Source organism: Chitinophaga sp. H8 (assembly GCF_040567655.1).
GTDB lineage: Bacteria > Bacteroidota > Bacteroidia > Chitinophagales > Chitinophagaceae > Chitinophaga > Chitinophaga defluvii.
The window spans coordinates 1,614,801-1,845,486 of record NZ_JBEXAC010000002.1 but is presented as its reverse complement, the minus strand read 5'-3'; the positions used below and the strand labels follow the sequence as shown (position 1 = coordinate 1,845,486).

Below are 230,686 nucleotides of genomic sequence, written 5' to 3'. Positions count from 1 at the left end.
ATACCGGTCTTCATTTACGAACTGGATCTTGGAATGGTACTGCACCACGATGTTTCCGATACCCCAGGCTTCATTTACCTGCCTGTCCAGCGTGCTTTTAATGATACCGCTCAGCAACAGGTCGGGCGTTACATTGGTCGTATTATTCCTGTTGGTATTTACTTCTGAAAAGTCTTTGGTACAGCTGCCGGTAGCCAGCAGTGTGAATATGATAGAGGCGGTGACTGCGATTTTAAACAATTTCATCGGTCAGATTTTTAAATGATTGATATGGATGGTTCCTTATAATTTGAAGCTGAGGTTAATGCCATAACTACGGGAGGAAGGCAGGCTCATGTATTCTATACCTGGCAGCGCAGTACCTCCGGAGTAAGACATTGTTTCAGGATCTACGTGCGGCACATTGTCCCACAGCAGGAGATTGCGGCCTACCAATGAAACAGCCGCACCACGGATAGGCCATTTACCAAATACCTTATCAGGGATGTTGTAACCGATCTGCAGCTCGCGCAGTTTTACGAAGGAAGCATCATACATCACTCCTTCTGCAATACCACGGCCACCCGTCCAGGCAGAATGCCATTCGCGGGCGGTCAGCTTTTTGGTATTGGCTTCAAATTTTTCAGGAGCAATCTGTACCACTCCGGAGCCGATCACCCCATTACCTGGTTTGGTAAGATCATACCCATCGGCACGACCTTCCAGCGTTTCAATGATAATACCACCTTCGCGCCCTACCGTTTGTGTTTGTGAATACAGCTTACCACCCTGGCGCACATCAAACAGGAAGCTGAGGCGTACACCCTGATAATTAAAACTGCTACCGATACCCATCAGGTAATCAGGATTGTAGTTCCCTAATTTGATTTTGTTGGTAGTAGCGATTGGACGGCCATTGGTACCGTATACCATCTGTCCTACGTACTGGCCGGTAGGATCGTAATACGGCGCATCCTTGTCGGTATTTTGCACACGGGCAAAACCGATACCATACAGATCCCCCATTCTTTCGCCTACCCTGGCTTCCACACTTACCCCTCTGTCGGCCATCACATAATTAGAAAGCCCGTCACTCAGTTCCAGTACAATACTTCTGTTGGCAGAGAAATTCACAAAAGCATCCCAGGTAAAACGTTCTTTTTTAATGATGCTACCCGTCAGCATTACTTCCACCCCACTGTTTTTGATCAGCCCAGCATTGATTTTACGGGTATCATATCCACTGGTATTGGTTAAAGGAATGTTGAGGATTTGATTTTTCGTACGGCTTTGATAGTAAGTAACGTCCAGTCCGATACGGTTATTCAGGAAACGGATATCTGCCCCAAATTCATAGGCAGAGCTGATTTCCGGTTTCAGGTTCAGGTTGGCCAGGCTGCTGGCTTCTCCATAGATCTGGGTAGTGCCAAAAGGTTCGCTTCTGTTGTAGGTTTGGGTGTAAGAGAAAGGGTCTGTATCATTTCCCACCTGGGCCAGGCTGGCGCGCAGTTTCAGGAAGCTGATCGCATCCGGCAGTGTTACCATATCACTGATAATACCACTCAATGCCACAGAAGAATAGAAATAGGAGTTATCCTGTGTACCAAAAGCTTTCAGTTCTTCTGGCAAGGTAAGTGCACTGCTCCAGTCATTACGTCCGGTAAAATCCAGGAACAGTTTGTTTTTGTAGGCAATTCCGGCCGACCCGTACAGGCTGTTGATCCGTTTTGCCACATTATTCTGTTCTGCCACCAATGCTATCCTGGAGTTGTTCAGGCTATAAATACCCGGAATGTTCAACTGTCCGGCCACGCCTTCATTAAAGCGGGAAGTTTGGCGCATCTGGTTGCCTCCCAAAGTAGCTGTTACCGCAAAATCGGAGTTGATATCCTTATTCAGGCTGAACAGGAAATCGGTATTCCGCTCTTCGTTGATAATATTTACTTCACGGTATTCACCAAAGGGGAAACGTTGGGTGCTGAATGCCCTTTTCATTTCCCGGCGTTCGTTGCTCCAGTCGGTAGCGGTGCGGAGCTGGAGATTCAACCAGTCGGTAAACTCATATTTCAACAGCACATTACCGATGATCCTGTTATAATATTGGCCGTTGGTATTCTGGAAAACGGTAAGGTAGGGGCTATCGTGGTAGTTATAGTTCCAGCCATATTGCTGTTTACCATCCAGTCCTTGCTGCCATAAGCGTTTCATATCACTTACTTTCACAGAAGCAGGCAACCAGCAGTTGAACAGGTACATGATACTTTCGGTACCATAGCTGATGGAGGGTCTGTTATCGCTTTTACTATCGATATAGCTCACAAAAGCGCGTGCCGACAGTTTCTTATTAAAATTATATCCACCGGAAAGGGATACGGTATTACGTTTAAGATCAGTATTAGGCACGATCCCGGTCTGGTCCAGGTTGGTATAACTTAAACGGAAATCACCATCTTTATTCCCCCCTACCAGTGCCACATTATTGGTAAATGTGCGGCCTGTTTGCAGGAAGTTTTTCAGGTTATCCTTATCTGCTTCCCAGGTGGTGGGCGTGATCACACTGCCTGCAGGCGCATTCATGTCACCACCGGTGAAGGGAATAGCTTCCCCATTGAGGGTACGGGGAGAGTTAAACTGCGGATATTTCTGTCCATTAAAAGCAGGCCCCCAGCCTTCGTCGGTACCATCTGCCAGTCCGCCACCACGGCCATCTACAAATGCAAAAGCACCACCACTGCCATTACCTTGTCCGTAGGTAGTCTGATATTTCGGCAATTTCAGCGCTGATTCAAAGGTGAGGTTACTATTTACTTCCACGCCAATGCCCTGTTGTTTTCTGCCGCTTTTTGTTTTGATCAGGATCACGCCGTTGGCCGCCCTGGAACCATACAAAGCAGCCGCAGCAGGCCCTTTCAGGATACTCATGCTTTCCACATCATCCGGATTCACGAATCCGGCACCATTGCCATAATCCACTTCCATGTTGCCACGGCCGGAAGCGCCGGTGATGGCATTGCTGATAGGCACCCCGTCTATCACGTACAGGGGTTGGTTTTTATTCAGGTCTACCGAGCGTTCTCCCCGGATAGACACCCTTGCAGAGCCACCAATACCGGAAGGGCTGCCTATCACCGTTACCCCTGCTACCTTACCTGCCAGCTGGTTTACTACATTGCTTTCCCTGGCTACGGTGAGTTCATCTCCTTTTACCTCCTGCAGGGCATACCCCAGTTTTTTCTTTTCCCTTTTAATACCCAGGGCCGTGATCACAATTTCTCCCAGGTCGCTGGCTACCGGTACCAGCAGGATCTCTGCCGCCTCTGATGCTTTTACCGTGCGCGTGGTAAAGCCTACACTGCTGATGACCAGCTGGTCGTTGTCATCTGCTGTGATTTTAAACATGCCTTGTGTGTCGGTGAAGGTGCTGACCTTCCCGTTTTTGACGGCCACCGTAGCACCCACAACAGGCGCGCGGTTGTCATTGGAGAATACGCCACCGGTGCGCACGCGTTGAGCCATTGTAAACAATGACAAGCTGAGCAACAGGCAGGTGAGTACCAGTTTTTGGAGGTAGAGGTCTTTTTTCATGTGCTTGAGATTTGGTGGTTAGGTTGATGTAGTTGATGTAAATAACAAACATATCGCTGCAATGTGAATGCAGTATTAAGCCCATGTGATCGAATTGTTATATACAAAAGGAAAGGGAGGCTAAACAGTGTTGTCACACATAAAAGTTTAGTCTCCCTTTACTTCCGCGCTATGCTTTTAACATGAAAAATAGGGCCCTGGTTCGCAGCTAACGGAAAAAAATCGCCACCGTACCGGGGAGGCTGACGGTAAATAGCCTGCCGCATGATCCGGCAATGACATAAACCCCATACAGGCAAGGCGCTCCATAGTAAAATCCTACTTAGAAGCAGGATAGGGCTACGTTTCCTTATAGATGTTCCACTGTTGTTCCACTATTGTCCCACTGTTGTTCCACTGATGTTCCACTCTAAAGAGCTATGGAACATCTATGAGATAGCTGAAGTTGCACCATTGAACATTCCTGAAGAACGGCCGGGTATAATATGGGATAGTAACGGCCGGGACTGCTGATATGGCTATGCTTGCATAAACACAACTATTTTCCCGGTCTATCTGCAAATAATTCCTAATTTTACGGGCCTTGTACAGCCGCAGCAACAAACTGACACCTTGACATACTGCGTTTCAAGCACAATATTTGAGAAACAGAAGACAGTGCCACTAAAAAACGATAGTGTACAGTAGCCTACCAGCCCACTGCAGTTATTGTTCATTTATGGAACTCACCGTCTGGAATCGTAATTCGTAATCGATAATTCGTAATTAAACATGTTAGGTTTTTTAACAAAGCTTTTTGGAGGGCATAAATCCGAAAGAGATATTAAATCCATCCTTCCGGTAGTGAAGCAGGTAAATGAGGAGTATGTCAAATTGCAATCCCTGCCTATTGACGACCTTAGAAATAAAACGCAGGAATTCCGCCAGCGTATTAAAGCTCATCTCTCTTCCATAGATGCCGCCATTGCTGAAAAGAAATCGGCAGCAGACCAATCGGAAGATGTAACAGCAAAAGATACTTATTATCAGGATATAGATAAATTACAGAAAGACCGCGATAAGCAGATCGAAGAGATCTTAAAAGAATTGCTTCCGGAGGCTTTCGCAGTAGTAAAAGAAACTTCCCGCCGTTTTTCCCAGGGCGAGCCGTTGGTAGCTACCGCTACCCAGCTGGACCGGGAACTGGCAGTAAAAAAGGATTATATCACCATCAACGGTGACAAAGTGTCCTGGCAAAATACCTGGAAGGCAGCTGGCAGTGATGTTACCTGGAACATGGTACACTATGATGTACAGCTGATAGGTGGTTCCGTATTACATTCCGGTAAGATATCGGAAATGGCTACGGGTGAAGGTAAAACCCTCGTATCCACCCTGCCGGCTTATCTCAACGCCCTGGCTGGCGAAGGTGTGCACATCGTAACGGTGAACGACTACCTGGCCCGTCGTGACTCTGAGTGGAACGGCCCTATCTTTGAATTCCTGGGTATCACCGTAGATTGTATTGATAAACACCAACCCAACTCCCAGGAACGCCGGGAGGCTTACCTGGCAGATATCACCTATGGTACCAACAACGAATTCGGTTTTGACTACCTGCGTGATAACATGGTACACAGCCCGGATGAAATGGTGCAGCGCAAACACCACTACGCGATGGTGGATGAGGTGGATAGCGTATTGATCGATGATGCGCGTACCCCGCTGATCATTTCCGGTCCTATCCCCCGTGGAGAAGAACAGGAATATCATACCCTCAAACCAAGAATACAGCACCTGGTAGAAGCACAGAAAAAAGTGGTGAACCAGTACCTGCTGGAAGCCAAAAAACTGATTGGTGAAGGGAAAGACGACCCTAAAACCGGTGGTTTGGCATTGATGCGTGCCTGGAGGGGTTTACCCAAGAGCAGCGCCCTGATCAAATACCTCAGCGAATCCGGTCATAAAGTATTATTACAGAAAGCAGAAAATCACTACCTGGCAGATCAGCAACGTGAAATGCCTAAAGTAGATGAAGGCCTGTATTTCTCTATCGATGAAAAGAACAATACCGTAGACCTGACAGAAAAAGGGATTGCCCTGATCACCCAGGCCGGAGAAGATCAGCATTTCTTCGTAATGCCGGATGTAGGTTCTGAAATAGCAGAAATCGAAAAGCTGGATATTCCGTCTGAAGAAAAACTGCAACGCAAAGATGTGCTGTTACAGGATTTCGCTTTAAAATCCGACCGTATCCACTCTGTACAGCAATTGCTGAAAGCATATACCCTGTTTGACAAAGATGTGGAATATGTGGTGATGGATGGCAAGGTAAAAATCGTAGATGAGCAAACCGGCCGTATACTGGATGGGCGTCGTTACTCTGATGGTTTGCACCAGGCTATTGAAGCCAAGGAAAATGTAAAAGTGGAAGCAGCCACCCAAACCTTTGCTACCGTAACCCTGCAAAACTACTTCCGTATGTACCACAAATTAGCGGGTATGACGGGTACTGCGGTAACAGAAGCGGGTGAGTTCTGGGAAATATACAAACTGGATGTCATTACCATTCCTACCAACCTGCCTATTACCCGTAAGGATGCAGAGGATCTGGTATACAAAACCAAGAAAGATAAATACAGGGCTGTTATTGAAGAAGTGAAGCAGCTGCAGGCCAATGGCCGCCCGGTACTGGTAGGTACTACCTCAGTGGAAGTATCTGAGTTACTGAGTAAGATGCTCACTTTTGAAAAGGTGCCACATAATGTACTGAATGCGAAACAACACGCCCGTGAAGCGCAGATTGTAGCCGAAGCAGGTTTGGCAGGAGCTATTACCATTGCGACCAACATGGCGGGTCGTGGTACGGATATCAAGCTGGGGCCTGGCGTAAAAGAAGCCGGCGGGTTGGCGATCATTGGTACAGAAAGACACGAAAGCCGCCGTGTGGATAGGCAGTTACGTGGCCGTGCCGGTCGTCAGGGTGATCCCGGAACTTCGCAGTTCTTCGTATCCCTGGAAGATGACCTGATGCGTATGTTTGGTTCTGAGCGTATTGCCGGCCTGATGGACCGTATGGGCTACAAGGAAGGCGAAGTGATCCAGCACAGCATGATCACCCGCTCCATTGAAAGAGCGCAGAAGAAAGTAGAAGAAAACAACTTCGGTATCCGTAAGCGCTTGCTGGAATATGATGATGTGATGAACAAGCAGCGTACGGTGATCTATGCTAAACGTAACCACGCCCTGTTTGGCGAAAGGCTGGCCATCGATATTGACAATGCATTTTATGATGTAGCAGAAAATATGGTGACTACCCACCGGGAAAGCGGGGATTATGAAGCGTTCAAGCTGGATGCTATCATGAACTTCTCCATTGACTCGGAAATTACCAGGGACGAGCTGGCCAAAACAGATATCAATGCGTTGACCACCAAGCTGTTCCAGGAAGCGAAGAAAAACTACCAGCGTAAAGTACAGGAACTGACTGCCAATACTTTGCCGGTGATCAAGCAGATACACAAAGAACAAGGCCACCATATTGAAAACATTTCTATACCATTTACCGATGGCAAGAAAGGGATCAATGTACTGGCTAACCTGCAGAAAGTGGTAGATACCAATGGTCATGAAACCATGAATGCCCTGGAACGCAGCATTACGCTGGCACTGATTGATGAAGCCTGGAAAGAGCACCTGCGTGCGATGGACGACCTGAAACAATCTGTTCAGAGTGCGGTGTACGAACAAAAAGACCCTTTGCTGATCTACAAGTTTGAAGCCTTTAATCTCTTCAAACAAATGGATGGCGATACCAGCCGCGATATCGTTTCCTTCCTGTGCAAATCTGGTATTCCCGTGAGCCAGGATCAGGAAAGCCGTCAGCAGGAAGTTATCCGCGAAGGGCATGAAGAAAAGACCGATATGAGCCGCATGCGTACCACACACGAGAACTTTGAAGACCAGGGCAACGGGCATGAAGCGCCTGAATATGCCACCAATGCAGAACAGGGAAAACCTGAACCGGTAAAGGTAGGTCCTAAAGTAGGCCGTAACGATCCTTGTCCTTGTGGCAGTGGTAAAAAATACAAACAATGCCACGGTAAAGATTTATAATCCTTACCCATACATATCATTATGCAGCGGGTGTCTCCAGCAAGGGGCACCCGCTGTTATTTGGGGATACCCTGCTTTATTATCATATTAGCAGGAATTGGATTATTTTTGTCCCTGAAAAACCAAGTGTCATGGAATTAGCCCGTTATATTGATCACACTGTTTTAAAGCCAACCACCACGCTGGAAGATATCAGGCAGCTTTGTATGGAAGTAGTGGAGTATAACTTTGCAGCAGCCTGTGTACCACCCCCTTTTGTAAAACTGGCTAAAACATTCCTGGGGAGCACTACCAGCAAAGTAGCTACCGTTATTGGTTTTCCATTCGGTTATTCCGCCCTGGAAGCCAAGGTAGCAGAAACGGTGCTGGCCATCGTAGATGATGCGGATGAGCTGGATATGGTGATCAATATTTCAGCATTAAAGAATAATGACTGGGAATACCTGGAAAAAGAGATCGCTACGGTGATGCCCATTATCCGCAGCAAGCACAAAGTAATTAAGGTAATTATCGAAAGTGGCATATTATTGGAGGAAGAGATCATTAAATGCTGTGAGCTGTATAGCAAATACCAGGTGGATTTTGTAAAAACCTCCACCGGCTATGCAGAGAAAGGGGCTACGGTAGCAGCGGTGCAGTTAATGCGCCGGCATCTGCCGCAAAATATACAAATAAAAGCTTCTGGCGGGATACGTACCTTAGCCTTCGCGGAAGAGTTGATAGCAGCAGGAGCAACGCGCCTGGGATGCAGTGCCAGCGTAGCAATAGTAAAAGAGCAGTTAATCAAATCATGATAATGAAAAAAATATTCAGTCTGGCAGTGTGTTTACTGATGGGTGCAATGGCGATGGCGCAGGATAATACCCTGTCTGCCAGCAATACCGGTGTACAGGTGGTAAAAGACAGCCGTATAGACATCCTGATCAAGAAACAGATTTACATTAATACCCTGGCTATCCGTAACCAGTCTGGTTTCCGGGTACAGGTGATCACCACCAATAAACGCGGGGAAGCGAATGAAGCCAAAGCGCGGGTGATGCAATTATATCCTGATTACCGCACTTACCTTGATTTCCAGGCCCCTTATTTTAAAGTACGGATAGGTGATTTTAAAACGCGGGAAGAAGCCAGTGAACTCAGGGACAAGTTATCCAATGTATTTTCCGGTGGTGTATTTGTAGTACCTGCTATTATCAATGTATCCCTGGATAAAGAACTATCGAATGAAGAATCGAATTAAAGCCCTGGCCAAAGAATTAGCGCCTGCATTTATTGATATCCGGCATCATATTCACTCCCACCCTGAACTTTCTTTCCAGGAGTATGAAACTTCTAAATTCATTCAGCAAAAACTGGATGAATTTGGTGTATCCTACCAGGCCGGCATAGCGGGCACAGGTATAGTAGCTACTATTGAGGGAAAGCACCCCTCCAGCAAGACTATTGCCATCCGGGCAGACATTGATGCACTTCCTATCACGGAGGCCAACAATGTACCTTATAAATCGAAAAACGAGGGGGTGATGCATGCCTGCGGACATGATGTGCATACTACCTGTGTACTGGGTGCTACCAAAATATTACAGACCGTAAAAGATCATTTTGAAGGAACGATAAAAGTGTTGTTTCAGCCGGGAGAAGAAAAACATCCGGGGGGCGCCAGCCTGATGATCAAAGAAGGGGTATTGGAAAATCCCCGGCCTGATGCTATCCTGGGTATGCATGTGCAGCCTACTATGGAAGCCGGCAAGCTGGGATTCCGGGGCGGACAGTATATGGCCAGTGCCGATGAGATCTATATTACGATCAAAGGCAAAGGCGGCCATGCCGCTGCTCCTCACCTCACGGTAGATACCATCCTGGTAGCATCGCACCTGGTGGTAAGCCTGCAGCAGATCATCAGCCGGAACAACAATCCGTTTTCACCTTCTGTATTGTCCATCTGCGCATTTAATGGCGGTTTTACCACCAATGTGATCCCCAGTGAAGTAAAACTGATGGGGACCTTCCGGGCGATGGATGAAACCTGGCGGTTTAAAGCACATGAGCTGATCAAAAAACAGGCCACCGAACTGGTACATGCCATGGGTGCCGAAATAGATATTGAAATACTGGTAGGCTATCCCTGCCTGTATAATAATGAGGAAGTAACAGCAAAAGCCCGCGCACTGTCTGAAGATTACCTGGGTAAAGCCAATGTGGAAGATACAGAGGTAAGGATGGGAGCAGAAGATTTTGCATTTTATTCCCAGATCGTACCTGCCTGCTTTTTCCGGTTGGGTACCGGCAATATTGCGAGAGGTATTACCTCCGGCGTACATACGCCTACGTTTGATATCGATGAAAGCGCCATTGAAGTAGGGATGGGCAATATGGCTTACCTGGCTACACAATTCTGACGTTCCGTAACAGACCGATTTATATAAAAGGGCTGGCCAAAAAAAAATTGGTCAGCCCTTTTTTCCCTGCATGTGTAAGCCGTTGTTGCAATCCGGCGGTGCTGCCTATGCAGGGATTTATGGGGAAACATTGCTGAGCATAATAGTATCCTGCTGTTTATTTTACTTGTTTCATAGCAGGAATAGACCGGCCATCCACACTAAACACAGCCCACTCGTCCATTTCCATATCCACCTGTTTGAAAGGCACATCATTGGACCTGAAATCACTTCCTTTGCCCAATGCCATGTGCAGGGTATCAATTTCACAACCATAGTTAAAAACAACAGCACTTTGTTTTCCTCCGCGCAAATCCAGCGACCTGAATTTTGTACTGCTCAGGTTCACTACACATTTTTCCCCTGCCCTTACCGTAAACTGGCTCTGGTTAAAGAGGCTGACAGTTGCTTTGGTATTATCCTCCAGAATTAAAGTAGTAAATTCAGGACAATAGACATTTATCAGGCGGTCACGATCAGCACGTATAGGGTGTAAAATGAGGGTATCTCCCACCTGGCGAAAGGAAGCCAGGGCTGAATCTTTCATGCTGAAATTACTCACAGCATATTTTCCCGCCAATGTTACGTTTACCCACCACTGTTCTTCATGTGTCTCCACCTTAATCACTTTAAAGGGCTGCAATGGTGCATTAGTACGGGAGAGGTTATCTTCTTCCCTTTGCCCAAAGATATTTTCGCCATACACACCTCTTTTAGCATTGGACCACAGTATCGTATCTGAGATCAGCATGAGTGAAACAAGGGTAATAAAAAATATCAGCAACAGTTTATTACTGGTTTTCATGATTGTTAGTTTTAAATTATTTGAAGTTGGACCTTTTGAATTTTTCGTAATGAGATTTCAATTCATCCAGGTCAATATCCAGTAAATAGATACTACGAAAGAACTGCGGCAGTTCATTTTCCAGGAAGCGTTCTTTTTTCAGCAGCTTCACTTTCTTCACGGCATCCTGCGCCACGAAATAGCCAATACCTCTTTTATTGTAGATCACTTCTTTTTGCTGTAAAAACTCACAGGTACGCATCACGGTGTTGGGATTTACTTCCAGCGACACTGCCAGTTCACGAACAGAAGGTACTCTTTCGTCCGCCTGCCACTTGTTTAGTAAAATCTGTTCACACAAGTAGTCTGCTATTTGCAGATAGATAGCTTGTGAATCTCTGAACTCCATAATCAAGAATTTATCGCATGCTGTATATTAAATTTCTTTTTCTTTTAACCGGAAGTAGGCCACTACCCATAAAAAGGGGATAATCAGGTAGGTACCGGCAAACGCGAATATGTGCTGCATCTGCTTAGGCAGGAATACCAGGGTATCAAAGGAGTACCCCATCCCGCTGGTAGTCCTTTCTTTTTTCAGGGCTACCAGCAACATGGGTACATGATGATTCCATGCCTGCAACTTACTGCCGAAGAATAATTCCAGAAAAAGGGTATTGATCAGATAGAGTAAGAAAAGAACGATCACCAGCAGAAATATCGTTTTCAGAAAGCTGGACTTTTCAAAGCAGGTAGCACCTAATAAGAAAATACTATGCAGTAAAAACCATACAAAACAGGAATAGAACGCAAGCGTTTTAGTAATACCTCTGTCAGAGGCCAGGTCATTTAGCATATGTTTCTGGGTACGGGAAAAAGCAATGGCATCCATCCACAAATACACCCCATAGAATACGATATGGTAGATCACCAGGAATCCAATGGTAGTAAATAAAAATACGGTTAAGAATTTTTCAAAGTGAGAAGCCGGCAGCATCAGGTAATTGACACCTTTGGGCTTATTGGCAAATTCGCTAAAAGAGGCACTGGTAAAGATCATACCCGAAAAGAGGATACCTATACAATACATAGGCAGTATATCAGTAATTTTATTAATCGTGCCACGCGTGAAGTAGGTAGTGACCATTACCACTAAAACCAGTACAAACAGTACTACCATAGACATCCCGTATAAGCGGTAATTATCTACCAGGTGTTTTCTTATATATAATCCAAACCTGTTCAGGTTAAAAACGTTGTTCGTGTGCATAGGGGGAAAAGATTAGTTGAAGATTTGTTGAATACGGGCTGTATTGGCAAGCAGTCCGTTGAAAAGCAGTTCCATGTCTATTTTGCTATGTTCCCCATTATCATTTTCCAGGATAACAGCATGTCCTCTCAGGGAGCTTTCGGCAAATAATACTTTGGCGGGGTCTGCCATATCACTTACTACTTTAAAGCACAACTTATCCGTTACCGTAGCGATATCCTGGCGGAATATAATACGATGTTCGTCTATGACTACGATACTATCGATCAGATTATCCAGATCGCGCACCTGGTGGGTGGAAATTACAATACACTTTTCGGGGCTGACAGCTGCTGCAATTACTTTGCGGAACTGGCTTTTGGAAGGGATATCCAGGCCGTTGGTAGGCTCGTCCATCACCAGCACCTTTGTATTAGCCGCCAGGGCAAAGCTGATCAGCACTTTTTTCTTTTGTCCATACGACATGTCGGTGAGCTTCTGATCCGGTGGGATGCTGAACTCCTGGAGGTATTGTGAAAACTCCTGCTTGTTAAAGTGCGGGTAAAAAGGGGCGTAACTCTTTACGTAACTGCTGATACGCACATTAGGCAAATAAAATTCTTCCGGCACCAGGAAAAGTTCCCGTAAGAATCCCGGTTGCCGGTGCATACTGTTATAGTTCATGACTTTGCAGGAACCGCCCTGTGGAAATAGCAGGCCGCTGATATGCTTTAATAAGGTAGACTTACCGGCCCCGTTCTTGCCCAACAGGCCGTAGATGTGTCCGGCTTCCAATTGCAGGTTAAGTCCTTCAAACAAAGGTTTGTGTTTTCGATAGCTGAAATGCAGCTGCTCAATGTGGATCATGATGTAGGCTTTATAGTGTACTAGATATCTAGTACACTATAAAAGTATTAATATTTTTTTGAAACGAACAAATATTTTTTTGCAATGGTGCCGGAAAAATAAAAGGTTGGGGGGAAAGGTGTGCTGGGAGGGGATTTCAAAAATGGGCTGAAAATATTGGTACATCCGGTACCTGTCATAAAAAAGCCCCCGGATGACCGGAGGCTTTCTATTATTTAAAGCGGTTACGCTTATATTATAATTCAGGGTACAGTGGGAACTGCTGCATAAAGCTATTTACTTCTCCCCTTACGCTGGTAATCAGGGATTCGTTATCCGCATCCATAATCAACTGATCGATCCATTCCACGATCTGCGGCATATGGGTTTCAGTAAGGCCGCGGGTAGTAATTGCAGGCACCCCTACGCGGATACCAGAAGTAACAAAAGCAGACTTATCGTCAAACGGCACCATGTTTTTGTTGATGGTGATATCTGCTTTCACAAAAGTTTGTTCTGCTTTTTTACCGGAGATGTTTTTGTTGCGCAGATCGATCAGCATCAGGTGGTTATCGGTACCGCCAGAAACGATCTGATAACCTTTATCGGTAAATGCTTTTGCCATGGCTTGTGCATTTTGCTGCATCTGGCGGGCATAAGCAGTGTACTCATCTGTCAGGATTTCAAAGAAGGAGATAGCCTTCGCCGCAATCACGTGTTCCAGCGGACCGCCCTGGATACCAGGGAATACAGCGGTATCTATCAGGGAGCTCATCATACGGATTTCTCCCTTAGGTGTTTTAAGACCAAATGGGTTTTCAAAATCCTTGCCCATCAGGATCATACCACCACGAGGTCCACGAAGGGTTTTATGGGTAGTAGTGGTTACAAAGTGGCAATGTTCGAAAGGAGAGTTCAGTAATCCTTTGGCGATCATACCAGCAGGGTGTGCAATATCTGCCATTACAAAAGCACCTATCTGGTCTGCAATAGCACGGATACGTTTATAGTCCCAGTCTCTGCTGTAAGCAGAAGCCCCGCAAACGATCAACTTTGGTTTTTCCTTTACGGCTATTTCTTCCATTTTATCATACTCTACCAGGCCGCTTTCCCGGTTCACCCCGTAAAACAGGGGTTGGTACAGCTTTCCGGAGTAGTTTACGCTAGCACCGTGGGTAAGGTGTCCGCCCATGCTGAGGTCCAGTCCCAGGATCTTGTCGCCAGGTTGCAGGATAGCCAGCATTACAGCCGCATTGGCCTGGGCACCGGAGTGTGGTTGTACGTTGGCATATGCCGCCCCAAATATTTGTTTAGCTCTGTCTATGGCCAGTTGTTCACTCTGGTCCACAATTTCACATCCGCCATAATATCTCCTGCCCGGATAACCTTCTGCGTATTTGTTGGTCATCACCGTACCCATGGCTTGCATTACCTGCAAACTGGTAAAGTTTTCGGAAGCAATCAATTCAATGCCGTGACGCTGACGCTCCAGTTCCTGGCGGATAATATCAAATATTTGCTGATCTCTTTGCATGATGCCTAAAAATTTGCTGCAAAAATAAACTAAAGCCAGATGAAATGCAATTTTAACCAACGAAGCATGGAGCAACGGTAGGCAAACATGCCCGGCTGCCAGCTTACAGGGCTGATATTTTATTTTTAGCTATACATTAAAAGGGAGCAGTACGGGTAACTGACCGTTATCAGTGTCTGTTAAAGAAAATTACACTAATTTCGCCGCAACGGGGAAAGCACCATTTGTTATGGCGCATTATATTACCATACTTGCGCAACACACGGGTGTCATTCATCTAAACCTAACGACTGCATATACATGAAGGCCATAATACCAGTAGCTGGTGCTGGCACCAAGCTAAGACCACATACCTACACACAACCTAAAGCGCTCATTCCTCTTGCTGGCAGAACCATCCTGAGCATCATCATGGACCAGCTGGTAGAAGGCGGTATCAAAGAGTTTGTATTTGTAGTGGGGTATCTTGGAGAAAAGATCCAGCATTATGTAGAAAGCAAGTATCCTGATCTTACCTGTCATTTTGTGCAGCAGAACAGCCGGGAAGGTACTGGTCATGCCATCCTGCTTACCCGCGATATCGTACAAAACGATGAGATGCTGATCGTATTAGGCGATACTATTACCGAGTGTAATATTAAAGAGGTGATTGAATCACCTTACTCCATGCTGGGGCTGAAAAAAGTAGATGATCCCCGTAATTTCGGGGTAGCCGAAATTGATGATAACGGCAATATTACCAGGGTGGTGGAGAAACCCCAGATCCCCAAATCCAACCTGGCACTGGTAGGGCTTTACAAGATCAAGGAAAGCCAGCAATTGTATCAATGCCTGCAGGACAATATTAACAACAAGATAAAATCGCACGACGAATTCCAGCTCACCGATGCGCTGGAATGTATGATACAACATGGTGTACGCTTCAGTCCATTTAAAGTAAGTAACTGGTTTGACTGCGGCCGTAAGGACACCCTGCTGGAAACCAATGCCATTTTGCTGAAGAAGTACAAGCTGGCCAGTAACCCTGTACTCCCTTATGAAAACACCATTATTATCCCACCGGTAAGCATTGGTGAAGGGTGTAATATCAAAAACTCCATTATTGGTCCCAATGTAGCTATTGGCGATAATACCGTGGTTAACTACTCCATTGTAAAGGATTCCATTATCGGGTCTTTCAGCAACCTGTATGAAGTAGTACTTAAATCTTCCCTGATAGGCAGTGATGCCAACATCCGTGGCCTCAGCCAGAGCCTGAACATAGGAGACAATACAGAAATAGATCTGGGTTAATTACCATCGTTGTATAACAGCCTGGTGGAGCGTTTTGCCGTATCCGTACCAGGTAGCAGCTGCATGGTCTACAATCCGTTAATTTCCCTAACTTCGACAGGAATCATAACGGACCATTCATCATGGACAAAGTACAGCAGCAGCATATTACACAGCTATTTAACATCCGGTATCCTATTATTCAGGCAGGGATGATATGGGCCAGCGGGTGGCGTTTAGCCAGCGCCGTTAGCAATGCGGGCGGCCTTGGCCTGCTTGGTGCAGGCAGTATGTATCCCGATGTATTGCAGGAACATATCCGTAAATGCAAGCTGGCTACCGATCAACCATTTGGTGTAAACGTACCTCTGCTTTATCCCGATATTGAAAGGCTGATGCAAATCATTATTGAAGAAGGGGTAAAAATAGTGTTTACGTCTGCCGGCAATCCTAAAACATGGACACCGGTATTAAAAGCAGCAGGCATTACGGTAGTACATGTGGTATCCAGTGCTGCCTTTGCCCTCAAAAGCGAAGCTGCCGGCGTAGATGCTGTAGTAGCAGAAGGCTTTGAGGCAGGCGGACATAACGGACGGGAAGAAACGACCACTATGGTGTTAATCCCTGCGGTATGTGAAAAGGTAAAGATTCCCGTTATCGCTGCTGGTGGCATCAGCTCCGGAAAAGCCATGGTAGCCGCGTTTGCACTAGGCGCATCCGGCGTACAGATAGGCAGCCGCTTTGTAGCCACACCGGAAGCTTCTTCCCATGATCATTTTAAACAAGCTGTAGTACAGGCACAGGAAGGAGATACCATGCTAAGCCTGAAAAAACTTACGCCTGTACGCCTGATCAAAAATCACTTTTACGCATCTGTAAAGCAGGCGGAAGACAATGGCGCCAGCATAGAAGAACTGAAAACACTGCTAGGCAGAGCACGCGCCAAAGCTGGGATGTTTGAGGGCAACCTCGAAGAAGGAGAACTCGAAATAGGACAGGTAAGCGCACTCATTCATGAGATAAAACCCGCCGCGGAAGTGTTGCAGGAAATAGTAGCGGAATACAACGTTGTACGTCGTGAGCTGTTAGCTTTTAGCCTTTAGCTTTTAGCTGCGGATTACTTATATCTCTTGAAGCCCTTGTTTTAAATAGCTATGAGCCACGAGCTGTGAGCCGCTTGTGTTTTGTTGAAGCTCTTGTTTTGAAAAGCTACGAGCGGCCTATATTTGTTGAAAGGCTTGTTTAGAAAAAGCTAATAGCCAAAGGCTAAAAGCTAATAGCTATTTCCGACCAATCCACTTCACAGCTTCTTTCAATGTGATTTTCTTACCATACATTAAGATACCGGTGCGATAGATCTTTCCGGCAATCCAGGTGGTGAGGATAAATCCGGCTACCAGCAATACCATTGACAGGATCAATTCCCAGTAAGGTACAGTGCCTGGCACTCCATAAGGAATACGTGCCATCATCACCATAGGCGAAGTAAAAGGAATAATGCTCCCCCATACTGCCAGGGTGCTGTTGGGGTTTTGTACCGCACTGATCATGATCATGATACCGATGATTACCGGTAACGTGATCGGAAAAGTTAAAGACTGCACATCGTTGGGATCTTCATTAACAAGACTTCCTACTGCTGCAAACAAGGCAGAGTAAAACAGATACCCACCCAGGAAATAAAAGATAAAACAACTGATGATAAGCGTCCAGTTAATACTGCCCAACACCAGGCTTACCTTTTCTATAGCTTCCAGCATCGCAGCATTATTGCCCTGATTGGCCATGTTTCCCTGGGCCGCATGCATGGCATCTACCCCCAAGAACAAGGGTAATAACAATTGTATCCCCATGATCAATACCACCCATATAAAAAACTGCAGCAAGCCTACTGCAGCAATACCGATGATCTTTCCCATCATCAGTTGAAAAGGTTTTACACTGGAGATCATCACTTCCGCAATACGATTTACCTTTTCTTCCATTACCCCACGCATCACCGACATACCAAACACCATCAGGATAATATAAATAATAAACCCGCTGGCATATCCTATTGCATAAGCAACCGTAGAGCTTCCCTGTTTTTCATCATCACCGGACCGGAACTCTATTTTTATATTGGACTTCATGGCCTGCAGCTTATGCTCATCAATGCCAGACATTTCCATCCGCTTACTTTCTATAATATCATTAATATCCCGGTTCAGACTACCTTCCTGCAGCATGCTCACCTGTCCCTTACTGAAATACTCAATGCCTGCCGGGCGTTCAATATTGATAGGTGGAATATGCAGCAACCCTGAATAGCCGTAGTGCTCATACATTTTCTTGAAGGTATCCACCTTTACCCCTTCCAGGTATTTATAATAGATGCCCTTTGAGTCAGGAATCTTATTTGTGAACAGGCCGCTTTCATCTATCACCCCTACCCGCTTGTCTTCGCGGTCGTTAATAGACAACAGGATAGGTACCACAATAATCGCTGCGAAAAACAAGGGGACCAGCAGGGTAATGATCAGAAAAGATTTCTTCCTCACCCGTGTGAGAAATTCCCTTTTTATGATGAGCCATATTTTTTGCATAGCGTATGTGATTTAAACAAACAGGTAAAGTTATATTTCAATGATGCAGGACGAGAATATCGTTATCAGGCTATGACAGGCAATTCCGTTTTTTGCACCTGTGCAATGAATACCTCATTGATAGAGGGTAATATTTCTTCAAAAGCAATAACAGGAATATCCTGGCGGATGAAGTGTGATAAAATATCATTTGTTGTATTATCCTCATTCAGCTTCACCGTAAAGAAATTATCCTGCTGGCTAACGATTGTAAAAAAGTAGGTAGCCATTTGTGCCGGGTTAGGCATAGTGCCCAGGCCAATACGGAACAGGTGTTGTTTAAAATCGTGGCGGATCTGCTGTACTTCTCCGTCCAGTATTTTATGCCCTTTATTCACGAGAATAATCCGGTTACATATTTCTTCTACCTGTTCCATGCGGTGGGTAGAGAAAATGATGGTAGTACCTTGTTTGCTCAGATCAAAAATTTCCTGTTTGATCATATTGGCATTAATAGGGTCCAGTCCGGAAAAAGGTTCATCGAGGATGAGCAGTTTGGGATCATGCATGATCGTAGAGATGAACTGTACTTTTTGCTGCATGCCTTTACTCAGCTCTTCTATCTTTTTATTTGACCAGGAGGTCATTTCAAATTTGGTGAACCAGTAGTTGATCTTTTCCTGAGCGGCTTGTCTGGAAAGCCCTTTCAGCTGGGCCAGGTAGAGCGCTTGTTCTCCAACTTTCATTTTTTTATACAGCCCTCTTTCTTCCGGCATATACCCTATCTGATGAATATCATTTTCCGGGTCAAAAGGCCGGCCATCGAAAAACAGCTGTCCTTCATCCGGATAAAAGATACCTGTGATCATCCTCAGCAGGGTGGTTTTACCCGCACCATTGGGTCCCAGCAGGCCAAAGATGCTTCCCCGGGGAATATCGAAACTGATGTCATCTACCGCCTTATGGGTGGCATAGTATTTTTTGAGATGTTTTACTTCCAGCAGATTCATATGGGTAAATTATGAAATAAAAAGAAGACCGGGTTATTGCCTGTTACATTTTTCTATGATGGCCTGTGCCACACGTTCTCCATCCATCGCAGCAGACACAATACCACCTGCATAACCGGCTCCTTCCCCACAGGGATATAATCCGGTTATCTGCGGATGCATGAGGCTTTTATCATCACGGGGCACGCGCACCGGTGAAGAGGTGCGTGATTCTGTAGCCACCAGTAAGGCGTTTTCTGTATAGTAGCCTTTCATCTTACGGCCAAATGCTTTAAAAGCCTGTGCCAGCCGGGTGTGCACTACCGCTGGCAATACCTTTTTCATATCCGCGCTCTTTATGCCAGGCACATAAGAACAATCCGGCAGCGTAGCCGATACTTTACCTTTTACAAAATCTGTCATCCTTTGTGCAGGCGCCACAAAATTACCGCCCCCTGCAAAGAACGCCTGTTGCTCTACCGCCTTTTGAAAATACATACCAGCAAGGGGGCCATGATCTGCAAAAGGAGTAAAGTCAGCTTCATCCACCGTTACTACCATACCTGAGTTGGCATAAGGATTATTTCGCCGGGAGGGCGACCAGCCATTTACCACCAGTTCGCCGGGATCTGTAGCAGCAGGCGCAATAATACCTCCTGGGCACATGCAGAAGGAGAAAACCCCTCTGCCTTCCACCTGTTCTACCAGGCTATAGCTGGCAGGTGGCAGATATTCGCCTCGGACCGCGCAATGATATTGTGCACTGTCTATCAGCTCCTGCGGATGTTCTACCCGCACCCCCAGTGCAAAAGGTTTGGCTTCAATTAAAATCTGTTTGTGGTGCAGCAGTTCAAATATATCTCTGGCAGAGTGGCCGGTAGCCAGGATGATATGTGCAGCATTGAATTGCGCCCCGGTAGCCGTTTGCACGCCGGTGACCACTGCATCATGTATTAATATATCCGTTACTTTCTGTTCAAAGTGTACTTCTCCGCCGCTGGCTTCAATCTGCTCCCGCATAGCGGTGATGATATGTGGCAGTTTATTAGTACCAATATGCGGGTGTGCATCGTAGAGGATTTTTTCTTCTGCACCAAAATGTACGAATATGTTGAGGATACGGGTGATATCTCCCCGTTTGTTGGAGCGGGTATATAATTTTCCATCAGAGTAGGTACCAGCACCACCTTCCCCAAAACAATAATTGGAATCGGGGTTTACGATCCCTGTTTTGTTGAGTGCAGCCAGATCACGGCGGCGTGCCCGCACATCTTTGCCTCTTTCCAGCACGATTGGTTTGATCCCTTGTTCTATCAGGCGCAGTGCAGCAAACAGGCCAGCAGGCCCCGCACCGATGATAACCGCCACCGGCGCAGCAGGTCCCAGTTCCTGATAATGCGGGAACATTTTTTCGCGCTCCCGGAAAGGCTCATTCACAAACACTTTCAGCGTAAGCACATAATATACCTGCCGGGATCGTGCATCAATAGAGCGTTTCAGTAGATGGTAGCCGGTAATGGCAGCAGGTTTGACGCCCAGGGCCGCAGCTGCCTGCGAGGTGATGATATGAGCAGAGAAAGCCTCTGCCGGCAATACTTTAAGCGAGATCTGTGTGGTCATACAGGTTAGGTATTTATCCTAAAAACTGTAGCAAAAATAGGGGAAATAGTTTATTTCATTTTTTCCTTCAACCAGGCTTGTTGCTGTTCCCATTGTTCGCCATAGGTCCAGTGGCCGGTTTCCTGCGCCAGGAATAATGTTTTAGGTGCGTTGATCACATTGTAAGCCGCATACATAGAAGTGGGCGGGCAGGTTTCATCATTAAAGCCCCAGGAGTAGAAGCCAGGCACTTTTACGCGACGGGCAAAGTTTACCACATCGTAATATTGCGCAGTATTGATCTTATCCTTTTTATTATTGAAGTTTAAGTTTTCTTTAGCAAACATGTGGGGCCATCCGCCAGCGCGGCCATGGAGATATCCGGTCACATCGCATAAAGCAGGATAGAATGCTACCAGCCACTTCACCCTGTTGTCGAGCGCTGTAGTAACAATAGAGAGTGCGCCACCCTGGCTGCCACCCATTACTGCCAGGTTGCTGCCATCAAATTGCGGGAGGCTGAAGATATAATCAATAGCACGCACACAACCCAGATATACTCTTTTATAGTAATAGTTGTCTTTATCATCGAGGTTAGCGTTCCAGTAGCCGTTGAGTGCACCATTCATGAGATCCTTGTATACACCGGGGTCCATGTTTACCGGAATGCCGTGAATCCCTATTTCCAGGGTGATATAGCCTTGTGCCGCCAGTCCCACCTCGCCATAAAAAGGATAGACACCCGCACCAGGTACTTTTAGTATTGCCGGATATTTTCCTTCTTTTTTAGGTACACATAAGATACCATATACACGGGCACCGTAACGGTAGTTCTGTATACTTACCTGATACACATTTACATTTTCTGTACAGCGTTCCGGTAAAAGTGTCATTCTCACATCCATTGGAATTTTAGCGTTCTCTGCTTTAGCGTTGTTCCAGAAAGTATCAAAGTCGTCTGGCACGGTAGCTACCGGCTGGATGTCCAGCGGATTAAAAGCAGCAGTAGCCAGGCCACGGTAATCTTTACCATCTACCGTAGCGGTTGCAATGCAACGCAAAAAGCCTGCTTGTTGCATAGATTTTTCAGGTAATGTCTTGCTTCCATTTTCAAATACAGCGGAGGCTTTCAGCAGTGGCTCCATTTTTTCTGGTGCTATTTCATAGCGGACGTTTACGTTTTTCACGGGATTGCCGTCTTTCAGCACCTGGATGGTAAATTTCACTTTCTCGCCTGTGCGGTAGGTCCAGTCGGCGTGATCAGGAGCAACGATTACTTTTACCCGTTTTTCAGCAGGCTGGGAAAAAGCCAGGAGGCTGCTGCATAAGAGCAGGGCCAGCAGTGTGGTGATTTTCATTTTCATCATGTGGAATATGTTTGCTATCAGATAGTAATGAAGGGCTATCTCACATAAAAGTAAAGCGGGTACCTGCATAATGCAAGTACCCGCACAATTTTTTTGTGTGACCTGTTATTGATTAGAAAGGCAGATCATCGCCTCCGTCCTGCGAAGCAGGCGCCTGGGAAGTATTGTAGTCAGGCATGCGGTCTGTGCCGGGAGCAGCGCCACCAGGCATTACAGACTCCATACGCCAGGCATCCAGATTAGTGATATAATTCACTTTACCATCTTTTTCCCAACGGGTGCCTTTGATATTGAAATAAACTTTAACATTCTCGCCTTCGTTGAACTTATCTACAATAGCGGTTCTGTCTTGAACAGACTGGAACTTAATGTAGTTATTTATTACACGTCCATTAATATCATCTGACTTCTCAATAACGAACTCTCTTGTCTTAAATGTTTCGCTGCGCTGTACGGTGTTATACTTTACAACCAGCTTTCCGGTAATTTCAAAACTCATAGTATAAAATTTTGCATTTCAGATGGCCAAAGATAGGATTTTCAAAGCAGTGGGAAATAATTAATTTTCTGTGCAACCTGTTCAGCTGCTGGCAGTTGCTGTTATATAAAATCTGACTGTAATTTGCTAATAGAAAACACATTTTTTTTAATGCAGATACTAACATAGTTTTGCACGCTCTTGCAGAAAAATGTTAATATCTCTGCGTTGCTGAGGCAAGCAACAACGTAGTGTAGACATTGTACAATGTTATTTTATCACTTATATCTTGATATTTATGATAAAACCGATAATGACTAATGAAAGTAGTTGTATATCAATGAAGTTGAAAACGAGGATAGTGAAGTAAAAACGCAGTACAACAAGCACTGCGGGAGGACAATGAAAGGATGAAAACAGGTTATTTCAATCTGTAATTGAAAGAATATAAACAAGGGTAGATAAATTTTTTTTTTCAACATTTTCTACAGATATTCGTCATCCTGTCTGAATATTTTTCAACACCCTACGTTGGAAGATTTCGAATTCGAGAACATCCTTAATTAAGAAACAAAATAATTTTTTTTAGCTCAATGAATAAAACTTGCGAACAAGTTTGGGAAAGGTGTCTTAATATAATTAGGGATATTGTGGAATGGCAGCCATTTAAGACTTGGTTTGAACCCATTAAACCCATTAAACTTGAAAACAATGTTTTAACCATTCAGGTTCCCAGTCAATTCTTTTACGAGTATTTAGAAGAGCACTATGTAGGGTTACTCGGTAAAACAATTAAAAGAGAGTTAGGAAAGGAAGCCCGTTTGGAATATCGCATTGTAGTAGAGAATGGTACACCTCACCAGCATCCCAAAACGGTAAACATGCCCACGCAGTTCACCAAGCCTCAGAAAGATAGTGAAGTGAATTTTCCGCTCACTATTCAGAATCCGGTAAAGAACCCGTTTGTTATACCGGGCATTAAAAGGGTACAGATTGATTCACAGCTGAATCCAAACTATACTTTCGATTCGTATATTGAAGGTGACTGTAACCGGGTAGCACGCAGAGCAGGTAAAACTGTATCTGAGAAGCCTGGGGGCACTTCTTTCAACCCATTGGTAGTATATGGTGGTGTAGGGCTTGGTAAAACCCACCTGGCACAGGCCATTGGTAATGAAGTAAAGCGCTCTCATCCCAACAAAGCTGTCTTGTATGTAAGTGCGGAGAAATTCATTAACCAGTTTATTGATCACTCCAAGAACAGTATCATCAATGACTTCATTCATTTTTATCAGCTCATTGATGTACTGATTGTAGATGACATACAGTTTTTTGCCAGGGCAGAAAAAACGCAGGATGCTTTCTTTGCTATTTTCAATCATCTTCATCAGTCCGGCAAGCAGTTGATCCTGACTTCTGACAAACCACCCAAAGATCTGGATGGCTTGCAGGAAAGGTTGCTGAGCCGTTTTCGCTGGGGCCTGAGTGCGGATATTCAGATTCCGGACTTTGAAACCCGCATGGAGATCTTGGAGATGAAAATGCGGAATGATGGTCTGGAGATGCCGAAGGAAGTAGTGAAATACGTAGCTTATAATATCCAGAGCAACGTAAGAGAGCTGGAAGGCGCCCTGATATCTTTGCTGGCACAATCCTCTCTGAATCGTAAAGAGATAGATCTGGAACTGGCCAAACGTGTGCTGAAGTCTTTTGTTAAAACCTCTTCCAAGGAGATTACGATTGAGAGCATTCAGAAAATGGTATGTGAATATTTTGATGTACCATATGACAAATTGCTGCAAAAAACACGCAAGCGTGAAATTGTGCAGGCCCGGCAGATTACCATGTACCTGGCCAAATCATTCACTAAAAATTCTTTAAAGACCATTGGCGAACATTTTGGTGGCCGGGATCACACTACAGTGATACATTCCTGCCAAACCGTTAAAGACCTGATGGATACCGATAATACTTTCCGGGACAGCGTAATAGAATTGCAACAGAAAGTGCAATTAGCTGCCATGTAAATGCTACCCCTATCTACCTTATTTAAAAATGCCGGGCATCATGTCCGGCATTTTTCATATCCGCCTTTCCTCCGCCTTATTCCCCTAAAAGCCCCACTGGCCGTGCAAGATGCTCCTGTAAGCGCGTATTTTCCAAAAGTATTTTATAATTTCATGCGGTTGCTTTTGGAGAATTCTAAATTTTCATTATTTTTGCAGCCCCTAAAGGGGGAAAGGTGAGGTGCCTGAGTGGCCGAAAGGAACGGTTTGCTAAACCGTCGTACGGGTCAAACTGTACCGAGGGTTCGAATCCCTCCCTCACCGCAAGCTTTAAAGCCTTGATATCTTCATTGATGTCAGGGCTTTTTTAATGGCAAACTAACAGCCAGCACCATCCTTCGCCAGCTGTTAGTTATTCTCTGCACTATCCTTTTACATCTGCCATTGCTGCACCGAAATTGATGTGCAGTACATTTCCATCAGGTGTAACCAGTGCAGGCACCGATTTTACACCTGCATTTTCGGCTTCTGCAATACGGCCACGGTCCTGACCAATATTCACTACTTCCACATTAGCTGCGCCGATCAGTTTTACAATATCCTGCTCCGCGCTAACACATACAGGACAACCCGCGTGATAAAAAATGGATTTGTTCATGTTGCTTCTTTTTAAATTGTTTATAATTATCAGCAAGATCTTCTATGCTACACAGGCTTTCACGCCATTGAGTATATCCTCCAGTTCACTGACTTCTGTCCTGGTAAGTGGTTTTAACGGCCCTCTTAACTGTCCTCCTTCTTCGCCTAAAATATTAAGGCCAGCTTTAATTGCCCTCGGTAACCCTTTATCAACAATGAATTTCAGCAGATCTACCTGCTGGTAAAACAATTTCCGGGCTTCTTCCAGGTTATTATTTTGCACGGCTTCATACAATGCAATATTCAGTTCGGGGATCAGATTAGGTGCTGCTGTACACCAACCGGAAGCCCCCGCAGAAAAGGCTGCCAGCGCCAATGGATTTGATCCATTGTAAAAAGCCACTTCCTCCCCCAATTCCCTGCGCAGATAATGCATCCGTTGAATATCGCCGGTGCTTTCCTTTATCATGGTGACATTAGCAATTTGCAGCAAGCGCTTTAACAACGCCGGTGACATATCCACTCCGGCAGTGGCAGGATTATTATACACCATGATGGGAATCGCTATTTTTGAAGCCACCGTATCATAATGTTTTACGATCTCATCATCGGTGAGCTTCCAATAGCTCATAGGAATGATCATTACCGCAGTGGCACCTGCCTTTTCAGCAAACCGGGCATGATAGACCGTTCTTTCCGTGGTTAAGTTGGACACGCCTACCAGCGTAGGTATCCGTCCATTTACCTGCCGGATGGTTGTTTCTGTTATTTCCTCCTTTTCGGCATCTGTGAGATAAGGAAGTACCCCGGTACTGCCTAATGGCGCAATGGCATGAACCCTGGCAACGATCATCCGTTCTACCAACTTCCTGAATAAAGGAATATCCACCCGGTCTCCTTTATCAAATGGCGTGATGGGATAAGCAATCACACCTTTAAACAATTTATGTTTCATCTGTTAAATCTGTTTTAAATGCGCTGAATAAATTAAAGATCCCGGCCTTCTTCTTCCCGGAGTGCTACACCCAGATTCTGTAACTGTGGCGCATTTTCGCAGGCGATGTATTTAGCAGGTTGTAATTCACTCAGGTTCTGGTGACGATGCCATGCCCATGATGGAATGTATACCGCATCTCCAGCTGCCCATTCCACGCGCTCGTCTTCAATTTCCGTGTAGCCCTTTCCTTCAATTACATACAGTACTGTTTCGTAAGTATGACGATGCCGGTTAGTAAGCTGGCCTGGTAACAGTCCGCCAATAGTCATGCTCACATTTTTAGTTGGCAGGTCTACAAAGAATACCGGATGTTTTCTTTCTGTAGAAAACTGATTGTGTTCGCCCGCATTTTCTACATTCTTGTGGATGAGCTTAGCAGGCATTACAAAAACAGGGCGGGCAAAGGTTTGGTGAAAATCTTTTGATGAAAACTTTTTCTCTTGTACTTCCATAAAACATACATTTTTAAAGTGCTGCTGCATTATTGCCATACAAAAGTAGTTGATTACTGGACTGGCTATCTGGTACAGAATATTAATATATTGGTAGTCCAGAAAATATGTACTTTTGATGCTCGCTACATAAGATTAACAGTAGCCGGTATTTTGTAACACCTAACCAACAGTGCGTATGTTAAGACCGTGGGAGTTTAATATTGAAATAGACCATAACAGTGATGTGGCAATTTACATGCAGCTTGCTGATGCGATTATTGCAGCTATCAAAAACGGTCAATTACCCAGTGGAGAAGCTTTACCTGGCAGCAGATTACTGGCAGAACAACTACAGCTAAACAGGAATACGGTAGTAGAAGCATTAAATGTATTATTGGCAGAAGGCTGGCTGGTATCGAAAGAAAGAAGAGGCACTTTTGTAGCCGATAGTTTACCTTCTTTCAAGAAAGTCACTGCTTCCAAACAACGATCTCCTGCGATCAAATCTCCTCAATCGCCCATCATTGTTTTTGACGACGGATTACCGGATATCAAGCTGGCCCCTATGAAAGAATTAGCGAGGGCTTACCGGCAGTTATTCAGTCAGCAGGGGCGTTGGTTGATGATGGGATACAGCTGTGAATTAGGAGATATAAAATTCAGGCAGGCCATTGTAAAGATGCTCAATTTCAAAAGAGGTATGCAGGTGTTTGAAGATGAAGTATGCATTACCAGAGGTAGTCAGATGGCGATGTACCTGGCCTCTCAATGTCTTTTCAAAAAAGGTGACGTGGTAGTGGTAGAAAACCCTGGTTACAAACCCGCTTCCCTGGCCTTTGAGAGCGCAGGCGCCAGCTTGCTGCCGTTGCCGATAGATAGCGACGGCCTGATCATTGCTACCTTAGAGAAGCAACTTAAAAAACAGGCTAACATCCGTGCGGTATATATCACTCCCCATCATCAATTTCCGACTACCGTTACTTTGAGTTTGCAAAGAAGGCTTGAATTAGTTGCACTATCCAATCAATATGGTTTTACTATCATTGAAGATGATTATGATAATGAATTTCATTTTGGGCAACGCCCTATCATGCCCGTGAGCAGTTATGCAAAATCCGGAAGCTACATATACATTGGTACGATGAGTAAGATAGTAGCACCTGCTTTAAGAACCGGCTATCTGGTAGCCAGCCCTGATTTTATTGCCAAAATCGGGCAGCTGAGAAAGATCGTGGATGTGCAGGGTGATAATATTATGGAAAGGGCCGTGTTTGAACTGATACAGCAGGGTGAAATAAAAAGACATCTGAAAAGAGCACATGCTACTTATAAAGCCAAAAGAGATGTGTTTGATGAGATGTTGTCCAAATATGTTGGGAATAAGATTTCCTACACTAAACCAGAAGGTGGATTAGCTTATTGGATTACCCCCAACAAGCCAACAGACCTGGACAAATTAATGGCAGCGCTGACAAGGGCAGGTGTCCAGATCATCTCCCCCGGCAGTTTTAGCTACGGCACCGCTATTAATGGTCTAAGGCTGGGCTATGCTTCTCTTAGTGAGGAGAGTATGGAAACCGGATTAAAAAAACTAGGGAAGCTACTTTAAAACAGCTGTTATCTATTTCAGTGGCAACGTTCTGGATGTCATTCTACCCCAGCCTGTTAATACCATTTTATCAGGATATAATTCTACCACGCCATAGGCATTCTGATCAGGTGTTTCTATCATGCCTTCCAGCGTAATGGCCGGCAGGTTATTGTAATAGGCAAAACCACCTTCATGATGATGACCTGATAAGATCCCTTTTACTTGCGTATACTTTTCCAGCACCGCCAGGATGGCTCTGTTGTTCAATGTTTCATATCCATTCTCCGGGAAAAGCGGATGATGGGTAAACACCAGCACGTTCTTCCTTTTCTTTTTGGCCTTTTTCAGGTTGTTTTCCAACCAGGCCAACTGCCGTTTGCTAATGCCTCCATTCCAGGGTTGCACATTCTTTCTACCTTCCTTTTTTAAATTACCGGTCAATTCCTTCCATTCTTCCAGCAAAGGTGCACCTTCATTTATACCATATTCGGAGAGTTCATTGGTATTTAAAATGATAAACATCCAGTTCGCCTTTTCAAAAGTATAATAGGATGCCGGCATTTCAAACTGCTTATATAGCACGTCCCGTTCTTTAACAGCTACATAGTCATGATTGCCCAGCAGATTATAAAACCCTGCTTTCAATTGTTTAAGCCGGTCCATCACAGGTGGGAGATCTTTAGGCCCTTTGTCTACCAGATCTCCAAATACCATATTAAATGCCAGGGATTCCTGGTTTAAATTTGCAATACAACTATCCATTTTAACCAGGGAAGTCCGGTAATAACGGGTACCATGATCTGGCTGATCAGCGTATTGCATATCTGCCATGACACCAAAGCGCAATAATGGTTTTGCCGTTTGCCCATCTGCTTTAATATGGATAAAGAAGAGAGCAAGTACGAGCAGGCTATAAGACAGTTTAGTTAACATCCCGGAATTTGATTAAGGTTAAAAACAAGGTAGGTAATGTTTTTTAAGCATGCAAGTGGGGCGGGCTACCGGAATGTTGATGTTAAGCAACAAAACGGGCTTATACTACTCCCGCAGTATAAGCCCGGCATCTATAAAAAAAATATCAGCGGTAAGTCTTTAGTGCTTTTTTATCTCCTATTGTGGTAAGTACTTTTTTCAGGCCATCCATATTCATCTGCAAGCCTACTTCAGCATCCGGAGCAGTGCCTTCATTCAGGATACCTACAGGCCCACGATAACCGCTTTTCCATACCAGTTTCATCATTTCCGTTTCCGCATCACCCTCTCCTACAGGCACTACCTTTACCGGATTACCCAGCTTCAAACCAGCAATATTAAATGCCAGCAGGTAAGGTTTAATCTTAGGGAAGAATGTTGGGAACCGGTCAATATCTTCCTCGGCATGGTGGAGGTTATACACGATACCGATGTTAGGCATTTTTAAATATTCTATTACTGCCAGCTGATTTTCCGGTACACCAAACCATCCCCCATGATTATAAACGCCCAGTTTACAACCAATCTCATCCAGCTTTTTAGCCACGTATGCCACCGGCTTTGCCATGGTACGTATTTTTTCTTCCTGGGTGAGTTTATCAAATTCAGGACCTCCCCAGAACATGCACCATAATTCGGTTTTCACGTTATGTTTTTTCAAGGCGTCGAGAATGAGTGGCAGATATTTGTCCTGTTCCGGATGCAGCCCTGACGACAACCACCATCCTTGTAATTTGATATTGTGTTTCTTCATGGTTTCTATCTCTTCTCCAAAAGAAGGGATATGTTCATCGCGCCAGTCGTATGCAAACCTGGTGATACCTAGCTTCTTCATCATTTGCGCCCGTTCTTCCGGCCCTCTTTTTTTACTGTCAAATGGTACAATACACCAGGCGATGAGATTGTTCCTGGCATAGAGATCACTGGCGCGCTGCTGTGCTTTTACAGGTTTTACTGTACCACAGAGTGCTGTAATTACCATGAGTGCTAATAAAATACATCCCGGGCGAAACTTCCTTTTCTTCTTATTACTGCTTTCATGTTTTGTAGTCATACACTTTTATTTTAAATGTGGATTATTATCAGATGGCAGCAGGTGTTTGCGCTGCCATCATTACTTTCTTTTGTTTCTCCACCCTTACAATATAGAGATGGATACCGGTAAATGCAACAATCAATATGGCAGGCAGGATAGCCGCCTGTAATAAAGTATCTGCACCCGCCGCTAATTTGACCTGTTCCCATATGGTTGCTGCTTCACCTGGTACGGTGGCATTTTTCAATTGGTCCAGCTGGTAGCCTTCCGGTAGCAGCCGGCTCAGGTGCTTATCATATTCGGCACCAAAACGGGGCATCATTAACGCCGTAGACATTAATCCTGCTCCTCCCATAATGGATAGTCCTAATGGGCCTGTTTTAGGTAATTGCTCTGATACAAATCCAATCATCGTGGGCCAGAAAAAACAGATACCAGTAGCAAATACGAAAGCAGCAACAAAAGCCATGATATTGTCGGCCAATCCCAATCCAAGCAGCCCCAGGCAGGCTAATATGGCCGATGCCAATAATAGGCCGGTAGTAGAAATCCGCTTTAATATAAACCCTGCATTAGCTCTACCCAGCGTCATGATACCGTTGATAAACACCAGCAGCAGGATAGAAGGTACGCCCAATGAAGACAGGAGCGCTACGATCCACTGGTTGGTACATAACTCCGTAGCCCCGGTAAGGAACATACATCCCACCATGATCAGAAACAAAGGCCGGAAACATTCTCTGATCATCTGGCGGTTTGTTACCCCCAGGCTTACCCTTTCTGACTTGGGAAATGATTGCCCGATAAACAACACCCCATAAGCGATAGTGGGCAGCACCATAGACGCAATCTGCCATCTCCATCCTGCACCTCCAATACTCATCAGATAAGATAAAACGCCTCCGATAGCGATACCAGCCGGGAACCAGATATGCCACTTGTTGATCATCTTCGTTTTTTCACTGGTGTACATACTGCTCACCATTGCATAGCTGGCAGACTCTACAAATCCATTGCCCAATCCCACCAATAAAGTAGACAGGAATAAGGACCAGTAGCCCCCCGCAAAGATGGTCAGCACAAGACCTGTAATATGAAAAATAAATGCCAACAGGAACATTCTCCCCATGCCGATAAAATCACAGATAGGGCCTCCTATAAACATCGCCAGGGTAAAACCCCAGAATGCAGCGGCAGCAATTTCTCCTACTTCCTGCTGGCTCAATGAAAATTCTGCCGCAAATACATCCAGCAGATTAGCCCGGATAGCGAAAGTGAATGCAGTTACCACCAATGCCAGACAACTGGTGTTAAACAATCTTTTTTTATTGATGAGTGTGGTCATACCTTATAAAATAAAAGTGAACTGATCCTCATTTTTACCAACCCGGATTTTGTATCAGCCCCGGGGTTTTGTTGAGCTCATTCTGTGAAATAGGCCACAGATAATGTTTTCCCTTATCAAATACTCTTTTCTTTATAAAAGTGCGTTTGTAATAATTGTCATCCTGTAAGGATTGCCCTACCGTGATATTCATACCGTACAAAGACATAGCATTGGTTTTGTCGGCTATTTTCCAGCGGCGGGTATCAAAGTAACGATGTGTTTCAAAAGCCAGTTCTATCTGTCTTTCATGCCATATCCGGGCACGCATTTCTTCTTTATTCAGTGATGCAGACAGTGGAGGTAATCCGGCACGGTTACGGATCGCATTTACATATTTATGTACATCCGCTACAGGGCCCTGGGCTTCATTCAATGCCTCTGCATAGTTGAGGTATTGTTCACCCAACCGGAAGTAGTTCCAGGTTTTGAGGGTGAATTTGTTCTCTGCAATATTTACGGATTCCTCCATAAACTTTTTCAGCAGGTATCCGGTGATGGTATATAGTTCCGCACCACCTTTTGATTTCCCGTCTACCCCGCTGTTCCAGAATTCCAGCATTCTTCCCCTCCAGATGGAGCCACTGAAATTGACTGTAGCATAAAACCTCGGTTCCCGGTTGACATACATATTCCTTACTCCCGCCGGATAATAGCCTTGCGGGCTGGCAGTAGCGGCGTAACCGGTTTCCTTATATCCTGACGCAGGGTTTATAACAGGTGTAGCATCTGCATTATAACCTGTAATAGGTGTAGAGCCATCTGCCATTTCGTAGGCATCTACTAATGTTTGCAAAGGGCAATAGCCACTCCATCCTCCCATGCTGTTAGGCGCTGCGCACATTTCCTGGTGGTAGCCGATGCCGGCATTATGTGCAAACAGCACTTCATCATTATTGCGGATAAATAGTTGCTGATAATTTTTCACAGGATCATTTTCAGGAGAGCGATATAATTTGTATCCTGCTTTTTCCACTTCGTCAATACAGTTTTTCGCAGCAGTAGCAGCATCCTGCCAGCGTTGCGCACTGTAATCCGGGAAGAGTTTAGTACCCTCTTTGTCTTTAAAATCAGCATAGTCAGGATTACCATTCCATAGTGGGCTGGCCAGGTATAATAATGCCCTGGATTTGAGCGCCAGTGCCGCAGCCCTGGTTACCTTTCCCTGACGGTCGGCAGTAACCCGGTTGGGCAGTACTGCTGCCGCAGCATCACATTGTGCCACGATATAGTTGATACAATCCACCAGTGGGGCGCGCACCAGACCAGCAAAATTTTCATCCGGCTGGAATGACTTTTCCACTAATGGTACCGGGCCATATAAGCGTACCATCCAGAAATAAAAGAATCCTTTCAGAAAAGTAGCTTCGCCTATCCACACCTTTTTGGCATTTTCATCCATAGGTGTACCTACTATTTTTTCGGTGAACAGGTTTAGTCTTCTGATAGCCTGATAACCTACGGTCCAATGTCCATCCTGTACATTGGAAGGGCCCCAGGAACCGGACCCCATTACATGGGCAAAACGGTTTTGCCAGGTCATTTCCATATCATCAGAAGCACCTACGAAAGGGTTTCTTCCGGGAGATTCTGCAAAGTCTATTTCCGGTGGTAAATAATTATAGGTAGCGGTCAGGAAACGTTCCGCATAGAGTCTTTCTTTGAATACCTCATCGAGGTTCATATCCTCATCAGGCACTTTATCCAGGAAGTTCTTTTTGCAGGCAGATAAGAGCAATACACTTGCCATTAATACCGCCAGGCAGTTGATGTAATATCTCATAATACGTGAAATTATTAGGTTGATAAAGTGGCCGGTTATTTAAAGTTCACCTGCAAGCCAATATTATAGCTTCTTTGCAGCGGATAGCTACCTACCCCGTCATTAGATTCAGGGTCCATCACTTTTATCTTATCCCAGGTATACAGGTTCAGGCCATTAATAAAAATGCGCAGGCTGCTGATGGCTGCACGTTGTGTAAGCGCAGTGGGAAGGGTGTAAGCTATTTCCGCATTACGCAGGCGTAAGTAGCTGGCATCCTTCATGTAGATGGTGCTCTGGCGATAATTATTAACATTAAGATCATCCGTTACTGCCGGATATTTGGCACCATCCGGGTTTTCTTTTGTCCACCTGTTGTCGTAAAATTCCCGCAGCACATTATAAGAACCTTGCCCTTTCAGGAAGGGGAAAATAGAGGGACCGTTGAGATAAAGGCTAGCCCTGGCCGCCCCATTAAAGAAGATGCTTACATCAAAGTTCTTATATGCTACAGTACCTCCAAAGCCATACATAAATTCCGGCGTGCGGGGGAAACCAATCGGCACTCTGTCGAAGTTGTCTATTACGCCATCCCCATTTACGTCTTCATACCTGATATCTCCTGGCCTTACAATGTCCTGGAATGTTTGGCGGGGGCTTTTATCTATTTCCGCCTGATCTTTAAAAAATCCCAGTCCTATCAATCCAAAAGGTTGGTCTATCGGATGTCCTTTGGCCGATTGATAAGCGTATCGTTGTGGTGGCTCGTCATTTTCTATAACGGTATTACGGGCGTAGGTCACATTAGCACGGAAGGAATAAAAAAGTCCGTTGGCCACATTATTCTTTATTTCCAGCATACCATCAATCCCGCGGTTCTTTGCTTTACCCAGATTCCCAAAAGGAATAGAGGCAGGCATGAATCCAGCCGCATCCGGCATCACGCCTCTTTGCAGCAGGATACCATCGCGGTCTTCTGCAAATGCATCTATCTGTAGTACCAGCTTATTGTTAAACATGCCGAGGTCTAATCCGATATTGGCTTTGGTAGCCACCTCCCAGGTTACATTGGGTGTACCTATTTGTAATTCATCAATACCTGGCCAGAATTGCTGGGATTCGCCGAAAGCATATCCCTGTGCCGTTCTTGTATTTACAGTAGTCAGAAACAGGAAGCGGCGGCCGATCTGGTCGTTACCCACCTGTCCGTAAGATCCTCTGATCTTCAGGTTATTGACTACATTATTTTCTCCCCAGAATTTTTCACCGGAGGGCACCCAGCCTGCTGAGATGGAAGGAAAGAAACCAAAGCGTTTTCCTTTAGGAAAGTTTTCCGATCCGTTGTATCCCATATCAAACTCTACCAGGTATTTATCATCATAGCTATAGGCAGCACGTGCGGCTATTCCCTGGCGGCGGAAAGGCAGGTTCTCTATAGATGTTCCTGCATTGATATTTACATAATCCCTTTGGTTATACAGTACCATGCCCGTCACAGCATGTTTACCAAATGACCGGGCATAATTGGTCATAAACTCCGTATAGAGTGCCCTGTTAGAACCATTACCTACCCAATACCCCAACGGTTGTTCTTCCCTGAAAACGGTGTATTTATCTTCCCCTGTTACCGGGTCTTTGCCGAGGTATTGTTTCACTGCAAATTGCTTATGGCGGTTGATACCTGCGAAAGAGTAATAATCATAGGAAAATTTACCGCTCACGGACAGTCCTGGTGTAACAGCACCGGACAGGTCCCAACGGGCAGAAAAGGTGCTTTGCAAAGTATTATGCATATGCACAGAATAACCGGATTGGGTAGCCAGTCCCCAGGGATTGCTGCCAATAGAAGTAGGATTCCCGCCGGGAGAGCCATCCGGATTTTTTACGGTAAATGCCATAGGTGGTGTTCTCCTCAGTGCATCCAGTAAAGCATCTGCACCGATAGAGGAAAAGTTGCCTTGTTGTATAATCCCGCCAATACCGAGTTCCAGTACCAGTTCCTTTGCGACATTGATATCTACATTGGACCGATAATTGTAACGTTTCATTCTTTCATTGGTATCATAATTATTAGCAGGATCATCTTTCCAGATACCATTCTGATCAGTGTATCCAACGTTTGCATAATATCTTACTATTTCGCTTCCACCGGTTACACTCAGGTTGTTAATAGTCTGGTAGGTATGTTTGCGCATAATAATATCTGCCCAATCTACATTTGGGTACAGATAAGGGTCTGAGCCATCCCGGAATTTCTGAATATCCTCTTCTGACCAGCGGGGAGGTTGTTCTACCTGTTTCATACCTTCATTCATCAATCCGGCATATTCTACCGCATTGATATAGTCGGGTAACCGGATAGATGTAAGTTGCGCGGTTTCCGATCGGAGGGTTACACGGGGTCTGCCCTTCTCTCCTTTTTTAGTGTTAATCACAATTACCCCGTTGGCTCCCCTCACCCCATATACAGCAGTGGCAGAAGCATCCTTTAAGATGGAGAAGCTTTCAATTTCCTGGGCATTAATATTATTCATGCTTCTTTCCACGCCATCCACCAATATCAGCGGAGAGCGGTTTACCCAGGTACCGAGGCCGCGTATAAACACCTGCGCCTGATCTGATCCTGGCTCACCACTCGCCTGGCGTGTGATGATACCGGGTAGTCTGCCCGCCAGTGCATTAGATAAAGAGGGTGTAGCTGCCTGTTGTAAGTTCTTGACAGATACTGTAGCGATAGAACCGGTAACGGATACTTTCTTTTGGGTACCAAACCCAACTACTGTTACCTCCTGAAGTTTGGCTTGTTCCTCATCAACAGTCAGGGTAAAGGTGGCTGTCCTTCTGTTGCCGGCTGCCTCTTCCAGGGTTTTATAGCCCATAAAGCTGATTTGTAGTACCTCATCAGGACTTGCTATTTCCAGCATGAATGCACCATCCACATCTGTAGCCACCCCTCTTGAAGTACCTTTTATTTTAACAGTAGCACCAGGAAGTGCGCCATTCTTTTCATCCCTCACTTTGCCATTCAGCACATGTTGTGCATTGGCACTGTAAGTAATCAGCAATAAAAAACTGCAACATGAAATAATCTGCCACGGTAGTTTTAGCTTCATAAGTTTCAGATTAATTTTGGTTAATAAAATGGGATTATTCACCGTAGTGAATGTTCACTGTAAGCAGGCATAGGATTCCCTTTCGTGAATACGATATGCAGCTTCATTAATAGAATTGATGTAAGTAACAGGGCCGGCTAAAAAGTGTACCATCCCGGGCAGGCAAGCAATACAATGTCATGCATACGCGATAGCCGTATTGCCATTACTTTTTAGTCAGCCCCATTCAAGGGAGCAAAAATGTCTGGAAGATACTGGTGTATTCCTTGTCATATGGCGCAGAGCAATTATCAGGATCTTACCTCTGGCCTGTTACCTTTTAGAATATTGGTTCATTCGTTCACATCCGGACATTCATTTATTATTGGTATGGCACTGAAGGCCGGTACCAAAGTCATTGTTTATTGTTGATCGGGAAGCGCATAAGCCACATAGGCATCACCGGTAGGATTACCCAGCTTACCACCACCTGTTGCCGGTATTACCACATATTGTCTGCCATTCACCATGTAAGTACTTGGCACTGCATTTCCACCATAGGGCAGTGTATCTTCCCATAATACTTTTCCTGAGTCTTTATCAAAAGCCCTGAATTTCAGATCGCGGGCAGCCGCAATGAATACTAGTCCGCCACCTGTTACGATTGATCCGCCGAAGTTTTCCGTACCTGTTTGCGGGATTCCCTTACGGGTCAGCTCTTCGTATTCCCCTAATGGTACTTTCCATTTAATTTTCCCGGTGTTTAAATCCAGTGCATTCAACGTACCCCAGGGTGGAGCGGTAGCAGGATATCCTTGTTCATCCAGGAATTTGGTATATGCCATTGCCCGGTATACCGGTATTTTTTCTGTGGCTGTTTTTCCCGGTGTACTTTTGTTATCCAACAGGTAGGCAGCAATCGCCTGTACATCATCTTCAGGAATCTGTGTAAAAGCAGGCATGGCCCCTTTCCCTGTTTTGATAATTTTCACCACCTCATCCTTTCTGTATTTAGCCGACAGGCTTTTCAATGCCGGTGCGGCCCCCATACCTTCCCTGTTGCCACCATGACAACTTACACAACCTCTGGCCAGGTAAACATTTCGTCCGGGTGATACGTCCTCTTTTCCTCCGGGTGCTTTATTGATATCATGCATGGTAATGTGCCAGGCCAATTCATTCGCATTTACATAGAGCACATTACTTTCCGGTTCATAAGCACCACCACCCCATTCTGCCCCACCATGGATACCATAGTAGATCACACCTTTTTCCGTAGGTGGCATAAACCAGCCTGTATCAGCAGCATTAAATCTTTTTAAAGCAGATTCGTGTGCTTCCGGAGTAAGTTGTGTGAGGTCTGCAGCGGTAAGTACCTGGCGGGAAAATGGTTCCGGCCAGCTTACAAAAGGCTGTGTCGGAAATGCTTTTTCTCCCAATAACGGGCTCGCAGGTACGGGACGTTCTTCCACTTTGGAAAACAGTTCTCCGGTGAGGCGATTAAACAGCAGGGTATTTCCTGTTTTTGTGAGCTGTGCCACCCCTGGTACTTTTTTCCCATCCTTTTTCAGGTTTACCAGTATAGGTGCACAAGGCAGGTCGAGGTCCCACAGATCATGATGCAATGCCTGATAATGCCATTTCTTTTTACCTGTACCAGCCTCTAATGCCACAATACAGTTGCCATAGAGATGTTCACCATCATTATCCGGACGGTAAAAATCATCTTTAGGTTGTCCGGTAGCAAAGAACACCATACCGTTTTCACTATCCACGCATAATCCCCCCCATACATTTACACCCGCACCTGTTTTCCAGAAGTTTTTATCTCCCCAGGATTCATGTCCTTCTTCGTCAGGTTGGGGGATATTATGAAAGATCCATTCACGTTTGCCGGTATGAATATTAAATGCACTCACATTAGCAGGCGCGCTCCAGGTCATGGCACCTACAATCACCAGATCTTTAAAGATAACAGGAGCAGCAGGAGCAGAAATAGCCATTTCATTCGCAGGTCTTACCAGCCCCTCATTCAGATTAATTCTGCCTTTATCACCAAATTCAGGCACCGGCTTTCCCGTTTTAGTGCTGACTACATTCAGGTATGGACCCGATGTAAATGCGATGAGTGCCTGCTCTCCTTTTCCCCAATGGGCGATACCACGGTTAACCCCACCCATTACTTCGCCTTCTCTGGCCGGATTAAAGCGCCATAGTTCTGTTCCTTTTGCAGCATCTACCGCAATCAGCACTTGTGCAGGCGTGGTGATATACATCACCCCATCTACAATCAGCGGATTGCCCTGCACGTTTCCTTTCATATCACCGGTATGATAAGTCCAGGCTACTTTCAGTTGTGCAACATTGTCTTTATTGATCTGGTTGAAGGCCGCGTAGTTAGTATGTCCTTCGTCTCCGCCGGCAAACCCCCAGTCAGGATGTTGTACCTCTTTGCAGGAAACGGACAGCAACAGCACCATGCTATAACATGCCCCTATGAATCCCTGACGACGGCGATTAGTTTTCATTTTCATAAAGTGGAATCCCTTACTATTTAAGATTGTTTTCCGGGAAAATTATAATCATACTTCCAGGTATCATTCATGTTGGGATATTGCTGCCGGCATGCCAGGTATTCTTTCATCATTTGTTTCATTTCCGGGCTGAGTGTTTCCAGGTATTGTGGTGTAAGCAATGTATCGTTCAACAGATAGAAGTGCCAGGTGGGCGGATATTTTGCGCTATGATATCCCATGTGTAATGTTCTTCTGGGAATCTTCATCACTTCTGTATATCCGCGGTGAATCAGGTTATTGTTATAAAGTACCGCCTGGCCTGCTTTCAGTGAAACCGGTATTCCTCCAGGCATTTCGGCCCCTATTGGCGCATAATGTTTGGAACCAGCGAAGGCTGCATCTTCTGCCGGTGTATTGGGTCTGTTATGACTGGCTGGCACTACCCACAGTGAGTTTTCATCCACTAGAGGCAGGTTAATCTGTACACTGTTATGGAATCTTTCCGGAGAGAATAACCAGTCTTCAATTTCCGGCTGAGGAATCTGGATAATATCCCTGTGCCATCCGAGTGAGTAGGCAGTCCCTACATTTGCCGCCAGGATAGAAGCATTATTTACAATCAGATCTGGTCCTATCAGCGCTTCCACTGCTTTAAGGATTACAGGATGATGAAATGCGTGATGAATAGATTCTGTACCAGGTTTAGTAAGCAGGTGGAAATAATATTGTCTTGCTTCCTTTCCGAAGTCGGCAATTTCATCACCCAGATGCTGAAAGGAGGAGCTGTGTTTTTTATTTTCTTCCGCCGTCACTTTAGGGCTGAGCAGTACGTCCATTACTTTTCTGAACGCGGCTACTTCAGCTTCGGAAAGCACATCGATAATAACATATCCATCTGTCAGGAATTTTTCTTTGATAAGTGCTTGCATAGCTAAAAGCTTGGTGTTAGTGAACAATAATTTTTTGTCCGTTTTGTGCGGATAACAGTCCAGCTTCCAGTACACGCATAATTTTCAGTCCGTCGTTAAAATCAGGAGCAATGGCCTGTTGTCCTGTTACGGCTTTCAGAAAATCGGCGGCAGCATGGATAAAGGAATGTTCGTAACCAATGATATGCCCGGGAGGCCACCAGTGGTCCATATAAGGGTGTACGGATTCCGTTGCCAGTATGGTCCTGAATCCTCTGGCATGTTCCGGATCCTCCGCGTTATAATACTGTAGTTCATTCATCCGTTCGAGATCAAAAGCGATGCTGCCTTTGCTGCCGGATATTTCAAAAGATAATTTATTTTTTCTGCCTGTTGCAAACCGGGTAGCCTCAAAAGAGCCGATTGCACCGTTATCAAATTGCACCATCATTAAAGCGGCATCTTCTACAGTGACCGGTCCTGTAGCAGTTCCTTTAGCAGTAGCTTTCAGGTTGCCCACAGAATCTTCACTTGCCAGTGGCCTTTCTCTGATAAAGTTGGTAGTAAGACAGGTAACTGTGCTGATAGGTCCTACCAGAAAATGCGCGAGGTCAACACAGTGTGAGTTAAGATCCCATTGAGGCCCCGCCTGTGCCGTTTCTTTTTGTAATTGCCAGGAAAGGGGGAAAGCCGGATCCACGATCCAGTCCTGCTGATAAGCAGCGCGCCAATGAAAGATTTTCCCCAGTGCCCCTTCGCTGATCATTTGTTTTGCCAATGCAATAGCAGGCACACGGCGATAATTATGATTGAGATAATGTGTTACGTTATTATCGGTACATACCTGCAGCATTTCTTCCGCCTGTTTAACACTCATCGCCATTGGCTTTTCACAAAAGATATGCTTGCCTGCTGCTGCAGCCGCCATAGCGATTTCATGATGCATGTGCTGCGGTAGCGCAATATCAATGATATCAATATCACTGCGGTTGATTACCTTTTTCCAATCTGTTTCGGTTTGTTCCCATCCCCATTTGTGAGCGAATGTTTTTAGCTGGGATTCATTTCTTCCACAAGCCACTTTTAAAACGGGATGTGCGGGGACGTCAAAGAAGAGGGGTACTTTCTTCCAGGCATTGCTATGTGCCTTTCCCATGAATTTATATCCTATGATACCTATATTGAGTGTCTTCATATCAAGCTATTTGATGGGCGATATCCCGTAACGATCGGATGCTTTGCGCGATCACCGCTTCCTCCTGGTTGGCATAATCCGGGTGGAGGAAATCAATTTCTACGGCCAGAAAACCTTTATAATGATGCTGTTGCAGCAGGCGTGCCAGTTTTGCATTTTCTATCAGTCCTTCACCAGCAGGTACACAGGAAAAGAAATACCATTCATCTACCGGCACCCCTTTTACAGGTTTAAGATCTTTGATATGCGTAGCTAATACATAGGGAGCCAGTTTTTCCATTGCCTTTACCGGATCATCTGCCACCCGCAAAAAATTACCGGAGTCGAAATTCACGCCCATAAAAGGAGAGTTGACATCCTTTATCAGTTGCAGTATTTCATCTGAGTTATAATCAATATGGTTTTCCACTGCCAATCTCACATCATACCTGGCAGCAATGGCTGCTGCATCGGAAAACATCCGGGTAAGTTTTTCCAATTGGGGGCCATGTGGTTCAAACCTGTATTGCAGGCTGCTTCCTACTACCCTCATTACTTTAGCACCAATTTGCGGTGCATATTCTATATGCTGTAACATATCATCATAGGCCGCTTCATTGCTACCACCTTCCAGGCCATCCGGGTGTCCCCAGGCATATACTCTGTCCAGCTGCTGCTCATCCAGTACTGATTTAATGCCCTGCAGGTAGGCAGGCGTGAATGCAGGAATAAAGCAGGATTCCAATGAGATCCCGTCAATACCCAACTCTGGAAGTCTGGTAAGGAATGTTTCAAAGGATAATTCCTGCTCTGGCCGCTGCTGTCCGGGATATACTTCACCAAAAAGACGGTGGTAGCAGTAGCTGTCAATGCCTACTTTCATAGTACTTGTTTACGTTTTTAAGTAAAAGAGGGTATTTATTGAAATTATGTACGAGTTCTCCTTGAAATGGCCGTCCTGACACAATAGTGTACGTTAACTATTTCAAAAGTATACATTTTTGAATCATATCCAAACTTTTTTCCAAAGTTTTTTTGCCTTACCGTCTTTTTTCTATTTTTGAAAAAAAAGCTATTAAAGAGAAACCCAGAAATATCGGCATAAAAGAAATTGCAGAAAGGGCTAACGTTTCCATCGGGCCAGTTGACAAAGTGCTGCATAACCGCGGTGGCGTATCCGAAGAGACGCGTCAACGGATACTGAAGGCCATTGAGGAGCTCAATTACAAGCCTAATATTCTTGCCAGCAGATTAAAATCAAAGAAGGATTACCGTATTGCAGTAATGCTTCCCCAAGGCACCAAAAAAATTCCTTTCTGGTTTGAGCATGATAAAGGATTTGAACGTATCTTAAAGGAACTGGAGCAGTTTGGCTTAAATCTGGAAACATTCCGTTTTGACCAGAATAGTGAATCCTCCTTTACAGACAAGCTGAATAAAGTTATCAAAGGGAAGTATGATGGTATTTTTATGGTACCGGTTTTTTACAAAGAAACAGTCAGGTTGTTGCAGCATGCCCAGACAACAGAAACGCCGGTAATTTTCTTTGATAGTAATATCCCTCATCAGGATAACCTGAGCTTTATAGGCCAGAACTCGAAAGACAGTGGTTATCTTGCCGCCAGTTTACTGGATTATGGTGTATCCCCCAATGCTACTTTGCTGGTAGCTTCTATTGTGCGAAAAGATGATAACCATATTCATTTCTCTGCCAGGGAAGAAGGCTTCCTGGAATATTTCAAGGGAAGCACCAAAAAAATCATCCACTATGAAAACAAAAGTGGTAATGATGCCGCGATAGAAAAGGAGGTAACTGCGCTATTGCAAAAAGAACCAGGTATTGAAGGCATTTTTGTTACGAATGGTATTTCTAAAATAGCAGGCGCAATAAGTAAACTCCCAGCTGCTGCCTACAAACTAATTGGATATGATCTTACAGATGAGAATATATTTTTCCTGGAAAAAGGGATCATTCAGTTCCTGATCAGTCAGCAACCTGACAAGCAGGCTTATCAGGGCATCAAGTTATTCTATGAATATCTGATTTTAAAACAGCCCGTAGAAAAGAGTTATTACATGCCACTGGACATTGTTACGAAGTCTAATTTGAAGTATTATCAGTAAGCACAAACCATCTATCTATCTATTCATCACCTATCTTATTCTGTACCACTATGCCTAAACAATTTTCCCTCGTTCTGATTGCAGTACTACTGGTTGCTGCCTGTAGAAAATCGAACACACCACCCCCTCCCGATAATATTATAAGGCCAGACAGTGTGTTTGCGATGTACCTTCTTCCTGACATGCGTACCGCCAGTCTGTTTTCCACTATCGGCACGGCTTATTTTACTTATAATGGCAACCAAATCATCAAACGTGCAGGGGGCGCACTCCCAATAGCCGGCACAGGTTATCCCATTATTGCTACCAAACAGGTATTTGACACACTCCTATATGACAACAACAAGATCACCATTATTACTAAGGCGCGGATAGATGGCATTACCATTTCCCCTGCAGAGAAGGTGATCCTTTTAGAAAACGGGAAGATGAAACAAAAAATCCTTTACAGTAATAATCCTGACAGGCCGAGCAACGACACCAGCTTTTATTTTTACGGCCCGGACAACAGGGTAGCCAAAGTAGAACGTTATTATGGTCTTGGAAAGGAATTAAGGTTATTCACCTTTAATGATAAAGGGAATCTTCAGGAAGTTATCTCTACTTTTTATGACAGGCATAGTACCGCTGTAAATATCACAGTTACAGAAAATTTCTCCGACTATGATAATGCAGTAAATACACTCAAGAACTACTGGATGTGGAGCGATTTTTATTACAGGTCCCTTTCCAACAATAATTTTGCGAAGTATAGTTTTACGCAGGTCAATGCTGATAATACCCAACATTCAAATGGCACATCCAATATGACTTTGCACTATGACAGTAATGGGTGGGTTGATTTTTCAAAATAGCTCTTTATATAAAATAGAAAAGGCTGCTTCCTGTGTGAGGAGCAGCCTTTTCTATTTTATATAACAGCATTAAGGGAGTGCTTTTTCTGCCTGATCGATCCCGGCTTTCAACCGGTCCCACAGGTTATGGTCTATTACCTGAACAATATCGAATAGTACCAGTCCCTCTGATTGGGTAAGACAAAGTTGGATATCATCTTCTATATGTGCATAGTTGTTGGCATAGATACTGCCATACATGGCACAAGCCCCATTGATAAGTTTTTTTCCTTTCGCCAGCCCATACTCAATAGATTCAGGATCATCCATGCCATAGGCTTTTTCGAGGTATACCCCATTCATAAATACGTCCAGCTGTTCTGCAAAACCTGTTTTTTTATATGTTGGCGTAGCCCAGCTATAATCTTTCGAAGCATCATATTTTTCACTCGCCCAGTTCTGTCCTTTTTCATACAATGCACCATACCAGGATGCCGCCCAGTATTCCAGTTTTACATGTGGTTTGATTGCCTTAATTTCTTCCTTTACTTTTTTGATAAAGTCATGGATGACACCAGACCTGAACTCAAACCACTGATTAGCCAGAGGACCATTTTTTCTTACGTAGCCATTACCTTCCTTTTGCCAGGAGAAGATGTCATCGGGAAAATGTTTTACCGGTTGCCCGATGTATGCTTCAAATTTTTTCCGGGTAAAATCGGAGAAATCTGTTTCCACACCAGAATACCGGCAATAATCCAGCACATATCCGTCAAAGTTATAGCTCGTCACTATTTCGCGGATGAAGCCCAATGCAAATTCCTGTGCTTCCGGCAATAACGGGTTGATAAATGCAGCTACTTTGCTTTTATCATCCTTGATATCAATCAGCCCATGCGGAGTATTCTGGATGACGGTACGCTGTGCCCAATAAGGGTCCTGGTAGGCAGGCCCCTGCCTGGTGACAGGATCTCCGGCAGGAAACAAAGTAGTAGAAACACTTACTTTCATCCCGCGCTTGCGTGCTTCTTTAATAAACACACCCAGGTAATCCCACTTAATAGTACGGGAATAATCCTTTACGCGGGTCAGTTCTTTCATCCGCTTTGTTTTCTTATACAGCACATCTCCATATACCGGGCGAACATCTACCACCACCTGGTTAAACCCTGCCGCTTTAGTTTTATCCAGATAATACCGTATAGAATCCTGGCTGGAAAACCGTTTGAAGTTGGCCTCTGCATCAAACCACATATATTTAGGTTTTTCCGCCTTAGGTTTCACTACTTCCTTTACTACCTGGTACTCCTTATTTATCAGCTTATCCTCTTTTAAGGGCAATAAGCATAACAGCCACCATAACATATTCATTCTTTTTAAAGTAATTACCAGTTAGGATTTTGTTCCAATACAGACGGGCTTTTATCTATTTCAGATTGTGGCACCGGGTACAGGTACATTTTAGGTTGGAATACACGGGGCTCTACTTCTATATAAGTGTATTTCAGAGAGCCATCTCCATTTTTGGTGATCCTCACACCGTGTATTGGTTTTCCAAGTGTATTCTCTGCAATTTTCCAGCGTCTTACATCCCAGAAGCGGTGTTTTTCGAATGCCAGCTCCACAGCTCTTTCATTCCAGATACGTTTACGCATATCTTCTTTAGACAATCCTGTTGGCAAATCATCAATCCCTGCCCTGCGGCGTACTGCATTTACTGCATTATATACCTCCGGTGAAGGGCCGGCAGCTTCATTCTGCGCTTCTGCATAGTTGAGATAAATTTCGGCCAAACGGATAATAGGAAAATAACGTTTCACCCCACTCTGGCTATTGGCGTTCTGGAACTTGCGCATATAGTAGCTGGTTTTGGACCAGTCTCCTCCTATAGCAGGATCCTGATTCCCTCCGGGTAACATACTCAACACGGTGTTCTTATAAGTTACCCCATGGTAGTTGATAGAAGCAGTCAGGCGGGGATCACGGTCTTTATACGGATCCTGATCATTGTAGCCGGAAGTAGGATCAGTAATCAGCTTGCCGTTCCGCATTTCATATTTATCTACCAGATCCTGGGTAGGATTAGTACCCCCCCAACCAATACCAGCAGGTTCAGCGATAGCTTCTGCAAATGCAGCCTGTTGATTTGTGAGCATCACTTCATTATTATCCGCAAACAGGAAGAGGTTCTGATAGCTGTTAAACAGGCTGTATTTACCATCGTTCAGTATGCTTTTAGAAATATCTGCAGCCGCCTGCCATCTGCTGAGATCATTAGATGGATTATTAAACGGGCTGGCATAATACAACAGCATACGTGACTTCAATGCTTTTACAAGCGTTTTATTTGCACGGCCGATATTTCCACGATTGAGTTCTTTAGAGGGATCTGCCGGATCTGGTCCGAACCATACCAAAGGAATTTTAGGGTTGTTGTAACAAGCATCCAGGTCGGACAGGATAAAGGCCACCACTTCATCATAGGTAGCACGCCTTGTTTGCCTGAGTTCTACAGAACCAGCATCCAGTGGGGCTTTAATAATAGGTACACCACCATATCTTTTCAGCAGTTCAAAATAATTCCAGGCGCGGAGAAAATAAATTTCTCCTTTCATCCTTTCCGGTGTAAGATCTGTTTCTTTAGACAAGCCTTCATACTTATTAGGTACCTTATCGATGTATGCCAACATCAGGTTACACTTTCTGATAGTAGTATAGCAGGTGCCCCATACAGATTCGGGATTATCGCTGGCGTTCCAGGAACCGTTCTGGAATTTATCAGAAGGTGTTCCTGCGAAGGAGTTATCAGCTTCATCGCATGCAGCTGCCAGCGGAGAGTTGCCCAGGTCCATAAAGCTACCCGGCCTGGAAAATGTATTTGCATAAATATCAGTCAGAAACTGGCTGGTCAGGTCAATGTCACCAAACACTTTCACTTCGTCATAATCCAGCTCAGGAGCCTGATCTAATACTTTTTTACATGAAGTAATAATAAAGAGCAATATGAAGCCGAGCAGGTAAATAATTCTTTTCATATAATTAGTTTTTACTTCCACCATGATGATTTAGAAAGTAACGGTTGCACCAAAATTGTAGATCTTTTGCTGAGGGTAGAAAGTACCATCTCCGGACGGAGCTTCCGGATCAAACTGGAAGTCTTTCATATCCTTCATCCATGTCCATAAATTTTGTCCGTTCACATAAAACCGTACCCCCTGGATCTTCACCCTGTCGGTCCAGCTTTTAGGCAAGCGATAACCTATTTCAAAATTCTTCAGTCTTACATAGTCTGCCCGTTTCATCCAGAAATCGGAATACACGTGGTTATTGGTATTATCGCTGGCATGCAGTGCAGGGAAAGTAGCAGTAGCAGCCGTAGCTGGTGTCCAGCGGCCCAGGTGTCTTTCAGATACCTTTCCATTGCTGTAGAATTCATACGCAGCGAAGTTTTGCAATACGGTATATGCACCAAAAGCACCCTGGAATAATACGCTGAAGTCGAAGCTTTTATAATTCAGCCCCATAGAAAAGCCCATGGTATGTGTTGGGATATCCGTTTTACCAATGGCGGTTTGATCATCCGCATTCACCTGACCATCGTTATTAAGATCTGCATATTTGATATCGCCGGGAATCAAGCCACCAAACTGCGTAGCACTTTTATCGATATCATCCTGGCTCTGGAAAAAGCCCAGTGACTGATAACCGAAGTATTGGTTGATCGGATGGCCGGTGCGTTGCAACCAGGGATATTTGCGGGGCGGTTCATCCGCATAGATCACTTTACTGGTAGTAAAGTTCAGGTTACCCTTTACCATGTAGCTCAGGTCTTTATTGATCTGGTTGGTGTGTATCAATTCCAGTTCAAACCCGTGGCTCTTGGTTTCTCCCATATTTAAAGCAGGCAAAGGACCTCCATAGGTAGCTACGATAGTACCTGGTGTAATCAATATGTCGCTAACATTTTTCCGGAACACATCCAGATTAATGCCCAGTTTATCATTGAATAGTTTGGCTTCCAGGCCCAGGTTCATGATCTTATGTTTTTCCCAGGTAACTTCAGGAGTACCAGTAGAGCCTTCTTTCAATCCTGCAGACCACACCTCTCCATTCTGGCCAAAGCTATAGCCTGATCCAGCCTGGTAGATAGATTGCCACAGAAACCTGCGTCCACCGATCTGATCATTACCTACTACCCCATAAGAACCTCTTAATTTCAGGTAGGTTAATGCAGTAACCGGCTTCATGAATTCTTCACCAGTGACTACCCAGCCAGCAGCGATGGATGGGAAAAATCCGAAGCGGGAACCTTTAGGGAAGTTTTCAGAACCATCATAACGACCATTCAGGTCAATAAAATATTTATTGTTGTATCCGTATGTCAGGCGGCTCATCACCCCTTGTACATAAAATGGTTTACCGTATTGTGCGCCTTGTTCCACGCGTTTACGCTGGTTGTACAACACCATTCCGGTCACGTTGTGCTTGCCGAAAGTTTGATTGTAGTTCAGGTAATATTCAAAGTTGAGCGCATATCTGGGTGAGCTCGAGAATTCCGTGATAGGTTCTACCGGTGTATCTGCACCTTTTTCCAATACAGATTGGCCGGTTGCAGGATCCCATCTGTACAGGCCATATCCCTGTGTCCGGTTTGAGCGATAGGTATAGGTACGATCAAAAGAGTAATTTAAACCTGTGCTAAGTCCTTCAGTGATAAAGTCCAGTTTTCTGATAGCCCGGATAGTCCCCTGTGCAGTACCATCAAATGTTTCTGTATAGCCTGTTCTGCTCAGGTCGCCAATAGGGTTCTGGGTATGGTTGCCTGGTACGGCAATTTTTCCATCCGGCAGCAAAGCCAGCTCGGTAGGCGGATACCAGTATACCTGGCGTAACATATCACCTTCTACACTGGAAGTAGGAGAGTGTTTGCTGGTGATCACTCCGGCGAGGTCTACAGAAATATTAAAATCTTTTGAAAGGGCAATATCAATGTTGGAGCGGAAATTCCAGCGTCTGAAAACATCTTTGGTATCATACTGGGGGTTATCATATTTACGCAGGATGCCTTGTTGATTTAAGTAAGCCGCAGATACAAAATATTTTACGTTCTGGTTACCACCGTTGATATTCAGGTTATACCGTTGTGTAGGTGAAGTTTCTCTGAACAGAAGGTTTACCCAGTCGGTATTAGGATAGTTCAGCGGATCTTTACCAGCTTTATATTGCTCCAGTTGTTCCGGCGTGAATTGTGCGGGCTTTCCATCATTGGCCAGGGCTTCATTCAGAAGCAGACCATAATTGTAAGAATCCAGGAATTTAGGCAACTGCGTAGCCTGGTTGAGTGCATAGTTAGCGCTAAAGTCGATACGCGGAGGACCAGCTTTACCCCTGCGGGTAGTTACCACCACTACCCCATTAGCACCCCTTATACCATATTGTGCAGTAGCAGAGGCATCTTTCAGTACAGTAATGGATTCAATTTCCTGTACATCTACATTATCCATGCTGCGTTCTACCCCATCAATCAGAATTAAGGGGCTATTGTCGCCGGAAGTGGAATATCCCCTGATTAATATTTTAGACTGGTCAGCACCGGGAGAGCCACTTTGCTGCATCGCAATCAATCCTGGCAAACGGCCTGCCAGGGCATTAGACAGGTTGGAAGCCGGGCTTTGTTTCAATTCATCTCCTGTCACTGTTACCAATGATCCTACGATTGAGATCTTCTTCTGTTTCGTATACCCCACCACCACTACTTCATTCAATCCACTTGAATTACCCGTAAGAGATATATTGAGCACGCTGGCCCCATTGATTTTCACCTCCCGTTTTTCATATCCCATAAAGGAGAAAATCAGCGTACCATCAGCCGGTACGCGCAGGGAGTAGGAGCCTTGTCCGTCGGTAGACATTCCGGAGGTGGTGCCTTTCAGTTGTACACTTACCCCAATTAAAGGAGCGCCTGTTTCATCGGTAACTTTACCTTTCACTACGATTTCGCCATCGTTGGCTTTGTCGATCGCAGTACCAGTTGACAGCTCCGGAGCAATTATCCCAGCTGGAGCAGGTGTAGATTTACTTTTATTAACCGGCCTTACAGAAAAGTAATGTTCAATTTGTTTAAACTCCAGTCCTGTATTTTTTTTCAGGATCTGCAATACATTAAATAATGATTCATGCTTCACCCTGATGTTTACCGGCTGCTGTACATTACAGGTAGCAGCATCATAAAAGAACCTGAAATTTGTTTGTTTTTCGATTTCTGTAAACAACTTGTTCAGTGGCACTTCAGCAGAATTGAGTGACAGGTATACCCGTCTGATATCGGGCTCCTGTTCTGCCATTCTCTTTGCAGACAGCCTGAAGGAGCATGCTATCAGCATGCAGCCAATTAATAATAAGCGATGACCTACCTTAAGTGCATCAGAAACAAATGCTTTTTGCATAGCTAAACTTGATTTAGGGATATATATTAGATCACAGACAAAACATTTCCATATCGCCGTTTTTCATAACCGCGGTACAATTTGTGGCTGACGTTTGCCTTTGCTGCCTCAGCAGCATCCTAACTTCTATCCTGTACTTTTAAAATGTGTGGAACTAGTTTTATTATGGTCAAATTATCTTTCCGTTGGCGCTATTATAAGTGTATCCTGGTTGATCCGATAACTAACATCACAGGTAAAGGCAATGTTTTTCATGACAACATCCAGCGGTTCCCTGTTAAATTCGCCGGACACCTGCCACTTGGCATCCCTGAGCTGATCAGCTGTTAATATTTTTATTCCGTAAAAGTTTTCGAGTTTGGTGATCACTTCTTCCATGTTGGCATGATCAAAGTAAAGCACGTTTTCCTTATAGTTGAATTGTGCATTCGTTGTTTTCCTTACCGTTTTACCCACGGGCGTATACACCACAGCCTCGCCAGGGTCAAGATAAACGCTATCTGTTTTTGTCTGCTGTTCGCGGCATACCACTACCTTTCCATAACTAAGCGCTACATCCACCTTATGTGCACCAGGATATGCACTTACCTTAAAAGAAGTACCAAGCGCAGTAGTACGTACCTGTTCGCTGATCACGGTAAAAGGGCGACGAGCATCTTTGGCTACTTCAAATGTACCTTCCCCTATCAGCCATATTTCCCTTTTATCACCAGGGAATTTTTCCGGATACCTTAGGGTAGACCCTTTACTCAGAAATACAACAGAGTTATCAGGTAATACCACCTTTTTCCTTTCTTCATTGGTAGTACTTACCAATATAGTATGGTGTTTTTTATACAACAGGAAATAAGAAGTTGTGCCCATACTTAACAGGAGTAATATAGCAGCTGCAATTTTCCACCAGGCATTGCCTCTTTTCTGCATAGGTATAATAGGCGTATCCGGATATCGATGCTCCTGCATACGGTTCCATATGGCCTCCCCTGTTGCAGCATCTCCTTCTTCATCCGGCCAGGCACCATCTTCCAGCCACTGGCGGACAGCCAATTCTTCTTCAGGGGTACATTTCCCTTCGCTAAACTTATCTATTAATGCTTTTGTTACTTTCATCCGGTATATTGAGCAATGCTGTCCAACACCATTCCCTATTAAGAAGTTCCTTTTTAAGGAGGATACCCTAAAGGAGATGTGAACTTTTTTTTAAAAAAACTTATTTCAGGAAAAAAAGGGCACTTAAAGTTAGCCCCAGCCGGTTTAGTACACGGAGTGCCTTGGAGATATGATACTCTACTGTTTTCACAGAAACGCCTTGCTGGTGGGCAATTTCCTGGTAAGTAAGTCCATTTTCACGGTTCAACAGGAATATTTCTTTTGTTTTTTGGGGTAAGGTGCCCAGGCTACAGGAGATACTGGCACTTAGTTCCTTCAGCTCCAGGCGGCTTTCCGGAGCATGCACCACATTCTCAGCCGGAATGGTATATACCATTTTTTGCAATTGTACCTGGCTTCTTTTTTGTTTGATCAGGTATTTGAGGGCTTTATTTTTGGCAGCCCTTATCAGGTAGTGTTCCAGGTTGTCTATTTCCACCTTTTCCCGGTTATTCCATAATGACAAGAAGATTTCCATGACCAGGTCTTCTGCCACTTCTCTGGAAGCCACAGTATAAAAACATACACTATAAAGTTTGGACCAATACTGTTCGTATATTGCCTTGAATGCATCTTCCTTCATCATGACCTCCCCGAATTTCATTATTCAGCTGAACAAATCACTGTGTAATACCCGATTTTGGTGTATCTCCCTGTTAGTAACAGGAACTGGTTTCAGGTGTCTGAGATACCTTTCGACAATACTACTCATATTTTTTTTTAATTCCTAGTACCTCGTTCCAGGCAATTTGAGGAGGGAATATAAGGGGAATTGTGTTTATAAAAAAAGCCTGCACCCCTTTTACGGGATACAGGCTGTTGTGTTCTATGGCATAGATGGGAGAAAAAGCCTTATTGATCCAGGAGTTTTTTGAGTCCCAGTTCATATTGACCAATTTCTTTGGTCAATTCATCCACCAGCGGCTTTTTCACTTTTTTGTCGCCTTCCAGGTAGATAGACCAGCGTACTACTGACGTATCATCCTTATCCGGCAGTGATTCCACCAATGCCGTTACCACTGCCCGGCTTACACCTTGTGGCCTGGGTTCTTTAACATTAAATACGAAGAACTTATACGACTCATGTACCTGTTCAATTTCATCCGTACGCTTCCGGCCATCGCTGAAGGTAAGCTCACGGGTAGGTGGTTTATCATCTTCACCAGGGTTAATAGTAACCGCTGTGATAGTGCCATTACTATAATCCTTCACTTTAGGCAGATCGCGTATAACGCGCCAGATCTTTACCGGAGAGTTTTTAATAAATGTTTCGTGGGTATAATCCGGAATAATTTTAACGGCAGCCTGCATTTGTGCGATGGCTGCAGTAGTGGTCATACAGGTGAGCAGGCATACAAAGGCTGCGATGTTCTTTATTTTCTTGGTGTACATATATCTTAGTCTTTTATTTATCATAGATCTCTGCCAGTTTCTTGCCCAGGTCTTCTGCTCTCAGATTTACGGCAATGATCTTACCTTCCTTATCGAGCAGGAAATTGCTGGGTACAGCCCGGATGTTATATTGTTTGGCCACTTCATTTTTCCAACCTTTAAGATCACTCACGTGTTGCCAGGTAAGCCCATCATCCTTGATCGCCTTTACCCAGTTTTCCTTTTTATCATCCAGGGATACGCCCAGTATTTCAAAGCCTTTATCGTGATACTTTTCATAGTTTTCCAGCACATTGGGATTTTCCGCACGGCAGGGGCCGCACCAGCTGGCCCAGAAATCCACTAATACATATTTACCTTTGTAGTCTGATAACTTTATTGGTTTTCCATTTACATCATTCTGTGTAAACTCCATAGCAGGCGCTCCGATAGCTGTTTTTTTGGCGATAGCTTCCGCTTTGGCCATGCTTGCTTTCTTTTCCTGTACTTCCTTAAACCAGGGATATTTTTTTGCCAGGCGGTCTACCTGTTCCTGGATAAATACTTTATCCTTGCGGGGAGATATAAAATCCAGTCCATATAATACTACCGGAGAGTGTTGATTCATACGTATTGCCAGCTTTACCCGTTGGTCCATATCATCATACAGCCACATCATGTGTTCTCCCAGCTGACGTGCCAATGCCGTATCATTGGCCTTAGATGCTTTATATTGCAACTGGCTGATAGCAATGGTAGCCTGATAGTTGCGATAGTTCATAAAGTTGATATCATTCAGGAAGTTATTTTCCTGGCTACCTTCAATAAAGACGTAAGGTGGGTTTTTGATTTTTATCTTCGCGGTATCCTCCCCTCTGAAATCAATACGGAGGTCATCTTTATTAGCCCAAACAGTTAGACGGTCCCACTCAAACTCATTCAGTATATAGAATTGCGGGCGGGTAGCATCCAGTTTTACACTGTATGTTCCATCAGGCTTCAGATGAATGGTATCCAGTGTGATACGGCCGTCATCCCCTTGTTTTTGAACCAGGAAAGGGAATTTGGCCTGATGTTCTGCCGGAGGAGGAAACTTAATTTTACCACTTACCGTGATATATTTTTTAGGCTGTTGGGCGGTGGCGCTCAGGCCTGCCAACAGTAATAATGCAATGGCCTTACAGCCGGTAATCCGTTTAAGATGTTTCATTTCCGTATCGATGGTATTTATGTTTTAAAAAATAATTAACTATTGCATAAGTGTCATGGGAATAGCTTTTACCGCCTCCCCTTGTTTTGGTGTATCAGGTTGTTTCGTTGCTTTTTCCTCCTTTACCGGCACTGCCGATCCGAAGATGGCAGCCAGTTTTTGTTCCATAGTCCCATTTCCGTTAGGATCAAATCCCACTTCCTTCATCACAATTTTTCCATCCGGTCCAATCAGAAAAGTGGTAGGCACTCCGGTTATTGCGAATCCGGAAGCAGAGATGCTTTTATTGTCCAACACCTGAGGCCAGGGGTTGTTTTCCTGTTTCACCGCCTTCAGCCAATCAGGTTTACTTTGATCAATGGAAATACTGAGGATTTCAAAGTTCTTGTCTTTATAAGCACTGTATACCTCTCTCATACGGGGAAAGGATTGGCGGCAGGGAGCGCACCAGCTGGCCCAGAAATCTATCAGGATGTACTTTCCTTTCAGGCTGGAGAATGTAAAATTCTGGTCTTGTGGATCCGGCAAGGTAAAATCCTTTATCTTTTTTCCTACAGCAGAATTTTTCACGCCTTGTATGTAGTTATAAAAATCCTTTCCCGATTTAGATGCCTGCATTTTTTTTGACAGCATGCCATACATCCGTTCCTGCTGAGCAGTAGTTAAAGCACTTCGGCCATCACTCTGTAAGGTATAAGCAGCTGCATAAGATCCGGGATGCTCTTTTACGAGTTTCTCCAGAACAGGTACCAGGTATTGTTGCTGCAGTGCCTGCTGGCGTTTTTCAAACTCTGGATAGCGGGGATTATCTTCCTGCATCCATGGCTGCCCAAATTCGGTACTCAGGGCTTCGCTGATCTTTTTCCAGGCAGCCTTTTTCTGCTTATCATAGGCCCCCAACAGCTCAACGGTTTCTGTTCCTTTTACCACAGAAGATTCCATTCCTTTTTCTATATCCGTAGTAATAGTATAGGTAGCTGGCTGATCAAACAAAATACCGAAAGGCACATACATCATTCGCTGGGTCTTCACATATTCGGGCAGCAGCATAATGTTTACCGGTTCTTCAAACGTAAAGCTGTAGGTATATTGTCCGTTTTCAATGATAGCGGAATCATTCATGGTACGGGTGTAGAAATACATTTTATTATTTCCTTTCAGGTCGCCCGTTACCGTTCCTTTTAACACCACCTGTTGTTGTGCGGTACTACTCAAAGAAGCAAGGAGTAGTGCAGTTCCTGCGATCAACGTTTTCATATTATGCATTTTTATTTAACTGGTTTAAAAGCCGGGGCTTTGTTTAATCAGGCCATTGGTGACATCAATTTCCCGTTGTGGTACCGGCAGGTAAAACTTTTCCGGCGGCATCAGCGGATTAGGGCGTTTGCCAGTGCGGATGGCATCATAGCGGGCAAACCCTTCAAATGCCAGTTCCCATTTGCGTTCCTGCAGGATACGGTCTATCAGTGCTTGCGCATTAGGAAAGTCAGCAGCAGTATACACTTTCGGCACCGGAGATTTTGTAAACGCACGGGCATATACCTCGTTCAGCAATCCAACAGATATTGCATTCACGCCATCCTTACGCGCCAATGCTTCCGCCCGGGTGAGCATTACCTCTGCCAGGCGGATCATTGTTACATTATCCCTCGTGTTCGGATCTGTAAACTTGCGCATGGCATCTATTCCCAGGGGCCCAAGCACCATCAATTCAGTAGCACGCTCATCAGTAGCCTGATAGGTACTCATAAAACCAGCTTCCGGTGTGTAATAGATATAATAGATACCGTGGCTATCATTATAGCGGTTGGTGTTATTAAAACTTTCCGGAAATGCAAACAGCACTTCTTTATTGATCGGATACCTTCCACCCCCTTCCGCATGATTGGGCCATAGTTCTTCAAATGAGGATGCCAGCTGATACCTGTTGCCCTCCATGGCCGCCGCCGCATAGGTGGCTGCTTTATCATACTTTCCTTCATAAAGACTTACTCTGGCTGCCAGCGCATTGGCAGCACCACGGGTAGCTCTGCTTCCCTGGTCCAGTGCATCTTTCCGGTCGGCAGGCAGCACAGCAATTGCCTCATCGAGATCTTTTATGATTTGTGTATAAACAGCGCCATTAGTAGCCCGGGGAATAATCTGGGAGCCATCATAACCCTCAAAAGATTCCAGGCGCAACGGCACCCCCATATTTTCCGGTTTGTTTTGCAGTGCACCATCTCCATACATTTCCAGCAATTGCAGATATGCCATTGCGCGGATAAACTTTGCTTCAGCGATAAATCCCTGTTGTCTGGTTTTATCAAAGGTGGCATACTTTCCCAATTGGGTAATGATCACATTCGCCTGGTTGATCGTTTTATAGGGTTGATCCCACAGACCATAGTAATTCTTATCACGGGGATCTACATCACCGGAAACAATGGCGTTATCATATCCTTTAGCAGTAGCTGCTGAAAAGTCGGGCAAAGTAAATGCATTGCCTCCGCAAGCTGCCATCAACTGCAGGTAAGTATCTCCCAGAAAACTTTCTGTGGTACCTTCATTTTTCAACAATTCAGATTCCACCATTGTATTCTCCGGTTTCAGATCCAGTTGTTTATTACAAGCTGTACCCATCAGTAGTAGCAGTAGTGGCAGGAGATAGTTATGTATATGTCTTTTATAGCTGTTCATATTATTTCCTATTTGCTGTTGATATTAAAAAGATGCTTTTACCCCAAAACGCCAGGTACGCGGTGCCGGCATTGTCAGTTCATCAAATCCCATATTCAGCCCGTAAGAGCCATAGGCACTTACTTCCGGATCAATGCCAGAATATCCTGAGATAACCAACAGGTTATTACCTTCCGCAAATATTTTCAGAGCAGAGAGGAAAGTTATTTTTCTCAACTGCTGTTTATTAAAATTATATGACAGGGACAGGGATCTCAGTTTTATGAAAGAAGCATCCTCGAGGAAACGGGAGTTTTGCCTGTCCAGTGTATAATCGTAGGAGGAGCCAAAACCTACATCAGAAAAATTAGAGTTATTAATCAGCGCAGGTATATCTGTGATCTGGCCGGGCTTTTGCCAGTAGTTCAGCAAATCTGGTGATAAATTGTAGGTATTATTAGCTGTGTAAGAACTACCCAGGTAGTTATACAGCGCAGCCTTAGCACCATTATAAATCTTGTTGCCAGCGGAGAAAGAAAAGAATGCATTCAGTTCAAACCCTTTGTATTGAAATGTATTTCCGAATCCACCAAATACAGTAGGCATGGCATCTCCCATATTCTTACGATGAACATAGGGCGCATCGGGAAACTGCTTTTGAATAGGCACTTCGGAAGTTTTACCCGTATTATCCACCCAAACAGGCTGCCCGTTTTCCGGGTTTACACCTCCCCATTCATAGAGATAAAAAGTGGTTGCAGAGCCACCTGTTTTCCAGAAGCGGCCACCATCAATTTCATTTTGCCGGGCCAGATCATCTTCACTTATTTTATGCAGTTTTTCAATTTTATTTCTGTTGCGGGAGATATTGAAATTAGTGGACCATTGGAAATGTTTTCCATTAATATTCTGGCTCATCACAGAAAATTCAATTCCTTTATTACTCAGATCGGCAAGGTTTTGTGTCTGGGTAGTAAAGCCCATGAAAGCAGGTAAAGCTGACGACAGGATGGCGTTTTTTGTCTGGCGCTGGTAATAATCCACGGTAGCAGAGATCCTGCCATTCAGGAGAGACAGGTCCATCCCCGCGTTATAGGTCGTCGTTTTTTCCCATTCCAGGTTAGGGTTAGTAGGCTGTTTTACTTCGATGCCTGTAATGTTGCCGTATGTAGCGCCTGTTACATTAATAATATATTGTCCCTGGTTACCGTAATATCCATTTCCGCCATCGGTACCTGTAAAGCCTACGCTCGCACGCACTTTCAGCTGATCAATTACTTTTACATTTTTCAACCATTCAGTTTGACTGGGTACCCATCCCAATGCAAAAGAGGGGAATCCTACAAAACGATGATTAGCAGAGAAACGGGAGGAACCATCCAGCCGGTAAGTAATACCAACCAGGTAACGATGTTTGTACTCGTAGTTAATGCGACTCAGGTAAGACAGCTGTGCCCAGCGTTGTTCCACAGAATTCACCACCCGTTTATCTTTTGCGGCCACAATGCTCATCACATCATCATTTAGGAAACCTGTACCCGTAACCGCATTTACAGATTCTACCGATTTCTCGAAGCTTTGTCCTACCATGGCGCTGACACTGTGATCATCGCCTATCATTTTATTGAGTTCTATGCGGTTATTCACCACCCATTTTAACATCTGCTGTAAGGATTCATTAGCAATTCCTCCCACTACTCTGGGACGTTCTATCATACGGCTGAAGGAACGCGTATTGATCCAGTCGGTACCAAAATCGCTATGTACTACCAACCAGGGTGTTAATTTCAGTTCTGCATACAGATTGCCCAGTACGCGGCTGTCTCTTGAAAAATTCTTGCCTGTGGTAGCTTCTGCCACCGGGTTAGTAGCACTTTCGGGACCTGTAGGGTTATTACCGAACAACCAGTTGTACTTCCCTGTACTGTCCATAACCGCGATATTAGGCGCTTTCTGAATAGCATTCCGGTATACACTTTGAGCGTTTAATGCATTGTTGTCTGCATAACTGAGGGTCATGTTTACTCCGGCTTTTAAGGCTTTACTAATCTGATTATCGATATTTACCCTTCCCTGGTAGCGGGAGAAATCATTATTGATAATAAAAGACTGGTCCCTGTCAAATCCCAGGCTAACGAAATAATTGGTTTTATCCGTACCACCACTCATTGATACCTGTGCGTTGGTACCAATACCCGTGCGGATTACTTCATCCAGCCAATTGGTATTTACCCCTTTAGGGAAGGCCATCGTATCTTTTTTCTGGTTGAAAAGGTTGGTATAAAAATCTGCATACTGATCGCCGGTCATGAGTTTCGGCAACTTACGGGGGCGATTAAAAGAAGTACTTATCTGTGCATCTATGCGCATTTTTCCACGTGCTCCTTTTTTAGTAGTAATTAAAATGACGCCAGCAGCCCCCCGGGAGCCGTAAATAGCAGTAGAATAAGCATCTTTCAGTACTTCTATGGATTCAATATCATTGGGGTTAAGGGTAGCCAGGGGATTCTTTTCAAATGAAGAAGGCTGGGTATAATCATTCACCACCTGGTTGCCACCATAGGAAAACCCATCCGTGCTACCATTTCTGTAGTTGACCGTATTACGGTCTCTGTCAATTCCATAGACAGGCACCCCATCCACCACAAACAGCGGGGAATTTCCCTTGCTGTTAAGTGTACTGAGCCCCCGAATGGTAATAGCACTGGCAGCACCAGGTATACCACTGGAAGGAGCAATAAATACACCTGGTATTTTTCCTACCATAGCCTGATCAATAGATAATGGTAATTGTCCATTCTCTTCCGATGGTTTGTAACTACCTACAGATCCCAGTAAGCTGCGTCTTTCCTGCACACCGTACCCTATTACGACTGCCTCTAATAGGCGGGATGCCTCTACGGTAAGCATAGCATCACAGGATACAACAGTAGCAGGTATTACCTTAACGCTATTTTTCACTTCTCCTTTATAACCAATAAAGGAAAACTGTACTGCATAGTTACCAGCAGGAACAATCATTTCATAACCGCCTTTTTCATTCGTTGCACACATCTTTTTTGTTCCCACCAGTTTTACAGAAACCCCTGGTATAGGAGTTCCGGTACCGGCTTCTGTAACCAGTCCTTTCAACCTTCCCGGAGCTGGTTGCTGTACAATAGCTGCTGGAATGGGTGGTTGGTTTACAATTAGTACTACTCCATTTTTTTCTGAGAAAGTGAGGTTGGTATTTTGCAATAATGTATGTATGACTTTATTAAGTGGATCATCCACAAAGCGTAACTTTTTGATGTGGTAGCGTTGCAGTTCCTGGTGGTCGTATCCAAAAGAGATATGGTAAGTACCTCCCAGTTTTTTGATACATGACTCCAATGATTCGTTCTCGAAAGTGGCAGTAACCTTCACTTGCGTTAATAGCTGACTATAGCCATTGCTTGCTAAAAGCAGGCTAAAACTACAAGTGATACAAATTACGACCAATGCACTCCATCTCATAAGGCGCCGGATAAAGGTTAGCGTAAGCGATTTTTGCATATATTTGGTTGATTTTTAGTGTTAAACTAAAAGCATACGACAGCCATCAAGCGTGCTCCAAAACACCTTGACTGTTGTATAAATTATCTGATAAACCGTGTCTGCTGCAACAGATACGGTTTTTTTGTAAGGGTCAAACAGAAACAGGATGACCGGATTTCAAATAAGTGTTTCCAATTCTTTACCAGCTGCAACCGGCAAAGGCGGATGTGCATAGTATTCCCTTTATAGTGGCCTATGCTGCCGCTAACGGAGAATATGCTTTTATATAAGGCTATTAATAGTTCTTTCGATGGATGGTAATATCACTCCCCTGAATATCGTACTGAATAGGGTGGATGCTGTTAATAATGTCCAGCACCTGCCTTACAGACAGCTGTTTACTACAGCGCAGGGTATATTCATCCTTTTTCATTTCTGCCGGATTATAGCGTATTCTTACACCATATTGGTTTTCCAGCGTTAGCGCCAGTTCGGCAAATCCTGCCTGCGACAGGCTGATCATGCCGCTAGCCCATTCATTTATCTGTTGGTCGTCTACTTTGGTTTTCATGAATTGTTGCGCTGCCCTGCTGAATATCAGCTGATCACCAGCATTCAGTACATCCAGCCCTTCCTGCTGATGCAGCACTTTTACTGCTCCCGTTTTTACAGTTACCTGCGCTTCATCCAGTGTAGGATAAGCCTTGATATCGAACGAAGTGCCCAGCACCAATACGTTCAGCTCCATGGTTTTCACTTCAAACGGCTTGCTGGCATCCTGTTTTACTTCAAAAAACCCTTGTCCGCTGAGGCTTACCTTACGGCTGTCCCCAAACTTTTCCGGGTATTCCAATCTGGCCCCTGCATTGAGCCATACCTTTGTACTATCCGGTAATAAGATCTCCTGTTGTTCACCTGCCGCCACTTCCACGATGATCATATGTCCTTCCTGCTTCCAGTTGTTAAGGTAGAAGTACGCACCCATCAACAATCCCCCAACCAGTACTGCCGCAGCTGCCCACCACCATTTTTTTATAGCCACTACCTTAGGTAATGGTTCCTCCAGGGTTGCTCCTGGCTCCATTTGTTGATGTATGGCATGCAGTATCTCTTCCTGCAATTGCAGGGTAGCATCACCGGATACCAGTGTGGACGGTTCGCCGCCGGCATCAAACCAGGCATGCAACCGTTCCAGTTCTTGTGGAGTACAGGTTCCGGTTTCCAGCTTCTGAAGGATCTGCACTATGTTATCTTTCGCATCCACGCTTTAACCGTTTACATTATTAAAGACACCTGTAAAAGGGGGAGGTACCATAAGAAAAGAAAAAAATTTTGAGTAGCCTCAGACTTGTCCGGAAAGTTTGGCCTTAATCCGGCGCAAAGCGTTACTGATCTGGTTCTTTATCGTTTGAGCGGAAAGGCCAAGTTGTTTTGCCATATCTGCAATACCCAGTTCCTGCTGACGGCTTAACAGATATATTTCCCTCATTTTTTCGGGCATCTCGGCAATAGCAACCCGTATCAGCTGTTGTATTTCCTGGAGTGCCAACCGATCGTCTGCCGCCTGCATAGCGCCGGGAGGAATGGCAGCGAAAAGGTCCAGGTGCCGTCCATAGTTATTACGGCTTCTGATCAGGTTTAATACGCGGTATTTGAGGGCCACATATAAATATGCCTCGGCACTGCTATGGATATTGATTTCCTTTCGCTTATGCCACAAAGCAACAAATACGTCCTGCAAACAATCTTTGGCATCTGCATCATTTTGCAGTTTTGCGTAGGCAGCCATATATAGCTTGCGCCAATAACGGCGGTATAACTCATCAAAAGCGGCCCTGTCATCTGCCACCTGTATTAGTTCCAACAAAGCTATATCCGGCAACTGCTTCAAACACCCAATGTTTAACCGTAAATATAAATAAAAGCAGTTTATATATGCAAACAAGCACTGTATTTGAGGAACGGCATAAGCACCTCTATCATCTTAACACCCTGATATTTATATAATAAACGGGCCAGCTCTTATCCGAGCTGGCCCGTTTTCAACCTATCCCTTTGTATACGAAGGGAGGATTCTCTTCATTGCGATATTACACAATCGGTCTTGGTGACAGATGTTCACCAATTTCACGAATTGCTTCTTTAAGCAGTCTTTTTCCAACTTCCCACAGCAGTCCACCGCCATCGGTATGTTGTAATTCTGTTTCGCTCATAGGTTGCAGATTTAATTGCTGCAGATCTGTTAATGTTTTCATTGCAAATAATATTTAAGGGTAAAACAATAAACGGTATAATTAAAAACCTGTTGGGAAGGTGAAAGGCGGTTGAAACAATATTGGCAATCCATGTTCAGTACATCCTCTGCCATCTTTATCCGGCATTACGCCACCTTCGATTTCCAGCAATTCTATTTCATTCAGGGGTTGCAGGTTCATTTCCTGTGCATTATTTAATGTTTGCATGTTGGTGATTTTTTAATGATGTAAAAGTTGTTTTGTAAAAATAAGCTGGTAGGTGTTCGCTATTCCGTACGGTGCATATTTTTTCAGTTTCTTTTTTACTCTTCTGTTTCTTTCATGATAATCTGTATGCACAGATTAAATTCTTTCTCGTAATAATAGCATTGCCTTACCCGGCAATAGACAATAGGTGCTCCCATATCGCGGAGTTCCCGCATCAATTCAAATAATACAGTTCTGCTCAGGGAGAGCCGGCCTGCCAGCTGTCGGCTATTGCCAGTTTGTTTACGGCGTATCAGTGTATGTAAACGGTTAATCTTTTCAATGGTTTCAAATACATTCATGATCGGAGACTTTTTCCTGCATAACACTCAGGATTCAGTGAAAGAATGGGTTACTCAATACAATGCAGCAGCTACTTCCTGTTTTTGGGGCAGGTGATGCTGCCAGAGATAATAATACCGGCCCTGTTGTTCCAGCAGATTCATATGTGATCCCTGTTCTACCAGCACTCCTTTATCCAGCACGGCGATCTGATCTGCATGCATCACGGTAGACAGCCGGTGTGCAATGATGATAATTGTTTTTCCTCTGTTGCGCATATACTGGATGGCTTGCTGCACAAACTGTTCAGAGGCAGTATCCAGGGAAGAAGTAGCCTCATCCAGGATCAGTATTTCCGGGTCACGATAGAGTGCCCTGGCAATCGCAATACGCTGTTTTTGTCCACCACTGAGGGAAGCACCGTTCTCACCTATGTAAGTATCAAAACCATTAGGCAGTGATTCAATAAAGGGAATGATCCCCAGTTGCTGGCATATTTGTACGATACGGTTATAATCCGGCTCCAGTTCTCCTATCGCAATGTTTTCAGCTACATTTCCTGCAAAGAGATCTATCTTTTGAGGCACTACACTCACCAGCTGGCGCAGCGATTGATTTTCCAGATAGCGGATATCAAAATCACCGATGTAAATGTGTCCGTCCTGTATAGGATATATATACTGCAGCAGGCTTACAAGGGTAGACTTTCCGGAACCGCTCTCTCCCACTACTGCTGTTACTTCGCCCTTTCTTACCAGCAGGTCCAGGGAGTTGAAGACCTTCACGCGGCTACCATATCTGAATGATACTTTTTCAAAGCGTACATCACCGATCATGTCCCTGGTTAATTTAATTTTCCGGCCGGTTTCTTCCTGTTGCAGGTCCATAATCTCAAACAAACGGTCGGCTGCAATACGCGCTTCCTGGAAGGCGCGGTTACTGCTGATCAGAGAAGCTACCGGACCGGTAAAATAACCGATCAAAGCGTAGAATGACAGCAGTTCCCCCGGCGTTAATTGATTACCGAGTACATAACCTGTACCTGCCCATAGCAGGATAATAGAAAACAATCGGGAAATAAGTTCCGTACTATTGCTTGCAAACAGGCTATTCATAGAAGAATGATAGATGCTGTCCAGCAGTTTCACAAAACGTGTTTCCGTTTTCAGGTCGGAGAACTCTTCCAGCCCAAAGCGTTTGATCGTACCTGCTGCATTTACAGACTCTACCAGCTGTGATTCCAGGTCTGCTGCATCTTCCATCATTTTTCGCTGAATACTAACATTCAGTTTGTTGGTGATCACATATACCAACAGGTATAACGGGATAACCGAGAGCATGAACAACGCCAGTTTCCAATAGTAGGTAAACATCAATACAAAGGAAAATACAACGATCATGATATTTACTGCCAGGTTAATAGCAATATCATTGATGAACGTACGTATTTTCACGGCATCATTAATACGTGAAATAATTTCGCCGGTGCGCATACTGTCAAAAAACTGCTGTGGCAATCGTAGCAGGTGCTTATAATATCCCAGGATCAGGGCCAGGTCTATCTGTTGTCCGGTTTTTACTGTAAATACGGATCTCAGCACTCCCATAAGGATTTGCAGGGCCAGTATCAGGATCATACCCACGCTCAATACATTCATCAGATTAGTGTTTCCTTCCGCAAGCACATTATCCGTTATTTTCTGCATGTAGATAGCGGTAGACAATCCCAATATCGTATATACCACTGCTCCTACCAGTACCTGTGTGAGCACCGCCTTATGCGGTTTTAACAATCCCATAAACCGTTTGCCCAGTGATACGCTTTCATTACCGGTATTAAAATCCGCTGATGGTAGCAGCAATACCAGTACCCCTGTCCACATTTTGGCAAATTCTTCCAGCTTGTACTTATGCATTTTCCCATCACCCGGATCCATGACGGTCACTTCCTTTGGGGTGATTTTATAGATCACTACAAAGTGATGTAATACTTCTTTTACGATAACATGCGCAATGGCCGGCAATGGTATTTTGGGCAGACTGTCTACCTGTCCTTTTACCCCTTTCGCCTCAAAGCCTAATTTCTTTGCAGCTTCCAGCATACCCAGCACATTCGTACCCTTGGTATCTGTTTGTGCAAACTGCCGGATTCTGGCTACGGGCAGTTGTAATTTGTAGTGCGCTGCAACAGACGCCAGGCAGGCGGCACCACAATCCATCATATCTCTCTGCTTTACCTTTATACTCATACCTTACAAATTAAATAGTGCTACGTTGAGGATTCAGCCAGTCATCCACCTTATCATACAATAGCTGATAAAGGTTTCTCCTGGTTACGATCATGTTTGCTCTCAGGGTCATACCTTTTGAGAGGCTTCCCTTATAACCGTTTTTCAGTTGCAGGTTATTTTTGTCCAGCTGGCATTTTACTTTGAAGTAAGGGCTTTGTCCATTTTCCGGTACGGTAACATCTGCTGCAATTTCATTTATCCGGCCGGTAACAGTTCCCCATTCATTGTAGTTAAAAGCATCAATCTGCATTTTCACCCGTTGGTTTACTTTTATCAGGCCTATATCCCGGGGGGAAATGTGGAGTAAAGCAATCAATCCGGTGTCTGGCGTAATAGTGCCCAGTTTTTGATTCGCAAACACAAAGCTGCCAGGGGGCAGGGGGACTACTTCCTGCAATGCGCCTTTTACGGGTGCAGCTATCGTATAACTCTGGCGGTCCTGTGCCAGTTGTGTTTGCTTGCTTTCCAGGTCTTTCATTTCTTCCCGGTATTTACGGGCATCCGCCTGCCATCCTGTCACCTGTTCTCTTTGTACCAGTTCATAAGCCGCTTGTGCCTGCTTATATTCCAGCGCAATCTTTTCAAATTCCGCAGGTGCAATCACCTTTTCTTTCCATAGAGTTTCATTACGTTTAAAATCGATCTGCGCTTTCTGCAGCCTGTTATCTGCCTCAGTAAGGCGGGCACGGTATTGTTGCTGGCCAGCTACATATTGAGGAGTGAGCGCATTCCCATTTGACAGTAAACGATCTACATCTGCGAGATACATCTGCAGCTCTTTCATACGACCTTCCTGGAATCCCTGTTGTGCTTCGATACCGGCAGAAGCAACCGCCAGCAGTATTTCTCCCGGTGCTACTTTTTTGTTTTCCTGGAGATTATACTTTACCACCCGCCCGCTAACAGGCGCGCTGATAATATGTTTCTCCAGATTACTTTGCAGGATACCGCTACTTTTGACGCCAATGTCTACATAAATAAAAGGCAAACTGACCAATGCTGCTATTACAGCCAGCAAAAGAACGCTGTAGATAACCTGACTGCGCACGGCTATCTTCCGATGGTATGTGATAGCCGCATACGACACCGCTTCAGCAGGAATTAATTCTTTCATGCTAAAAACTGTTTAAGAATAAAAAATGGAGAATTCACGCCGGGTATAACATATGGGTTAACATATGTACGCATGGATACAAAAAAAGGGTAACAAACAATGGCGTTCCCTTAAATATTGTTCCAGCGGGTATAACAAACCATGGCAAAATGAATTCAGTAAATAAATTTCTTTTTACGGGTTAATAACTTCAGGTATACTATACCTATTCCAGTGAAAATGAATAGATGAATCGGTTAACCATAACAATCATTTTTCGGTTTTTCGTTAACAATAAAGTTAGTGGCAATGTGTGCTACTCAAGCCCTGCTAATATAGAATTCACGAGCAGAGATTCCCAAAAAAAACCAAGGAACGGTAGCGTTTTATTTATTAACGGTAGGCAAAGCAATATCTGCAGCAAAAAATGCCGGCTTTCAGAGGAGTACAGGTAAGAAATGGTGGGTTAACTATCTTATTTCATGGTACATAGTGAGGGTATTGCTGCTTCACAGCAGCTACAATTATCAACTACTATATCATGAACCAGGGCTACCTGTTCATGTATTTTATCACTGCTTTCAAAACGTCCACTGTGATGTAGGCCACGAAGAAGGACAGGGGGACAAGAAAACTAACGAGTTCCATTTTAGTCATGTTCTTTTTATTATTCATATCCATATTATTTAAATCCATAAGGCTGACTAAAAAGCCTAATGTAGTTATATCAGTGCGTGGGCGCAGAGAGATAGCTGCATTACATATCCTGTCAGAGATAGTCTTTTTAGTCAGCCATAGTGGAGATGTTATAACCTAGTGATTAGCTGCTTCTGTAAGATAGCCTACAGCAATTCCCAGTCCAACAACAGGAAATGCCATACCTATACCGATGATAGCAGCAGCTTTCCAGCTGAATTTACCACCGTCGATAGCTAATTGTTCGTCCAGTGTGATTTCGTTGAAACCAGCAATATTTAATGTTGCTTCCATGTTAATAAAGTTGTAAGGAGTGTAAAAAATAAAAAACGGGTGGATGATTAGTGTAATTCGTTGTACAGCATTTTACCTAATGCTTTACCACCTTCGTACATGGCCAGCAGTACAATGCCAGCTGCAGCACCTGCTAATGCGGGTAATATACCGCCATTGGTTTCTTCCATGGACTGTTGGTCCATTTCCATGGCACCAAATTCTTCAAGAGATAACTTTGTCATAATGAATGAATATAAAAGGTGAGATCAAATATTATTACTATTAGTGGTTAGCAGCTTCTGTAAGATAACCTACAGCAATGCCCAGACCTACTACAGGAAATGCGCAACCTACAGCAATGATTGCGGCAGCTTTCCAGCTGATACCACCATCAATAGCCATTTGTTCATCCATAGTAATTTCGTTAAAACCTGCAATGTTCAGTGTTGCTTCCATGTTGATAAAGTTGTAAGGAGTTAAAAAATAAAACCGTGGTATGATTAGTGTAATTCGTTGTACAGCATTTTACCTAATGCTTTACCACCTTCGTACATGCCCAGTAATGCAATACCGGCCAACGCACCTACTAATGCAGGCAGGATGCCACCATTGGTTTCCTCCAATGACTGCTGGTCCAATTCTATGGCACCAAATTCCTCAAGAGATAACTTTGTCATAATGAATGAATATTAGTTGTTAAGTGCCTACTCTGTTGCAGGTTTTCGGCATCCCCTTATTTGCGCAAATGATTTATGCATACAAAATTATAAGCGGGGTGTCCGCAATACCGTACTGTAGAAAAAAAAAAATTTAAGGAGGCGGGGGGCACAAACTATTCCACGTCAATACTGATAGTAGCGGTAGTACCAGTAGCAGCACCTGTACTATCGGTCAGCTCTTCTAAGTGCAGGGTAATGTTACTGCCATGCATCAGCCGTAGTTGCCGCAGGCGCTTTTCAATATTATCCAATGCAAATGATGTATGGCCAGCACGTGCATTTTTCCGGGATTGCTGTATACCAATTCCATTGTCTGTTACAATGATATAAAGCATAGCTCCTTTTTCATGTATACGCAGGCTTAGCATATTATCTGCTGATCTGCGGGGTAAAAGCCCATGCTGGATACTATTCTCCAGCAATGGTTGTATTAACAGCGGGGGGATGTATATATTGTCCAGATCAACATCATCGTCAATATCAATGGTATAGTTCAGACAATCACTGAATCTCAATTTTTCAAATTTGAGATAGTTTACGACCAGGTCTATTTCTTTTTGCAGTGGAATAAGTTCTTTTGAGATATTGTGCATATTCTGCCGGATCAGGTTGGAAAACACGCGTAAATATTCGTTAGCAGAACGTTTATCATCCTCATTGATCAGGCCCTGGATGTTATTGAGGCTATTGAAAATAAAGTGGGGATTCATCAATGCGTTCAGCGCTTTGTATTCTGATTTTAAAAACTTTATTTCTGCGGCATGTGCCCGTTCTCTTTTTCGCATGACATATCCCATCCGGTATCTTGCAATATTCCATAACAATGAAATAACCAAACCTCCTGCAAGTAACATAAACCACCATGCCATCCAGAAAGGCTCTCCTATGGTAAGTCGCACTACCAACGGTTGGCTATATTTGCTGGAAGCACTCCTGCATCTTACTTTCAAGGTATAATCGCCATAACCCGGTACAGGCAACAACATATCTTCCTGTTTCAGTGGCAACCAGTTGTCCTCGGCATATCCTTTAGACATGCTGTATTCGTAGATCACCCGTCGGCTGTTGAACGACAAAGCGGTGACCCCTATCCTGAGGTACCGTCTTGCTGTATAAGGCACTTCCATCTTTCCGGTTGCTCCATCATAGGCTACCTTACCGGCATTTAAGTATTTAAGTACAGCTGCAGGTGCTTCCGGTGTTTTCAGCAGTTGATTGATGGTAAAGCTGGTTATTGTTCCGGCCTTAAAAAAATAACAGTTGGTAGTATCCGAAACGATATATTCTGCCTGTAGTGGTACAAAAAGGTCTTCTACTATTCTCAGCTGGCTGATCAAAGTATCCCTGGCAGCTGATAAGGTAAGTATACGATAACGGTTATTGGTGCTGATCAGTATATGCCTGTTATCCAGTGTGTACATACGATTCCAGATGCAGCTGCGATCCGTAATAGTATCTGCTTTCATCTTTCCGTTCAGGTTACTGCAGATAATCAGCTCATTTTTATGCGTAAATCCGATCAGGCTGGAATCGATAAAAGTAAAATACTTAAATGCCCTGTTTTTGAATGCCGGCTGGTAAACAGGCTTTTGATTTACCACTTTAAACATACTGTCTATCGTATTATACCAAATAGCCTGGTCCTTATCTTTAGCCATCGCATAGATCCGCTGCCTGCTGCTATTCAGGCCTGTATCTTCAAACCAGGTAGCACCGGTCCGTATTGTTCTTTTGGAATCAATCCTTACAATCCGGTAGCCTCCTTGTAAGAGGTAGATATAAGAAGGAGTACTAAAAATATATTTTATCCCCGTGCCTTCATTCCTGATATTTTTAAGCGTATCCTGTGCATCATTTGAAAAAATGCTGGTATGTTTTGGCACAGGCCACGTACTATTCCATGCATCTATTTCATAATGATCTTTTCCATATAAAGTGTGATACGCTCCCTGGTCATCCGCCAGGTATCCAGGTTCATCAAAATTGGCCACTGGTTGTTCCTGGTGTTTGGAGTAATTAAATATACAGGATGATTTACCTTGCTCCAGCCGGTACAGGTTATTATCTGTGGGGGTATAGTATAATATCTCTTTATGTACAAAAGCATACCTTATGGTACCTTCATACAGATTCCTGTAAGCCTTTTCCATTGTAAAGTCCTGGCTGAACAACCAAACGCCATCCTGCAAGGTGCTGATCCAGTAATGTTCTCCATGATCCTGAGCAATGCCGGTTATTTTAGCAGTTGTAAGTATGTTGGTATTATCGTTGATGACCAGACCGTGATCATGTGTTCCTATCAAAGTATTTTTCTGATCCTGGTAAAAATGTTTGATGCTACTCTTTTTATACTGGTGCTGCCCTGCTGCCTGTAATAATGTTCCGTCCAGGGTATATACCCCATTTGCGGTGGCAACATATCCACTTTGTCGCCCTGTAAAGTAATAATAGGGTGAGGTGAAAGGCGCGGTTATTGTTCTCAGAACCTGATAAGTAGTATCTATCCATACCTTTTTGTCATCCCCACACAGTTCATAGGTACTGCCCGACATTTTCCGGAGATATACCAAGGAAGGAATTCCTGCCTTTTCCTTCATTTCATTCAAGGAATGGGTGGTAAATTTTTCTCCATAGATATTTACAAAAAAACCTTCCTTATCAAAATTGACGGTAATACTGCTATCGGATTCCAGTGTAAGCTGTGCAATACCAACATGTGGAAACGGCCATTGCAGCAAAGAAGATTGTTGGGCCGTATGAAAAACACCTTTATCATAGTAGCATACCCCTCCGGTGAAAGTTAACAGCCACAGGCGATGTTGGTTGTCTTCCCGGATGCAAAACACTTCATTATCCGGCAGCCCATCAAAAGTAGTGAAGGTTTCAAACCGGATACCATTATAGCGGGTAATGCCTTTGTCTGTACCAAACCATAAGAATCCTTTGCTATCCTTATATACATCATATACGGTATTACTAGGTAGTCCATTTTCCGTAGTATAATGAATCATTGGAAAAGGCTGGCTGTAACAGGGGTTAAAGCAGCTTAACAAACCCACAAGTATTATTATGACCAATAAATGTCTATACATCCTGGAAATTATTATGCTGCAGGAATGTCATCAATCCGGTATATCGCCTGCGTCCAATGGGCAGCTGGAACTTATCATGGATATTCACTGCCAGGTTATCTTTCCTGATAATCTGTTTTACATGCATACAATTAACCAGGTACGATTTATGTATCCGGTAAAATAAGGAAGGGGGCAACAACTCTTCGTAATCTGCAATAGAATAACTCATGATCACTTCTTTGACCTGGTCTCCCCTGATAAAGAAAACATTTGAATAGCTTCCATTGGCAGCTATATATATTACATTTTTGAGATCTACTACTTCGATACAATTATTATCCTTCAGGGTGATCTGCTGAATTTTCCCGTTACGGCCAGGTGCTAAAAAGGTGGGCGGTGGGATCATTCCGGATATAGCCCCTTTTTTAAAGTGTAGCTTTTCTGCCAGTTTCTGCACTGCATTTATCAGCTCCCGGATATCTATTGGCTTTAACAGATAGTCTACTGCATTTAACCTGAAAGCTTTTACAGCATATTCATCATAGGCTGTTACAAACACTATCTCAAAAGTAAGCGGTGACAACTGTTCCAGGAATTCAAAAACATTATCTCCCGGCATATTAATATCCAGGAAAACAGCATCCGGACTTTCGGCAGCGATCAGTGTGGCTGCTTCGGCAGTAGTATGGGCTATACCGGCTATCTGCACCGGAATGGTGACATAGTCTGTGATCAGGTTCCTGAGATTTTTGCAAGCTTCTTTTTCATCGTCCACTATCAGGATACTGATTGGTTGATCTGGTACATAAGACATAGGCTCTTCCGCTATTTGATATTTAAAACTTTCACTATGACATATGCGCAGAAAAATAAATGCTGGGTTATTGTGTGCGACATACGGGTAACATGATGGTTGCAATAATAAGTTAGTGCTAAATACAGTACAGCAATTTAATAAATAAAAACTATAAAAGCCAGTGCCGGTTATCACAACCATTGGCTCATTTTATAAAAAATGGTTATATTGAACGGCCTGTACATGATATCTAAACCATTAAACAAGTAAACTCTTTCAAGTGAAATACAACCTGCTAACCGGACTATCTGTCCTGGCCATGATGGCCTGCAACAATCCAACGGCTGAAAAGAAGGCGTCTGCCACCACAGATACGACTGTAAAAGATACGCACACCCAATCCAATGCGGACAGTATCCTATTAAAACATCTTGACCTGGACATACAGGTAAATATGGAACAGCAACAGATCAGTGGTCATGCTACCTGGGCCATAGACAACCCTCACCAGTTACCTGTATTACAACTGGACACCTACGAGCTGAGCATTGACAGCACCACCGTAGATGGCAAGCTGGTACCGCATACCCTGGATGCCCCTGTTACTTACCTGGGCAGCCGGTTGAATATTCCGGTATCGGCTAACAGTAAGACGGTAACGATCTGGTATAAAACCGGGAAAAATGCTACGGCGCTACAATGGCTGCAACCACAGCAAACACTGGGCAAAAAACATCCTTTCCTGTATACACAATCTGAATCCGTTTATGCGCGCACGTGGATTCCCTGTGGTGATGGGCCTGGTATCCGCTACACCTATAATGCGCGTGTAACTGCCCCTAAAGGACTGTTGGCACTGATGAGTGCTGAAAACCCACAGGCAGTAAATGATAGCAGTATCTACCATTTTAAAATGGAGCTGCCTATCCCGGCGTATCTGATGGCATTGGCTGTAGGAGATATTACTTTCCGTAAAATAGATGAACGTACCGGGGTATATGCAGAGCCTGCCATGATAGACAAGGCACGATATGAATTTGAAGAGGTAGGCAAAATGGTACATACTGCCGAAAACCTGTATGGCCCTTATCGCTGGGGCAGGTATGACGTACTGGTATTACCACCGGGCTTCCCTATAGGTGGGATGGAAAATCCAAGGCTTACCTTCTGCACTCCTACGATAATAGCAGGCGACCGGTCGCTCACCAGCCTTATTGCCCATGAGCTGGCACATAGCTGGAGTGGGAACCTGGTTACCAATGCCACCTGGAGCGACTTCTGGTTAAATGAAGGGTTTACTGATTATTTCGAGCGCCGCATTATGGAAGCTATGATGGGCAAAAGTTATTCCGACATGCTATGGGAACTGGGCTACCAGGATCTGGTAGCAGAAGTAGCTGCTATCGGTAAAGACAGTAAGGATACCTGGCTGAAATTAAACCTGGAAGGCCGGAGTGCGGACGACAGCTTTACCAGCATTGCCTATGAGAAAGGCGCTCATTTCCTAAAACTGATAGAAACCGTTGTAGGCCGGGAAAAGTTTGACCGCTTTCTGAAGACCTATTTCGATACATATGCCTTCAAAACCATGAATACCGCCCAGTTCCTGGAATATCTGGATGCCAATCTGATAAAGGGAGATACCGCGCTGTCTAATAAAATAGATATACAGGCCTGGGTATATGGTCCTGGCATACCGGCCAATTGTCCGCGGGTAGACCAGGAGCGTTTCCAGAAAGTAGATGAAGCCCGGGCACAGTTCCTGAAGGCCACCCCTCCTGCTCAGCTGGCTACACAAAACTGGAGTACCCAGGAGTGGCTGCATTTTTTACGCAAAATGCCGCAGCCCTTATCTTTAGAGCAGATGCAGCAACTGGACGGTGCATTCCACTTTACCAAAACAGGCAACAGTGAGATAGCCGACCAATGGTTTGTAATGGCAATTGCCGCCAATTATAAGGCCGCATATCCTGCGATGGAACAATTCTTGCGCTATGTGGGCAGAGGCAAGTTTTTACAGCCGCTGTACGGCGAGATGATGAAAACACCTGCTAACCAGGAAATGGCCAAAGCACTTTATGCGAAATACCACCAAAACTATCATCCCATTGCACAGGAGGCACTGAAAAAAATATTGAAATAATCTGTGCTGCCCTCCTTTAGCTATCCATGCAGCCAGTTTAAAGGAGGGCAGCTACCCAAAACGATAACCATGATCAAACTGGTTTTAATAAGACATGGGGAGAGTACCTGGAATAAGGAGAACCGATTTACCGGCTGGACAGATGTAGACCTTTCTGAAAAGGGGATAGCAGAAGCTAAGCAAGCCGGTAAAATATTGAAATCGGAAGGGTACACTTTTGATATTGCCTTTACCTCCGTGCTGAAAAGAGCGATCAAGACACTGGATCTGCTGCTGGAGGAAATGGATCAGCTATGGATACCTGTGGTCAAGTCGTGGAAGCTGAACGAGCGGCACTATGGTGCATTACAAGGGCTTAATAAGGCAGAAATGGCCACTAAATACGGAGAAGAACAGGTGATGATCTGGCGCAGAAGCTATGATATCCCTCCTCCGGCACTTACTCCGGACGATGAAAGGTATCCGGGTAGTGATCCCCGGTATGCAGCCCTTGCCCCTGGAGATATCCCTTTGTTTGAAACATTAAAAGACACGGTACACCGCGTAATGCCCTATTGGGAAACCGCTATTACCCCGCTTTTAAAACAGGGTCAAAAGGTAGTGATAGCCGCCCATGGCAATAGTTTGCGGGCATTGGTAAAATACCTGGACCATATATCTGATGCAGATATCCCTGGTTTAAACATACCCACCGGCATTCCCCTGGTATATGAACTGGATGATCAACTGACACCGGTTAAAAAGTATTATTTAGGGGATCCGGAAGTGGTAGCGCAGCAACTGGCTGCCGTGGTGCATCAGGGCAAAGCAAAATAAATCCTGTACAAAAAGCCGGACCGGTTGTTTTTTTCTTTGTTTGCCTAAATATTTTTCATCGTCTGTAATGCAATACTGACAAGGAAATTAAAAAAGCACATCCTATTTTGCATATATAAAAGCCTCAAAATAGTTCAACAATATTTTGTTTATATCAATCCATTACATACTTTTGCACTCCGCAATTGCCACCGGATATAAGGTAATTGCAGCCTAAAACAATCGGGGCGTAGCGTAGTCCGGTCATCGCGCCTGCTTTGGGAGCAGGAGGTCGCAAGTTCGAATCTTGCCGCCCCGACCAATTGGGATTAAACCCAAATTAGAAGCTCGTAAATAGTAATATTTACGAGCTTTTCTTTTTCTGCCCTACTAATTCCTATCAATGTAACCATGAGTATTTTTCTCATACAAATTTACTCTCGACATTCAAATCAATACATTGGCAACCAATAAATTATATCACTTTTTCTTTGAAAATTTTGGCTACTGTTTAGCTACGGATTCCCTTTCATCAGGTGAATCAGAATTGTGAAAAAGAACAAATAGTATCAATCACATTTAAAATGAATTGCTATGGCTGTCATTTCGAACACCTTTAGTATTGATTTCATTGCACGCAAAGTAAAAAACGACCCATTGTTAGTTTGTATTTACGCAAGAATAACAACATGGAACATTGCTTCGGGAATAGGAGGGCGGGATTTGACTTTAGAAGGTAGACTTTTTCAAGGGAGTAAAAGCTTATAAAAAATACTAAGTATCTTTAATAAATATTTATTATATGATGGAGCAATTGGAACAGATAACAGAATTTAAATCCTCTCCTGAATTAGTAGAGAAGCTCTATGAAAATAGTATAAGAAAAGAATATAAAGCCGGAAGTGTCATCCTGAATGAAAACTCTTCTATTCGTTCTATCCCTATTGTTACCAAAGGAACACTGAAAGTTATGCGAACAGAGGAAGACGGCAGGGAAATTCTATTGTATTACATTAAAGCCGGAGAAAGCTGCATTATGTCATTTTTGGGCGGTTTGCACAATGAAACAAGCAAGGTTAAAGCCGAAGTGGAAGAAGATGCTGAAATCCTTTTTCTACCAATGGAAAAAGTGTCGTTATTCATCAAAGAATATCCACAATGGCTGGATTATATTTTCCGTTTATACCACAAGCGTTTTGAAGAACTGCTTGAAATTGTAAATTCCATTGCATTCAAAAAAGTAGATGAACGATTGTTGGCTTTATTGCAAAAAAAACAAAAACTTACAGGAAACAAAACACTGAACATTACCCACGAACAATTAGCCAATGAATTGGGAACAGCAAGGGTTGTAGTTTCCCGATTATTAAAACAATTGGAAGAAAACGGAACGGTTAAATTGGGCAGAAACAAAATCACGCTTATGTAACAAATGTAACTGTACAGGTTTTTGAATTGGTGCAAATTTGCAGTATCAATTTCAGAAATCTATGGATATAGCGGGGTATTCGGCATCAGTTTTTATTGGTATTTCTTTAGGGCTAATCGGTGGTGGTGGTAGTATTTTGACTGTTCCTGTACTGGTTTACCTGTTCAACCTCGATGCGGTACTCGCAACCGCTTATTCTCTTTTTATAGTTGGTTCAACGAGCATTGTCGGTTCATTTTCATACTTCAAAAAAGGATTGGTCAGCATCAAAACAGCAATTGTTTTCGGTATCCCATCCATTGCAGCCATTTTTCTAACAAGGGAGTATATTCTCACCGCTATCCCGCAGGATGTCTTTACTGTCGGGAGCTATACCATAACCAAAGATATTTTGTTGATGTTGCTCTTTGCCGCACTGATGATTGCAGCATCATACAGTATGATAAAGAAAGATAACGGGGGGACAAATGATGAAGCCTTGCAAAAGCCATCATTCGATTACCTGCAAATTCTCTTACAGGGAATTTTTATCGGTGTAATTACGGGACTGATTGGCGCAGGTGGTGGCTTTCTGATTATCCCTGCTTTGGTAAACCTCCTGAAATTGCCGATAAAAACAGCTATAGGCACGTCATTGCTTATTATTTCCATCAATTCTTTAATGGGATTTTTGTTTTCCCTGCCCCATACTTCCGTACAATGGGGACTTTTATTAGTCATTGCTTCCATTGCAATTATAGGCATCCTGATAGGAAGTTACCTCTCAACAAAAATAAAAGCCACTAAATTAAAACCTGCTTTCGGTTGGTTTGTGCTGGTAATGGGTATTTATATCATTATTAAAGAAACAATAACAAAGTAATATAAAATATCAAACAGTATGTCACAAACACATTTTTACGAAGTAAACATTCAATGGAAAGATGCCAGGATTGGAGAACTTTCATCACCTGTTTTAAATCAAACAATTGAATGTGCCACACCACCTGAATTTCCAAACGGCGTTCCGGGTATCTGGTCACCGGAGCATTTATTTGTTTCCGCTATCAATAGTTGTTATATGGCTACTTTTTTAGCAATTGCCCAAAATTTTAAAGTAGAAATGGAAGATTTCAGTTGTAAAACTATTGCAAAACTGGAAATGGTGGATGGGAAATATATTTTCACTCAAGCAGAAATGTTTCCGGTTATAAAATTGACCAATCCAGATAAAGATGCAGTCACGGCACACCGATTGGCTAAAAAAGCGGAAGCTGGCTGCCTGGTTACCAACTCGATGAAAACAGAGATTATTATGACTGCTCAAATCAGCTAATGTAACAAATGTAACTGTACAGGAAAAATAAGTAATGGAAATTTGCAGTAATAAAAAGAATGATAACGATAAAAATAAATTAGCATGTTTTTTCAACACGTTTATGATAAGAGTTTGGCACAGGGTAGTTATGTAATAGGCTGTCAGGCTACGGGTGAAGCAATCGTAATAGATGCCCAAAGGGATATTGATGTATATCTCGACATTGCACAGCAGAATGGCCTCCGTATTACGCACATTACTGAAACCCACATACACGCAGACTTCCTTTGCGGTTCAAGAGAACTGGCAGCAGTAACCGGGGCAACAATGTACCTTTCAGACGAGGGCGGCGAAGACTGGCAATATCAGTTCCCGCACAAAGGGCTGAAAGACGGCGATATTATCAGGATGGGTAACCTCACATTGGAGGTCATGCACACACCAGGTCACACGCCAGAAAGCATCAGCTTCTTACTAACTGACCATCCGGCAGCGGACAAGCCCGTTATGGTGTTCACAGGCGATTTTGTCTTTGTAGGTGATATTGGTCGTCCTGATTTGCTGGAAAAAGCCGCAGGTCTTATCGGAACAAAAGAAGCCGGAGCCAAACAGATGTTTCAATCGTTAAAAAAGTTTGCTGTGCTTCCTGAATATGTTCAGGTTTGGTCTGCACACGGAGCAGGTTCAGCTTGCGGCAAGGCTTTGGGAGCAGTGCATAGCTCTACCGTAGGTTATGAGAAAATACGCAATTGGGCGTTCCAGTATGGCAGCGATGAAAAGGGATTTACCGATTATCTGTTAGCTGATCAGCCCGAACCGCCGAAATATTTTGCAATGATGAAGCACCTCAATAAAGTGAACCGTACTTTATTGATTGAAGTTCCGAAACATCCAAAGCTGTCCAAAGCGCAGTTTATGTCTGCCTATGAAAAAGGTATTAAAATAATAGATACCCGTAATAAGGTGGATTTTTCCAAAGGTTTTATTCCCCGCAGCCTGAACATTCAGGGCAATAACTCTTTTTCTACGTGGTGCGGTTGGATGCTAAACTATCAGGAACAATTTATATTGGTAGCTGATGACAGCCAAATGGAAGATTTGACCCGTAAGCTAATGCGCATAGGTTTGGATAATATATATGGTTACATTTCCGATGTACACGATTTAGATATGAAACTTCAGACGGCAGACGTGATTTCTTTGGAAGAATTCAAAACCTACATCGGGCAAGAAAATGTACAGATAATAGACGTTCGGGGAGCATCAGAATACGAAGCAATACACGTAGAGGGTGCTGATAATGTTTTTGTTGGAACCTTACCTGACAATTTGGATAAAATCAGTAAAGACAAGCAAGTTGTCATTCACTGCCAGGCAGGCGACCGTTCGACCATCGCTTATTCTATCCTTGCTAAAAATGGTTTTGAAAATATAAAGAACTTTTCAGGTGGGATGAAAGAGTGGTTGGCAGCGAATGGTAAAAACAACTGACTACACTTGTACTAATTCCTAAAATTAAAAACTATGGGATTTTTTTCAGCCTTATTCGGCAATACAGATAACAGCCAGCTTACCGAAGCTATCAAAGGAGATGCTCTCTTAGTAGATGTGCGTACTGCTGCAGAATTTGCGGAAGGCAGCGTAAAAGGAGCAGTAAACATTCCGTTGGATAAGGTGCCGATGGAATTATCAAAATTCAAGGGAAAGGAAAATATCGTTGTCTTTTGCAGAAGTGGAAACAGAAGCAGACAGGCAAAAAGCATTTTGGAACAAAACGGCTTTCAGAATGTCATTAACGGCGGAACGTGGCAAAATGTAAATCAGATAGTAACCCAAAAAAATTAATAGATATGAAAAAAAATATGGGAACGGCTGATAAAACAATCCGCATACTCATCGCGGTTGTAATTGGTGTCTTGTACTTCACTAATACTATTTCAGGCACAGTAGCTATTATATTGGGTATATTGGCTGTTGCTTTTGTACTTACATCGTTCATTAGTTTTTGCCCGTTGTATCTACCATTCGGCATCAGCACTTTAAAAAAGAAAGGACAATGAAAAATTATTTGAGGAATTGGGATTTTATGCGGGCGCTGCGATTAGTGTTAGGCATTTTCGTAATACTACAGGGCATTACTACAAAAGAATGGCTGCTCGTAGGCTTAGGCGGTTTATTTTCATTAATGCCTTTGATGAATATCGGTTGCTGCGGTGTTTCAGGCTGTAATACCTCTGTTTCGAAAAACAATAAAAAGGCAGAAGATATAACGTATGAAGAAGTTCATTAAAAAACATCTGTTTACCCTGATAGGTTTGCCTATCGGAGCAGCAGCAGGCTATTTGTATTGGAAACTTATTGGGTGTAGTACGGGCAGTTGTGCCATTACCGCAAACCCTATAAACAGCACCCTCTATGGTGCAGCTATGGGCGGGCTTCTGTTATCAACATTTAAAAAAGATAAAAAACAATATGACGTTCCAGGAGATAATCAACAGTGATAAACCTGTATTGGTAGATTTCTTTGCCGAATGGTGCGGACCCTGCAAGACGATGTTGCCCATTCTGGAAGAACTAAAACAGCGTGTAGGCGATAATGCGAACATCATTAAAATAGATGTGGACAAAAACCCGCAGGCAGCAACAGCGTATCAAGTACGAGGTGTACCTACGCTTATTATATTTAAAAATGGAGAAATACGCTGGCGGAAATCCGGCATTTTCCCGGCAAATGAATTAGAAAGATTAATTAACAAAAACATATAAAACCGTCAATGATAGAATTTTTGAAACAACCGTGGGCGTGGTATGTTGCTGGCCCATTGATTGGGCTGACCGTCCCCTTACTATTAATCATTGGCAACAAATCGTTTGGCATCAGTTCATCATTACGGCATATATGTGCATCCTGTATGCCAGCCAATATCCCGTTCTTTAAGTACGATTGGAAAAAAGAAGCGTGGAATCTGTTTTTTGTATTCGGGATATTTTTAGGCGGCACTATTGCCATTCACCTGTTATCAAATCCCGCTCCCATTGAAGTCAATCCCAAATTGGTGCAGGAATTAGCAGGCTACGATATTACCAACTATAACAATTTAATCCCTGAAGATATTCTCAACTGGCAGTCTTTATTTGCCTTGAAAGGCTTTATCCTGATGGTAGCCGGAGGTTTCTTAGTAGGCTTCGGTACACGCTATGCAGGAGGTTGTACAAGCGGACACGCTATTATGGGGCTGTCTAATTTACAATTACCGTCATTGATTGCCACCATTTGTTTTATGGTTGGAGGTTTCACTATGGCAAACCTCATTTTACCGTTCATACTTTCATTATAACCCCAACAAGAAATGCAACAAGATACAGAAAAAGACTTACAGCTTCGTGAATTGGATTCGATGTGTGTGAACGAAAGCCGTTTGCAACATAAATGGTATCATAATCTCAAATACTTAGCCATTGGCATATTATTCGGTATTGTCTTCGTAAAATCAGAAGTAGTAAGCTGGTATCGCATACAGGAAATGTTTCGCCTGCAATCGTTCCATATGTACGGTATTATTGGGAGTGCGGTCATTACAGGTATAATTTCCGTTTTCCTGATAAAGAAATTCAACATCAAAACTATTTACGGCGAACCCATTAAAATTGCGCCCAAAACATTCAATAAAGGACAAATCTTCGGTGGTTTTATTTTCGGTTTGGGTTGGGCTATGACAGGAGCCTGTCCTGGTCCGTTGTTCGCACAAATCGGGACAGGGGCTACCGTTGTCGCAGTTACCCTGTTGAGTGCCATTGCAGGCACTTGGGTATATGGCTTGCTAAGAGAGCAACTGCCGCATTAATATCAGATCGGTTAATATCGTCAAAACAAAAAAGCTGCTCAGAAAACATCTCTTTTTCTGCCTGCTGTCAGGTATTTTATATGGCAAACCAACGTTTTCGTCTAAACCCTTGAAAATATAAACCTGTCAGGTTATATGGCATTCAGGTAACTTAGGATCTTTCCGATCTCATTTCCTATGGATTCCACTTCTGCCGGTAATGTTTCGGGGAAACCCCCATTGTTTTCTTAAATAACCTGGAAAAATAAAAGCCATCATCTATGCCCAGCTTATAACTGATCTCATTAATATTCATTTCAGTAAACTGCAACCATTCGCAGGCCTTCTGAATCTTCAGGCGGTTAAAATATTCTATGGGGGAATAGCCGGTGTGTTGTTTAAACAGGTAGGAGTAATGAGAAGGCGAAAGGTTGGCCGTTTCAGCCAGTTCTTTCAGCGTCAGCAGCATCTCCACCTTTTGTTTCATGTATGAAATGGATAACTCAATCGGGTTATCTCTCACCTGGTTTGTTTCATTAAGATTGAAACACTCCTGGTATAAAAATGAAGACAGAAAGTAGCCAAGCCCCAGGCTTATAAAAGCCAGGTTTTGTTTTGCAGTACCCCTTTCCAGGTTATCGAATAACTCATCAAAAATTTTAATTCTCTTTTCGCTGTACCGGATGTAGTTACTTTTCTTCTCTAATCTTTCTAATAGTTCCTGTACAATGGCAAGCGAGAAACTACCTTTAAAATGTATCCAGTAAATAGTCCATGGGGCATCCTTATCTGCGGCGTAGGTATGTGGTGTATCAGCGGGCACGATTAAATATTCATCATTCCTGATCTGATATTCCTTCCCCCCCATTTTGCACCAGCCATTCCCATCCACACAATAAATAAAAATATGCTGATCAATCCCTTTTACCCTGGCCCTGTAATGGTCATGTGCATTAGGATAATATCCTATATCTGTGATCATTAAATTCTGCAGGATGGGATCAGTTTCATCCTTTTTTATAATTGCAGGCAGTGAAATGGCCTTTTGCCCAGTGAATCCATCTCTTTTTTTATATACTTCCCTAGCCATACAAAAGCACTTAGTTTTTTTTATCCCTCCTCCCGGAACGGGGTTTCCCATCATTATTCCCCCAACACAGCAGATCGTAATATAATCTATGTTTTTAGATTTTTGTCTATTTAATTGCGTGCTCAGTTCCGTTAATTTTATCCCGGGTTAATTACAAATTGAGGTTAAGTATGGCAGTCATTACGATTAACGGAAATACTCCTGACAATATACCATCCGGCAAAACAGCTCATTTTTATCTGTTCAGGCTGGCGTTGATTGCTGCAATGGGCGGTTATCTCTTTGGATTCGATTTTGCTGTAATTTCGGGCGCACTCCCTTTTTTAAGGGAGCAATTTGGATTAAATGAGTATTGGGAAGGGTTTACTACCGGCTGTCTGGCTATCGGCTGTATCATAGGTTGTTTCATTGCCGCCAGAACAGCAGAAAGATATGGCAGGAAGCCTGCATTACTGCTGTCTGCCTTTATTTTTGCCTTTTCTTCCGCCGGGATGGCATTAGCACCTGGACTTTCCCTATTTATATTTTTCCGCTTTTGTGCCGGGCTCGGTGTTGGGATGGCATCTATGCTGGCCCCCATGTACATTGCCGAAGTATCTCCCCCTCAGGTTCGTGGCCGCATGGTTGCCATCTATCAATTCACTATTGTAATCGGTATTTTAATCACCTCGCTGGTGAATTATGCTTTACGTAACCATAGCCAGGATGCGTGGCGCTGGATGTTTGGTACAGGTGTTGTCCCTTCTGTGTTATTTTTCATAGGTGTTTGTTTTTTACCAGAGAGTCCCCGGTGGTTATTTAAAGCCAACAAAGATGCTAAAGCCCAGAAAGTATTATCTGCAATCGGTGATAAAAATTATGTAGCCGCCAGTACTGCTTCCATTAAGCAGTCGCTGGCAGGTGTAGTTAAAATGAATTATATGGCGGCCTTAAAACAACCATTTGTTGCTGCCGTAACAGTAGGTATCGGTCTGGCCGTATTCCAGCAATTTTGCGGGATAAATGTAGTGTTCAATTATACCTCCAATATTTTTGCAAGCATTGGTGCCAGCCAGGATGACCAGTTGCTGCAAACTGTTTTTATCGGAAGCGTTAATGTGGTATTTACCATACTCGCTATACTGCTGGTGGATAAACTGGGCAGGAAACCATTAATGCTCATAGGAGCCGGAGGCCTTTGCGTTTTATACATTATTATCGCCATCGTACTTGGTGCACGATTGGCTACTGCCTCCGCTATTTTCCTGCTCTCTGCCATTGGCTTATATGCTACCACACTGGCCCCGGTAACATGGGTGCTCATCTCCGAGATATTCCCGAATAAAGTTCGTGATGCGGCCTCCTCCATAGCTATCATGAGCTTATGGGCAGCATATTTCATTCTCACATTTACCTTTCCTATCCTGACAAAATTGGTGGGTGGTGTTCAAAATACTTTCTATGTATATGCAGGCATTTGCTTAGCCGGATTCATGCTTATCTATTTTAAAGTACAGGAAACAAAGGGGAAATCATTGGAAGAGATTGAAACAGAACTGATGAGCGAAACAGTGAAGTAAGGAAGCTGGAATGCCCCTAAAGAACAACTACCAGCAATAGTAGTCTTATGCAGTAAAAAAAGTAATAACAACATAACCATGAAGGAAGAACTGTTTGTGAAAATCTGGGAAGAAACAATCACTATCCCCACTTATCCAATTGGTAAGCCTGAGAAAAATCCTTTATTTCTGGAAAAGCGGGTTTATCAGGGAAGCAGCGGAGCGGTATACCCAAACCAGGTGGTAGAGAAAATATTTGATGAAAAAACTGATCAAAAATATACGGCTGTTTTCCTGGAGAACAAATATCTGAAGATCATGATCCTGCCTGAATTGGGCGGTCGTATTCAAATGGCCTATGATAAAGTAAAACAACGTCATTTTGTTTATTACAACCAGGTAATTAAGCCTGCATTGGTGGGATTGACCGGTCCCTGGATCAGTGGTGGGATTGAGTTCAACTGGCCGCAACACCATCGTCCCAGCACGTATCAACCCATAGACTTTCGTTTACAAAAGCATGAAGACGGCAGTTGTACAGTATGGGTAAATGAAGTAGAACGTATGTCCGGCACCAAAGGGATGGCCGGATTTACACTTTATCCGGATAAAGCCTACCTGGAGATAAGGGCACAACTCTATAACTGTACCCCTTTTCCTCAAACATTTTTATGGTGGGCCAATCCGGCTGTAAAAGTAAATGACGATTACCAGTCCGTATTTCCTCCTGATGTAAATGCAGTGTTTGATCATGGCAAGCGGGATGTTTCAGATTTCCCGATTGCCACCGGCACTTATTACAAGGTGGATTATTCACCGGGTACCGACATTTCCCGTTATAAAAATATTCCGGTGCCCACTTCTTATATGGCTGTTAAAAGCAAGTATGATTTTGTTGGGGGATATGAGCATGATACCAAAGGGGGTTTACTGCACGTAGCCAATCATCACGTATCTACCGGAAAAAAACAATGGACATGGGGTAATGGAGATTTTGGTAAGGCGTGGGATAGGAATTTAACAGACGAAGATGGCCCTTATATTGAATTGATGACAGGGATGTATTGTGATAATCAACCGGATTTCACCTGGCTGATGCCGCATGAGGAAAAGTCTTTTGTTCAATATTTTTTGCCTTATAGTGAGGCAGGCATGGTAAAGAATGCGACCAAAGATGCACTGGTGAATTTAACAGTGGCAGATGGCGTAGCAACTATCATTTGCTATACCACTGCTTTGTATGAACAGGCACTGGTACAGTTACAGCAGGGGGCAACCACTTTGTTTGAAACGCGGATCACGATCGCACCGGAAAGTCCTTTTTCAACAAGTATCGCTATTCCAGACGTCCCTGAACAAGCGCTAAAAGTAATCCTGAAAACGGCGGATGGTAGAACATTGGTAGCTTATCAACCTGAATTACATGAACAAAAGGCCATTCCTGAGGCAGCAGTAGCTTCCAAATCGCCGCAGGACACTACCAGTATTGAACAATTGTACCTGACTGGTTTGCACATAGAGCAATACCGCCATGCTACTTATCGCGCAGAAGATTATTATGCAGAGGCATTACGAAGAGAGCCCGGTGATGTAAGATGTAACAATGCCATGGGTTTGTTATTACTGCGCCGTGGACAATTTGCAGCATCAGAAAGCTACTTCAGAAAAGCCATTGCTACCATCACCGCAAGAAACCCTAATCCTTATGATGGGGAACCTTTATACAATCTGGGGAGGTGTTTGCAATATCAGGGTAAACTGGAGGAAGCGTTTGATGTATTATATAAGGCTGTATGGAATGCAGCCTGGCAGGACAATGGCTATTTTGCACTGGCACAGATAGCCGCCGTAAATAATAGTTTTGAAGAGGCACTGGAGCTGGCAGATCGTTGCCTTGTCCGCAATTGGCATCATCATAAGGCACGGCATTTAAAAACAGCCCTACTACGTAAATTAAACCGGCATAAGGAGGCCATGGATATGGCTGCCGCCTCTCTGCAAATAGATGGATTTAGCATAGGATGCTATTACGAAAAATACCTGTTGCTTAAAGATGCTGCTACAGACGCTGCCAATGAGCTACTACAGGAGATAAAGACCCTCCAGCAGAAAAACATACATAACTACATTGCATATGCGCTGGACTATTTTTGGTGCGGATACTATCAGGAAGCCATTTCATTCCTGCAAATAGGAATAGATGAAACTGTCTCCGCAGCTGACACTTATCCGATGGCCTTGTATTTTATAGGTTGGTTTAATATGAAGCTAGGTAATGATGCAGCTGGTAAAGCACACTTTGCGATGGCAGCCGGCGCCAATCCAGCTGGTTGCTTCCCAAATCAGCCAGATGCTATGCTGGCGCTACAAGCGGCAATTACATATCATCCGGGGGATGCTAAAGCCCATTATTACTTAGGCAATTTCCTGTATGCACATAAACAATATCAGGATGCCATTGCCAGTTGGGAAAGGGCTGTTGCGCTGGATGATAGCTTCCCTACTCCACACCGTAACCTGGCATTAGCTTATTACAACAAGTCGTTACTCCAGGATAAAGCATTGCAATCACTGGAAAAAGCTTTCCAGGCAGACACCACAGATGCACGGGTATTGATGGAGCTGGACCAGCTATATAAAAAATTAAACCATCCCTTTAAAGAAAGACTGGCATTCCTGGAACAATACCTGGATCTCGTGATCAGCAGGGATGATTTGTACTTAGAGCGCATTACCCTCTATAATGCTCTAGGAGAGTATAAAAAAGCCCAACAATTAATCGCAGAAAGGCAATTCCATCCCTGGGAAGGTGGTGAGGGCAAAGTAACAGGCCAGTTTTTATTTTGCCAGATAGCTTTGGCCAAGCAAGCCTTACAGGATAAAAATTACCAACAGGCGTTACACCTCTTACAAAACACTGACAGCTATCCGCATCATTTAGGCGAAGGGAAACTGCACGGCGCCATGGAAAATGATATTCATTATTACAAAGGATGTGCTTACAAAGGATCAGGCGAAAACGAAAAAGCCATAGCCTACTTTGAATATGCAACAAAAGGGCTTAGCGAGCCAGCACAGGCATTTTTTTACAATGATCAAAAGCCTGATACTATTTATTTCCAGGGAATGGCTTTACTGGAATTAAACAGAACAGCGGAAGCCGTTCAGCGCTTCAATAAACTGATCCAATATGGGAAAGCCCATTTTAATGATAATGTTCAGCTCGATTATTTTGCGGTGTCATTACCCGATTTTCAAATCTTCGATGATAATCTGAATGTAAAGAACCAGATACATTGCCTGTATCTGATGGGGCTTGGTTATATGGGATTAGGAGCGCATACACAAGCCACTGATTGTTTTAAACAGGTGAGGGAAATGGACATCAATCATCCCGGCGCCCTACAGATGATGGCTGACGTGGCTGTTACAGTCCGGTAATATTACAGGCGTATTTGGATTTTTAGATTTAATTACTACATTTGCGTCCTTATTCACAGGTAAATATCCTTTTCATCTGTGAACACGGGGCGTAGCGTAGTCCGGTCATCGCGCCTGCTTTGGGAGCAGGAGGTCGCAAGTTCGAATCTTGCCGCCCCGACGGATAAGCTTCCAAAGGCAAACAAAGTCCCTCTGATCATATGATCAGAGGGACTTTGTTTTTCATGCCATGATGGTGCATCTAATTTGCAAAAAGTACGCTTGTAGCTATTTCGTAAAAGGCATCTCCCTTTTTTAGAAATGGGGGTGCTTCTCCCCAGGTTTTTCTGGAAACCATGTATAAAGTAAACACATTGTTAACCGGCAACGGATCAATACCCGCAGGGTTAAATGCTACATTGGAATAATTTGTGCCTCCATAATTGAGCAATGGTTGTCCGGTGTCACTGTCCACAAATTCGAATACGTAGTTGTAACCAATTTCGGGTAAGGGACTCGGGACACCATCTGGCAGGATATAGTATTCCGCCTGGTCAATAGTATTTTTCACATCTTTAATTATCCCGATTTCTGTAATCACTTCATTCCAGTCTACATCATAATAACTTATCGAAACTTTGAGGTCTGTATGTTCAAATGGGATAAGGTCCTTTGCATAGTTGGCCACTTTCAGTTTGATGTGCCCGGCCGGAGCAGGGCTTTCACTTTCCTGCGCAGCAGGATCGATAAAAACAACCGGGGCCTCCATTGTAGGCTGGAACATCGTATAGGTTTCCTTGGAATCTGCTTTCACATCGATCACCTTTTCAGCTACCACATTTCCGTTGCGGGTATCATAAAATTCAAATTTCCCTTCACCAGCTACAACTTTTATCTTTTTCGAAAGTATATTCCATTCAATGGGATAGCCATTATATTTCGCTGCAATAAAAACCCCTGCTCCATTATCTCGCAGGGCGGTTTTATCCGCATCAAAATATACATCCACAAATGTTGCGAATGGCGTTACGTACTCCGCTTTCTGGCAGGAATAAAGTCCCACTAACAACAAGACGGCTACTATTATATTTTTTGTATGTTTTTTCATCAGTTTATTTTTTACTCATCAGATGTAGCGATTGGGATTAAAAGTTATAGCTGAAACTCAGACTAAACCTTCTTCCATCCTTTTTGCGGTAGGTGATGATATCGCCATCTTCTTTACGGTACTTGATAGATTTTCCTTCTTTTAGTACAAAAAACTTGTTGTCATCCTGCTTATAATCATGAATATTCATATAGTAGCGCGTCCAATCATCCAGGAGATTGGCCACATTCAGCTTAACTTCCAATTTTCTCTTAAAAAAACGGGCATAAAATTGCGCATCGAATTGTTTAGGTGCCAGCTCATATTCCACCCGCGCCATATTAACATTTGCCAGATTGGTTCGGGGGCCACGGTGATTGTAGCTTACAGTAGCACCCCAATAGTCACCCCAATATCCAACTCCCAAATTCAATAACCAGGGAGATTGACCTATCAGTGGCCGGTCCTGGTTAGGATAGCGGGACTGCACTCGTTCGGCCACCTGTGTTTCAGGATTATTGATCCATTGCCAATGACTTAATACATTGACTTCAGATTTGAGCAGTGTTCCATTGGCATGTATGAACAGATTTTTGGCCCAATCCCGATTAGATAGAAATGTAAAATCTTTCCGGATCTCCAGTTCCAATCCCAGGTTTTTTGCATTCTCCATATTGGCAAACGTGTAATCGGAGCCGCCAGAATGCACTAATTCGATAGGTTTATCCAGTTTCTTATAATACCCCGTTAATGAGATAATCTCACCGGGTGACGGATACCATTCCAGCCGCACATCCATATTATCGATCAATGTAGATTGCACATGCTCACCGTACACATAACCGTCTAATTCAAAATCATACATTGCAAACATACCTACCTCCCTGAAATCAGGACGTATGACGGTTTTCGAATAACTGCCTCTGATATTAAACTCCGGCGTTACACTATAAGTTGCATTAATAGAAGGCAGGAAGCGCCAGCTATTTTCTATGACTCCAAACCGATGTTTTTGTACATCATCGGGGTCTGGTTCATCCTGGTAGGCTCGTTTGTATAGGTCTTCCTGATTAGAGTTTAAACCAAAATATTCGGCACGAACACCATATACCAACCGGAGTTTATTCCAAAGTTTTTGATCGGCCATCAGATATAAGGCATGTGATGTCATCCTGCCATCATAAAACCGTCCTCCCAGCCCATCTGCATAGTAATAGGCCTGACCATCACCATTTCCGATATTTTCGGGCGATAACAACTGATCATAGCTTATTTCTATCGCGGGGGCTAATTGATTGGTGGTACCAACTGCCCAGGATCTTGTCCAGGGCACCATTTTGTATAAATTCAAAGATCTTCTTTTGGACGAGGCCTGATATCCAAATCTGACCAGTGTAGATACCGGTTTTTCTTCTCCAAATTTGCGGGAAAATGCTGCGCTCCAGTTGTAATCCGTTTCATCAATGCGTGTCCACATGCGCCAGTCCTTGAAACCATCCTTCACAGATGCTGCTCTATGGTTCATTAAACCCGGTGTTTGAAAATAAGGCTGGCCTGCAATTATGGTGGTTAACCGATAAGAAAGCCGGCGTTCATCCAAAATCTGTTGTTTGATTTTGTTGACGGTAAACATCCCTTCGGCTTTTATCTTCCAGGGCAATTGATAGGTACCGATCAATTGATGCTGCTGCAAGGACATGGCTTCCGGCAATTGATAAATAAGTTTAGTGGCTATAGGATCAGAATCATCATGCGGTTTTTGAATCGACTCACTATAATTGTCGCTGTAAGTACGCGCATACATATTCTTCAGGGCAATCTTAAATCCCTTACCCTGCCATCCCATATTCGCCACCAGTCCTCCGCTACTGTTAAACCGGTAGGATGTTCCTTCTCCTTTATCACCAATACCAGTACTATCCAGGTAACTGCCTTTGGTAGAAGATCTCAGGTTATTAAAAGACACTATATTCTGCTCATTTCTGAAATTGGCAGAAGCAGCAAACCCCAAGCGGCTCCCATTTCCTAATTCATAGATACGTCCAAGTGATAAACGCATATTCTGATTAGGAGAGGTTTTGTATTTATAGGTTTTCAAGGCATCGCTATTTAGCCTTTTGGATTGCGCAATCGCATCCAGATCATTGTATTTTACCCCATCACCAAATTCTATTGGATTGAGCGGCGTACCGTTCAATTCAGGATCGGTCAGATTATAACCAGGAGGTGCATCCAATTGAGATGCTCGATTGTTCCATTGCCAGGACTTTATACCCTCCGGCATTTTGGATGATTGATCAAAGAAGCCGAAATACTCGCTGGTATGCCGCTCTCCCAGCCGATAGAAGTCTTTGCCGATAGCTTGCAAATTGCCTCCTATACCGTATTGGATGGTTGTAAAATTCTTTTCAGGAATATCGATTGTATTCACCGAAACCTGTCCACCCGAAAATTCAGCAGACACATCTGGCGTGGCTGTTTTATTGACTACCACGGAACTCACCATTTCAGTAGGGATAATTTCAAAGGAAAAATCACGCTTATTCTGTGAGGTACTTGGGATTACTATGCCATCCAGCATTGCCTGGTTATAGCGATCTGACATACCACGTACCACCACATTCCGGTTGTTTACTGTAGTCAGGCCTGTAACGCGCTTTAACACCTGTCCCATGTCATTATCGGGTGTGCGGGCAATCTGTTCGGCGGAGATACCGTCGGTAACGGAAGCCGCATTCTTCTGTATTGCATATAGTCCCGCCACACTCTCTTTCTTGTAGCTACCGGTCACCACTACCTGACCGAGCGTTTTGGTCGATGGCACCAAAACGATATTGAGACTGGTCAGCTGACCGGCTTTCACTTCTACCTGCGTAATGCGCTTGGTCTGGAAAGAGAGATAGGTAACTTCTACGGTATAATTGCCTGGTGCTATGCTGAAGTAGTAGCTACCGTCTACACTGCTTTGTACCGCCTGGTTGTTCTGCACAATCTTTACAGAGGCTCCGGGAAGTGGCTGCCCCCGGTCGTCCAGTACTTTACCTCCGATGCGGCCGGACTGCTGGCGGACGGTCTGGGGTGCAATGTTTACAGCTACCGGTGTATTAGATCCGGTAATGACCACCAGCTTGTTATCGATGGTATAGCTGTAAGGTTGACCCTTAAAAAGGGTATTAAGTACCTGTTCTATGGTTGCATCCATAACCCGTATGCTGACAGGTTGGGCCCTGTTGAACAAGTCCATATCGTAAAAAAAGTCATACTTCGCCTGTTTCCTGATATCCTCCAGTACTGCATGAATGGTACTGTTCTGCCTGTTTATACTGATGCGCTGGGCAAAGGTATGGGCGTTGACCTGTACCAGAAAGCAGGTAAGTAACAACATGGTGATCTTCATAGCACGCATGCATTGAGAAAAGTTCATACTTTTGTTAGTGTTAAATTATATTGATGATTATTGTTGTCGCAGTGTCCTCGATAAACATTTAACGATCCGGCCAAAGGTGTTCCACCACCTTTGGCTATTTTGTTTATAGCTTATCCTTTGTTTTATACCGGATTACAGTATCTATGTTTAATTTGTATCAATCTGTCACGATAAACCTCCTTTTTTTAACAGTTACGGTAGCTTTTTTGGTGGACTGTATCATTTTTACGATAGCGGACAGTGGCTGTGAGCGGGACACCATACCGTTAAAGCGCATCTTGCCGATATGCGGTGGATATTCCACTTCTATATCATACCAGCGCGCCACCTGTCGCAGTATAGTTTCAAGTGTTTCGCCCCTAAAAACAAAATCACTGTTTACCCACGCCAACTGTTGTTCGATGTCTGCCTGTTGTACGATCAGTTGTTTTGCCAGTACCGCCTGTTGGCCTGGCTTTAGCAATGCAGACTGTCCATCGTTTGATTTTATCTTCACACTACCCTCCACCAGTGTTGTCCTGATAGCGATTTCGTTATCATAGGCATTGATATTAAAATGTGTACCCAACACCTGAACTTCCTGTTCGGCAGTTTCCACAAAAAAAGGAACATTCCCTTTTCCGCCCGGCATGGGCATTTTTTCGATTTCAAAATAAACCTCGCCCGTCATTTTTACCCGGCGTTCCTTATCTGAAAATTGTACGGGATAACTCAGGGAGGAGGCAGCATTAAGCATAGCTATTGATCCGTCCGGCAAGGTTACCCGGTATTGTCCTCCATTAGGTGTAGCAATAGTATTGGCTGCCGAAGGCATTACTTTCGGATTTCCGCCAGCGTTATAACGGATATTATCATCCGCATCCTTTTCGATATGTACCCCACCCTGGGTAGCGATGGTGCCTTTCTGCGCATCATTCAGAGAAATAACTGACCCATCTGCCAATGTGAGGCGGGCTTTGTTCTCGCCGGGCAGAATGTCTTCCTGCTTTGCAAGCTGGTCATTGTTATTCATCTTAGCTGTCCAAAGCCAATAGGTAGCGGCCAACAAGGTAAATCCTAATAAAAGGACAGCGGCAATGCGCCTGATATGGTCAAAGCGAAAACGCTTTGTGCGACGGTCTGCTATGCTTTGATTTATCCGTTGGCGTATGGCAATACCACGTTGTTCGTCCTTACCAGGTGATGGCTCCTCGACTGTTGCCGTAAGTTCTTCCTTCAGGAGTTGATCATATGCCTGCCTGAGCTGCACTGCTTCTTCGGGACTTAATGTTTGTCCGCTGGCGTGTTTCTCCAACAGTTTTCTAAATATATCATTGTCCATCTTTCAATGTCTTTTGTCCATTTTGTGTGGGATGGTGTATTCCCCTCTATATATACAATCCAAAAACAGGGGGTATCCCTAGGTGGTGGGGTAACTTTTTTTGAAAAAAGTTTAAATGGGGATGTAGTAGCTAAAAGAAAAGATTGCAGCAGAGCCACAGCAGTAAGGTTGACCTGCCGATACCCTGGCGTATGCGCTTGAATGCTGTAGAAACGTGGTACTCTACGGTTTTGGGAGAAATGCCAAGTTCCATAGCAATGCGTTTAATGGAAAACTCTTCCCGTTTGCTCATGAGGTATACCCTGCGGCACTGTTCGGGCAGGTTATTTACACAGGTTTCAAGCTGTAGCTGTAGTTGTCTTGTCCTGATCAGCTCATCAGCTTCTCCGGCAAGCGGTTCGGGAAAATTGGCATGTTCAAGGCTTTCGCTTGCCTGTAGTTGTTTCAGTTTTTTGAGTACCAGGTGGTAGGAGGTGGTGAACAGCCAGCCCCTGATATTGATATGCAATATGGTGTCCCATTTTTCCCAAAGGCGCACGAAGGTATCCTGTACGATGTCTTCGGCAGCCTGTTCATCCTTTAAGATGCGAAAAGCTGTCCGGTACAAAGGTTTCCAATGGTGGGTATATACCTGATCGAATGTAACCGCATCCTCGTGTTGAGTTGCTGCTGTTAACCGGTCATGTGCTGTATTGCTGGTATCCACTATTTTGTGCCTTTTGTAGGGCCAAAATTATCAGTAAGATTTCAGGCACTACAGAATATCCCATTAAGTTTTTATTAATTAATCCCTCATGTAGTCGTTAACTTTATGATAATATTGCAAGACTATATTTGTGCCGCATAGGACAAATTAGTACATGGTATCAGGCATCCAGGATCACACTGCATTATGGCAATTGGTAAAGCAGGGCGACCGCACCGCTTTTGACCAGATCTATCACCTGTATGCTGCTCCGGTTTTTGCGATGGTATACAAACATATCCATAGCCGGGCCGATGCAGGAGATATTACCCAGGAAGTTTTTATGGATTTGTGGGATAAGAGAGCCACTATTAACATTGAAAGTTCTCTTTTCAATTACTTATACAGTGTAGCCCGTAACAGAACATTCCGGTATATAAAAAGAAATGCGGCTAGGCCGGAAAGCCTGGAATTGTGGCAGGAGCTGATAGATGGACAGCACATGCTGCGGGTTTTCCAGGAAACGTATTCCGCATCTGCCATCCGTACCATAGCATCCTCTGTAGCTGGTGAAATTGACGGATTGCCTGAACAAATGAAGAAGGTATATCAGCTGCACCAGGAAGCGGGTATGAGCGTAACCGAAATTGCTGCATTATTATTGATTTCTCCCAACACGGTTAAAAATCATCTTGCCAAGGTGCGTAAACGTCTTCGCCAAACCGTATCCCGGTTAACCTTCCTGTTCTTTACACTTTCCATTATCTGGCTCATCATTGCCTTATTACCCGTCATCTGATCTTCTTGCCAATATTACCAAATTATTAACTCCATTTTCCGGAGTAGTCCGCTTTTCGTTTTCAGGCTCTATCCTATAAAGAGTGTTACCAACTATATTCATGGCGATACCTTTTACAAAGAAAAAAAGCTATGCAAACAGAAGAACGCTTCAGAGAACTGTTAGACCGCTATATAGCCGGCACCTGTACCCCACAGGAACGAACCATCATGGAAGAATGGTTTGAAAAAGGAGGCAACCTGCATAAAGCAGATCTCCCGTTAAGCGCGGCGGAAGCAGCCCGTTTGCTGGAGAATATTCACCGCCTGCAGGATAAGGCCAGCCTCCCTGTTAAGCACAATAAATTATCAGGATTACTGTCCGGCTGGCGGGCGGCTGCCTTGTGGACAGGCATCCTGCTTGCCGCAGGGCTTGGCATCTGGCGTACAGGCTTCATTCGTAATATAGGTGATCCTTCACAAAGAGCGGTAGTGTTTAAGGAACTGACCACCCGCAAAGGAGAAATCAAAAAGGTGATCTTACCTGATAGTTCGGTTGTGTTACTAAACGCCAATTCTACCTTGCGTTATCATCCGGACTTTGTCGGCCACCGTCAATTACACCTTTCAGGCGAAGCATTGTTTACCGTAACCCATGACGATCAACATCCTTTTACTGTATACACCACTGATAGTCTGGCTACCATGGTATTGGGCACACAGTTCAATATCAGCAGCTACGATCAGGGAGAAGATGTTCAGATCACCGTTGTATCAGGCAAGGTACAGGTTAGTAAACCAGGTAGTACATTGGATATCCTTACCAAGGCGCAAGCCATCCATTACAATAAAGCTGGAAAGGATTATACCATTCTCAACGTGGTACCTGCAGAAAGCCTTACTGCCTGGACAAAAGGAGAATGGGATTATGAAAATGTCCGGTTCAATGATCTGGCGGTATTGCTGCAAAATCAATACAATGTAATCCTTAGTACCCGGCTGGATCAGCGCCAACTACAAACGAATGTCAGTGTCAACTTTAATAAGCAGCAATCAGCCCGTGAAATTGTGGAAGTGTTTTGCAGCCTAACCGGACACCGGTTGCGGATGCTCACACCTACCGAAATAGAGATTTACTGAACCAGGGATTTATTCACCACTATAAAAGCAGAAGCCCTGCTGTGAACAGGGCCAATGCCATTTTTTCATTCGTTAAAATAAAAAAAGAAAAAACAAAGTTATGTTACTGACATGGTTGAAGCAACCTGGAAGGAAAAAATTTATCCTTCCCGCCCTGATGCTACTATTATTATCGTTGCCCATGGTAATGCTGGCGCAGGAAACAAAGTACACTGTAAAATTTGAACAGGGCAGTTTAGAGCAAGCACTCGGCCTGCTCCGTAAAACCACCGGCACCAGTATTGCCTTTAGTAAAGAAGAAGTAACCGGTGTTGCAGTAAAACCAATGGAATACAATAACAAAACGGTGGAGCAGATTTTAAGCGGGTTGCTCTCCAACACCCCATTTAACATAGAAAGAAAAGGTACTGCCTGGTTGGTCAGGAAGGCGGCAGATCATCAGGAATCATCTACTATGGGCTCTCAAAAAGCCCCTGGAAAGATCACCGGTAAAATCATTGATGAAGAAAACGGAGATCCTATACCAGGTGTCACCATCCGCATTGGGAATAAAGGAACCACCAGCAGCGCAGATGGCTCTTTTAGTATTTCGCTGCCTATGGGAATATACCAGGCAGAAATATCTTCCTTAGGCTATGGTACTAAACAGGTTACTGATATCGAAGTAAAGGACCATCAAACTACTACATTGCATATAACGCTCAAAAGAGCCAAACATACACTGGCTGGCGTGGTAGTGACTTCTACTGCCAGAAAAGAAACCATCAATGCCCTCTATGCCCGTCAAAAGAATGAAGCAGGCATTTCCAATGGCATGAGCCGGGAACAGATTGCAGCATTGCCCGACAAAAACATAGGAGAAACATTAAAACGCATTTCAGGGGTAAGTACTAATGACAACCGTCGTGTAGTGATACGTGGTATTGCAGAACGTTACAACCTGGCCATGATGGATGGTGCCATATTACCTAGTACGGACGTACAGGTGCGCGACTTTGAGTTCGATATTGTTCCCAGTAACCTGATCGATAACGTGATCGTGTCTAAAACATCAACGCCTGATATGAGCTTTGGATTTGGTGGTGGACTGGTGCAGATCAATACATTTGCCATTCCTGATCAGAACTTTACCACATTAGGTATTGGCGGAAAGTACACCAGCGGCAGCACCGGAAAGGATTTCCTGGGTTATGGCCGTGGCAAAAATGACTACCTGGGCTTTGATGACGGTAGCAGAGATCACTTCCCCAAAGACCTGCTGATCTTTACGAATCACAACTATAATCCTATCAAACCTTACGATATTCCTCCCCCGGATATTACACCGATTACGCCTGAGATGATTGCAGCGCAAAACAAAAAAATAGGTGGATTAGAGCGGATTGGTACCAGAACCTATAAGGCATTGCCCGGGCAAAATTACCAGTTCAGTCTGGGACGTAGCTACCATATTAAAGATAGCCGTCTGGGTTTTGTAGGTTCTATCAGTTACCGCAATGAGCAAGCTATCGATGACATTTCTCATTTTGAACGGGGTGACTGGGAGAAGATCGGCAATCGTCGTTACAACGTAGCTACCGGAGCAGAAATCGAACCCACCTTCTCCAATCAGTATAATTTCAATACTACCTGGGGGGCCTTGCTCAATCTGGGATGGCAGTCAAAGCATCACAAGATCACTTCCCGCAATTTCTATTCAAGGGTGTTCAACAACCAGTTTTCCCGCATCATAGGCTATGGTAATGACATTGGTTATGGAGAACTTCCTGCTATCCGGGAATACGACCGGCCCAAATTTATTGACCTGCTGCAAAATCGTATCAATGGCGAACACACTTTTGGCGCTTTCCGTTTTGATTGGAATGTGGCCCGCAACAAACTCAGCAACCTCGAAAAAGATGCCGTAGAAGCCTGGTTAATGCCGGTAAAAACGCTTAACGGAAGCAGTTATAATATCATGCCCAGTGGCGTTACTAATCCAGGTGGCGGAACCTTCAACCGGGCACAATACCAATATGAGGAAACCAATAAAATAGCAGAAGGAGCTTTCAGTTATCATTTCAATGTACTTGGGAAAAAGCAGATTGCTAAGGCTGGCTACCAATATATGGAACGCCATGGGCTATACGACTGGACCTTATTACCGATCAGTACTGTACAAACTACAGGTAGTGTATATGCACATATTCCTGTACAGGAGTGGGGGCAATTCCTGGAGTTCAAAAATCCGATGAAGGATATATTGTATTATCCTGCAAGTTTTTCTCAGAACGGATATGAAGGGAAGAATACCAATCAGGCAGTGTATGGGATGCTGGATAACCGCTTTACAAGCTGGCTGCGTTTGGTATGGGGCATTAGGGCCGAATATTACAAATACGAAAGGATCAGAAGTGGTGCCAATGACCGGTCTATCAACACACTCATAGAGCGGGGCGAACAATTTAAATTCGTAGACCCCGAAACCGGAAGAATCGTAACACCTACCGCCAATCCCGAAACCGAAGAGAAAACATGGCGCTACCTGCCTTCCGCAAGCCTTACTGCTACCCCGTTGAAAGATTTTAACATACGGGCAGCCTATTCACAATCTGTGGTAAGGCCAGCACTGATCGAAAACTCCCGTATGATCCGCTATGATCCCGCTCTAGGTGCTTTTCGCAGGAATGAAGGTGTACTTTCTACCCTGATCGACCATTACGACTTACGACTGGAATGGTATCCGAAACCAGGGGAGGTGATTTCCGCAGGTTTTTTCTATAAGTATTTTGATAAACCCGTGGAACTGTACCGGATGCAACCGGATGCTACCATGCGCGTATACGTGTTTACCCAAAACTCAAATTGGGCAAAGGTAAAAGGATGGGAATTTGACCTGCGTAAAAGCCTGGGTTTTATCTATCCTGAATGGAAGTTGCTCGATAACATTTACCTGAGTGGTAACCTTACCTTACAGCATTCCGAAGTACAGTCTGCTATGTTTGTAGGAAAGGGCATGGCTTATGACAAATACGGCAAAAGCTATGAGTATCGTACCAAAGTGTTCCAGAAAGAAAAAAGGCCATTATACGGACAGGTACCGGTACTATACAATATCGGATTACAATATGATGGCAACCGCTTTGGCGCCAATATGGCCTTTAACCACATGGGATATAAAACCTTTACTACAGGCATGACGCCGGACATCGTAGAGTATGAACGCCCACGTGACCAACTGGACGCCCAATTAAGCTATAGCTTTTTGAAAGACAAAAAGCTGAAAGCAAAGCTGAACATCAGCAACCTGCTTAATACCCCTTACCGCTTTTACATCAATAGTGGAGACACGTATAAACTGCTTGATAAATGGAAAGATATGAATCTGTCAGCAATTACTTCTACGGGAGCCACTGAATGGAGTGATATCTACGAATGGAAATATGGCTTCTCACAGAAATATGAAGAAGGCTATTATGAAACATCTCCCGATGGAAAAACTAAAACCAGGATTGGAGACAAGGACACCTTCATCCGCAAAATAGGTACATCATTCAGTTTTTCCATTTCCTATTCCTTCTAATTTTTATCTGGTTCCTCTTAAAAACAGTAACGTCATGAAGACAACCAACATATTTTACATCATCTTAACAGGTATATTCCTTTTGGTAATGGCGGCCTGCAACAAAGGGAAAGACGATTTTTTATACAAGGCAGACAGGGTACCTGTTTTATTAAAAGGCTACAATGGCAGCAACGAAACATTGGAGATAAAACTGGATACCTTTAAGACCAATTATCCACTTTCATCCAATAGTGCCTTTGACTTTATCGATGCCTATACATTCCATGGCAATAGCAGTAAAATAAAGCTGTCAATAACAGAAACGGGCACTGGAAAAGTGGTATTGGAAAAAGAAATAAAAAAGGGAGATGGCCCCACCCCTATCAGATTTCTTTATGCAAATGGTAAAGTAAACTACCTGCCAGAAAAACCAGCAGTAGAAGCCGGAAAAATAAAAATCAGTTACCTGTTCATGCCTACGCTTACTAATTATACAGCGCCGGTAGACATTGTACTGATAAAATATTATTTCACACCAAAGGTATTTGAGGAAATCATCCGGATTAAAAATGTAAAACCTTATGAATTCAGTGAACCTGTAACCATTTCTACCTTCTCAACTGCCACACAGGAATATAATGGGCAGCCTACACCAGTAATGTTTAAGGCTTATATCTACAAAGCAGGTACAAATGAATTTTACACAAATGAAATGGAATATACCTGGCATGCCACTTCCTCCAGTGCGCCTACACCACCGGGCTCAGTTGCATCCTCCAATTTGTATATATTCAATGAAAGCACTGTGGGAAATAGTATAAGGTTTACTAAACTATTCGAACTATAACCAATAAAGAACCAATGAAAAAGTTAATACAATATATAAAAACAGCGGGTATCCTTACTTTATTTATTCCCATATTTGCAGCCTGCAATAAAGAAGAGCTGGAGGCAGAAAAAGCTATACAGGTAATCATTAATGGTTACAATGGGAGTGCAAACGAACTGGAAGTGTCTATAGATACCACCAGATACGATAAGAGTGTTGCCAACGGGAATTTTATACTCAAGCCTGCCGCTATGATCGGTTTTAACGCAGTATATACCTATCGCTCCCCTGCGTTACGTTCTAAAGTTACGCTAACAGATCCTGCTACCGGAGAAGTATTCTTTAGTAAGCCACTTCCCGCAACAGGCACAAAAGCCAACTTTAATTACATCTATCTGGATGGCAAGGTGGTGGAAGTAAATCCTCCGGCAGCCACAGACACTATCAATAAACTGGGGTTTTATATTCATTATGCAGACAGTGACGCTCCTTTTGATATTTTCCTCTACAGAATTGATAACACTACCGGGCAGGAATACCGGGCATACCTGGCAAAGCATGTAAAACGGGGCACATGGATCTATATAGATTATATCCCATCCGCTGATTTTGATAGTAAGCAGGCGCTCAGCAATGCCAAAATTTGTTTTACAAAAGCAGGCACCACAGATCAATGGGCCTTCCAGGATAATGAAACCATGAGTAAACTAGAACCTTCCGGGATGGGATTCCCCGTTGCAGGTGAGAAAGGACTGGTACTGCCTTACTTTATTACACCTGGCTCCTGGCAGTTAGAGCACTCCCGTTTGTTTTTCTATCCGGACAGATTCTAATAGCCGGATACGGACAACCCGTTCCCTCAAATCCCATAGAACAGGCTTCCTGTAACCTGAATAACTACTACTTGTGTGGGGCTGGCCTTTTGGTCAGCCCTTTTTCAATACGGCTATTACTACCATCCATATCATCATCCAGGCATCCTTTCAAACCTGCCGATGCAAGGCAAAATAGCAGCAGAACAGGTCAAAATAAAGCCATTGAGAGCAGGCACCCTGGTTTATATTTGAAAAACAGGTATGGGCATTTACAGTAATTCATCCTGCATCGTGTGAACATAGCATTCAATTTATAGTACTATCATGAAATTAAGCTTCTTTAGAGCAGCTGTGCTTTTTTTTGCAGCCATACTTTTGGTGTCGGATCTTTTTGCCCAGCAGGATTTTAGCACTGACTATTTCAGGATTCATGTTAACAACAAAGGCTGGATCACCAGCATGAAGAATATTACCGTTCGGCCTAACCGGGAATTCAGTCCTGCAGATAAGCCATCGCCATTGCTATGCCTTTACGACAGTAAGCAAAAGGTGTACTATCAGCCCACTAAAGCCAGGTATATCCGGCAAAACAAAACGCTGGCACTGGAGTACCCCAATGGGTCGGTAGCTACCATAGCGATAGTGCCTCAAAAAAAGTATTTCAGGCTCACCCTTCAATCGCTTGTTCCACGCAATGGAATTGATGTTATTCAATGGGGGGATTATCATACCAATATTACCAATCTCTTAGGTGAAATAATCGGAGTTGCCCGTGATACCAGTGAGGCAGTTAATTACGCCATTGGTATGCTTGCCTTAAATGATAATACCCTGGGAGGAACTGCAGCGACCATTGCTGATGCCGCCCCATTTCAATATATTATTCATACACCGGACAGCAAGCGTTTCCCGCTACCCGACAGTTTATATGAGGGGCAGATCTTTACATTGGGAGGAGATGGTATCAGTGACGTTGCTTTTTATTCGCATAAAGCACCGTGGTACAGGATCATGTATGGCAATGCAGCAATGGTAGACCGGAAAGGCAACATATCCATTGTTTATCAATCCAGGGACCGGTCTTTTGAAAGAGAAGTGTATTATTCGCTCATTCCTAATATGGCCGCCAATACGCCCAACCACCTGCAGGTACAGCCATTGCCCGGGATAGATTATATCGGATCATCCATTGCTTTATGGGGCAGTGCCGACAGCACTGCTTTAATGGACGTTATTCAGCAGATTGTATTATCTGAAAAGCTTCCTTATCCCACCATCAATGGGAAATGGGTAAAAGATCCTGCTGCCTATGTTCCTGACGCTATTACCAGCGGCAATCTGTATGATAGTACCATCTCTTACACTTCACGGCTGGGTTTTAAAACGATCAGCTTATATGACCAGCAATTTTTGAGACCTGACCGCGGCAATAACGGTTATATTGACGGACGGTATTTTGAGAAGAAGCCGTTGAAATTGACCAGTGGCAATGTTTCGCATAAAACATTTGCGGATATGGCGGCGCAATATGGTATTACAATTGGCAGAACCCCGATCACCACTGCTTTGGCTCCCGGCACCATGGATGCCAGCCCTGTTCCAAGCGACAGCCTATGTTATCAGCAGCAACGTTTACTGGTAAAAGGGATTACTCCAACAGACACGGTCATTGTGGTGGATGATCCTGCACATCTTGAAGAAATTGCCAGTTGGGAGGGACATTGTGCAGATCTGAATATGATCAAAATTGGTAAAGAGCTGATTCATTACTTGGGAGTTTCCAGCGAAAAGCCATACAGACTTTTAAATATAAAACGCGGATACTGGAGCACCACACCATCCAGTCATACCAACGGGGATACCATCTATAAACTCCAGGTCACTATTAATTATGGCTATGATGGGCTTATTCCCAATATGCAGTTACAGGATAAAATAGCGGAGTACTACGCCGATGTGTGTGCGATCAATGGTTTGCGTTATTACGATTTTGATGGACAGGAGTTTTTGTTCAATAACGGGCATGGTTATTATTCGGCCAAACGCTTCTTTCGTAAAATGTTTGAAAGAGCCGCAGCATTGGGCATTCCTGCCATCCGGTTTACGGGGGCTACCTTATCTGAAGGATCATGGCACTATCAAAGTATCTGGAATGTGGGTAGCGGAAAAAATCTGTATGATGTGGACACACGGGAATGGGGAAGTACCACCAGCCAGGGAAAAGACCTCAGAGATGCCACCTATGCCAACTATTTTCCGGTAGGTATGGGAAGCAATTTTCCTATCAAGGCCCATTCAAAAGTGGAGGACTATGAGCATGTACAGGCAATTTCCGTAGGTGTAGGTACCACCTACAGTCTGGCTTTAAATCAGCAGGACGTTGAAAGCTGCCCACAGAAAGCGGCTATTTTTACTGCCATCAGCACATGGGAAGCAGCCCGTGCCGCCAATGCATTTCCCATCTGGGTGAAAAAAGTGCTGGCAGATCCGTTGCTGTCTTTTCACCTCGAGTCTGTGGGTGCCGGCAATTGGAACTTATATAAAACGAACCGGGATGGTTCAGACAGAAAATTGTTTGTCAGATTAAAAAGCGCTGACGGGCTGATCAAAAAATGATGCCCGGCAGGAAGCCCTCTGTCACCGTAAGTGCAGTCTGCACGCAGTCATCACTTACCTGCTTGCCCGCAGATAGCAATATCAGCCCAGCAAAATATCTCACCAAACCTTTGCCAGGTGCGCAGTAGCGCACCAAACAACCTGTGTCTTCAAAAAAAATATAGAAAAGTTCAAATCCTGTAATATATTTGTCTACTAATTCAGTAGACTAAGTAGACTACTAGACAAGAGATCACCAATCTATACACACAACTATTATGAAAAAAGTATTCCCCCTCTTACTCCTGATCACGCTGCTGGCCAGCACCCTATTTGCTCAAAAGGTAATTAAGGGTGTGGTGAAAGGCGAAAAAGGGTCCCCTATACCCGGCGCCACTATTAGCCTCAAGGGGTCAACCAATCATGCTATTGCTGACAATAAGGGACAATTCAGCCTTCAAACGTATGCCTCCTTCCCGATTAGTCTGGGAGTTACCTCTATTGGCTTTGCCAGCCGGGAGGTTCAGGTAACCGAGCAAAACCAAAATTCGGTAGAGGTGATCCTCACCGTAGACAACCGCCTGTTGAACGAAGTATCTGTGATGGCACGGCGGCGTAATGAAAAGATTCAAAATGTACCCATTGCTATTTCCGTGGTACGTGGTGGTGCCATTGAAGATGCAGGCGCTTTTAATGTGAACCGGGTGAAAGAGCTGATACCTACCGTACAGCTCTACTCCTCCAACCCGCGCAACACTACGCTCAATATCCGTGGCCTGGGCTCTACCTTCGGGCTTACCAATGATGGTATTGATCCTGGCGTTGGCTTTTACCTGGATGGTGTTTATTATGCGCGCCCTGCCGCTACCACACTTGACTTTGTAGATGTAGAGCAGGTAGAGGTGCTGCGGGGGCCACAGGGAACACTATTTGGTAAAAACACGACGGCAGGCGCCCTGAACATTACTACGCGCAAGCCATCCTTTTCGCCGGGTGCCAGTGCAGAAGTAAGTTATGGCAACTATGGCTACATACAGGCCAAAGCCTCTATCACAGGGGCTATTGCCAGTAAGCTGGCCGGCAGGGTTTCTTTCTCCGGCACACAGCGCGATGGCACTATCTATAATGTAGCATCGCAGAAGTATGTGAATGATCTTAATAATATCGGTGCAAGGGCGCAGTTGTTGTACAAACCCAGCGACCGTGTTAATATCACACTCATTGGAGACGCCTCCAAACAACGCCCGGAAGGATATGCGCAGGTAATAGCTGGTGTGGTAAAAACACAGCGGGCTGATTACCGCCAGTTTAACAACATCATTGCTGATCTTAATTATAAACTGCCCAGCCTCAATCCTTTTGACCGGTTGATCGATCACAATACTACCTGGCGTTCCGGCAACGACCTGGGAGGTGTATCCGTAAACGTAGATGCGAAGATTGGCGAGGGTACACTGACCGCTACCACTGCCTGGCGTTATTGGCACTGGGATCCCTCCAACGACCGGGACTTTACCGGATTGCCTGTATTAACCTTATCTCAAGCCACTTCCAAACACCAGCAATGGTCGCAGGAAGTACGGTATGCCGGTAACTTTTCTTCCAAGCTAAGTGGTGTGATCGGTGTTTTTGTGATCGGACAGGATCTCAAAACAGACCCGGTACATATCGAAGAATCCGGTTCTGCACAATGGCGCTTTTCTCAGAATACCACCAGCGAGTTATGGAAGACACCCGGGCTGCTGGAAGGATACGGCATCCGTACTACCTCCCGCCTGCAAACACTCAGCGCTGCGGTATTTGGGCAGTTAGACTGGGCTATTACAGACAGGCTGCATGTACTGCCTGGCCTGCGGTATAACTATGATGATAAAAAAGTGGACTTTGACCGTAAAACATACGGAGGCTTACAAACCACTGACCCTGCGCTGCTGGCATTAAAGAACAGCGTGTACTCCGATCAGGCTTTTAATGCTAAAACGGATAACACCAACCTTACCGGTCAGCTGACGGTTTCTTTTAAAGCCAGCAACCACATCAACACCTATGCCACCTACTCTACCAATTACAAACCGGTAGGACTTAACCTGGGCGGCCTTCCTACTGCGGGTGGCAAACCGATGCTGGAGCTGGCAGAGATCAAACCGGAGTATGTACAGCATTTTGAAGTAGGCATCAAAACCACGCCATCCGCTTCTTCTACCCTGAACCTGGCGATCTACAATACTGACATCAAGGATTTCCAGACGCAGGTACAAACTGCCGAACTGGGTGTAAACCGTGGGTATCTTGCCAATGCAGAAAAAGTACAGGTACGTGGTGCAGAGCTGGATGGTAACATACGGTTCAATGATCACTTCTCGCTCTTTGGTGCAGTAGCGTATATTGATGGCAAATACAAATCTTTCAAAAATGCGCCGGTACCATTGGAAGAAACCGGAGGCCCCAGTGCATTCAAGGATATTTCCGGTAGCAGGCTACCCGGCATTTCCAAGTGGACCACTACCCTTGGCGGCGAAGCCTCCACTGGCGGCAAGTTCCTGGGTCAGGGCGGAAAATATTTCCTGGCACTGGACGGATACTATCGTTCCGAATTTTCTTCCAGCCCTTCTCCTTCCCCATTCCTGAATGTGGATGGCTACGTGCTGTTCAATGCCCGGCTTGGGTTCCGTGCGGCAAAAGGAGTATCTGTATTTGCATGGGGACGCAACCTGTTCAACAAGAATTACTTTGAACAACTGCTCGTGGCAGCTGGCAATGCCGGACAATATGCTGCGGTGCTTGGCGATCCCAGGACATTCGGGGTAACACTGCGTTATAATTTCAGTCCGGCAGAATAAGTCTGAAATTTGCCCTGGCTGCATAACATCCTATAAAAGAAACTGCCTCATTTACTAATGAGGCAGTTTCTTTTTTTTAATCTTTTAATCCGAGATACGCTTTTACCGCGGCATAATCGGACCAGTTTACCGGAGCCGCTGATCTTGCCTGGGCATTGCCGGGCACGATCATGTAACGATATTGCTGATACTTCTTGCCATTGACAGTGACGGTACCCACGTCTGCATTGGCATACAACTCAATCTTCTGCGTATAAGCCACGAACTGGATATTAAGACCGGATAAAGCAGCATAAGGCAACGGATAAATGACAGGATCACTTGCATCGCTGGAGTTGATGTATACTTTTACATCTGCTTTATTCACCAGCTCCAGGGTGAGTTTAGGTGCGTCAATAATGGCATAGTAGCCCACCGTATCAATGTTACCGCCTGCAAGGTGTACAGTATCTGGCTTAAATGGTACATCCAGCCATGCGGAATAGATCACAGATCCGGAGGCGTCTTCACCTTTGGGGCCAGCGGGACCAGCAGGGCCGGCAGGACCATTAGCGCCATTAGCACCCGTGGCGCCAGCAGGACCAGCAGGGCCTTCTTTACTGCAGGATATCATGAACATAACAAAGAAAAGCCCTGACAACAGGACTAGCGGGGTAATAAGATTACGTCTTTTCATATTTGAGTTAATGTTAAGGGCATGAAGGGATAAGGGTTTCACACCTGGTTGTGATTTAGGGATACTAAAGTACAAATTTAGTCCTTATATCAAATCAATCCATCTTGTGCCAGTCTTTCAAAAGCTTTCATCACTCCTACTACCTGCACAGATTCTTGCAGGTAAGCGGGCAAATCAAAAAAACGAACGTCAGCTATTTCATTTCCCGGTGTAATGGGTTCATTGATTTCATAAAGAAAACAGTCCTGTTCCATCAGGATATTCGTCTCCTCTCCATATGCTGGTGCTGTAATATGATAATAGTACTTTAAGTCCTGGGGATGAAGGGTAATATTTAGCTCTTCCTTTATTTCTCTCTGAAGTGCTTCCGCAGCAGTTTCGCCAGCATCTACCTTACCGCCTGGCAAGTACCAGGCGTTTTTGTTTTTACTGAAAGCCAGCAACAGTTTATTGTCTTTTACTACAATCAGTCCTGCTGTAAATAATTGTATGCACTTATCCGATGTCATATCTTTTTTGTATGAATGATCATTGTCAGCAGCCGTAAAAATAATGATTAGTATGGTGTGGTGTAAGGTCTTTTTCCAAATCCAGCTATCGGGAACGCTTTTACCATGCCTTTACCATGCTTTAGTTATGCTTTAGCGATGCTTTAAGGCAGGGATAAGTATAGCTTAAATAGCTTCCGTATTATACCGTAATGTATCTAATTGTCCGTTTTTGGCCTAAATGGCCTTTTCATTTGGCTATAAAAACGGATTCAGGCACATTGCTGCTAAAACCACGAAATATGGCAAAACAGGCAGGCATTTTCCTTATTACAGGTACGTTGGGGAATATCACGTTTTACAAAATGCATGGGCAATATTATGCGCGGCTAAAAAGCAGTTTAAAGCGTAAGCGGGTAAAGACCGATCCGGCATTTGCACGTACTATGGCGTATGCCGCTATGCTGGCCTTATCTTCCCGCACAGCTGCTCAGCTATACAGGCGTGTGCCGCAGGAAAAGCGGCAGGTAACACTTTACCGGAAAATGACCGGCACGGCTATGCAATTACTAAAGGCGGGAGTTCCGGAGGATAGGTTGATGGAAGTGCTCAAAGCAGCTTTTACGGATACGCACCCTTCAAAATCAACAACACATACTACATCCAGGAAAACTGTCCGGGCTGTTATCACCGTGCAGGGAAAACTACAATGGGAAACATCAACTTTGCACACCATCAGCCGGCTTCCGCACCGTTGTACCGCCACGCTTCCTTTCCAGCCAGGAGTTAAACACAGTATAGAACACCGCCAGGATGATAGCCCCTTTGAACATGCCGGTAAATCCCCAGGCAGCCAGTCCACCTATTACCCCCAGGAAGAGCACCAGGAATGGCAGTTTGCCACCACTTTTGGCAATGAGGATAGGCTTCAGTACCGCATCCAGGATCAGGATAAACCCGCCATAGATACCCAGGAAAATGGCAGTACCCATGTGCCCTTCTGTAGCCTGCCATATCACCAGGGGCACCCATACGATCAATGGACCTACCTGGATCAGCACGAGAAAGAATATCAATGCAGATAACAACAGCTTGAAATGAAGTCCGGCAATGGCAAGCCCTATCCAGGAAATCGCCGCTGCAATAAAAGCGGTTCCCATAACACCGATAGACACTCCCTTGATAGCATGTCCGGTTGCTTCCAACAGTATCAGGCCATCCCTTCTACCTAACAAATGCTGCAAAGTAGCTTTTACGGGTTGAAATACTTTTTCACCACCGGTAAGGATAAACGCTGAAATGATAATACCCAGTATGATCTGCAGGGCGGCCCCCAGAATACCGGCTCCTCCGGTGAGAATGCGATGAAGGGTTTCCCTAAGCTGGTGCTCATAACCCGCCAGTGTTTCTTTCGGGTTTTCCTGCAAATGCTCCCAGAAAGCAGTAATGCTGTCGCCCACATAGGGCAAGGCTGCGATCTTCTCCGGCAACGGGGGCAATCCATGCTCCTGCACACTTGTAATCATGGCCAGTACTTCTTTTATGTGCTTTCCCATCGCTCCGATCATATACACAAAGGGCAATGCCACTATCACAATAAGTATCACGCAATAAATCACGGCAGCCAGTTTCCTTTTGTTATTCACCAGGCGGACCAGCCTTTCATACGGGATCTGAAAAGACACATAAAATATCAGGGCAAAGGTAAATACCCCGAAAAATACTTTCAGCACATCATAGAGGGCAAAGAGCAGTGCCAGCAACAGCAGTAATACAAGTATGGTTTCTATGATATTACGGGATACAGGTGTTCTTGTATGTCGCATAAAATCAGATTTAGATAAACGTTATTTTAATATACGTCAATCATGTCCGGTGTTCATTTATTATATAACCGCGAATGATTGAGGTCAATACAAAAGTCAGTGATCCAGTTGCCCGCTGCGTCTACGTATAGTATGTTGGGTTTATTCTCTACCGTAATAGTACCATTATCTATCCATTCCATTACTTTAGGTATGAGGTAACGGTTACCCGTACGCGAAAGGTCTATAATACTTTTATGACGCTTCACGGTATTAACCAGCAGCAGGGCGCCATCCATCAGCGGGTTCGACTTCTCCGACTGGAAATCGTTGCAGATAAATGCCGCTTCGCTGCCAGCCTCTGTTAACTGCCAGTCCAGCCGGATCAGGTCATTAGCCTGTACATTATTCTTCAATGCAGCAAAGAAATGTTGCTGTGCCGTTAAAAGCTTATCCAACTCATTGGTAGCTGCATACTCCCTGCGGTAATTGATAAATGCAGCCGACTTATCCACCATGGTACCCTCATCTACTTTCCATTCCGGATAATGGTAATTTTCAAAGGAAACGATCACTTTACCTGCCACATCCCTTAGCCTGGTTGCGGCAAGTGAACTACCAGTATCATAATATACTATTTCCTTTCCTAATTTTGTAACTATCTGCTTCGCCTGTTCTTCTATGGAAAGTTGTTTATCACAGAAATGACTAAAGCTCAGGATAACGAATTCTGACCAGTGGGTATGCAGGAATGATTTTACCGCCAGCAAAATATCTTCCAGTTTTTCACCATACCCTCCTCCCATCGCATCCTCCATACAATCTGCCGAAGCATGTTTAGTATACAGTTCACCTTTATATTGTTCTATACGCAGGTCAAACATCCGTATACCGCTTTGCAGCTGCTTTTCTACATTCATCAGCTGGGTAAGGGTATTACATTCATTCACTGATGCTTTTCCGGAACCTCCTGTTCCATTCAATACAGACATGCCGGCATCATGTGAACCAGGAATAACAATATCCTTTAAATGATAGTCTGCTTTTGCAGGAAACAACAACGTGCCCATCCAGGATGCAGGGTCGTAATCTGCAAAGTAACTCAGGTATAGTTGCTGATCTTTACCGGTATATGCCATCACAAAATTGTCTTCATCGATATAACTCAGTGATACCGGATTATCTGTTGCAAACAAATCAGGCAAAATTGTTTCGCTATCCGCTAGCGCTCCACTGATCTCTTCCCGGTAGTTCAGCCCATTATCTTTGCCGGCACCTTTCCATATATAGAACAACCGGTTATCCGAGAACACGCTGTATAAGGCCGGTGCAGTGGCCGTATTGGCATTGGGAATCGTTTGTATACCAGACCAGGTATTGGTAGCAGGGTCATAATCTGCATAACACACCTGCTTATCCCGGCTACTCCAGCAGCATCTGGCACTGGATTGGTTATTAACTGCCACTGCAAAAGGGTAATCCAATGATTTTGCGCCCTTCACCGGAATAATGGCCGCCTCCTGCAGTAGGCCTTCCTGGTCAGGTGTACTTACCGCTATAAAGATGTTTCCTTTCGTATCGTCATGACTAGCCATCACCATCTTATTACCTGCAAATGCCACACTGATGCCTTTGTTGAATACCGCCCGCCTGCTGGTGGGGAGGGTATTGACGGTCCCTTTTTCAAAGCCTGCCGCTGTAGTGCCGACTATATATTTTAAGGTACCATCTACTGCAATCCAGAACAGGTAAATATATGTTTTGGTAGTGCGGAATACGGGAGCAAACCGGGAGGTGGCATCCGGTATGGTATTTTGTGTATTCGCAAAAGTGGTATCCAGTTTTGTTCCCAGGTAAGCCACCTGAATATTTCCGATGGCGCCAACAGTTTTCCAGGTTACAAAATAATGCTGGTTGAAATTGGTAATATCTATCGCCTTATCGGAAGTAGCACCAGCCAGAAAGTTTACCGGCCTGGTAAAAGTAAGCCGCTGTGCGTGTATACAATAGCCATACATTACAGCCAGCAAAAAGAGGAGTCCTGGTTTTAACATAAGTAATCATCTAACAATGGTTCTGGAAAAGGATGGCAGTATAAATATAAGTCCTTAACTTCAATTATCTTTTCGAGCCGCTATTTTTTCACCCTTGTAAATGAAGACCCATGAAAAGAAAGATCATTATCTTTTTTCTTCTAGCCTTCTCTGTTATTCATCACACACAAGCGCAGGATGCGCATTACTGGCAGAGCGGATTTTCTCCCGGTGGGTTTCTGATGCCGGGCGCTGTAATAGCTAACAATCGTGACAGTGGTGTATTTTTCTACAATCCTGCCTTGCTGGCCCTGAATCCTAAAAGCGGCATCTCCATTTCCGCCAATATATACCAGTACGAGCATCTGAATATGAAAGCAGGAATAGGCGCTCATAATCCGCTTAAAAGTACGCGGCTGCGGATTGTTCCGCAGATCGTATCTGGAAGTATCGCTTTAAAAAAGAAGAAGACTATCGCTATCGGCTATGCGCTGATCCATAATGCTGTGTTGGGCTACCAGGCTACACAAAGGCAGGATAAAAAGATGGATGTGCTGGATAATTCCTATAGCCCGGGGCAGGAGTTTTATGTGGGGCAATATGCCGCTCATAATCATATCAATCAAACCATTGCGGTACTCAGTGCCGGCATAAAGCTGAATGAGCGGCTGGCCGTTGGGATTTCAGCAGAAGGACAGGTACGTTCCCAGGATTATTTCGAAGACTACCGTTCCAGGGCGCTGATCAATGACGGCAATGATATTGGGTTACCTCCTCTCACCAGTGTATCTACAGCCTACCAGGTCGTTTATACGCATATTGGTATGCGGTTCAAAGGCGGTTTGTCTTATGAGGCAGGCAAGCATCATTTCGGGTTACTGGTATCCTCCCCCCTGATTTCGCTGAAAGGATTTGCCACCCTTACCAGCGATATCGCCGTAGCTAATCTTCATCTTGTTAACAATACCCCCAGCCTGAACCTGCTGGCTAATGACCGGCAAACGCAGTTACCGGTTAAATATCACCTGCCATTCAGTATTGCAGGTGCCTATACGCTTGATTACGGAAGAGGACAATTGTATCTGGCAGCAGAATATTTCCATAAGGTAAACAGCTACAATATCATTACGCCCAGGGCGGAATCATTCATACGGCCAGATACCGGCAGTGCCAATTCCTTTACAAAAGATCTGCTCCGCTTCCGCGATGAACATCGCAGCCTGACTAACTTCGCGCTGGGCATCAGCTATTATGTGAATAGTCATCTTACCGCAATGGCTTCCTTCCGCACAGACTTTACCTACTCCGTAAAAGAACCGGAAAACTACGATGGTCATTTACCATATGTAGTTACCTGGGATAATTATCATTGCCAGCTGGGAGGAAATTTCCGCAGAAAAAAAGCGAACCTGCGTGCTGGGATATTGTTGAGCTATGGCAGTACCAACAAATACAAACAGCCTGTTAATTTCGATAATCCCAATGAAGCCAATTTAATGCTGGGAGATCCCACTTACGGGAAAGCCAGCTTCTTTTCTACAGGGTTGTTACTCTCCTATATTCATAACCTGTAATAAATATCAGCTGTTAGTCTTTAGCTGTTAGCTGATTGATGCGAATGATTGATTAAAACATAAAAGCGGAAAGGATTGCCTCCTCTCCGCCGGGGTTTGTTCATTCAGCGACATCCCTTCTACCTAACGGGAAATAATTTTTCTGATACGTTGGTTGCCTTCATCGAGTACATATACGGCACCAGCAGCATCCAGCGCTACCCCTGTAGGAGATCTGAATACAGCCAGACTACCCAGACCATCATTATATCCTTTGGAAGAGCCGCCTGCAAAAGTAGATACTTCCCAGGTACCAGCCTTGATAAAGCGAATACAGTGGTTGGTATTATTATCTCCCCCACCATAATTAGGGCCTCCATTTCCGGCGATATAAAGGTTATCCTCCTTATCAATATCGATGCCCCAGGGGCGGTCAAATTTAGCCGTATTGCCAGGACCATCTTCCAGACCGGTTTGACCGGAAACCCCTGCAATGATGGTCATGTTTTTGGTAGCAGCATCTACTTTCCCAATGAAAGAGCGGCTGTTATCTACACCATAAAAGTTGCCTTTACTGTCCATCGCAATAGCACCCAGTTGCTGGAAACCACTACCTACCGTTACAGTAGATCCATCTCCGTTTACCTTTACAATGGTACCAGGGCCAAACTGAGAAGCATAGATATCACCATTGCGCTTATCTACTACCACATCCGTAATATCACCAATCCAGGCAAGCGTAGACACGACCCCTTCAGGCGTGATTTTACGCAGTGCTGCATTCCAGGTATCTGCCACGTAAAGGTTATTGTCTTTATCCACTTCGATACCATACGGATGATTAAACATGGCACTGGCAGCAGGACCATCCTGCCAGCCACCGGTACCATTACCCGCTACGGTAGACACCACTCCGGCAGGTGTGATTTTACGGATACGGGAATTGCCTGCATCACATACATAAACATTTCCGGCAGCATCCGTAGCGATGCTTTGTCCCAGTTGAAAAGCAAACATGGCTGCAGCGCCTTCCCCATCCCGGAAGCCTTCCTGTCCGGAGCCAGCCAGGGTACTTACATACTGCGCCGCCACATAATTAAAATCTTCTGTGCTGGTAACGGTATTACCACCGATAGTAATGGTGATCTTACCACTGCCTGCCCCATCCGGCACCATAAACACCAGGCGGTTCTGCACCACACCTGTTACCGCCGCCTTTACACCATTGACGGTTACACGTACACCGGTAGTATCATTATTAAAATTATCGCCATATACCAGCACTTCGGTGCCTACACCGCCTTTTACAGGGGAGAACTTTTCTATAACAATAGGGACTCCACTATTATGCTTTGGTATTGTTTCTTTTTTACAGCCGGTGAAGATAGCCGGCAATAGCAGCAACAGTGGCAGCAAACGATATTTTATGATAACGTTCATATGAGTTTCTTTTTAGAATATTATAATACGGTTACCATCCTGGATTTTGTACCAATGCGGTATCACGCAGGATTTCGCTCTGGGCAATCGGGAACAGGTACATTTTTTTATCAAACGCCCTGGATTGCAGCAGTGTGCGCTGATAAAACCCGCTATATCCAAATCCCTGGTCATTATCATCTGCTTCAAAGTTCAGTCCGTATACCTTCTTAAACTCATCGTTGTTCATATCCTTGCGGCGGGCACGTGTCCACCAGTGGTCGCCATGTTCAAAGGCCAGTTCGATCATCCGTTCCCGGAGAATATGTTTCCGCATTTCAGCCTGGCTGGTTACCGCAGCAGGATATACCTGTGCAATAGAAGGCACCCCTGCCCGTGTGCGGATCATATCCAGGTATTTCACAATATCCGGGTGGCCTGGTTCTGCCTCGTTCAGTGCTTCCACATAATCCAGCAGGATAGTCGCATAGCGGGTAATGATATACGGACGGTACGGGCCGGACCAGTTATAGGCATTGGAGGAAGGGTGTATGCCTTTGGCAATTAAATAGCCGGGAAAGATATATCCCAATGCCTGGCGTCCGGATTTGCCCCGGTAGTAGAATTCCGTTCTGCCCTGTCCATTCCTGTTATTATCAGAAGAGTAACGGTTACGGTCATCCGCAGTAGGCGCAGCAATTACGGGGCGTTTATTATAGGATATACTTGCATAAAAACGAGGTTCCCGTCTGGCATACATGTTCCAGTCGCCCGAAGCGTGCGCCCAGTCATGATCACCACCATCAGCAGCAAAACCGGACTCCACATATCCGGAAGTATTGTCACTGATCCACTTTCCATTGTCCATATAATAAGCATCTACCATATTCTGTGTAGCGGCAAACAGCTGGAAGCCGCCTGGTAACGGAGAGCAGTCATGATCCCAGTAAGTGGGGATCCAGTTGGCCGAAGAGATGATGAGCTCATTATTCCATTGTGTGGTAAAAACACGGCTGTAAGATTTAAAGGGATCAAATGTTTCCCCTTCTTCTTCGTTGGTATACAGTTTATACACATTCAGGTCTATCACTGCTTTGGCCGCATCAGCGGCGATCTTCCATTTTCCGGCATCTGCTTTTGCGGGCGCTAAAGCGTTGCCTTGTTTATCCCTGAAACCCGCAAAGTCCGGGTTGCCATTCCATAACGGACTAGCTGCCAACAGCGCTGCTTCCGCTTTAATAGCCAGGCATGCCCCCTTGGTAGGTTTACCATACCAGGTAGATGACCAGGTGGTAGGCAATCCAACAGCCGCTTCATCCATCAACCGGTTTACATATGCCAGACAGGTATCGAATGGTGCACGGGAGTATTTATTAAAGTCTTCATTCAGTCCCAATACCCCATCTAATTTTATGAAGGGGCCGTAACGTTTTAAAAGGCTCCAATAGTAATATCCCCGGAGGAATTTCGCTTCTGCCTTGTATTGTTTTTTCAGGTCATCACTTAATTCGGATGCCGGTACTTTATCTATATTGTTTTCGAAAATATGGCTGGACCGGATAGCCACATAGCAGGTACCCCAGATATCCCAGATAGTGGAGGAAGGGCCCCAGTTGCCATCATTGATTTTACGCGCCACCGTTCCCGGGATCGTGATAAAACTTTCTTCAGAAATACCCAGTTGCCAGGCGCCATCATTTTCTCCGAATAACATATAGCTGTATATGTTATACAGATAGGCTTCCGACTGCCGCCTGGTTTTCCACACCAGCTCTTCAGACAACAGGCTGTCCGGTTCCTTATCCAGGTAATGGCAGGACAGGAAGGCGCTGAAAAGCGGTAATATCAATAGTAGCTTACTTATATTTTTCTTCATGATATTGCTGTTTTTATGACGCAAGCCTGGTTAAAAGTTAGTTTTAATACCAAAGTTGATAGCGCGCAATGGCGGATATCCTGTACCATTGGGTTGGTTTAGTTCAGGATCCCACATTTTGAATTTGGAAAAGGTGAGCAGGTTTTGACCGGATGCGTATACATATAAAGTTTGCAGCCTGATGGCTTTCAGTACAGATGGGCGGAAACTATACCCTATCTGTACATTTTTCAGGCGTACGTAGTCTGCTTTTCTTAACCACCAGGTACTTTGCTGATAATTATTATCACCCGGAGAAGCAATACTCAATCTTGGGTAAGTAACGTCCTGGCGGGGATTATCTACTGTCCATCTGTCTGTTACTTCCTTATACAGATTAGCAGAGGTGAGTCCACCCATAAAAGGAATAATTCCTCTTGCTCTGTTATCCAGTGCACCGGTACCGCTGATCAGCATGATATCTACCTGTGCAGCGCCCTGGAAAAATCCTTCCACATGGAAACCATGGAAGTCCAGTGCCATCCCGGCACCAAACATGATCTTCGGGTTGGTAGTATTACCGATAGGCACCATGTCGTTCACATCGATCACCCCATCTGTATTTATGTCCTTGTATTTGATATCACCCGGACGTACTACTCCAAATTTCTGTTCTGCGTGTTTACTGATTTCTGCTTCATCTGTAAACAATCCTTCTGCCACAAATCCTCTTATCTGTCCTACCTGGTATCCCATGTTGGAAAGCCAGGGATACAAAGGAATCGGCTCATCATTTTCCACGATTTTGTTAGACGCATAGGTGAAGGTGCCATATAGGTTAAACTTTAAGTCACCTATTTGATCACTGTAATCCAGTGCACCATCTATGCCTTTGTTGTCCATGATACCCAGGTTGGAATAAATACCAGCTGTGGTACCCAGAAAAGCAGGCTGAGAAGAGCGGGCCACCAGTATTTTTTCCCGTCTTTCTTTAAAGAAGTCTACGTTCAGGTTTAATTTCCCAAAGAATTCCAGGTCCAGTCCTATGTTATTTTTGGTAGCCACCTCCCAGGATAAGCCCTGCACCCCGATTTTGCTTTGGAATATACCGCCATATCCTTGCGGCACATATCCAAATGCTGCACCGTTGCCACCGGCATAAGTGGTTACATAAGGAAATCTTTCGCCGTAGCCAATCCTGTCGTTGCCGACAGTACCATAAGAGCCTCTTATTTTCAGGAGGCTGATGGCTTGTTTTAATCCGCTAAAGAAACTTTCTTCACTTACTACCCAGCCTACTGACATGGAAGGGAATACCCCGAAGCGGCTGTTCTTTTCAAAGTTTTCAGAACCGGTAGCCCCTATATTAAATTCTGCCAGGTACCTGTCTTTATAAGCATAGGTAGCTCTGGCTGCCAGGCCTTGATTACGGTAAGGGATCCCACCGATGGCATCACCAGCAGATCCGTTTAATTTTTCCCGCATGTTGTACAGCAATAAAGCCCCTACCCGGTGTTTGCCATTAAACAGGCGGTCGTAGTTCAGATTGGCTTCCATATACATGGTACGTTGTACATCTACCGTCTGGGCGCCAAAAGTCATGAATTCATCGCCATAATTGGTTTGTGTGTATACCAGGTTGCCATCCACATCCCTGCGGTAAGCCAGCCAGGTATCCCCATTCTTTCTACGGCGCATGGTAGTTTCGCTATAGCTATCGAACGAAAAGCGCCCCGTTGCAGAAAGGCCTTCTGTCAGATCATCCAGTTTCTGGTTGAGGGTAAATACAGATTGCATAGTAGGTTTAAACTCGTTGGAATAACCACTGTTCTGCAATGCATTTACGGGGTTCACCCCCTGGTTGGTAACAGGTCCTGCCCATTTACCATCCGGGTAGCGGATCGGAAACAATGTAGGTGGCTGCATCATGGCATTATACCAGGCATCCTGTGCAGAAACACCAGGGTAATTGGCATTTACCAGCATAGCCGCCAGGCTCAGGCTCAGCGTAGTGCTCTTTGTCAGGCTCATATCTACGTTGGAGCGGAAATCATAACGCCGGTATCCTACGTTGGAATTATATGGATTTTCAGGATTCAGCTTATAGCTGCCTTTCTGATCAAAAAAGGACCCTGACACATAATAGCGGGCAAAAGCACCGCCCCCATTCACGCTCAGGTTTACATTATATCCCGCAGGCGACCAGTCACGATACATTGCATCTACCCAGTTGATATCCGGATACAGATAGGGATCTACCTTACTTCTTGTTTTTTCTATCTGATCATCGCTGAATTGTTTTCTACCCAATGCTTCATTGTATAATGTCATCCAGGTAGCCCCATCAATAAAATCAGGTTTCTGCGTGAGTCCGCTGGTACCGCTTTCTATTTTAACAGCTATACGTGGTTTACCGGCTACCCCTCTTTTGGTGGTGATCAATACTACACCATTAGCACCACGTGCACCATATACTGCAGTAGCAGAAGCATCTTTCAGGAAGGAGACACTTTCAATATCTTCCGGGTCAATATTGCTCCAGGAAGAAATCTGGTCATCGCGTTGTACGCCATCTACCAATACCATAGGATTTGAGTTACCGGTAAAAGTACTTACCCCACGGATATTGAAGGTATTAGGTTCGTCGTATCCAGGTTCTCCTCTGGACTGTTGCATAATTACCCCTGCCACCCGGCCTCCCAGTGAATTGGCCAGGGAGCGGTTAGGTGTTTTCAGCTGGTCTACCTTTACGGTACTCACGGCACCGGTTACACTTATTTTCTTTTGTGTACCAAAACCTACCACTACCAGTTCATTCATTTTGGATACATTATCTTCCAGCGTCACTTTCATTGCCTTGGCCCCCTTTACCACTACATCTTCCGGCTTCATCCCTATCATGGTAAAGTGCAGGGTATCCCCATCTGAAGCAGCAATCGTAAAAGTACCCAGCTCATCTGTCAGGGTATTTTTACCGTTGGACTTATTAAAGATGGTGACCCCGATCAGGGCTTGCCCGTTTTTGTCCCATACCTGACCTTTTATAGGTTGTGCCTGTTCTACTACAACAGGAGCCGGTATTTTTTTCTCCGGGGGGCGGGTAGCGATATAGATCTGGTTACCATCGGCATCAAATCCCAGGCCTAATGGCTGCAATAGTTCTCCCAGTACATCCCGGAGTTTTTTGTTATCCGCTTTTACAGACACCACCGATTCTTTGATCCGGCTGATCCCTGCATAAAAAAATTTGACCTTCATTTTGTCCGAGATCTCCTCGAGCGCAGCAGGTAGCTTTACGTGGGAAAGGTGCAGGGTAATACGGGACTCCAGCTCATGCTGCCCATATCCCTTTGCACAATACGCTACCATAACGGTGGATAACAGATATCCCAATACCAGCGTAGAAATCCTCATAAACCTGATGAATAAAGAAAGTTGAAAGTGTAGTCCTCTTTTCATAGATTTGATAGTGAAAATGATTAAGAAAATCCTGCTGCTGCAAATAGGTTCCTACGCCCTGCAGTAGCCGGATGACAAACTTGACATTTTTTCAGGGGCTGATACTTCCTCTTCAGCCCCTTTTTAATTTGGTTGACCTATCCTGACATAACGTGATTTTTAACAGTTGGCAAATACCGGTACATGACTTGCTGTGGCTAGCTACACGCACAGATGTATATGCTTCCTACGACATCTACTATCTGTTTTTGCTGAACAGTGTATACGTATTGCCTGCTTTTTTATACCCTACCTTTAATATTTTAGCGATGCTTTTTACCGCTTCTTCTGGTTGTCTATCCTGTAAATCTGCATAAATAGTGAGCGATTCCATCTCTGCTGGCACCTCCAGTGTGATCGCATATCGCCGTAATAACAATTGCGCTACGGTAGTGAGCGGCGCATCGCGGAAAAGCAGTTTGCCTTCTTTCCAGGCAATATCATCTGTAGCTGTTTCCAGTGCTTCCTGTTTAAAGCTTTGCTGCTGTTTATTATAGAGGAGCTTCTGACCGGGATTTAACAGGGTGGCTGTGGCAGTATCTTCTTCAGACGATACTTTCACCCTACCTGTTAGTACCGTTACTGTAGCCACTACTTCATTATCATAAGCATTTACATTAAAACTGGTACCCAGCACGCGGGTAGCCAGCCCGGCTGCTTTAACCGTGAACGGGCGTTCGCTGTGCTGCGCCACTTCAAAATAGGCCTCTCCCTCCAGTTCCACCTGCCGGGTACCGCGTTTAAACACAACAGGATATACCAGTTTGGAACCGGCATTTAACCATACTACTGTGCCATCTGACAATGCGATTTTGGTTGTTTCCCCATTAGCTGTTGTTTTTTGTGTTAACTGCTGTGGGTCTATAAAGTTCATAATGGTCATCCATTTCAATACCACCAGGCTTCCGGCCAGCACGGCTATGACTGCCGCCACCGCTATCCGGATAAACATGCGCCGGTAGATAGCCCCTTTATGGGGGCCGCTATTTTCCATGGTAGCAATTTTTTCCAGAATACCCGTTTTCAGTTCGTTTTCCAGCTGTTCTTTTTCCGCAGGACTAAAAGCAGCCAGCACGTCCGGCTCCTTATCAAAATAATGATAATACTCCCAGAGGAAGGTTTCTTCTGCCGCGGTAGTTTTACCCTGAAGGTATTTTTTTACGAGCGCTATAAACGCTGAGCTGTTTGCCGGGTCCATATAAAAAGACTGCTTTACAGGTATATGTACCGGAAATAGAAAAATCTCCCACGCCAGGGAAAACTTTTTTTTAAACTATTATGGTGAAGAGGTGGGAAAGACGGTCGCGAAGGTGATGTACAGCTTTGCCCAGTTGGTTTTGCACTGTTTTCTGAGAGATATGGAGGTGATCTGCTATTTCCCGGGTGTTCATATTTTCCAGGTAATGCAGCTGGAAGATCTCCCGGCGTTTTTCCGGCATTGCGTTCACCCAGGCTTTCACTACCTGGAGAAATTCTTTTTCTTCCAGGCGGCTATCAGCCGCATAAGGGGAGGCCGCCATCCGGTCAAACAGTTCCAGGAATGCAGGCCCGCTGGCCTGTTTGCCTACCAGCTTATACACCTGGTAATGCACTGCCATATGAAGAAACCCGCTAACATTATCAATACTTACCACATTTTTCCTTTTCCACAAATCGGCAAAGATGTCCTGCAGCAGGTCCTTACATTGTTCCCTGTTACGTAACCGTTTATAGGCCGCATTATACATAGATTCCCAGTAACGATGATACAGCTCCTCGAAAGCAGCGATTTGGTCGTTCCTGATCAATTGCAGCAATTCCTGGTCACTTAACATTGTAAATACATAACAATTGAATACAGCTAGCTTATGCAGGCCTGGTTGATGCCGAAATATAAGGAGGAATCAGGTTTTTTCAAAATGAACAATGTATCAGCTCCCTGTTATTCATATCTCAATGCTTCTATCGGGTCCAGGCGGGAAGCTTTTTGCGCGGGATAATATCCAAAGAAAACACCGGTCAGGGCACATACCATAAAAGAAAGCAGAATGGATGACTGGGATACCATGGTAGGCCAGCCCAGTGTGAGCGTGATAACTTTGGAAGCTGTAATGCCCAGCGCCACCCCGATCAGCCCACCAGTAATACTGATGATAATTGCTTCCACCAGGAACTGTAGTAAAATGTCTATTCCCCTTGCGCCGATAGACATGCGTAATCCTATTTCGCGGGTACGTTCTGTAACAGATACATACATGATGTTCATGATTCCGATACCACCAATCACGAGAGAGATACCGGCAATAGCTGTGAGCAGTATGGTCAGCAGGCTGCTGGTAGAACTGAGGGCTTTGATCAGCTCGGCCATTGTCCTTACATTAAAATTATTCTCGTCCGTGATGCGCAGCCGGTGTGTTTCGCGGAGTATGGCCGTAATCTGGCTGACAGCAGTATCTGAAGCATCTTCGCTTATCGCCGAAGCATAGATATTTTGCAGATAGGTGGTAGCCAGCACTCTTTTTTGCACGGTAGTATAAGGCGCTACAATGATATCGTCCTGATCCTGCCCAAAAGAACTTTGTCCTTTAGGCGCCAGGGTACCGATTACCTGCAGGGGAATATTATTGAACCGGATCACTTTTCCTACCGGGCTTTCTCCGCTCGGGAAGAGGTTGTCGATAACGGTTTGTCCCAGTATGCATACTTTGGCCGCAGCATTCACATCAGTCTCAGAAAAGAGGATCCCGTCTTTCAGGGTTAATTTGCGGATATCAAAGTAATCTGTATTTCCTCCCTGCAAGGTAGTAGGCCAGTTCAAAGCACCCGCAATGGCCTGTCCCCGCGCGGTGGAAACCGGTGTTACTGCTGTCAGAAAAGTAGCTTGCTGCTGTAATGCTTTTACATCATTGATCGTAAGGGTTTGCACACTGGCACCTTCCAACCGGGCTCCACCAACCACATTACTGCTGGGCATAATGGTGACCATGTTGGACCCCATGTTGCCCAGCTGAGATTGTATGCTTTGTTTGGAGCCTTCCCCGATAGCCACCATAGCAATCACAGCCGCCACACCAATGATGATGCCCAGCATGGTTAAAAACGCCCGCAGTTTATTCCGCTGCAAAGCATTTAAAGCAATCCTTATCAGGTTAAAAACGCTCATGTGCTGGTATTAATAATCGTCCGAAACGGGTAATGAAGCCAGTGCTTCCTTAGCCGAGCGGACATTTTCATTATTATTATCCCGTTGTATTTTACCATCCCGCAGCATAATGGTCCTGCTGCTGAATGCAGCAATATCCGGCTCATGCGTAACGAAAACAATTGTCTTTCCCTGCTGTTGATTCAGCTCCTGCATCAATGCCATAATTTCGTAGGAAGTACGGGTATCCAGGTTGCCGGTGGCCTCGTCGGCCAGGATCATCACCGGTTCATTTACCAGGGCGCGGGCAATTGCCACCCGTTGCTGCTGCCCACCCGAAAGCTGGCTGGGCGTATGATCCAGCCGGTCTGCCAGCTTTACTGCTTCCAATGCCTGCACGGCCCTTTCCCGGCGTATTTTTGTATTAATCGCTTTATTATAAAACAGGGGCAGTTCTACATTTTCCAGGGCAGAAGTCCGGGGCAGCAGGTTATACGCCTGGAAAACAAATCCGATCTTCTGATTACGTACCCGGGCCAGGTCATTGCGCAGCAGCTGTCCCACATTCACCCCATCCAGCAGATAATCACCTGCAGTTGGTTTATCCAGGCAGCCTAAAATATTCAACAAGGTAGTTTTTCCGCTACCACTGCTGCCCATAATCGTCAAAAACTCACCACTCGCCACATCAAAGGAAATACCTTTTAATGCACGTACCACTTCCGTCCCCATTTTGAATTCGCGCCGGATTTGCTGTATCTCCAATATCTTCTTGTTGCTCATCGTCTGCGTCTCATATTTGGCATAAACGGGCTACCGGTACTTTTAGCAGTAGCAGCAGCCGTGCCGGGTTCATTCATACTGGTAATCACTGCATCATTGGTAGAAAGCCCTGACAATACTTCAATATGTGTATTATCATCCAGTCCTGTACGTATCCTTTTCTGCTGCAGGGTATCACCACGTAGTATCCATACATAATTCACCGTACCTGGCCGGTGTACCGCACCACCAGCATGCAGGGTATCACCACGTGGCGGATTGCCCGCATGCCTGTTCACCGTTTCCTGAATCACATAATCTTTAGCCAGCAAGGCAGAGTCGGGTTTAAATTTTAATGCTCTTACCGGAAGCAGCAGGGCGGTATCTTTTTCCGCAGTATAAATCGTAACGTTAGCGGTCATGCCCGGCTTTAGTTTCATCGCATTATTCGCAGCATTGATAATAGTATTATAGGTTACGACATTGGCAGAGATACTGGGCTGCAATCTTATTTCCTTAACCTGGCCATCAAAAACATCATCCAGGTAAGCATCCACAGTAAAGGAAACCCGCTGGCTGTCTGCCACATTACCAATATCTGCTTCGCCTACACTGGTTTCTACCTGCATTTTTGTAATGTCTTTAGCAATTACAAATAAAGTAGGCGTATTAAAACTGGCTGCTACTGTTTGGCCTACACTTACATTCCGGTTCATCACCACGCCATCTATCGGGGAATAGATATCTGTGAAAGAGAGATTTTTTTCTGCTGCCGCCAGCTGTGCCGTAACACTGGCCACGCTGGCCTTTGCAGCGCTGTACTGATACTGCGCATTATCATAATCAGCCTTACTGATGGCCCCTGTTTTAAACAACAATCCCTGCCTCCCAAAATTGGCTTCCTGGTATACCAACTGGCTTTTGGCAACTTCCAGGCTGCCCCGGTATTGATCTACCTGCGCCTGGAACAATGACTTATCCAGTTGTGCCAGTAATTGCCCCTTCTTTACTTTAGCATTAAAGTCGGCAAAAAGATATTTCAAAGTACCCGATACCTGTGTACCTACTGCTACCGTATCTACCGGACGCAAGGTGCCGGTGGCCGTAACCATAGTAGCGATATGACCGTATTGCGGTACTTCCGTGGTAAAAGAAGGGGGCATTTCTTTTTTACGGACCAGGAAATACCAGATCAGGAGCAGCAGTATCGCTGCCACCAGAAAAATGATCACCTTTTTATATTTTCCCATACCTCATTGCATTTATAGTTTTACCGGGACACCCCTGTAAAAATCATATATCCTGATATTGAGTGCAGCATTGTACTTTGCCTGTATGTAGGCCTGCAATGCCTGTATATAAAGGTTTTTCTGCTGCAGATACTCTACCATATTAGCGACCCCTACATTCAATTGTTCCGTAGCGATACGATAACTTTCCTGTACAAATTTGAATTGTTCTACTGCCGCATCGTACTGTCCCTGTGCATTCACCACGTTGATATAGGCTTGTTCCACGATCTGGGACAAGTTGGTTTTTGTATTCTGCAATGCAAGTCTGGACTGATCTATTTCAATCTTTGATTTCTCGACGTTTGTTTTGTTCACCCGTCTGGTAAAAATAGGTACCGACAAAGTAAGCCCTATCTGCTGATAGAAATTATTATCCAGCTGTTTGAAGTACGTGTAATCTGGATCTTTCTGATAACTGGTAGACAATATCCCACCCGCACTCAATGTAGGCAGATAACCTGCTCTGGCTTTAGCCAGGTCCAATGCTGCCACCTGTACTCCCAGCTCTCCGCTTTTTACTTCCGGCCGGGTATCCAGCGCTACTTTTTGAGCTTCCTGAACCGGCGTCAGCAAACCTATGCCCATCAACGTATCAGGCGCTACAATTTCAAAAGCGGTGTCCGTAGGTAGTTGCAACAATTGTTTAAGTGTAAGCGTATTTTGCCGCTGGCTGTTTTCTGCCGTTACCAGCAAATACTTTTCATTAGCCAGCTGTGCCTGCAGCTCTGCCAGGTCTTTCCGGGCAATACTTCCTACCTCAAATTGCTGTTGTGCACGCAGCACCTGCGCTTCTGCTGTGCTCACAACATCTTTTACATAGACAATATTTTCTTTGGCTAATAATATACTGAGATAGGCTTCTGTAACCAACAAGGTAATATCGTTGATCTGCTGGGCTACATTCAGATCCAGTACCTGTACCGTCAGTTGTTTCTGTTTAATATCGTTGGTTAAATACCCGCCATTAAAAAGGGTAACGTTGGAATTCAGAGAATAGCTGCCGGAGGGATGCACCCCATAGGCCAGCTCCGCATTTCTGGCCCCTGCTATGTTCTGTGTAGCCGATCCGGTAAGATTGGGTAGCCTGGCCGCCTTAGATAGTAACAGGTCCTGCTCTCCAGTCTTTTTTGATAACCGCAAGCTGTTAAGCTGGATATTATTCTTCATGGCATAATCCAGGCAAGCCTGCAAATCCCACTTCAGAGGGGGTACTACCTGATTGTTATCCTGTGCGGCTAAGGGGTGCGAAAGAAAGATCAATAATAGTATTAAGCCGGTTGCCGCTTTCCCTGATATACGCTTGTTCCGATATCCTATCTGCGAAAATGGTCGTGCCATAAACCTAACTGTATTAATTTCTTTAAGCCAGGCGCAGTACACCTGGTACTAACCACTATACTTCAAACATTGCGCCTGAAAGTAAAACTGGTAGTCCAAACGGCCTGATGCTAACAATAAATAACATTAGATAACAATAAATAACACTTTTCCCGGCAGGGGTATATTCAAGTACAATAAAGGGGTATTATCCTATACCTTTAACAGCATAACAAAGAAACAGCACAATGGTTTACAAAAGATTAAAAATGATCCGTGTGGGGCACTTACGCTGCTTTCTGCAAGGGGTTTAAACAGCTAACAAACGGCTTTAATAACAGGCTAGCCTGTATGGCTTTCCCCACCATCCGCAGCGACGGACTGTTTACCATAAACATTGTAGTATTGGTAGTCTGTCATTGGCGCATCCGTAAATCCGAGATTACGTCCCATAGTGATGATCTGTCCACGGTGATAAGTGCCATGTGTAACGATCTGTGTGATATATTCGAAATGTTGAAAGTTGCACCGGAACCAGCGGCTTTCCACCAGTGTGGTGGCCTGGATGTCAGCCGCGGTCATATCCTTTACGTAGGCTGCCAGCGCTGCGGAATGATCCAGTAATGCCTTATAAGCATCTTCCAGTGTACCATTAAATGGGTCCCTTCTCTGCTTTTCATCTTTTCTGATCACCGCCAGCCAGTAATACTGAGATTCCAGGATGTGTACCAGCGTTCGCTTAATGCTGGGGAAACTCGATGGCACTTCCTGTTCCAACACCTCTTCCGGTTTTGTTCTGAGCCAGTTAATGAGTGTCACATTTACCCAAAGATTATAATTAGCGTAATTCTGCATTAAATAAACAATCGCATCAGGAGCGGTAGTGGTGATCGTTTCCGGTATCATTTCTTTTTATTTTAGTTGCATACAAAGATCAGGGGTGTTGCTGACAGCGGTATGTCAGCAGGATTAAATACCCTCCAATTCTTTAAACACCCCTATCAGGGAATGGCCTCTTTCCGACAGGCTGTATTCAATATGCAAAGGTTTTTGTTTTACGATGGTTTTAATCAGCAATCCACCTGCTTCCAGTTCTTTTAAGGCAACCGCTACAGATTGTTTGTTTGCCTCCGGCAATTGCCTTAAAAGGTGATTGAACCGTAATGGCCCTTCCATGGCCAGCTTAAAGAGCTGTGGCTTCCATTTACCCGACAATAACTTCAGTAAAGTTTCCGCCGGGCAGCTTTCATTATTCCTATTATCGTTTTCAGTAGTCATCTTTTTCTGACTTATTGTTCATGCATTCCAGATCAACGAGCTTTGCAACAAGTTAGGACAAAAAACAAATATGATGAACAATAAAAACATGCCCAATCCGATGCTGTGCGACCCGGTTACCGGTATTTGCGAGCTGCCAGGTACAGCAGCGGCTGCTACTGCCGGCACTTTACCTGCTCACGAAAAGCCGGTGCGTATCATCTACTTTACAGATCCTATCTGTTCTACCTGCTGGGGAGTAGAACCACAGTTAAGAAAGCTGCAGCTGGAGTATGGCCATCTTATTGAAATCGAATATCACATGGGCGGCCTGTTGCCCTCCTGGGATATTTATAACAGTGGCGGGATCAGTCAACCATCGGATGTAGCCCATCATTGGGATGAAGTAGGTGCACACTATCAGATGCCTATTGATGGGGATGTATGGCTGGAAGATCCGCTGCCCTCCTCTTTTCCTCCCTCCATTGCCTTTAAAGCAGCAGCGCTGCAGGACAACAAAAAAGCCCTGCGCTTTTTAAGGCGGATAAAAGAAATGGTTTTCCTGGAAAAGAAAAACATCACCAAATGGGAGCATTTATCCATGGCGGCACAACAAGCCGGGCTGGATATCACGCAGTTCAAAAAGGATTATGAAGGGGATGCTGTACAGCGCTTTCAGGACGATCTTGACCTTGGCAAAAAGCTGGGCGTAAGGGGGTTTCCTACCCTGTTCTTTTCTAACAAACAGGACACGCAGATTACCGTATATGGTTTCCGGCCTTATGCACAATTTGAACAGGCTGTTTTAAAGCTGTACCCTGCAGCTATCCCACAGCCTGTTACCCCTACGCTGGAAACCTTATTTGGCTACTACCCTACATTAACCACTACGGAATTTGCCGTATTGTCCAATAAAACGGTAATGGAAGCCAATAGCTTACTGGAAGCGGCACATCAGCAAGGTACCCTTTCAAAATACCTTTCTAAAAATGGTCCCTTATGGGCCATTCATACCCATATCTGATAACCGCTAACAGGAACCTGTCGGCCCCATCTTATCAAGCTGGCAGGTTTCCTGAACTGTTTGTTATAAAAGCCATTGCTCCCCCTTTTTATTTTCAAAATGCAGTATATTTGTTGCCTGGCAAAAAGGAGCTATCCTGCTGCCTGATTTTACCCATAACCAGGAAAAACCCTTTCATTAACACTTTTTATTGCAAATACTGTAGCCGGTGATTGAATGTCCCTGACCTGCCTGTGTTATCGCTGTACAGTGCTCAACATGTTTTAACCGTTTAACAACCAATAAATAAACAGTATCAATGAGAAAGCTTTATGCAATCGTAGTAGCATTGTCAGTTATCCTGCTATCCTGCTCCAAAAAGAACGATTCTGCCCCAGACCCGGAACCAGATCCCACAGCAGTAGCTGCAGCTGCTAAAAAACTGCATGCAGACATACAGGGAAAATGGACATTTGGGGGTGTTGTGCTTTCCCAGCGGGTAGGTATAAAAACAACAAAAGGTAGCTGGTTACGCCCCAACAGTCCTAAGCATCAAACAGCCCGTATCCAGGAGTCAGGTCCAATAAAAACAGGCTTTATCGAATTCCTGAGTGACAGCACTTATATCATTTATGATGCTGAAAGCAACTACTTCACCGGGAAGTTTGAAGCTAAAGATGGTACTACTATCTCTCTGGCCAACCTTGGTACCCTCAGTGGTATCAATTTTGCTCAGGAGAAGATCAACTTCAAACTCACTTACACCAGCAATAGTAAATCCATTACGGTGACCGCCAATAAGGCAAAAAATGTTCCTGCCGGCGACAAGGCAAAACTCCTGGGCCGCAAATGGTATCTTACCCATGAGGAAGATGGGCATACCATGTTTGAGGAAGAGCTAGAAATATATGATGACAATGACAAATTAATAGACAAGTTCATCCCCGATAGCATTAATTACCAGATGTCTTCCTCTGGCACCTATGTGTTACAGCTATTTGTAAAAGGTGAATTAAGAAATGCACAAGTGGCTAACTGGAAATGGCATTCTACCAAAACAGACCGCTTTGTTTACTGGAAGTATGACATGCCTGTTGATGAAGATGAAGATGTTATCATCATCAGGGAACTTACCCAGGATATATTCAAAGCAACAGAATACGATATAGATATGACAGAAATAAAATGGTTGCTAAGACCAGTACGTTAAGTTTTTAAAACGTATTTAAATAAGCCGCATAGATAGTCTGCTCCCGACAACTTAAAAGGAGCTAAAAGATTATCTTTGCGGCTTTAATGGTAATATATGCATCCATCAGGACATTCCAACGACCCGCTGCACGGGTTAACACTAGAAAAGATCGTCACCCATTTAGTAGAGAGCTATGGCTGGGAGCAACTGGGCCAACATATCCGGATTAACTGCTTTATCAGCAATCCTTCTATACAGTCCAGCCTGAAATTCCTGCGCAAAACGCCCTGGGCAAGAACTAAAGTAGAAGACTTTTATAAATACTCCCTCCGGAAAAAATTACTGAAATAACGGCGGTTCCTATATCCCGGATGCTACACTGCTCACTCTTTATTTATTTCTTCCAGCTTCTGGCTGATTTCCTGCAGCATCGCAAATTGTTTAGCCTGTATATCATACAAGGTCTTGATCTGCTCACTCAGCAACAGATCCATCTTTTGATGGAGGCTGCGAATCCCGATCTCTGCCTTTAAATTGATCAGGTAATCATTTTCACTCCGCATCCTGTCTTTCTCTTCCTGCCGGTTCTGACTCATCATGATGATAGGTGCCTGTAAGGCTGCCACGCAGGAAAGCACGAGGTTCATCAGGATAAAAGGGTAAGGGTCAAACCGCTCGCTGGCAATCGCCGTGATATTATAGATGATCCACAGCACCAGCACTACTACAAACAGGATAATGAATTTCCAGCTTCCCCCAAACTGGGCCACCTTATCCGATATTTTTTGTCCTTTTGATAATACCTCCTCGGGGGGATGCAGCAGGTTGTGAATGATCAGTCCCTCCTCTTCAATTGTTTCCTGAACGATCTTATTCAGTTTGCTTAAATATTCGTTTTTATCTGCTGATACCTGATCGATTACTTCGGTGTTCATAATACATTGTTTTTCCTGGTTCATGAATTACCCGTTGGGGTGGAAGAAATAAGTCTTATTAAATATAAGCCGGGCGGCCCACTATTTTTTAAAAATATCCGGTTTGTTTTATTAGTTTTATCCGGAGACACTACTATCCCTATTATAAACAGCATAACAACAACCAGGTATCTATCATTTTTAATAACCAATACCAATGAGTGTATTAACAGGCTCCCCGGTACAACCGGCACCAATATCTGCTACTAATACCAATGAATCCGTAAAGCCAGAAAGACTGTATTCTTTAGATGCCCTTCGGGGATTTGATATGTTCTGGATCATGGGCGCTGAAGGTATCTTTCATCACCTGGCGGAGGCTTCGGGTTCTTCCTTCTTTGGCGCTATTGCTAACCAACTTACCCATCCTGAATGGAATGGCTTCCATTTCTATGATCTCATTTTCCCGCTGTTCCTGTTTATGGCAGGTGTTTCTACCCCCTATTCCGTAGGCCGGGAGCTTGAAAAGGGGAAAAGCAGGCAACAGCTGCTGGGCCGTGTCATCAAAAGAGGGCTCCTGCTGGTATTAATAGGCGTGATTTATAATAATGGACTCGAAATACAGCCTATCTCGGAAATCAGGTTCGGGAGTGTGCTGGGCAGGATCGGCCTGGCCTATATGTTTGCCAACATCATTTACATCTATTCCAAAGAACGGACACAGATGATCTGTTTCTGGGCGATCATCATTGGCTACTGGCTATTGCTGAAGTTTACGTCCGCCCCGGGATTTGCTGCGGGAGATCTTACGATGGAAGGTAACTTTGCCTCCTACCTGGACCGTTCTATCATGCCTGGCAAACTTTATTTAGGTATCCATGACCCGGAAGGACTGGTATCTACCCTGCCTGCTATCAGCACTGCGCTATTAGGTATACTGGCGGGCAATCTGTTGAAAAAAGGCGCTATGCCAGGCCAAAAGAAAGCCGGCCTGCTGGCCATAACAGGGGTGGTTTTCCTGGTACTGGCACAGTTATGGAACCTGGATTTCCCTATCAATAAAAACCTGTGGACTAGCTCCTTTGTATTGCAGGTAGGTGGATTGAGCCTGTTGCTGCTGGCTGCTTTTTATTACATTATCGATGTAAAAGGTTACAAAAGCTGGGCCTTCTTCTTTAAAGTTATTGGCATGAATTCCATCCTGATTTACATTTCAGGTCATTTTATCAATTGGAGCTATACCAACAACAGCTTTTTCAAGTGGCTGGGCCAGCTGGCTGGAGAGCCATACAATGCTGTACTACTGGCCATCACCTATGTATTCATAAAATGGTTGTTCCTTTATTTCATGTACAAAAAGAAAGTATTCTTAAGAGTATAACGATATAGCGTATAACTATCTTGTAAATTAATAAGCCGGCTCTTTACAAGGAGCCGGCTTATTAATTTATCAGCAAAAATTATCTGGTAATTTTTACCGGCGTTTATATTTTAACACCATGATAGCCTGTGTTTCATTCAGTACTTTAAGCCCGCCTTGGTCTTCCGTACGCTTGTCGTAGTAAGTACCACGCAGTAATAACGTATCTCCCGCCCGGGCTATTTTTGCCCCCGAAGTTACACTTGGCATATTACCGGGCATCGTTATCATTCCTTGTGAAAAGTAGAGTGAATCCGTTCCTACCCATGTATAATGAGCTGTATTGCTGGCTGCAGGAGCGGTAAAATTAAAGGGTATCTTGAACTCCTCTTTCAGTACGCCATTGATATACTGTTGGGCTACCATCACGGTATCAATGGTGTAAGTCAGATCATTCGAAATCACCTGATCGGCACTTATCAAAAGGGTTCCTTTATTTTCAATGGTAGTATAATCTGTTATCACCACGTTGCTGGTGGTTTTTCCCGCCACCGTAGCACTGCTGGTGGATTTAGTATAAGCAGCCATTCCGACAAAATTCCACTCTCCCAGGAGTTCAGTCTTACTGATAGCGGCGCTATCGGGCTCTGCACTCTTTTCTTTTGTGCAGGAAGTTAATACCAAAATTACGGCGGATAACAGGCACAGGGATTTATAAATATTCATTTTGTTAGGTTTGGGTCAAATATGTTTATGCAAAAATAACAAATCCGGCGCGGAAAGCCGGGATTAAATATCCTGATATTCAAACGTCAATGCGATGTCTGTCATATCGTTGTTCAGGTAGTTCCACCCTACCAGCAGCTGCTGGCCTTTCACTGTTTTGATCTTTACATCTTTGAATTCCGTCAGTACCATCTTTGCCAATACCATCCTTTCATGCTGAAAGGTAGCCTGGTATTCACCAAAAGGCACCTCCATCTCATCCAGGAACATCTCCATGTTATCCAGCCTGATCAAATGCAACCTATCCTTTGTGGCTATTTTGGATAAATTCTCTTTACCCACCTTCCCTAAAAAATGCTGTTTCGCTTTTTGGGTATCCCGTTTTTGTTGCATAATGCTCCATATCACCATGATTGCAACGGGGGCACCAATAGCAATTTCCTTTTGCACCTTCAACAAGGTGAGCAATACGATAAAGCCCACCATGACTATTACAGGAAGTATAGTCCAAAATTTTATTTTATCTTTTTTTGGGGAATCAGACATCATTACCGCAGGATTAAATATGTGTATCCTTCCCCAGGTTATCCTCATGAAGAGGTATTAACTGGCAGGAAGGTGTAACTATCTCCTCAAGTTACCCCTTCCTGCCATTTGATAGTCCCGGCTTTAAAATACGTTAGGCCTGCACCTGTATTCGCTGGTAATTTTCTGCTATTCGCAACACGGGCAACACGATCCGCTATTTATCTGATAAAATCACCTACTTCTACCCAGTAAGGGTCGAATACGATTTCTCCTGTCAGCTGTATTCTGTCATTATTAGCTTGTTCTTTTTCCAGCAATGACAATACAAAAGCCTCATCGTTGGTATAAAAACAGGTAGTACGCTGCTCCCCTTTTGTTTCTGACAACAGATAAAAACCTTTATCTGCCACTTTAAGTGCCTCAATAATACGGTCTTCTATTTCATAGACCGGCTCCAGGATACTCTGGTTATCTCCCTCTTCGTCATACAGCTGGCTAAAATCTGCTACCACCCGAAACAGCATGGGGTACGCTGTTTTAAAATTATAATAGTTCAAACCGGTATTGGCAGTCAAAAATATCTTCACACCGTCGGCAGTACCCTGGTAAAGCGTCATACTATCTTCCGGATGGCGTACATCTGCAATCTTCCGTTCTTTCTTCTTCCAGTTGATATAATGTGGCAGCTCTTTAAAAGGAAGCACTTCCTCTCCTTCCTCCTGTGCTGCTGCAATTTCCAGACTGGAAATATCCAGCGTGGCATTTTTCTCACCTAATAAACAGTCCATCACATTGTAAATACCTGTTGTCAGTGCGTTTTTCAATGCGCCATCATTCGCCGGATAATCACGGTGAATAATACGTATAGCCACTGCATCCTCATCATCTTCGTCCTGCAGTGGAATAAACCGCAGGTTTTCACAGTTGACCGTGATTTCTCCCATTCTAAAATCAAAATGATCCCCTACAGCAGGCTTCAGTGCGGTGATCTGCCAGTTCGGGATAGCGGGAGCCTGGGCCACCAATTGTTCTGCCGCTGCAAAGTATTGCTTTATGCCCTGTGCGGTAATAATGATCTCATAAGGTGGTTGCCGGGCGCCTATCTCCAGGCTAAGCCCTTCATTGTATGCATGCAGCACGGGCATCACTTCATCAAACAGCGCATTTACCTCGTCCATACTTTTTCCATGGATGCCAGAAAACCTTTCCTGGTTTTCACTGAACCAGTTCCAAAACTGTTGTGCTGTATTCATACTTATTCTATTTAGATGTTGATAGCAAAGTGATAAAAAACCGGATCATCCGGGGCCAACGTCTGCTCACCCATGATTTTTTTTGAACAGTTGATATGGGTTAAACAATGCTCATTTTCAACCGGAAATGATGCGTGCTAAATTAAATGTGTATCCCCAACTTTCCAAATTGCACATAATTAAGCAGGTATAAAGCGAATTACTTATTTTTAAATACACAATGAAGTAATATGAACCTAATTGGAAACATCATCTGGCTTATTTTTGGAGGATTTCTCACCTTCATCGAATATATGATAGGCGGCTTGCTGTTATGCCTTACCATCATCGGGATTCCATTTGGCTTGCAATGCTTTAAAATAGGATTTTTAACCCTGATGCCATTTGGCAGGCAGGTAAGGGATGTACCGGGGCCTACCGGTTGTCTTTCCACCCTTTTTAATATCATCTGGATCTTTTGCGGCGGTATATGGATTGCAGTTACGCATCTGGGCTTTGGTATTTTACTGACGCTTACCATCATAGGTATTCCATTTGCCAGACAGCATTTTAAACTCATGTCGCTGTCATTTACACCTTTTGGGAAAGAAATATATTAGCTGCTAACAGCTCCCATAACAAACCCGGTGGTGCCTGAAATACCAACCGGGTTTTTCTGTTTAAGCAGGACAACCGCTACTGCAACTACCCCGCATGATTAACCTGTTATTGTTAATTTTACAATAATAAATCCATACATATGAATTCTACGTAATTATTGATCACTAACAATTATCTGTATAAACATGAAATAATATTATATTTAATACGTTTTCATCGTTCTCAATTTTAACGTTAAATTACGTTACACTGTGAAACACCCGTAAGGACTATCGTTGTATTAGAAGATATCAGAAACTGACAAATAAAAATACCGGCACTCAAATCAAAATAACCCTTGCCCTAAAACTGGACTATGAACACTATTACTACAACTGTGTTTGCTAAGGTAGCAACCTACTGCCGTGAACGCTATTTTAAAATTACCCATACTGGCACGCAAGGGATTGATGACTCCGAATTAGTGAAGCGGATTGTACTGGTAAACAGGCTAAGTCTGGCCATTGCAGCCATTATGTTGGTCATTGCTCCGATTGTTTGCATCTTCCTTATCTGGAAGGTATCCATTCTGATGGCTTTTATTATTGAATTTGCCATCAACTGTTCCGTTCTGCTGCTCAACCATCATAAAAAGCACCTGGCTGCCAGCCTAACGCTGTATTACAATCAATGTGTAGCCATTATCTTTTTCGGCTTCCTCCTGGGTGGAGTGCTGCAATTACAATTCACCATTGTATTTTTAATTTCCATTATTTACCTCATTCTGAAAGAATACCACCTGCGAAAAATTTGTTTTATAGCGGCGATTACTACCCTGGTAGTATTGCAGCTTTGTTATTATTTCCAGGCCCACCAGCCATTGGTCACTATTACCTATGATACAGGTTTTGTAATCCAGTCGCTGGTAATAGGCGGTGTATTAATACTGATGATTATTATCAGCAAAACTTATGTGCGCAGCAATGATACGAACCAGGAACTGGAGAAAACGAACCATTTCAAAAAGATGTTCGTGTATCAGGTTACCCATGAAATGCGTACCCCTTTAAATGCGATTTATGGGGTGGCACAGCTACTGAAAAGGGAGATCAAACTGGATGCTAACCTGAAGCCTATAGAAAGCCTGACCAATCAGCTATTGGCGGCCAGCAATACTACACGCAACATCATCAACAATGTGCTGGACATGGCGGAGATAGAAACCGGAAAGCTGGAATCTTCCATGGAGGGGGCTTTTCCGGTAAGGCCATTTTTCGAAAAGATGATCGACGTCAATAAAATAGTAGCCAGGTCAAGGAGTATCCAGCTAAAGCTGTTCATGGATCAAATGCCGGAAATACTCATAGGTGATACCTTAAAGCTCAACCAGATCGTTACCAACCTCCTGGCCAATGCTATAAAGTTTGCTGATAAAAATACGATCATTCTTTTAAAGGTAACCGGTCTGGAAGAAGGCTTGTGGCGTATTCAGGTAATTAATCAGGGTGCTACTATTTCTCCCCAAAGGATCAATGTGATCTTCGATCCTTTCATCACCTTAAAACCCAAGTCTATGGAAGGCACTGGTCTGGGTTTGTATATCGTGAAGAACAAGGTATCCTCCATGCAGGGGACTATCGCGATAGAAAGCCTGGGAGAAGGACTAACCACTTTTACCGTAACGCTTCCCTTACGTGCAGGCAAACGGGAAGATGTACCCGCAGAAGAAATGGAAGACGATATAAAAGACCTGAGTAATATTCATGTCATGATAGCAGAAGATGACGAAATGAACGCCCTACTGCTGTCCAGTTTTTTAAGGCATATTGGCTGCAAGGTAACTTACACCGCCAATGGGTTGGAGCTATTGCAAAAAGTAGAAAAAGAAATCCCGGATGTGATCATCCTGGATTCGTATATGCCGGTGATGAATGGAGAAGAGACCCTCCAGTATCTGCGTAATGTACCGGAGTTCAGAAGCATTCCTGTAATAGTCGCCACCGGTGATGCCTTTAAGGATTCGCGGGAAGCCTTTATAACAGCAGGCGCCAGCGCATTCATAGAAAAGCCAATTGATCACAAAGCACTGCTGAAAGCATTGAGGATACAGCTGCATCATAACAATGAAGAGTTACAGGAATAACGGTATAAGGACGTTATACGCTCCTGGCTGCTAAAGATGCCAGTTGCGTTTCTGCCCAGATAGATGCTGCATGCTTATAACGCTGGGTGTACACCTGCCACATCCAGCTGGCCTGAATACATCTTTCCAGCCCGGCCATATGTACATACAGGGTATCCAACATTTTAGATTGGGGCAGCTCATTACATTGTTGCCTTACTTCTTCTACCAACGCCACATATTCTATCAGTACCCCACGCACAATTTCGGCGGCTTTAAGAATGATCTCCTGTAAGGTCAGCTCCGGTTCATTGAGCGCTATTGCCATCAGTAAATTAGAGTCCGATCCTTCATCAATCACTTCCTTTTCAAAAGAAAACAGGTCATTGGTAAGACTGCCGAATATGGCAGTTACCCAATGCAAACGTTCCATGGTTTGAGAAAGTTTTACCCGTTTCAGCCAGTTCCAATCCAGGAACTGCCCGTCACTGTATTCTATCAGCAGCACAATATGTGGCATTCCGGAGGTGTGATAACGCATATCAATATACTCATTTACCGTAGGGATATGCCCTAATGCTGCCGCATTACAATCTTTGTGTGTAATCCCGATGTAGTAGGAATAAAACTTAAGGAATTCGCTAAACCATGCTTTCGGTGAATTTTTACGGATCTCTGTCAGCATCTCTGCATTGGCTAATTCTACTGGCTGTACTTTCATGGGTAACTCCAGGTTTTCGCCTATAGTAGACATTCGCCGGATAATGTTCTTTGCCTGTTGCTGCTGGTAGGGTGTCAGGTTCCCGAAGATCTCCCTGCCCATTGTATCATTCAGATAATATCCGATGGCCAGGTTCTTGGTCATGGAGAGTATTCTGCTGAAATGAGCAGTAGGATACAGGAATAACGCACAGGTAATATAGTACTTGGCATTTTCCAGCCAGATATCATATTGCTCCCCAAATACCTGGGCAATCTTTTTCAGCTCATCACTCTGCGGATGAGGATGAAAGGTTTTACAATAAGCATTCAGCTGCAGCCCTTCATGGCTAAACAGATCATGCAATGAAAAAGTAGTGGATTTCAGCAATTCTGCATACGATTGCTGCACACGTTCTAATGTTACGCGTGTAGCGTTCTGAACATTACGTTTCATAAAAAAGGATTAAAGGGTGAATAAATAATCAAAAAAGTTATGCTGGTAGATCCTGTTAGTTGTGCCGGCAAGGAGTTGGTACTATAGAGCTTTAACTGGCTATTAGAGGAAATGCTATTTTGGACAAACTGCGATTAAGGTACACCCCTACGCCTGCAAATACATTGCAGTTGATAACGGATAGGATAGCATGCAGGATAGATACATTTCCACTATTGTATTTACCAATTGTTGTAATTCCTGTTGTGTAGTGCTGCGGATAGTAGCAACACTATAACAAGCCTTGTCTTCTTACCAACCGGAAGAAATCAGAGGTATGAATGCAACTGTTTGATATTGGTTGAGGTGAAGTCAACAGTTTTTTCAGCGGTATGAGATAAGGGTAATGAATCGTTGTAAACCTTTGTCTGAAAGGTTTGGGTATTACCAGGTGTCGCTATCCCGGGGATCTGGATCGGACAACAATGAACATATCACATGATTGTTATTGCAATTTACAGCTTTTAAATGCAGCATGTTATCAAACAACTGTGTTATACGGCAGTATGGGCATAAACGTTGCTTTATACCCGGGTATATAAAACAAGCCACCCGGACAACACTTTCAAACAGGCTTTACTGGCCTGGTTAAAAGTACTATCCGGGTGGAGGATACTGCGAAAAATTATTTCATGTCCACGGGTATAAAAACCAGTGGTGTAGGCAAACAGGAAGCTCCCGGAGGAGAATAGGTAAGACGGATTGTTTGTTCCTCACCATTCGCTGCCGGAGGAAATACCTGTACCAGTATGGCTTCCGGTGCTGCTTTGGTCAACAACTGCTCTTTGGGCAACTGTACAATACCGCCCTCGAACTTTCCTTTGCTTACCACCATGGTATTGGCCATGCCGCCACACCACTGGCTGTTCCCGCTGCGTGCATTCCAGGTTACCAGCGCCAGTCCTTTGCCATCCGTACTTTTCCATTTCATTTCTATATGGTACATCACGCCATAATTACCATCCAGTACTGCTACCCCATCACGGCTGTTTTCTTTTCCGGTTACCCACGGATCTCTTACACCATCTGCTACTACAATTTCTGCAGCCCCTTGTTTGGTATCATATACGCCATGGGTGATCACCCGGTAATTACTTATGCCAAAAACACCACGCCCGGCACCACTCTGACTTTTAGGCGGCAATACCGTTTTGATCCTGCTCAATGCTTTAGGCCCGCTGGTAGCCGGATCAGTTTGAATAATACTGATCTCTCCCGGCTGGTCTATCACAAATTCATAAAACCCATGCACCAGCTCATCATACTTTACGATGTGCTTTTCCAGTTTTTCATCAATAGCCATCGCCTCACCTGGCTGGATGGTACGGATTGTATTCTGCGGCTTCGCAGCAAAGAAATCAGCCAGCCCCTGCTTGCCAATCAGATAATAGTTGGTGCTGGGTGGCTGGGAAGAATATTTCAACATACGCAAATGCATAGGCCCGGTACCCGTATTTTTTATGACTGCCGTAATTTTACGGTCTATTTTAGCAGGCGCTTTTACACCATTTACATTATATACATACAACCTTACTGAACCTGGCTGAACGGGTTCCTGCAAAGCAATCGCTTCGGGTACACGGATATACTCCGGATCATCGGAAATTAAATATTGAGGACCTGGTAAAACCACCTTCTGATAATCTATGTAAGGAATCTTTTCAGATAAAAAATCGGGGAGCATTACTATGCCGCCCTGCTTTCCCTTCATCAGTGCATCATTCACCCCGGATGGAACAGATTGGGCTTTTACCTGTGTTCCCATCACTGCCAATATCCCCCCTAATAAAATAGGCTTCCAGGCTGTTGTTTTCTTAAATTGCTTTTTCATCGTATAAGTATTATTCAGAAATCAAAAAGGCTGTAATAATACAACCTATAGAATCAATAATATTTTTAAATTCTAACAAACTTAATAATATTTATTATTAATTACAACGCAATTAATAAATAAAATAAGCAATTGACTTATACTAAAAAAAGCATTATCCTATGATTATCAACACATTACATACAACCAGAAGAAACTAACCTCCGATCAACCACGCTTATCCGGCTTCGCACTCATGTAAAAAATAAGGGTGCCCCCATTCATAACAGCAGCATGTGTAAGTTGATTATTTAACAGCTCCTGCCCATTTAGCACCACCTTTTTCACATATACGTTTTTATCACCCTGATTCTTCACTTCAATGGTAAACACTTTTCCGTTTTCCAGGTGCAGGGTAGCCCCATCTACAGCAGGGCTGCCTAACTGGTAAGTTGCTGCACCGGGGCATACCGGATAAAATCCCAGTGTGCTAAAGATATACCAGGCACTCATCTGCCCGCAATCATCATTGCCACCCAATCCATCCGGCGCAGGGAGGTACATTTTCTTTAAGATCATACGTACCCTTTCCTGGGTTTTCCAGGGCTCTCCCGTCCAGTTATATAGATAAGCCACATGATGAGAAGGCTCATTACCGTGCACATAGTTACCAATAATACCATCACGGGTAATGTCTTCCGTTTCAGCAAAAAACTTATCCGGCAGATGCATGGTAAATAAGGAATCCAGATGGCGGGAAAATGCCCGCTTTCCACCCATCATCGTGATCATTCCGGCAGGATCATGTGGCACATATAAACTATAATTCCAGGCATTGCCTTCTATAAATCCCTGGTCATGTGTTTGCAATTCATCAAATGCTTTTCTGAAAGTACCATCACTTAGTTTAGGCCGCATAAATCCCACGCTGGCATCATATACATTTTTGTAGTTGGAAGCCCGTTTAATAAACTCCTCATAGATATCCATGCGCTGCAGCTTTTTTGCCACCTGTGCAATACACCAGTCGTCATACGCATATTCCAGCGTTTTAGAAACAGAAGCCCCGTTTTTATCTTCCGGTACATACCCCATATCCATATAATAGCCCAGGCCATCATAATTGCGGTGGCGTGCGGTAGTAATGCAGGCATCCAGTGCTTTACTTACATCAAAAGGAGCATTGCCCTTCATAATTGCGTCCGCGATCACAGACACACTATGATAGCCTATCATACACCAGTTTTCATTGGCATAATGCGACCATACCGGCAGCATATGCTGCGCACTCTGCTCATAATGTGCCAGCATAGACCGGATCATATCTGCATTCCGCTCAGGCTGCACTATGTTAAACAACGGGTGCAGGGCACGATAGGTATCCCACAAAGAAAAGGTGGTGTAATTTGTAAAGTTGTCTGCCTGATGGACATTCATATCCAATCCCCGGTATTGTCCATCCACATCCATATAGGTAGTAGGATTGATAAAAGCATGATACATGGCAGTATAGAAATTCTCTTTCTCTTCCCGGCTACGGGACTGTATCACTACCTTCTGCAGTTCATGGGCCCATAAGGCTTCTCCATCTCTTTTCACCTGTTCAAAATCCCAATGAGGTATTTCCGTGCGGAGGTTCTTTAAGGCACCTGCTGTACTCACAGGTGAGAGGGCAAACTTTATCTTCACCTTTTCGCCCGCCGTTGTTTTAAAATCAAAATAGGCCCTTATCTGCCGGCCCGCCATTTCAGGGAAGTTTTTAGTCTGGTCAAATTTGCGCCAGAACCCCCGGTATACATTGTTCACATAATTCTGATGCCCGTATTGATAAAATGGTTTGGAAAAGGTCATGGCAAAATATACCGTGCGCGTACGCGCCCAACCGTTAGTTTGCCGGTAGCCGGTGATCAGGGTATCATTCTCTACCCTTACAAACGTCCACACGTTTTTATTATCATAGTTATAGATCCCCGCCATCAGATCCAGGATGATATGCGCATCTCCGGATGCCGGGAAAGTATATTGATGAAATCCTACGCGGTTACTGGCAGTCAGTTCTGCCAGGATATTGTTTTCCTCCAGCTTTACTTTATAATATGCTGGAGATGCTACTTCTGTACTATGGGAAAAAGTGGAACGGTAACCACTACCCGGATCGCTGGCAGTACCGGGGTTTAACTGAAGCGCACCAGTGGTAGGCATGATTAAAAAATCGCCCAGATCGGAGTGCCCGGTACCACTAAAATGCGTATGACTAAACCCTACGATGGTTTTATCATCATACTGATATCCCGCACAATACTTGTATACATCCGGATTATACTTTCCATTCATCTCGTAAGGAATAGTGTCTGTTTCCGGGCTCAGTTGTACAGCCCCAAACGGTACCGTAGCCCCTGGGTAGGTATGTCCCATTTTCTGGGTACCAATAATGGGTTTTACATACTGCAACAGATTTTCATTGGTTTTCTGCTGTGCAAAAACCGGTATCGGCATAGTAAGTAACAACAAAAGCATAGTTCTACTCATGTCAACATTATTTTATTGGGTGGTGGATGCAGGTAATATTATTAAAGGCATCCTGTTGTGGCACAAGTAACGCACAACAGGCCATGCATGTATTGTATTGGCAGAAAGAAAACATCCCGAAGAATCGGGATGAAATATATACAGTGAACAATGAAATAGCTATTGCACTATTCCAATAACTTTCTCTTTGTTAAAGAGCGGGGTTTGCTGAATAAGCTTTCCATAGCTCATCCATTGTTTTGCCCGTTAATTGCTGCCATGTGGCAGCTGCATATTTTTTGGTACGCATACTGGCATCCAGCGAAGTTACGAAACCTGGCTTCACCTTTTGCTCTATCCAGGCTAAAAATCTTGCCGTAATACGATAACTGTTCGTATAACTGTGCCCGTGCTGATATTCAGGCAACGCCCATCCTGCGCTGGCATTATCCAATCCAAATTTATAGCGTACATAATCTGCAATTCCTTCCGTGATCCATCCCGGACCGGCATCTCCCGGATAATTTTGCACAATGTGCATCACTTCATGGGTAACCACATCAATATCCCCCGGGTGCTTACGCAACCATTCCGGGCTATAGCTTACCTGCCCGTTAGCCGCACCTGCCACCCCATTATAAGTAGTATCCATCACAAAAGTGACCGTTTTAAGCGTAGCAGGATTAAACTGCCGGGCCAGTGCCGGGTATACCTGAAAAAAGGTGTGCACCATTTTATGCTTCACCTGCGGATCAAATGTTTTATCCTGGTTAATAAAAATAAGGGTATAGCCATTCCGGACAATGGTATCCGTTCCCAAAGGCACATATGCCCCCGGATCTGCAGCGATCTTATTTCCGGCAGCCCATACCCCTGAAGAAAGGATCCCCATTAACACGATGCTGCTAAAACGCTTAAAAAAACTGCTCATGCCTGTATCTGTTTGTCTGCGGATGATGCGATAAAATAGATATTGCCAATGCATTCAATGCTTATATTGCAAAATCGATTTAGCGATGGTTGCTTAAAAAAAGATTCATAGAATCTTGTATTTCAACTATATAGGTCAATATGTTTTCACCGGCTACCGGCGTTATCCCTATTTTGCGCTACTATTAAAAGTATTATTCTCTCTAACGACGCGAAAACATGGATAGGTAAAAATAAAATTATTTCCCTGTAAAAAACATGATTCAGGAAAATATTGCAAAATTATTATACAGATCCTCTGATAATGAATTTACCAGGTAGCTGGACTTTACTTTTCTTTATGTATACTTTACTTTTGTCCAGTTGGTTCATTAATAACCGGATGGCTGTCCGGGCGATTTCCTCAATAGGTTGCTGGATGACGGTGATGCCAGGTGGATAAAGCCGGAAAACATCATGGTCATCAAAACAGATCAGGCCCACCTGGTCCGGCATTTTCAGATGCAGCTTACTTAATGCTTCTATGGTGAGAATCCCCACATAGTTGGTTGCACAGAATACCGCATCAATATCATTTTGTTTTACAAATGTGGTAATCTCCCTGATGGCATCTGCCCGGGGGCCATTAAAAGGGAGTGACAGCATCAGTTTTTTCTTAACGGGGATCTTATGACTGCGCAGGGTGTCTTCGTACCCCCGTTGCCTTTCCTGCAGCTGTATCACCTTCATATCTGCCGTGATAAACGCAATTTTCCGGTATCCTTTACTGATAAAGTGCTCCATTCCCTGCACCACACCAGCATAATTATCGATCAACACATAGGGTACATTGATATCCGGGAAATAACTATCCATTAAAACCAGTGGCCGCCGGTTGGCCACCAGCTTCAGGATGTCTTTTTCCATACCAGGGGCGGGAGTGATCAGATAACCATCTACCATCTGCCGGGAAAGCATATTGATCAGTTCGCCTCCTTTTTTTGTATTATTCTCGGAGCTACAGTATACTACATTATACCCCAGGCTTTCTGCCTCCTCTTCAATACTTTTAGCGAGGCTGGCAAAGAAGCTGCCGGAAATACTTTCCACCATCAGCCCCAGTGTTTTGGACTGTCCGGTACGTAAATTTACTGCTATCCGGTGGGGTTCATAACCCGATTTTTCTACAATCCCCATGATCCGTTCGGCCTGCTCATCCGTGATACGCATTTGTTTTGCTTTGCCATTCAGCACAAATGAAACGGTAGAAGGGGCTACGCCAGCCAGCCTGGCCACGTCTTTCAGCGTAAGTCTTTTGGTGCCATCGTTATGCATGTGCGATTGTTGTGTTTAGTGGTTACTATACAGGATACAATATTTATTAATAGCGGTGCCGCTACTGCTCTCTCAAAACAGATACGCAATTGACAAATAAACGCGTTATATTCATGGTAATTATCTACTGAACTACACTGTGCCGTAAATATAGAACATGAAGTATATCTCTAGTATTTCCGATCCGGTTTTTATTCAGCCGGAACAAGTTACAGCAGCAGATCGTTTTTTTAAAAAATTTATCCGGGATGAGCGTGATCTGCCTTTTGTTTACCTGACCCTTCAGATTACTTTTACCCTTATTCCGCTGGCAATACTGCTTTATCTGCCATTTATCACCGGCTGGATATGGTGGCTGCTGGCTATTACCTACCTTTTGCTCAATAACTTTTATTTCAAAGGCCCTTTCGGCCTGATGCTGCATTGTACCTGTCACCGGGCCTTCTTTGAAAAGAAGTACGAAAAGCTGAATCATTACCTGCCATGGGTATTGGGCCCGCTCTTTGGACAAACACCGGAAACATATTATTCCCATCATATCGGGATGCATCATCCGGAAAACAACCTGCCTGATGACGAGAGCAGTACCATGTTTTACCAGCGCGACTCGCTCCGCAGCTTTGGCAGCTACCTGGGCAGCTTCTTCTTTGCAGGAATCTATACCCTTTGCCGGTACTTTCATCGTAAACATCGCAGAAAACTGCTGGTCCGTGCCCTCCGGGGAGAAGTCCTCTTTTTTGCCATGTGTGTAGCACTTTGTTTTGTCAACTGGCCTGCCACCCTGGTTGTTTTCATCCTCCCCTTTGTGATTTCAAGGGTGATCATGATGCTGGGCAACTGGGCACAGCATGCTTTCATTTGTGCGCAGGAACCTGATAATGCCTATAAAAACAGCATCACCTGTATCAATACCAAATACAACCATAAATGCTGGAATGACGGCTATCATATCAGCCATCACCTTAAACCCTCCATGCACTGGACAGAACATCCCGTCTTTTTCCGGAGTACCCTGGACGAATATGTCGCCAATGAAGCCATCGTATTTGACGGCATCCATTTTTTGCATGTTTTTGCCTGGCTCATGCGCAAGCGGTATGACCTGCTGGCCAGGCACTTTGTTAATATCGGCAACCGCTTCCAATCGGATGAGGAAATCATCGTCTTTTTAAAACAGCGTACCCGGAGAATTCCTGCCGCTGCCTGACCCATTTATGCACTGCCATCAAGGCCCGGAACTACCTCTTATAGTTTTCTTGTATCAACTCTTTAGAAGATATAATATATTATTATTATGAATATGCATAATACTAACAATAAGTAACTAAATTTGCGCTCTAACTTTTGTTTTTAAAGTAATATATATGCGTACTGTTACACTGAAAAGGGTTGTGGTTACCGGTTTGGGAGCATTAACACCTGTCGGGAATGATGTGAACACTTTTTGGAATAATTTGAAAGGCGGCGTAAGTGGTGCCGGACCAATTACCAAATTTGACACAACAGAATTTAAAACAAAATTCGCCTGTGAAGTCAAAGGCTTTGATGTGGAGCAGTTTATGGACAAAAAAGATGCCCGTAAAATGGACCATTTCACCCAGTATGCAATGGTAGCTGCGACAGAAGCTATTGAAAATTCCGGGCTGAATAAAGAAGGGATCGACAAAACCAAAATAGGGGTAATATGGGCTTCCGGTAATGGCGGAATGCTGACGTTTGAGGAACAGATCGTGGAATTTACCCAGGGTGGTTATGTGCCGCGGTTCAACCCATTCTTTATTCCCAAGCTGATAGCAGACATCGCTGCTGGTCATATTGCCATGAAATATGGTTTTATGGGTATTAACTTCTGTACCGTATCCGCTTGTGCCTCATCTACCAGTGCCCTGATAGATGCCTTTAACTATATCCGTATGGGTAAAGCCAATGCTATTGTGGCAGGTGGTTCTGAAGCACCGGTTACCCGTGCAGGAATAGGCGGGTTCAATGCACTGAAAGCACTGTCTACCCGCAATGACCGTGCAGAGTCTGCTTCCCGTCCTTTTGACGCAGAACGTGATGGTTTTGTAATGGGAGAAGGCGCTGGCGCTATTATCCTGGAAGATTATGACCACGCTATTCAAAGGGGGGCTACTATCTATGGCGAAATGATTGGCGGCGCTTCTACCTGTGATGCTTACCACCTGACCGCTACCCACCCCGAAGGGCTGGGCGCCAAATTAGGTATGGAACAGGCACTGGAAGATGCAGAACTGACCATCCAGGATGTGGATTATATCAACTCCCACACTACCTCTACTCCGGTAGGTGATATCAGTGAGCTGAAAGCAATTGCCAGTGTATTTGGAGAGCAGGTGACTAAACTGAATATCAGCGGTACCAAATCTATGACGGGCCACCTGCTGGGTGCTGCCGGTGCGATTGAAGCTATTGCCTGTATCAAGGCTACACAGGATAACATTGTACCTCCTACGATCAATACTACCGTACTGGGTGAAGACATTCCTACCAATATGAACCTGACCCTGGGCAAAGCACAGGAGCGTATCGTAAATGTAGCGATGAGCAACACCTTCGGCTTTGGTGGTCACAACGCCATTGTGGTTTTCAAAAAATTCAACGGATAATTAACAGGTAAATAATTACCATAGTATAAAAAAGCGGCTACCTGAACAGGTAGCCGCTTTTTTATACTACTACAGCTCCTTCTCAGCCTGGCAACATATCTTCCCGTTAAAAGTATTTAAGCACACTCCTGCAGATCACACCTTATAAAGGTAAATTAAAATTTACCTTTAAATTTCATAAAAAGTAAATTTTAATTTACCTTTATAAGATCAAAAACCAACTAATGAAATGTTCGGAACTATTTAGGAAACTAAAAAGGGAAGGATGGTATATACTCAGACAAGGTAAAGGAAGCCATGTTATTCTCGTACATGCGGCAAAGCCCGGAATTGAAATAGTTTTTCCGGATCATGGCTCGGCAGAGTTAGGAACCGGGCTTGAAAAAAAGATATTGAAACAGGCAGGGCTTAAATAAGACCTGCCATACCTATAAAACTTTAAAGTATGAAAAAGGTGTTGTTTACCGTTGAAAAAACCAAAACCGGATTCGCCGCCTATGCAGTAGATGATGCCATACCGGTTGGCACTACAGGCAAGAGCATGTCTGACCTCAGAAGTAATATCTTAGACGCGCTAAATACCTACCGGGAGCATAAGGGAGAAAAAATTGCCACCAGCGCTGACGTCATCTTACAACTTGATCTACAGCAGTTTTTTGAGTACTACAATGTACTTAATGCAAAAGGCCTCAGCGTGCGCATTGGCATGAATGAAACATTATTATCCCAGTATGTAAATGGTCAGAAACACCCTTCCGAAAAGCAGGTGCAAAAAATTCTGCAAGGCGTAAAAGACCTGGGTAAAGAACTGACACAACTGGAGCTGGTGTAAACAGGACGACCAGCAGTACTTTAACAATACAAAAAGCGGCTACCTGTGCAGGTAGCCGCTTTTTTATACTATTCCTTCCGGATCATTTTTATCTTATGCCTCAGTGCATCCACAATATAAAACACGGGGTTGCCGGTCGGGTCCTTTACCAGGGCGATCCCTTCCGGACGCTGGAAAAAGACCACAGCCGCTGGACCATCTTCTGCGCCGGTACCAGTATTATTACCTGCAAAATTTGATTCTACGCCTGCCGGAGTATATTTTTTGATCTTCCCCATTCCACTAAAGGTGACGTATACATTTTTTTCATCGTCTACCACTACATGGGTAGGACTGCTATTTACATCCAGGTGTCCGCCAATAGTCGTAATATCCCCGTTGAGTGTCATTTTGCGCACCTTGCCACCCCCTTTTTCTGTGATGTAAAGCATCCCATCAGCATCAAAGGCCATGCTACCCGGGCTGGGGACACCTGCCTGCAAGCCATTGCCATCCTTGCTGGTTTGCTCACCACTGCCGGCAATAGTGGTCACCTCACTGGTAGCCAGCGCAATTTTCCTGATCACATGATTGGCCTGATCTCCTACATAAAGATGCGTACCGGCTGCATTAATAGCCAGACCATAAGGCACACTGAAAGCGGCATGGGTACCTATACCATCTTTTTTACCCAATACGCCAACGGTGCCGGCCACTGTACTGACAACACCTGCAGGCGTGATCTTACGGATCAAAAAATTCATCTGATCCACTACATAGAGGTTATTGGCCTTATCCAGTACAACACTGGTAATCGTATTAAACCTGGCGTTGATACCGGTATCATCTATGTAACCTTTACCATTTCCTCCGGCTATCGTACTTACCACTCCCTGTGGGGTGATCTTTCTGATCTTATGCAGGTCCGGCACATAAAAATTACCGGCAGCGTCCACGGCAATGCCGGTGGGCTGGCGAAAGCTGGCTTTATCCGCAGGCCCGTCATCGCTTGCCCATACCCCGGTGCCGGCAAAGGTACTTACCACCCAGCCGCGTAAACGAAATCCTTTAGCTTTGGTAACAGTTTGCGCCTTGATTTTTACGGTTACATCATGCGCACCAGGTGTCATATCGGGAGGCAGCGCTACCTCCAGCTGCGTAGCAGTGGCGGATTGTACGGTGGCAGCCAGTACGCCAAACCGGACCTCATTTTCTGCCAGGGTAACGCTAAAGCCAGTGCCTTTAATGGTAACAGGGCCGGACGCTGCATCACTTGGTGAAATGGTGGCAATGGTAAGTGGTATGGCAGGATCAGGGTCCGGGGATGGGCTGGCAGGCTGTTGTTTGTTGCAGGCCATACTGGCTGTCAGACACCACCAAAACAAAAACTTTTTCATCTTAATAAGCAGGGGTTATGAGGTAATTTTGAAAAGCCAAAACTAACATGTTCAGCGAGGCTAAAACTACGTGTTAACCACTATTTTTATTACTTATCCTCCATACATTCCCTACTCCAGACATATTGATTTATTACAATTCATTCAAACAAATATATCAGCCCCGGATATGCTTTTCCTTTGGAATAATTTATTTTTATACTGTTGATCAACCCATGGCCTGTAGCCCCTGTATCAGCTATCTGACATAGCTACCCTTACTATTTGATTTTAGCCCTTATCCCAGGAAATTCCCCCCATTTCTTCACCCCATAATATCAACCTGTTATGCAACAAAATTTATTTATCCCCCGCACTATTCTTGCGTTATTGCTGGTACTCACTGCCTGTAAAAAAGGACCTGACAATTGGGGACCAGATTGCGGTCCCTGCGCTCCGGTACCTGGCTGCCAGCCCCAGCAAAAACTTATCTACCTGTACTACGATGGCGCTTATCATCCGCAGTCTTTCCCGAAAATCAAAAAAACATTTGCCGCCAATGGTACTGTCAATTACCTGGAAATATCGCTGCCACCTTTTGCCCCTACTGGTGGAGAAGAGCATTCGCTGGAGGTGAAATACACCGGCAATCGTGTGTATCTGTTTAACAGCGCTACCCACGACACGGTATTGACCGCCAGGCTGGATGCCTGCGGCAGGGCTACCTGGTCCGATCATCTGGCCAGGGATGGCAACCGCAGTGAAACCAAATACTTCTACAACGCACAGGGACGGCTTAGCAGAACTACCTATGAACCGATCTATGGTTTTGCCAACCTCCGTTACGTTTACGACAAATACGGCAACCTTATCAAGTACTATTACGAGGAAGATCCTGCCAATAATATGGAGTTTACCTACGATTATTCCCGCCCCATCAAAGGAGCCAGCTATGATTTTGACAGTAATCTTCCCATGCAGGGCATGATACTCCTGGCTGCACTGGGACATATCGATTTTCCTGCCCATCACCTGCTCAGATCTATCCGGGATAATGGGGAATATCCATATGACCACCGGGAGTACTCCAACCAGGTTATCAATAGCGATGGATATGTTACCTCCTATGATTATACCTACTATTATCCTGATAATCATGCCCGTAATGTTACCACCTGGCGTTGTGGCAAGTCTGGAGGCGGATACCCCAAATACTGACAGCAGGTAAAATACTATCAGCATAAAAACAATAGCTAGGGTATTCCCAGTGTTAAAGCGATAGTAAAGCCCATGCATCCTTATGGTTAAAGTATCCTTAAAGTACCCTTGAAGTACCCATATAGTACCCCTTATAGAGATACTATATGGGTACTTCATCTTTGCTTCACAGATAAGGAATACTAATTTCATACTGGAATCTACCTCTATGTTGTTAGGAATGAAGGGTAAGAAATCCGCCTTTGGGGAATAAAATTTTAGCCATCTCTACCAATTATGGCGTAGTTTAGTAGTTTAATTAAGTTCGTACCTCAACAGGTAACAGACGATTAAAATAAAACTTGTGTTCGGGGATTTTTATGGCAAAGAAAAAAGAAAACGCAACGGTACCAGCAGCTTTATTGACACCTGCCGATGATCAGATAGAAATAATCGGTGCACGTGAGCATAACCTCAAAAACCTGGATCTGGTATTGCCCAAAAATAAACTGGTGGTGATCACCGGTATTAGTGGCAGTGGCAAATCTTCACTGGCTTTTGACACGATCTATGCAGAAGGCCAGCGCCGGTATATGGAAAGTTTTTCTGCATACGCCCGCCAGTTCATAGGTGATATGGAAAGGCCTGATGTAGACAAAATATCCGGCCTGTCGCCGGTGATTTCCATCGAGCAAAAAACCACCAATAAAAACCCACGCTCTACCGTAGGTACCATCACTGAAATATACGATTTCCTCCGCCTGCTGTACGCGCGTATAGGACAGGCCTATTCCTACAATACGGGCAAACGTATGACGCGTTTCTCGGAAGAAGAAATACTGGAACACCTGTTTAAAAACTACCCTAAGAAAAAACTGGTGATCCTGGCACCGCTGGTACGTGGCCGTAAAGGACACTACCGGGAACTGTTTGAACAGGTGCGCAAACAGGGATATGTAAAAGTGCGGGTAGACGGGGAAATACTGGACCTGAAAGAAAGAATGCAGGTAGACCGGTACAAGATCCATGATATAGAACTGGTAATAGACCGGATACAGGTGCAGGATGATGCCCGGGTGCGTATCAGCCAGAGCGTGCAGAAAGCCCTGCAAATGGGGAAAGGGCTCATGTTTGTAATGGACCATGACAGCCAGAAGGTGAGCCAGTACAGCCGCCAGCTGATGTGTGAGGATACGGGTATCTCTTACGAGGAACCTTCTCCCAATACTTTTTCCTTTAACTCTCCCTATGGTGCATGTCCCCGCTGTAAAGGCCTGGGCACCATCTATCAGATCAATATGGATGAGGTACTGCCGGACAAAAGCAAGTCGATTAATGATGGGGGCCTTGCTCCTTTAGGGGAAGCCAGGGAAACATTCACTTTTAAACAGGTACAGCAACTAGCCCGCAAACATAAATTTTCGCTCACCGCCCCCATCTCCTCCTTGCCGGAAAAAGCACTGAACATACTCTTGTTTGGTGATGAAAACGGAAAACTGGATGTAGATATGGGTTTTGACGAAAACGGTACCGCCACCTATGCTACAGAATATGAAGGAGTGGTAAATATGGTACGCCGGTATTTCAATGATACTTCTTCTGATCATGTGCGCACCTGGGCTGAAGGATTTATGCAGCTCAGCACCTGCCCTGATTGTGAAGGTACCCGCCTCAAAAAGGAAAGCCTTTCTTTCCGGGTAGATCAAAAAAACATTGCGGAACTGAGTGCAATGGACCTGGATAAACTGGCCACCTGGTTCCGGGATATTGAAACCCGGCTGGAAAAGAAAGAAAACGCTATTGCTAAAGATATTCTCAAGGAAATACGGGAACGGCTGGGCTTTTTGCTCAATGTAGGTTTAAGCTATCTTTCTCTGGGCAGGCCTACACGCAGCCTCAGCGGCGGAGAATCACAGCGTATCCGCCTGGCTACGCAGATAGGCTCCCAGCTGATGGGCATTACCTATATCCTGGATGAACCCAGTATAGGACTCCACCAGCGGGATAATATGCAATTGATAGAAGCCCTGAAAAACCTCCGGGAAATGGGCAATACCGTGATCGTGGTAGAGCATGATAAAGACATTATGCTGCATGCAGATCACCTGGTAGATATAGGTCCCGGTGCAGGGGTACATGGCGGGCAGATCATTGCACAGGGGATCCCCAAAGAGATCCTCAAACTGAATACCCCTACGGCAGGATATCTGAATGGCAAACGTGCCATTCCCATTCCTGCGGTAAGAAGAAAGGGAAATGGCAAATCTCTGGAACTGAAAGGCGCTACGGGCAACAACCTGAAAAATGTTTCCATAAAGCTGCCGCTGGGTACATTCATTTGTGTAACCGGTGTATCCGGTAGTGGTAAATCTACCCTCATCAATGAAACGCTGTACCCGATCCTGTCCAAACATGCGTATGATTCCAAGCAGGTACCCATGCCATACAAAAGCGTGAAAGGGCTGGAAAACCTGGATAAGGTGATCGAGATCGACCAGTCGCCTATCGGCCGTACACCCAGGAGTAATCCTGCTACCTACTGTGGATTTTTTACTGATATCCGTACCTTGTTTGCACAGGTGCCGGAAGCTAAAATAAGAGGCTATAATGCCGGGCGTTTTTCCTTCAATGTAAAAAGCGGTCGCTGTGATGTGTGTGAAGGCGGCGGGATGAGGGTTATTGAAATGAACTTCCTGCCAGACGTATACGTGCATTGCGAAAAATGCAACGGACGCCGGTACAACCGCGAAACACTGGAAATCCGTTATAAAGGAAAATCTATTTCTGATGTACTGGATATGACGGTAGACGAAGCGGTGGAATTTTTCAATGCCGTACCGTTTATTTACCGGAAAATAAAGACCTTGCAGGACGTGGGATTGGGCTATATTACATTGGGCCAGTCGGCGGTAACCCTTTCAGGTGGCGAGGCACAAAGGGTAAAACTGGCTACTGAGCTGTCTAAAAAAGATACCGGCAAAACTATTTACATACTGGATGAACCTACTACCGGTTTGCATTTCCAGGACATCTTATTGTTGCTGAATGTATTGAATAAACTGGTAGACCGTGGTAATACTGTATTGGTGATAGAACATAACCTGGATGTAATCAAAATGGCTGATTACATTGTAGACCTGGGTCCGGAAGGCGGTGGTGGCGGTGGCACTATTTTATGTGCAGGCACACCAGAAGAGGTGAGCTCCTGTAAAGACAGTCATACCGCCCGGTTCCTGAAGAAAGAACTGGGAAGCTAATGCAACCGGGAAAGCAGCATATATGGCCCTTTATTTTCCAGCTTGCCCTGCAAATGAACAGCAAATGAAGAACATTTTTAAAGTATTACTGGTAGCGGCAATACCGGCCATTATGGTGGCTTGTGAAGACGAAACCAAAGTTTGTGATCAAACGCTCCGTACAGACACGCGTGTTCATTTTAAATATGACAGTGCTGATGTGGTGAGGGATACCATCATGCCTAAAGTAACGTTGTTTGCATTGGGTAAGGATAGTCTCTACAAAAAACAACCTTTAGGCGACCTGTTCCTGCCATTGTCGCAAACAGAAGATGAGAGCCGTTTTTATCTGAAGGTAGATTCTGCACTGGTGGCAGACACGCTTACCTTCCGGTATAAAAGAACACCGCATTTTATATCGGCGGGCTGCGGTTTCTCTACCTTCTTTACCATCGACACCGTGCTTACCACACAGCATACTGTGGACTCTTTAAAAATTAATCAAAAGGAAGTAACTACCTCTAATGACACGCATATTACCCTACATTTTAATTTTGAGTAGTTGTTTTTTGACACTGGCTGTGCAGGCACAAAAGAAATCTGCCACCAGTAAAAAAGATAGCGTTTTTGTCAAGCCTGTGGTAAAAAAGCCCGCGCGTGTCAATAATGATACTACCTATATGGTGCCTGGAGGGTTACGGATAGGACTTGACCTCAGCCGTTTTGTTGTGACGGCTTTTCAGCCTTACCGCAAAGAAATAGCGGTAGTAGCTGACGCCAGGATCACCAGCAATATGTACCTGGCCGGAGAACTGGGATATAACAACACTTCTCATAGTGACAGCAACTATACTTACAAGGGCAATGGGGTATATACTACCGTGGGCATCGATTATAACTTCCTGAAAAAACAGGAACCCCGCGAAAGGCATATGCTTTATGGAGGGATCAGATACGGATTTGCACACCTGAGTTATGAAGCGCCTTCCTACACCATTTACAATGGCTATTGGGGAGAAAAAACAACAGGAAGTTTTCCGCAAACCAATATCAGTACTCATTGGGTAGAGCTGATCCTGGGCATGAAAGTAGAGGTATTGACCAACCTCTTTCTGGGCTGGAACATCCGGGAAAAATTCCTGCTGACGAACGTGAAGGACAGCGATTTTCCACCTATTGTGATTCCCGGATTCGGCAATGCCTCCAAGAAAAACTCCTTTGATGTACAATACACCATTTCTTACAACCTGCCGTTATGGAAAGTAAAAACCACTTTTGCCAAACCGCTTATTTCCGGCAAATCAAAGAAAGAAAAGGAGCCTGAAAAGAAAAAATAAAGCTGCCAAACAATACTCCGGGGTGTTGGGAGCTTTAGCAAGCAGGCCCCGGTGTTATACGGCTCCCGCTCTTACCATTTCTATATGCTCAATATTATCTTCCAGGTAGATCCCGCTTTTTTGTTCAAACCCCAGTGATTCATAAAACTTTTTCAAATAAAGTTGTGCGCCTATCCGGATGGGCACTTTTCCATACAGTTCTTCCAGCACAGCAATTGATTTTTGCATGAGTAATCTGCCGGCCCCTGTACCCCGTACAGCAGCAGCGCTCACTACCCTGCCAATAGAGGCTTCGTCAAATTTTACTCCGGCAGCAAACACCCTTGTATATACTCCCAGGTTTCCCTGCTCCGTATATCCCTGTACGTGAATCGCCTGCTGATCGGCATAGTCCATATCCTGGTAGTTGCAATGTTGTTCCACCACAAACACCTCACTCCTCAGATGCAGTATAGCATATAGTTCAGCTATAGTCAGCTCCTCAAATGTTTTTATTACCCAATTCATAAATTCCATTATTTAAATAGCACTTCATTTTCCGGCAAAAGCGGCCAGGCTTTCTGCACCGTTTTCTCCCACCGCCTGTACTGCAAAGAAATAATTATCTTTTGAATAAGGCAGGGTCATTTCCGTTGCGGTAGTATAAATTTTCTTTTGCCAGGTAGGGCTGCTCGTTTCCCGCAGCAATACGTAATATCCCCTGGCAGTACCGTACACTGGTTTTTGCCATGAAATACGGGTCATATTGGTCAGTTCCTTTACATCCATTTTCACGGTTTGCGGGATAGCAGGTGCGCTGGCCAGATTGGACAGTACTGCCAGGTTCAGGCAGGTATTTTTACGCAGGTATTCAAAGTCCATGTATTCTGGCAGATCGCCATACTGTATGCCATTTTCCTTCCGCACATCCTGGTGCTGGCGGATATAGTTTTCATACAGATCTGTAATACGTACCGCCGTAAATCCCCGGCGCAAAAATGGCACATGATCACCACTACGCAAAAAGCGGTCACTACGGTATACCATCATCACCTCTAAAGCGTCTACATACCGTTCCCCCACTTCCTTGACATAACGTGCCAGCTGCCGGGAGCGGCTGTCATTTTCCATACCTTCTGCCCGGATCTGTGCCAGCATTTTCTCATCTGCCAGTGCAGGTATGCCTTCGCTAAACACCCGCACCACCGTATTACCGGTCAGGTTAGTTTCGCTGGAAGTGCTTTGTCCGATCATGTCATTATTCAACATCGCTTCTACTTCCCAGCCTTGCCGGGCAGCCTTTTCTGCCAGGTGATCAGCTCCCAGCAGCCCTTGTTCTTCTCCGCTCACCGCCACAAAAATGATGGTAGCCGGAAAAGGGGTCTGATGCATCACCCGCACCATTTCCAGCAGGGCTACCACCCCGCTGCCATCATCATTAGCTCCCGGTGCAGCGATGGTGCGGTTCATGATATCTGAAGCCCGGCTATCCAGGTGTCCGCTAACAATAAATACCCGTTTATCCGCAGGATCTGTGCCCTTCAGAGTAGCCATTACATTACCCAGGTGTACCGGCACATCCAGCCGCTTCCCGTTAGGTGGCAGTGTAACGGTATCCAGTTGTACGGAAAGCCGGCCTCCCGAACCGGCTATATAGCTACTGAACCGCTGCAATACCCAGTTACGTGCAGCCCCGATGCCCTGCTTTTTATCTGTAATGCTACTCAGGGTATGCCGGGTACCAAAAGCCACCAGCTGATGGATATCCTTTTCCATATTATCCGCACGTACTGCTGCTACCATATTGGCAATGATGGGGTTACGCGTAATAGTCTGCTGTCCCGCTGCCTGCAAGGCCACCAGTAATAGTAATATGAAGCCCCCATTCCTGTACATAAAATGCAGATTTCTTATAAAATTACTGGAAGCCTTTCAATAATAGGACTAATTTTATATCTTATTGTTGAATCAAAAGACCTGTAGATTAATATGGAAACTATAGCAACACCTTTTCTTTCGCTGCACCACATTACCGTGCGTTACCTGGACAAAACCCTGTTTACCCAACTGGACTGGCACATTCAACAGGGAGAACAATGGGCTATTACCGGCGGCAGTGGTTCCGGCAAAACCGCCCTGCTAAATACCATTGCCGGAAAATTCAATATTATCAACGGTAGTATTCAGTATCACTTTTATGAGGCTTACCGGCAACAACATACGATTACAGATCCCTACTTTAATTACCGGAACCTGATTTCCCTGGTAGGGCATCACCATACTTTCCGCAACCTTTCCAACACGGTTGACTTTTATTACCAACAGCGCTTTAACAGTATGGATTCCGGAGATGCGCCTACTGTTCAGGCTTACCTGTATGATACGGCCACCAGCACACCGGAAACGGAAGCGCTGCTGCTGCCGCTGCAAATAGCACCGTTAATGCATAAAGAGCTTATCAAGCTTTCCAATGGTGAAACCCGGCGGGTGATGATCGCTAAAGCCCTGCTGCAAAAACCGGTATTACTCATGCTCGACAATCCATTTATAGGACTGGACGTAAAAACCCGGAAGGACTTTGGAGAGATGATCAACCATATCATTGCCAATGGTACTACGGTATTACTGGTTACCACGCCTACCGAAATACCGGATCATATTACCCATGTGCTTACCCTGGATGCCGGCAGTATCTCCGGGCAATACACCCGGGAAGAATTTATGAAACGGCCGGTGCCGCCGCCAGCTGCACTTCCCCTGCCGGTAATGGAGGCCGGCAAAATAGCCGCGCTGGCACATCAAACCAATCCGCCGTCTTTCGATACCATCGTACACATGGAAAATGTGCGGGTAAAGTATGGAGAAAATATCATCCTGGACGATATCAACTGGACCATCCTGCCTAATGAAAAATGGGCATTGCTGGGCCATAATGGCGCAGGAAAATCCACCTTGTTAAGCTTGATCAATGCAGATAACCCACAGGCCTATGCCAACAAGATCTACCTGTTTGACCGCAAACGCGGCAGCGGGGAAAGTATCTGGGATATCAAAAGGAAAATAGGCTTTGTATCTCCTGAACTCCACCAATACTTTACCTCACGGGATAATTGTATGCAGGTGGTATGTTCCGGATTTCATGATGTGATAGGCACTTCCCGTAAAAGTACCCCTGCTCAGGGACAGATAGCTGCCGACTGGATGGAAGTGCTGGGCATTGCCGCCCATGCCACCGTACCCTTTAAACAGGTACCGGAAAGTGCGCAACGCCTCACCTTACTGGCACGCGCATTGGTAAAAAATCCACCGCTCCTTATCTTTGATGAACCCTGCCAGGGATTGGACCCGCAGCAGAAACTGCACTTCAAACAAGTTATTGAATTATTATGCGAACATATGCCCGTGACCCTCATATTTGTAACCCATTATGAAGAGGAATTACCTATAGCGGTGAATAAGTTCATGAGGCTCAATAAGGGAAAAAGCTATTAGCCTTTAGCTGTTAGCTTAAATGCAGCGATTGAAAGGCAGTTAGTATTAGCTTTATCGAAGCGAATGAATAAAGTTGATAATACTGCGTTATTTATCCGCTTAGGGAGAGCTAAAAGCTAACTACTAACTGCTAACAGCTCAAAAAAACCTATCTTTAAAAATAAAACTCCTAAAAACCAGACCTACATGCACCCAACAAAAAGGTTTACAGCAATAGCTGCCCTTTTGGTTTGCCTTGCAACATTGTCACTGATAACCGCTTGCAACCACACCAAAAAAACAATGAACCCCGCCTTTGCCAAGTACATAGAAGCTTATACTGCTGGTATTATCTCCAAGCAGAGTGCTATCCGTGTGCAACTGGGTGGGCAGGTAAACGTAACGCATACACAGAATGAGCCACTGGAAAAATCTGTATTTGATTTTTCTCCCTCCATCAAAGGGAAAGCTTTTTGGGTAGATGCTACCACCATTGAATTCAGACCCGATGAAAATCTGCAACCAGGTAAAACATACAATGCCACTTTTAAGCTGGGCAAAGTAATGGATGTGCCAAAGGAAATATCGGAGTTCGACTTTGAGTTCCGGGTAATCAAGCCGTCCTTTTCCCTGGATGAGTTGGGCCTGAGAGCCAGCAGTAATACTTCAATGGATAAGATGTCTTTTTCCGGAGCAGTGAATACTGCTGACGTAGAAGATCCCCAGGCCATCGAAAAACTGATCGCTGTTAATTACAACGGACAAAAACTGCCGGTTACCTGGCAGCACAATGCCACAGAACGCACCTCTAAATATACCATTGCCAATATCAGCCGTCCTGCCAGTGGCAGTGGCAAGCTGGAAATTTCGTGGGATGGCAAGCCCCTCAACGCTACCGCCAGTGGTAAAAAAACAGTGGAAGTACCTGCTGTAGGTGATTTTAAAGTATTGCAGATCAGCGGCATGACCGTACCGGAACAACACCTCCTGGTACAGTTCTCCGATCCTATCAGCATGGCGCAAAGCCTGGAAGGACTTATCAGCATCAGCGGACAACATGATCTCCGCTATTCCATTGATGGCAGCGAAGTAAAAATATATTCGCCTAACCGCCTGGAAGGCAACTATACCGTAGCCGTAAACGAAGGGGTAATCAACATTGCAGACAAACGCCTGGGTCGGGCTTTTTCCGGCAATATCTATTTTGAAAATACCCTGCCGGCCGTTAGCATTCCGGGTAATGGTGTAATCCTCCCCCAGAGTGAAAAACTGGTGATGCCGTTTGAGGCAGTCAACCTGAATGCAGTAGACGTGACCATCATCAAAATATATGAAAGCAATGTACCGCAATACCTGCAACGTAATAACCTGGACGGTAGTCAGGAACTCCGCCGGGTGGGTCGTGCTGTAGTGGAAAAAACCATCCGCCTGGATACAGACAAGTCGGTAAACCTGAATAAGAAAAACCGTTTCTTCATCGACCTGGATAAAATGCTGCGTACAGAACCTGGTGCTATCTATCGTGTTACCATCGGCTTCCGTAAAGCATATGCCCTGCAAAAATGTGTGGCCAGTGATAAAGAAACCACTTCCTCCGGTGATGGTGATGAAGAAGATTATTACTCCTATGGTGAAAATATTGATGAGGATGATGCTTTCTGGCAACGCTACGACAGCTACTATCCTTATGGATATAACTGGGATGAGCGCAATGACGCCTGCTCCAACTCCTACTATAACAAAGACAAATGGGCTTCCCGCAATATCATTTCCTCCAACATTGGCCTGATTGCCAAAAGAGGTAATGACAACAGCATGCTGGTAGCGGTAACCGATATACGCGATACCCGCCCGCTGTCTGGTGTGGAACTGGAACTGCTGGATTATCAGAACCAGGTGATCCACAAAACCAAAAGCGACGGAGATGGCATGTCTATATTTGAACTGAAACGCAAACCTTATCTGCTGATCGCTAAAAAAGGAGACGAAAGAGGATACCTCAAACTAGACGACGGCAGCTCCTTACCACTCAGTCGTTTTGATGTAAAAGGAGAAGAGGTGCAAAACGGGATCAAAGGATTTATATATGGCGAACGTGGGGTATGGCGTCCGGGAGACTCCCTCTTCCTCACCTTTATCCTGGAAGATAAAGATAAAAAGCTGCCGGATAATCATCCTGTTACACTGGAGCTCTATAACCCCAAAGGGCAGTTATACAAGCGTATCAACCAGCACCAGGGCTTAAATGGGTTCTACAACTTTACCACTTCTACTGCACCGGACGATCCTACCGGCAACTGGAGCGCTAAAGTAAAAGTAGGGGGCGCTACCTTCCAGAAAAATCTGAAAATAGAAACAGTAAAGCCTAACCGCTTAAAAATAAAGCTGGAATTTGGCAATAGCACGGTGCTTTCTAAAGACAATTCATCACAAGGCACCCTGTCGGCTATGTGGATGTTTGGCGCTACTGCCCAGCACCTGAAAGCTAAAGTGGATGTAGCCCTTACTTCTCAGACGACCAGTTTCAGTAAATTCGGGGACTATCACTTTGACGACCCGGTTACTCATTTTGAGGCAGAAAAGAAAACCATCTTTGAAAGCAGCCTGAGTGAAAACGGTACCGCTGCCGTAAATGCAGGGATACAGCTGGGCAAACCTGCACCAGGACAACTGAAAGCCAATTTTGAAATAAAAGTATTTGAACCGGGTGGCGATTTCAGTATTGACCATTTCTCCATGCCGTATAATCCGTTTACTACCTATGCAGGGGTACGCACACCGCAGGGCGACCGTATGACGGGCATGCTGCTGACGGATAAGGAACATCCTGTAGATATTGTAAACGTAGATGATAAAGGGAACCTGGTATCCGGCAGCAGCGAGGTACAGATAGAGCTGTACAAGATCCGCTGGAGCTGGTGGTGGGACCGAAGTGAAGAGGATTACAGCAACTTTACACAGGATAGTTATAACAAGCTCCTGTCTAAAGAAACCATGACCCTGCACAATGGTAAAGGCAAGTGGAACCTGCGGGTCAACTACCCCGACTGGGGCCGTTACCTGGTGCGTGTAAAAGACCTGAAAAGCGGGCATACTACCGGAGAAGCTGTATATGTAGACTGGCCGGGATGGGCAGAAAGAGTACAGAAAAATAACCCTTCTGAAGCAGCCATGCTGGTATTCACCTCCGACAAAGCCAAATACAATGCAGGAGAAGATATTAACCTGACCATCCCCAGCAGCGAAGGCGGCAGAGGATTGATCAGCGTGGAATCAGGCAGTAAAGTGATAAAGACCTTCTGGGTAAATACCAAACAGGGGCAAACCACTTTTAAGTTTAAGGCGGAAAAGGAAATGGCACCTAATATATACGTAAACGTTAGCTTGTTGCAACCACATGCACAAACACTGAACGACCTCCCAATACGTATGTATGGAACGATTCCTATCTCTGTAGAAGACCAGGGTACGATCCTCAAGCCTACCATTAAGATGCCGGAAACCTTAAAACCGGAAACAGCCGCCAGCATTACAGTAGGAGAAGCCAATGGTAAAGCGATGACCTATACGATTGCTATTGTAGATGAAGGGTTGCTGGACCTGACCCGTTTTAAAACACCTGACCCGCATAGTTCATTCTATGCCAGGGAAGCCTTGGGTGTAAAAACCTGGGACCTGTATGATTTTGTGATTGGTGCCTGGGGGGCTGATATGGACCGCATCCTGAGCATAGGTGGTGATGAAGGGTTGAATAAAAATGCCAGCGCTGCCAAAGCAAACCGCTTTAAGCCGGTGGTTACCTATATGGGACCATTCTATCTTAAAAAAGGGCAACAGCAAACACATAACTTTAAGTTACCCCCTTATATCGGATCGGTGAGAGCAATGGTCGTAGCCGGACAGGAAGGTGCCTACGGATTTACAGAAAAAGCAGTAGCCGTTAAAAAACCGCTGATGCTGCTGACTACCGTACCAAGGGTATTAGGCCCATCGGAAGTGATCCAGCTGCCTGTAACAGTATTCGGATTGGAAAAGAATATCCGTTCTGCCAATGTTACTCTTTCTGCCAATGCACTGTTTGAAGTAGTAGGAGAACGTACCAAAACAGTAACCTTTGCGCAACCGGGTGAACAAATGGTATACTTTGATGTAAAAGTAAAACCACAAACCGGTGTAGGCAAGCTAACGGTAACGGCTACCAGTGGTGGTGAAAAAGCAGAAGAAGCAGTGGAGCTGCAGGTAAGGAATCCCAATCCTCTTATCACCAATATGCTGGAAACCACTTTGGATGGCGGCAAAAGCTGGAATACCGCATTTAGTCCGGTGGGCATGACAGGTACCAATTCCGGGGTACTGGAAGTATCTACGATCCCTTCGCTCAACCTGGGCAAACGGTTGAACTTCCTGATACAATATCCGCATGGCTGTGTAGAGCAAACCACTTCGGGGATATTCCCGCAATTGGTACTGAACCAGCTGATGGATCTGAAAGAAAGCCAGAAAGCAGAAATAGACCGCAATATTAAAGCAGGAATCAACCGCCTGAAAGGATTCCAGACTTCAGATGGCGGCCTCAGTTACTGGCCGGGCCAAAGTACGGCCGACGAGTGGGGCACCAACTACGCCGGGCACTTCCTGGTAGAAGCACAGGCATTGGGGTATACCTTACCTCCCGGCTTCCTTGACCAATGGAAAAAGTACCAGCGTAATAAAGCAGTCACCTGGGCACCAAATACCACCAATTTCTATGGGGGCGACCTTGTCCAGTCATACCGCCTGTATCTGCTGGCCCTGGCCAAATCACCGGAACTGGGTGCGATGAACCGCTTAAAAGAATTCAAATACCTGTCGGTAGCCGCCAAATGGCGCCTGGCAGCGGCCTATAAGCTGGCCGGTCAACCGGAAGTAGCCAATACTATCACCCAGGGTATAGCTACTCAGGTGCAGGCATACACCCAGTTGGGCGGTACTTATGGCTCTGACTTGCGTGACGATGCCATGATCCTGGAAACGCTCACCATTATGGGGCAGCGCAACCGTGCCAATGAGATGGTAAAACATATCGCTTCCCAACTAACAAGGGATTACTGGTACAGTACACAAACCACCGCTTATGCACTGATTGCCATTGCCAAATTCTGTGGAAACAATGCCGGTGGCAGCAAAATGAGTTTTGCATACCAGCTAAATGGTGTGAAAGGGAACATCAACGGTGATTCTTATGTAACACAGCTACCTGTTACCTTTAATGGCAGTGCCGGCAATGTCAGCATCCAGAACAACGGGAAAAATGTATTGTATGTAAGGCTGATCCTCCAGGGACAACCGGAAGCAGGACAGGAACCTGAAGCTACCAACAATGCAGATATACTGTCTATGCAGGTAAAATACAGTACCCGCGATGGTAAACCGCTGGATCCGGCACAGCTGAAACAAGGCGCTGATTTCATGGCTACCGTTACCATTCATAATCCTGGTAAACGTGGCTACTATGAGCAAATGGCCCTTTCACAGATATTCCCTTCCGGATGGGAGATACTGAATACCCGCCTCATGGAAAATGACAGCGCGTTCCAGACATCACCATCTACGTACATGGATATACGTGATGACCGGGTTTACACCTACTTTAATATTGAAGAAGGTAAAACCCGTACTTACAATGTGCTATTGAATGCTTCCTACCTGGGTAGGTATTACCTCCCGGCTACTTCGTGCGAAGCGATGTATGACAATACGATCAGTGCATTCACACCGGGTAAGTGGGTGGAAGTGGTTAAATAAGCTGTTAGCTATTAGCTGATAGAAGCGGATAAAAGCTATTTGGGAATAGCTAATAAAGGCAAAAAGCAAATGATGAAGCGATCATCATTTGCTTTTTGCCTTTAGCTTTATACCTTCGCTGCTGTTAACTGGAAGTTTATAGCTCTTTTTTGAGCTAAAAGCTAACAGCCAAAAGCTAATAGCTAATTTATTCCATGCGCAAATTCAAAAAATGGGGGCTTGCAGCAGGTGGTGTCCTGTTGATTTTATATGTGATCTGTTTGCCTTCGCAACTATTTACCGCACCTACCTCTTATGTAGTGGAGGATAACAACGGAGACCTGTTGAGCGCCAGCATAGCGCCTGATGGGCAATGGCGTTTTCCGGTGAATGAACAGGTACCTGAAAAATTCATTAAATGCATTACCACTTATGAAGACAAGCGTTTCTACTACCATTGGGGCGTAGATCCCATTGCACTGGCACGTGCCGTAAAACAAAACATTGGCGGCAGGAAAGTAGTAAGCGGAGGCAGCACCCTTACTATGCAGGTGATCCGTTTATCCAGGAACCAGCCGCGTAATTTATGGCAGAAGGTGGTGGAAGTAGTACTGGCTACCAGGCTGGAGTTTTCCACTTCTAAAAAAGGAATCCTGGCATTGTATGCCGGCAATGCTCCTTTTGGAGGTAATGTGGTAGGATTGGAAGCAGCATCCTGGCGTTATTATGGACGCAGGGCCAATCAGTTGTCGTGGGGAGAAATGGCAGCACTGGCAGTATTGCCCAACAGCCCTGCACTGGTACATCCCGGCCGCAACCGGCAAACACTAAACAATAAACGCAATCAGCTCCTGGACAAACTCCAGCGTAATCATACTATTGACAGCACTACCTGCCAGCTTGCCAAACTGGAGCCACTACCTGACCAGCCATTACCCTTACCACAATGGGCCCCCCACCTGCTGGACAAATTCAGGCAGGATTATACGCGGCAAAAAGGAAAGACCAGTACCCGGATACAAACCACGCTGGATGCTGCGCTGCAAAGAAATGTAACCGGCATCACGGAACGTTATAATGCTGCCTATAAAGCCAATGGCATCAATAATGCCGCAGCGCTGGTACTGGATGTGGAAACCGGCAATACACTGGCCTATGTAGGGAATGTTTATAATCCTTCCGATCCGGAAATGGAGAGCCACGTAGATATTATCCAGGCCCGGCGGAGTCCGGGCAGTACCCTTAAACCCATCCTGTATGCTGCCATGCTGAGCGATGGGATGATACTGCCCAACACCCTGGTAGCAGATATTCCCACACAGATTGCCGGTTATACCCCACAAAATTTTGACCTGGGATACGATGGCGCCGTGCCTGCCTCCAGGGCATTATCACGCTCACTGAATATTCCGGTAGTACGTATGCTACAGCAATACCGTTATGAACGTTTTCATGACCTGCTGAAAAGACTGGGTATCACCACAATGAATCAGCCTTCCGACCACTACGGGCTATCCATCATTCTGGGAGGCGCAGAAACCACGCTCTGGGAAATGGCAGGTATGTATGCCAGTCTGGCCCGTACACTGGGACATATGGAACAATATCGTGGCAAGTATGATCTGGATGATATTCATCCTCCCAACTACCGTAATGATATACAGCGGGTATCTCAATATACACCTTCAAAGGATGGTATTCTTGATGCAGGCGCCATCTGGCATACCTTTCAGGCAATGGAAGAAGTAATGCGGCCCGGAGAGGAAATGCTCTGGCAGCAGTTTTCTTCTTCGCAGCGGGTAGCCTGGAAAACTGGTACCAGCTTTGGCTTCCGGGATGGATGGGCCATTGGCGTTACGCCACAATATGTAGTAGCCGTATGGGTAGGCAATGCAGATGGAGAAGGGCGGCCAGGTCTGATAGGCGTGGCCACTGCTGCACCGGTCATGTTTGATATTTTCCGGTTGCTGCATACCGGCAGCTGGTTTACCACCCCTTATGACAAGCTGCGTAAAATAGAAGTATGCCATAAAAGCGGTTACCGGGCCAGCGAGCTGTGTAATGAAAAGGATTCTATCTGGGTGCCCGCCGCGGGTCTGCGCACCGGTGTGTGTCCCTATCATCAGTTGATTCACCTGGATCATACCGGGCAATGGCGGGTAACGGAAAACTGTGAAGCCCCCTCTATGATGCAACATAAGTCCTGGTTTGTGTTACCCCCTTCTATGGAGTTTTACTACCGCAGCAAAAACTATTATCAGCCACTGCCACCTTACAAGCCAGACTGCCTGGCTACCTTAAACCAGGACAAGGCACCTATGGAACTGATCTACCCCAGGCCCAACTCTAAAATATACGTACCTATAGAAATAGACGGCAAGCCAGGGCAAACCATTTTCACTGCCACCCATCGCAATAGCAGTGCCACCATTTACTGGCACCTGGATAATAATTTTGTTGGCACCACGGTGGAGTTTCATCAGCTGGCCCTGCGTCCTGCACCTGGAAGGCATACCATTACGCTGGTAGATGAAAACGGGGAACAGATCCAGCAGTCTTTTGAAATACTGAAGAAAGGAAAAGGTGATGACTGATCCCTGATCCATCATCACCCTATCATTTCAGTCTGCCGCAAGTACAGGCATCCTGGCTTTGATTAATAATTGTATTTGTCTTTCCAAAGCTGACGCAGGTGTTTCCGCAGCTCATCTTCCCGGGGATTTTTACCGGGGTCATAAAGTTTGGTATTCCGGATAGCATCCGGCATATATTCCTGCGGGGCAAAATTATTTTCGTTGTCGTGCGAATAATTGTATCCCTTGCTATACCCCATTTCCTTCATCAGTTTCGTTGGGGCATTTCTGATATGCATCGGCACCGGGAGGTCACCGGTTTGGGACACAATAGACTGTGCCTTACTAATAGCCATATACGCCGCATTACTTTTGGGAGATGCAGCCAGGTAAGTAACACATTGCGACAGGATGATGCGTGATTCCGGATAACCAATCATATTCACGGCCTGGAAGCAGCTGGTAGCCAGCAATTGCGCATTGGCATTTGCATTACCGATATCTTCGGATGCCAATATTACCAGGCGGCGGGCAATGAATTTCACATCTTCCCCACCTTCTATCATCCGTGCCAGCCAGTATACCGCTGCGTTGGGATCGCTGCCCCTGATAGATTTGATAAAAGCAGAAATGATATCGTAATGCTGTTCTCCGGTTTTATCATAGATAGCCACCCGTTGCTGGGCAATATCCATTACTTTCTGATCTGTTATCACTACCGGATCTTCCTGCAAGGTATTTACGACCAGTTCAAACAGGTTAAGCAGTTTACGGGCATCTCCCCCGGCAATATTAAACAGGGCCGTCGTTTCTTTCAGTTCAATATTTTTAGTACGCAGCCATTCGTCCCGGTCCATGGCCTGCTGTAGTAACTGCAACAGCTGTTCCGGTCCTAATGGTTTGAGCACATATACCTGGCTACGGGACAATACCGCCGCATTTACTTCAAAAGAGGGATTTTCCGTAGTGGCACCAATGAGTGTAATAATACCTTTCTCCACTGCACCCAGTAAAGCATCCTGTTGTCCTTTATTAAAGCGGTGGATTTCATCGATAAAAAGTACCGCATGTTGCTGGCGCCGGGCTATTTCTATTACTTCCCGCACTTCTTTTACCCCTGCCGATACGGCACTGAGGGTATAGAAGGGCATCTGTAGTGTATGTGCAATGATATTGGCAATGGTGGTTTTACCCACCCCCGGAGGCCCCCAGAGGATCATAGAGGGGATCGTACCCTGTTCCAGCGCCTTCCTTAAAATACTATCCTTACCGGTAAGATGTTCCTGCCCCACCAACTCATCTAATGTAACAGGTCTTATCCGCTCTGCTAATGGTTGCATATGTTATGTTTTGAGCTACGAGCTTCGAGCCATGAGCTTCGAGCTTCCTTCATCGGATAGGCTTTAAGCTCATGGCTTGCAGCTCTCAGCTTATTAATCAATTTTTTTCTCCTGTTGGGAGGCCTGCCATTTTCTCAGCAATGAAAAAGATAGGGCGCAGTTGGCGATCACTCCCGCAGCATGTATCAGGAAGAAAATCAGAAAGCCACGGAGGAGAGAACGCATAGTAGCCATATCCGGAGCTGGTTGTTGCTTAGGCATCTGCTTCATCGTTTGATTCAGCATTTCGTCCAGATTGGTTAATCCCACCCAGCCGTTGGTAACCAGTAATATGCCGTAAAACATGGCCATAAAGCCCATGATCTTGATACCTCCGGGGGTGTTAGACTTTAAGGGCACTTCCGGATTTACCAGGCTCTTTTGCAGCGCCAGCGACAGGATGCTATGGATGACCACGGCCCCTGTGATGAGTGCAAAAATGAGTATAGGGGTTAATGAGGGCATCATCAGCAGTGCCATCAGCATGATAAATAAAAAGAAACTGGCTATCAGCAAATTAACTGTACTCAAAAATCTGAAAAATCCTAAGCGGGACGTCATATCTGCACTTGTTTTTAGTTCCACAAACCTACCTAAATTTTACCGTTTATCCGATGGAAGAGTTGAGAGGGGCTGCCAACCTGCCATGTCCCCCGCCGTTTATAAAAAAGCTATTCCGTAAGATCGGGGGTTTTCCATAACTTTAAATACTAAACCTGTTTGATGTATGAATAAAATTTATGCTGTAAAGCTGCCATTGCTTGCTGCAATGGTAACCGTGGCAGCCTGCAACACCAACACCTCCCCAAAAAATGAGGGCGGCGACACTACCAAAGTACCTGCTTTTGATCTGAGCTCTATTGACTCCAGCTACAAACCCTGCGATGATTTTGATGAATTTGTAAACGGTAACTGGAAAAAGCACAACCCTGTTCCTGCTACAGAGAGCCGCTGGGGTGCTTTTAACGTACTTGACAAGGAGAACAAGGAAGTAAGATTGAAGAGCATTATTGCTGAAATTACCCAGCAAAAGAATCTCAAGAAAGGTACGGAAGAGCAGCAGATTGCTGATTACTACACCTCCTACCTGGATACCGCTACCATCGAAAAGCGGGGCATTACACCACTGCAGCCTTATCTTGATAAGATCAATGCCATTAAATCACTGGATGACCTGGCACAGGTAGCAGGAGAAATGCAGAAAATAGGCGTATCTACTTTCGTGGGCTTTGGTGTAGATGCGGATGCTAAAAATAGTAAAATGAATGCGGTGTATCAGGCACAGAGTGGTTTGAGCCTGGGCGAGAAGAGCTACTATGAACGGCCGGATTCCAACACCGCAAAAGTACGTACGGAGTTTGTACAGCACGTAGATAAAATATTCGGCATGGCAGGTATGCAGGATGCCAATCCGGGGAAAACCATCCTGGATTTTGAAACTAAACTGGCTAAGATTCAGCTGACCAACGTAGAGCTGCGTGATCCGCAGAAAACGTACAATAAAGCAGCTTATGGAGAATTAAAAACACTGGCACCTCAATTCAACTGGGATGCATTTGCCAGTGCACAGGGTCTTAAAACAGATACGCTGATATTGCAGAACAAGCCTTATTTGAAAAATGCCGGCGCCCTGTTGAAAAGCACCCCGCTGGAAACGCTTAAATTATATACCCGCTGGCAGCTGATCACCCACTTTGCAGGCTTATTGCCCAAGCAATATGATGCGGAAAATTTCCGCTTCTTTGCTACTGTAATGCGTGGCACAAAAACCCAGAAAACCCGTGAAGAAAGAGCTATCCGTTCTACAGACGGTCAAATGGGTATGCCGCTGGGTAAATTATTTGCCAAAAAGTATTTCCCGGAAAGCTCCAAACAGAAAGTTTCCGAGATGATTGAAAATGTACGGAAAGTTTATGGAGAAAGAATTGATAAACTTACCTGGATGGGCGATTCTACTAAAGTGATGGCCCGCAAGAAACTGGCTTCCTTTACCTATAAAATCGGGTATCCTGACAAATGGAAAGATTATTCCTCCATCAACATTGAACCCGGTACGTTGATTGAAAATGTAATGGCAGCCGCCTTGTATGCACACCAGGACGCTTTGAATAAAATAGGAAAGCCGGTGGATAAAAGTGAATGGTTTATGACACCACAAACGGTGAATGCTTATTATAATCCGTTGAACAACGAAGTGGTATTCCCTGCGGGTATTTTGCAGCCACCGTTCTTTAATCCGGATGCAGACGATGCCATTAACTATGGTGGTATTATTGCAGTAATAGGGCATGAGTTCACGCACGGATTTGATGATCAGGGGGCACAATTTGATGCAGAAGGTAATCTGAAAAACTGGTGGACACCTGAAGATAATGCCAGCTTTAACAAGCTTGCAGGCCGCTACATTCACTACTTCAGCGGACTGGAAGCAGCCCCTGGCTTTAATATCAATGGCCCTCTTACTATTGGTGAGAACATTGCCGACCTGGGCGGGCTTACACTGGCTTATTATGCACTAAAAAAATCCTTTGAAGGCAAGGGAGAGCCACAACCTATTGACGGCTTTACCTGGCAACAGCGCTTTTTCCTGGGATGGGCGCAGGTATGGCATGAAAACATCACAGATGCCTCCTTACGCAACCAGATCCAGACAGATCCGCATTCTCCCGCCAGATTCCGTATCAATGGTCCTTTACCGCACCTGAAAGAATTTGCTGATGCCTGGGGCTGTGCACCTGGCAGCAAGATGGTACTGGCAGACACTGCGCGTGTAGTGATCTGGTAATCATTGACATAGGCATGGGATCATGCTGATACAGCTGAATCATTTCTTTAAAAAATCCGGTAGCCGCATGCGGCTACCGGATTTTTTTTGTTCTGGCAATCCATATCCCATCCATCTACGTACATACCCCTGTAATGCTGGCAGCAGCAGGTTGATAAAACAGCCCCCAATATTTGCCGCATCAACCAATTTCAGGCTAACACAGCCATGATAGTAAATGAAGCAAAATCCTAAAAAAGGCAAAAAAGCCATTGATTATTAAATAACCATCGTTCGAACACCGTAAAAAAGTATACTTATGAGCATGTTGAGCCAGTCTACATTCACTGAGGTAAACTATGATGCCATTTCTAACTCCATAGCCACCCAATTACAACTACCGGAGTCACTCATAGCATATGTTTTACTGGAAAGATTGTACAAACAGAATGTAGAAGAAAGCCTTCATTATTTCAGGCAGAGCGTATTATCTTCTTTTTTACAGAAACTCAAAGGGACTTTTCAAGTGAAGCCTTCGCTTCATCAGCTTTACCTGCAATTTGATAACGGAGATACTTTATCTGCCAGTAATGCAGACATGAGCTGGAAGGAGCTTTTTGAACTGGCCTACATCCATTGCAACCAGCAACAGCTGTCCAGGGTACATGCTGCACTGGACCATGCAGGAATAGCCTAACTACCGATCGCATTTACTTTACTATAACCAATCATTAATGTAAAATCAGGATTGTCTGTGAAGTTTAGCTACAAAAAATGGCGGGGCAGTACTATGTACATGCCCCGCTTTAAATAATCAGATGATGGTACTAGAAACTATATCTTAACCCCAGCTGCATCTGGTGCCGGGAACCAAAGAAATCCTTTGAATAAGCCACTCCCGGATCTGCCCAGGAATACTTAGGATAATCTGTTGCAGCATTCACCGGTGCCGATTTTGACTTCAACCCCAAACTGGCAGTAGAATTAAAGGTATTAGGTGAAAAATACTGTATGCCCCAGTCTTTGTTTAATAAGTTCGTCAGATTTACAATATCATAGGTTAATGAAATGGTATGCTTACGTTTTCCGGCCATGATATTAAAGTCCTGTGTAAAACGGAAATCAGCCTGTGTATTCCATGGGGTACGGGCACCATTACGTTCTGTAAACTGTCCTCTCCGGCTGCTCAGGTATTTATTACCGTCAATAAAAGCATCAAAAGCATCTGCCTGCGCTTTATCCGCAGCATCGAAGAAGTTAGCTGTTTCGCCTTTCTTTGGAATATAAGCCAGGCTTACCTGTTGAGGTGTACCCTGGATAGTGGCATTCATAAAACCATAGGTAAAAGGAACGCCGGAACTGGTATTAAAGAACACAGAAAAATTAGATACAAAAGTATTTTTCCTTCCCCAGGCTAATTTATAATTCACAGTAGAAACGATACGGTTTCTGATGTCAAAATTAGAATATGCCAATCCGGGTTCATTGGGGTTTAAAGCAGGATTCAGCTGCCAGTTGGACTCCATTGAATTCCGGATACCATTGGTAATATCTTTAGACTGTCCGTAAGTATAGGCTACCATAGCGTTCAGTCCAAACTTAAATGTTTTGCTGACCTGTGCAGTAATACTATAGCGATAACCGTCTTTGGTATTAGATAGCAGATAAGCGTTGGTATACAACGGGTTTATTTTTCCTCCGCTGTAAATTGGCTGCTGTTTATCCTTATCATATGCCGTATAATAAACCGGGTTATCTGTCAGATTGATCTGCTGGAATTTTAAGTCGTACACCACTTTAGTATAAATACCTTCCAGGGAAAACTTCCACTGATCGTGCGTACTATAATCCAAAGCCAGACTGCTTCTCCAGGCCTGAGGCATTTTAAAATTATTGTCTATCAGATCTACCTGGGTAGCTCCTTTGGCATCATGTACGTCTTTTCCCTGCGCCGTAACAAACTGTGCTATCCCGTTGGGAGAAGTGGAAATAGGATCAGATCCTGCAACGGGTCTGTCGGTATCTGTCTTGTATCCGAATTTGGTATCATAAGCCCCATAGGTAACCCCATTATTGTAATAGGCATATCCTAACCAGGCAAAAGGAATACGGCCTGTAAACAGGCCTGTACCACCGCGCAGTACGATACTCTGATCTCCTTTAATATCAAAATTAAATCCCAGACGGGGAGAGATAGCGATGTTATTCAGGTATTTGTTGGTGATATCTTTTGGCTTCGTATAAGTGTAAGTGTTACCATAGTTAGGATCTACCGGTGCATTGGTGGTTTTGTCGCTCAGTGGTTGTTTATCAGGCAGCCCGGTATAATCCAGGCGGATACCTGGTGTTAAACGAAAGCGATCACCCAGCTGAATATCATCCTGTGCATATACACTTAACAGATTGGCTTTAAACTTAGCCGGAGGATTAGCCATGATATTATCACGGGAGTTATCCGCATAATTAAAGTTACCACGTACGCGGCTCGGTTTGTTGTCCAGGAAGTCGGCCACAGAGCTATAGTCTACACGGCCATTCCAGGAGTTGACAAAACCATAGGTAATATTATAGAATTCATTGTGTGTACCAAAAGTGAGGGTATGATTCCCTTTGAATACGGTTACATTATCAGTAAACTCAAAGGTTTGCTGCTTCATATTAAAGATACTTGCTTCCCTGTCGGTACCCAGGAAGATCGTCCCTCCTTTACCACCTATCTGGATCTGCGGGATAGCAGCATCAGATGCAGGTGTACGATAGTCATGAATATTAGAGTATCCCAGGATCAGGCTGTTTGATACCGTATTAGACAGCCGGCTTTTCAGTTCAGCTACCGTAGAGGTCTGGTTATTGGTTTGTTTATAATCAATGCCTCCGAAGCGGAAATTTTGCTGATCACGTTCCAGGTTAGTAGCTTCAGAAGTGATGGTATTATTGCGGATAGATAACTGGTGCTTGTCGTTAATATTCCAGTCGAGCCGGTTAAAGAATTTATTGGAGTTAGAGTAAATACTGGTATTACCATAAGTACCCGGATCTATTCCATATACATTTTTCATCCGGCCGGCAATGCTTTCTGCATCTTTTTCCGAGATCAGGTTAGCGATATCAGGTGAGCCTGCTGCCAGTATCACCGGGTCCTGTCTGCGGGTAATTTCCGCATTGGTAAAAAAGAACAATTTATCTTTTATGATCGGGAACCCTAAGCGCACACCTGCCTGGTAATCATGAAAATCTGACGGCAGTTTAGAGCCATCTCCTGCATTATTCTTTCCGATCATAAAAGCCCCGCGGCCAAAACCATAAACAGCGCCATGAAATTCATTGGTACCACTTCTGGTTACGGCATTAATACTTCCTCCCAGGAAGTTCCCAATTTTCACATCAAACGGTGCGAGATATACCTGTATATCCTGGATAGCATCCAGCGATACAGGATTGGTACGGGTGCTGCTACCGGGCTGTCCTGAACTGTTGGTTTGCCCACCCAGAGAAGGGCTGAAGCCGATAGCATCATTATTGATTGCCCCATCCAGGGTAACGTTATTATAACGATAGTTGGTACCCAGGAAAGAGTTATTATTACTTTGTGGAGTAGCGCGGGTAAAATCCTGGAAGCTACGGTTGAGGGACGGTAATGTTCTCAGTTGTTCCCGGTTAATACGGGTTCCTCCATTCTTGGCCCCCTGGGATCCTTTTACCACTACTTCACTTAAAGCAGTAGAGGCTTCTTCCAGTTTAAAATTATAGCTGGAAGCACCTAGCCCCAGGTTAATATCTGTTCTTTCTTCTTTTTTGAATCCGATAAATGTCACGGTGATGGTGTAAGGCCCGCCAGGGTTCAGATTGGCCAGCATAAAGCGGCCATCTGCATTGGTTTGAGCGCCATAGCGTGTGCCTGTACTGGTATTTACCGCTACCACGGTCACTCCGGGTAAAGGTTCGCCTTTGGCATTCGCAATTTTACCGGTAATCTGAGAGCTGGTAATCTGTGCCAGCAAATGATTGGGAGAAACGGCAATAATGATTGCCAGGAACAGTAGTGTGTGCAACAGTTTGTTCACGAGCTTGTTAATTTTACCGCAAACGTATACCAGCTACGTTACGGCCATGTTAACGCAACATTAAATAAATGTTAACTCGGCAGTGTACATATCAATTCCAGGAGACTATAAATTAGTCTCAAATACTATACATCTATATTATTATCCTATTTTTTCTTTTAAAGCATACCGCCTACAGCTGCATTCGTGGCAGCATGCGGGTATTGTGATATTACTTTTCAGGTAATTAAATAGTGCGGCTAAAAGGACTCCTGTTCGCAATAGGTTGACACTTTTATTCGCAGATAATCAAAAATAAGCAGGCAATATTAACTCACCGTTACGCCTATGTTAAGTTTGATGGTACCAGGCACAAAAAAACCGCTCCGTTATAAAACGGAGCGGTAAAATAAAAAACAGCGTATGAAAGGCTATGCTTATGCCATAAAGGTTAACAGCAATTCCCTATTAATAGTCAGCATTGTTAGGATCAAAGTTGGTCCATCCCTGTGTCCAGTCATCACCTACTTTAAATGCACCTACATAATCCACTACTTTAAAGTAAGCATCCTTGATTCTGTTGCTGCTGGTAAAAGAAGCTTTTCCGATCAATGGAGAACCTGCTACAGGGCGGGCATCTGCATCTTTCAGATCACCGGTCATTTTAGCAAATTTGAAATCATCTACATTGTTGATAGAAGTATCATTGCCAAAAGCAGGGGTCATAAACCATGCTTTGATATCTACACCGGTGATACCAGTTTGTTCAATTTTTTGTTTTGGAGTAACTCCAACAAAGCTATTTTTAATTTCCAGTGCGTTGGTATTAGCAGCATTACCGGTAGCCTGGTCTTTAATATTGATACCGGTAGGGAAACCTGCGAATACGGTATTAAAGATACCTAAGCGGGTATTTCTTCTCAGGTAGGCACCCCAGCGGAATGCAGCACCTTTGGTAGCATCAATATTTGCACCACCGTTAAATGCCCATGGCCCGATGAAAGTGATGTTAGAGAAAGTAGCAGCAGTGAAAGGTTCTTTAGCAGATCCTTCTGCGTCGTTATCAGATTCAAAGCCATTTGACTCACCAGGTAAAGCCCAGTCAGAAATGTCTTTATCCTTGATACTTAATCCGAATTGTACATTACCGGAATAGCCGTTATCAGTATCGAAATCATCATCCAGGCAACGGTATGCTACCAGGTAGCGGGCGTTTACATTACCACCAAACCATTCGAACGCATCATCACCACCGAAAGAAGACTGTACATATTCGATAGTAGTGCTTTTACCAACACCGATGAGGGTAAGGCTGTTCAGCTCAGAGTTTTTAGTATCTGAAAGGGGTACACCAGCAAACTCGATACGTACATATTTCAATATACCGGAGTTATCATCAGCCAGGTCACCACCACCTACGATATCATCACCATATGCCTGTCCTTGTGTGGTAGGGAATCCTTCCATCTGGCGGCCGGGTTTACCATCATAAACGGAGTTAACTTTAGTTTTACCCAGGAGCATTACACCACCCCAGTCGCCATGTGCACGGCTACCTTTTGGCTCAGCAGAAGTGAAAACAATGGGTTTATCCTTTGTACCAACTGCATTGATCTTTGCGCCTCTGGTAATAATTAAAAAAGAACTAATATCAGCAGTAGCAGCTGTTTTACCTTTCTTAATTGCTTTTAGTATAACACCTTCCTTAATAGTCAGGGTAGCATTATTTTTAACAAATACTGCTCCATCGATCCAATATTTCTTTCCTGCTTCTAAAGTACGATCTGAAGTGATTGCGCCACGTAAAGTATCCGCAGATACCGGTCCGGGTTCGGGCACTGAGTTGCTGTCATTTTTACAAGCAACAACACCTACCATAAATGTGGCAATAACCGGCAAAAAGAATTGCTTCATAATTAAGATAAAATTTAGATAATTCAATACAAAAGAAATACACCTATGTTAAGCCTGAATGAACGCCGCATTAAGCAATTGTTAACTTACCTGCGTTTATCAGAACATATAATTAAACTGTATGGACACATTAGTGCCGTAGCTGAACTGGTTAATGGTCAAATCCTTTCCGGAAGAATATTTTTTGCTATTGTCCTGGTCCCAATAATAGATAGCGCGTTTGTTCAGGATATCTGTAACGCTCAGTTTAAGCCCTGCATTTTTAAACAATTGTTGTGACAACTGGAAATCCAGCAGCGGTCTTGGATTTTCCCAGATAGGAGGTACATTATCATTACCTACCTGGCTGATTCTTCTGCCGATCACGTTAAATAATGCGGTAGCGCTGGTACCGGATGCGGTGTTATCATATTGCAGGCCGGCATTGATCAGATAAGGCGACTGGCCCTGCATGGGTCTGTCTATCTGTCCTAAAAAGTCTTTCGGGTAAGCTACGTTACTTTTAATGACTGCCAGGTTGGTGAATACAGTAAATTGCTGCAATATTTTGCTTTGGATAAAGTCCAGTTTCTTCCTGATCTCCAGTTCTGCACCGTAGCTGGTAGCACTTTTAGCATTCTGATAATTAAAGGATGGAGAACCTTGTCCGGTTTCATAAGTAGATTCGATAGGTTTATCAAAGAACTTATAAAACAATCCTACTGTAAATACTTCTCCTGCACGCGGATATATTTCATAGCGTAAATCAGCATTGGTTATTTTAGTGCGGGTCAGTTTAGGATTACCAGCTACTACCCCATCGCGTTCATAATCATAGAAAGTGAATGGAGATATTTCCCGGAATTCAGGGCGGGATACTGTTTGTGAAGCCGTAAGCCTGATATTCACTTTTTCGCTTTGCAGATAGGTGAGGTTGATGGAAGGCAGTACATCAACCGCTTCATTATTGGAAGGCACCAGATTACGTGATTCCAGGTGTTGCTGATATGCTTCTACGCGGGCCCCCCAAACGAGGCGGAATTTTGCACCGATCTGGTTGTCGAACTGTACGTATCCTGCCCCCAAGTTAGCGTAAGCTTTATAGGAATCCGCATTAGAGGTAAGATCTACGAGGAAGAACTTATCCGGTCCGTAGTTTTCTTTATTCAGGATTTCGGAAGGTGGCAGGTATACCAGGTCATTGGGTGCATTTTCTGCTTTAGAGATAGAGATACCGCGGGCATCGAATTTGCGGTCTTTTCTCTGGTATAATCCACCGATCTTTATTTGCTGTTGTTGTCCCCAGAGTTTAAAAGATTTGGTACCATCCAATGATCCACCGATTACATTTTCGTTCAGGGTAGAAAAGAAGCGGCCGGCGTTTCTGGAGTTACCACCATTGGAAGCGATGTTGGCATAATAGCGGCCATCATCATTCATGGTATACTTTAATCTTCTCAGATCCGGTACATCCTGGTTCAGCAGGCCATAATTAATGTTCCATTTAATTTTGATACCGCTTCCTCTTAAGAAATGGTCTCCAATCAGCTGGGAATTAAACAACCGGTTAGACACAAAGCTCAGTTCTTCACTACGGATTTTCCGGACTTCGGTATCACTCAGGATATCCCTTCCTTCGCGGAGCGTCGTTTGATCGGTACTATTAATATTATAGGAGTTTTTCCAGCTGAACTTATTATTACCGGAGCGGTAGGTGAAGTTGGCCAGTCCGCCAAACAATATATTGGTTGCATATTGTTTATCATTATTATCAAACTGTGGTGCACCACTCGCGTCATAGTTCCTGCGTATGATTTCGCTGAAGCGGCTTTGGTTATTATAGTTCAGGGAAAATATGGCACCCAGACCTTTTGTATGAGAGCCGATATTATTAAATCCACCACTCAGCTGGAGACTTTTGTTGATGGGGGTGGGCGCAGATTTATATGTCCAGATATCGTTTAGTTTTTGTCCTGCCTGGGCATTTTGGGTTTTATCACCCGCATTGATGGCCGCTACAGAGGGGAAGTCGGATGGCATTTTCCGGGATCCATCTGCCAGGCCCAGGAAATCTGTTTTTCCGCCTTTATAGTTATAGAAATCGTGGCTGATTGTTTGGGTATTGAAGCCACTACCCACTGCGATCTGGAAGAAGTCTTTATCCGGCACATCTTTGGTATTTACCTGTACCAGGCCACCGGCAAATTCGCCGGGCATTTCCGGGGTGGCTGCTTTGTTGATAATAATATTATCTACGATAGCAGCGGGGAAGATATCAAAAGAGAATGATTTACGGTCAGGTTCAGTAGAAGCCAGCAGTGCACCATTTAAAGTAGCCTGGTTGTATCTGTCTGCCAGTCCGCGTACCACGAGGTATTTTCCTTCCTGCAGTGAAACACCCGAAACACGTTTCAGTACTTCACCGGTATTTCTGTCCGGAGATTTTTTAATGGATTCAGCAGACACCACCTGTGCTACCGTATTGGTATTTTTCTGAAAGGTAAGCAGTGCATTAATAGACTCCTGTTTAAAGGAACCTCTGATCACTACTTCCTGTAATGCTTTGCTGGAAGGTTCATCCATGATGACATCCAGGTTTACGGGGTTACCGGTTTTTATAACAACGTCTGAAATAGATTTTGTTTGATACCCCATGTATTTAAAGTCCAGTACATAGGTGCCTGCAGGTACATTTAAGGTATATCTTCCTTCTACATCTGTTACGGTTCCTTTGCCTGCATTTTGGATCAATACGGTTACACCGATCAGTGCTTCCCCGGTTTTCTTATCAGTAACTTTACCTACTATTTTGCCATTAGTTTGCGCATATACGCTTTGTGCCAATCCCAACAATACCCATACTCCTAATAATTGTAATAGAACAATACTGCGTTTCACGATTTTTTAGTTGATTATTTGCAGCAAAAGTATTGCGGTCACATTATCGCAATGTTACGCGAACATTACCAGAATGTTAATTGTTAAGGAATCATTAAAAAATCGTTAACGGCTAAGTGCGTACGAATTATGGGAAAGTAAGGTGGGAGCAGGTTTTCATGTGATGACAGGCATAAAGTTTACAAAGAGTATCCTTGTTGCGGCGACTGTCTGTTATTGGCCAGTAAGTCCAGGGAGATGTCGAGTTGCGGATTGCGGAGTTCTCTTTTACTATGTTCGGAAGCCGCAGAGATCAGTTGGAACAGGTGTTGGCTTTTATTCGTAAAAGGTTTGTTGTCTTTGTTACATAATTCCAGTGTAAAATGGAATCTCTCTTCCACTTCTTCTTCGAATTCTCTTAGACTAAGGGTTTCATCGATAGGATATTCGACTAGCATTTCTTCCTCGAAGCCGGCTTCCCGGAGGGTATCAAAAGCATTTGCAAGAGAATGCCGCGCATATACCGCCACGTTGCAAAAAAACAAACGCTGAAATTGCATTTGCAGGAGGGAGATGGTCATTAACGGGTGAAGCTTAAGTACTTTCATTTATATTACTATCATATTCTGACAAACATAACCAGTTACCTTTAATTTAATATTAAGCCCATATTATGCTTTTGTAAAGATAAATATTAAACCAATTACTCATGCAAATAATTCACATATGTTTTGTTAAAAAAAGTGTGTGAGGCAGGGCGCAGGGGTAATACAAGTGTAACATGCCTGTCGGGGCAAGGAGGCAGGAGATAGTTCGGAGTAAGATATTTCATTAAGTGCCGGTCAGGGCGCGGGGAAAGAAATGGTTCTGGCAGCAGCCCATTCCGGTAAACCATCGTCGTCCTCTTCAGGAGCAGTTGTTTTAGCGCGGGTTTCGGGGTGTTGATACAGGGACCATTGTTTGCCGGTATATTCGAGGGCAGTGAGGCTCTCTACCCAGTCGCCTGAGTTGAGATAAGTCACCGACTGTTCCCCTACCTGCATTTCCTTAATAATAGGTTGATGAATATGGCCACAGCACACCACATCAAATTTTTTATCGATGGCGATTTCCGCTACGATCTGTTCAAAGTCTGATATAAATTTCACTGCCTGTTTTACGCTGTGCTTTACTTTTTTGGAGAAAGACATTTTTTCCCTGCCCATTTTTTCCAGTACATTATTTACCAGCCGGTTGAGGATAATCAGTATATCATATCCTTTTCCACCCAGTTTGGCCAGCCATTTGGAGTTTTTCATGGTAATATCGTACACGTCCCCATGGAAGAACCAGTGCATTTTACCATCTACCTCCAGGACCAGTTTATTGTCTATCACGAAATTGCCCAGTCCGAAACCTGCATATTTGCGGAGGGCCTCGTCGTGGTTGCCGGTGAGGTAGTATACTTCAGTGCCTTTGCCCGTCATTTTAAGGATGCGCCGGATAACTTTGGTATGGGCTTTCGGAAAATAGCGTTTGCTGAACTGCCAGATATCTATAATATCCCCGTTCAGTATCAGTATTTTAGGGTCAATACTATCGAGGTATTGAACGAGTTCTTTGGCATGACAACCATAAATTCCCAGGTGAACATCTGAGATAACAGCGATATCTAATGGGCGTTTATCTGACATTAATTTTAGCTAAATGAACCAGTGTAGGCGGTTATGCGTTATAGGTATGTATATATCTGCGCTCATTTGACAGTAGTAAAACCCGTTTTTTTTGCGGGGGTATCTGACCATCAAACTATCAATGCAAAGAAAAAATTGCTATATTACTTTTATGTGAACTCAGTGTTAAGGAATTATTAATTCGTGTTTTTTCCTGGCGCTATAAGATATTGCAAGCTATTTTTGCCGCAAATTTCTAAACGCAACTATATGGGAGGCTTCAACTCTTTTGTTAAATTATTCTTGCCGAAAGACCGGGTTTTTTATTCTTTGTTTGAGGACGTAGCGGCTAATCTGGTAGAAATGTCCGAAGTATTGATAGAAGTAGTGACTACCAATGATCCCTCCACCCGTAAAGATAAAATCCACCTGATAGAACGGCTGGAGCACAAAAACGATGATTATACCCACCGTATATTTGTAGAGCTGGGTCAGAATTTTATCACTCCTTTTGACCGGGAGGACATTCACTATCTGGCTTCCACGCTGGATGATGTGGCAGATTACATCCACGGTTCTGCCAAAAGGATCGATATCTATAAAGTACATACTATCAATGAGAGCATCCGTAAGCTGGCGGAATTGATTCATTTGGGTGTACTGGAACTGCATAAAGCTATTCCTGAGTTGCGTAACATGCATAATATGCGTGTTATTACGGATGCCTGCGTAAAGATCAACAGTTTGGAGAACCATGCTGATGATATTTATGATATGGCTATTGCCGACCTGTTTGACACGGAAACAAATGCTGCAGAACTCATTAAGATGCGTGAAATATACCAGGCACTGGAAATTGCAACGGACAAATGTGAAGATTGTGCCAATGTTATAGAAACCATCATTATTAAGTACTCTTAACACCTGTTCAGGTGTAGGAGTTGTTCTCCATGCATAACTTCGTGAAACATGACATTTCTGGTAATCATCATTATACTGGCATTTATTTTCGATTATATTAACGGGTTTCATGACGCGGCCAATTCCATTGCCACGATTGTTTCCACCAAGGTACTGACTCCTTTTCAGGCGGTATTATGGGCTGCGGTGTTCAACTTTGCAGCATTTTTCCTTGCCAAGCATGTCATTGGTGAATTTAAAGTAGGTAATACGATTGCCAAATCAGTATTTGAGCAGTTTATTACCCTAAAGGTGATCTTTAGCGGGCTGGTAGCTGCCATTATATGGAATCTGTTCACCTGGTGGTATGGTATTCCATCCAGTTCTTCCCATACTTTGATAGGTGGTTTTATCGGAGCGGCCGTTACTGGCGCGGGAGGATCATTTGACGTGATAAATTTTTCCAAAGTATTACCTACTATCTATTTTATCATACTAGCTCCGCTGATAGGGATGGTCGTCGCCTTTGTCCTTACCGTATTTATTATAAACATCTGTAAAAAAGCGAATCCGTTCCGGGCAGAGAACTGGTTTAAGCGTTTACAGCTGGTATCCTCTGCCGCGCTGAGCCTTGGCCACGGGAGTAATGATGCCCAGAAAGTGATGGGTATTATTGCCGCAGCCCTGGTGGCACATGGTTCAATAGAGAAGATTACGGATGTGCCGGATTGGGTACCCTTTTCCTGTTTTTGTGCCATTGCATTAGGAACGATGAGCGGGGGCTGGAAAATTGTAAAAACGATGGGTACCCGTATTACCAAGGTAACCCCGCTGGAAGGGGTAGCCGCCGAAGGTGCCGGTGCTATTACCCTTTTCCTGACCGAAACGCTGGGTATTCCAGTTAGTACCACTCACACGATCACGGGTGCGATCATTGGGGTAGGAGCCACTAAACGTTTGTCAGCCGTGCGCTGGGGAGTAACTGTAAGCCTTTTATGGGCGTGGATCCTTACCATCCCTATCAGTGCTTTACTAGCAGCTGCTGTTTACTTTGTTGTAAATCTCTTTATCAAATAATTATAAAGTGATTGATTTCACTTAAAAAGCCTCTCCCGGAACACAGGAGAGGCTTTTTTTATAGTTTTTCTATATAAACGGGCTTAAGTTTTAAGATTTTTAAAACAAAAAAATATGGCATGTGGCCCAGAGCACCTATTTTTGTATGATGTATTGATAGTAGCCAGTGATCAACCATCATATTTTTTGGCAATAAGGTAGTTCAAACCTACAGTGACTTAAATCAGCTTGAATGAAAGGAATTATTTTAGCCGGCGGTTCCGGCACCAGGTTGCACCCCATAACATATGCCATCAGTAAACAGATCATGCCTGTTTATGACAAACCGATGATCTACTATCCTTTATCCACACTTATGCTGGCAGGCATAAAAGAGATACTGATCATTTCCACTCCGCATGATCTTCCTGCTTTTAAGCGGCTGTTTGGCACCGGAGAACAACTGGGGCTTCAATTAAGTTATGCTGAGCAGGCAGTACCTAACGGGCTGGCGCAGGCATTTGTAATTGGTGCTGAATTTATAGGCAATGATCCTGTAGCCCTTGTTTTAGGGGATAACATCTTTTATGGAGCCGGTTTAGGCACCCAGCTGGCCAATAATACGACCCCTGATGGCGGCATCGTGTATGCTTATCAGGTGTCTGATCCTGAGCGGTATGGCGTTGTGGAGTTTAATAAAGATATGCAGGCCGTATCTATTGAGGAGAAGCCACAGCACCCCAAATCGAAATATGCTGTACCTGGCTTGTATTTTTACGACAATGAGGTAGTGGCCATTGCTAAAAATTTGCAACCCAGTGCCAGGGGGGAGTATGAGATTACGGATGTGAACAGGGAATACCTTCGTCGCGGGAAATTAAAAGTATCTATCTTGCCGCGTGGAACTGCCTGGCTGGATACGGGCACTTTTGATTCGCTGATGCAGGCATCCCAGTTTGTACAGGTAATAGAGCAGCGGCAGGGCATTAAAGTGGCTTGTATTGAAGAGATTGCATTCCGCAAAGGATTTATTACAGCTGCACAACTGCAGGAGCTGGCAAAACCATTGCTGAAGAGTGGCTATGGTGAGTACCTGATAAATATTCAGTGACCTGGCCGCTAAGCGGCATCCGGCTGTATCCGAAGCCATGCTGAAGCTATGCCAAAGCTAAGCCAACAGGCTAAAATCAATACGCTGGTCTGCAAGTATATCATTTGCAGGCTGCACTCAGTGGACAATAATTCGTAAATCTAAAATCGTAAATCTAGTATCATGAAGGTTCTTGTTACCGGCGGTTGTGGTTACATTGGTTCCCATACAATTGTAGATCTAATCAATCATGGGTTTGATGTGGTTTCCGTGGATAGTAATATCCGGAGCACTACACAATTATTGGAAGGCGTAGAGCGCATTACCGGCAAAAAGATCCGTAATTATAAGGTGGATCTTTGCAATCAGGAAGATACGCATGCCGTATTTCATGAAAACAGAGATATTATCGGAGTTATTCATTTTGCTGCATTAAAGACGGTTCCGGAATCCGTAGCAGAGCCACTGCTGTATTTTCAAAACAATCTATCCTCCCTCATCAATGTATTAAAATGTGTGAAGGAGTTTAATATACCCAATATGGTATTCTCTTCTTCCTGCTCTGTGTATGGCAATACCAAAGCTTTGCCTGTAGTGGAATCGACTCCACTTGGAGAAGCGCAATCCCCTTATGCCCGCACCAAACAGATGGGAGAACAGATCATAGAGGATTATAGCAAGGTAAACGATACCCAGTCTATCATTTTGCGGTATTTTAACCCGGTAGGCGCACATCCTTCCGCCCTGATAGGGGAATTACCATTAGGGAAACCAGACAACCTGGTACCGGTGATCACGCAAACTGCGATCGGTAAAATACCCAAGATGAGTGTGTATGGGCATGATTTTGATACCCGGGATGGTTCCTGTGTAAGGGATTATATTCATGTAACAGATATCGCCAATGCGCATACCAAAGCCTTACAGTACCTGATTGAGCAGCGCAATGACAGTAACTGTGAGATCTTCAACCTGGGTACAGGTAATGGTGTCACCGTACTGGAAGCGATCAAGGCATTCGAAAAAATCTCTGGCTTAAAACTGAAATATGTGCTGGCACCGGGCCGGGAAGGGGATGTTATTGAAATTTATGCTAATAACAGCCATGCGAGGGAAAAACTGGGCTGGGAGCCGAAAATAGGCATTGAAGATATGATGCGTACGGCCTGGCAGTGGGAAGTATCCTTACGTGACAAGGTACTGAGCAACTAAGTAAATGAGGAAATAATGAAGTGTGCCAGCCAGCACAGGCTGCATTATTCATTTGAGATCAACAATTCGTGCATTCGTAATTGATAATTATTATTTTTACGCTTTAATTAAAGCACCTCATGGTAAAAGATATTCAAGTATTAAATGAAAAAGAAACCCGTGCAGGGTTTGGAGAAGGGATACTGGAAGCGGGCCGTAAAAACCCTAATGTGGTGGCTCTGACTGCCGATTTGCTGGGTTCTATGAAGCTGAATGCCTTTATTAAGGAGTTTCCTGACCGTTTTGTACAATGCGGTATTGCAGAAGCCAATATGATAGGTATTGCAGCAGGTTTGACCATTGGTGGCAAAATTCCTTACACTACTACTTTTGCCAATTTTTCAACCGGCAGGGTATATGATCAGATACGTCAATCAGTAGCCTATTCCGGCAAGAATGTTAAAATATGTGCTTCCCATGCAGGGTTAACCCTGGGGGAAGATGGTGCCACGCACCAGATACTGGAAGATATTGGTTTAATGAAGATGTTGCCAGGTATGACAGTGATTGTACCATGCGACTTCAACCAAACAAAAGCGGCTACCATGGCCATTGCGGATCATGAGGGCCCGGTATATCTCCGTTTTGGTCGTCCAAAGTGGCCGAACTTTACACCGGAGAATCAAAAATTTGAGATCGGTAAAGCACAGGTATTGAATGAAGGCAATGATATCTCCATTTTTGCGTGTGGCCACCTGGTTTGGATAGCTATTGAAGCAGGCCGCATCCTGGAAGAAAAAGGGTATAGTGTAGAAATCATCAATATCCATACTATCAAGCCGCTGGATGAAGCTGCTGTGATCCGTTCCATTACAAAAACGGGCTGTGCAGTGACCGCAGAAGAGCATAATGTGCTGGGCGGTTTGGGAGACAGCATTGCGCAGGTTGCTTCCCGCAATCATCCAATTCCTATTGAGTATGTAGGCACTAATGATACTTTTGGAGAAAGTGGCAAGCCATTGGAACTGCTTACCAAGTATGGCCTGGACGCAGCTCATATCGTAGCTGCGGCAGAAAAAGCCATGTCAAGGAAAAAATAAGACACTCCTGCGTTAATTAAACCTTTTCATAAAAAACCCATCATATGATGGGTTTTTTTATTTAATTTGAGTGGTAACGTACCCGTTATTAAAGTGACGGACCGTAGTTACCGGCAAATAAAACCCGGCGTATAACCATTTAACCTATGGCCGTTTCACAGGATGACAAGGATTTATTGGCTATTTACCAGCAGCCGGCTACCCGGGAAAAAGGATTTACACTCATTATCCAGAAGTACCAGGAACGGTTGTATTGGCATATCCGCCGTCTGGTGGTAGAGCATGAGGATGCAAACGATGTATTGCAGAATGTGTTTATTAAGGTGTGGAAGAACCTACAGGGGTTCCGGGAAGATGCGCAGCTGTATACCTGGCTATATAAGATTGCAACCAATGAATGCCTTTCGTTTCTGGAGCAGCAGAAGCGCAAGCAAACGGTATCTTTATCGGATGTAGAAACAGGATTGGAGAATAAATTAAAGGCGGATAGCCAGTTCGATGCCAATAAGCTGGAATGGAAATTACAAAGAGCCATCCTCACTTTGCCCGAAAAACAACGTATCGTATTTAACCTCCGGTACTATGATGAAATGCCTTATGAAGAAATGAGCCGGGTACTGGACACTTCGGAAGGCGCTTTAAAAGCATCTTATCATCATGCCGTAAAAAAGATTGAAGAGTTCATAAAAAGCACATAATAACGAACTAACACATATAATAATATATAATACAATTTAAAAAATCCTACTATTAATTAATAAACATTAGCAAACCATTAAACTATTATAGCTGATTACGGTCTAAGGTAGTGTATCATGAAAAAGCGTAAGGACATAGCAGATGAGTTGCAGCAGATTGTGCCAGGTGAAAACTGGCCTGCCGAAACGCCAGGCTACCAGGTGCCTGTAGGATACTTTGAGCAATTACCGAGCCATATTATGCAGCAAATAAGAACACTGGAACAGTCTTCCGTGCAGCAGGAGCTGGATGAAGCAGCTCCGTTACTGGCTCAGGTACCCAAACAAAATCCCTACAGTGTTCCTACTGGTTATTTTGCCACTTTACCTGAAAAGGTACTGTCTGCTATTCCAGATCGGGGCGGTGCAAAGGTAGTCCGGATGCCATCCCGTAAAACCTACTGGAAATGGGCCGTAGCAGCCGGTATTACTGCCTGCGTATCTGTCAGCACCTTACTGTTTGTGAATAATAACAGCACTGGCAGCAATGTGGAAGCACAGCTGGCTGCTATCAGTGATCAGGCGATGATGGATTACCTGCAGACATACGAAGAGGATAATGATCCCATATTTGTGAATGTTGCGCAGCAGGCTACCATGCAACAGGAACAAGCTACGGTAGACGCATTGCCAACAGCAGCAATAGAGCAGTATTTAGAGAACAGCGATTTGTCAAGTGAAGTTCCATCTAACGAATAATACATGAAACATTTATACTTTATTTGGATATTGATAGGCATATTATTCAGCAGTACCTTAACAGGTATTGCTCAGGAGAATACTGAACAGAGCGCGAAAGAAAAGATCAAATCATTACAGGTGGCTTACCTGGCGAAGAAACTGGATCTTACGACGGAAGAAGCAGAGAAGTTCTGGCCTGTCTATAACAACTATTCCCATGAGGTAGAGCTATTGATTGCTGATCGCAGGCTAAAAGCAAAGGAAAACAGGGAAAACATCAAAAATGACGATAAAGCTGCCCGGGAAGCTATTGATAAGGAACTGAACTACGAAAAGAAGATGCTGGATATTAAAACCCGGTATTCCCGGGAATTTATGAAGGTATTGCCACCAAAGAAAGCGGGGAATGTGTTTAAAGGGGAAAAGGAATTCAGGAGCATGATGATCAACCAGTTAAGAGAAAGGCAACACAACCGCATCAAAGATTTTAAAAGGAACAGGCCATAAGCGTTTAGTTGTACTATATAAAAAAAGTGTCCGGGAAACCGGGCACTTTTTTTATATAGTACCTGTTTACAGCTGCTTGTAATGTGCCCTGACCTCTTTTACTTTTCCGGTTTCATCCAGTACCATCATTTCTGTACTCAGGCGGTTGCCCACACTTTTATAATAAAGTACTACTGAGTTGATCCCTTCCAGGATGTGATATAATTCAAAATGCAGTTCGGGATAAGCTACCAATGCTTTGCTGAAATATGCCTGCAAAGCAGTTTTTCCATGTATGCAGCCCTTTGGGTCGTTATTGATCTTTTGAATAATAGGCGAATAGAATATAATATCCTCCGCATAATGTGCCATGATAGCTTCCATATCATGTCTGTTCCAGGCATTCAGCCATTCTTGTGCAAAGTGGGTCATTGGTACTTGTTTTGGGAAGCAAATTACGGGATAGCCAACCCTTGTTATTTGCTGAAAGGGTCAAAATAATCAGTGCGGTACCATTTCAGGGGAGTATGCCAACGCCAGTGCTACGGAAACTTATGCGGTCATTCTCCACTGAGCAGGCGTAACGCCATAATTATTTTTAAACATCCTGTAAAAGTGCGGGACATTTTCAAAGCCGGCAGTATAGGCTACCGTGGCAATAGGCTGTCCGGAGGTACGCAAGAGGAAGCAGGCCAGCTCCAGGCGTTTCTGCCAGATCCAGTTCATCGGACTGGTATGATACACTGTTTTAAAGCGGCGTTTTAAAGTGGCCTTACTGAGATAAGTTTTCCGGGCAATTTCATCCAGTTCCTGCCAGGCCGTTACTGCTGTACCAAGCGTTTGTACTACGGAGGGCAACACCTGGCGGGTATTATAGGCCAACATTTGCAGGAGCGCCTTCCCATGCGGCTGTTTTCCGATAAGTGTCAGTGCCTGGTTTAGCACCACCTCCCTGGCCGGTAATCCTATATCCGGACCGGTAAAACACCGGAGCAGGCTTTGAGCAAAATGGTGCCAGTGCTCATCTGCTTTCAATACCACTGCTTTTTTGGGAAGTACCAGGTGGGTATTAAGCGGTAAATAGCTGGCCAATGCATCATCCGGCAGCACCAGGTTGATGCTCCGGAAGTTATTTTTTTGCCATAAAATCTCTGAACAAATAAGGGAATCGCCGGGGATCAGGAATACATCCCCTGCCTGCAGGCTATGCACCTGGTTGCCATCATACATTCTTTTCTGTCCCTGTACCACGAGGTTGAGCACCGTTTGGGGTACATACAGCTCATGATTCGCTTTTTGTCTGTATTCACTGAATGCTGCCCAGTCGTGTTGCTGATGCGTCCACTTTTTCAGGAAATACTGACCGGTAATAACAAAGTTGTTATATAACGTGTACATGGTAAACAGTCATTGTAGCATAGGTGGATACAGCAGCAACGCTATATCCGGGCAGGCCGTTGCCTGTATTAAAATTTACCGAAAGGTTCTTTGGTATCATGGTAATACAGGAATGTCCAGTTTTCCTTTTTACCGCGTTCCAGGAATTCCTGTCTTAATTCCATACTCCGTTTGCCATCATAATCGTATTTGGCCACAAAGCGGCTTTTCATTTGTGAGATCTGTGGTGCCACATCTCCTCCAAAGAATATTTTATCATCACCATCATCTACCAGGAATACCTGATGATAAGGGCAATGCCCGCCGGTCAGCTCATAATGGATATAGCCATCAATAGTACCGTTGCCGGTAGTGAAGATTACATTATCACGTTCCTGGAGTAAAATAATATCTTCTGCATGATAAGATTTACCTGCATGCTCCATAGCATAAGCCATTTCTTCGTTATTCACGTAATAGGTAGCATGCGGAAAACTCAGTGCCCTTTCCCCTGTAACGGGGTCTATAGCAGAAACCCCACCTGAATGGTCTTTATGCAGATGACTCATCAGTACTTTGGTAACCTCCATGGGATTAATCCCATTATCAATGAGGTGCTGATGGATTTGCAGTACCCCATCGGGATTACGGAATCCCAGGCCGGTATCAAACAATATATAATCCTGGTCTGTAATTACCAGAAAGGGTTGTATTTCTACAAGCAATGATCCCACACTACGCGCCTGCATAGTGTCTGTCCCTTCTTTGAATGGAATAAATTTCTTGGTAGCATCTACCGTAAATGAACCTTCTGACAATGGAATAATACGCGCCATTTTGCAAAGATAGGTTGTTTTAGCTATTAGCTATTAGCTGTTGGCTTAATGCAGCGGGCACTTAAAATGGAGTGTGAATTGATTGTTCCACATATCCGCTGCATTAAGCTAACAGCTAGAAGCTCTTATCTCAAAACCATTTGCCTGTCGGCATCCAGCCGGAGCATAATAAAAATAAGGATGGTAAAGCCCATGAGGGAGGAGCCCCCATAACTCACCAAAGGCAGGGGGATACCGATTACCGGCGCCAATCCGATCGTCATGGCAATATTAATGGCCAGGTGGAAGAAAATAATACTGGCTACTCCATAAGCGTATACACGGGTGAAGGTAGACCGCTGTCGTTCCGCCACATGAATGATCCGGAATAGTAAGGCTACATAGATGCCCAGGAATACCATGGCACCAAAGAATCCAAAGTCTTCGCCGATGGTACAGAAAATGAAGTCTGTACTTTGTTCAGGTACAAAATCATAACGGGTTTGTGTGCCTTTAAGGTATCCTTTGCCCCAGAATCCGCCCGAACCGATAGCGATCATACTCTGGCGGGTATTGTAAGTAGCTTTGGGATCATTTTCCTTACCCAGCATCACTTCAATACGTTTCACCTGATAGTCTTTCAGGACTTTGGTAAACGCGTAGGGCACAATAAACACGACAAACGCCGCACAAAATGCCCATATACCTACGATGAGCAATAAGCGGGACTTTCGCCTTTTTATTTCCCTGCGGCTGAAATAAATCACCAGCAGGGCTATTACTGTAAAGATACCCAGGAGGATATATTTATCTACCAGCAGAGCAGATAATACGAGCACAATACCAGAAAAAGCGATCACAAGTAAAACGCCGGGTAGCCCTTCCCGGTACATCACCAGGAAAAAGGAGAAGTATACCAATGCCAGCCCTGTTTCATTTTGCAAAATGATGATCGCAGCCGGCACCAGTGCGATAGCCGCTGCAATCAGCCTGGACCGCAGTTTGGTAAAATTGGTTTCCGTAGAAGACAAGTATTTGGCCAGCGCCAGGTTAGCACATATCTTGGTAAGCTCTGCCGGCTGGAAACGGAACATACCTACGCCTAACCAGGAATGGGACCCTTTCACGCCAGTACCCACTGCCAGTACGAGCAACAATAACAAGATCCCCAAAGCGTACACAAGATTGGCCGTAGCAGTAAAGAACTTACTGTCTGTAAGCCAGATACCTGTAGCCAATACCGCAGACACCCCCAGCCACATTAATTGCCGCGCATAGTTTTTTTCGAGGTGGATAATGTTTTGCCAAACATTATCTCCATCCCGGTATTCCGCAGCAAAAATAGACAGCAGCCCTATTATCACCAATGCCATGTATAACCCTACTATCGGCCAGTCAATCCCTTGTGTCAGTTTGGCGTTTGAATTGTTCATGTACCCAATTTCAAAGTTGTTAGTTATATAATTTGTTTCCTGTTTAAGGAATCCAGTTTTGATTTTATGCGCATGGCCGGAGGAATGGTGGTGGTTTCCGTCATGCGTTGTAACAGTGCCTGCCTTTGCGCCGGGATGCTGTCTTTCAGGTATTTTTCTATCATCAGCGATGCAATCGGCGCCGCATATGTATTGCCGGCACCGGAGTTTTCCACGATGACCGCGATGGCTATACGCGGACTGTCTGCCGGTGCAAATGCCACAAATAACGAATGGTTCGGCTGTTTGGTATGTACCCCGTTGATGATAGCATAATTTTCTGCAGTACCGGTCTTTCCTCCTACCAATACTCCTTCTATCTGCCCACGCTTTCCACCACCGCTGTTTACCACGTCTACCATACCCCGGATCACTTCATTATAAGAAGAGTCGGAGATGTTCACCACCTCATGTTTTTCCTTGTATCTGGCCAATATGTTGCTGGTATCATTATCAATACGCTCAACAAAATGTGGTGTATAATAATATCCTTTATTGGCGATAATACACATGGCATTCGCCATTTGTAACGGGGTGAGCAGCAATTCTCCCTGACCTATGCCCAAAAATACCGAAGTACAGGAGTTCCAGCTGCCTTTATACCGTTTATCATAGTATTCGGGTGTAGGCAATAATCCGGGATATTCACCCGGAATATCAATATCCAGCCGGTGTCCGAATCCAAAGCTATACATATAATCCGACCATTTCCGCATTCCCCCTTTTTTAATTCCGCCAAATTGCTGGGCATCCACGCATATACGGTATACATGCGAAAAATAGGCATTACAGGAATTAGCCAGCGCCGTACGCAGATTAGCGGCATGTCCGGCATTATGGTGTGTACAGTCCAGCTTACGGGCACAACCAAAATAGGCACCACCACAGGCATATCCAAAAGCAGGGGTAATCACTTTTTCATCCAGTGCCACCAATGCAATCATAGGTTTGAAAGTAGATCCTGGCGGATACATTGCCTGGGTAGCCCGGTTAAAAAATGGTTTTGTAGTATCCAGATATAACCTGCCGAAATTAGCACTCCGGTAGGGGCCGGTCAATAAATTGGGGTCATAGGTTGGGCTGCTCACCATGCTCAGGATACCACCTGTTTTAGGATCAATGGCCACAATACTGCCAATTTTATTGCCCATCAGTTTTTCGCCCAGTTGTTGTAGCGTAACATCCATAGAAAGGTGCAGGTTTTTACCTGCCACCGCCACACTGTCAAATTCTCCGTTTTCATAAGGCCCCTGTGTGCGGTTGAGGTTATCCTTCACCAGGTATTTGATCCCGCGCTGCCCCATGAGTACCCTTTCATATGTTTTTTCCAGGCCGGTCATTCCCAGGTAATCCCCCATCTGATAATCTTTATAAGCAGGGTTATCCAACAGCTTAGGGGATATTTCCCCGATATACCCCAGGATACCTGCAGCAGTAGCGTAGGGATAAGTACGGATCTGACGTTGTACCAGCTCAAAGCCGGGCTGAAACAGGTACATATTTTCCTGGAGGCGGCCAAATACATCGGGCGGTAATAACGATACAAAAACGGATGGCCTTACCCGGCCGTTTTTCAATATCGCATCATTCATCCGCCTGAGGAAAGCTGGTTTATCTATCTGCAGGATGCTGCACAAACGTGCCGTGTCTATCTTTCTGACATTGGAAGGTGTAACTACTAGATCATACAATGCATCGTTTCCTAATATACTTTTTCCATGCCGGTCATAAATAATGCCTCTGCCAGGATATACTACTTTACGCAGTACCGCATTGGCATCCGCCATCCGGGCATACTTGGTTTCCACTACCTGTAAATAGATCAGTCTCCCGGTGATCAGTAACAACATACCAATCATGATGATCTGAATTACACGTTTCCTGGGCTGATTAAAAACAGACATTTTGTACTTAAGAATTGCAAGGTCAGTATTATAAGATCATTGTTGTAAAAATTATCTGAATGTTCTGCCTCCAGCCCCGTTTTTGAGGGTAGCCGCAGCTTTGCGGTTCAGGGAGTCCAGTTTTGATTTTTGCTGCATGGCAGGTGGTATGGTGTTAGCTTCCAGGAGGAATTTAACAACCGGGTTACGCTTAGCAGGAATACTATCCTTCAGGTATTTTTCCATCATTAAGCTGGCGATGGGCGCCGCATATGTAGCCCCGAAGCCGGCATTTTCCACTACTACCGCAATAGCAATTTTAGGGTTATCTGCAGGTGCAAATGCCACAAACATAGAGTGGTCTTTTTGAGCAGTCAGCACACCATTGATGATCGCTTTATTTTCAGCAGTACCGGTTTTACCACCCACCCGTACGCCTTCAATAGCAGCCTTACGGCCGGTACCTCTTTCAATTACATCTGTCATCCCGTTGATTACAGTCTGGTAGGCAGAATCAGAGATATGTGCCACCACGTGTTTTTCCTTGTATTTAGCCAGCAGGTCGGTATCATCGTTATCAATACTTCTTACAAAGTGCGGTATGTAGTAATATCCTTTGTTGGCCACTATACACATCGCATTCGCCATCTGCAATGGGGTGAGCAATACTTCCCCCTGTCCTATACCCAGGAACACAGACGTACAGGAGTTCCAGCTGCCTTTATAGCGGCGGTTATAAAAAGCGGAATCTGGTATGAGGCCCCCGTTTTCGCCGGGCACATCCACGCCGATGCGATGTCCAAATCCGAAGGCATGCATATAATCGGCCCATTTCTGCATACCTCCTATTTTGATACCACCAAACTTCTGCGCATCTACGCTCAGGCGGTATACGTGCGAGAAATAGGAGTTACAGGAATTAGCCAGGGCCAGCCGGAGGTTGGCTGCGTGGCCACCACCACTGTGTGTACACCTGATGGGGCGGCTACAGCCATAATAAGCTCCCCCGCACGGATAACCGTAGCTGGGTGTGATCACCCCTTCATCCAGGGCCACCAGCGCAATCATCGGCTTAAAGGTAGATCCTGGCGGGTAACGGGCCTGTAAAGCCCTGTTGAACAATGGCTTGGTAGTATCCTGGTATAATCTGCTGAAATTAGCACTACGATAAGAGCCGGTGAGCAGGTTGGGATCAAAAGTAGGGCTGCTTACCATGGCCAGGATTCCACCGGTGGTGGGGTCAATAGCCACTATGCTGCCTATTTTATTTTTCATGAGATTTTCTCCCAGTACCTGCAATTCAATATCCAGTGATAAGCGAAGGTTTTTACCCGCCACAGCGGCGCTGTCAAACTCCCCGTTTTCATAGGGGCCCTGGGGGCGGTTCAGGTTGTCCTTTACCAGGTATTGGATACCGCGTTGACCCATCAGTACATTTTCATATGTTTTTTCCAGACCTGTCAGGCCCAGGTAATCCCCCATCTGATAAGCCTTATAAGCCTCATTATCCAGTAATTGCGGGGATATTTCTCCAATATACCCCAGGATACTGGCCGCAGCAGCATAAGGATAAGAGCGGATCTGTCGCTGTACCAGTTCAAAACCGGGCTGAAACAGGTACATACTTTCCTGCAGCCGGCCAAATACTTCCGGTGGCAGTAATGGCGCAAAAACAGATTGTCTTACCCGTCCATTTTTTAAAATGGCGGTCAACATCCGTTTTTTATATTCTTCCTTATCAATATTGAGGATCTGGCAGAGATAGGCGGTATCAATGTTTTTAGCGTTGGCAGGTATTACTACCAGGTCGTACATGGCGTCATTTCCCAGGATGCTTTTACCTTTACGGTCGAAGATAATTCCGCGGCTGGGATACACCACTTTGCGGGACACTGCATTCGCATCCGCCAGTTTAGCATACTTTTTTTCCACTACCTGCAATACAAACAATCTGGCCACGATCAGCAGTATCATACCAATCATGATCATCTGTATTACTCTTCTTCTGGGCTGATTATAAACGGACATTTATCTAAAGTACTATAAAAATTTATAATCTGTACCACCTTTTATTTGAGATACATACCATATTCCTTTGCCCACCGGGTGCTTCACCTTGTCTTTTCTGTCATTCCTGTCAATAATAGCTTAGGGAACTATTATTTTTTAGAATAGAACAACAGTTCATACAGTACTATCAGAAACAAGCTGGCAGCGGTGGATAGCAGTACTTTTAGCAACAGATACAGTGGATTGCCAAAGCCAAACACTTCGAGCAGGAAATAAACTGTATGGTGTAAAAATACCAGAATAGCAGCATAAATAAGGAATTGGGAAACCCCCATACTGGTCATGGAAGGTGTTTTTTGGGTGGTTTCAAACCCTCCCTGGGGTGACAGGATATTGATGATAAAGGGGCGCAGGTAAGCTACCAGCACACAGGCAGCAGCATGCATTCCCATGGTATTCATAAACGTATCCAGTGACAGGCCCATGAGCAGCCCCAGCAGCATGAGTGCCGGCCGGGGAAGGTTGAAAGGCAATGCCAGTATGAATAACATATACAGATACGGGTTTACCAACTGGTGAACCAATATTTTGTTCAGCACAAATACCTGCAACAGGAGCAGGAGTATAAAACGGATGATATTTCTTAACAGTATACTCATTTGATCAGCCTGTAGGTAGAGTCCTCCAATCTTTGTTGTTCTTCCTTCAACAAATTATCTATCACATATACGTATTGTACGTTGTTAAAATTGGTTGCCAATCTTATACGGATGGTATATGCCGTGCTTGATTTATCGCCTACGGTAAAAGTATCTACATAACCGATGGGGATATTTTCCGGGAACAGGCCGGAGTAGCCGCTGGTGATCACGGTATCTCCTTTGAATACCCTGGCACTTTTGGGCACATCTTTCAGAATGGCATAGCCGGGGCTTTCCCCATCCCAGTGTACGGTACCCATTTCCTTGCTGTTGCCCAGCCGGGCACTGATACCCATGGTAGATGATTTGGATAACAGGGAAATGACCACTGCATAGTTATCACTTACACTTCTTACCACACCTACCACGCCACTTGGACTGATAACCCCCATATTGGTACGGATCCCCTGGAGGCTGCCCCGGTGAATGGTAATATAGTTCACAGGTTTATTAACGGAGTTATTGATTACTTTGGCCTCCCGGTACTCATAACGGCGGAGCTGGGTACCTATAATACGGTGCAGGGTATCATCACTGTAAATACGTACGGTGTCTACTTTTATGCCGTTGGCAGTAAGCATACTGTCGTAGCTGGAGCGGAGCATATTATGCAGGCGGGTATTTTCATTAACGAGGCTGTCGTTGGTAGCCTTTAAATGAAAGTAGTATTGTATGTTATTATAGCGGTCATACATTTTACCGCTGATATCGTTGGCAGAATTGAGGTAGGCAGTTCGTTGAAAATTATTATTACGAAATACCAGGACAATACAAATCACTTCCAGCAGCAGAAATAAGAAGAAGTTGAAATATCGCCTTAAGAATATGATTAGATTACGCACACGCTGATTGCTCTGTTTTGTGATTTAGAGATTAACGGTATTCCGGAAGGTAAAGATCGGGAGTACCGGGTATAGCGGCTGCTATTTCAGCGCTCCGGATCTTTACATTCCCTGAATACTTCACTATTGCATCAGGAAAGGGTATTTACCAACATGCTTAAGTGCAATGCCGGTACCTCTTACTACGGCGCGCAGCGGATCATCTGCTACATGAACGGGCAGTTTAATTTTTTGGGTTAAACGTTTATCCAGCCCACGGAGCAATGCACCACCACCGGTCAGATACAAACCTCTCCTGTAGATATCTGATGCCAATTCCGGAGGAGTGGTTTCCAACGCCTTCAGAATAGCCTCTTCAATTTTAAAAATGGATTTATCCAGTGCTTCTGCAATTTCCTGGTAAGATACCATGATCTGCTTGGGGATACCGGTTACCAGGTCACGACCGTTTACCGGGATGTCATCTGGTGGGTTATCCAGTTCTTTCAGAGCAGATCCGATATGTATCTTAATTTGTTCAGCAGTTCTTTCACCTATCAGCAAGCTATGGTAGCGACGCAGTGCTTCCATGATATCGGCGGTAAATTCATCTCCCGCAATACGGATACTCTGGTCGCAAACGATACCGGCCAAAGCTATTACTGAAATACCGGTGGTACCACCTCCGATATCGATAATCATATTACCCACTGGCTCTTCCACATCAATACCAATACCCAGTGCGGCCGCCATCGGCTCATGCAGCAGGTATACTTCCTTGGCGCCGGCCTGTTCTGCCGAGTCGCGTACCGCTCTCTTTTCCACTTCCGTAATGCTGGAAGGGATACAGATCACCATACGCCAGCTGGGAGCAAACAGTGGTTTTTTAGGGTATACCATTTTTATCAGTTCCCTGAGCATGCCTTCTGCAGCATTAAAGTCTGCAATAACACCATCTTTCAGGGGGCGTATAGTTCGAAGATATTCGTGTGTTTTTTCGTGCATCATCATGGCCTTCTTACCTACGGCCACAATTTTACCGCTAGCCCTCTCAATGGCTACAATGGAAGGCTCATCCACCACCACCTGATCATTATGTATAATTAGCGTATTAGCTGTACCTAAGTCAATAGCTATTTCCTGCGTCAAAAAGTTAAAAAATCCCATTATTGATACGGTGAAAAATTAGAATGCAAAAATGAATAATTCCAACGAATATACGATGCAAAAATTGGATGTTCCTGCAATAATACGGCTAAATATTAAAAAAAGTTATTTGTTGTATAAAAGGCATTGTCAGTACTCCCATAAACACCCAAGAGGCTAGAACGGAATTAACCGTTTTAAATTGTTCTGCTCTTCAAAAAATGTACCTTTCATTGCGTTTCACAACCTTTTCATTATCACCGTAAAGCAACGGGTGGCAGGTATAAAATCATATGCCTGCCGGCCCCATCCTATTCCGCACCATTATAAAAACTCATAACCGATATCCCGGCGGTAATATTTCCCTTCAAACGACAGCGTTTCGGCTGTTTGTTTGGAGTGCGCCAGTGCAATTGACAGATCGGTAGCCAGAGAAGTGATGGCCAGGACTCTGCCACCGTTGGTGAGCACCTGTTCCCCACTTTGTTTTGTACCCGCGTGAAACACGATCTGATCTTTTGTAGGTGCTGGTATACCGGTAATTGCCTTACCTTTTTCATAGGCTTCGGGATACCCACCAGCCACCAGCATAACGGTAGCGGCTGCACGGGGGTCTTCTACCACGGTCTGTGTATCCAGCTTTCCGGCAGCAGTAGCCTGTAGCAGTTCTACAAGGTCGTTCTGCAGACGGGGTATAACTACCTCGGTTTCCGGATCGCCCATGCGGCAGTTGTATTCAATTACAAAAGGGGCTTCATTTACCTTGATGAGTCCAAAGAAGATAAAGCCCTTATACACAATACCTTCGGCAGCCAATCCTGCTACTGTAGGGCGGATCACCTGGTTTTCCACTTTGTCCATAAATACTTTATCAGCAAAGGGTACAGGAGAAATGGCCCCCATACCACCTGTATTCAGGCCGGTATCCCCTTCTCCTATCCGTTTGTAGTCTTTGGCAGCAGGGAGGATTTTATAATGCTGTCCGTCCGTAATAACAAATACAGACATTTCAATACCGGTCAGGAATTCCTCTATCACTACTTTTTTGCTGGCATCTCCGAACTTGGCATCTTTGATCATCTGGGCAAACTCTGCCAGTGCTTCTTCCCGGGTAGTAGGGATCACCACCCCTTTACCCGCTGCCAGTCCGTCTGCTTTGATCACCACCGGCAGTGCATGTTGCTGCAGATAGGCCACCCCTTCCTCGTAATTAGCTTCGCTGAATTCGCGGTAGGCAGCGGTAGGGATATTATGCCTTTGCATAAACAGTTTAGCAAAAGCTTTACTACCTTCCAGCTGTGCCCCCACCTTAGAGGGGCCTAGAACAGGAATATGGCTGATGGCGGGATCCTGTTCAAAAAAGTCATAAATACCTTTTACCAGCGGATCTTCCGGCCCTGGCACCACCATTTCTATCGCATTATTGATACAAAAGGTTTTCAGCTGATCGAAGTCATCCACGGCAATATTTACGTTATGGCCGTGTTGTGCAGTACCGGCATTTCCGGGTGCAATAAATAATTGCGAGCAATGTACACTTTGCGAAATTTTGAGCGCGAGGGCGTGCTCCCGGCCACCGCCTCCTAGTAATAATATGTTCATAATGAGTTATATGCAAAAATCTACGGCAATGGTTATCAGCGATAAACGCTGTATACCTGGCTGCTGAAAATCCTGGATCTGTCATCAGGTAGCCCTCCTCCCTTTTGTCTTTCGCTCTTGCTATTGTGTTGTTAACCGGGGGCTTTTATCTGTTATGGCAGGCACTGGCCAGGCCATCTACTTTTCCATTTTTTTTGCAAAGAAAGGCCAAAAAATAGCCAAATACATCATTTTTTCAGATAAAAACCCGAATTTATTTAACTTGCCGCATCGCAAAAGACTAACTAACACCAACAACAACATCTAAAACTAACCATTTATGAGTCAAACTGCTGATGAGCAGCCAGTAATCGCACCGGCCAAGAAGCACCATCCTGGCCTATATGTGTTGTTCTTTACGGAGATGTGGGAGCGCTTCGGTTACTATCTGATGATAGGCATTTTTTTCCTGTACCTGATTGATCCTTCTATTAACGGAGGAAAAGGTTTTGATAATACCAAGGCAGCTGATCTGGTAGGATCTTATATTGCCCTGGTATATTTATCCCCTTTTATTGGAGGTTTACTGGCCGACCGGTATCTGGGATATCGGCGGGCCATTGTTATCGGGGGGGCCTTGCTTGCCGCGGGTTATTTCGGGCTAGCCTTTCCAGGTGATATGGCCATGTATATTTCCCTGGGCCTGATTATTATTGGTAACGGGTTCTTTAAGCCCAACATTGGTACTTTGCTGGGTAACATTTACAACCGTCCTGACCTGAAGCCTAAAAAAGATGTGGCGTACAATATCTTTTATATGGGCGTAAACATCGGGGCCTTTATCTGCAATTTCGTAGCAGCTTATCTCCGCAACCACTATGGCTGGGGATATGCATTTGCTGCTGCCGGCGTAGGTATGGTGGTAGGTCTGATCATTTTCATGTCGCGCATGAAAGTGGTAGCAGAGGGAGATATCAAAAAAACACCTTCGAAAGAAGATATGCCTATTGGCACGATCCTCAGTTCTGTATTCCTGCCGGCCATTATTGCTGCTGGGATTGGTTACTTTGTAGCGCCTGTCCTGGGTCATACCCTGTTTGGCACCCGTTCAAATGATGCCTTCATGTTTGCCTGCGTGCCCATTGTGATCTTCTACATTCGCTTATATACCACCGCCGCCAAAGAAGACAAGCGTGGCCTGGGCGCCTTGCTGGCATTCTTTGCCGTGGCCATTGTATTCTGGGTGATTTACAACCAGAACAGTACGGGGCTGACTATCTGGGCCGACCAGTATACCAACCGCCAGATGTCGCCGGCAATGGAAAAGGCCGCTCAACCATTAGGGATGCTGCAAACGGTGACTATGGAGCCGCATACGGTCACTCAGATCGACGAGCATTTCCGCGCCATTACAGATGCCTCCGGCAAAACGGTGCAGGTACAGGGACCTGATCCTTATTTCCAGAACCTGTCCAAAGATCAGATTCCCGAAAGCGGCACCCTTCACCTGCTTTCTACAGAAATATTCCAGTCGATCAACCCCTTCTTTATTGTGGTGTTTTCGATGATGATGGTAGGTTTATTCAGCTGGCTGGCCGTAAGAGGCAAGGAACCCAATACCCCTACCAAGATAGCCCTGGGTATCTTTATGGCTGGTTTTTCCTCTCTGCTGATGGTAATGGCAGTGGCCATGACCGATGTATACGTGGAGAAAAGCGCCATGTCCTGGCTCATTGCCACTTACGCGATATTTACGATTGGAGAGATATTGGTAAGCCCTATTGGCTTGTCGATGGTATCCAAGCTTTCCCCGCCGCGCGTTACCGCGTTAATGATGGGAGGATGGTACCTGGTTAACTCTATCGCAGGAAAGATAGCTGGTTTAATGGCTACCTTCTGGGATAGTTTTATCGACAAAAAGACTTACTTCATGATCCTGACTATTGCCGCAGCCGTTGCCGGTGTAGTTATGTTAATGATTGGCAAGTGGATTGCCAAAGTAGTAAAAGAAAAGACGGGGTCCTACTAATCCGGGTTCCGGTGTAAAAGGAGAAAGCAGGCATTCCACCTCTTTTCTCCTTTTGCATTTTATATAGGTTCACTTCCTGCGGTTACAGCATATCCAATTATTCACCTATATTTATTCAACTTAATCTATATCCAACCTCTTATGGCAGAAAATTTCAAGCCCTTTGTTCCACCCGAAGTGTCAATGAAGGAATTTACGCTGAAGTCCATTCTACTGGGCTGTATCTTTGGTATCATCTTTGGCGCAGCCACTGTATACCTGGCCCTCAAGGCAGGGTTGACTGTTTCTGCCTCTATCCCTATTGCGGTGATTGCGATTACCCTGGGGCGTAAATTTTTCAAGACTACCATTTTAGAAAACAATATTATTCAAACTACGGGGTCTGCCGGTGAATCCATTGCCGCCGGTGTGGTATTCACGCTCCCTGGCTTTCTGTTTCTGACGGATGGAGATGGTGCACAGTTCTTTAATTACATCACGATCCTTACCCTGGCCATTTTTGGAGGTGTATTGGGCACCCTGATGATGATCCCGTTGCGGAAGGCATTGATCGTAAATGAGCACGATACCCTGCCTTACCCGGAGGGCACTGCCTGCGGGGATGTACTGAAAGCAGGAGAGAAAGGAGGCGACTTTGCCAAAACAGCCTTTTACGGGTTAGGCTTTGCCTTTGCGTATGCCATACTGCAAAAGATCCTGCACGTGATCGCAGAAGCGCCAGCTCATATGACGCAACAGGTGAACAAGTTTTTCCCTTCTGCCAAGGTAAGCGGTGAGATCACTCCGGAGTATATGGGGGTAGGTTATATCATCGGTCCTAAAATTGCCGGTGTACTGGTAGCCGGTGGTGTATTATCCTGGTTAGGGCTGATTCCTTTGCTCGCCACCCTGGTACCTGGTGAAACAATAGCCACCCAGCTGGTGAAGCTGGGGTACCTGGCTGATTTAAGCACACCAGGCGGGCAAGGCCGCTGGGACCCTGTTACCCGCACTTTTGCCGACTATTCCGTTGCCATCTATTACGCCTATGTGCGTCAGATAGGTGCAGGTGCAGTAGCCGCAGGAGGTTTCATCACCCTGATCAAAACGATCCCCACCATTATATCTACTTTCAAAGGCAGTCTGGGTTCCCTGGGTGGTAATAAATCCGGTGAAAAACAGGCCTCTTCCAGGGAAGTACCAAGAACTGAAAGGGATCTGAGTATTAAAGTAGTGGGTTTTGGCAGTCTGGCACTTATCTTACTCATGGCATTCCTGCCACAGCTACCAGGCGACAGCATTGGTAATAAATTGCTGGTAGGTTTGCTGGTGGTAATTTTTGGCGCCTTCTTCGTAACGGTATCCAGCCGTATAGTAGGGCTTATCGGCTCTTCCAACAACCCGATTTCCGGTATGACCATTGCCACACTGATGGGTACCTGTCTGGTATTTATAGCTGTAGGCTGGACCGGTAAGGTATATGAACCCATGGCACTGGTAGTGGGCGGGATGATCTGTATTGCAGCCGCCAACGCGGGGGCTACTTCCCAGGACCTCAAATCCGGTTATATAGTAGGCGCCACCCCTAAATTCCAGCAAATTGCGCTGTTTATAGGAGCGATTGTTTCTTCTATCGTGATAGGACTGACGGTAAAGTTCCTGGATAAGCCCACGGCGGTAATGATTGCTAATGGCGTAACAGAGCATGCTATTGGCAGCGTATACTATCCTGCACCGCAGGGCACTCTGATGGCGACGCTTGCTAAAGGTATCCTGTCCTTTAACCTCGACTGGCAATTTGTGCTGGTAGGTGTGTTTCTGTCTATCACCATGGAATTGTGCGGTATCAAGTCCCTGTCTTTTGCAGTAGGTGCGTACCTGCCATTATCCACCACGCTGCCTATTTTCGTGGGTGGCGCTATCCGTGGATTGATAGATAACAAGAAGAAAAAGGAAAACATCACTACCACGGCTGAAGAAGATGAGCTGGGGAAAGGCAACCTGTTTGCCACCGGTTTAGTAGCAGGAGGGGCTGTAGCAGGGGTGATCATTGCCATTTTAGCTGGTTTTGACGGCACCGCGGCTATATTGGCCAAATTGAACATGGAACCAGCCCTTAATGGCGCCTTGGGCCATGGTGGCTACTATCTGTTGGGCACTGCGTTCTTTGCCTTTATGGGATGGGTACTCTACAGAACAGCCAGAAAAGTATAACTGATCCTTCATTTTCATAGGAAGGCCTGCCAAAAAGTAAATAAGCAGTAGCCGGGAACGTATGAACGTTGTCCGGCCTGCTTTTCCTCCGGATATGGGGGGGACTTTTCAGCAGGCCTTTTTTTGTACCACAATAGTTTTAATATCTTTACCGTTAATTAGCATTCATTTTATTACATAATAACCTATGCGCATCTTTCTATCTACATTGTTAGGTGCCTGTCTTTTTTTTAGTTCCGCTTGTCAGGAAGAAAAAGCAGGACCGCCCAGAAAATTCATTTCCTTTAAGCTTGACAGCGTTATTTACCTGTCTGAAAACCCCGCCGGGATCCTTACCGTGCCCAATACAACGGATAACAACCCGGATAATGATTATCCTACCCTGCTGATTACCGGCACCAGCAATCGTGGTGATCAGATTGCTTTCAGCCTGGTATCCCCTACGAATATATTGCAGCCGGGATTTTATGAAAGCACACAGGGTAATTCCATGACCATCACTTTCAACGGAGGACTTTCTGTAATTGGTGCCAGTGAAAATACAGGGATCTTTGCACTGCAGATTCTCAATGTTAATGGTAATGTTGTGGAAGGTACTTTTACAGGTATTCTGAGCGACCTGTATGGCAGTGCCACCCCCAGAGTAGTGTCTAACGGCTCATTCCGGGCAGTGTATAAACAGCTGTAATCAGTATCAGATAAAAGATAAATGCGGGTACTGTGCTTTGAGTATCAGCTGGTCATCCGCATTCAGCCATTTGTGTAGCAAGGTGGCATACACGCTCTTAAAGTCTACTGTGTATTTCAGATCCCCATCCTGCAAATCAGCCAGGTCAGGTCCTTCATTCAGGATCCCTTTTTGTTGCAATCCTCCACCCACCAGGAACATATTATTTGCAGTACCATGATCGGTGCCACCACTGGCATTCTGGCCTACCCTTCTGCCAAATTCAGAAAAAGTCATCAATACCACATCCTGGAAACGATTGTTCTTTTTCAGGTCCTGCGTAAAAGCGGTGACCGCCTCATCCAGCTGGTGAAACAATCTTTCCTGTTGTCCCTGTTGTCCCACGTGTGTATCAAAACTGCCATGCGATACATAATACACTTTGGTACTGATATCGGACATAATAAGGTTGGCAATTGTTTTCATATTACGGCCCAGCTCTGTATTAGGATAGGTTTCTTTTGTTTTATACAGCCTGGACTGCTGTTGAATATAGGCCGCAGAGGCCATTGTTTCTCCCATTGTTTTGTACAGGTAGTCGGCATGACTATGCCCACCATCCTCCTGATGCTGCTGTAAAAGTTCCCGGAAGTACTTATCATTACTGGTACCAAATAAGCGGTTAGGGTCTGTAAGGGCCAGGCCCTTAGCGGTTTCTCCTTTCAATGCCAGGCTTAGTGTATCATCTATCTCCAGTGCCTGTGCACGTTTATCACAACCACTGCATTGTGCATCCAGGTAACGGCCTACCCAACCATCACTCCAATAATCCTTTGCAGCACTGCCGGTATGCCAGATGTCCATAGACCGGAAGTGCGAACGGTCAGGATTAGGATACCCTACATTATTCAACACGCCCAGCATGCCATCATCATACAAGGCTTTCAGACCCGTTAACGCGGGATGAATCCCCAGCTCATCATTTAATGATAACGCCTTTTCTCTTTTCAGGCCCAGATCCGGGCGCATCCTGTAATAGATATCATTACGGTAAGGAATAATGGTGTTAAGCCCATCATTCCCGCCGGAAAGCTGTAAGATCACCAATACTTTATTACCAGGAGGTACCAGATGGCCCCTTTCCAGTGCCTTCAAAAACCTGGGCATCATCACCGCAGCGGATGCCAGGGAACCCACCTGTAAGAAACGACGTCTGTTGATTAACATGGCTGTTTTTTTTAGCTGTTGGCTATTAGCTTTTAGCTTTTAGCTCAATGCAGCGAGTGGATTACCTATTGTTGTTTGAGCTGTTATTGTTAGCTGTTGGCTATTAGCTTTTAGCTCAATGCAGCGAGTGGATTACTTATTGTTGTTTGAGCTGTTATTGTTAGCTGTTCTCTTTTACTTTATCAATTATTCGCTGCATTCAGCTAAAAGCTAACAACTGTTAACACAGCTGGTACTCCGGTGTGCTCATCACATCTATTGTTACTGTCTTGATATAATTTTCCCTACTGGTACTATCTGCATATTTCTCCAACAGGCTTTTACTGATCCCGGTATTCTTCTGCAATAATGCCCCTGCTATTTCAGTAGCCAGCTTTTCACGGGGAATAGCTGCATAGCCTTGCAGATAAGGTTCCCAGTTGATGCGTGCATTTACTTTCCTCGCATATTGTCTTTTCAAAAAATCATTCACCTGCAGCATCATTTTATAATTACCACCATCCCCCATTTCGGGTGTAATTTCTTTAGCCCTTACATCGAACGTCTGCAAGTATAATACCACCTGGGGTACACGCATACGGAACATCAGGCTGGAGCTGTCTATCCAGCTACGTCCACCGGGCCAGCCAGCCACATTAGGCGGATAAAATAATGTTTGTCCGAGTACGCGCTGGAATAACAACATCACTTCCTCCTGCTCAAAATCCATTGGGATCGTTTTACGGATGCCTACCAGTAATTCTACCGGAGATTTAATACGGTTGCCGATATATTGCGGATCGTAAAACCAGTCGGACATAAAGATTTCACGCATCAGGGATCTGATATCATAGCCTGAATTATAAAATTTATCTGCCAGTGTGTGAATTCTATTTTCATCCAACGTATCACTTACAAAATACCGGTAAATCTTTTCAGTAATGAAGCGGGCCGTTTGTGGCTGTTCCAGCAGTATTTTAAGGATGTCATCCCCTGTATATCTGCCTTGTTTTCCGAGGAATGTCTTTTCACCGGTGTCATGTAGTTTTTCGCGGAAGCGGAAGTTCCCCATTTCATCATATCCCCATCCGGTGAATGCCCTTGCCGCTTCTTTCACATCTGTTTCTGTGTAGTTGCCTCTGCCCAGGGTAAACAGCTCCATGACTTCGCGGGCGAAATTTTCGTTGGGATGTTGTTTTCTGTTTTGTTGATTATTGAGGAACTGTAGCATGGCGGGGCTTTTGGATACTACTGTCAGCAGATCGCTCAGTTTGCCCAGCGCATGTTCCCGGATATCGGTAATCAGTTGTTGTGCAAATAGTACATTATTGGTGCGGCATGCAAAATGTCCGTGCCAGAATAAGCTCATCTTTTCGCGTAAGGCATGTGCTCCTTTTACCATGACATTGATCCAGGCCAGGTTGAGGTCTTTGATCCCCTGATTGTTCATTTGCTGCACCATCCGCTTTTCTTCGCGGGTCATGCCTTTCAGTTTTCTATAGTCGGGCAGGTCTGTTTCATCGATCACCTTTATGGATTCAGGGGTACTTTTCGAGCCTCCTATCAGCACCTTATCTACAACTACCTTGCGCCGTTTCTTTTCCCAGGCAGTAACTACCGGCAGGTTTTCGCCAAAACCAGCCCTCCAGGCAAGATGTTGCGCTTGTAATTGTTCCTCTATGAAAGGCATACGCAATAAATTTCAAGTAAGACTATGAATAACCGCAGAGGTTTAATACTACCGGAATCGCCATACGGGGAAACTACTTCCTTTCTTAAATATCTCCTGCTCTGCCGGCAGGGCCATAAAAGCATCAGCCAACAACAATCCTGCCAGGTCGCCGGAGCCATGATACGTTTGGGGTAATGCTTCCCATTGCCCGGAAGGCAGGCTCTGTAGCTTTACAGGCAAATAATATTCCAAAGGTTTATCAAACAATACATCTTCCCCAAGCAGGGCGTATAGTGGCGGCGCAGCATTTTGCCTCATTCCTGCCTGCAGCCAGGGCTGTACGTAACGGTAATAGCACATAAATCCGGATACAGGATTACCCGGTAATGCAAATACAGCCGGTCCTTTTTCGAAAACACCAAACAGGAAAGGTTTTCCCGGTCTCTGTTGTACTTTATGAAAGATCTGCCGCATACCCAGTTGATGTAATACCTGTGGCAGATGATCATATTTGCCAGCAGAAACTGCACCAGAGCAGATCCATACATCTGTATCCCGCAGTAATTCCTGCAGATGCGTTTCCATCGCCCCTGCATTATCCGCCAGGTGTAAATATTGTGCAGTAATCCCCAGGCCTTGTAAAGCAGCCCCTATGCTATATAAATTGGATAACCGTATCTGGTGCGCTTCCGGCACCGTAGTAACCGGTACCAGCTCGTCGCCTGTAGCAATGACCACTACCCGGGGCCGTTTGCTGACTGTTACCAGTGCATGTCCTACAGTAGCCAATACGGCTATCTCTGCAGCACCTATCTGTGTACCCGCTGTTATCAGCGCTTTCCCTGCCGGCGCATCCGAACCCAGCAGGTGGATATTTTGTCCCTGGCGTACTTCTTTTTCAATGGTAAACCGGCGAAAGCCTTCGTGTTCATCTTCATGCAAATGCTCATAAGGGATGACAGTATCTGTCAGCTCCGGCAATACAGCTCCTGTCATCACTTCCATACAATTGGCGGTATTTCCCAGCTGTTTACGGGACATACCTGCCGCCTGCATATCCTCCACCCCAAAAATGAGTTGTCCTTTCGCAAAACTGTCATAACTGATCGCTATACCATCCATCATTACCCGGTTGAACGGCGGGAAGGGGCGGTCGGCGTAAATGGTTTCCCGCAATACACGCCCTACTGCAGTATCAAAAGGTACCTGTTCTGTACCAAAATCACGCACCGTATTCATGACAGCAGAAAAAGCAGCAGTTACATTCAGCATCATTTAAACTATTTTTGCATTGAACAGGGAGAATCCATTACAAATTACGAATTAACCGGTAGGTAAGAAAGTAAATGCTGCCTTTGATCTGGTGGTCCCTGTTCAGCGGAGGAGATATATGTGCCTGCTTTCAGTGATCAGTAAATTAATTCCTTTATGCAAAATGATATCAGCACTTCCGGATTTACCCACCTTGACCAGTCGCATCAGCCCGCTATGGTAGATGTAGGAGATAAGGCGGCTACTGTACGTGTAGCCGTGGCAGAAAGCCGGGTATTTTTGCCACCGGTAGTACGCTCACAGTTTGCCGGTGATGATATTGTCACAAAAAAGGGCGCCGTATTTCAGACGGCCATCATTGCAGGGATTATGGCAGCTAAAAAAACACCGGACCTGATTCCTTTGTGCCATACTTTACTGCTCGATAACTGCCAGGTACACATTACCCTGGAGCAGGAAGAAGCTGTTATCCGGTGTACTGTTAAAACGACCGGCAAAACGGGAGTAGAAATGGAAGCCCTTACCGGCGCCAGCATAGCGGCATTAACCATCTACGACATGTGTAAAGCATTTACACATGACATGATCATCCGGCAAACAAAACTGATCAGTAAAAGCGGAGGGAAACATGATTTCGGACAATAAACAGGCCCGTTTAAAAGGATTGATATTATGTGGCGGTAAAAGCACCCGTATGCAACAGGATAAAAGCCAGCTGGCTTATCATGGGCAACCGCATTGGCAATATCTGCTACAGTTATTACAGGAATTTGTGCCGGAAGTATATTTATCCTGCCGGCAGGAGCAGGCAGCGCAATTCCGGGAGTATCCGCATATCATTACAGACAGTGTTGACGGAGCAGGCCCATCAGCCGGATTGTTAAGTGCACATGCTGCCCAACCGGATGTTGCATGGCTGGTATTGGCCTGCGATCTGCCATTGATCAGCCGGCAGAGTCTGGCCGCTTTACTCCAGGCGCGCAATCCACTAAAAGCAGCCACTTCCTTTAATTCTCATTTCAATAATTCTCCCGAACCTTTAATCGCTATCTGGGAACCTGCTGCATTAGCAGTATTGCAACAAAACTTTGCAACAGGTAAAAACTGTCCCCGGAAAACTTTATTGGGATGTGATGTACTGGTATTGGAAAATGTGAATGTGATGGAACAATTTAATGCGAATACACCAGCTGAAATGCAGGAAGCGCTGCAACAGCTTACGGATGCGCCGCCACCCATACCGCCCCATCCTCAAAATACTCCTTCTTCCAGATAGGTACAGTTTCCTTTAATGTATCAATTGCATAAGAACAAGCTTCAAAAGCAGCCTTTCGATGGGGAGCCGCCACTGCAATCACCACCACGGTATCACCGGGGTATTTATCACCTGTAGCATGCAATAGCGCTATCTTTTTTACGCCCCATTGCTGAGCTGCCTGTTGTGCTATTTTACGCATCTCGGAGAGGGCCATAGGAGCATAACATTCAAAGAAGAGCCGTGTTACTTTTTTTTGCTGTGTTTCATTGCGTACGGTACCAATGAAGGTGACAATACCTCCACAATCCGGCGACTGTACAAAACTGACGGCCTCTTCCACCTCAATCTCCGTATCTATTTTTATAAGCTCCTCCATATCTGTTTTTTTTAGATTATCACCCTCCGCTTACCGGCGGAATCACGGCTACTTCATCTCCAGGTATCAATACCTGCTCGTTACCGGCATAGGCACTGTTGACTGCTATCATTAATGAACGCAGATTTTGCAGGGCAGGGTACTGCCGGAACAGCCAATGTTTCAGATCACCTACGGTAGTGATATCTTCCGTCACCGTAATAACCGGTGCGGTAACAATGTCTTTAACAATCCCAAATAACAATACTTTCATTTATGACGTTGCTGGTGATTACTTAAAATTACAATATGGAAGCCACAAAGCAGGAAAATTAGTAACTTTAATATCACCAGGAACTAAAAATGGCGTCATGAAAATCAGGATAAAAGGTAATAGTATCCGCTACCGGCTCGACAAAACTGATATCGAAGTATTGCAGGAGCTCAACAAAGTAGAGGAGATGACCCATATAGGTGATCATGCACTTCATTTCTGCATCCGCGCCAGGGAAATTCCGGAGTCTGCTATCAGGATGGAAAATAATGGCGTTCATTTATCTGTTCCCCTTCTCCAGATCACCCAATGGACTACCACCGATCAGGTAGGATTTAACCTGGAGCTTCCTAATCCGGATGGCTCCATATTAAAGATTCTGGTAGAGAAAGACTTTAAATGTTTAACCGAACGTGATGAAGACGATAGCCAGGCGTTCGACAATCCACTAGCTGGCGAATCCTGCTAATGCACATGCTCACAGATGCACATAACCGGACGATCAACTACATCAGAATTGCAGTAACAGACCGCTGCAACCTGCGGTGTAACTATTGCATGCCGGAAAACATGCATTTCATGAAAAGAGCGGCGCTGCTTACTTTTGAAGAGATAGTACGTCTGATGCAGCTCTTAAGTACAGCAGGTATAAATAAAATCCGTATTACCGGCGGTGAACCTTTTCTCCGCCAGGATCTGTTGCAATTACTTTATAAACTATCCGCTTTACCTGGTATAGAAAACATCGCCATTACCACCAATGGTGTACTCACGCAATCTTTCATTCCTCAGCTGCAGGACATGGGCATCCGGCATATCAATCTAAGTCTGGATACACTACAGGAAAAGAAATTTGAACGCATTACGCACCGCAATGAATTTATCACAGTGATGCAAACACTGGAAAGCCTGGTAAAACATAATATGCAGGTGAAAATAAATACGGTGGTGATGCAACAAGTGAATACCGATGAGCTACTTGATTTTGCAGCACTTACCCAGCAATACCCTGTTGCAGTAAGGTTCATAGAAGAAATGCCTTTTAATGGACAAGGGAATAGTTTCTCCGGCATTATATGGAACTATGAAAAAATACTGGACACACTCCGCACAAAATATACACTTCATAAAATACCCGATCCTCCCTATGCTACTGCATTGAACTACCATATTCCCGGGCACCTGGGAAGTATTGGTGTGATCCCTGCCTTCAGCCGCACCTTCTGCGGAACCTGCAACCGCATCCGGGTAACCCCTACCGGTGGCCTTAAAACCTGCCTGTATGGACAAGATGCCCTGAATGTAAGAGATCTGATGCGCCAGGGTATGAACGATGCTGATCTGCTATTGCAAATACAAACGGCCATTCATCAACGTTTTGCCAATGGCTTTGAAGCTGCGGCACATAATCACCATAGCAAAATGGAAAGCATGTCTGTAATAGGGGGGTAAAAAGAGTTTTTAGCTCTTAGCAGTTAGCTTTTAGGTATTATGTTTTGTTTTTAGTTGTTGGCTAATCGCTTTTAGGTATTTAAACAACATACTGCAAGTAGTTAAAGGCTAAAAGCCAATAGCTATCTCGCCAGCATCCGCACGCCGGCGTATAATATCAACACCGCAGTAGCGGCTTCTACCCAACGGGGTTTTAGTACAGCAGCACTTAAGCGGGCGCCTAGTTGTCCGCCGATGATGACGGACAATAACAATGGACCAGCAAAAGCTGGTTGGAAAATGATTTCCCGTTTTGCTGCCTGTCCTAACAGGCCGGATAAGGAGTTAACAAGAATAAAGCAACTGCTTAAGCCAGCGATGTTTTTAGCCGTGTCGTACTTCCCCAATCGCAGCACGGGTGCCAGGTAAATACCACCTCCAATGCCTGTCATACCTGAAAGCAGGCCTATTGCCCCACCAATAATACCATATCTGACCGGATGTTCGCTACCCGCTTCTTTGACGGTATATGACTTTTCAAAAAACAGGCGGTAACACATAAACACTGCTGCCAGCGTTAGCGCAACACCCAGTAGTAAAAAAAAGGTTTGCTGTTTTAAGGGCAGGTAACTTCCTACAAAAGCGAGGGGAACACTTACCAGACTGAGTTGCCAGGCTTTCTTTAAAGGCAGATGCCCGTTCTTATAAAAGTGATATACCCCACCTGCTACCACGGCAACGTTGCAAAGTAATGCAGTAGATTTCATCAACTGAAAATCAATACCCCATAATGCCATCAATGCCAGGTAACTGGAGCCTCCGCCAAATCCGGCAGAAGAGTATACCAGCGCTACGAAGAAGAAAAATATACAGAGTTCCAGGATCATCGTTTAAGTAAGCTTTCTGATGTAAATTATCCGGCATCACTATGCGGGAACAGCCACAGCCACGCACGGATCAGTAGGTGTCCATCTGATCATCGATCTCATGCGCCCATGCATGAATGCCCCCTTCTACATTATATACCTTTGTAAACCCAGCTGCTACCAACTGTTGCGCTACCGCCCTGCTGCGCATCCCATGATGGCACAACAACGCTACCGGCTGCTGGCGTGGTGCCAGTTCCATCACATCCATTACCTTACGCATAGGAATATGTACTGCCTGCGGAATATGACAGATATCCCATTCATGCGCTTCTCTCACATCTACAAACCGGAAATCTTTTCCCGTGTCCAACCAGAGCTGCAATTCTTCTACAGAAATGCTCTGCACACCGGTCACTTCACACACATCCTGCCCATAGTTTTCCTGCAGTGTCCGGATAGCGTGATTACCCGGAACGGGATTGACCGTGAAAGTATGATGTACATTATGGAGCGTATCTATCGTTAATAGCTGGTTGCTTAGCGGTGTACCAATGCCTGTAATTACTTTTACTACTTCATTAGCCTGGTAACATCCAACTATACCTGGCAATACACCTAAAACCCCTATCGCACTACAGTTCAGCATATCACCTGCCAATGGAGGTTCCGGAAACAAACAGCGGTAAGTAGCACTTCCTTTATAGTTAAACACACTTACCTGTCCTTCGTATTTATAGATAGCCCCATAAATGAATGGCTTTTGCAGTATTACGCAGGCATCATTTACCAGATAACGGGTACCGAAGTTGTCAGAGCAATCTACCACGACATCATAATCACGGATGACTGCCAATGCATTTTCCGGTGTAAGGAAAGTATCATATGTGGTAAACTCGATTTCGGGATTCAATTGCTGCAGGCGGCTTACGGCGATGTGTACTTTTGATTTTCCTTCGTCACCAGTGGTATACAGCACTTGCCGTTGAAGATTGGTAATAGCAATCGTATCATGCTCTACTACACCAATATATCCTATGCCCATTGCCGTTATATATTGCAACACAGGTACTCCCAGTCCTCCTGCACCTATTACCAACACTCTCGCATCCACCAGTAGCTGTTGCTTTTCTTTGCCAAATCCTTCCAGCTTTAGCTGCCGGTCATATCGTTCCATACACTTCTCTTCTTTAGATAAATAAAGGTAATAAAAAGTACTCCGCCGGCGGATCAAAATGATTGTTATTTCACCCGCCTGGACATTACCACCAGATCTACATAGCTACCATCCTTATGCCGGATGCCCTGAGGGATGCGGCCATGTTCCTGAAAATCAAAATTGCGATATAGCTGAATCGCTTTTTCATTGTTAGCAAATGCGGAAAAATGCAGGATTTCCAATTGTGGATGTGTGGTGGCCCATCGTAACGTAGCTGTTATCAAACGCCGGCCAATCCCCATGTTCCAGTAAGCATGCTGGACACCAATCCCAAATTCTCCCCTATGTGCCTGCTTGGCAAAATAGCCTTGATTTACAGTCACTGATCCTACTACCTTCCCCTCTACCAATGCCAGTAGCAATAAATGATTAGGGTGATCCAGGTAAGACTGGATAAAAGCCCTTTCAGCCGCCAGGTCTATCGCCATTGCTTCCTCCGGGGAAAACAACAGGAAATCGGTTTCCCGGGTCATGATCCTTAAGTTATCCAGTAGGGCAGGTGCATCTTCTAAGGTGGCTGGCCGGATCACCAGCTCCTGTCCGTTACGTAATAGCTGTTGCATATTGCGAAAATAAGTATAAAAAAAGTGACGATAACCAACCAGTGAAACCCTGCCCTGGTTACCACATTGTTTAAAACATAAATGGCTGCACCACTTAAAGCGGTGCAGCCATTTGTATCTATCTCATACGTTCGTTAACTGATCTTACCCGCTCCAAAATAGGATTGCAATACCGGAGGTATATGTATACCATCTTCCGCCTGGTTATTCTCCAGCAAACAAGCCAGTATGCGCGGTAATGCCAGGGAACTGCCATTCAGGGAATGTACCAGTTGCGGTTTACCATTGCCGTCTTTGTAACGGATTTTCATACGGTTGGTCTGGTAGGTTTCAAAGTTAGACACAGAGCTTACTTCCAGCCATTTCTGCTGTGCTGTACTGTATACCTCAAAATCATAGGTCAGCGCAGATGCAAAGCCCATGTCACCACCGCAAAGTCTTAAAATGCGGTAAGGTAACTGCAGGGATTGTATGAGCGCTTCCACATGTGCCACCATCTCCTCCAGTACATCGTATGATTTTTCAGGATGTACCAGTTGTACGATCTCTACTTTATCAAACTGGTGCACCCGGTTTAATCCACGCACGTCTTTTCCGTAAGAGCCAGCTTCCCTGCGGAAACAAGGGGTATAAGCGGTCATTTTTATGGGCAGGTCGCTATCTTTCAATATTTCATCCCGGTAGATATTGGTCACCGGTACTTCTGCAGTAGGTATCAGGTACAGGTTGTCTACTGTAGCATGATACATCTGTCCTTCTTTATCCGGCAGCTGTCCTGTACCATAAGCTGAAGTTTCATTCACCATATAAGGCGGTGCAAACTCTACATAGCCATTGTTGGTATTATAATCCAGGAAATACTGGATCAATGCGCGTTGTAAGCGGGCACCCCTGTTTTTATAAACCGGAAACCCATTACCTGTAATCTTATTGCCCAGTTCAAAATCTATCAGATCATATTGCTTTACGAGGTCCCAGTGAGGCACTGCATTAGCATGTAAGGCCGGGATGGTACCACCACCACGCACTTCCACATTCTCTTCCGGAGTTTTGCCGGGAGGTACGCTCGCAGCAGGCAGGTTGGGCAGCTTCACCAGGGTATTGTGCAACAATTTCTCCGTAGTATTCAGCTCATCATTAATAGGTTGTAGCTGCTGCTTCAATTCACTCACTTCCGATTTCTTTGATTCCGCTTCGTCTTTCTGCCCTTGTGCCATCAGCTTACCAATTTCTTTGGAAAGCGAGTTTACCCTGGCTTGAGTTTCATCATAATCCAGCGTTAACTTCTTACGCTTGTCATCCAGCGCCAGCACCTCTTCTACCACTTCCAGTTCTTTAAAGTGTTTAAGGGCCAGGCGTTCCAGTACCAATGCTTTGTTTTGACGAATAAACGGAACCTGTAACATATAGAAAACTTATAAAATTTTAGCAAAGATAGAAAAATAAGCTGTTAGCCGTTAGCTATTAGCTGCATATAGCGGGTGGTTAGTGTATAAGCTGTTAGCCGTTAGCTATTAGTTTTTAGCTCAATGCAGCGGATGATTAGCACGGTGAACTATCCGTTCTTAACTAACAGCAAACCATCATCCCTAACGGCTAATGGCTAAAAGCTAATAGCTCTTAACTAAGGTACTTCCCCACAATAGGTATTCTCCGGCCTACGCCAAAGGCTTTGGACGATACCCGGATGATGGGGCAGAACTGATTACGTTTGTATTCATTGGTATTTACCAGTTTCAGGGTACGGGATACCAGCGCTTCGTCAAAACCCTGGGCAATAATCTCCTGAGGGCCCTGACGGCGCTCAATGTACTGGTATAATACTTTATCCAGCACAGCATAATCCGGTAAACTATCGCTGTCTTTTTGATTGGGTCTTAATTCGGCAGAAGGGGCTTTGTCAATGATATTGACCGGGATAATTTCTCCTTTCCGGTTGATATAACGGGCCAATGCGTATACCTGCATTTTGTATACATCCCCGATTACGGACAAGCCGCCCGCCATATCACCATACAGGGTACCATAGCCGGTTGACAGCTCGCTCTTATTGGAAGTGTTCAACAGGATATACCCGAACTTGTTAGATAAGCCCATTAAGAGGTTACCACGGATACGTGACTGCGTATTTTCTTCCGCCACATTAAAAGGTAGTCCTTTAAAATACGGATCCAGTGTTTGCAGGAAGCTCTCGTAAATATCATTGATGCGGATAATATCATATGGATTATCCAGATTTTTGGACAACGCCACTGCATCATCTACAGAATGTTCTGTAGAATAAGGAGAAGGCATCAAGATAGCGCGTACATTCTCCTTGCCCAGTGCATCGCAGGCAATAGCCAGCACCACGGCGCTGTCTATCCCTCCGGATGATCCGAGAATAGCTTTGGTAAAGCCCATCTTCCTGAAATAATCCCGTATGCCTAATATCAGTGCGTCGTAAATACGATCGATGTTATGTTCAAACACCAGCGACGTCATGGGAGTGAATATGGTCGCCTCCGGTATAGCCGTGTTATTGCCTGTCAGCGTATCCAGCTCTACGCTTTCCATTGCTTCCAGGAAATAGGGCAATTCCCTTACAACATTCCCCTGGGCATCATAAACCAGGGAACCTCCATCGAAAACGATTTCTGTTTGTGAACCTACTGTATTGCAATAGAGCATGGGCATCCGGTATTTCAATACATTAGCCCGGATGATCTCTTTGCGGTCTTCATCATGATCATAATCAAACGGAGAAGCCGACAGGTTGATCATCACATCCGGCTGCTGTTCCATCAGCTTATCCATTGGGCAAACGCGGTACAAGGGATTATCACCCAGGTTCCAGATATCTTCACAAATAGTTACCGCCAGCTTTTTGCCTTTGAAGGGTATTACCTGCCATTCATAAGCGGGTTCAAAGTAGCGGTATTCATCAAATACATCGTACGTAGGCAGCAACGTTTTATGCACTACCTGTTTTACTTCCTGTTCGTATAAAAACCAGGCCGCATTAAACAAGTCTTTTCCTTCCCGTTGCGGATTACGGCAGGGAGCACCTACCAGCACCGCGATATCTTTAGTATAGGCCTTTATGCGATCAATCGCTGCATAACATTTGGCAATAAAATCTTCAAACTCTAAAAAGTCACGTGGGGGGTAACCACAAATGCATAATTCAGAGAACACGACCAGATCAGCCCCTTCTGCGCGGGCCTGCTGAATTCCATCAATGATCTTTTCCGTGTTTACCTCAAAATTACCAATATGATAATTCTGCTGGGCCAGTACGATTTTCATATAAAAAGAAGCGCTTATTTAGGAAGCTATTAGCTGTTAGCTTTTAGCCGTTAGCAATTATGTTTTGTTAAAAATATTATATTCAGCTTTTAATGGTGTTTTGTTAAAATCAACACCTGAAAGTACCATTACGTTCACTGGCTAAAGGCTAAGAGCCAATAGCTAACAGCTAAAAATATACGCCCAGCTTCAACGCAAAGCTATTAAGATTCACTCTCCCATCATCCCATTTGCTATTGCGGGTTACGTCAATAAACCCATTCTGGAAGCTGATCCCCACCAATCCGGTCAGGCTTTCTCCCAGCGGATATTCAATCCCTGCCCCTATCAGCATACCAATGTTAATGCGGTTGATGTCTTTCAAAATATGCTGGCGGTCAAAGGTTTGCGACATCGTCACTACATCTGCGCGGGCCCGGATGGGAAAACCAAAGTAGGTACCAAACTGTCCCCAGTAAGCAATATCACTCCCACCCACTGTTTTCAGCTTAATACTCAGTGGTATTTCTATGTGCTGCAATTTCATATTGTACTCTGCCGGTTGCTGCCTGAAGTTACCCAGCCCTTTGCCGGCATCATATTTCAGTTTGCTGCCAGCCGTGCTTATCTGCAGGCCAGAAGCAATAGCATATCTGCCTTCCGGATCCAATAAGAAATCTACCATCAAACCATAACTCACTCCCAGCTTTGCACTATTACGGTTTACCCCTGCTTCCTGCGGATTCAGTATGGTGATTGTGGGATCAATCTTAAATCCCAGCCGCACGGATTGTTTTACATCAAACCGACCTTGTGCCACACTTGTTGTAACTATTCCGCAAAAGACGCCTAACAATAATAGCTGCTTCATATTTAATATTATCCTTTTTTACTACAATGTATCTATTTTTACCCTTCATTCAGTTTTCATAAACGATGCAAAGTTACATCAATAAAAACACCTGTTTATGTTTGTTATGTGCTATAGTGCTGATAATGACGGCCTGTAATAACAACAAAAAAGTACCGGATGTCAGTCACATACAGGTAAACGTAAAAATAGCCCGGTTTGATACCGCACTATTCAATATTGATACAAATAATGTAGCACCTGGTCTGCACAAACTGGCCGGAGAATACCCGGTTTTCCTTCCTGTATTCATTGAACATATTATGAATTTCGGGCCGTATGCTGACAGCAGCCGGCTGGTACAGGAACAAACTCATATGTTTCTGACCAATCATGATTTCAAAGCATTACAACAGGCAGTCACCGCAAAATATCCTACCCTGGAAAATGTTGAAAAGGAATTAGCCCAGGCATTCAGGTATACTAAATACTACCTCCCCGCATTTCATATCCCTAAAGTGGTGTCCTTTATTTCCGGTATTGGTAATTATGGCGCTGTAACAGCCGATACCCTGTTAGGCATAGGACTGGACATGTACATGGGCGCAGATTTCCCTCCTTATGGGATGATTCCGGATTACCCAGCTTATATGGTTCGCCGGTTTTCACCGGAATATATTGCTACTAATTGTATGCAGGTATTGCAACAGGAGCTTTATCCGCCTTCTTCCAAAGCCAACCAGCTGATAGCGCAAATGATAGAAGCCGGGAAACAGCAATATTTTCTCGACATGGTGCTACCGTATACCCCTGACACTATCAAATTGGGGTATACAAAGGACCAGCTGGACTGGTGCCTGGAAAACGAGCAGCTGGTCTGGCAATATTTTATTCAAAACAACCTGCTTTACAGCACAGACTGGCAGGAGATGACCTATTATATGGGAGATGGTCCGGCCACACGTGGTATGCCCCCCGGCTCACCGGGAAAAATCGGCAATTTTATTGGCTGGCGGATCGTTACGCAATATATTGCCCGTCATCCGGAGGTAACGCTCCAACAACTGCTGGAAACAACAGACCAGATGAAGATCTTTAATGGAGCCAAGTATAAACCTCGCTAAATCTCAGGAGTGACTAATAAACAGGACAGGAAAGTTATTAATTGAGTTTGAAAGGAACAATCATCTGGAACTCAGGTATTTTTACCTCGAAGAGTTTCTTGTCCAGCTGATTTTCAATCTGATAGTGGCCGTACATTTTACCTATTTCTGTACGGAGGTTGGAACCGGATACGTATTGGTAGCTTTCGCCAGGTGCCAGCAAGGGTTGTACCCCTACCACTCCTTCGCCTTCCACTTCACGGCGGGTGCCGTTGGAATCGATGATATACCAGTGACGGCGCAGTAATTTGATGGGAAAGGTATTATTATTCTCAATAGTAATGCGGTAGGCAAACATAAACTCACTTCCAATAGGATTAGAATAATCCGGTTGGTAGAACGTTTCCACGCTGATGGTTATACCCTCTGTTACCTTCTTTACCATAGAGCAGCCTTTGACGTAAAAATAAGGAAAATAAATCCAGCTGGGGGAAAAATTATGCGTCCTTGGAACACTTTAACGAATTTTTAAACAATTTCAACATCCAGCAGGATATCCGGATTTGTTTCCGCCTCCCTGGCCGCAACTTCAAACCGGTTGTTGTAATAGCCCACCCGCCTGTATTCCCGGATATATTTCCATAAAAAAACGAGTAGTCCATACTGCCGGAATTGTTTAACATGGCATATCTCATGACGCACCCACCCCTGGCTGGCAAGGAACTCCCGGCGCGTAGTACCATATAAATAAATAGTACTACCCACTACCATAGCCACCTGGCTGCTGCCCAACTTACGGGCAGCTCTGCGGGCTAACCAGGAGTTTTCTTTTATATAACAGGTTATTTTTTCCAATCTTTCTTACCAAATAACGAAAATCTCCGGGAAATATTGAAACCCCACCGGAACTGTCCCTGTAACCAGGAAGTAGTTGTTTCCGGAATAAACTGGTTTTCCAGTATCGCCGTTGAGTTCGTAAAGGTAATCTGAAATACGTGACCACCCGTTTCTATTTCTATCCCTATCCCCAGGGGATTATAGTAGGTGGTACCTGTAGATTTCAGGTAGTCTTTGCTTTCCTGGCTCCGGAAAGGATAGAAATATTCCCCGAGCAGGCCCACCCGCTTGGACAATTTCAATCTGGCAGCCATTCCGAGGGCAAACATATTATTTACATCCATATAAGCCACCCGGTTACGGTGTACATAGGTAGGCAATAAGGTAACCGATACCAGCTTGCCAAATTTCCGGGATACAATGGCCTGGCTAACATAGGATAGCCTTTCATTAAAACTATCAAAATGGCTGGCATCGCTCTCTATGTCACTGGAGGGCATCCCGCTCACCACCATATTACCAAACAATGCCAGGGAAACCGGGATGTGATTATCTGTAGTTTGATGCAAGAGCCGGTATTTCACCAACCCCTCATATAACTGTTGCAGTGCACCTGATCCTTTACTACGGCTTATGCCTATCATCAGGTTATCTGAAATACCATATTCGAAAGCAATGCGGATATCGCTGGAATTGTCTGTACCAAAGAATGTTTTAGAGCCACCAAACTCCCCACCAGCGTCTCCAAAGCGGTGGGTAACCCTGAAGTCCAGTTCGTGTTTCTTTAACAGTTCTGTAGAATGTCCCTGGATGATACGAGTGGTTTTGTAAGTACCGGTAACAGGCTCATGCTGTGCAGCAGGAAGCGCCACCACTTTCGAGAGATCGTCCTGTGCCTGGCAATAGGTACTGATGCAGCAACAGCATAATAAAAGGCGGAATGCGGTCATAAAATTTGTCATGGATATATGCATGAATCAATTGATATTTATTTCAATACAGGATCATAATTGGCCGTAACGGTTACCTCCACTACCTCTGCTACATTTTTTACTACCAGGCTGGGGATTTTGATGTGATGATCTGCTATCCGCACTTTGAACTTAGCATTCGCCAGCAGTTTCCCTTTTTCAACAGTAATGGATCCCTTCTCCCGGTAGTTTTTATCCACGCCATGCATAGAGAGTGTTCCATCTACCGTTACTTCGTAGGTACCAGGTTGGGTCAGGTCTACTTCTTCTGCTATTTTTCCTTTAAACTCAGCATACGGATATCTCTCTGTTTCCAGGTAGTTCTCATTAAAGTGTTCCTGCATCAGTTTTTTCCTGAACTGGAATGTATTTACAGGCACTTTAAAATAGATGACTTTCGTTTTAATGTTGAGTGCAGAAACGCCCTTATCTGTTTTAGCCTCAATGTCTTCCAGCGGAGCTGATGAGAAGAAGCTGAAGCCTGCATTTTTGCAGGAATAGATATCCTGCGAAATAGCAGGTATGCCCAACAGGATACTGGCAATAAATACAAAACAGTATTTCATGTTTACCACTTTAATAGTTCATCATTCGGAGTACATTACCATACTATCCTCCGACAGACCACGGTTTAATCCGGCATACCCTTCGCTATCCAGCAGGCCAGGGAATCGCGCATACCCCTGCTGAGTGGCGGGTATGTTTGAGATTGGGGCATATCAGCCTGAGCACTGGTAACCCGCAATTCAAAAATGCTTTTATGGCTGTTCACATATGCCTTCAGCCTGGCAAGCGTAGCAAAGTCGGCCACTTCCGGGGAATTACCTCCGGGATGACAGCCACGGTTACTGCAATTGGTTTGTATCACCGCAAATGCGTAATCTGATGTGATATTGGCAGTACTGCAATTAACAGAAGAGCCTGCTCCGGCAGGTTGTGGAGCCTCTTTGTTGGTACATGCCATCAGCATAGCCAGCAAAAAGGATAGGAGAAATACTTTCATAGTTGCCACTGGTTTAAAAAACGAATACACCGCGTTGCTGGTGCACTGTTCCAGGTAAGGATACGGTACTTACAGGTAAATAGTTGCCTGACGCATTAAATATAAGCTGGCTTTGTTACTTTTGCAATCAAACACGCTTACCGTGAATATTGAACAACTCTACAGCATATACCGGCAATATCCTTCCGTGCAAACGGATACGCGCAAACTAAAAGCCAATGACATCTTCTTTGCCCTCAAAGGAGATAATTTCAATGGCAATGTCTATGCAGAAAAAGCCCTGGAACTAGGCGCAGCATTTGCAGTAATCGATGATGCTGCCTATTTTACCGTTCCGGATAAAATGATGCTGGTAGACGACGTTTTGCATGCCCTGCAACAGCTGGCATTACATCATCGTAATCAGTTCAATATTCCTTTCCTTGCCATTACAGGCACTAACGGAAAAACGACTACGAAGGAGCTGGTCAAAGCAGCTTTATCTGCCTCCTTTAAGACTTACGCCACGCAAGGCAATCTGAACAATCATATCGGTGTACCGCTGACTATTTTAAGTATTGGGGATGATGTGGAGGTAGCGGTAATTGAGATGGGTGCCAACCACCAGCATGAAATTGAAAGTTATTGCCTGATCGCCAGGCCTACCCATGGCATCATTACCAATATAGGGAAGGCTCACCTGGAAGGCTTTGGCAGTGAGGAAGGGGTGAAAAAGGCCAAGGGAGAATTGTTTGATTACCTGCGGGCAAATAACGGCGCTGTATTCATTTGTACAGACCATCCTTATCTGGTGGATATGAGCCGGGGGATAAAAACAATCATTACCTACGGGAAGGACCACGCAGATTATACCGGCCAACCGGTGGCAGACGCAGCCTTTTTAGGGGTACAGCCAACCGGCAAGCAGGAAATAGGCTTCATCCAAACCAACCTGGTAGGCGCTTATAATTTCCCTAACGTGATGGCGGCAGTAGCAGTAGCCCATCATTTTGGCGTTCCGTCGGAAAAAATAGCCCCCGCTATTGCTGCTTATGTACCTGCCAATAATCGTTCACAGATCATACAGCAAGGTAGCAATACAATTATCATGGATGCCTATAACGCCAATCCATCCAGTATGAAGGCGGCTATAGAAAACTTTGCCGGCATTACTGCCCCGCAAAAAGTACTGTTGCTGGGAGCGATGATGGAATTAGGAGCCGATAGTGTAAAGGAACATCAGGCTATTGCAGACCTGCTTCAAAAAGCGCATTGGCATGCAGTAGTATTGGTAGGAGGGGATTTCAGCAAGATACAACATCCCTATATTTATCTGGAAGATGCCGCAGCAGCCACTGCATGGTTGCAACAACAACAATTTACCAATACCTATATATTGGTTAAAGGATCCAGAAGTGTTGGAATGGAAAAAGTAATCCAGGCCTGATTGGCAAATAATAGTTTTAAAACAAAAAGCAGTTTTAAAAAGAGACCTGCAAGCTAAAAAACCCGCAGGTGTTCATAACCTATGCCAACTTTAGAGTTTCTTTACAAGGTGCGTTAACCTCATTAACTTACTGCACATAGCCACACCTTTATATAATTTCTTTAAAAACGGATTTGTATTGATTTGAGGAACTGAATACGTCTGGTATAGTTTTCATATCAAGGATCACGGATTTCAACAGGTATTATTCGGTTCTCAAGGAATTTAAAGTCGTTTTTTAATATTGTTATTTTGATTGACGCCTCTTCAACAATTGCTACAATGATATCTACGAGTATGGATTTACTTTGGATTGCTAAAATGGAAAATATTTTTTCACGACTCCATATGAACTGGTAATCAATAAGTTAATAAGTAAAATTATTTATACAAGGGAGGGCTATACAGGAGTTACACAGGTTTTTTTGCCATTTTGGGGATTGGTGATCCGGGTTAAAAGTGGTTTTAAGACAGTCACAATGGATTTTACAGGATAATCCGGCTTTCTCCGGCACCTATTTGATCTCCTGGCACAGTTCAATCAGCACCCCATTGGTAGTTTTAGGATGCAGGAAACACACCAGCTTATTATCAGCACCTAATGTAGGTTCCTGCTGCAATAAGGTAAACCCTTCCTCCGAAAGCCTTTTCATTTCAGCTTTAATATCAGCCACTTCGAATGCAATATGATGGATCCCTTCTCCCCGTTTATTGATAAAGCGCTCAATAATACTACCGGGCAACATAGACTCCAATAATTCAATCTTTGTTTCTCCCTGCTGGAAAAAAGCGGTTTGCACCTGCTCACTGCCTATCACCTCCTGTTTATAACAAGGAGCATTCAGCAGTTTTTCAAACAAAGGGATAGATATATCCAGCGATTTCACTGCTATACCAATATGTTCCACTCTAAGCATGATAAAGATTTAATAGGCATAATTTGTATGTCAAACAGATGATCATGTTCTCCTCATACCTTTGTGTAACGCCAGTTTTCAATAAACAATTTCTATCCCTGTATCGGAATATACAATACCCCTAACCCGGTAAAAATAGAACGAATGTCGTAAATTCGTGTTGATTTCGTAATTACATAAAGAGAATAATAAATATGTTAAAGCTGCCTATTTACCTCGACAACAATGCGACTACCCCTTGTGACCCAAGAGTAGTAGAGGCAATGCTACCATATTTCACTGAAATGTTTGGTAATGCAGCCAGTCGTAACCATCCATTCGGGTGGGCAGCCGAGGAAGCGGTGGACTATGCCCGTGAGCAGGTAGCCAAACTGATAGGCGCTGATCCGAAGGAAATCATTTTTACTTCCGGCGCTACAGAAGCAGATAACCTGGCCCTTAAAGGTGTATACGAAATGTATGCTTCCAAAGGCAATCATATTATTACTACAGATATTGAACATAAAGCGGTATTGGATACCTGCAAACACCTTGAAAAACAAGGTGCGCAGATTACCTACCTTAAAGTAGACAGCGAAGGCCTGATTAATCTGAAAGAGCTGGAAGCTGCTATTACACCACAAACGATATTGGTAGCCATCATGTATGGCAATAATGAAATTGGCGTGATCAATCCTATCCGTGAAATCAGCGCTATTGCCAAAAGACATGGGGTACTGGTGATGACGGATGCCACTCAGGCCGTAGGTAAAATACCCATTGACGTAAATAAAGATGGTATAGACCTGATGGCTTTCAGTGCACATAAAATGTATGGCCCCAAAGGTATTGGTGCATTGTATGTACGCCGCAAATCTCCCCGTGTAAAAGTAACCGCGCAAATGGATGGCGGTGGTCATGAAAGGGGGATGCGCTCCGGCACACTGAATGTAACCGGTATTGTAGGTTTTGGTAAAGCGTGTGAGCTCTGCAGGCTGGAAATGGATGAAGAAGCCAAGCGGTTGTCAGTAATGAGGGATCGTCTGGAAAAGGCATTATTGCAACTGGAAGAGTCTTATGTAAATGGGTCTACTGCCCACCGTTTACCTCATGTAAGCAATATCTCTTTTAAGTATGTAGAAGGAGAAGGACTGATGATGGGCTTTAACAAAACCATTGCGCTTTCTTCCGGCTCCGCCTGTACTTCTGCCTCACTAGAGCCCAGCTATGTACTAAAAGCCCTTGGTTTAGGAGATGACCTGGCACATTCTTCACTTCGTTTTGGCCTGGGACGGTTTACCACGGATGAACAAATTGACTATACCATTCAGGCTGTAACAGACACTGTCAATAAATTACGTGACATGAGTCCTTTATGGGAAATGTTCAAAGACGGTGTAGACCTGAATGCCATTGAATGGGCCCACCATTAAAACAAGGGATGTTCTTAAAAATTAACATTATAAATCAATCATAAATATGGCTTATTCGGAAAAAGTACTTGATCATTACAATAATCCAAAGAATGTAGGCACGCTGGACAAAAGCAAAGCTACCGTGGGTACTGGTCTGGTGGGTGCACCGGAATGTGGAGATGTGATGCGTTTGCAGATCGAAGTAGATCCTGCTACCAGGATTATTACAGATGCCAAGTTCAAAACCTTTGGATGTGGTTCTGCTATTGCGTCTTCTTCCCTGGCTACTGAATGGTTAAAAGGTAAAAGCATTGATGAAGCGGTACAGATAGACAACATGGATATCGTAGAAGAATTAAATCTTCCACCGGTAAAAATCCACTGTTCTGTATTAGCCGAGGATGCCATTAAAGCTGCGATCAATGACTACCGCCAGAAAAACGGGCTGGAAGTATTACAGTTTGAAGAAAGCATAGTACACTAAACAACACTGGCAAACAACCAGGTGTGCAGCGCCGGGTACAGGCAACTGATCCGGCTCCTGTAGAAGTTTTCTCCCAATCCGGATAGCCCAACAACACTATATTAATTAATACGCCTGGTTCACAGCATCTCACTGCCTGCCAGGCATAATACCGCCGGTAGCCAAGCTCCGGCGGTATTTTTTTGTGTATAAGCCCCCGCTATCGTCCATCGACTATTTAATATATATTTGTAGTTTTAGTAATTCTTTACCTGATCCTACATGCTCGCCATCTTTAAAAAAGAGATAAACCAGTTTTTCAGCAGTATTACCGGCTATGTAGCTATCATTCTTTTTTTGCTGGCAAATGGGTTGTTGCTTTTTGTATTTCCGGACACCAGCCTGCTGGATGCCGGCTATGCCAATCTGGATCCGCTTTTTGAGCTGGCCCCCATGATCTACCTGTTGCTTATACCAGCGATTACCATGCGCAGCTTTGCAGATGAATACAAAACGGGTACCATGGAGCTGCTCAGCACCAAACCGCTTACCTGGTGGCAGATTGTAATGGGAAAATTCTGGGCCAGCCTGCTGATTGTACTGATCTCCTTATTACCAACATTCGTATATTATTTTGCCATACAGCAGCTGAGCGCTACTCCGGTACGTTTGGATACCGGTGGCATCACTGGTTCCTACATCGGCCTCTTTTTGTTGGGCGCTATATTTACAGCTATCGGCTGCTGGGCCTCTTCTCTTTCCAATAATGCCGTAGTGGCTTTTTTAGTGGCTGTATTTACCTGCTTTATATTCTACAACGGTTTTGATGCATTGAGCAAGCTAACTGTTTTTACCGGTGGGGCTGATTACTACCTGCAAATGGCGGGCATTAAGTTTCATTATACTTCCATCAGCCGTGGAGTAATAGATAGCCGGGATGTGGTATATTTTATCAGCGTAACAGGCTTTATACTTTACCTGTCCAAAATATCCCTGCAACGAAAAATCTGGCAATAAGGAAAAGTGTAAATGACGGGACTGTCATTCGTAATTGATCATTCGCAATGGAACAGATGCAAACAACGAAACGGAAAAAATATATACAACGCGCTGCTTTGGTGGTGTTGCTGCTCGCCGGGGTAAACATTGCGGCTTCTTACCTGCATGGGCGCTGGGACCTGACTGCTGAAAAAAGATATACACTTACTCCCAGTACCAAACAATTGCTCCGGGGGCTGGACAGTACCGTTACCATTGAAGTATTTCTAAAAGGGGATTATCCCGCCAGTTTCCGCCAGTTGGCGCAATCCACTCAGGAAATGCTCGATGAGTTCCGGGAGTATGGAAAACAACATATTCAGTTTGCTTTTGTAAGTCCTGGGCAGGGGATGACAGATTCTGCACGTATGGCCTTTCAGGGAGAGTTGGTAGCACAGGGTATTATGCCTTTTAACCTTAAAGTACAGCAGGAAGCCAATGAAGGATATGCGGAAAAAATGATCTTCCCTGGTGCCCTACTCCATTACAAAGGAAAAACGATGGGTATTAACCTCCTGAAAAGCCAGGGCGGACAAAACCCCATGGAAACCATGACCAATTCCGAGGCATTGCTGGAATATCAGTTTGCCAATGCTATTTATAAGCTACAGCAAAAAGAAAAACCACTGGTAGGGTACATGCTGGGCAATGGTGAAACACTGGGTGCTGAAATCTATGATGCGCTGAATACCCTGCAAAACAATTACCTGCTGGATACCCTCACCCTGCAAAGCACCGCTTACATTCCAAAAGATTTTGATGTACTGTTATTCGCCCGGCCATCTGAACGGTTTAGTGATGCCGACAAGCTGAAAATCGATCAGTATGTCATGAATGGCGGTAAGATACTCTGGTTCCTGGATGTATTGAATGCCTCGATGGACAGTTTGCAGCTGCATAATGAGTTTATCGCTTTTGAC

186 protein-coding genes and 3 tRNA genes (2 of these 189 only partly in view) are annotated in these 230,686 nt (G+C 44.6%); 76 read left to right on the top strand and 113 right to left on the bottom strand.

Annotated features, from left to right (window positions below):
* Together ABR189_RS21375 and ABR189_RS21370 are read right to left on the bottom strand one after the other, a co-directional pair.
* Positions 1 to 246, bottom strand: the start of a protein-coding gene (locus tag ABR189_RS21375; protein ID WP_354662515.1) for a SusD/RagB family nutrient-binding outer membrane lipoprotein. The gene continues 1,290 nt to the left of window position 1, outside the view; only the first 246 of its 1,536 coding nucleotides appear in the window; its start codon is at positions 244 to 246; its stop codon lies beyond the left edge, outside the window.
* Positions 247 to 282: 36 nt separating this feature from the next.
* Complete coding sequence (locus ABR189_RS21370) at positions 283 to 3,564, bottom strand: SusC/RagA family TonB-linked outer membrane protein (protein WP_354662514.1); 3,282 nt, start codon at positions 3,562 to 3,564, stop codon at positions 283 to 285.
* A gap of 771 nt (positions 3,565 to 4,335) precedes the next feature.
* On the opposite strand from ABR189_RS21370, the gene secA reads away from it, so the two are divergent.
* The 4 genes from secA (at position 4,336) to ABR189_RS21350 (ending at position 10,058) form a co-directional block, all read left to right on the top strand.
* The gene (gene secA, locus ABR189_RS21365; RefSeq protein ID WP_354662513.1) at positions 4,336 to 7,659 is read left to right on the top strand and encodes a preprotein translocase subunit SecA; all 3,324 of its coding nucleotides are present in this window, start codon (positions 4,336 to 4,338) and stop codon (positions 7,657 to 7,659) included.
* Positions 7,660 to 7,790: 131 nt separating this feature from the next.
* Positions 7,791 to 8,453 (top strand): deoxyribose-phosphate aldolase, encoded by a 663-nt coding sequence (gene deoC, locus ABR189_RS21360; RefSeq protein WP_354662512.1) that lies wholly within the window; start codon positions 7,791 to 7,793, stop codon positions 8,451 to 8,453.
* A gap of 2 nt (positions 8,454 to 8,455) precedes the next feature.
* Positions 8,456 to 8,899 (top strand): SPOR domain-containing protein, encoded by a 444-nt coding sequence (locus ABR189_RS21355; protein ID WP_354662511.1) that lies wholly within the window; start codon positions 8,456 to 8,458, stop codon positions 8,897 to 8,899.
* On the top strand, positions 8,883 to 10,058 hold the full coding sequence (locus ABR189_RS21350; protein ID WP_354662510.1) for a M20 metallopeptidase family protein: 1,176 nt from the start codon (positions 8,883 to 8,885) through the stop codon (positions 10,056 to 10,058). The genes ABR189_RS21355 and ABR189_RS21350 overlap by 17 nt, the downstream gene beginning before the upstream one ends.
* A 157-nt stretch (positions 10,059 to 10,215) precedes the next feature.
* On the opposite strand, the gene ABR189_RS21345 is transcribed toward ABR189_RS21350, so the two are convergent.
* The 5 genes from ABR189_RS21345 to glyA all read right to left on the bottom strand — a co-directional run bounded on the left by ABR189_RS21345 (position 10,216) and on the right by glyA (position 14,507).
* Positions 10,216 to 10,902 (bottom strand): hypothetical protein, encoded by a 687-nt coding sequence (locus ABR189_RS21345; RefSeq protein ID WP_354662509.1) that lies wholly within the window; start codon positions 10,900 to 10,902, stop codon positions 10,216 to 10,218.
* 16 nt (positions 10,903 to 10,918) lie between these two features.
* Positions 10,919 to 11,290 carry a GntR family transcriptional regulator gene (locus ABR189_RS21340; protein ID WP_354662508.1) on the bottom strand — a complete coding sequence of 124 codons (372 nt, stop codon included), beginning with the start codon at positions 11,288 to 11,290 and terminating at the stop codon, positions 10,919 to 10,921.
* 27 nt (positions 11,291 to 11,317) lie between these two features.
* The gene (locus ABR189_RS21335; protein ID WP_354662507.1) at positions 11,318 to 12,148 is read right to left on the bottom strand and encodes a hypothetical protein; all 831 of its coding nucleotides are present in this window, start codon (positions 12,146 to 12,148) and stop codon (positions 11,318 to 11,320) included.
* A gap of 12 nt (positions 12,149 to 12,160) precedes the next feature.
* Positions 12,161 to 12,994, bottom strand: a complete 834-nt coding sequence (locus ABR189_RS21330; protein WP_354662506.1) for an ABC transporter ATP-binding protein — start codon at positions 12,992 to 12,994, stop codon at positions 12,161 to 12,163.
* 235 nt (positions 12,995 to 13,229) lie between these two features.
* Positions 13,230 to 14,507 carry a serine hydroxymethyltransferase gene (gene glyA / locus ABR189_RS21325; protein WP_354662505.1) on the bottom strand — a complete coding sequence of 426 codons (1,278 nt, stop codon included), beginning with the start codon at positions 14,505 to 14,507 and terminating at the stop codon, positions 13,230 to 13,232.
* A 300-nt stretch (positions 14,508 to 14,807) separates the two neighbouring features.
* Here glyA and ABR189_RS21320 point away from each other — a divergent pair, with 300 nt between their 5' ends.
* Entirely contained in the window at positions 14,808 to 15,800 is a 993-nt protein-coding gene (locus ABR189_RS21320; RefSeq protein WP_354662504.1) for a sugar phosphate nucleotidyltransferase, read from the top strand.
* A gap of 122 nt (positions 15,801 to 15,922) precedes the next feature.
* Positions 15,923 to 16,882, top strand: coding sequence for an NAD(P)H-dependent flavin oxidoreductase (locus ABR189_RS21315; RefSeq protein ID WP_354662503.1), 960 nt, complete (start codon positions 15,923 to 15,925; stop codon positions 16,880 to 16,882).
* Positions 16,883 to 17,059: 177 nt separating this feature from the next.
* Here ABR189_RS21315 and ABR189_RS21310 read toward each other — a convergent pair whose 3' ends face one another.
* The 5 genes from ABR189_RS21310 to ABR189_RS21290 all read right to left on the bottom strand — a co-directional run bounded on the left by ABR189_RS21310 (position 17,060) and on the right by ABR189_RS21290 (position 22,797).
* On the bottom strand, positions 17,060 to 18,364 hold the full coding sequence (locus ABR189_RS21310) for an ABC transporter permease (protein ID WP_354662502.1): 1,305 nt from the start codon (positions 18,362 to 18,364) through the stop codon (positions 17,060 to 17,062).
* A gap of 65 nt (positions 18,365 to 18,429) precedes the next feature.
* Positions 18,430 to 19,353 (bottom strand): ABC transporter ATP-binding protein, encoded by a 924-nt coding sequence (locus ABR189_RS21305; protein ID WP_354662501.1) that lies wholly within the window; start codon positions 19,351 to 19,353, stop codon positions 18,430 to 18,432.
* Positions 19,354 to 19,386: 33 nt separating this feature from the next.
* Entirely contained in the window at positions 19,387 to 20,952 is a 1,566-nt protein-coding gene (locus ABR189_RS21300; RefSeq protein WP_354662500.1) for an NAD(P)/FAD-dependent oxidoreductase, read from the bottom strand.
* A gap of 50 nt (positions 20,953 to 21,002) precedes the next feature.
* Positions 21,003 to 22,298, bottom strand: a complete 1,296-nt coding sequence (locus ABR189_RS21295; RefSeq protein ID WP_354662499.1) for an acetylxylan esterase — start codon at positions 22,296 to 22,298, stop codon at positions 21,003 to 21,005.
* A 112-nt stretch (positions 22,299 to 22,410) separates the two neighbouring features.
* Positions 22,411 to 22,797 (bottom strand): DUF3127 domain-containing protein, encoded by a 387-nt coding sequence (locus tag ABR189_RS21290; RefSeq protein ID WP_354662498.1) that lies wholly within the window; start codon positions 22,795 to 22,797, stop codon positions 22,411 to 22,413.
* Between the two features lie 572 nt (positions 22,798 to 23,369).
* On the opposite strand from ABR189_RS21290, the gene dnaA reads away from it, so the two are divergent.
* Both dnaA and ABR189_RS21280 read left to right on the top strand, forming a co-directional pair.
* Entirely contained in the window at positions 23,370 to 24,803 is a 1,434-nt protein-coding gene (gene dnaA, locus ABR189_RS21285; protein WP_354662497.1) for a chromosomal replication initiator protein DnaA, read from the top strand.
* A 214-nt stretch (positions 24,804 to 25,017) separates the two neighbouring features.
* A tRNA-Ser gene (locus tag ABR189_RS21280) sits at positions 25,018 to 25,106 on the top strand.
* Positions 25,107 to 25,206: 100 nt separating this feature from the next.
* On the opposite strand, the gene ABR189_RS21275 is transcribed toward ABR189_RS21280, so the two are convergent.
* From ABR189_RS21275 to ABR189_RS21265, 3 genes are read right to left on the bottom strand one after another with little or no spacing between them, the layout of a single operon-like run.
* On the bottom strand, positions 25,207 to 25,440 hold the full coding sequence (locus ABR189_RS21275) for a thioredoxin family protein (protein ID WP_354662496.1): 234 nt from the start codon (positions 25,438 to 25,440) through the stop codon (positions 25,207 to 25,209).
* 42 nt (positions 25,441 to 25,482) lie between these two features.
* A complete protein-coding gene (locus tag ABR189_RS21270; protein WP_354662495.1) occupies positions 25,483 to 26,376 on the bottom strand; it encodes a dihydrodipicolinate synthase family protein in 894 nt (297 codons plus the stop codon).
* A 32-nt stretch (positions 26,377 to 26,408) separates the two neighbouring features.
* On the bottom strand, positions 26,409 to 26,870 hold the full coding sequence (locus tag ABR189_RS21265; RefSeq protein ID WP_354662494.1) for a cupin domain-containing protein: 462 nt from the start codon (positions 26,868 to 26,870) through the stop codon (positions 26,409 to 26,411).
* A 178-nt stretch (positions 26,871 to 27,048) separates the two neighbouring features.
* Between ABR189_RS21265 and pdxR the strand changes: the two genes are divergently transcribed.
* Complete coding sequence (pdxR, locus tag ABR189_RS21260) at positions 27,049 to 28,461, top strand: MocR-like pyridoxine biosynthesis transcription factor PdxR (RefSeq protein WP_354662493.1); 1,413 nt, start codon at positions 27,049 to 27,051, stop codon at positions 28,459 to 28,461.
* Between the two features lie 12 nt (positions 28,462 to 28,473).
* Here pdxR and ABR189_RS21255 read toward each other — a convergent pair whose 3' ends face one another.
* The 9 genes from ABR189_RS21255 to ABR189_RS21215 all read right to left on the bottom strand — a co-directional run bounded on the left by ABR189_RS21255 (position 28,474) and on the right by ABR189_RS21215 (position 42,170).
* The gene (locus ABR189_RS21255; RefSeq protein ID WP_354662492.1) at positions 28,474 to 29,376 is read right to left on the bottom strand and encodes a metallophosphoesterase; all 903 of its coding nucleotides are present in this window, start codon (positions 29,374 to 29,376) and stop codon (positions 28,474 to 28,476) included.
* A 145-nt stretch (positions 29,377 to 29,521) separates the two neighbouring features.
* Entirely contained in the window at positions 29,522 to 30,469 is a 948-nt protein-coding gene (locus ABR189_RS21250; RefSeq protein ID WP_354662491.1) for a sugar phosphate isomerase/epimerase family protein, read from the bottom strand.
* A 28-nt stretch (positions 30,470 to 30,497) separates the two neighbouring features.
* Positions 30,498 to 31,796 (bottom strand): MFS transporter, encoded by a 1,299-nt coding sequence (locus ABR189_RS21245; protein ID WP_354662490.1) that lies wholly within the window; start codon positions 31,794 to 31,796, stop codon positions 30,498 to 30,500.
* Positions 31,797 to 31,830: 34 nt separating this feature from the next.
* Positions 31,831 to 33,618 (bottom strand): RagB/SusD family nutrient uptake outer membrane protein, encoded by a 1,788-nt coding sequence (locus ABR189_RS21240; RefSeq protein WP_354662489.1) that lies wholly within the window; start codon positions 33,616 to 33,618, stop codon positions 31,831 to 31,833.
* A gap of 35 nt (positions 33,619 to 33,653) precedes the next feature.
* Positions 33,654 to 36,710: a SusC/RagA family TonB-linked outer membrane protein gene (locus ABR189_RS21235; protein WP_354662488.1), complete on the bottom strand. Its 3,057-nt coding sequence runs from the start codon at positions 36,708 to 36,710 to the stop codon at positions 33,654 to 33,656.
* A 401-nt stretch (positions 36,711 to 37,111) separates the two neighbouring features.
* Complete coding sequence (locus ABR189_RS21230; RefSeq protein ID WP_354662487.1) at positions 37,112 to 39,223, bottom strand: outer membrane protein assembly factor BamB family protein; 2,112 nt, start codon at positions 39,221 to 39,223, stop codon at positions 37,112 to 37,114.
* Between the two features lie 20 nt (positions 39,224 to 39,243).
* Positions 39,244 to 40,134 (bottom strand): phytanoyl-CoA dioxygenase family protein, encoded by an 891-nt coding sequence (locus tag ABR189_RS21225; RefSeq protein ID WP_354662486.1) that lies wholly within the window; start codon positions 40,132 to 40,134, stop codon positions 39,244 to 39,246.
* A gap of 16 nt (positions 40,135 to 40,150) precedes the next feature.
* Positions 40,151 to 41,308: a Gfo/Idh/MocA family protein gene (locus tag ABR189_RS21220; RefSeq protein ID WP_354662485.1), complete on the bottom strand. Its 1,158-nt coding sequence runs from the start codon at positions 41,306 to 41,308 to the stop codon at positions 40,151 to 40,153.
* Position 41,309: 1 nt separating this feature from the next.
* Positions 41,310 to 42,170 (bottom strand): sugar phosphate isomerase/epimerase family protein, encoded by an 861-nt coding sequence (locus ABR189_RS21215; RefSeq protein ID WP_354662484.1) that lies wholly within the window; start codon positions 42,168 to 42,170, stop codon positions 41,310 to 41,312.
* Between the two features lie 152 nt (positions 42,171 to 42,322).
* Between ABR189_RS21215 and ABR189_RS21210 the strand changes: the two genes are divergently transcribed.
* Both ABR189_RS21210 and ABR189_RS21205 read left to right on the top strand, forming a co-directional pair.
* A complete protein-coding gene (locus tag ABR189_RS21210) occupies positions 42,323 to 43,411 on the top strand; it encodes a LacI family DNA-binding transcriptional regulator (RefSeq protein WP_354662483.1) in 1,089 nt (362 codons plus the stop codon).
* A 50-nt stretch (positions 43,412 to 43,461) separates the two neighbouring features.
* On the top strand, positions 43,462 to 44,265 hold the full coding sequence (locus tag ABR189_RS21205) for a hypothetical protein (RefSeq protein ID WP_354662482.1): 804 nt from the start codon (positions 43,462 to 43,464) through the stop codon (positions 44,263 to 44,265).
* Positions 44,266 to 44,334: 69 nt separating this feature from the next.
* Here ABR189_RS21205 and ABR189_RS21200 read toward each other — a convergent pair whose 3' ends face one another.
* From ABR189_RS21200 to ABR189_RS21090, 23 genes are all read right to left on the bottom strand, one after another.
* Positions 44,335 to 45,609 carry a family 10 glycosylhydrolase gene (locus ABR189_RS21200; protein ID WP_354662481.1) on the bottom strand — a complete coding sequence of 425 codons (1,275 nt, stop codon included), beginning with the start codon at positions 45,607 to 45,609 and terminating at the stop codon, positions 44,335 to 44,337.
* Positions 45,610 to 45,629: 20 nt separating this feature from the next.
* Positions 45,630 to 47,279, bottom strand: a complete 1,650-nt coding sequence (locus ABR189_RS21195; protein ID WP_354662480.1) for a RagB/SusD family nutrient uptake outer membrane protein — start codon at positions 47,277 to 47,279, stop codon at positions 45,630 to 45,632.
* A gap of 30 nt (positions 47,280 to 47,309) precedes the next feature.
* Positions 47,310 to 50,690: a TonB-dependent receptor gene (locus tag ABR189_RS21190; RefSeq protein ID WP_354662479.1), complete on the bottom strand. Its 3,381-nt coding sequence runs from the start codon at positions 50,688 to 50,690 to the stop codon at positions 47,310 to 47,312.
* 174 nt (positions 50,691 to 50,864) lie between these two features.
* A complete protein-coding gene (locus ABR189_RS21185; protein ID WP_354662478.1) occupies positions 50,865 to 51,800 on the bottom strand; it encodes a FecR family protein in 936 nt (311 codons plus the stop codon).
* A 100-nt stretch (positions 51,801 to 51,900) separates the two neighbouring features.
* Positions 51,901 to 52,425 carry an RNA polymerase sigma-70 factor gene (locus tag ABR189_RS21180; RefSeq protein ID WP_354662477.1) on the bottom strand — a complete coding sequence of 175 codons (525 nt, stop codon included), beginning with the start codon at positions 52,423 to 52,425 and terminating at the stop codon, positions 51,901 to 51,903.
* Between the two features lie 266 nt (positions 52,426 to 52,691).
* Positions 52,692 to 53,231, bottom strand: a complete 540-nt coding sequence (locus ABR189_RS21175) for an SRPBCC family protein (RefSeq protein WP_354662476.1) — start codon at positions 53,229 to 53,231, stop codon at positions 52,692 to 52,694.
* 13 nt (positions 53,232 to 53,244) lie between these two features.
* On the bottom strand, positions 53,245 to 54,420 hold the full coding sequence (locus tag ABR189_RS21170) for a peroxiredoxin family protein (protein WP_354662475.1): 1,176 nt from the start codon (positions 54,418 to 54,420) through the stop codon (positions 53,245 to 53,247).
* A gap of 39 nt (positions 54,421 to 54,459) precedes the next feature.
* Positions 54,460 to 55,677, bottom strand: a complete 1,218-nt coding sequence (locus ABR189_RS21165) for a redoxin domain-containing protein (RefSeq protein ID WP_354662474.1) — start codon at positions 55,675 to 55,677, stop codon at positions 54,460 to 54,462.
* 24 nt (positions 55,678 to 55,701) lie between these two features.
* The gene (locus ABR189_RS21160; RefSeq protein WP_354662473.1) at positions 55,702 to 57,099 is read right to left on the bottom strand and encodes a RagB/SusD family nutrient uptake outer membrane protein; all 1,398 of its coding nucleotides are present in this window, start codon (positions 57,097 to 57,099) and stop codon (positions 55,702 to 55,704) included.
* Between the two features lie 24 nt (positions 57,100 to 57,123).
* The gene (locus tag ABR189_RS21155; protein ID WP_354662472.1) at positions 57,124 to 60,612 is read right to left on the bottom strand and encodes a SusC/RagA family TonB-linked outer membrane protein; all 3,489 of its coding nucleotides are present in this window, start codon (positions 60,610 to 60,612) and stop codon (positions 57,124 to 57,126) included.
* Positions 60,613 to 60,889: 277 nt separating this feature from the next.
* Positions 60,890 to 61,858: a FecR family protein gene (locus ABR189_RS21150; RefSeq protein WP_354662471.1), complete on the bottom strand. Its 969-nt coding sequence runs from the start codon at positions 61,856 to 61,858 to the stop codon at positions 60,890 to 60,892.
* 78 nt (positions 61,859 to 61,936) lie between these two features.
* Positions 61,937 to 62,485, bottom strand: coding sequence for an RNA polymerase sigma factor (locus ABR189_RS21145; RefSeq protein ID WP_354662470.1), 549 nt, complete (start codon positions 62,483 to 62,485; stop codon positions 61,937 to 61,939).
* Between the two features lie 199 nt (positions 62,486 to 62,684).
* Positions 62,685 to 62,849 carry a hypothetical protein gene (locus ABR189_RS21140; protein ID WP_354662469.1) on the bottom strand — a complete coding sequence of 55 codons (165 nt, stop codon included), beginning with the start codon at positions 62,847 to 62,849 and terminating at the stop codon, positions 62,685 to 62,687.
* Between the two features lie 39 nt (positions 62,850 to 62,888).
* Entirely contained in the window at positions 62,889 to 63,056 is a 168-nt protein-coding gene (locus tag ABR189_RS21135; protein ID WP_354662468.1) for a hypothetical protein, read from the bottom strand.
* 95 nt (positions 63,057 to 63,151) lie between these two features.
* On the bottom strand, positions 63,152 to 63,397 hold the full coding sequence (locus tag ABR189_RS21130) for a hypothetical protein (RefSeq protein ID WP_354662467.1): 246 nt from the start codon (positions 63,395 to 63,397) through the stop codon (positions 63,152 to 63,154).
* A 54-nt stretch (positions 63,398 to 63,451) separates the two neighbouring features.
* Positions 63,452 to 65,626, bottom strand: a complete 2,175-nt coding sequence (locus ABR189_RS21125; protein ID WP_354662466.1) for a peptidase domain-containing ABC transporter — start codon at positions 65,624 to 65,626, stop codon at positions 63,452 to 63,454.
* Positions 65,627 to 65,636: 10 nt separating this feature from the next.
* Positions 65,637 to 66,782, bottom strand: coding sequence for an HlyD family secretion protein (locus tag ABR189_RS21120; protein WP_354662465.1), 1,146 nt, complete (start codon positions 66,780 to 66,782; stop codon positions 65,637 to 65,639).
* Between the two features lie 792 nt (positions 66,783 to 67,574).
* Positions 67,575 to 67,751 (bottom strand): hypothetical protein, encoded by a 177-nt coding sequence (locus ABR189_RS21115; RefSeq protein WP_354662464.1) that lies wholly within the window; start codon positions 67,749 to 67,751, stop codon positions 67,575 to 67,577.
* Between the two features lie 47 nt (positions 67,752 to 67,798).
* Positions 67,799 to 67,975 (bottom strand): class IIb bacteriocin, lactobin A/cerein 7B family, encoded by a 177-nt coding sequence (locus ABR189_RS21110; protein ID WP_354662463.1) that lies wholly within the window; start codon positions 67,973 to 67,975, stop codon positions 67,799 to 67,801.
* Between the two features lie 40 nt (positions 67,976 to 68,015).
* On the bottom strand, positions 68,016 to 68,189 hold the full coding sequence (locus ABR189_RS21105) for a hypothetical protein (RefSeq protein WP_354662462.1): 174 nt from the start codon (positions 68,187 to 68,189) through the stop codon (positions 68,016 to 68,018).
* A 44-nt stretch (positions 68,190 to 68,233) separates the two neighbouring features.
* The gene (locus ABR189_RS21100; RefSeq protein WP_354662461.1) at positions 68,234 to 68,410 is read right to left on the bottom strand and encodes a class IIb bacteriocin, lactobin A/cerein 7B family; all 177 of its coding nucleotides are present in this window, start codon (positions 68,408 to 68,410) and stop codon (positions 68,234 to 68,236) included.
* 155 nt (positions 68,411 to 68,565) lie between these two features.
* Positions 68,566 to 71,463, bottom strand: a complete 2,898-nt coding sequence (locus tag ABR189_RS21095; protein WP_354662460.1) for a sensor histidine kinase — start codon at positions 71,461 to 71,463, stop codon at positions 68,566 to 68,568.
* 73 nt (positions 71,464 to 71,536) lie between these two features.
* Positions 71,537 to 72,340 (bottom strand): LytR/AlgR family response regulator transcription factor, encoded by an 804-nt coding sequence (locus tag ABR189_RS21090; protein ID WP_354662459.1) that lies wholly within the window; start codon positions 72,338 to 72,340, stop codon positions 71,537 to 71,539.
* 262 nt (positions 72,341 to 72,602) lie between these two features.
* On the opposite strand from ABR189_RS21090, the gene ABR189_RS21085 reads away from it, so the two are divergent.
* The 14 genes from ABR189_RS21085 to ABR189_RS21020 all read left to right on the top strand — a co-directional run bounded on the left by ABR189_RS21085 (position 72,603) and on the right by ABR189_RS21020 (position 81,831).
* The gene (locus tag ABR189_RS21085) at positions 72,603 to 74,465 is read left to right on the top strand and encodes a M1 family metallopeptidase (protein ID WP_354662458.1); all 1,863 of its coding nucleotides are present in this window, start codon (positions 72,603 to 72,605) and stop codon (positions 74,463 to 74,465) included.
* A gap of 69 nt (positions 74,466 to 74,534) precedes the next feature.
* Positions 74,535 to 75,281, top strand: coding sequence for a 2,3-diphosphoglycerate-dependent phosphoglycerate mutase (gene gpmA, locus ABR189_RS21080; protein WP_354662457.1), 747 nt, complete (start codon positions 74,535 to 74,537; stop codon positions 75,279 to 75,281).
* A gap of 223 nt (positions 75,282 to 75,504) precedes the next feature.
* Positions 75,505 to 75,582 (top strand) — tRNA-Pro (locus ABR189_RS21075).
* A 480-nt stretch (positions 75,583 to 76,062) separates the two neighbouring features.
* A complete protein-coding gene (locus tag ABR189_RS21070) occupies positions 76,063 to 76,689 on the top strand; it encodes a Crp/Fnr family transcriptional regulator (RefSeq protein ID WP_354662456.1) in 627 nt (208 codons plus the stop codon).
* Between the two features lie 61 nt (positions 76,690 to 76,750).
* Positions 76,751 to 77,551, top strand: a complete 801-nt coding sequence (locus tag ABR189_RS21065) for a sulfite exporter TauE/SafE family protein (protein ID WP_354662455.1) — start codon at positions 76,751 to 76,753, stop codon at positions 77,549 to 77,551.
* A gap of 18 nt (positions 77,552 to 77,569) precedes the next feature.
* On the top strand, positions 77,570 to 78,004 hold the full coding sequence (locus ABR189_RS21060; RefSeq protein ID WP_354662454.1) for an OsmC family protein: 435 nt from the start codon (positions 77,570 to 77,572) through the stop codon (positions 78,002 to 78,004).
* Positions 78,005 to 78,088: 84 nt separating this feature from the next.
* Positions 78,089 to 79,477 carry an MBL fold metallo-hydrolase gene (locus ABR189_RS21055; RefSeq protein WP_354662453.1) on the top strand — a complete coding sequence of 463 codons (1,389 nt, stop codon included), beginning with the start codon at positions 78,089 to 78,091 and terminating at the stop codon, positions 79,475 to 79,477.
* A 33-nt stretch (positions 79,478 to 79,510) separates the two neighbouring features.
* The gene (locus tag ABR189_RS21050; protein WP_354662452.1) at positions 79,511 to 79,831 is read left to right on the top strand and encodes a rhodanese-like domain-containing protein; all 321 of its coding nucleotides are present in this window, start codon (positions 79,511 to 79,513) and stop codon (positions 79,829 to 79,831) included.
* A 5-nt stretch (positions 79,832 to 79,836) separates the two neighbouring features.
* Positions 79,837 to 80,046 (top strand): YgaP family membrane protein, encoded by a 210-nt coding sequence (locus ABR189_RS21045; protein WP_354662451.1) that lies wholly within the window; start codon positions 79,837 to 79,839, stop codon positions 80,044 to 80,046.
* Positions 80,043 to 80,276, top strand: a complete 234-nt coding sequence (locus ABR189_RS21040) for a hypothetical protein (protein ID WP_354662450.1) — start codon at positions 80,043 to 80,045, stop codon at positions 80,274 to 80,276. Before ABR189_RS21045 ends, ABR189_RS21040 begins: the two co-directional genes overlap by 4 nt.
* Complete coding sequence (locus ABR189_RS21035) at positions 80,260 to 80,487, top strand: DUF6132 family protein (RefSeq protein WP_354662449.1); 228 nt, start codon at positions 80,260 to 80,262, stop codon at positions 80,485 to 80,487. Before ABR189_RS21040 ends, ABR189_RS21035 begins: the two co-directional genes overlap by 17 nt.
* Positions 80,459 to 80,752 (top strand): thioredoxin, encoded by a 294-nt coding sequence (gene trxA, locus ABR189_RS21030; protein ID WP_354662448.1) that lies wholly within the window; start codon positions 80,459 to 80,461, stop codon positions 80,750 to 80,752. The genes ABR189_RS21035 and trxA overlap by 29 nt, the downstream gene beginning before the upstream one ends.
* Before the next feature lie 8 nt (positions 80,753 to 80,760).
* Complete coding sequence (locus tag ABR189_RS21025; protein WP_354662447.1) at positions 80,761 to 81,324, top strand: YeeE/YedE family protein; 564 nt, start codon at positions 80,761 to 80,763, stop codon at positions 81,322 to 81,324.
* Positions 81,325 to 81,336: 12 nt separating this feature from the next.
* Entirely contained in the window at positions 81,337 to 81,831 is a 495-nt protein-coding gene (locus ABR189_RS21020; RefSeq protein ID WP_354662446.1) for a DUF6691 family protein, read from the top strand.
* A gap of 175 nt (positions 81,832 to 82,006) precedes the next feature.
* Here ABR189_RS21020 and ABR189_RS21015 read toward each other — a convergent pair whose 3' ends face one another.
* Positions 82,007 to 82,900, bottom strand: a complete 894-nt coding sequence (locus ABR189_RS21015; RefSeq protein ID WP_354662445.1) for an AraC family transcriptional regulator — start codon at positions 82,898 to 82,900, stop codon at positions 82,007 to 82,009.
* 170 nt (positions 82,901 to 83,070) lie between these two features.
* Here ABR189_RS21015 and ABR189_RS21010 point away from each other — a divergent pair, with 170 nt between their 5' ends.
* The 3 genes from ABR189_RS21010 to ABR189_RS21000 all read left to right on the top strand — a co-directional run bounded on the left by ABR189_RS21010 (position 83,071) and on the right by ABR189_RS21000 (position 88,039).
* On the top strand, positions 83,071 to 84,459 hold the full coding sequence (locus ABR189_RS21010; protein WP_354662444.1) for a sugar porter family MFS transporter: 1,389 nt from the start codon (positions 83,071 to 83,073) through the stop codon (positions 84,457 to 84,459).
* Between the two features lie 78 nt (positions 84,460 to 84,537).
* Positions 84,538 to 87,879: a DUF5107 domain-containing protein gene (locus tag ABR189_RS21005; protein WP_354662443.1), complete on the top strand. Its 3,342-nt coding sequence runs from the start codon at positions 84,538 to 84,540 to the stop codon at positions 87,877 to 87,879.
* An 85-nt stretch (positions 87,880 to 87,964) separates the two neighbouring features.
* Positions 87,965 to 88,039 (top strand) — tRNA-Pro (locus tag ABR189_RS21000).
* A gap of 81 nt (positions 88,040 to 88,120) precedes the next feature.
* Here ABR189_RS21000 and ABR189_RS20995 read toward each other — a convergent pair.
* From ABR189_RS20995 to ABR189_RS20980, 4 genes are all read right to left on the bottom strand, one after another.
* The gene (locus ABR189_RS20995) at positions 88,121 to 88,966 is read right to left on the bottom strand and encodes a hypothetical protein (RefSeq protein ID WP_354662442.1); all 846 of its coding nucleotides are present in this window, start codon (positions 88,964 to 88,966) and stop codon (positions 88,121 to 88,123) included.
* A gap of 37 nt (positions 88,967 to 89,003) precedes the next feature.
* Positions 89,004 to 92,369, bottom strand: a complete 3,366-nt coding sequence (locus tag ABR189_RS20990; RefSeq protein WP_354662441.1) for a TonB-dependent receptor — start codon at positions 92,367 to 92,369, stop codon at positions 89,004 to 89,006.
* 160 nt (positions 92,370 to 92,529) lie between these two features.
* A complete protein-coding gene (locus ABR189_RS20985) occupies positions 92,530 to 93,693 on the bottom strand; it encodes a FecR family protein (protein WP_354662440.1) in 1,164 nt (387 codons plus the stop codon).
* 130 nt (positions 93,694 to 93,823) lie between these two features.
* On the bottom strand, positions 93,824 to 94,399 hold the full coding sequence (locus tag ABR189_RS20980; RefSeq protein ID WP_354662439.1) for an RNA polymerase sigma-70 factor: 576 nt from the start codon (positions 94,397 to 94,399) through the stop codon (positions 93,824 to 93,826).
* Positions 94,400 to 94,553: 154 nt separating this feature from the next.
* On the opposite strand from ABR189_RS20980, the gene ABR189_RS20975 reads away from it, so the two are divergent.
* The 7 genes from ABR189_RS20975 (at position 94,554) to ABR189_RS20945 (ending at position 106,918) form a co-directional block, all read left to right on the top strand.
* Entirely contained in the window at positions 94,554 to 95,177 is a 624-nt protein-coding gene (locus ABR189_RS20975) for an RNA polymerase sigma factor (RefSeq protein ID WP_354662438.1), read from the top strand.
* A 131-nt stretch (positions 95,178 to 95,308) separates the two neighbouring features.
* The gene (locus ABR189_RS20970) at positions 95,309 to 96,295 is read left to right on the top strand and encodes a FecR family protein (protein WP_354662437.1); all 987 of its coding nucleotides are present in this window, start codon (positions 95,309 to 95,311) and stop codon (positions 96,293 to 96,295) included.
* A 100-nt stretch (positions 96,296 to 96,395) separates the two neighbouring features.
* Positions 96,396 to 99,857, top strand: coding sequence for a TonB-dependent receptor (locus tag ABR189_RS20965; protein ID WP_354662436.1), 3,462 nt, complete (start codon positions 96,396 to 96,398; stop codon positions 99,855 to 99,857).
* 34 nt (positions 99,858 to 99,891) lie between these two features.
* Positions 99,892 to 100,686, top strand: coding sequence for a hypothetical protein (locus ABR189_RS20960; RefSeq protein ID WP_354662435.1), 795 nt, complete (start codon positions 99,892 to 99,894; stop codon positions 100,684 to 100,686).
* A 14-nt stretch (positions 100,687 to 100,700) separates the two neighbouring features.
* Positions 100,701 to 101,501 carry a hypothetical protein gene (locus tag ABR189_RS20955; protein WP_354662434.1) on the top strand — a complete coding sequence of 267 codons (801 nt, stop codon included), beginning with the start codon at positions 100,701 to 100,703 and terminating at the stop codon, positions 101,499 to 101,501.
* A 306-nt stretch (positions 101,502 to 101,807) separates the two neighbouring features.
* Complete coding sequence (locus ABR189_RS20950; RefSeq protein ID WP_354662433.1) at positions 101,808 to 104,099, top strand: hypothetical protein; 2,292 nt, start codon at positions 101,808 to 101,810, stop codon at positions 104,097 to 104,099.
* Between the two features lie 257 nt (positions 104,100 to 104,356).
* Positions 104,357 to 106,918: a TonB-dependent receptor gene (locus ABR189_RS20945; protein WP_354662432.1), complete on the top strand. Its 2,562-nt coding sequence runs from the start codon at positions 104,357 to 104,359 to the stop codon at positions 106,916 to 106,918.
* A 76-nt stretch (positions 106,919 to 106,994) separates the two neighbouring features.
* Here ABR189_RS20945 and ABR189_RS20940 read toward each other — a convergent pair whose 3' ends face one another.
* From ABR189_RS20940 to ABR189_RS20925, 4 genes are all read right to left on the bottom strand, one after another.
* On the bottom strand, positions 106,995 to 107,594 hold the full coding sequence (locus tag ABR189_RS20940; protein ID WP_354662431.1) for a hypothetical protein: 600 nt from the start codon (positions 107,592 to 107,594) through the stop codon (positions 106,995 to 106,997).
* Positions 107,595 to 107,683: 89 nt separating this feature from the next.
* Positions 107,684 to 108,103: an NUDIX hydrolase gene (locus tag ABR189_RS20935; RefSeq protein ID WP_354662430.1), complete on the bottom strand. Its 420-nt coding sequence runs from the start codon at positions 108,101 to 108,103 to the stop codon at positions 107,684 to 107,686.
* 698 nt (positions 108,104 to 108,801) lie between these two features.
* Positions 108,802 to 109,908, bottom strand: coding sequence for an AI-2E family transporter (locus ABR189_RS20930; RefSeq protein ID WP_354662429.1), 1,107 nt, complete (start codon positions 109,906 to 109,908; stop codon positions 108,802 to 108,804).
* Between the two features lie 53 nt (positions 109,909 to 109,961).
* Positions 109,962 to 111,941: a PI-PLC domain-containing protein gene (locus ABR189_RS20925; protein WP_354662428.1), complete on the bottom strand. Its 1,980-nt coding sequence runs from the start codon at positions 111,939 to 111,941 to the stop codon at positions 109,962 to 109,964.
* 110 nt (positions 111,942 to 112,051) lie between these two features.
* Here ABR189_RS20925 and ABR189_RS20920 point away from each other — a divergent pair, with 110 nt between their 5' ends.
* Complete coding sequence (locus tag ABR189_RS20920; RefSeq protein ID WP_354662427.1) at positions 112,052 to 113,494, top strand: hypothetical protein; 1,443 nt, start codon at positions 112,052 to 112,054, stop codon at positions 113,492 to 113,494.
* Positions 113,495 to 113,617: 123 nt separating this feature from the next.
* Here the strand turns inward: ABR189_RS20920 and ABR189_RS20915 are convergent, their stop codons facing one another.
* The 11 genes from ABR189_RS20915 to ABR189_RS20865 all read right to left on the bottom strand — a co-directional run bounded on the left by ABR189_RS20915 (position 113,618) and on the right by ABR189_RS20865 (position 128,015).
* Positions 113,618 to 114,913 (bottom strand): IPT/TIG domain-containing protein, encoded by a 1,296-nt coding sequence (locus ABR189_RS20915; RefSeq protein WP_354662426.1) that lies wholly within the window; start codon positions 114,911 to 114,913, stop codon positions 113,618 to 113,620.
* Between the two features lie 31 nt (positions 114,914 to 114,944).
* Positions 114,945 to 116,768: a RagB/SusD family nutrient uptake outer membrane protein gene (locus tag ABR189_RS20910; protein ID WP_354662425.1), complete on the bottom strand. Its 1,824-nt coding sequence runs from the start codon at positions 116,766 to 116,768 to the stop codon at positions 114,945 to 114,947.
* Between the two features lie 30 nt (positions 116,769 to 116,798).
* Positions 116,799 to 120,206 carry a SusC/RagA family TonB-linked outer membrane protein gene (locus ABR189_RS20905; protein ID WP_354662424.1) on the bottom strand — a complete coding sequence of 1,136 codons (3,408 nt, stop codon included), beginning with the start codon at positions 120,204 to 120,206 and terminating at the stop codon, positions 116,799 to 116,801.
* A 238-nt stretch (positions 120,207 to 120,444) separates the two neighbouring features.
* On the bottom strand, positions 120,445 to 121,443 hold the full coding sequence (locus ABR189_RS20900) for a FecR family protein (protein ID WP_354662423.1): 999 nt from the start codon (positions 121,441 to 121,443) through the stop codon (positions 120,445 to 120,447).
* 70 nt (positions 121,444 to 121,513) lie between these two features.
* On the bottom strand, positions 121,514 to 122,059 hold the full coding sequence (locus ABR189_RS20895; protein WP_354662422.1) for an RNA polymerase sigma factor: 546 nt from the start codon (positions 122,057 to 122,059) through the stop codon (positions 121,514 to 121,516).
* A 107-nt stretch (positions 122,060 to 122,166) separates the two neighbouring features.
* Entirely contained in the window at positions 122,167 to 123,387 is a 1,221-nt protein-coding gene (locus ABR189_RS20890; RefSeq protein WP_354662421.1) for an ABC transporter permease, read from the bottom strand.
* Positions 123,388 to 123,396: 9 nt separating this feature from the next.
* On the bottom strand, positions 123,397 to 124,149 hold the full coding sequence (locus tag ABR189_RS20885) for an ABC transporter ATP-binding protein (protein WP_354662420.1): 753 nt from the start codon (positions 124,147 to 124,149) through the stop codon (positions 123,397 to 123,399).
* Positions 124,146 to 125,378 (bottom strand): efflux RND transporter periplasmic adaptor subunit, encoded by a 1,233-nt coding sequence (locus tag ABR189_RS20880; RefSeq protein ID WP_354662419.1) that lies wholly within the window; start codon positions 125,376 to 125,378, stop codon positions 124,146 to 124,148. The genes ABR189_RS20885 and ABR189_RS20880 overlap by 4 nt, the downstream gene beginning before the upstream one ends.
* Positions 125,379 to 125,390: 12 nt before the next feature.
* Complete coding sequence (locus ABR189_RS20875; RefSeq protein WP_354662418.1) at positions 125,391 to 126,758, bottom strand: TolC family protein; 1,368 nt, start codon at positions 126,756 to 126,758, stop codon at positions 125,391 to 125,393.
* 321 nt (positions 126,759 to 127,079) lie between these two features.
* Positions 127,080 to 127,643 carry a DinB family protein gene (locus ABR189_RS20870; protein WP_354662417.1) on the bottom strand — a complete coding sequence of 188 codons (564 nt, stop codon included), beginning with the start codon at positions 127,641 to 127,643 and terminating at the stop codon, positions 127,080 to 127,082.
* Positions 127,644 to 127,706: 63 nt separating this feature from the next.
* Entirely contained in the window at positions 127,707 to 128,015 is a 309-nt protein-coding gene (locus ABR189_RS20865) for a winged helix-turn-helix transcriptional regulator (RefSeq protein ID WP_354662416.1), read from the bottom strand.
* A gap of 70 nt (positions 128,016 to 128,085) precedes the next feature.
* Between ABR189_RS20865 and ABR189_RS20860 the strand changes: the two genes are divergently transcribed.
* The 3 genes from ABR189_RS20860 to ABR189_RS20850 all read left to right on the top strand — a co-directional run bounded on the left by ABR189_RS20860 (position 128,086) and on the right by ABR189_RS20850 (position 130,540).
* Complete coding sequence (locus ABR189_RS20860) at positions 128,086 to 129,018, top strand: ClpXP adapter SpxH family protein (protein WP_354662415.1); 933 nt, start codon at positions 128,086 to 128,088, stop codon at positions 129,016 to 129,018.
* 298 nt (positions 129,019 to 129,316) lie between these two features.
* On the top strand, positions 129,317 to 130,207 hold the full coding sequence (locus tag ABR189_RS20855; protein WP_354662414.1) for a hypothetical protein: 891 nt from the start codon (positions 129,317 to 129,319) through the stop codon (positions 130,205 to 130,207).
* A 96-nt stretch (positions 130,208 to 130,303) separates the two neighbouring features.
* Positions 130,304 to 130,540: a VF530 family protein gene (locus ABR189_RS20850; RefSeq protein WP_354662413.1), complete on the top strand. Its 237-nt coding sequence runs from the start codon at positions 130,304 to 130,306 to the stop codon at positions 130,538 to 130,540.
* 32 nt (positions 130,541 to 130,572) lie between these two features.
* Here the strand turns inward: ABR189_RS20850 and ABR189_RS20845 are convergent, their stop codons facing one another.
* Positions 130,573 to 131,124, bottom strand: a complete 552-nt coding sequence (locus ABR189_RS20845; protein ID WP_354662412.1) for a DUF1003 domain-containing protein — start codon at positions 131,122 to 131,124, stop codon at positions 130,573 to 130,575.
* A gap of 196 nt (positions 131,125 to 131,320) precedes the next feature.
* Here ABR189_RS20845 and ABR189_RS20840 point away from each other — a divergent pair, with 196 nt between their 5' ends.
* Complete coding sequence (locus ABR189_RS20840) at positions 131,321 to 132,484, top strand: acyltransferase family protein (RefSeq protein WP_354662411.1); 1,164 nt, start codon at positions 131,321 to 131,323, stop codon at positions 132,482 to 132,484.
* 93 nt (positions 132,485 to 132,577) lie between these two features.
* Here ABR189_RS20840 and ABR189_RS20835 read toward each other — a convergent pair whose 3' ends face one another.
* The 3 genes from ABR189_RS20835 to ABR189_RS20825 form a co-directional block, all read right to left on the bottom strand.
* On the bottom strand, positions 132,578 to 133,189 hold the full coding sequence (locus tag ABR189_RS20835) for a hypothetical protein (RefSeq protein WP_354662410.1): 612 nt from the start codon (positions 133,187 to 133,189) through the stop codon (positions 132,578 to 132,580).
* A 63-nt stretch (positions 133,190 to 133,252) separates the two neighbouring features.
* Complete coding sequence (locus ABR189_RS20830) at positions 133,253 to 133,783, bottom strand: hypothetical protein (protein WP_354662409.1); 531 nt, start codon at positions 133,781 to 133,783, stop codon at positions 133,253 to 133,255.
* Positions 133,784 to 133,935: 152 nt separating this feature from the next.
* Complete coding sequence (locus ABR189_RS20825; RefSeq protein WP_354662408.1) at positions 133,936 to 134,970, bottom strand: hypothetical protein; 1,035 nt, start codon at positions 134,968 to 134,970, stop codon at positions 133,936 to 133,938.
* Between the two features lie 230 nt (positions 134,971 to 135,200).
* Between ABR189_RS20825 and ABR189_RS20820 the strand changes: the two genes are divergently transcribed.
* Together ABR189_RS20820 and ABR189_RS20815 are read left to right on the top strand one after the other, a co-directional pair.
* Positions 135,201 to 135,569: a YccF domain-containing protein gene (locus tag ABR189_RS20820; protein WP_354662407.1), complete on the top strand. Its 369-nt coding sequence runs from the start codon at positions 135,201 to 135,203 to the stop codon at positions 135,567 to 135,569.
* A gap of 356 nt (positions 135,570 to 135,925) precedes the next feature.
* On the top strand, positions 135,926 to 137,692 hold the full coding sequence (locus tag ABR189_RS20815) for a hybrid sensor histidine kinase/response regulator (protein WP_354662406.1): 1,767 nt from the start codon (positions 135,926 to 135,928) through the stop codon (positions 137,690 to 137,692).
* Between the two features lie 13 nt (positions 137,693 to 137,705).
* Here ABR189_RS20815 and ABR189_RS20810 read toward each other — a convergent pair whose 3' ends face one another.
* The 5 genes from ABR189_RS20810 to ABR189_RS20790 all read right to left on the bottom strand — a co-directional run bounded on the left by ABR189_RS20810 (position 137,706) and on the right by ABR189_RS20790 (position 145,428).
* Entirely contained in the window at positions 137,706 to 138,827 is a 1,122-nt protein-coding gene (locus ABR189_RS20810; RefSeq protein ID WP_354662405.1) for a terpene synthase family protein, read from the bottom strand.
* A gap of 664 nt (positions 138,828 to 139,491) precedes the next feature.
* Positions 139,492 to 140,697, bottom strand: coding sequence for a copper amine oxidase (locus tag ABR189_RS20805; RefSeq protein WP_354662404.1), 1,206 nt, complete (start codon positions 140,695 to 140,697; stop codon positions 139,492 to 139,494).
* 207 nt (positions 140,698 to 140,904) lie between these two features.
* Positions 140,905 to 143,205, bottom strand: coding sequence for a GH92 family glycosyl hydrolase (locus tag ABR189_RS20800; RefSeq protein ID WP_354662403.1), 2,301 nt, complete (start codon positions 143,203 to 143,205; stop codon positions 140,905 to 140,907).
* Between the two features lie 190 nt (positions 143,206 to 143,395).
* A complete protein-coding gene (locus ABR189_RS20795; protein WP_354662402.1) occupies positions 143,396 to 144,115 on the bottom strand; it encodes a basic secretory protein-like protein in 720 nt (239 codons plus the stop codon).
* 284 nt (positions 144,116 to 144,399) lie between these two features.
* Entirely contained in the window at positions 144,400 to 145,428 is a 1,029-nt protein-coding gene (locus ABR189_RS20790; RefSeq protein WP_354662401.1) for a LacI family DNA-binding transcriptional regulator, read from the bottom strand.
* A gap of 157 nt (positions 145,429 to 145,585) precedes the next feature.
* On the opposite strand from ABR189_RS20790, the gene ABR189_RS20785 reads away from it, so the two are divergent.
* The 4 genes from ABR189_RS20785 (at position 145,586) to ABR189_RS20770 (ending at position 148,887) form a co-directional block, all read left to right on the top strand.
* Positions 145,586 to 146,635: a fatty acid desaturase family protein gene (locus ABR189_RS20785; protein WP_354662400.1), complete on the top strand. Its 1,050-nt coding sequence runs from the start codon at positions 145,586 to 145,588 to the stop codon at positions 146,633 to 146,635.
* Positions 146,636 to 146,792: 157 nt separating this feature from the next.
* Positions 146,793 to 148,055, top strand: a complete 1,263-nt coding sequence (fabF, locus tag ABR189_RS20780) for a beta-ketoacyl-ACP synthase II (protein WP_354662399.1) — start codon at positions 146,793 to 146,795, stop codon at positions 148,053 to 148,055.
* Positions 148,056 to 148,279: 224 nt separating this feature from the next.
* On the top strand, positions 148,280 to 148,471 hold the full coding sequence (locus tag ABR189_RS20775; protein WP_354662398.1) for a type II toxin-antitoxin system HicA family toxin: 192 nt from the start codon (positions 148,280 to 148,282) through the stop codon (positions 148,469 to 148,471).
* A 29-nt stretch (positions 148,472 to 148,500) separates the two neighbouring features.
* A complete protein-coding gene (locus ABR189_RS20770; protein ID WP_354662397.1) occupies positions 148,501 to 148,887 on the top strand; it encodes a hypothetical protein in 387 nt (128 codons plus the stop codon).
* Between the two features lie 68 nt (positions 148,888 to 148,955).
* On the opposite strand, the gene ABR189_RS20765 is transcribed toward ABR189_RS20770, so the two are convergent.
* A complete protein-coding gene (locus ABR189_RS20765; RefSeq protein ID WP_354662396.1) occupies positions 148,956 to 150,263 on the bottom strand; it encodes an NHL domain-containing protein in 1,308 nt (435 codons plus the stop codon).
* Positions 150,264 to 150,590: 327 nt separating this feature from the next.
* On the opposite strand from ABR189_RS20765, the gene ABR189_RS20760 reads away from it, so the two are divergent.
* The 4 genes from ABR189_RS20760 to ABR189_RS20745 all read left to right on the top strand — a co-directional run bounded on the left by ABR189_RS20760 (position 150,591) and on the right by ABR189_RS20745 (position 156,012).
* Positions 150,591 to 151,460: a hypothetical protein gene (locus ABR189_RS20760; RefSeq protein WP_354662395.1), complete on the top strand. Its 870-nt coding sequence runs from the start codon at positions 150,591 to 150,593 to the stop codon at positions 151,458 to 151,460.
* A 359-nt stretch (positions 151,461 to 151,819) separates the two neighbouring features.
* Positions 151,820 to 154,696: an excinuclease ABC subunit UvrA gene (uvrA, locus tag ABR189_RS20755; RefSeq protein ID WP_354662394.1), complete on the top strand. Its 2,877-nt coding sequence runs from the start codon at positions 151,820 to 151,822 to the stop codon at positions 154,694 to 154,696.
* A 64-nt stretch (positions 154,697 to 154,760) separates the two neighbouring features.
* Positions 154,761 to 155,237: a DUF6452 family protein gene (locus ABR189_RS20750; protein WP_354662393.1), complete on the top strand. Its 477-nt coding sequence runs from the start codon at positions 154,761 to 154,763 to the stop codon at positions 155,235 to 155,237.
* Positions 155,230 to 156,012 (top strand): DUF6048 family protein, encoded by a 783-nt coding sequence (locus ABR189_RS20745; protein ID WP_354662392.1) that lies wholly within the window; start codon positions 155,230 to 155,232, stop codon positions 156,010 to 156,012. The genes ABR189_RS20750 and ABR189_RS20745 overlap by 8 nt, the downstream gene beginning before the upstream one ends.
* Before the next feature lie 54 nt (positions 156,013 to 156,066).
* Here ABR189_RS20745 and ABR189_RS20740 read toward each other — a convergent pair whose 3' ends face one another.
* Together ABR189_RS20740 and ABR189_RS20735 are read right to left on the bottom strand one after the other, a co-directional pair.
* Entirely contained in the window at positions 156,067 to 156,519 is a 453-nt protein-coding gene (locus ABR189_RS20740) for a GNAT family N-acetyltransferase (RefSeq protein WP_354662391.1), read from the bottom strand.
* Between the two features lie 24 nt (positions 156,520 to 156,543).
* On the bottom strand, positions 156,544 to 157,887 hold the full coding sequence (locus ABR189_RS20735) for a M28 family metallopeptidase (protein WP_354662390.1): 1,344 nt from the start codon (positions 157,885 to 157,887) through the stop codon (positions 156,544 to 156,546).
* 93 nt (positions 157,888 to 157,980) lie between these two features.
* Between ABR189_RS20735 and ABR189_RS20730 the strand changes: the two genes are divergently transcribed.
* The 3 genes from ABR189_RS20730 to pbpC all read left to right on the top strand — a co-directional run bounded on the left by ABR189_RS20730 (position 157,981) and on the right by pbpC (position 167,819).
* Positions 157,981 to 159,483, top strand: a complete 1,503-nt coding sequence (locus ABR189_RS20730) for an ATP-binding cassette domain-containing protein (RefSeq protein WP_354662389.1) — start codon at positions 157,981 to 157,983, stop codon at positions 159,481 to 159,483.
* A 282-nt stretch (positions 159,484 to 159,765) separates the two neighbouring features.
* On the top strand, positions 159,766 to 165,246 hold the full coding sequence (locus ABR189_RS20725; RefSeq protein WP_354662388.1) for an alpha-2-macroglobulin family protein: 5,481 nt from the start codon (positions 159,766 to 159,768) through the stop codon (positions 165,244 to 165,246).
* Between the two features lie 194 nt (positions 165,247 to 165,440).
* The gene (pbpC, locus tag ABR189_RS20720; RefSeq protein WP_354662387.1) at positions 165,441 to 167,819 is read left to right on the top strand and encodes a penicillin-binding protein 1C; all 2,379 of its coding nucleotides are present in this window, start codon (positions 165,441 to 165,443) and stop codon (positions 167,817 to 167,819) included.
* Positions 167,820 to 167,881: 62 nt separating this feature from the next.
* Here the strand turns inward: pbpC and ABR189_RS20715 are convergent, their stop codons facing one another.
* Together ABR189_RS20715 and ABR189_RS20710 are read right to left on the bottom strand one after the other, a co-directional pair.
* A complete protein-coding gene (locus tag ABR189_RS20715) occupies positions 167,882 to 169,138 on the bottom strand; it encodes a replication-associated recombination protein A (protein WP_354662386.1) in 1,257 nt (418 codons plus the stop codon).
* Positions 169,139 to 169,231: 93 nt separating this feature from the next.
* Positions 169,232 to 169,762 carry a hypothetical protein gene (locus tag ABR189_RS20710; RefSeq protein ID WP_354662385.1) on the bottom strand — a complete coding sequence of 177 codons (531 nt, stop codon included), beginning with the start codon at positions 169,760 to 169,762 and terminating at the stop codon, positions 169,232 to 169,234.
* Between the two features lie 142 nt (positions 169,763 to 169,904).
* On the opposite strand from ABR189_RS20710, the gene ABR189_RS20705 reads away from it, so the two are divergent.
* Together ABR189_RS20705 and ABR189_RS20700 are read left to right on the top strand one after the other, a co-directional pair.
* Positions 169,905 to 171,962 (top strand): M13 family metallopeptidase, encoded by a 2,058-nt coding sequence (locus ABR189_RS20705; RefSeq protein WP_354662384.1) that lies wholly within the window; start codon positions 169,905 to 169,907, stop codon positions 171,960 to 171,962.
* A 298-nt stretch (positions 171,963 to 172,260) separates the two neighbouring features.
* The gene (locus tag ABR189_RS20700) at positions 172,261 to 172,638 is read left to right on the top strand and encodes a hypothetical protein (protein WP_354662383.1); all 378 of its coding nucleotides are present in this window, start codon (positions 172,261 to 172,263) and stop codon (positions 172,636 to 172,638) included.
* A 130-nt stretch (positions 172,639 to 172,768) separates the two neighbouring features.
* Here the strand turns inward: ABR189_RS20700 and ABR189_RS20695 are convergent, their stop codons facing one another.
* From ABR189_RS20695 to ABR189_RS20675, 5 genes are all read right to left on the bottom strand, one after another.
* Positions 172,769 to 176,005, bottom strand: coding sequence for a TonB-dependent receptor (locus tag ABR189_RS20695; protein WP_354662382.1), 3,237 nt, complete (start codon positions 176,003 to 176,005; stop codon positions 172,769 to 172,771).
* A gap of 447 nt (positions 176,006 to 176,452) precedes the next feature.
* On the bottom strand, positions 176,453 to 177,898 hold the full coding sequence (locus ABR189_RS20690) for a beta-helix domain-containing protein (protein WP_354662381.1): 1,446 nt from the start codon (positions 177,896 to 177,898) through the stop codon (positions 176,453 to 176,455).
* A gap of 99 nt (positions 177,899 to 177,997) precedes the next feature.
* Positions 177,998 to 180,775, bottom strand: coding sequence for a TonB-dependent receptor (locus tag ABR189_RS20685; RefSeq protein WP_354662380.1), 2,778 nt, complete (start codon positions 180,773 to 180,775; stop codon positions 177,998 to 178,000).
* A gap of 179 nt (positions 180,776 to 180,954) precedes the next feature.
* Positions 180,955 to 181,362: a hypothetical protein gene (locus tag ABR189_RS20680; RefSeq protein WP_354662379.1), complete on the bottom strand. Its 408-nt coding sequence runs from the start codon at positions 181,360 to 181,362 to the stop codon at positions 180,955 to 180,957.
* A gap of 234 nt (positions 181,363 to 181,596) precedes the next feature.
* The gene (locus ABR189_RS20675) at positions 181,597 to 182,427 is read right to left on the bottom strand and encodes a UDP-2,3-diacylglucosamine diphosphatase (protein WP_354662378.1); all 831 of its coding nucleotides are present in this window, start codon (positions 182,425 to 182,427) and stop codon (positions 181,597 to 181,599) included.
* A gap of 249 nt (positions 182,428 to 182,676) precedes the next feature.
* On the opposite strand from ABR189_RS20675, the gene ABR189_RS20670 reads away from it, so the two are divergent.
* The 8 genes from ABR189_RS20670 (at position 182,677) to ABR189_RS20635 (ending at position 189,668) form a co-directional block, all read left to right on the top strand.
* On the top strand, positions 182,677 to 183,327 hold the full coding sequence (locus tag ABR189_RS20670) for a DUF47 domain-containing protein (RefSeq protein WP_354662377.1): 651 nt from the start codon (positions 182,677 to 182,679) through the stop codon (positions 183,325 to 183,327).
* Between the two features lie 48 nt (positions 183,328 to 183,375).
* Positions 183,376 to 184,383: an inorganic phosphate transporter gene (locus ABR189_RS20665; RefSeq protein ID WP_354662376.1), complete on the top strand. Its 1,008-nt coding sequence runs from the start codon at positions 183,376 to 183,378 to the stop codon at positions 184,381 to 184,383.
* Positions 184,384 to 184,615: 232 nt separating this feature from the next.
* Positions 184,616 to 185,473 (top strand): glucose-1-phosphate thymidylyltransferase RfbA, encoded by an 858-nt coding sequence (gene rfbA, locus ABR189_RS20660; RefSeq protein ID WP_354662375.1) that lies wholly within the window; start codon positions 184,616 to 184,618, stop codon positions 185,471 to 185,473.
* A gap of 162 nt (positions 185,474 to 185,635) precedes the next feature.
* Positions 185,636 to 186,664 (top strand): UDP-glucose 4-epimerase GalE, encoded by a 1,029-nt coding sequence (gene galE / locus ABR189_RS20655; protein WP_354662374.1) that lies wholly within the window; start codon positions 185,636 to 185,638, stop codon positions 186,662 to 186,664.
* A gap of 119 nt (positions 186,665 to 186,783) precedes the next feature.
* Entirely contained in the window at positions 186,784 to 187,743 is a 960-nt protein-coding gene (locus ABR189_RS20650; protein ID WP_354662373.1) for a transketolase family protein, read from the top strand.
* 146 nt (positions 187,744 to 187,889) lie between these two features.
* Positions 187,890 to 188,441, top strand: coding sequence for an RNA polymerase sigma factor (locus tag ABR189_RS20645; RefSeq protein ID WP_354662372.1), 552 nt, complete (start codon positions 187,890 to 187,892; stop codon positions 188,439 to 188,441).
* Positions 188,442 to 188,558: 117 nt separating this feature from the next.
* Positions 188,559 to 189,179 carry a hypothetical protein gene (locus ABR189_RS20640; RefSeq protein ID WP_354662371.1) on the top strand — a complete coding sequence of 207 codons (621 nt, stop codon included), beginning with the start codon at positions 188,559 to 188,561 and terminating at the stop codon, positions 189,177 to 189,179.
* Positions 189,180 to 189,182: 3 nt separating this feature from the next.
* Positions 189,183 to 189,668, top strand: a complete 486-nt coding sequence (locus ABR189_RS20635) for a hypothetical protein (protein WP_354662370.1) — start codon at positions 189,183 to 189,185, stop codon at positions 189,666 to 189,668.
* A gap of 66 nt (positions 189,669 to 189,734) precedes the next feature.
* Here ABR189_RS20635 and ABR189_RS20630 read toward each other — a convergent pair whose 3' ends face one another.
* The 10 genes from ABR189_RS20630 to purD all read right to left on the bottom strand — a co-directional run bounded on the left by ABR189_RS20630 (position 189,735) and on the right by purD (position 201,474).
* Positions 189,735 to 190,079, bottom strand: coding sequence for a nuclear transport factor 2 family protein (locus ABR189_RS20630; RefSeq protein WP_354662369.1), 345 nt, complete (start codon positions 190,077 to 190,079; stop codon positions 189,735 to 189,737).
* 120 nt (positions 190,080 to 190,199) lie between these two features.
* Entirely contained in the window at positions 190,200 to 191,045 is an 846-nt protein-coding gene (locus tag ABR189_RS20625; RefSeq protein WP_354662368.1) for an AraC family transcriptional regulator, read from the bottom strand.
* A gap of 68 nt (positions 191,046 to 191,113) precedes the next feature.
* Entirely contained in the window at positions 191,114 to 191,860 is a 747-nt protein-coding gene (locus ABR189_RS20620; protein ID WP_354662367.1) for an MBL fold metallo-hydrolase, read from the bottom strand.
* Between the two features lie 125 nt (positions 191,861 to 191,985).
* A complete protein-coding gene (gene rodA, locus ABR189_RS20615) occupies positions 191,986 to 193,272 on the bottom strand; it encodes a rod shape-determining protein RodA (protein ID WP_354662366.1) in 1,287 nt (428 codons plus the stop codon).
* Between the two features lie 23 nt (positions 193,273 to 193,295).
* Positions 193,296 to 195,215, bottom strand: a complete 1,920-nt coding sequence (gene mrdA, locus ABR189_RS20610; RefSeq protein WP_354662365.1) for a penicillin-binding protein 2 — start codon at positions 195,213 to 195,215, stop codon at positions 193,296 to 193,298.
* A gap of 51 nt (positions 195,216 to 195,266) precedes the next feature.
* Positions 195,267 to 197,222: a penicillin-binding protein 2 gene (gene mrdA / locus ABR189_RS20605; protein WP_354662364.1), complete on the bottom strand. Its 1,956-nt coding sequence runs from the start codon at positions 197,220 to 197,222 to the stop codon at positions 195,267 to 195,269.
* Positions 197,223 to 197,353: 131 nt separating this feature from the next.
* Positions 197,354 to 197,863, bottom strand: a complete 510-nt coding sequence (gene mreD / locus ABR189_RS20600) for a rod shape-determining protein MreD (protein WP_354662363.1) — start codon at positions 197,861 to 197,863, stop codon at positions 197,354 to 197,356.
* Complete coding sequence (mreC, locus tag ABR189_RS20595; RefSeq protein ID WP_354662362.1) at positions 197,860 to 198,747, bottom strand: rod shape-determining protein MreC; 888 nt, start codon at positions 198,745 to 198,747, stop codon at positions 197,860 to 197,862. The genes mreD and mreC overlap by 4 nt, the downstream gene beginning before the upstream one ends.
* Positions 198,748 to 198,870: 123 nt before the next feature.
* Positions 198,871 to 199,875, bottom strand: coding sequence for a rod shape-determining protein (locus tag ABR189_RS20590; RefSeq protein ID WP_435575332.1), 1,005 nt, complete (start codon positions 199,873 to 199,875; stop codon positions 198,871 to 198,873).
* A 321-nt stretch (positions 199,876 to 200,196) separates the two neighbouring features.
* Complete coding sequence (gene purD / locus ABR189_RS20585; protein ID WP_354662361.1) at positions 200,197 to 201,474, bottom strand: phosphoribosylamine--glycine ligase; 1,278 nt, start codon at positions 201,472 to 201,474, stop codon at positions 200,197 to 200,199.
* A 319-nt stretch (positions 201,475 to 201,793) separates the two neighbouring features.
* On the opposite strand from purD, the gene ABR189_RS20580 reads away from it, so the two are divergent.
* The 3 genes from ABR189_RS20580 to ABR189_RS20570 all read left to right on the top strand — a co-directional run bounded on the left by ABR189_RS20580 (position 201,794) and on the right by ABR189_RS20570 (position 206,363).
* Entirely contained in the window at positions 201,794 to 203,482 is a 1,689-nt protein-coding gene (locus ABR189_RS20580; RefSeq protein ID WP_354662360.1) for a peptide MFS transporter, read from the top strand.
* 141 nt (positions 203,483 to 203,623) lie between these two features.
* The gene (locus ABR189_RS20575; RefSeq protein ID WP_354662359.1) at positions 203,624 to 205,675 is read left to right on the top strand and encodes an OPT family oligopeptide transporter; all 2,052 of its coding nucleotides are present in this window, start codon (positions 203,624 to 203,626) and stop codon (positions 205,673 to 205,675) included.
* A gap of 187 nt (positions 205,676 to 205,862) precedes the next feature.
* Entirely contained in the window at positions 205,863 to 206,363 is a 501-nt protein-coding gene (locus tag ABR189_RS20570; protein ID WP_354662358.1) for a hypothetical protein, read from the top strand.
* Between the two features lie 6 nt (positions 206,364 to 206,369).
* Here ABR189_RS20570 and ABR189_RS20565 read toward each other — a convergent pair whose 3' ends face one another.
* The 3 genes from ABR189_RS20565 to ABR189_RS20555 all read right to left on the bottom strand — a co-directional run bounded on the left by ABR189_RS20565 (position 206,370) and on the right by ABR189_RS20555 (position 210,495).
* Positions 206,370 to 207,569, bottom strand: coding sequence for a DUF1501 domain-containing protein (locus tag ABR189_RS20565; RefSeq protein ID WP_354662357.1), 1,200 nt, complete (start codon positions 207,567 to 207,569; stop codon positions 206,370 to 206,372).
* 220 nt (positions 207,570 to 207,789) lie between these two features.
* The gene (locus ABR189_RS20560; RefSeq protein WP_354662356.1) at positions 207,790 to 209,238 is read right to left on the bottom strand and encodes a DUF1800 domain-containing protein; all 1,449 of its coding nucleotides are present in this window, start codon (positions 209,236 to 209,238) and stop codon (positions 207,790 to 207,792) included.
* 48 nt (positions 209,239 to 209,286) lie between these two features.
* Complete coding sequence (locus ABR189_RS20555; RefSeq protein WP_354662355.1) at positions 209,287 to 210,495, bottom strand: molybdopterin molybdotransferase MoeA; 1,209 nt, start codon at positions 210,493 to 210,495, stop codon at positions 209,287 to 209,289.
* A 153-nt stretch (positions 210,496 to 210,648) separates the two neighbouring features.
* Here ABR189_RS20555 and moaC point away from each other — a divergent pair, with 153 nt between their 5' ends.
* Both moaC and ABR189_RS20545 read left to right on the top strand, forming a co-directional pair.
* Positions 210,649 to 211,137, top strand: a complete 489-nt coding sequence (moaC, locus tag ABR189_RS20550) for a cyclic pyranopterin monophosphate synthase MoaC (protein WP_354662354.1) — start codon at positions 210,649 to 210,651, stop codon at positions 211,135 to 211,137.
* Positions 211,121 to 211,768 (top strand): NTP transferase domain-containing protein, encoded by a 648-nt coding sequence (locus tag ABR189_RS20545; protein ID WP_354662353.1) that lies wholly within the window; start codon positions 211,121 to 211,123, stop codon positions 211,766 to 211,768. The genes moaC and ABR189_RS20545 overlap by 17 nt, the downstream gene beginning before the upstream one ends.
* On the opposite strand, the gene ABR189_RS20540 is transcribed toward ABR189_RS20545, so the two are convergent.
* The gene (locus ABR189_RS20540; RefSeq protein WP_354662352.1) at positions 211,710 to 212,126 is read right to left on the bottom strand and encodes a molybdenum cofactor biosynthesis protein MoaE; all 417 of its coding nucleotides are present in this window, start codon (positions 212,124 to 212,126) and stop codon (positions 211,710 to 211,712) included. The genes ABR189_RS20545 and ABR189_RS20540 overlap by 59 nt on opposite strands.
* 19 nt (positions 212,127 to 212,145) lie before the next feature.
* The gene (gene moaD / locus ABR189_RS20535) at positions 212,146 to 212,379 is read right to left on the bottom strand and encodes a molybdopterin converting factor subunit 1 (protein ID WP_354662351.1); all 234 of its coding nucleotides are present in this window, start codon (positions 212,377 to 212,379) and stop codon (positions 212,146 to 212,148) included.
* Between the two features lie 97 nt (positions 212,380 to 212,476).
* Here moaD and ABR189_RS20530 point away from each other — a divergent pair, with 97 nt between their 5' ends.
* Both ABR189_RS20530 and moaA read left to right on the top strand, forming a co-directional pair.
* The gene (locus ABR189_RS20530; RefSeq protein WP_354662350.1) at positions 212,477 to 212,848 is read left to right on the top strand and encodes a DUF7009 family protein; all 372 of its coding nucleotides are present in this window, start codon (positions 212,477 to 212,479) and stop codon (positions 212,846 to 212,848) included.
* Entirely contained in the window at positions 212,848 to 213,831 is a 984-nt protein-coding gene (moaA, locus tag ABR189_RS20525; protein ID WP_354662349.1) for a GTP 3',8-cyclase MoaA, read from the top strand. Before ABR189_RS20530 ends, moaA begins: the two co-directional genes overlap by 1 nt.
* Positions 213,832 to 213,953: 122 nt before the next feature.
* Here moaA and ABR189_RS20520 read toward each other — a convergent pair whose 3' ends face one another.
* From ABR189_RS20520 to ABR189_RS20495, 6 genes are all read right to left on the bottom strand, one after another.
* Complete coding sequence (locus ABR189_RS20520; protein ID WP_354662348.1) at positions 213,954 to 214,697, bottom strand: sulfite exporter TauE/SafE family protein; 744 nt, start codon at positions 214,695 to 214,697, stop codon at positions 213,954 to 213,956.
* 70 nt (positions 214,698 to 214,767) lie between these two features.
* Positions 214,768 to 215,853, bottom strand: a complete 1,086-nt coding sequence (locus ABR189_RS20515) for a ThiF family adenylyltransferase (RefSeq protein WP_354662347.1) — start codon at positions 215,851 to 215,853, stop codon at positions 214,768 to 214,770.
* A 65-nt stretch (positions 215,854 to 215,918) separates the two neighbouring features.
* Complete coding sequence (locus ABR189_RS20510; RefSeq protein ID WP_354662346.1) at positions 215,919 to 216,458, bottom strand: GNAT family N-acetyltransferase; 540 nt, start codon at positions 216,456 to 216,458, stop codon at positions 215,919 to 215,921.
* A 134-nt stretch (positions 216,459 to 216,592) separates the two neighbouring features.
* Entirely contained in the window at positions 216,593 to 217,864 is a 1,272-nt protein-coding gene (serS, locus tag ABR189_RS20505; RefSeq protein ID WP_354662345.1) for a serine--tRNA ligase, read from the bottom strand.
* A gap of 214 nt (positions 217,865 to 218,078) precedes the next feature.
* Entirely contained in the window at positions 218,079 to 219,746 is a 1,668-nt protein-coding gene (locus ABR189_RS20500; protein WP_354662344.1) for an NAD+ synthase, read from the bottom strand.
* Between the two features lie 169 nt (positions 219,747 to 219,915).
* Positions 219,916 to 220,596 carry a porin family protein gene (locus ABR189_RS20495; RefSeq protein ID WP_354662343.1) on the bottom strand — a complete coding sequence of 227 codons (681 nt, stop codon included), beginning with the start codon at positions 220,594 to 220,596 and terminating at the stop codon, positions 219,916 to 219,918.
* A gap of 65 nt (positions 220,597 to 220,661) precedes the next feature.
* On the opposite strand from ABR189_RS20495, the gene gldB reads away from it, so the two are divergent.
* The gene (gene gldB, locus ABR189_RS20490; protein WP_354662342.1) at positions 220,662 to 221,699 is read left to right on the top strand and encodes a gliding motility lipoprotein GldB; all 1,038 of its coding nucleotides are present in this window, start codon (positions 220,662 to 220,664) and stop codon (positions 221,697 to 221,699) included.
* A 37-nt stretch (positions 221,700 to 221,736) separates the two neighbouring features.
* On the opposite strand, the gene apaG is transcribed toward gldB, so the two are convergent.
* The 5 genes from apaG to ABR189_RS20465 all read right to left on the bottom strand — a co-directional run bounded on the left by apaG (position 221,737) and on the right by ABR189_RS20465 (position 224,489).
* Positions 221,737 to 222,123 carry a Co2+/Mg2+ efflux facilitator ApaG/CorD gene (gene apaG, locus ABR189_RS20485; RefSeq protein ID WP_354662341.1) on the bottom strand — a complete coding sequence of 129 codons (387 nt, stop codon included), beginning with the start codon at positions 222,121 to 222,123 and terminating at the stop codon, positions 221,737 to 221,739.
* Between the two features lie 83 nt (positions 222,124 to 222,206).
* On the bottom strand, positions 222,207 to 222,533 hold the full coding sequence (locus ABR189_RS20480; RefSeq protein WP_354662340.1) for a DUF4157 domain-containing protein: 327 nt from the start codon (positions 222,531 to 222,533) through the stop codon (positions 222,207 to 222,209).
* Positions 222,521 to 223,465, bottom strand: coding sequence for a DUF5777 family beta-barrel protein (locus ABR189_RS20475; protein WP_354662339.1), 945 nt, complete (start codon positions 223,463 to 223,465; stop codon positions 222,521 to 222,523). The genes ABR189_RS20480 and ABR189_RS20475 overlap by 13 nt, the downstream gene beginning before the upstream one ends.
* Positions 223,466 to 223,503: 38 nt before the next feature.
* Positions 223,504 to 224,052, bottom strand: coding sequence for a YceI family protein (locus ABR189_RS20470; protein WP_354662338.1), 549 nt, complete (start codon positions 224,050 to 224,052; stop codon positions 223,504 to 223,506).
* Between the two features lie 65 nt (positions 224,053 to 224,117).
* On the bottom strand, positions 224,118 to 224,489 hold the full coding sequence (locus ABR189_RS20465) for a hypothetical protein (RefSeq protein ID WP_354662337.1): 372 nt from the start codon (positions 224,487 to 224,489) through the stop codon (positions 224,118 to 224,120).
* 142 nt (positions 224,490 to 224,631) lie between these two features.
* Between ABR189_RS20465 and ABR189_RS20460 the strand changes: the two genes are divergently transcribed.
* Positions 224,632 to 225,915: a UDP-N-acetylmuramoyl-tripeptide--D-alanyl-D-alanine ligase gene (locus tag ABR189_RS20460; protein ID WP_354662336.1), complete on the top strand. Its 1,284-nt coding sequence runs from the start codon at positions 224,632 to 224,634 to the stop codon at positions 225,913 to 225,915.
* Between the two features lie 554 nt (positions 225,916 to 226,469).
* Here the strand turns inward: ABR189_RS20460 and mce are convergent.
* The gene (mce, locus tag ABR189_RS20455) at positions 226,470 to 226,871 is read right to left on the bottom strand and encodes a methylmalonyl-CoA epimerase (RefSeq protein WP_354662335.1); all 402 of its coding nucleotides are present in this window, start codon (positions 226,869 to 226,871) and stop codon (positions 226,470 to 226,472) included.
* Between the two features lie 194 nt (positions 226,872 to 227,065).
* On the opposite strand from mce, the gene ABR189_RS20450 reads away from it, so the two are divergent.
* The 4 genes from ABR189_RS20450 to gldG form a co-directional block, all read left to right on the top strand.
* Entirely contained in the window at positions 227,066 to 228,283 is a 1,218-nt protein-coding gene (locus tag ABR189_RS20450; protein ID WP_354662334.1) for an IscS subfamily cysteine desulfurase, read from the top strand.
* 46 nt (positions 228,284 to 228,329) lie between these two features.
* Positions 228,330 to 228,749 carry a Fe-S cluster assembly scaffold IscU gene (gene iscU, locus ABR189_RS20445; RefSeq protein WP_354662333.1) on the top strand — a complete coding sequence of 140 codons (420 nt, stop codon included), beginning with the start codon at positions 228,330 to 228,332 and terminating at the stop codon, positions 228,747 to 228,749.
* 261 nt (positions 228,750 to 229,010) lie between these two features.
* Complete coding sequence (gene gldF, locus ABR189_RS20440) at positions 229,011 to 229,745, top strand: gliding motility-associated ABC transporter permease subunit GldF (RefSeq protein ID WP_354662332.1); 735 nt, start codon at positions 229,011 to 229,013, stop codon at positions 229,743 to 229,745.
* Between the two features lie 47 nt (positions 229,746 to 229,792).
* Positions 229,793 to 230,686, top strand: partial view of a gliding motility-associated ABC transporter substrate-binding protein GldG gene (gene gldG / locus ABR189_RS20435; RefSeq protein WP_354662331.1) — the 5' portion only. 825 nt of this gene lie beyond the right edge of the window; only the first 894 of its 1,719 coding nucleotides appear in the window; the start codon lies at positions 229,793 to 229,795; the stop codon falls past the right edge of the window.

Bases quoted from the DNA above. Each gene is read 5' to 3' on its own strand.
- ABR189_RS20560 (WP_354662356.1), bottom strand. From the start codon at position 209,238: ATGCCTTTCATAGAGGAACAATTACAAGCGCAACATCTTGCCTGGAGG.
- ABR189_RS20740 (WP_354662391.1), bottom strand. From the start codon at position 156,519: ATGAATTGGGTAATAAAAACATTTGAGGAGCTGACTATAGCTGAACTA.
- apaG (WP_354662341.1), bottom strand. From the start codon at position 222,123: ATGGTAAAGAAGGTAACAGAGGGTATAACCATCAGCGTGGAAACGTTC.
- fabF (WP_354662399.1), top strand. From the start codon at position 146,793: ATGCGTACTGTTACACTGAAAAGGGTTGTGGTTACCGGTTTGGGAGCA.
- ABR189_RS21060 (WP_354662454.1), top strand. From the start codon at position 77,570: ATGTCACAAACACATTTTTACGAAGTAAACATTCAATGGAAAGATGCC.
- ABR189_RS20450 (WP_354662334.1), top strand. From the start codon at position 227,066: ATGTTAAAGCTGCCTATTTACCTCGACAACAATGCGACTACCCCTTGT.
- ABR189_RS21110 (WP_354662463.1), bottom strand. From the start codon at position 67,975: ATGACAAAGTTATCTCTTGAAGAATTTGGTGCCATGGAAATGGACCAA.
- ABR189_RS20815 (WP_354662406.1), top strand. From the start codon at position 135,926: ATGAACACTATTACTACAACTGTGTTTGCTAAGGTAGCAACCTACTGC.
- ABR189_RS20530 (WP_354662350.1), top strand. From the start codon at position 212,477: ATGAAAATCAGGATAAAAGGTAATAGTATCCGCTACCGGCTCGACAAA.
- ABR189_RS21350 (WP_354662510.1), top strand. From the start codon at position 8,883: ATGAAGAATCGAATTAAAGCCCTGGCCAAAGAATTAGCGCCTGCATTT.
- ABR189_RS21125 (WP_354662466.1), bottom strand. From the start codon at position 65,626: ATGAGTATAAAGGTAAAGCAGAGAGATATGATGGATTGTGGTGCCGCC.
- ABR189_RS20880 (WP_354662419.1), bottom strand. From the start codon at position 125,378: ATGGGAAAATATAAAAAGGTGATCATTTTTCTGGTGGCAGCGATACTG.
- ABR189_RS20795 (WP_354662402.1), bottom strand. From the start codon at position 144,115: ATGAGCAGTTTTTTTAAGCGTTTTAGCAGCATCGTGTTAATGGGGATC.
- galE (WP_354662374.1), top strand. From the start codon at position 185,636: ATGAAGGTTCTTGTTACCGGCGGTTGTGGTTACATTGGTTCCCATACA.
- ABR189_RS20820 (WP_354662407.1), top strand. From the start codon at position 135,201: ATGAACCTAATTGGAAACATCATCTGGCTTATTTTTGGAGGATTTCTC.
- serS (WP_354662345.1), bottom strand. From the start codon at position 217,864: ATGTTACAGGTTCCGTTTATTCGTCAAAACAAAGCATTGGTACTGGAA.
- ABR189_RS20515 (WP_354662347.1), bottom strand. From the start codon at position 215,853: ATGGAACGATATGACCGGCAGCTAAAGCTGGAAGGATTTGGCAAAGAA.
- trxA (WP_354662448.1), top strand. From the start codon at position 80,459: ATGACGTTCCAGGAGATAATCAACAGTGATAAACCTGTATTGGTAGAT.
- ABR189_RS21205 (WP_354662482.1), top strand. From the start codon at position 43,462: ATGCCTAAACAATTTTCCCTCGTTCTGATTGCAGTACTACTGGTTGCT.
- ABR189_RS20765 (WP_354662396.1), bottom strand. From the start codon at position 150,263: ATGAAAAAGTTTTTGTTTTGGTGGTGTCTGACAGCCAGTATGGCCTGC.
- ABR189_RS20940 (WP_354662431.1), bottom strand. From the start codon at position 107,594: ATGAAAAGACGTAATCTTATTACCCCGCTAGTCCTGTTGTCAGGGCTT.
- ABR189_RS21310 (WP_354662502.1), bottom strand. From the start codon at position 18,364: ATGCAAAAAATATGGCTCATCATAAAAAGGGAATTTCTCACACGGGTG.
- ABR189_RS20840 (WP_354662411.1), top strand. From the start codon at position 131,321: ATGAGTGTATTAACAGGCTCCCCGGTACAACCGGCACCAATATCTGCT.
- moaD (WP_354662351.1), bottom strand. From the start codon at position 212,379: ATGAAAGTATTGTTATTTGGGATTGTTAAAGACATTGTTACCGCACCG.
- ABR189_RS20475 (WP_354662339.1), bottom strand. From the start codon at position 223,465: ATGACCGCATTCCGCCTTTTATTATGCTGTTGCTGCATCAGTACCTAT.
- ABR189_RS20935 (WP_354662430.1), bottom strand. From the start codon at position 108,103: ATGACATCGGATAAGTGCATACAATTATTTACAGCAGGACTGATTGTA.
- ABR189_RS21190 (WP_354662479.1), bottom strand. From the start codon at position 50,690: ATGCAAAAAGCATTTGTTTCTGATGCACTTAAGGTAGGTCATCGCTTA.
- ABR189_RS20545 (WP_354662353.1), top strand. From the start codon at position 211,121: ATGATTTCGGACAATAAACAGGCCCGTTTAAAAGGATTGATATTATGT.
- rodA (WP_354662366.1), bottom strand. From the start codon at position 193,272: ATGAACAATTCAAACGCCAAACTGACACAAGGGATTGACTGGCCGATA.
- ABR189_RS20790 (WP_354662401.1), bottom strand. From the start codon at position 145,428: ATGCATAACGATGGCACCAAAAGACTTACGCTGAAAGACGTGGCCAGG.
- secA (WP_354662513.1), top strand. From the start codon at position 4,336: ATGTTAGGTTTTTTAACAAAGCTTTTTGGAGGGCATAAATCCGAAAGA.
- mreD (WP_354662363.1), bottom strand. From the start codon at position 197,863: ATGAGTATACTGTTAAGAAATATCATCCGTTTTATACTCCTGCTCCTG.
- ABR189_RS20770 (WP_354662397.1), top strand. From the start codon at position 148,501: ATGAAAAAGGTGTTGTTTACCGTTGAAAAAACCAAAACCGGATTCGCC.
- ABR189_RS21015 (WP_354662445.1), bottom strand. From the start codon at position 82,900: ATGGCTAGGGAAGTATATAAAAAAAGAGATGGATTCACTGGGCAAAAG.
- ABR189_RS20845 (WP_354662412.1), bottom strand. From the start codon at position 131,124: ATGAACACCGAAGTAATCGATCAGGTATCAGCAGATAAAAACGAATAT.
- ABR189_RS20510 (WP_354662346.1), bottom strand. From the start codon at position 216,458: ATGCAACAGCTATTACGTAACGGACAGGAGCTGGTGATCCGGCCAGCC.
- ABR189_RS20555 (WP_354662355.1), bottom strand. From the start codon at position 210,495: ATGATGCTGAATGTAACTGCTGCTTTTTCTGCTGTCATGAATACGGTG.
- deoC (WP_354662512.1), top strand. From the start codon at position 7,791: ATGGAATTAGCCCGTTATATTGATCACACTGTTTTAAAGCCAACCACC.
- ABR189_RS21025 (WP_354662447.1), top strand. From the start codon at position 80,761: ATGATAGAATTTTTGAAACAACCGTGGGCGTGGTATGTTGCTGGCCCA.
- ABR189_RS20470 (WP_354662338.1), bottom strand. From the start codon at position 224,052: ATGAAATACTGTTTTGTATTTATTGCCAGTATCCTGTTGGGCATACCT.
- ABR189_RS20495 (WP_354662343.1), bottom strand. From the start codon at position 220,596: ATGAAGCAGCTATTATTGTTAGGCGTCTTTTGCGGAATAGTTACAACA.
- ABR189_RS20945 (WP_354662432.1), top strand. From the start codon at position 104,357: ATGAAAAAAGTATTCCCCCTCTTACTCCTGATCACGCTGCTGGCCAGC.
- ABR189_RS21040 (WP_354662450.1), top strand. From the start codon at position 80,043: ATGAAAAATTATTTGAGGAATTGGGATTTTATGCGGGCGCTGCGATTA.
- ABR189_RS20705 (WP_354662384.1), top strand. From the start codon at position 169,905: ATGAATAAAATTTATGCTGTAAAGCTGCCATTGCTTGCTGCAATGGTA.
- mrdA (WP_354662364.1), bottom strand. From the start codon at position 197,222: ATGTCCGTTTATAATCAGCCCAGAAGAAGAGTAATACAGATGATCATG.
- purD (WP_354662361.1), bottom strand. From the start codon at position 201,474: ATGAACATATTATTACTAGGAGGCGGTGGCCGGGAGCACGCCCTCGCG.
- ABR189_RS21165 (WP_354662474.1), bottom strand. From the start codon at position 55,677: ATGAAAACGTTGATCGCAGGAACTGCACTACTCCTTGCTTCTTTGAGT.
- dnaA (WP_354662497.1), top strand. From the start codon at position 23,370: ATGAATAAAACTTGCGAACAAGTTTGGGAAAGGTGTCTTAATATAATT.
- mce (WP_354662335.1), bottom strand. From the start codon at position 226,871: ATGCTTAGAGTGGAACATATTGGTATAGCAGTGAAATCGCTGGATATA.
- ABR189_RS20640 (WP_354662371.1), top strand. From the start codon at position 188,559: ATGAAAAAGCGTAAGGACATAGCAGATGAGTTGCAGCAGATTGTGCCA.
- ABR189_RS20750 (WP_354662393.1), top strand. From the start codon at position 154,761: ATGAAGAACATTTTTAAAGTATTACTGGTAGCGGCAATACCGGCCATT.
- ABR189_RS20825 (WP_354662408.1), bottom strand. From the start codon at position 134,970: ATGAATACAGCACAACAGTTTTGGAACTGGTTCAGTGAAAACCAGGAA.
- ABR189_RS20900 (WP_354662423.1), bottom strand. From the start codon at position 121,443: ATGGACCCGGCAAACAGCTCAGCGTTTATAGCGCTCGTAAAAAAATAC.
- ABR189_RS20785 (WP_354662400.1), top strand. From the start codon at position 145,586: ATGAAGTATATCTCTAGTATTTCCGATCCGGTTTTTATTCAGCCGGAA.
- ABR189_RS20805 (WP_354662404.1), bottom strand. From the start codon at position 140,697: ATGAAAAAGCAATTTAAGAAAACAACAGCCTGGAAGCCTATTTTATTA.
- ABR189_RS21070 (WP_354662456.1), top strand. From the start codon at position 76,063: ATGATGGAGCAATTGGAACAGATAACAGAATTTAAATCCTCTCCTGAA.
- ABR189_RS21010 (WP_354662444.1), top strand. From the start codon at position 83,071: ATGGCAGTCATTACGATTAACGGAAATACTCCTGACAATATACCATCC.
- ABR189_RS20875 (WP_354662418.1), bottom strand. From the start codon at position 126,758: ATGGCACGACCATTTTCGCAGATAGGATATCGGAACAAGCGTATATCA.
- ABR189_RS20915 (WP_354662426.1), bottom strand. From the start codon at position 114,913: ATGAACGTTATCATAAAATATCGTTTGCTGCCACTGTTGCTGCTATTG.
- ABR189_RS21135 (WP_354662468.1), bottom strand. From the start codon at position 63,056: ATGCAAACATTAAATAATGCACAGGAAATGAACCTGCAACCCCTGAAT.
- ABR189_RS21200 (WP_354662481.1), bottom strand. From the start codon at position 45,609: ATGTTATGGTGGCTGTTATGCTTATTGCCCTTAAAAGAGGATAAGCTG.
- moaC (WP_354662354.1), top strand. From the start codon at position 210,649: ATGCAAAATGATATCAGCACTTCCGGATTTACCCACCTTGACCAGTCG.
- ABR189_RS21195 (WP_354662480.1), bottom strand. From the start codon at position 47,279: ATGAAAAGAATTATTTACCTGCTCGGCTTCATATTGCTCTTTATTATT.
- ABR189_RS21355 (WP_354662511.1), top strand. From the start codon at position 8,456: ATGAAAAAAATATTCAGTCTGGCAGTGTGTTTACTGATGGGTGCAATG.
- ABR189_RS20650 (WP_354662373.1), top strand. From the start codon at position 186,784: ATGGTAAAAGATATTCAAGTATTAAATGAAAAAGAAACCCGTGCAGGG.
- ABR189_RS20675 (WP_354662378.1), bottom strand. From the start codon at position 182,427: ATGTCAGATAAACGCCCATTAGATATCGCTGTTATCTCAGATGTTCAC.
- ABR189_RS21140 (WP_354662469.1), bottom strand. From the start codon at position 62,849: ATGAAAACATTAACAGATCTGCAGCAATTAAATCTGCAACCTATGAGC.
- uvrA (WP_354662394.1), top strand. From the start codon at position 151,820: ATGGCAAAGAAAAAAGAAAACGCAACGGTACCAGCAGCTTTATTGACA.
- ABR189_RS20775 (WP_354662398.1), top strand. From the start codon at position 148,280: ATGAAATGTTCGGAACTATTTAGGAAACTAAAAAGGGAAGGATGGTAT.
- ABR189_RS21055 (WP_354662453.1), top strand. From the start codon at position 78,089: ATGTTTTTTCAACACGTTTATGATAAGAGTTTGGCACAGGGTAGTTAT.
- ABR189_RS20625 (WP_354662368.1), bottom strand. From the start codon at position 191,045: ATGTACACGTTATATAACAACTTTGTTATTACCGGTCAGTATTTCCTG.
- ABR189_RS20725 (WP_354662388.1), top strand. From the start codon at position 159,766: ATGAACCCCGCCTTTGCCAAGTACATAGAAGCTTATACTGCTGGTATT.
- ABR189_RS20895 (WP_354662422.1), bottom strand. From the start codon at position 122,059: ATGTTAAGTGACCAGGAATTGCTGCAATTGATCAGGAACGACCAAATC.
- ABR189_RS20520 (WP_354662348.1), bottom strand. From the start codon at position 214,697: ATGATCCTGGAACTCTGTATATTTTTCTTCTTCGTAGCGCTGGTATAC.
- ABR189_RS20760 (WP_354662395.1), top strand. From the start codon at position 150,591: ATGCAACAAAATTTATTTATCCCCCGCACTATTCTTGCGTTATTGCTG.
- ABR189_RS21240 (WP_354662489.1), bottom strand. From the start codon at position 33,618: ATGAGATATTACATCAACTGCCTGGCGGTATTAATGGCAAGTGTATTG.
- ABR189_RS20565 (WP_354662357.1), bottom strand. From the start codon at position 207,569: ATGTTAATCAACAGACGTCGTTTCTTACAGGTGGGTTCCCTGGCATCC.
- ABR189_RS21255 (WP_354662492.1), bottom strand. From the start codon at position 29,376: ATGTTAACTAAACTGTCTTATAGCCTGCTCGTACTTGCTCTCTTCTTT.
- pbpC (WP_354662387.1), top strand. From the start codon at position 165,441: ATGCGCAAATTCAAAAAATGGGGGCTTGCAGCAGGTGGTGTCCTGTTG.
- ABR189_RS20910 (WP_354662425.1), bottom strand. From the start codon at position 116,768: ATGAAGAAAAATATAAGTAAGCTACTATTGATATTACCGCTTTTCAGC.
- ABR189_RS21185 (WP_354662478.1), bottom strand. From the start codon at position 51,800: ATGAAAGTAACAAAAGCATTAATAGATAAGTTTAGCGAAGGGAAATGT.
- iscU (WP_354662333.1), top strand. From the start codon at position 228,330: ATGGCTTATTCGGAAAAAGTACTTGATCATTACAATAATCCAAAGAAT.
- mrdA (WP_354662365.1), bottom strand. From the start codon at position 195,215: ATGTCTGTTTTTAATCAGCCCAGGAAACGTGTAATTCAGATCATCATG.
- glyA (WP_354662505.1), bottom strand. From the start codon at position 14,507: ATGCAAAGAGATCAGCAAATATTTGATATTATCCGCCAGGAACTGGAG.
- ABR189_RS21160 (WP_354662473.1), bottom strand. From the start codon at position 57,099: ATGAACAGCTATAAAAGACATATACATAACTATCTCCTGCCACTACTG.
- ABR189_RS21130 (WP_354662467.1), bottom strand. From the start codon at position 63,397: ATGAATGTATTTGAAACCATTGAAAAGATTAACCGTTTACATACACTG.
- ABR189_RS21175 (WP_354662476.1), bottom strand. From the start codon at position 53,231: ATGTACACCAAGAAAATAAAGAACATCGCAGCCTTTGTATGCCTGCTC.
- ABR189_RS21345 (WP_354662509.1), bottom strand. From the start codon at position 10,902: ATGAAAACCAGTAATAAACTGTTGCTGATATTTTTTATTACCCTTGTT.
- ABR189_RS20580 (WP_354662360.1), top strand. From the start codon at position 201,794: ATGAGTCAAACTGCTGATGAGCAGCCAGTAATCGCACCGGCCAAGAAG.
- ABR189_RS21095 (WP_354662460.1), bottom strand. From the start codon at position 71,463: ATGATTCATTATACTACGGAAAATGGACTACCTAGTAATACCGTATAT.
- ABR189_RS20735 (WP_354662390.1), bottom strand. From the start codon at position 157,887: ATGTACAGGAATGGGGGCTTCATATTACTATTACTGGTGGCCTTGCAG.
- ABR189_RS21305 (WP_354662501.1), bottom strand. From the start codon at position 19,353: ATGAATCTGCTGGAAGTAAAACATCTCAAAAAATACTATGCCACCCAT.
- ABR189_RS20465 (WP_354662337.1), bottom strand. From the start codon at position 224,489: ATGAAAGTATTTCTCCTATCCTTTTTGCTGGCTATGCTGATGGCATGT.
- ABR189_RS20540 (WP_354662352.1), bottom strand. From the start codon at position 212,126: ATGGAGGAGCTTATAAAAATAGATACGGAGATTGAGGTGGAAGAGGCC.
- ABR189_RS20905 (WP_354662424.1), bottom strand. From the start codon at position 120,206: ATGAAAAGAGGACTACACTTTCAACTTTCTTTATTCATCAGGTTTATG.
- ABR189_RS20800 (WP_354662403.1), bottom strand. From the start codon at position 143,205: ATGAGTAGAACTATGCTTTTGTTGTTACTTACTATGCCGATACCGGTT.
- ABR189_RS21100 (WP_354662461.1), bottom strand. From the start codon at position 68,410: ATGACAAAGTTATCTCTTGAGGAATTTGGTGCCATAGAATTGGACCAG.
- ABR189_RS20870 (WP_354662417.1), bottom strand. From the start codon at position 127,643: ATGATACCGGAAACGATCACCACTACCGCTCCTGATGCGATTGTTTAT.
- ABR189_RS20850 (WP_354662413.1), top strand. From the start codon at position 130,304: ATGCATCCATCAGGACATTCCAACGACCCGCTGCACGGGTTAACACTA.
- ABR189_RS20920 (WP_354662427.1), top strand. From the start codon at position 112,052: ATGAAAAGAAAGATCATTATCTTTTTTCTTCTAGCCTTCTCTGTTATT.
- ABR189_RS20835 (WP_354662410.1), bottom strand. From the start codon at position 133,189: ATGAATATTTATAAATCCCTGTGCCTGTTATCCGCCGTAATTTTGGTA.
- ABR189_RS20925 (WP_354662428.1), bottom strand. From the start codon at position 111,941: ATGTTAAAACCAGGACTCCTCTTTTTGCTGGCTGTAATGTATGGCTAT.
- ABR189_RS20680 (WP_354662379.1), bottom strand. From the start codon at position 181,362: ATGAAAGTACTTAAGCTTCACCCGTTAATGACCATCTCCCTCCTGCAA.
- ABR189_RS21340 (WP_354662508.1), bottom strand. From the start codon at position 11,290: ATGGAGTTCAGAGATTCACAAGCTATCTATCTGCAAATAGCAGACTAC.
- ABR189_RS20665 (WP_354662376.1), top strand. From the start codon at position 183,376: ATGACATTTCTGGTAATCATCATTATACTGGCATTTATTTTCGATTAT.
- ABR189_RS20620 (WP_354662367.1), bottom strand. From the start codon at position 191,860: ATGGCGCGTATTATTCCATTGTCAGAAGGTTCATTTACGGTAGATGCT.
- ABR189_RS20950 (WP_354662433.1), top strand. From the start codon at position 101,808: ATGAAATTAAGCTTCTTTAGAGCAGCTGTGCTTTTTTTTGCAGCCATA.
- ABR189_RS21020 (WP_354662446.1), top strand. From the start codon at position 81,337: ATGCAACAAGATACAGAAAAAGACTTACAGCTTCGTGAATTGGATTCG.
- pdxR (WP_354662493.1), top strand. From the start codon at position 27,049: ATGTTAAGACCGTGGGAGTTTAATATTGAAATAGACCATAACAGTGAT.
- ABR189_RS21250 (WP_354662491.1), bottom strand. From the start codon at position 30,469: ATGACTACAAAACATGAAAGCAGTAATAAGAAGAAAAGGAAGTTTCGC.
- ABR189_RS20830 (WP_354662409.1), bottom strand. From the start codon at position 133,783: ATGAGGATAACCTGGGGAAGGATACACATATTTAATCCTGCGGTAATG.
- ABR189_RS20890 (WP_354662421.1), bottom strand. From the start codon at position 123,387: ATGAGCGTTTTTAACCTGATAAGGATTGCTTTAAATGCTTTGCAGCGG.
- ABR189_RS21120 (WP_354662465.1), bottom strand. From the start codon at position 66,782: ATGAAAGAATTAATTCCTGCTGAAGCGGTGTCGTATGCGGCTATCACA.
- ABR189_RS21220 (WP_354662485.1), bottom strand. From the start codon at position 41,308: ATGAAGACACTCAATATAGGTATCATAGGATATAAATTCATGGGAAAG.
- ABR189_RS21320 (WP_354662504.1), top strand. From the start codon at position 14,808: ATGAAGGCCATAATACCAGTAGCTGGTGCTGGCACCAAGCTAAGACCA.
- ABR189_RS20700 (WP_354662383.1), top strand. From the start codon at position 172,261: ATGAGCATGTTGAGCCAGTCTACATTCACTGAGGTAAACTATGATGCC.
- ABR189_RS20885 (WP_354662420.1), bottom strand. From the start codon at position 124,149: ATGAGCAACAAGAAGATATTGGAGATACAGCAAATCCGGCGCGAATTC.
- ABR189_RS20570 (WP_354662358.1), top strand. From the start codon at position 205,863: ATGCGCATCTTTCTATCTACATTGTTAGGTGCCTGTCTTTTTTTTAGT.
- ABR189_RS20635 (WP_354662370.1), top strand. From the start codon at position 189,183: ATGAAACATTTATACTTTATTTGGATATTGATAGGCATATTATTCAGC.
- ABR189_RS21065 (WP_354662455.1), top strand. From the start codon at position 76,751: ATGGATATAGCGGGGTATTCGGCATCAGTTTTTATTGGTATTTCTTTA.
- ABR189_RS20500 (WP_354662344.1), bottom strand. From the start codon at position 219,746: ATGAAAATCGTACTGGCCCAGCAGAATTATCATATTGGTAATTTTGAG.
- ABR189_RS20730 (WP_354662389.1), top strand. From the start codon at position 157,981: ATGGAAACTATAGCAACACCTTTTCTTTCGCTGCACCACATTACCGTG.
- ABR189_RS21090 (WP_354662459.1), bottom strand. From the start codon at position 72,340: ATGTCTTATGTACCAGATCAACCAATCAGTATCCTGATAGTGGACGAT.
- ABR189_RS20975 (WP_354662438.1), top strand. From the start codon at position 94,554: ATGGTATCAGGCATCCAGGATCACACTGCATTATGGCAATTGGTAAAG.
- ABR189_RS20630 (WP_354662369.1), bottom strand. From the start codon at position 190,079: ATGACCCACTTTGCACAAGAATGGCTGAATGCCTGGAACAGACATGAT.
- rfbA (WP_354662375.1), top strand. From the start codon at position 184,616: ATGAAAGGAATTATTTTAGCCGGCGGTTCCGGCACCAGGTTGCACCCC.
- ABR189_RS21270 (WP_354662495.1), bottom strand. From the start codon at position 26,376: ATGAAACATAAATTGTTTAAAGGTGTGATTGCTTATCCCATCACGCCA.
- ABR189_RS20810 (WP_354662405.1), bottom strand. From the start codon at position 138,827: ATGAAACGTAATGTTCAGAACGCTACACGCGTAACATTAGAACGTGTG.
- ABR189_RS20995 (WP_354662442.1), bottom strand. From the start codon at position 88,966: ATGAAAAAACATACAAAAAATATAATAGTAGCCGTCTTGTTGTTAGTG.
- ABR189_RS21225 (WP_354662486.1), bottom strand. From the start codon at position 40,134: ATGCAAGCACTTATCAAAGAAAAATTCCTGACAGATGGATATGTTATT.
- ABR189_RS20715 (WP_354662386.1), bottom strand. From the start codon at position 169,138: ATGCAACCATTAGCAGAGCGGATAAGACCTGTTACATTAGATGAGTTG.
- ABR189_RS20865 (WP_354662416.1), bottom strand. From the start codon at position 128,015: ATGACTACTGAAAACGATAATAGGAATAATGAAAGCTGCCCGGCGGAA.
- ABR189_RS21245 (WP_354662490.1), bottom strand. From the start codon at position 31,796: ATGACCACACTCATCAATAAAAAAAGATTGTTTAACACCAGTTGTCTG.
- ABR189_RS21105 (WP_354662462.1), bottom strand. From the start codon at position 68,189: ATGGAAGCAACACTGAACATTGCAGGTTTTAACGAAATTACTATGGAT.
- ABR189_RS21155 (WP_354662472.1), bottom strand. From the start codon at position 60,612: ATGCAAAAATCGCTTACGCTAACCTTTATCCGGCGCCTTATGAGATGG.
- ABR189_RS20670 (WP_354662377.1), top strand. From the start codon at position 182,677: ATGGGAGGCTTCAACTCTTTTGTTAAATTATTCTTGCCGAAAGACCGG.
- ABR189_RS21335 (WP_354662507.1), bottom strand. From the start codon at position 12,148: ATGCACACGAACAACGTTTTTAACCTGAACAGGTTTGGATTATATATA.
- ABR189_RS21050 (WP_354662452.1), top strand. From the start codon at position 79,511: ATGGGATTTTTTTCAGCCTTATTCGGCAATACAGATAACAGCCAGCTT.
- ABR189_RS21315 (WP_354662503.1), top strand. From the start codon at position 15,923: ATGGACAAAGTACAGCAGCAGCATATTACACAGCTATTTAACATCCGG.
- ABR189_RS21170 (WP_354662475.1), bottom strand. From the start codon at position 54,420: ATGAAACATCTTAAACGGATTACCGGCTGTAAGGCCATTGCATTATTA.
- ABR189_RS20955 (WP_354662434.1), top strand. From the start codon at position 100,701: ATGAAAAAGTTAATACAATATATAAAAACAGCGGGTATCCTTACTTTA.
- ABR189_RS20855 (WP_354662414.1), top strand. From the start codon at position 129,317: ATGAGAAAGCTTTATGCAATCGTAGTAGCATTGTCAGTTATCCTGCTA.
- ABR189_RS21265 (WP_354662494.1), bottom strand. From the start codon at position 26,870: ATGGAAGTACAAGAGAAAAAGTTTTCATCAAAAGATTTTCACCAAACC.
- ABR189_RS21215 (WP_354662484.1), bottom strand. From the start codon at position 42,170: ATGAAAGTAGGCATTGACAGCTACTGCTACCACCGTCTTTTTGGTGAA.
- ABR189_RS21230 (WP_354662487.1), bottom strand. From the start codon at position 39,223: ATGAAAATGAAAACTAATCGCCGTCGTCAGGGATTCATAGGGGCATGT.
- ABR189_RS21330 (WP_354662506.1), bottom strand. From the start codon at position 12,994: ATGATCCACATTGAGCAGCTGCATTTCAGCTATCGAAAACACAAACCT.
- ABR189_RS21290 (WP_354662498.1), bottom strand. From the start codon at position 22,797: ATGAGTTTTGAAATTACCGGAAAGCTGGTTGTAAAGTATAACACCGTA.
- moaA (WP_354662349.1), top strand. From the start codon at position 212,848: ATGCACATGCTCACAGATGCACATAACCGGACGATCAACTACATCAGA.
- ABR189_RS21180 (WP_354662477.1), bottom strand. From the start codon at position 52,425: ATGATGAAGGAAGATGCATTCAAGGCAATATACGAACAGTATTGGTCC.
- ABR189_RS21370 (WP_354662514.1), bottom strand. From the start codon at position 3,564: ATGAAAAAAGACCTCTACCTCCAAAAACTGGTACTCACCTGCCTGTTG.
- ABR189_RS20575 (WP_354662359.1), top strand. From the start codon at position 203,624: ATGGCAGAAAATTTCAAGCCCTTTGTTCCACCCGAAGTGTCAATGAAG.
- ABR189_RS21235 (WP_354662488.1), bottom strand. From the start codon at position 36,710: ATGAAGCTAAAACTACCGTGGCAGATTATTTCATGTTGCAGTTTTTTA.
- ABR189_RS20690 (WP_354662381.1), bottom strand. From the start codon at position 177,898: ATGAAGCAATTCTTTTTGCCGGTTATTGCCACATTTATGGTAGGTGTT.
- gldB (WP_354662342.1), top strand. From the start codon at position 220,662: ATGCAAAGTTACATCAATAAAAACACCTGTTTATGTTTGTTATGTGCT.
- ABR189_RS20645 (WP_354662372.1), top strand. From the start codon at position 187,890: ATGGCCGTTTCACAGGATGACAAGGATTTATTGGCTATTTACCAGCAG.
- gpmA (WP_354662457.1), top strand. From the start codon at position 74,535: ATGATCAAACTGGTTTTAATAAGACATGGGGAGAGTACCTGGAATAAG.
- ABR189_RS20930 (WP_354662429.1), bottom strand. From the start codon at position 109,908: ATGCGACATACAAGAACACCTGTATCCCGTAATATCATAGAAACCATA.
- gldF (WP_354662332.1), top strand. From the start codon at position 229,011: ATGCTCGCCATCTTTAAAAAAGAGATAAACCAGTTTTTCAGCAGTATT.
- ABR189_RS21045 (WP_354662451.1), top strand. From the start codon at position 79,837: ATGAAAAAAAATATGGGAACGGCTGATAAAACAATCCGCATACTCATC.
- ABR189_RS21005 (WP_354662443.1), top strand. From the start codon at position 84,538: ATGAAGGAAGAACTGTTTGTGAAAATCTGGGAAGAAACAATCACTATC.
- ABR189_RS21300 (WP_354662500.1), bottom strand. From the start codon at position 20,952: ATGACCACACAGATCTCGCTTAAAGTATTGCCGGCAGAGGCTTTCTCT.
- ABR189_RS20965 (WP_354662436.1), top strand. From the start codon at position 96,396: ATGTTACTGACATGGTTGAAGCAACCTGGAAGGAAAAAATTTATCCTT.
- ABR189_RS20985 (WP_354662440.1), bottom strand. From the start codon at position 93,693: ATGGACAATGATATATTTAGAAAACTGTTGGAGAAACACGCCAGCGGA.
- ABR189_RS21275 (WP_354662496.1), bottom strand. From the start codon at position 25,440: ATGAACAAATCCATTTTTTATCACGCGGGTTGTCCTGTATGTGTTAGC.
- ABR189_RS21035 (WP_354662449.1), top strand. From the start codon at position 80,260: ATGAAGAAGTTCATTAAAAAACATCTGTTTACCCTGATAGGTTTGCCT.
- ABR189_RS20970 (WP_354662437.1), top strand. From the start codon at position 95,309: ATGCAAACAGAAGAACGCTTCAGAGAACTGTTAGACCGCTATATAGCC.
- ABR189_RS20990 (WP_354662441.1), bottom strand. From the start codon at position 92,369: ATGAACTTTTCTCAATGCATGCGTGCTATGAAGATCACCATGTTGTTA.
- ABR189_RS21295 (WP_354662499.1), bottom strand. From the start codon at position 22,298: ATGATGAAAATGAAAATCACCACACTGCTGGCCCTGCTCTTATGCAGC.
- ABR189_RS20860 (WP_354662415.1), top strand. From the start codon at position 128,086: ATGATGAACAATAAAAACATGCCCAATCCGATGCTGTGCGACCCGGTT.
- ABR189_RS21115 (WP_354662464.1), bottom strand. From the start codon at position 67,751: ATGGAAGCAACATTAAATATTGCTGGTTTCAACGAAATCACACTGGAC.
- ABR189_RS20960 (WP_354662435.1), top strand. From the start codon at position 99,892: ATGAAGACAACCAACATATTTTACATCATCTTAACAGGTATATTCCTT.